Raw genomic sequence first — 229,937 nt, 5'->3', positions numbered from 1 at the left:
CAGCGTCTGCGGGAGCATGAGGGCCTAACTGTCGAACAGCGACAGCACATCCTTGAGATGGCTAGCTCGAGTCCAGCGCGGAAGCCAGGAAAAGGCGCGCTGAACAACGTTGTGACCCACTTCAACTCAGTCAAGTGTGGCCAGCTCATCACGCTGGAGAGTCATACCGTTGAACATATGTTCGCGCTGACTCTGGAGCTGGATCCGGATGTGCTTGGCTACTTCCCGCAGGTTGCCTGTAAGGGAGTGAGACTTGGCAATCATGTAAGGAGCGGCACCTTGGATTTTCTGGTCGTCCGCACCCGTCGCATTGAGCTGGTCGAATGCAAGGCCGGCTCCGCTCGTGACAGCTTGCTTGCGGCAAAGTCCGGTGAATGGGTCGACGTCGATGGAAATCTTCAGAACCTTGCCTATGGCCCTTGGGCAAGGCAGCGCGGCATGGAGCACGTCCTGTGGCTCAGTCCCTCCCGCGTCGACACGCCACTCCGGAACCTGCAGGTCATCTATAACGAGGTGCGTATGGTACCCGCCAACGAGGCTCAAGCCTTGGGCAGACGCATCCATGCGCATCTCGCCGACGGCCCCAAGAGCCTCGATTGGATGATCGAGACTATCGAGGGATTCAACGTGAGCCAAGCGGCGCTTCTGCTTGGAACCCGCTGGGCCTTCGGTCCAGTTGAGCATGTTCCGCTCACGGACACGAGCAACTTCTTTTTGACCTTGAATCAGGCTCAGGCTATTGAGATAGGAAGCAACTTCTTTGAGGTTGCCAGGCACTCTCGCAATCAACTGAACTCTGCGTTCGCAACGGCGACGCTAGTCGACGCCACCAACGCCGAAAAGCGGCTCGCATTGATTCAATCCGCGCATGCGAAGGGTACAGCCGTCCCCAAACACCTGCGTGAGATAGCGCGGAAGGTGATCGAGGCGCGAAGCAGAGGTGACAACGAACTCGAGCAGTGCCTTACCAGGTTTCATGCAAGCGGAAACCGAATGAGCCGGCTTACCCCCGTTCAGGAGAAGCGGACGGCTGAGGCAATTCGCGCATACGCCGCAGGCAAGTATTCACAGAAGAAGGACGCATACGCTGCGCTCAAGGAGGCCTGTGAATCTGACGGCGAGTCGCCACAGAGCCGCCAGGCCTTCGAACGCAGGCTCGCTGATCCGCGCCTGGAGCTGCGTAAGGTCCTTGCAACGCAGGGAATGCGTGGCTACCAAAAGCAACGGCCGCGCTCGGACGCGCGCGACCGGTCGGGTACAGCCTTAGCTAAACATGCAGTCCTGCACGTGGACAGTACCAAAGTCGACGTGAGGGTGGTGAGCGACGATGGAATGGAAGCAAGCGCAGAGTCCCCTCTGATTTATCTAGGGACAGATGAGGCGACTGATCTGCCGATGGCGCATTCCATTGTCTTCGGGCCAGCACGGCGCGATGGTTTGGCCATCCTGATACGTGACTACGTCCGCAGACATGGACGACTGTTCAACAGCATCTTTGTCGATCGAGGAACGGAGAATCAGTCACACTTTCTCACTGCTCTGGCTTTGCGATATCAGTTCTCAATCCATATCTGCCCAACGGCAGGTTCGAGGTTCAACTCGGACGTAGAACGCTACTTTGGAAGGTTCAATTCCCAGGTCAGCCATGAGCTTGTCGGTAGCACCGATCCCGACAAGGCGGGCCGAGGCGTGGATGGGAAGTTCAAGAGCTACAAAACTGCCAAGCACCGCTTTGAAACCGTTCATACGGTTGCCAGGGAAACGCTTTATGAGCACTTCCCGAGCGTCCCTGTACAAGGCTTCGCAAGTCCGGCCGAACGGGCAGCCCACGCAGATCTTCTCTTTCCTAGTGCCGGCCTGCACGCATTGGTTGACGAAGAATTCCTCTTCAGAACCGCGATCCCGCACAGCAATAACAAGTATGTACCCGGACGAGGGTTCGAGGTGAATGGTCGGTACTTTCACTCCAATGAACTGAGGGAGCTCGACGCGTCATTCGATGTTGAGCAGCTTCGAACAGACCCGGAGGACCCGAGCTTCATCTGGGTTAGGACGAATCGTGGACTGTTCAAGGCGTTCTGCAACTTGATCGGGCCTCTAGCTAATTCCACCCTGATTGAGCGGTCATTCAGAGGTATGTATGACCAGCTCTACGCGCCATCGCTCCGCGAAGCAAAGCAGAGCGCGAGGCACGCTCAGGCGATGCGTACGGCAGCCGCGAACGCGAAGCCCAACACCGCGGCTCAACCCAAGCCGGGGGAGGCGGACTCCAGTAGCCTCCCTTCTCAATCAAATGACGCTCTTGACGAGATCGCTCTGCGCGGAATCAAGAAGCGAGCGATGGATGACTTTGACGATATTGAGTCGCCGTAGCTTGTGCAATTGGGGGCAAGCCCGCGCCAGTCATTCAAATTCACAGGAACCGATAGTGGACAGCAACTCTGGAATTCCTTTTGTGAATCATAGCCGCATGAGGACGGCTTACTCCGAACTCTTGAATGCCATCCAAGGTGCGCGCCCAGGTACGTTCGTCTGGGCATTGGCTCCTTCTGGCTCGGGCAAGAGTGAGATCAGACAAGCTATTCTTCCCGTCCTTGCCGGGAAGCAGAGCCTCTGGCCAGCTGGCACGCTTCCTTTGATATCGGTGCGTGCAATGGCCAATGATCGGGGAAAGTTCAACTCCAAGGATCTCACGCTGCGCCTCCATCACGCCGTGGTGGAACCAGACTTCGGCTGGCTGGAGAACAAGGACCGATCGGTCAGTACTGATGCGCACCATGTCCAGGCGGAGGCAGAGGTAAACAATCAGCTGTGGAAGAGAGTGAGGGCAACGCAGTCGCAGCCGAGATTGCAGCACAGCTTCGAATCTGTGGCGAAACAACGTCAACTTAAGTACATCTTCCTGGAAGAAGCGGCAACCTTGACGATGGTGCATCTTCATCAAACCAGCTATGGGTACATGTCGAACCTTGTGCGACTGATTGAAGAAATCGGCTGCGTCATAGTGATGCTGGCTACCCACACTGCGGAGAGTTTGTGGGCGGGACACCCCGACGTCTGGAATCGATCCCGGTTCGTCTACATCCGGCCGTATAACCTGAAGAATTCCCAAGACGAGCGGGATTTCGTTGCAGTGCTGAAGGGTATCGGGCAGAGCTTCAACCTGTCCGATCCCAAGCTCCTCGTTAAGAATACTGATTTGATGTACGCCAATGGTGCTGGCGTGTTCGGCCCCACTATCGACGTCGTCCATAGGGCTGAGCTCCGCCGAAAGAATGAGGGAGCGAACAGCATCACTGAAGCGCACTTGCACGCCAGCTCCTCAAGCGAGAAGGAGCTTGGAACCGTGTGGAGCAGCGTGCTGGCCTTCAACAAGCTTGCGGATCAGAGGCCCTTGAATGGTGAGAAGAGAATTGCTGACTTCCTGAAGCGCATGGGTACGGGGGAGTAGAGCGAAAATGACTACGGCACACATGCGGTATCGGTGGACAGCACTGCCGCCAATTGCACCGATCGACGGAGCCACCGCCCAGACTGAGTCACTTGGAGGGTACTTCCAGAGGATGTGCGAAACGACCGGGTTTACAAAGACACACCTCGCAGGAGTGCTTGACAAAGTTGCGGGTCAGCCAAGAAATGGACTGAGTGAGCGAAATAGCTTCGTGGGACCAGGGCAGGTGAGCCTTAACCGCGCGCGCGCGCTAGAGCAGCTGACTAACCAACGCCTGGTCGGCTGCACGCTCTCGCCTTTCATTAATGTCCTGCAGATGCGGGATGGCGGCCTTGCTGGCATCAATCGCCGCTGGTGTCCTGAGTGCCTGCTGGAGGCTGGCGAGAGTAACGGTCTAAGTGAGAGGCTCATCTGGAACTTCCTTCACTACTCGCATTGCTCCTTGCACTCAGTCAGAATCATTGATCGCTGCCAAGAATGCGGCAACAGTCAACAGTTGCGAAGGGGCAACGCGGCCTCGTGCGCCTATTGCGGTTGCAGCCTAGCGCGCGCAACCACGCACGAGAGGCCGAGCGCACTTCAGTCCTGGGCCAACGCCTCGATCGAGGACGTCGTACGCTGGACCGCAACCAACCCTGATGTGGTTATTCCTGCGGAGAACTATCAACGTTTCTTTGATGGGCTCCTTCAAGATGGGACATTGGATAGGCTGAAGATCGTTCATAACAGGTTCTGGAGGGATGCAATTCGCTTCAGACGAACTACTACCACTTTCAGAACGCTACTCAACCTATCCGCCATCAAATCTGTTGACATTATCGGAATTTTGACCGAACCAGTTCCGGCCTCATCGACTTCATTGTTTCCAAGCCATGAGGTGGACGGTGAGATCGCCTTTGATCTAGAGGACTGGGGGGCTCAGGCGAGGAAATTCGAAGTCGTGCTCCACGCGCTCTGCAAGGCCAATACGCGTGTGTTCCCTAGCCAGCAGTTCCTTAGCTTATTGTTGGTTTCTAAACGAAAAAGTTCTATCCACCGTGCGCCGTCATTCAGCGTCTACCTAGATCTTCAGAGGCAACCTGGCCAGGACCTTCTTGCGGGTCGGAACATGGCGAGCAGAATTATGGCCCTGTCCATGACCCTGCTTAAGAGCGGCATGCGCGAGCGGGGCGTAGCAAGTGAAGTTCTGAAGAGATTCGCCATTTCGGCAGAGATCGCTAGAGAGTGCGCCCGGACCGCAGTTGTTATTACAAAGGCCATGCGCTCTCCGGCCTTCCGAGCTTCCGGTGATCCCTTCCCGTGCCGCTGAAGAAGGCCAGAAGAAGACATCACTTCCCTGCGCAGCCGAGCGGGTTGTTCAACCGCGGGGTTCTACCCCGATATCACGGACGGTTCTAAAAGAGCTGCAACCTTCTGGTCCTGCCTGGCGACCCTTCGTCGCATCCTTGGGTTAGGGCGTCGCTCTATGTAGTCAAACGCATCCGCTCGTGCTGCATACTTTGTGGCGCAGTTCGTTCGATAGATCCGCTCACGCTTGAGTGGCCCAAAGAGGGCTTCGCAGGCCGCGTTGTCGCCACAATGACCCACAGCGCTCATCGAGCAGATCAGCCCGTTAGCCGCTAGATGCCCTTGGTAGTCGCGGCTGCGGAACTGGCTGCCTCAATCCGAATGCAGGATTACCTCATCGCTTCCTTGACGCTGCCACACCGCCATCTGCACAGCCCGGGTCACCATCTGGCGATCCTGTCGATCGTGTATTGACCAGCCCACGATGCGCTGGTCGTACAGATGCAGCTTGCCCTGTCGGGTCTTGATCTCGGTAATATCTGTCACCCACTTGGTTTCCGGCTCCAGCGCGAGAAAATCGCGTTCAAGCAGTTTGACCACGCCCGGCGCTGTCATGGCCGGAGTTGCGCACCGCCCGCGACGCTTGCGCTGGGGCCAGCCCTGCAGGCCGTCGGCGGCCATCAGGCGCGCATCCGTCAGTCATGAGAGCGTGGCCTGAATGACAGGCTTTGAAATTCCGAGAACACTGCAAATTCGATTGGTGGCCACAGCCCAGTTTCCAGATATGAGAAGTTGATTGACTCAGGGCAGCCGATGGGCAGCACCGCTGGAAGAGAAGGCTACGCCAGGCCGTTCCCGAAAGAATTGGCGATCCGGGGACATCAGTGTTACGAATTGCAATAACAAACTGTTGTCCTTCATGAGGGCCGTCGCCAATCAAACTCCGCCACCATGTACAAGCGCCATCACTGCATTGACCGAATAGGGCCTGCCACTTCATCGCGCGTCGGTGCGCTGAAAGGCACTGCTACCAGACGTACCCCCCTGCCTTCGCTTGGGGGACGGATCCGACGTCGCCCCTTACTTGCCTGAGGGGCCGGGGAACCAAAAGGCGATGCGCGTACGAGGGTTGCCGGAACGTCCAATTCCCCTGATTTGATTAGAATCTGCCCAGGTAGATAGGGGCTGTCAGCCGGCCATCGTCGTGCTGCAGCTAGGGACAGGAGGCGGCTACGCCGCCATGAGCACAAGGAGACATCAGGGTGTACTTGGCAGAGCTGTCTATCTCGAACTTCCGCAAGATCAACAACGCAGTACTGCACTTCCAAAGTGGACTGAACGTTCTGGTTGGTGCGAATAACGCGGGCAAGACCGCCATTGTCGATGCGTTGAGGTCTCTCCTTGCCGGGCACGATGAACCGTACCCGCGGTTGGACTCGGACGATATTCATAGGCCGAAGACAGAATCGCCTAGCGGCAACATCGTGTTCAAGTACATCTTCCGAGGGTTGAGCCCCGATGATGAAGCTGACTTCATGACTGCCCTGAAACCTGCCAAGGACGGGCAGATGGAGGCGCATATCACCATCAGCTTCTCCGAGGCGGATAAGACGGGGCGACTTAGAGCGAAGCGCTGGTGCGGAGACCATGATGATGTCGGCTTGACAACGGACATGATGGAGAACCTTCGTGGCGTCTATCTACAGCCCCTGCGCGATGCTTCTCAGGCTCTTAGACCCGGCCGCACAAGCCAGCTGTCCCGACTGTTTCAGCTGCTCGTTGATGACGATGGCAAGATCGAGATCAATAAGGCACTGAAGCTGCTGGATGATGAGCTCAAGACGAAAGCGCCGATTGTGAGCACCCATAAGGCGATAACCACTCGCCATTCCGAGATGTTGGGGCCACAGCTGTCCCAGCTGCTCGAGCTGGGGGTTAGCGTCAGCGATTTCCAACGCCTGGCTTCGCGTCTCTCCCTTACCGTTGATCTGTTCGAGCTTGAGCAAAACGGGCTCGGATTCAACAATCTGATCTTCATGGCGGTCGTTCTCAGCGAGCTGACCAAGAACCCGCAAGCCAGCTATCGAGGCCTGATCATTGAGGAGCCCGAGGCACATCTGCATCCCCAATTGCAGGCTGTGCTCCTGGGATACTTTGAGACCATCAAGGCAGTGGACAAAGAGAAGCCTGTCCAGCTGTTCGTTACCAGCCACTCACCCAACTTTGCCAGCATCGCCAACCTCGACAGTCTCACCTGTCTTGTCGACACCGGAATCAAGGTGGAGACTTTTTTTCCCCGAGACATCAAGTTTTCTGTCGGAAAGCGTGAGAAGCTTGAGCGCTATTTGGACGTCACTCGGGCTGAGCTCTTCTTTGCACGCCGCGCAATCCTGGTCGAGGGCGCTGCGGAATTGGTCCTTGTCAGTGTGCTCGCCGAGAAGTGCGGTCACGATCTACGTAAGCATGGGGTAAGCCTCATCAGCGTTGAAGGCCTCAACTTCGACTCATTCATTCCACTGTTCGGCGAGAAGGCGCTGAAGATTCCTGTTTCCGTGCTTACGGATGCAGACCCAACAGGTCCGAGTGAAGAGGATGAAGAGGAAGAGGGCGATGGCAGCGCAGAAGCGGACGACCATGCGCCGGAAGATGGGACCTCTAGTGGAAAGAAGAAGGCGGCTCCTGTCTACCCTTCGATCGGCGACAAGGTGCAGGTGTCCGCCAATACCTTGAGTATGCTCAAGTTCGAGGATTCATATCTCAAGATCTTCCATGGGCTAAAGACGCTTGAGTATGACTTGGCCTTGTACGCCAGCAATCGCAAGATCATGCTTGCGGCGCTTAAGGAGCTACACCCGAAGATCTCTGCGAACCTGGAGAAGAAGGTAGACGCCGCTACGGGAGATGCAGAGAAGGCTCGCGTACTGTTCAGCGGAATGTTCGAGCGGAAGAACGGAAACGTCCAGAAGGGGCGCTTTGCACAAGCTTTGGCGTACCTGATCGCCAAGGCGAAAAAGGAAGATTTCACTGTTCCGGAGTACATCCAGTCTGCAGTCGAACACGCTTGTCAGCTTGGCCCGAAGAAGGCTGAAGACGAATGAGCACGGATACTACTCCTTCAGCTGAACAGCGTGAGATCATCACGGCACCATTGCATCCGATGTCGGTCATCGCTTGCGCGGGAAGTGGGAAGACCTTCACGGCTGTACGCAGGCTGGCCCACATACGTCAATGCCTCGGTGATCACCGGGGCCGGGTTGCGCTCCTGTCCTTCTCGAACATCGCCGTGGAGACCTTCAGGCGCGAGTACCGGGCACTCGCAATGGGATCGCTCAAGATCCCGTCCCACCAGCGTGTCGAGATCGACACATTGGACGGGTTCATTACGACAAATATTCTGCGACCCCACGCCCATCGGACGATGGGGTGTACCACGACCCCGTTCTTGCTATCAGGGAGCGAGTCATTCCTTTTAGGAAAGGACTATCGCTTCTGGGTGGAATCGCCGAGAACCGATAACTACCCAGTGCCCCAAGGGCATATCCATCGCGTTGTCATAGGCCCTTCTGGGGCTGAAACGGGCTTTTTCTATCAGAACTCCGGCATGCTGGCGAGGATCAACAATGGCCCAAAGGTTGCCGCAGCCTTGGGAAAACTGGGGGCTTACACCCATGAGCTGGCCCGCTACTGGGTCGACCTTACCCTCCGCGAACAACCCGAGATCCTCCGAGTCCTTGCGCGTCGCTATCCCCATATCCTCATTGATGAAGCCCAGGATATCGGCATCCTGCACCAGGTGATCATTGAGAGGCTCAGCCAAGCAGGCTCTCAGATTTCCCTTATTGGGGATCCCAATCAAGGCATCTACGAGTTCATGGGCGCGACCGGCTCGTTCCTGTCCAGCTACCACAGCAAACCCGGTGTTTCTGCGGCCGCCCTGACGAGGAACTATCGGTCCGTACCGGCCGTACTCGATCTCGCCAACGCAATCTCGGCGCGCACGGACGATCCGGATAGGACAGCGCCACCTACGCTCCACGGGGCCTACTTCGTTCCGTACACGACTGCCGATACGAAAAAGGTCGTGGCGGCCTTCCAGGCAACACTGGTCTCCGCTGGGTTGGACCCAGCACGCTCCGCCGTGCTCTGCCGCGCACGCAAGTGGGCCAACGAGCTGGCTGGGCATGAGGGTGCGCCTGGCGTGGGAACGACCAAGATCCTTGCCCAGGCAGCGATGGCGCGCGATATCCACTCCGACTACTCAACAGCATTCAGACTCGTGGCAACTGCCATCATGGGTTTGATCGACAACGCGCCCAAGGGCATCGTTGCTCGCCTGACTCAGCCTGTCAGGTACCCAGAGGAACGAGCACTTCGTCGTGTCATCTGGGCTTTTACGCGAGATCCGGTCTCGGGCCTGCCCAGCGCGGCGCTGCCCGCTATTAGCGATTGGCAGCCGGCAATGTTGCAACGTGTAAGGGTCCTGATGACCAATCTGAGCACAGCCCACGGTCTCAACCATACATCGTCCACGCTCGGTGCTCGGCTCTCGAAGAGGAGTTTGCCCGGCTCACCGCTAATGAGCCCGCCTGACCTAGGTGCCGATCAGCCCTTGCGGGTCAGAATCAGTACCGTGCATCAGGTCAAGGGCGAAAGCCTGGATGCCGTCCTCTACATGGCAACGAAACCGCATGTATCTGCACTGCTAGGCGGAGGTTCCACCGAGGACGGGCGAATCGGGTACGTGGCTGTGACCCGGGCAAGGGATCTGCTGTGGTTGGCTGTCCCTGTAACAGCTTTGAAGAGCCTTCGTGCCGATCTCCATGCAAAGGGCTTCAAGGACGCAACCGCTACGGCTGCAGCCCCAACGGCCGGACAGGGCAACGGTTCCCCCTGAATGGGCGCATTGGATAGCAACCCAACGCGGCACTGGAATCAACGTCAGCGCAGGAGATGAAGCTGAATGGGAGCAAGCATAGGTTTCCGCTAGATCGGACTTGAATACGTTTCCCTTGATGGAACTGGGTTCCTGCCGGTCAGCGGGGAGACTATGAGTGCTTGGCAACCATAGTTGCGCCAATGGAAGCAGGAAATTTGCTCAACCTATGGTTGCGGATGGCGACAAACCTTTGGTTGCCCGTCTATTCGCTTGACGCATTGCGCCACCCACCGGGTCGTCCGAGACCCCGACATGCATCTTCCTGCCCTGCCATCCTCCTCCTGCGGCGATGACGCCGCCTCCCCGCTGCTGCTCAAGCGCGGCGAGCGTTTCCTGGCCCCGGATGTCTACCGCACCTGCCTGGACGGGCGCGAGGCGGTCATCAAGGACTATTCCCGCTACCGCGGCACCCCCGTTTCGCTGATCGCGCGGCTGATGGTGCGCCGTGAAGCACGCATGCTGCAGCGCCTGGGCGGCTGGAAGCATGCCCCCGCACTGCTCGGCACGCTGGGTGGCCTGGCACTGGGCATGGAGTTCATCCCGGGCCAGACCCTGAGCAGCGCGCAGGCCGTGGGCAATGAAGTGTTCGAGCAGCTGCAGCACGCGCTCAGCCGCCTGCACGCCGCCGGCATCACCCACAACGACCTGCATGGCACCAACGTGGTGGTGAGCGGAGGCGTGCCGGTGCTGCTGGACTTCACCTCGGCCTGGCGCGTACCGCGCTGGCTGCGCCGCAACCCACTCAGCCGCCAGCTCAGCCGCAGCGACATGAAGAACCTGCTGAAGATGCGCCAGCGCGTGACCGGCCAGGCCCCGAGTGCCGCGCAGGCCGCGCTGGTGGCCGACCCGGGCTGGGTGGCAGCCGTGCGGCAGGGCTGGAAGCGGTTCTACAAGTGGGCGAAGCGCCGGTAAGCGCTGTTCGCCCTGCATTGCTTGCGCGACTGCTGTTTGCCCCTGCATTTGCCCCGGGCCACACGCCCGATGTGCTCTGCGATACTCGTCGGCACGCCACTCGCAAGGACGCTGGGGATGCCGACACCTGAACACACCCACCTGCTGACTGCAGCCGCAAGATCCATACTGCGCCCCTTGGGCTGCGTGCAGAAAGGCCGTTCGCGCACTTGGCTTGACGACCAGGGCTGGTGGGTCGGGGTGGTCGAATTCCAGCCTACGGCATGGGACGTGACGCGCACCCGCCGCGCGCTCGGTCTGCCGGAGTGGCGGTCGTCACCCCTCATTCCGCCCGGTTGATCACACCGGGAGGGCACTTCGTCGCACACGGGTATTCGCGCCTCCCGATCCCGGCTAGGGTCATCGCCTTCCACGCACAGGACTGCACCGAACCATGCGCCGCTGGCTCCTTCTCGCCTGGGCTACCCTGCCCTTCTCCGCCGACGCCATTGTCATCCGCAGCGATGTGGATGACAGCGCCTACCGCGTACCGGCATCCGCATTCCCGGCCTTGGCCGACCTGCCCGGGGAGGGCCACGGCGTCCTGATCGCGCCGCGCTGGGTGGTGACCGCCGCACATGCCGCGCCCATGGAAGGCATGGACACCGAGGTGCAGATCAACGGTCGCCCGTACCGTGTCGAGCGCGTGTTCGTGCATCCCGGTTACCGGCGCATGCCCGAAGCGCTTGGCCAGGCGGCGCTGGTGTCAGGCAACCCAGGCCCCATCCACGCCTTCCTGGCCGCCTCCGATGACATCGCCCTGATTCAGCTGGCCGCACCGGTCAGCGACGTTGCGCCGGTTCGCCTCTATCGGGGGCAGGCCGAAGCGGGAAAGATCGCTACTCTGGTCGGCAAGGGGGCCACGGGCACCGGCATGACCGGGCTGGCGCCGGGTGGATCGCACCGCGGCGTACTGCGCCGCGCCGAAAACGCAGTGACAGGTGGCAATGGCCGCTATCTCTGGTATCGATTCGACGGGCCCGACGGCGGCCTGCCACTGGAGGGCGTGCTCGGCAGCGGTGACAGCGGCGGCCCATTGATGATCCACGGCGCTCATGGTTGGGAGCTGATCGGCCTGGGCTCGTGGATTACCGCAGTGCCGGAGCATGCGCTTGAAGCCGGCTACTACGGGCAGGTGGTGCACAACGTGCGCATCTCGCGCTATGCCGACTGGATCGACACCATGATACGCACCGCGCCGTAGAGTCGAGCCTGCTCGACTCAAGCAACCCGCCGGCCAAGCGACAGAGCCGTATAGCCTGGTGGCATTGAATGCCTGACGGGGTACAGCCGACTGCTAGTCGACTGCTCTTCCCGTCCGTGACCGAAATGCCCGCGCTGTGCGCGATAGTCGACTAACAGTCGACTCTACCCAGAAGTGTTCCCGGGACCAGTCGCGTTCGCGCATCCTGCGTTGCACTTACAACGCGTCCGCGTCCAGTTCACCGGTACGGATACGCACCACGCTGCCCAGGTCGTACACGAACACCTTGCCGTCCCCGATCTTGCCGGTGCCGGCAGCCTTCACGATGGCCTCAACCACCGCCTCCACCTGGTCATCGGTCACCGCCACTTCCAGCTTCACCTTCGGCAGGAAATCGACCACATACTCCGCGCCGCGGTACAGCTCGGTATGGCCCTTCTGGCGACCAAAGCCCTTCACTTCCGTCACCGTGATCCCGGTAACCCCACGCTCGGCCAGCGCTTCGCGCACGTCGTCGAGCTTGAACGGCTTGATCACCGCCATGACCATCTTCATCGTCTATCTCCTGTCTTCCGGCGTGGAGGATAGCGCCTGAACGCGGCCCGTGCGAAGCCGCTGCGGCCTGTCCGGGCAGTGGGTGCCGACAGTATCCTTGTGCCCGACTGGCCTGCCCGCGCCGGATGCACGGGCCCACCCCCACGGAGCACCCCATGATCGACCTGAACCAAATCGATGACCTCGCCCGTCGCCTCAGCGACCTGGTGCCGCCGGGCCTGCGCGAATCGCGCGAGGAACTGCAGGCCACCTTCAAGAGCGCGCTGCAGGCCGGCCTGGCCAAGCTGGACCTGGTCACCCGCGAGGAGTTCGAAGTACAGCGCGCCGTGCTGCTGAAGACCCGCGAAAAGCTGAATGCGCTGGAAACGGCCGTGCGCGAGCTGGAAGGGCGCGGCGCCGCAGAATGAAAAAAGGAGGCGCACCGCGCCCCCGTTTGCAGATTATTTCCCGGATGGGGCCTTGCAGCAAGGCCCACCGGGCGCCCTAGACTCGCCGGCCTGTCGATCCGGCAGGACAGCAGGGGCAGTGCCGATGGCGCAGGACACCGAATGGACACCCGTTACGCATGACACCTGCGACCAGGTCGCCGGGCCGTTCTATCACGGCACCCGCGCCGATCTGGCGGTGGGCGAGTTGCTGAGCGCGGGCTTCCGCTCCAACTATCGCGACAGTGTGGTGATGAACCACATCTACTTCACCACGATTGCCAAGGGCGCCGGGTTGGCTGCGGAGATGGCCCGCGGTGAAGGGCGACCGCGCGTGTATGTGGTGGAGCCGACCGGGCCGTTTGAAGACGACCCGAATGTGACCAACAAGAAGTTTCCCGGGAACCCGACGCGGTCGTATCGGAGTGCGCAGCCGTTGCGGGTTGTGGGAGAGATTGTGGAGTGGGAGCTCTACGACGCGGAGTTCATTCGGCAGTTGAAGGCGTTTGTTGCTTCGGGGAGTGGGGAGATCATCAATTGATGGCCTGCTGGCGCTGGGCGTTGCGCACTTCTTCTTCGGCTTCATAGATGTCCAGCCCGAGCTCGATGCCGCGCTCACCCATGGCGAGCAGCGCGCGAGGCGAAAGCGAGACACCACCGTTGCTGCTGCCCATGAAAAGACCGCAGAACAGATCAGGTCGGAAGCGTGCCAGAGACTGCCATACGGCGAGATCGCCGGTGAGCTGATCGAGGATCTCGAAGATCTGAGCGTCCAGATCTTTAGGCTCACGACGCTCCGCATCAAGTTGCCAGCTGCCAGTCCTGGCGATACGCACGGTGCCTGATTGGTTGCCTCTGAGTTCCTGGCCCTTGTGATGCGAAGCGGTCGGGGTCGCCCCGAGCAAGGCACTGACTTCTTCGGGCAGGAGGTCGTCCCCGAAGAATCGGAGGGTTACCAGGGAATGATCGAATGCGGCCATTGGAATCCAGTGCGTAGGCATCGTTGATGTCAGATTACGGCCGGAACCGGACGACAGCAGCTTCAGAATAGGCCGAACCGCGGGAATCGGCTTGGGCTCAAACGAAGAGCGGGCCGGTCCCTACTTGAACATGTCCAACAAGTCCTTGTCGTCATGCCGCTGCTCCCACGTGGAGAGAAAGCAAAAGCTGACCCCACTGCGCATGAGAATTAAGTCGCGCCGCGAAGCTGCGTCGGTTTGAACAATCTGTTAGACGGCGATGCCAGCCTGCTATTTAGCATCGAATGCATGAAAGAACTGGACGCTTCCCCATGTGGCAAGTGCGGTGGCAAGAATAGCTAGCGGGACAGATAGCCAGTACACCATGACCGATTGGCTTTCAGACATCTGAAGAAAGTATGGGAGCGCCCTCATAAGGGTGGCGGCTACCGCAAATAAAGTTGAGATTGCCAACGTGACGAAGAACTGCTTCCTGTGCTTGCGATAGCCACGAACCTGCATGTAAAAAATTACAGATGCACATAGCGCTGCCACGAAAAACTCAATTTTAAAAGCAAAGACCAAAGAGTTCACTGAGCAATCCTTAGCAGTCTAACTACCTAGTAGACGGACCCGTGAGTCCTGCCCTGCGACGTATCCACAAATCACCGTATGCGGGCTTTCTCCTTGATACTGATCGATCTTAGAGCGGCTGGGTCCGGCTAACAAGCACATGCTTCACTGCCGCCCCCCCCCCTCCAAACGGTAGGAACGAGCCCTCCGGCGGAGGCCGCCTGATTGTCGAATGTGGAGATCGGCACCGCTTAGGTCGGAAGCTGGCCCAGTGTCCGCTTTCGGTCAAGAGCGGACTCTCACAGTGCTTCGAACCGGCCCAAGAATCTGCGTGGCCTAGAACGAAGTTTCGGGCCGAACCCTACTTGAACATCTCCAACAGATCCTTGTCTTCATGCCGCTGCTCCCACGTGGAGAGAAAGCAGAAGCTCGCGCCGCTTTGCATGGCAGCCTTCTGGAACCCCGCCAGTTCCTCCTTCGTAACCGGGTACTCAACCGGATCAAAGTGCAGAATCCCCCACGGCTTGACGAAAGAGAACCCGCGCATGAGTTCCGAGAAGATCGCCTTGAGCAGGGGCCGGATATTCGAAAAGTCCTTGATAGGACCCGCGCGATTGCCAAGGGCATGACACTGGCGACGGATGGTTCTGTCTCCACCGACCAAGCGCGCAATGAAATGGTCCTGATGCACTTGAACGTAGATCAGCTGGCGGCGAAAGATCCTCATCCCTTTCTCAACTCACGCGCTCAATCGTCGTCCATGTGCCTGCATGCCTATCCATCAATGCGCAGGCTGCGTCCGCAGCGCGCTTGGCCCCCTGCGCACCAGATACAGCGCAACCAGGAATGGCCACAGCGAGTTGATCGATGAGAACACGCGCTGGGTCAGCCCCCTGTAGCCCTCCGGGTCCGCGCCCACCACGTTCAACCAGAGATAGACAATCCCCGCGACGCTCACCGCAGCAGTCACGGCGTACGCCCTGCGGTTGGCAGACCACGCGCACATCTCGATGTGCGACATCGCCGGTGCAATGATGTTTGCGATACCGATGGTGTAGAAGCCGTGCATCGGATGGCCCATGGGCCAGAGCCCGTTGGTCAGCATGGAAATGCCAAAGACCAACCAGCAGATTGCACCTACGGCAATCCGGCGACCGGACTCCCGCCACACCCCAATGGCAAACGCTACGAAGCCCACACCGGAGCCGATAGCTGCGATCCTGCCGCAGATGCTTGCGAGCGTTGGCGCCTGCAGCAGCTCGCTGGCGTGCTGTGCAAGCGGGTTGTAGCCCGGCGCGAACACGGCGGCAACGCTGGTCCAGAACAGGAACCACGGAAGCGGGAGCAGACCCGCTGACAGAAGGAGTCGATTGCGGCGTAACACGTACAGTGATCCTTGTATTGGCCTGCGCCAGTGGGTGGAATCCATTCAAACGCTACAAGACCGTCCTGCTGCGGGCAGGGCAGCCCCGCGTGACTACAGCAGTAGTCAGATTGCGCGCGGCACTCGGTAGGTTCAATAGGCAAGAAGTCATTTAAACCATCCAGCGGGTGTCGCAGCGGTTCGGTTGCATGAGCGATCACACATGCCCGATGGGCGAGTGCTGTCGCATTTGCCGCGCTTTACATCTCTGACGGAAGGTTCTGACGACTCCGTTCCAGAAGCGCCGTTTCGCCTAGCACACCAAGGCTCTCGCCGCTTCCGGTGCTATGCGACAATGCCAAAAGCGTCTCGGGTTTTGGCGGCATTGACCCCTACCCCTTGGCATTCCCAACTACGTCAGGCAACTCTGGTATCGCCACCGAAAACGGGTGGCCGGGCCTCGAAAACCCGAGCTATTAGGATGTTGTTTGCACTTGCCAGCCGGCATCGCCTTGCGTGGTGTCGGCTGGCATTCCGTCTGCCGGCTATGGCGGGCGGGGCGTGGGGGCCTTGTGCCCGCCGGTTTCTTCCTAATAGCCCGGTTTTCGAGCCACGCTCTGCCCGCCACCTTTATCGGTGGCGGCTTCTGCCTGCATGCACGGAGCCCGCCATGTCTACACCGCACTCCCCGCCCCCGCGGCCCATCGACGAAGCGCCCTCGGCCGCTCCGGCCCTGGACCCCAACAGCCTCATCGCCATCCTGCACGCCATCGGCGCGGGCGCTGCGGCCGATGGCCAACCCTGGCCCGAGCGGCACCATCTACGCAGCCGGCAGATGCAGTTGTCCGACGCCGACTGCGCACTCACCGGCCAACGCATCGTGCAGGAGATCCTGCTGGCGGCCGAGCGCACGCGCCAGAACGGTGAGCCCGAACAGTACGTCGGCGACCGGGTGATGGAGGGGCTGGTGATGGCCGACCTGGCGCTGACCGCCTTCATCCACGAGCGGATGCGCCCCAAGGACTGAGCGCGCCTATGGCGCTGACCTTTCTGCCTGTGTGCGGGGTGACGAATGAAGAAGCACGGCCTTGCCGCTGCAGCGGCGTGCATCGCGGTGATCGGCGCGATGTGGGTGGAGTGGCCCGAGCCCGCGGGCGATCAGGTGTGGGCCTACCAGAAGCTACGGCCGGCCGATTACCGCCTGCTGCACAGTGATGCGCGCGGCTTTGTGACCGCGAAGGCCCGCGAGGGCTTTGAACTGCATGCACGCCATACCAGCGCGACGTCCTTCGAGATCCGGTGCAAGGGCGTGCTGGTGATGGAGGTGGAGAACGCGCCCTCGCGCGTGCTGATCCGCATGCCCGCCGATGCACGGTGGCGGGCGCCGGATATCGAACGGCTGCGTGTCAGCTTCGAGCGTTGGCTGGATCTGCACCAGAGCCAGGGTCGGTTGCTGGTGGAAAGTGCGGGGCATTCGTGGGTTGAGGCTTGGCTAAGACGCTTCGGCGCTGCGGTGCCGGACGGGCAGCGGTGCTTGCTTGAAGCGCTTGAAGCGCCGGAACAGTAAGCTGATTCAGTCCACACCAAATGTTGGCAGCGCGCCACTGCGGGTCGCCACACGGCTCAGCTGATCTCCGGAATTCTGCCCAGTTCTGCCACCAGTTGCGCGCACGCGGCGTCCACCTCGGCGAAGTAGGCATCCCACCCCGCCCGCTCACGCTTGGACAGATACAGATCCACGGTGGGGTACTCGCGCGCCGCACTGCGCACGGTATGCACCATCAGCGCCGCCTCGATCGCCGCCGAGGGGTTCCCTGCATTGAAGCGCGATGCCACCTCGGTGAAGGCCGCCACCACCTTGCGCTGTTCGTCTCCATCGCGACTGACAACACCAACGTGACGCTCATCCGGCTCACGACCATCGGAGCGGTAGTCGTGGCCCTCGCAGCTGGTGTAGGTCACCAAGTTGTGGTCGATGGCGATGGCGAACAGGAGGTCCTTCACGCCAGGTTCGATGACCGATTCAAAATCCGGATGGAACCGCGACGCCAGACAGCTCGTGGACGGATACGGCGTGCCCGTGTTGTTCATGTTGCCGAAGGGTGAACTGATCTGCTGTATCGGCGCCAGGATGGCCAGCCGTTCGGACACCACCTCATCGATCGGCGTATCCCAGAGGCGGATGAACAGATCGACCTGCGTGGACTGGTTGAATCCGCGCGACTCCAGGAACCTGACATTCATGGTGGTGTTCTCTCTTTTGGGCAATGGAACGGCGCAGGGTCACGCCAGGGCGACATCCACGACGGCTTCGGCATCGGCGCGACGCACCTCGACCACGCGGCCACGTTCAACGTGCAGCACCTTGTTGGCACGCAGAATCGTCTCGGGGCGATGGGCAATCGATACGCAGGTGATGCCAAGCATCGCCAAGTTGTCCAGCAACTGCTTTTCTACCGAGACGTCCAGATTGGCGGTACCTTCGTCCAGCAGCAGGATGTGCGGATCGTGATAGAGCGCGCGGGCCAGCAGGATGCGCTGCTTCTGTCCGCCGGACAGCGCCGATCCCAGATCACCAATGCGGCTGTTGAACTTCATTGGCATTGCTTCGATCTCATCGAAGATCATCGCTGTCTCGGCGCACCACCGCGCCTTGGACTCATCAGGGCTGGCGTCGAAGAAGGAAATGTTGTCCAGGATGGTGCCCGACAACAGCATGTCGTCCTGCATCACCACGCCGATGCGGCGGCGGAAACTCTGCATCTCGAAATCCGCCATGGGCCGGCCATTGAAACGCACCTGCCCTTCGGCAAGCTCCATCAGGCCGAGGATGAGGCGGAACAAGGTCGTCTTGCCGCTGCCGGAGGGGCCGATCAACGCGACGAAGTCGCCCGCCTCGATCTGGAAGGTCGCACCAGAGATCACGGCCGGATCAATTGGGCCGTAGCGCGCGGAGACATTGTCCACCTCTAGCCGGAAACCGTCGAAGTCGGCGGGGACCAGCGGTATTGCCGCCTGGGCATCCTGCTCCGGGGGCGACAGCGCGATCTCGGACAGCCGATCCAGATGCAGCGACACCATCCGCAGTTCCATCGCCTGTTCGGCCAGCGTCATCGATTTCTGCGCGAACTGCGCCTTGTAGACAAGCAGTGCAAACAGCAGGCCAATGGTCAATGAACCGGCAGCTACCTGTGTTGCGCCCACATAGATGCTGGCCGCCGCATCGAAGCCGAGCAGCATCACCTTCGATGCCGACTGTGCCGAGGTGGACAGGCCATGGCCCATCTCCGCGTTTATCAGGCGGCTGTAATGGTTGTGCCAGTTGCCCAGGCGCTCCTGCTCCTTGGCAAAGATCTTGATCGGCTGCATGCCACGCAGGGTCTCGATCACATGGCCATTCTCCTCGGACCGCATCTTCACCACATTCTCGGCCAGCCGCCGGGTACTGCGGTGCCAGGTAACGCGCACGGCCGTGTAGAGCAGGAAGAAGCCCAGCGCCAACCCGCCCAGCGCGAGCGAGTAATAGAAGAGAATGGAAATGAACACGATCGCCATGACGCCATCCAGCAGCACCCGGGGAAGGCTACCGACCAGTGTCTGCCGGATGATATTGGCAGATTGATAGCGATCGATCAGATCACCCACGCGGCGCTTGCTGAAGAATTGCATCGGCAGGCGCAGCAGATGACTGAACAGCACGGACGAGAACTGTGCATTGAAGGCCGATGCAAAATGCAGCAGTACGTAATCGCGCGAGAACGCGAGCACGCCCTGCAGCACCGCCGCACCCGCAAAGCCCAGCGCCAGGGCCGTGATGAAATCGAAGTCGCGGTTGGTCAGTCCCGTATCGATGACGGTCTTGAGCACCAGCGGGCTGAGCAGCGCAAACACTTCCAGGAACGCAGTGATCCACACCACCTGCGCCACGAACGACCAGACACCGCGGCTGCCCTGCAGCAGGCGACGCAGGGTGAGGCGCCCACCTTCGCTTCCCATCTGGAAGTCGGGACGCGGGGTGAACTGGGCGGCGATGCCGGTAAAGTGCCGGGACACCTCTTCCGCACGCATTTCCACCACGCCAAGGGCTGGGTCATGGATCACGTAGCGTGTGCCGCGGATGCCCGCCAGCACCACGAAATGCTCGAAATCCCAATGCAGCAGTGCCGGCAGCTGCAGCTTGGCCAATGACGGAATCTCGCAGCGCACAGTGCGGGTATCCAGGCCGATTCGCCGCGCGAGTTCAACGACATCGCGCAGCGTGGCCCCCTTCATCGAGATCGGGAACCGCTCGCGCAGGGCAAGCAGCGTCACATCCAACCCGTGGTAGCCGGCAACCATCGCCAGGCAGGCCAACGCGCACTCGCTGTGCTCGGCCTGGTAGATCATCGGTGTCTTGCGCCCACTGCGGATCGACATGCTCACTTCTCCCCTGCAGGCGGGTCACGGTCGAACAAGGAGAAGTAATGACGCGGCGCGCCGCGCACGCTTGCAACAGCGCCATGGCGCCCATCCGTCGTCGCGACGGCGGGCCGGACGCGCAGCTGTGTGCAGCCGTCCGGAGGCATGGCGGAGGCCGGTGCAGCAACGCAGGGCACCGCGCCGGCGGCGATCACCTCGGCGGTGGCGAGCGGACGATCATCGCCCCCCAGCAGCTCGACGGCCCTGCCCACCGGGAACACTGCGGCACGCGGGGCCGGGAGCACCAGGCCCACATCACCGTTACCCAGCTCCACCGGTACGTGGGTCAGCTCCACACGCGGTCGGAATGTCACCAGCGACGCGGCAACAGACAGCAGCGCTGTGGCTACCAAGGGAATCAGGTACACCAGGCGCACCGATACAGGCCGTGCAAGCCGCACTTCACCCAGATGGCGGTGCAGGCGATGGGCCTCGGCCTCCGGCCGGAAGAACGGACGGTCATCAAGGGGAGAAGGTCGGGACATGGTCGTGCCGGTTCATGCGGGACGCGGCCGAGGCCGAGGCGGGTGGGCGCTGGTGGTGCAGGGAATCAAGGCGCGCGCGTAGCGGGGAGAACAGCGCCAGGCCCAGCTCGCTGAGCTCGTCCGGCGGTTGCAGTGGCTCGACCAGCTTGTCCATGTAGGCGGCAACGGCGGTCCAGCGCACGCGTATCTCCTCGGTCCTGCCCAGCGCGGCCAGCCTGTCGAACACGATCAGCGCATTGCCGAATGCGTGGTAGCCCAGAAGGATCCTGTCCAAGGGCCGCTCGCACTGCTTCAGCGGCGAGAAGTGCGGCTTGGCACCCGGCACCACGGTCGATCCCAGCCAAGCGCACATGTGGAAGTACTGGTGCGTACATTCGTGCACCAGCATTTCCACGGTCTCGGTGACGCTTGCCGGTACCGACACATCAATCCCGCCCATGCGCAGCCACGAGGAGTTGCTGGCAAGCATGCGCGGGGCGGGCCGCCGAATCGGGGTCACTTCCTTCAGCAGGCAGGTCACCCATGCGTGGTACTCCGGGCAGACCGAGCGCAGCAGGTCCAGCGCATCCTGGAGCTGGTGGGTCGCATCAGCGATCGACGCGTCCTGGCAGTCCATGCCGATCAAGTCAGAGCGGTGCCAATCACTACCAACGCACCGGATGGGAACTTCACCGTGCAGATTGATTACGCCCTGCACACCAATCCTGGCGTCGATCCACACGGTGCAACGCTCGCACGCGGTCACCGCCACGAAGGTGGCGAGCGTGGAGACACCGGACCGGATCCGCAACAGGTCGCCGTGCCCCTCGATCAGCACTTCGCCCAGAAAGGTGCGTCCTGCCACAAGCAGAGGGAATTCAAGCGTCACGCGCAGCGCAATGCGGTCCAGGATGCCGGTCAGGAATGCTGCTGTGGCGATCTGCGCCACCTGCCACTCTTCGTGCGGCGCAAGGCGGGCGTACCCAGCGCGGGCCGATTCGCCGGCCTGGATCCAGCTGACCTCCGGCGTCCAGTAACCGCGGTGAGGGGGCGTGTCCGCAAGGCCAGCCAGCACTTCGTCCAGCACTGCCGCGTGCTGCATCTGCGTCAGGCGATCGCGGGTGCGGCTGACGAACGCGTGGAACTGCAGGGTGCACAGCTCGGCAGCAAGGCTGCGGAAATCGCCCACCGCAGGGTGCGAAAGATAGCGGAAGACATCCATGGGACAGTCCTAGGCCATCACCTGGGCGCCGACGGTCGGGTTCATGAACTGCGATGCCTTCATGGTGGGCGGTGCGGCGAGAATCCCTGCCACCTTTTCCAATCCGTCGCGGCTGACCACGATCTTGGCCAGCGTGGAGTGGATCGAGTCCAAGGTCTCGCAGAAGACCGAGTGTGAAGAAAAGCCCTGGCCGCTCTTGTAGCGATTGAACAGGTCACCGGAGCGACAGGTCCGGAACCATTCGCAATCGGTGCACTTCTGTGGTGACGAATCCACGTCCTCCACCAGGGACCTCCACATCGGGCTGGCGAAGAACTCGCTGAGGCTGGTGTTCTCGATGGTGACGTCAGATCTGCAGAACGCCTCGTCCAGCGCCATGATGTTGTCGTCCGGCCCCAGGTAGCCCTCGGCGGAAATCGTGATGACGTTGTGCCGGTTGGCGCGGCGGAAGTCCAGCCGCTGCGCGTTCTGCTCGGACATCATGGCGTTCATGATCTCGGAGATCATGTAGACGCGGATCGGCTTGGTCTGCGCCGAGTTCATCCAGTAGTCGATGATCTCGCTGAAATATCGCGTCCACTGCGCCTGCGGCGCGAGTGTTGTATCGTCGTGTCCCTGCCGCGGCAACAGGAGATTGAGGCCCGATACGCCCAGCTCTTCGGAGAAGTGCCTCAGCACCTCACGCCCATCCAGATCCGCGTTGGCTACGCACAGCACACCGGTCGGCGGAATGCGCCCCTGCGCGCTGGCGGCCTGCAGCAGGCGCAGCCCGCGCACAGTAGTGTCATAGCTGCCCCGACCGCGACGATCGGGTCGCGATGCATCGTGGACATCCTTCGGGCCGTCGATGCTGACACCCACCATCACCTGGTGCTTTGCGAACAGATCGACCCATTCATCGTCGACGAGCGTGCCGTTGGTCTGCATTCCAAGATGCAGTTCGGCGACACCATCGAGTGCTTCGCGCAGGATGGTACACAGGCGGTCGAAACGTGCCTTCGGCAGCAGCGTCGGTTCACCACCGTGCAGCCCCAGGTATATATGCTTGATGTCCAGCTCCTGTGCGCCCTTCTTGAGGAAGGCGGCAAGCACGTGGACGGTTTTCTCAGGAATCAATGGGCGACTGATTTCCGAGAGCTTGTTTTCCTGGAAGAAGTAATAGCAGTAGGGGCATGCAAGATTGCAGCGCTCGGCCAGCTTGAGAACGACGTCGATCTGATTACCGAATGAGTTACTCATGGGCAAAGACTTCCCTGTCCCGCAGGTGGCTGCGAGTTGCATTGGAATGCGATCAAAGGTGCCGGCCACAGGCCGGCACCACGTCTCAAGGCTGGAAAACTACTCCAGCACTTCCGGGTTGGCCGACAGGTGGCCCGATGCATGGGCCGAGCCATGGGCCGCGCTCACCAGTTCCAGGTGCGCATCGACCAGGTCACTCATGCCGTCCAGATCAGACACAGCCTGCGGGCTGCTTTCAATCTTGGACTTGAGACGATCAGACAGACTACGGAGCTTCAGATCCATTCAAGACTCCCTTCTTTGTACAAGTGAAGTTGAACTACGTGGATTCGCACTACACATGAACGACGCATAATCAGATGCGTCAAAGTTGTTTTCACACAACGTGTTCGTGATGTCAACCAATAGCTTTGCTCACTGCAGGAACCATTCTCTGCAGGACGTGCGTTGCGCACTCACTTGCCACGCGTTGCGACTGCTGGACTGACCTGCGATGCGCGACGAGCGGGACCGAGCACCGCCAGCTGCCCGAGAATCCACAACAGCAGCGCGCCCGCAGGCAGGAAATACCAGGGCATGCGCGACAGCTCGTAGGCCTTCATCAGTACCAGATTGAAGGCGTAGGCCAGGAGCATTCCCAGCGTGATGCCTGCGGAGGTGATGAGGAAATTCTCGGTCTGGAAATACGCAAGAATATCGACCCTACGCGCGCCAAGCGCGCGACGGATACCGATCTGGCGCGTGCGCTGCTGCACCCAGAAGCTGGCCAGGCCCACGATGCCCAGCGCCGTGACAATCAGCAGCGCCGTCACCACCACCGACAGCATGACGGCCATTGCGCGATCCTGGCGGAAGTAATCACTGCGCATCTCGCTAAGCGTGTCGCTGTTGAAGATGATGATGTTCGGATCCTCCGCCCTGAGCGCTGCGACACCCGCCTGCAGCACCCCGCCCCTAAGGGCCGGCGACACGCGCGCCACGATGTGCATGCCTGCCGTGTATTTGCGCACCGGGAGGATCATCGTGTAGGTCCCATCGGCGAATCCATTCGGCCGGATCAACTCCTCCACAACCCCGACCACCCGTGTCGGTGAGGTGCCCCAGCTGAAGATGGACTGGCCTATCGCGCTGCGGCCCGGGAAGAGCTGCTCGGCCATACTGCGGTTGATGATGACCGCTGGCACGCCCTGGTCGCCGCCGGCGTCCTCCAAGGCGCTCATGTCGCGATACTCATCGGCATTGAAGTTGCGCCCGGCGATCAGCCGCGTGCCCAGCACCTGCAGCAGTCCGCCTTCGTCAAGGTAGACGCTGGCAGTCAGGCTCTCATCCTGCTGATCGGCGCTGAGGCGAACGGTGCTGGTGCTGCTGGAACTGCTGAAAGGTACCTGGGAGGCCAGCGCAGCAGCATTGACGCCCGGTACCGCGCGCAGCGTGGCCAGGTACTGGAGTGCCAAGCTGCGGTCCTGGCTCTCCCCGCCACCTTCCAGCTGCCGGGGGTTGGCTGCCTGGATGCGGATCAGCTCGGTCTCGGCCACGCCGCTGTCGATCTGCAGGCGCTGCAGGCGCTCGTTGATCAGGAACAGCAGATTGCAGATGATCGCGCAACTCAGCGCGATCTCCAGCACGATCAATGACACGGCAATCTTGTGCCGGCGCATGGCTGAAACGATGGGTGCTACGTCCATGGTCCACTCCCGGGAACTGAATCCCGCCGGCGTGGCCAAGGCAACGGCCACGCTGGCGTTATGACGAAGGGGGCCTTATTCGGCCTTGAGTTGGGATGCCGGCTCGACTTGCATTGCGCGCCATGCGGGCAGCGCCCCCGCCAGAAGGCTGCTTGCCAGAGCGATCGCCAGGGATACCAGCAGCATCGCCATATCCAGATGTGCCAGCGCGGCGTAGCTGACCGGCTGCTGGCGAACGGCCCACAACCCCAGCCATGCCAGCAGCAGACCCAGGGCGCCACCGGCAGCACCGATCACGGCCGCCTCGACCAGACACTGGGCGAACACATCGATCCGGCTGGCGCCCAGCGCCCGGCGCAGGCTGATTTCCGAAGTGCGCCGCAGGAACTTCGCCAGCAGCAACGCGACCGTGTTCAACACGCACACTGCGAGGAAGCCAAACGCCAGCCAGACCTGCATGCGCACATCGCTTGGAACCACCTGCTTGAACTGCAGGTAGTCGCTTACGCTGCGCAGACGTACATTCACCGGGCGCGCGTAGCGACCCGTTTCGTGCTGCACCGCTGCATAGTTTTCCAGGTAGCGCATGTAATCTGATGCATCGGCCACACTTGGAAGCTCGACCCAGTACTGCAGCCACGCGCAGGGCGCGTTGAGGTCGTACATGTCGCTGTTGCTGCCCCAGCAGGTGCTGCTGCCCTGGAACTTCATGCCCAGATCGCGGGATGTGGTGAACGGCAGGAACAGCCCCTCCACCGCGCGGAACTTGCCTGTGTTGAGGTCGTAGAACTTGGGCACCGGGCGCCATGCGGACAGCACGCCAATCACGTGCAGTTCGCCGCCGGCGACACGGATGGTCCGCCCGGTGCTGTCGGCACCGCCAAACAGTGCGGCGTTGAGCTCCTCGCTGATGACGGCCACACGAGCATGGGACACGTCTTCGGCCGCCGTCCAGGTGCGCCCGTAACGCAGCGGCACCTGGAACATGGGGAAGAAGTCGGCGGTAGTGAAGCGCACATCGGTCTGCTGGGGTGCACGCCCGTCCACACCGGCATCGACCCTGGCGCCGCCGCCGGACATCATCGCCTGTCGCGCGCCCTTGGCCTGCGACAGCAGTGTCTCTGCGTCCAGGCGGGTCACCTGTTCGTCGGGTTCGCGGCCCGGCTGATAGCCCTGGAGGCTCGCCGCATCCAGCTGGACGCGGAACACCCGGTCACTCTTTCCGGGCAGTGGATCGCCAGACAGGACGTGCAGCACGGTAAGCGTGGTTGTCGAGGCGGCAATGCCCAGGCCGATCGCAAGGATCATCAGGGCCGTCAGTACCTTGTTTCTTCTCAGGCTATGCAGTGCAAGGCCTATGTAGTAACCCACCATCCACCACCATCCTTAGCCGTTGACCGATAGTTCGCAGAATTCCTGTTCAAGGTGCAGGGGCCGCAGCAGATCGGTCACCTGGCCATCGATGATGTGGACATTGCGGCGTGCGCGGGACGCCAGCTCCAGATCATGGGTCACCATCACGATGGTGGTGCCAGCGGCGTTGATCTGCTCCAGCAACGCCATTACGCCCTGGGCCATTTCCGTGTCCAGGTTGCCGGTCGGCTCATCGGCCAGCAGCAGGCGTGGACTACCGGCCAGCGCGCGCGCGATGGCCACACGCTGCTGCTGACCACCGGAAAGCTGGGTCGGGAAGTGCTTCATGCGCGAACCCAGGCCGACCTGGGTCAATGCCTGCTCGATGCGTTGGCGACGCTCGCCTGCGGGCATGCGCCGATACCTGAGTGGCACATCCACATTGTCGAAGAGGTTCAGATCCGGGATAAGGTTGAACCCCTGGAAAATGAAACCGATCTTGCGATTGCGCAATTGGCTGCGGGCGATGTCGCCCAGCCGGGAGACATCCTCGCCATCGAACCGGTATGTGCCTGAGGTGAAATCTTCGAGCAGCCCGGCAATATTGAGAAATGTACTCTTGCCAGAGCCCGATGGGCCCGTCACAGCAACGAACTCACCCTCGGCAACCTTCAGATCCATCGATCGAAGCCCGCTGGTCTGCACTTCGCCGGTACGGAAAACCTTTGAAACTCCTGTCATTTCGAGCATTCGGCGTCCTTTCGTCCAACATCGCGAAACGTGCAGCAAGCGGGCCTGAAGGTAGCACCAGCAGTCAGTCGATGTTCACCTACTTTGCAACGCGGAGCAAGGTCTTGTGATGCGCCCGACACGCCTGCGCCTCCTGCCTGACCCCATACGTCGCGAACAGCCCCCTTTCGATCGTTCGCGGAAATGTCAGCTTCATGGACCATCTGTACAGACGGAAGCGGGACCGTCCTCCTTCATCTAGGAATCTATATACAGATCTTCCGGGGCTACCTGATCGATCGACGGCCTGGCAGAGGCGGGAATATCCCTAGATATAGCTCCGGCAATACCCGATGGCGACCCACAGATCACCTGCTGCACCATCAAGCGCCCTTCAGCAGGAAACCACACATGAGCCTGGCGCTGGTCCACAGCCGTGCCCGCGCCGGGGTCGACGCCCCGCTGGTACGAGTGGAAGTGCATCTCTCTGGCGGCCTGCCTGTTACGCAGATCGTGGGCTTGGCCGAAACCAGCGTGCGCGAATCCCGCGAGCGCGTGCGTGCCGCCCTGCTCTGCGCGCGCTTCGACTTTCCGCAGCGGCGCATCACCTTGAACCTCGCGCCCGCCGACTTGCCCAAGGAAGGCGGGCGTTACGACCTGGCCATCGCGCTGGGCATTCTGGCGGCCAGCGGCCAGGTCGATCCGCAATCGCTGCTGCAGTACGAGTTCCTGGGTGAGCTTGGACTGACCGGCGAGCTGCGGCCGGTGGCCGGAGCGCTGCCGGCGGCAATTGCGGCGGCAGACGCCGGGCGCATTCTGGTGGTGCCGCCGGGGAATGCCGCAGAAGCCGCACTGGCCGAGCATGCCGACGTACGCGTAGCGCGTACGTTGCTGGAGTGCTGCGCCGGGTTGGGCAATCCGCGCCTGTTGCCACCCGTGGAACGCGTGGACACGACGCCGTTGCCGCTACCCGATCTGGCCGACGTGCGCGGGCAGGCGCATGCGCGGCGCGCGTTGGAAGTGGCGGCCGCCGGTGGGCACCATCTGTTGTTGATCGGCAGCCCTGGCTGCGGCAAGACGCTGCTGGCCTCGCGCCTACCCAGCCTGTTGCCGGATACCGAAGAAGCCGAGGCACTGCAGCTGGCCGCGATTGCCTCGGTGAGTGGCGAAGGGCTGGACCCACGGCGTTGGCGGCAGCGTCCCTTCCGGGCACCGCACCACAGTGCCAGCGCGGCCGCATTGGTAGGCGGCGGCAATCCACCCTGCCCCGGCGAAATCTCGCTGGCCCATCACGGTGTCCTTTTTCTCGATGAGCTACCCGAGTGGAACCGAAGTGCGTTGGAAACCCTGCGTGAGCCGCTGGAATCCGGCCACATCCGCATCGCCCGCGCGGCACGCAGCGTGCAGTATCCCGCACAATTCCAGCTGGTGGCGGCGATGAATCCCTGCCCCTGTGGCTGGGCCGGTGACCGCAGCAACCGCTGCCTGTGCAGCGACGAGCGTATCAACCGTTACCGTGCGCGGGTGTCTGGTCCGTTGCTGGACCGTATCGACCTGCATATCAGTGTGGCGCGCATGGACGCAGTGGAGTTGCGGGAGAGCACGCCGCTGGGGGAGCCCAGCGCTGCGGTACGTGCACGGGTGGAAGCCGCCCATGCCAAGCAGCAGGTGCGTGGCGGGCTCAATGCACATCTTACGCCGGCGGCGCTGCGGGCGTGCACGAAGCTGAGCGAGGCCGATCAGGATCTACTTGAGCAGGCGATTGAACGTCTGCAGCTTTCCGCACGGGCGATGCACCGGATTCTGCGCGTGGCGCGCACGATTGCGGATCTGGCGGGTTGCGAGGGTATCCAGACCGCGCATCTGGCTGAGGCGATTGGCTATCGGCAGTTGGATCGGGGAAATGCATGAGCCTGATTGCCGGGAGCCCTCGTCTGCACGGGAGCAGCAACAATCAAAAAAATACCCCGGCCGCGTGCCCAGAAGGACAGAGACGGTACCGGGGTGTACCTGACCACCGTACCCCACACGGCGGCACACTGCAATCGGCATCAGTGGAGGCGTCCAGGCAGCGATGAGCCATGACAGATTCGAAGAAGCCCTTTCCCTGGAGCGCTTTGGCCGCTACCTGGATTGGGCGGGGGGCGACCGTAGCCGAGCCATCGCCCTGTATGGATGCAATACCCACTTGTCTGAAAGCCTCTACGCACCACTGCAGACGTTGGAAGTGGCACTGCGAAACCGCATTCACACCGTTCTGACCCAGGCCAAGGGCGAGGCGTGGTACGGCCGAGGCGCTGGCGCCCTGAAGGTTGCTCATCAACTCGAGCAGGTCGCCAAAGCCGTCAACGAATTGGTCAGAGCGGGAAAGACGGTAACAGCAGGCGGTGTGGTCGCCAGTCTCACCTTCAGTTTCTGGACAACAATGTTCAACAAGGACTACGAGGCCCTTTGGCAGCAGATCCTTCACCGGATTGCGGACCCCAGTGCGCCCAGGGGACTGAAGAGGAGGAGCTTTTCGGGACCGCTGACTCGCATACGCGTGCTACGCAACCGCATCGCCCATCACGAACCGATCCTCGGCTGGAACCTGCGCGGGCACCACGATGAGATTCTGACGCTGATCGAATGGCTATCGCCGCCCGCCGCGACATGGTGTCGTGAGAACAACCACTTTCCTCAGGCATACCCGGAAGACGGAATCACCTTGGTATGTTCGCCCGAGTCGAATAGACGCTGACTGCGCGTGTCCTCCTGCGGCCGGGTGCGAAGAGCGGTCGACTAACAGTCGACCCCACCAAGGGCAGGCATCAGGCTGCCGAATGCAACCGTCCCCGCTTCGCCAGCAGCGCCACCCGACGGCTGACCAGCGCGTGCAGCTCCGCCAGCTCCGACGCCCGGCCAGCCGTCATGTTCCCGCCAAACAGCACCCGCGACAACGCCGCCTCGTCGCTGTCGTCCGGGTGCTGCCAACGGTCGCGATACACCTTCTGGCACACCAGCCACGCTTGAGGCAGCCCGCCGCCGGGTAGCGGGCGGACCACGCGTTCGTAGACCTGCCAGAACTGGTATTCGGCCCGCAGGTCGAATGCGGGCGCCACGGACAGCGCTTGCCGGGGCCGTACTGGGCCTCGGATGCCGAACAGCGGGGTTCGCGGGTTGTACTGAGCCATGCCGACAGGATGACCCAACAACATTGTGGGAACCTTGCGCCGCCGCCAGAAAATCCCTGTTGATTGCCCAAGGGGGGCCAGGTGGGTTTGGGGGGCCGCCAAGCGCATCCACGCATGGCGTGGATCTACTCAGAACGCCATCGAGGTACTGAACATCAGCTGCCGTGGCGCGCTGCGCTGCAGGGTCTGGTAATCCCCCGAGAACGACGAGCCGGCGATGGTGGCGGTGCCGATGTTGTGGCGGTTGAACAGGTTGCTCACGTCCAGCCGCAGCTCCAGGCCGGGCACGGCGCTGTCGGCACCGAAGCGGTAGGCGGCATAGGTGTTGACCTGCCAGAACGTCGGCACGCGGATGTCGTTCACGTAGGTGAAGGGCTGGCGCAGGTACGAGGTGCTGGTGGCCCCCAAACGCCAGTCACCGAAATGCGCCGACAGGTCGCTGACCAGCGAGATCTGCGGGTAGCCCGGCTGCGCGTTGCCCTTGATCGGGTACACCGTGTCGCCCACCACGAAATCGCTGTCGTAGTACGAACGGGCTACGGCCACGCCCTGATAGAACTGCAGGTGGTCGGTCAGGTCGGCGGTGATGCCGAGGTCGGCACCGATCACATGCATCTTCGGCATCAGCCGAACCGTGTTGATCTGCGCGAACTGGGTACCGATGGCGGCCGACAGCAGGCGGTTGCGGATGTCGTTGTAGAACACGTCGCCGGTGATCGTCAGCCGATCGAAGCGATGCGACGCGCCTACGGTGAGGTTCCAGTTCTTCTCCGGGCGCAGCGTGCCGGCCACGCGGTCGAACTCTTCCTGGTCGGTGATGGTCCATGCCGAGGCGGTGTAGCCGATGTTGCCGCGCTGGGCCACGCGGTAGCCGTTCATGGTGTTGGCCAGGTCGATGAAGGCGTCGGTGGATTCGGTCGGGCTCCAGAACAGCGAGACGTGCGGCAGGAAGTTGCTCTTCGCGCGCAGCGTGCCGTTCACCGGCCGGTCCTTGGCATCACCCAGGCCGCCACCGCGGGTGCGGAAGTCCACGGCCTTGAAGCCGACACCCAGCTTCAGCGTGTCGTTCAGCACGATGCCGTCCTGCAGGTAGAACTGGCGCGAGCGGGTCACCCAGCTCGATGCGTTGTCGGTCTTGAACGCGGGGCCGTACACGTCGAACGGGCCGGTGGCCTTCAGCGGCGGGCCCTCGCCCAGCAGTGGCTGCTGGTACCACTCGGTCTTGGCCGCGGCCTTGCTCTTCTCCTGCCAGAAACCGGCAGTGAAGGTGTGCGCGCCGGTCTCGAACTGCAGGTTGACCATGCCGCCCAGGCGGTTGAGGCGCGGCGTCTGTACCTGTTCGGAGAACGGTGCGCCGTTGGGCGACGGCACGGTGGGGTCGGTCAGCGTGGCCTGGGTGTGGCTGTTGGCGTTGTACAGCTGCACGTTGCCGCTCAGCGCCGGAGTGATCTGGAAGCGATGGTTGATCGAGGACACGCGGTCGCGGGTGATCTGGCCAGTGTCGTACGGAATCAGTTCGGACAGCTCGCCGCAGGTGTAGGCGCCGCAGGACTTGTCCGCATTCTCCGGCGAGGCCACGTACCACGCCCACGCATAATCGGGATACAAGATGTCGGCCTTCCAGCCCAGCTTGCGGATCATGTCGAAGGAGATGTTGTTGTAGCCCCAGACCTTGGCCTTGCTGTCGGACAGGAACACGGTGACATCGCCCCAGGCGACGTCCTGCTGCAGCTTCAGGTCGCCGCGCAGGAAGTTCTGCGTGCCCTCGCCCTGGTACTTGTCGGCGGACACGCGCTGCAGGTCGACCAGCACTGTCGGGCCCTGCTCGCCGAGCTGGCCAGTCTGGCCGGATACGGTGGTGACCACCGTGCTGTTGCTGCCCACGCCCTGCTTCACGCGCAGGCTGGGCGTGTCCTGCAGGTCGCGCAGGCGGTACTCCAGGCTGCCGCCGTTGACGCTGCTGGAGAACACGCTGACCGGCGCACCACCGGGGCTGACCGTGATCGCGCCGATACCATCGGGCACGCCCACATTCACCACGCTGGTGCCGGTGAGCGAGAGGAAGCCGTTGTCGTTCAGCGGCACGCCCTCGAAGGTGATGCCCATTTCATTCATGCGGAAGCCGCGCACGAACAGGCTGGTGGCCGAGATATCCAGGCCCAGCCCATCGGTGGCGGTGTAGCTGGCGCCCGGCACCTGCTTGAGCATGGCCAGGCCGTTGCTGCCGGTGACCATCGCGTCGAGGTCTTCGGCCTTGATGATGTAGCGGTTGGGACCGACCACCTGGGTCGGTGCCACGGCCGCACCGCGCGGTGTGGCGATGACCTGCAGGGCATTGAGCGTGGTGGGCGTGTCGTGCGCGGCATCGTGCGTTTCTGCGGCGTACGCAGGGGCTGTGATGGCCGCGATGATCGCCAAGGCAAGGCGTGTCGTGGGTGGGGTGTTCATGGCAGCAGATCCAGGGTGTAGGGGGAAAGCGGCGCAGGCGCACGCCCAGCGCGTTGCAGCGCCGGTGTCGGCGCCCTGGCTGGCAGTGCGATCGCGTTGAGGGGGTAAAAGCGCGGCGCGCGTCGGTCAGCAGATGAAGACGATCATCTGCCGTGGGATTCGATGGCGTGATTTCGACGTGCGAAATTCTTGCATCGCGCTGCCGCATCCGCTATTGCGCGGTGGTACAGAGCCGATGGCGATGGGGATGGGTGGGCTATACGTGGGTATAGCCCCGCCGTGGTAGAGGCCGACCTCGGTTGGCGCTTGCCGTTTGTGTGTGCCAACCAAGGTTGGCACCTACCTGGGCGGATGAGGTTGGCAGCTACCTGGACAGCTGACCGCGCGGTTACTGCAGGACGAAGCGCTCGATCGCCCGCGCCACACCATCATCGGCGTTGCTGGTGGTTTCAAACCGCGCCACCGCCTTCACAGCATCAATGGCATTGCCCATCGCCACGCTGGTACCGGCGTACTGCAGCATGGTCAGGTCGTTCTCCTGGTCGCCGATGGCCATCACGTGGGCACGGTCGATGCCCAGGTGCTCGGCCAGCTTCTGCAGGCTCGGGCCCTTCCCGGCGCGGCGGTCGAACACTTCCAGGAAGAACGGCGCGCTCTTCAGCACCGCGAAGCGCTCGGTCAGTTCGCTGGGCAGGCGCGCGATGGCGGCATCCAGCACCTCAGGTTCGTCGATCATCATCAGCTTGATGAAGGACATCGACGGGTCCATGTCTTCCACGCGGCGATACGACAGCGGCATCCGCGAAAGATGCGAGTCGGCCACGGTGTAGTAGCTGATGTCCTGGTTGGGCGTGTACATGCGCCGGCTGTCCAGCGCCTGGAAGTGCACGCCCAGGCCGCGGGCCGCCTGCTCGCAGAACAGGAAGTCGTCGAAGCTGAGCGGATATTCGACCACGGTTTCGCGCGTGCCGATGCGCTGCACCAGGCCGCCATTGCAGGCGATGCAGTAGTCGTCGTTGCCGGTGATGCCCAGCTCGTGCAGGTACGGCGCCAGGCCCGGAACCGGGCGGCCACTGGTCAGCACGATGTGCACGCCCAGCGCCCGCGCCTGCGCGATGGCCTTCCTAGCGCGGGAGGTGAGCTGGTGCGACGGGTCCAGCAGCGTGCCATCCATGTCGATGGCGACCAGTTCGATGGTCGATTGCCGGCGGCCCATGTCCATTGCGTTCAACTCGTGCGGGGCACGCCAGTTTACCCCCTCATGCCCGGTTCACCTCTTTGCCCACGTTGGCCGGGATACTGCGGGAGCCTGTGCGTCCCCCACCGCAGGACGGCCCATTGACCGCCCTTCCCTGGAGAACCTTGCGACGCATGACCTACCGTGCCCCCGAAACCAATGACAGCGCGCCCCTGGCCCAGCAGATCGAGCAGATGATCAACGAGCTGCCCGGCGACCAGGTGAGCGTCGGCACCCTGCTCAGCGCGCTGGGCGATGAGGGCCTGCTGCTGATCGTGATCCTGCTCTCGGCCATCTTCATCATCCCGGTGTCGATTCCAGGGCTGAGCACCGTCTTTGGCGCCTCGATCCTGCTGATCGGCCTGAGCCGTGTGCGCGACCGCCCGCTGTGGGTGCCACAGAAGCTGGCCCGCCGCGAGATCGCCACCGACAAGCTAAAGGCCAACCTGGGCCGTGCGCTGAAGTGGGTGCACCGCATGGAGCGGCTGTCGCGGCCGATGCGGCTGGCGGTGATGGTGCGCTCGAAGAAGATGATGCGCCTCAACAACCTGATGCTGGTGTTCGCGACCCTGCTGCTGATGGCGCCGGCCGGGCCGATTCCTTTCAGCAACACGCTGCCGGCACTGGCGCTGATGTCGTTTGCGATTGGCTTCATCCAGCGCGATGGCGCGGCGGTGGCGGCCGGTTATGGTTTCGTAGTGGCAACGGTGGTGTATTTCGGCGTGCTGCTGGGCGGCGTGGGGTTTGCCGCCGAGTCGGTGTTCAGCGGGTTCCGCAGCAGTACCGCCGAACTGTAGAGCCGAGCCCACGCTCGGCTGCTGTTCGCTCGGTGCACGGAAACCCGCGCGCTGCGCGCGTAAGCCGAGCATGGGCTCGGCTCTACAAAGGCCGGATCCACAGCAGTCGAGCGTGGCTCGACACTACACAGCTATTTCGCCGACACCCGCCACACCACGTCGCCCACGTCGTCGGCCACAAGCAGCGCGCCTTCGGCGTCCATCGCCATGCCCACCGGCGCACCCATCAGCGTCTTCTCGTCCTTCGAGGTGAAGCCGCTGACCACGGTCTGCGGCCGCCCGGTCGGCTTGCCATCCTTGAATGGTACGTACACCACTTCGTAGCCGCTCAGCGGTGAACGGTCCCAGCTGCCGTGTTCGCCGATGAAGGCACCGCCGTGGTACTGCGCCGGCAGTGCCTGGCCGGTGTAGAACAGCAACCCCAGCGGCGCCACGTGCGAGCCGATCGCGTAGTCCGGTGTGATCGCCTTGGCCACCAGGTCCGGCCGCTGCGGCTGCACGCGTTCGTCCACGTGCTGGCCGTAGTAGCTGTAGGGCCAGCCGTAGAAGCCATCCTCCTTCACCGAGGTGAGGTAATCCGGCACCAGGTCGGCACCGATCTCGTCGCGTTCGTTTGCTACCGCCCACAGCTTCCCGGTGCTCGGCTCCCAGTCCAGGCCGGTCGGGTTGCGGATGCCCGAGGCGAAGATGCGGCTGCCACGGGTGGCCACGTCCACTTCCAGCACCACCGCACGGCGGTATTCGACGGCCAGGCCGTTCTCGGTGATGTTGCTGTTGGAGCCCACGCCCACATACAGCTTGCGGCCATCACGGCTGGCCAGCAGTTCCTTGGTCCAGTGGTGGTTGATGGTGCTGGGCAGGTCGGTGAACTCGCGGCCCTTGTCCGACATGCGGGTTTCGCCGGGCACGTAGTGGTACTGCATGATGTTGCCGGTGTTGGCCACGTACAGCGTGTCGCCGATCAGCTGGATGCCGAACGGCGAATGCAGGCCCTCGATGTAGACATGCTGGGTCCAGGTGTTCGTTCCCGGCGTGCGGCGCAGCAGGGTGACGCGGTTGCCGCCCTTGCCGGCCTTGCCCGAGCGCGCTTTGACCTTGCCGGCAATCCACTGCTTGGGCGTGGTGACCGGTTCTTCGCCGGGGCCGTTGCCTTCCACCACCAGTACATCGCCATTGGGCAGGGTCAGCAGGCGCCGCGGATGCTGCAGGTTGGCGGCGATGCGCTCGATCTTCAGGCCCTCGGCCACCGTGGGGGTCTGTCCATCAGCCCAGCCCACGCCCTTGGGCACCTGCATCGGCGGCATCAGGAAGTTGGCCGGCTTGGGCAGTGGCGGCTGCGGTCCCGACTGGTCGGCCGGATGGTACTCGGCCTTGCCGGCGCAGGCCGACAGGGTGGCGGCCACTGCCAAGGCGGCCACGGTGTGCAGGATGTGCTTAGCCATGACGACCTCCCTGCAGCACTGGCGGCTGCAGCGACAGCAGGATCAGGCCCAGCGCGATCAGGGCCACGGTCAGCGCCGACAGAATCGTGCCCGGCACTGCAACGGCATACGCATCGCGGCTGTGCACGAAGGCGTTCCAGATGGCCAGCACCACCGCGACCAGGTTGAGCAAGAAGTCGATGCGGTCGATGCGGGTGGCGTTGCCGTTGCGGCGCCAGACCGCGAACAGGTTGATCAGGCGCGGCACGATGGCGATCAGCAGGCCGAAGGTGATCAGCCAGGCGGCGGCCTTGCCCCACATCACCTCGGCGCTGTTGAGGTAGATCGCGTCGAAGATCAGTGCGCCGACGAAGAAGCCGAAGGGTATCGGGTTCAACAGGCTGAACAGTGTGGTGCCGAGGCCGCGATGGGCCTGGGCGAGCGGATTGACCATCATCGTGCTCCGTGCGGAAGGGTGCACGGGCTGTAGTAGCACAGCGCGATGTGAGGGCGCGCGATGACACATGGTAGATCCACGCCATGCGTGGATATGCGGGCCAACCAAGGTTGGCGTCCACCAGATGCGGAGCTGGGCAGTCGTCATTACCCCGCGGCATAAGCGTTTGTGACGCAATCGGCACATCTGCAGATTGGGTGTGTGAAGAGGTAGGGGGTTCTACGTTGTGTCGCGTTTGGCTCGTTGCGATGGGGCAGTTCCGCCCCGCCGTCCTGCCATGCCGATTCACAACAGAAGGATTCGTGTATGAAGCGACACACGCATCGCTCCGCGCCACCGCGCTCTGCGCGCCTGGCCCTTGCCACTGCCCTGGTGCTGGGCAGCCTGGCCGCCACCGCGCAGGCCCAACAGGCCGACCCGCTGGCGGGTCTCCAGTGGCACCTGCTCAACACCGGGCAGACCGTCCCGGCCGACACCCGGCCGGTGGCCGGCAACGACCTGAACGTCGATGGCCTGTTCCGCAACGGCATCCGCGGCCAGGGCGTCACCATCGCCATCGTTGACGATGGCCTGCAGATCGCGCACCCGGACCTGGCCGCCAACGTGGCCGCGGTGGCCGGCAAGAACTTCACCAACGGCTCGAACAACCCCACCCCGACCAACCCGGATGTCGACAACCACGGCACCATGGTCGGCGGCATTGCGGGCGCGGTGGGCGCCAACAACCTGGGCGTGCGCGGTGTGGCTCCGGCGGCGACGCTGAAGGGCTTCAACCCGATTTCGCGCTCAGCCCTGGGCAACCAGCAGAGCAACATCGAGTACGCCTGGTGGGACGGCGCGGAATCGGCCGACGTGCAGGTCTTCAACAACAGCTGGGGCGCCGGCCCGGGCAATCCGAACCTGCCGCTGGCGTACAGCGAAAACACGATTCGTTCGTATGAGCAGGCCCTGTCGGGCACGCGCGGTGGCCGCGGCGGCATCTACGTGAAGTCGGCCGGCAACAACTTCAACAATGCCTCGATCAGCCAGACCCAGGATGTCTGCACCACCGACACCAAGAACCGCAACACCGGCTGCGTGCCGGCTGGCCGTGATCCGCGCAACAACCTGTTCAACGTGATCACCGTAGGCGCGGTGCGTGCCGATGGCGTGCGCTCGTCCTACTCCTCCACCGGCTCGGCGCTGTGGGTCTCGGCCTTTGGCGGTGAGTACGGCCTGCAGGCGCAGTACGCGCCCGGCCTGGTGGCACGCGCCTACGACCCGGCCATCGTCACCACCGACGTGACCGGGTGCGCGCAGGGCAGCAACAAGAACACCAACCGCCAGAACACCCTGGACAGCAACCTGTCGGCCATCGACAGCACCTGCAACTACACCGCCAAGATGAACGGCACGTCGGCGTCGGCGCCGATGGTCTCGGGCGTGGCGGCGCTGGTGCTGGAAGCCAATCCGAACCTGTCCTATCGCGATGTGAAGTACATCCTGGCTACCACCGCCACCCGCAACCACCCGAACCAGCCGGCGGTGACGCTGGCCGACGGCCGCACGCTGGTGCCGGGCTGGACGGTGAATGCTGCCGGCCGTGCCTACAGCAACTGGTATGGCTTCGGCGTGGTCAACGCTGCACGCGCGGTGCAGGTGGCCGAGAACTTCCAGTCGCTCGGTGCGCTGGTCGACAGCGGCTGGCGCAACACCACGCGTACCGTGGCCATCGGCAACACCTCGGCCGCCGCCGCACGCCTGACCTTCCAGCTGGCCAACGGCGCGCGCAACATCGAGAGCGTGCAGCTGGGCTTCCGGGTCAACCACCGCAACACGCGCCAGCTGCAGTTCGTGCTGGTGTCGCCCAGCGGCACCCGCAGCGTGGTGCAGCCGGCGTTCACCGCGATCGGTTCGGGCACGGGTGGCGCGCAGAGCAACTTCACCAGCTGGGACCTGCTGTCCAGCAATGCCTTCCTGGATGAGAACGCCACAGGCACCTGGACGCTGGAAGTGACCGACATGGGGCAGGCCGCGACCGCTGCATCGCGTGGCAACCTCGAATTCTTCAAGATCCGCGTTCTGGGGCACTGATGATGAAGACGACCATTCTGTTGAGCACGCTCACCTTCGCGGTGATGACCTCCCCTGCCTGGGCACAGAGCTCGGGGCAGACCCCTCCGGCCAGGACCCTGTCGACCGTGGATGCGCAGGAACTGAAGGCATCCGCTACCGGCCGCACATTCGACGTGGGCGGCACACGTTTCCAGCTGTCGCCCTCGGCAACGGTAAAGCAGGCCAGCGGCGGCCAGTTCACGATCACCCCGCAGGCGGCGGCGACCACCAGCGCGCGTACCAAGCGTTCGCTGGATGGCGCCACCGCCGCGCCTGCTGATGCCGGTGCCGGCAAGTTCGCGGCGGCGGTGTCCCGTGACGGCGCGCCGGTGGTGGCGACCTCGCGGGTCAAGGTGTTCTTCACCGATGCAGCCTCGGCCCAGCGCGCAGCCGCCGCCACTGGCGGTACCGTGGTGAAGGTCTCCAAGGCTTCAGGGCAGGCCATCGTGGAGTACCCGTCGGTGAACGCGGCGCTGGATGCGACCACCAGGCTGCTGTCCATCGCCGGTATCCGCGCGACCGAGCCGGACGTGGTGCAGTGGGAAGAAACCAAGTAAGGCGTTGAGTGGTGCCCCTGGCCGGTTGGCTCTCCTGGCCGGCCGGGGGTGGTGTGCCGAGCGGTAGCCCCCACCCGATCGGTAGTGCCGGCCGCTGGCCGGCAGCTGCTCGTGGGCGACGATCATGAGGTTGCCGGCCAGCGGCCGGCACTACCGTTCATGATCAGGCCAAGGCGGAGAGCGCCGTCACCAACGCATCCATCTGCTCGGGCCGGGTGAACACCGACGGCGTCACCCGCACGCAGGCGCCGGAGTCCAACCCGTCGCGATGGGTGGTGAATATCCGATGTTCATCAAGCAGGCGCTTCTGCAGGGCGATGTTGTCTGCCACGCTGGTGCGCCCGTGCAGGCGGAAACTGGCCAATGCACTCGCCAACGCCGGGTCCGGTGAAGACAGCACTTCGATATGCGCCATCTGCCGCGCAGGCACCGTCCAGCGCTCGCGCAGGTAGCGCAGGCGCGCCTGCTTGTTGGCCGCGCCGATACGCTGGTGCAGCGCGATCGCTTCTGGCAGCGCCAGGTAAGCGGCGAAGTTGACCGTGCCGGTGTGCACACGGCTGCCCACGCGGCCATCGTCGGTCTCGCCCATGTACGGGTCGAGGTCCGCAACGCGGCCCTTGCGCACATACATCGCGCCGACGCCGACCGGCGCACCGATCCACTTGTGCAGGTTGATGCCAACGAAATCGGCCTTGAGCTGCGGCACCGCGTAGTCGATCTGGCCGAACCCATGCGCCGCATCGACGATCACGTCGATATCGCGTGCGCGTGCGCGCTCGGCGATTTCGGCCACCGGCAGCACCAGCCCATGGCGATGGCTGACCTGGGTCAGCAGCACCAGCTTCAGGCGTGGCAGCCGCGCGAACGTGGCCTCGTAGGCCTGCAGGATCTGCGCATGGTCGGGCACTGCCGGCAGCGCGATGCTCTCGGCCTGCACGCCGCGGCGCTGCTGCAGCCAGCGCATCGCGCCGATCATGCTGTCGTAGTCGATATCGGCGTACAGCACCTGGTCGCCGGGCTGCAGGCGGTTGTAGCCGCCGATCAGCGCCAGCATCGCCTCGGTGGCACCGCGGGTCAGTGCGATCTCGTCGGCGCCCACGCCCAGCAGTTCGGCCACCTGCCGCTGCACCGCCATGTACTGCGCCGGGAACTCACGGCGGCCATACCAGGCGTTGCCACGGTTCACTTCAGCGGTATGGCGCTGGTAACTGGCCAGCGTCTCGCGGCCCATCGCGCCCCAGTAGCCATTCTCCAGATGGTTCACTTCGTCGGTGATGTCGAAGTGGCTGGCCACGGCGGCCCAGTAGCTCTCATCGCGGGCCAGCACGTCCGGCGCTACGGTCGTTGCGGGAATCTGCATGGGCGCAGCGTAACCCGCGGCAGCCATGGCGGGCAGTGAAGACAGCGCAGCTGCGGCCGGCAGCAAGGCGCCGGCACGCAACAGGGAGCGGCGGGCCGGGTCCATCAGAAGCTCAGCCGGTACTGCGCGTACAGATTGGCACCGTCGGTGTCGTACGGCGCGTTGCGCGAGTAGACCAGGCCGCGGCTGGCCTGGAACGTGGCTTCGTCCGGGTAGCGGTCGAAGACATTGTCGGCACCCACGCGCAGGCTGTGATGTTCGTTGATGCGATAGCCGACAGCCAGGTCGAGGAAGCTCATCGCCCCGAAGCGCTGATAAATATCGCCCACTGCATTGCCGCTGGAATCGGTCCAGGCACCGTAGTAGCGCATGCGTCCCATCAGCGACCAGGCGCCGATGTCCCAGCTGCCGGTCAGGCTGCCCTTGTGCTCGGGCAGGCGGTCTTCGAACAGCACGCGCTGGGTTTCGTTGGTCGCCACCGAGGTGCTGCCATTGTCCACGCGGGTGCGGTTGTAGTTGTAGGCCAGGGTCAACGTCATGCGACCGGCGCCGAGATCACGCAGGTAGTTGCCGACCACGTCCACGCCGGTGGTGGTGGTATCGAAGTCGTTGGTGAAATAGTTCACCGAGGTATAGCCCAGCGGATTGGGCGTACCGGCCGGAATGGCGAAACTGGCCGACTGGCTGAAGCGGTCGCTGAGCTTGATCTGGTAGACATCCACCGAACCGGACAGGCCCAGGTCGGTGCGCCAGGTCAGGCCCAGCGAGGCGGTGCGCGATTCTTCGGGCTTCAACGGCTTGGCCCCAAGCAGCTGCGCCAGCGGATCGTTCGGCGACAGGCGGCCACTGGTGAAGATCTGCAGCGTGCGCGTGTCCAGGCCCTGGCTGGTGCTGGTGGTGTTGAGCTGCGCCGGCGTCGGTGCGCGGAAGCCGGTCGACACGGTGCCGCGCAGGGCTACATCCGGCGTGATCGCGAAGCGCGCCGAGAGCTTGCCGTCCAGCGTGCTGCCGAAGCTGGAGAAGTCCTCGTAGCGGCTGGCCGCGCCGATGCTCCAGCGCTCGCCCAGCGGCACCTCCATGTCCACGTAGGCAGCCTTGCTGCGCTGGCTCCACTGCCCGGCCTGGCTGGCCGAGAAGCCCGGCGCGCCATTGGAATTGGCCTCCAGGCCCGCGGCCGCGCCCGGGCCCACCGCGTACGAGGCCGGATCACCGGCGCGCACCTGGTAGGTCTCCTGGCGGAACTCGCCACCGAAGGCGACGTTGATCGGCTTGGGCAGCGCGGCCACGTCCCACTCGTAGTTGAAGTCGGCGTTGGCGTTCTTCTCGGTCTGGGTCAGGCGGCCGAGATCGAACGCGGTCGGGCTGGCCGGGCCGAGCGAGGCATTGATCGAATTCTTCAGGCTGTAGTCGATGGCGTTGCGGCCATACGAGGCGCTGACATCCCAGCGCAACTTGGGCGTGATCTCGCCGCGCAGGCCGCCGACCAGCTGCAGGTCGTTCTGGACGTTGCCGTACTGCGGGCTGAAGCCGACCGGATACAGCGAGCGCAGGTTCCAGCCCGGGAAGATGGCGGTGGTGCGATACGCGCCAGTGGTGGTATCCGGGTTGCGCCAATTGAAATCGCTGACACCGTCGCTGTGGCTGTACAGGCCGAAGGCATAGAGCTCCAGCGTCTCGCTGGCATTGGCCTTCACGTTGAAGCCGACGCGGCGGCTTTCCAGTTCCGGCTGGCCCCAGCGCTGCACCGGGTTGGGCACCTCCAGCTCCGGATGTACAGCCTGGAAGGCGATCGCATCCGGGCGCTGGCGGGTACGCGAGGTGGCGTCTGAATTGGACGACTCGGCGAACAGCACCAGGCTGCCATAGTCGCCCAGCGACCAGCCGGTGCGCGCACTGAAGTCGCGCGAGGCACCGTCGCCCTGCGCGTACTGCGAATAGCCGGCGGTGATCCCGGTGCCGGGGCCGTCCTCAAGAATGATGTTGATGACACCGGCGATGGCGTCCGAGCCGTACTGCGCCGATGCGCCGTCGCGCAGCACTTCGATGCGCTTGATCGCGCTGGTCGGAATCTGTGCAAGGTCGGCCGCCTGTGCACCACGGTTGCCGAGCAGCGCGCTGCGGTGGAAGCGACGCCCGTTGACCAGCACCAGGGTCTGGTCCGGCGACAGGCCACGCAGCGTAGCCGGACGCACGAACACCTGGCCGTCCGCCATCGGCAGGCGCTGCACCACGAATGATGGCACCAGCTGGGCAAGCACGTCCTTGAGATCGGTGGATTCAACGGAGCTGATGTCTTCCTTGCTGAACACGTCCACCGGCGCCAGTGTTTCGAACTGGGTTCGGTTGGACGCGCGGGTACCGGTGACCAGCATTGCATCAAGCTGGGTGGGCGCGGCGCGGCTGCCGCCTGCGGCATCGACCGCATCGGCCTCCGCTGCGATCGCGCCTCCTGCGCTGGCCATGGAAAGGGCGAGGAGGATGGAACGCGAAAGCTTCGAACGATGCACGGCAGGACTCCGGGAGGACGCGACAGGGCCAGCACCTGCAGGGATATCCCAGGCCTGGACAAGGCGCGCAGTCTCGGCGCGATCTGTGAAGGAGGCATGACGTCAGTGCGACAGCTTGAGTCCGCGCAGGCGCAAGAACTGCTAAACGCCACGCCTGCCGATCCGCTACTGTGTCCAGCATCGGATTCATGGAACGACAGGATGAGTGCGGCAGGCAAGGCGGTGTGGTACATCGAAACCCATGCGGAGCAGCCGCTGGCCTTGGCCGATATCGCCACTGCGGTGGGACTGTCGCCATTCCATCTGTCGCGCCTGTTCCAGGCCCGCACCGGCACTTCGGTGGTCCGTTACCTGCGTGGGCGCCGCTTGACAACGGCCGCGCAGCGGCTGGCCAACGGCGCATGCGACATCCTGCAGGTGGCGATTGGCGCGGGCTACACCACTCATGCCGCGTTTACCCGTGCCTTCAGCGAACAGTTCGGGCAGACACCGGAACGGGTACGCCAACAGGGCACCGATGGGCTGGCGCTGGTGCAGGCGATCCGCGTGGACGAGGCGCCGGCTGCCTGCGCTGAGGCGCCACAGCTGCTCGACACCCCGGCCTTCCAGCTGGCCGGCATCGGCATGCGCCATACCCGCAACAGCGGCGGTGCCATTCCCGGGCAGTGGGCCCAGCTCAACCGGGAATGGCCGGCGCCGGCCCCGGTCAGTTTTGGGGTGTGCTGCAACAACGACGACGACGGCGGCTTCGACTATATCGCCGCGCTGCCGATTGGTTCACTTGGCCCTGTACCCGCGCACTGGCAGCGCGTGGATGTGCCCGCACGACGCTACTTGGTGGCCTGGCACGGCGGGCACATCTCGGCCATCCGCTCGACCTGGTTCTGGTTGCTGGATCACTACCTGCCCAGCGCCGGCCTCAGCCTGGCCGACGCGCCGGACCTGGAGCGCTACGACGCCCGGTTCAACGAGCACACTGGCAACGGCGGCGTGGAGATCTGGCTGCCGGTAGACGAAGGCCCCTGCTGACATGGAGCTGAAGATGCGCGTGAACATCACAATTGTCGGGCTGCTGCTGATGGCAGCGGCGCTCTCCGCCCACGCAGGCGACACCTGGAAAGCCGGCGAGCGCCATGGCACCACGACGGTGGCCAGTGCCGCCGTGCGCGATGCGCAGCACCGCAACACCCTGCGCTACACGGTGTGGTATCCGGCACCGGCCGATAGCAGCGAAGTCGAGGTGACCATCGGGCCGCCTGGCACGCCCCTGTTCGATGTTGGTCGCTCGGCGATGGATGCGCCGCCCGCAGGCGCTCGCCTGCCGACACTGCTGCTGTCGCATGGCAACGGCGGCAGCGCGCGCATGATGGGCTGGCTGGGCACCGCGCTGGCACGGAAAGGTTATCTGGTGATCGCGGTCGATCATCCCGGCAACAATGGTGCCGACCAGATGACCCTCCATGGCAGCATGTTGACCTGGCTGCGCGCGGATGATCTGCGCGCGGCACTGGCGGCCGTGCAGGCCGATCCAGTGCTGGGCCCGCACGTCGATCCTGAACGCCTGGGTGTTGCCGGTTTCTCGGCCGGTGGCTACACCGCGCTGTTGTCGGCTGGGGCGCAACCGGACCTGCAGCGACTGCTGGCGTTCTGCACGGCGCATCCGGATGACGGCGTCTGCCGGCCTCAACAGGAAGCGGCAACGCACACGATGGAGGCGCGTGTTGCCGCTGCGGCGTCGGCCGAGCTGTCGCCGTGGATGTCCCACGCCAACGACGCACGCGCCATTCCCGGCGTGCGCGCGGTGTTCCTGATGGCACCGGCGATCATCCAGGCCTTCGCGCCCGAGCAGCTGTCCTCGTTGCGGCTGCCCGTGTCGATTGTGCTTGGCGAGGCTGACACGGTTGCGCCGCCACAGACCAATGGCGCGGCCGCGCGTGCAGTGATTGCGGGCGCTGCACTGCAGCTGCTGCCAGGTGTCGGCCATTACGATTTCCTCGCCGCATGCACCCCGACCGGGCAGCAGCGGCTGCAGGACCTCTGCAGCACGTCAGTGCCAAAGGCAAAGACCCACGCGCAGACAGTGGACGCAGCAGTACGGTTCTTCGACCATTCACTGCGCTAGTGGCCGCCGGGCGTGGCCCGGCGCTACAGTGGGCGCGTCCACGGAGAATCGATCATGCGCCTGCTGCACCTCACCCTGCCGGTATCCGACGTCGCTTCCGTGGCCGCGTATTTCCATGATGTGCTGCAGCAGCGCGTGGTCGGCAACCATGTGCACATCGGCTGGAGCACCATCGAACTGCAGCCGGCGGGTGATTACCCCGTCGGTGGCGTGCACCTGGCCTTCAACGTACCGGACAACCGCTTCGGCGAGGCGATGGCCTGGTTGCGCGAACGGGCCCCGCTGCAACGTAATCCTGAGGGCCTGGATTACTTTGCGCTGGAGAGCAGCTGGCAGTCGCAGTCGGTGTACTTCACCGGTCCTGATGGCCTGATCCTCGAGTTGATCGGCCGGCGCCGTCTGCCAGTCAGCACGCGCGCAGGCGCCTTCTATGGCAGCGAGCTGACCTGCCTGAGCGAGGTTGGCCTACCCAGCCACGATGTCGATGCGGTGCGCGAACAGTCCAACCAGCGCTTCGGCCTGCAGCCGATCAGCCCGCCGTCGCCGCAGTTCGCGCCGATGGGCGACGACGAAGGCCTGCTGATCGTGGTTGCTGCGGACCGGCGCTGGTTCCCCGAGCAGAAAGACCTGCCCGGTGCCCAGGGCGTGCAGCTGCAGGTGGGTGATGTGAACGGTAGCGGCGAACTGCGCGATGCCGCGCTGGGCTGGCGGGTGTGGGCGGCCTGAGCTACCAGCTGCCCGAAGCGCCGCCGCCGCCGCTGCGACCACCACCACCGGACCAGCCGCCGGAACTGCTCGAGGACGAACTCGACGACGAGGTGCTGGACGAGGAACGGTAGCCTTGGGACGACCTTCGTCCGCTGCGTGCTTTTTCGCCGGGCAGCAGGGTGAACAGCCAGATGAAGTACAGGAACAGCGTGCCTACGCTGGACACGATCATCGCCAACACGCGTGCGTTCTCGTCGCTGGCCCGGTCGATGGCCAGCAGCGCGCCCAGCGCATAGGCGCCGGTCAACAGCACCAGTACCACCAGCCGCACGGCGAAGCTGTTGCGGTTCTTGCGCCAGCGCGCGCGGCCGGCCTGCACCAGGAAGAACACCAGCATGGCGGCAAGGGCGACCGCCAGGTTCAGCAACGTGTGCAGGGCAAGGCTGGGCGGCAACTGGCCACGGACCAGCATCACCGCGAAGAAACCGATACTGACGGCCAACATGCCGCACAGCACGATGCGCACACCACGGCTGCGACGCCAGCACCACCCCAGCAGCGCCGCCACCGGTACAGCAGGTAACAGCACAAAGAACAGCGCAGGCAGCACATGCCGCGGCAGCAGCAGCGTCGCCGAAACCAACCCAGCGGCCATCACTGCCGTTACCAGCAGCGGTCTACCCCAGGCAGGCAATGTCGGCCAATTCGGCCTGGGCATTGCCGCATTGGCTGCCAATGCCTTGCGCCGCCGCTCACGGCGTTTAAAGCTGAACTCGGCCTCGGTCCTGGTGGCCAGCAGGCGCGGCGGTGATCGCCACAGACCGGCCAGGAACCCCACCAGCAACGTCAGGGCAACGACCGAATCCCCTGTGCGCCAATCCGCTGGCAACAGGTTGCGTGCGGATGAATCTTCCTGGGGCGGCAGCGGATCGCCATCGATCAACGCCACCAGCACCTTGCTGCCGTCCAGCAGGCCCTGGTCCAGGTCTCCCTCACGCAGGCGCGGCACGATCGCCTTGTCGATGATGCGCGCGGCATAGGCATCGGGAATGGTGCCTTCCAGGCCATAGCCGGTCTGGATGCGTACGCGCCTGTCCTGCACTGCCACCAGCAGCAACACCCCGTCATCGACACCGGCGCGGCCCAGCTGCCACTGTTCGAAGACGCGCTGTGCATAGGCTTCGATGCCGTCATCGCCAACACTGGGCACCACCAGCACCTGCAGTTGCGCGCCTTTGCGTGCCTGCAGCTGCAATGCCTGCTCGCGCAGCGTGGCGCGGGTGCTGGCGGACAGCGCGTTGGCGGTGTCCACCACCGGGTCATCCAGTGCCGGGATCGCGGCCGCCGCCAGCACTGGCAGCGGCAACAGGCAGAGCAGCAGTGCCAGCCCTACCCGCTGCCATGCGTTGCGCCACCGCAGCACCCGGCTCATGTGGACGCCATGCTTTGCAATGGCGGCGTGCTGTGCATCATGCGAAACGGCATCCGTGTATGTCCTTGCCCCATGAACGGAAAAGCCGGCCGGATTACCCCGGCCGGCCTCCTTTACCACACACCTCTTCACACGCAGCGGTCAACGGCCCATGGCCACGCGCTGCTGCTCGTCCTGCACGTGTTGCTGCGAAGGCTCATGCTTGGCCAGCATTGCAGCGCTGGTCTCCTGCAGGCTCGGTGCCGTCTGGGTCATGTCCACCGCAGTACGGAAGCCGGGAACGGTGCCGATGACGAAGGCCTTGCCATCCTGCACGGTGACGCCCTGCAGCTTCTCCGGTGAATCGATGCCGGCGGCCTTGGCCTGGGCGGTCACATACGCGCTCATCTCGTTGCAGATCATACCCGGCATGTGGCCACGGATCGCATTGTGCAGCGGCGTATCCGGATGCGCCTTGTCGCCCAGTTGCGGCCCCTTCGGCGCCGCCTCGGCATGGCTGCGGCCTTCGGCCAGCTTGCCCAGCGTCGCCGGACCCGCCACGCCATCGGCGGTGAGCCCGTGCTGCTTCTGGTAGGCGATCAGTGCGTCCCTGGTATTGGCACCGAACTTGCCATCCTCGCTCAGCGGATTGCCTTGGCCGTCGCGCACGCCCAGGCGGTTGAGTTCCTTCTGCAGCGCAGTCACTTCCTCGCCCTTGGCCCCCTGGCGCAGCACACCGTTGTGGTCGGCGTCATGCGAATGGCCACCCTTGCCGGTTTCCTTCAGCTTGCCGTGGTCCCAGAAGTCCTGCGGGCTGAGCAGCTTGCCGTGCGGATCCTTCAACTGGTAATGCACGTGCTGGGCATACTGCCCCGCACCGCCCGGGCCACGCCCGCCCATGGTGCCGATCGGCTCGCCCGCCTTGATCGGCTGGCCTTCCTTCACCTGGGTCGAGTGCAGGTGCAGGATCTCGTGCGAGTTGCCCTGTGCATCCCTGATCTTCACCGTGCCGTAGTCGCCACCGACGAACGTCACCGTTCCGGAGATCGGCGCGTGGACGGTCGGGTGCTGCAGATTACGGCCGTGCTGGCCGCCGACATAGTTGAAGTCGGTGCCACCGTGCGGCTTGTGCGCGCGGTGTTCGCCGAACTCACCGGTAACGTGCGGCTTGACCCCGTTCTGCGGGGGCAGCATCACCTGCATCGTCTGCTCGAAGGTGCGGGTCTGGCCTTCGGCATGCGCCGCTGCCGGCTTGGCCTGCGCGTGGGTGGCCGCAGCTGCGGCGGGGGCCGCGTGGCTGCCATGGGACTGGCCGTGGGTCAGGCCCAGGCGCTGCTCCACGAACCGCTCGTACTTGTCCACGTACGGCATCACCTTCTTTTCAGACAGGGTGAGGCCGCCGTAATCGCGGGTCGGGCCGTCGTGGTGGTACTTGTAGATGTACTCCTCACCCTGGCCGCGCTTGTGCGCCAGCGTGCGGTTATCGATGTAATGGTCAACCAGTGCGTCGGACTGTGCGCCGACGTCGAAGCGGTTGCGGCTGTTGAGGTGGTAGTGGTTGCCGGTCTTGTCGATGAACTGGCCCAGGCCCGAGGCCGAGGTGGTGCCAGCGGCGGCATCGGGGTTGAAGCCCGATTCAACGCGGGCGATGGCCAGCACGTGCGCGGTTTCGCGCGGGGTCAGGCCCTTCTCGCGCGCCGACTCGATGATCGTGTCGATCACCCGTGACTGTACTTCCGGGGTCGCATCGCCCCACCGGCGGGAATTGCCATGCAGGCGGCCGTCGCTCTGGTCGATCGGCTCCCGGTAGTGGCTCCACGGTTTGATGCGGTCACTGCTGTAGGCCGCCCCGCGGGGCTGGACCATGTCCTGGTAGATGTCTGCCATGTCTGTGCTATCCATTCTATGAAAAAGGGGATTTCCTTAAGGGGTACTGCTCCTGGTACTTCTGGTACTGCGGTACTGCGGTGCTGCGTTCACAGCGCGCGTGCGACGTCCTGCCGCTGCGCTCAGTCTTCGATGTAGTTCACCTCCGGGTGCTTGATGCCGAGCGAGTCGATCAACGTCTCGTACTCGTCGTTGTTGGGCTCCTGCTCCTCGCCTTCCGCGCCGCGCAGCGGGGGTGTGCTGTGGGTCAACTGGCGGCCACTGGCGTCGTACAGGTAGTACCACTCGCAGAAGCTGCAGCCGAACGGCAGTTCACCGTACTGCACGACGAAGTACGGCGTACCGCTGCGGTCCTGCACGCAGGCCAGGCCAACGGCGGTATAGCCGTCCATCTCCTTGGGCGCAGCAATGGCCTGGCGTGCGCCGTCCTTTTCGATTTCCAGCGTGGTCAGCCGGGAAGCGTCCGTGTCTTGGGTGGGCTGGGCCGCCAGGTGCAGGCGGGTGCCTTGGCAATCGATATGCATGCCGGTCTCGTCGCGCGTAAGAGAGGTGGGAAGGTCCGCAACGGCAGCCGCTGGTGCGGCCGGCGACGCTGCCGGGTCAGTAGAAGCGGGGGCCGCCGCCGGTGCAGCCGCCTCAGGGCCGCTGCAGGCAGCAAGCATCAGGGCCAGCACGGGGGCAACGGGAGACAGACGCATGCGGTGCTCCTTGGGTGAATCACACGACCGCCCGCAGGCGGTCGCTCAGGGGTCAGATCGATTCGTCCTCACGCTTGACCAGTTGCCAGCACGGCTTCTGGGCAAAGGTGTAGATCTGCTGGTCGCTGGTATCGGGGGTGCGCATCTGCACCTGTACCTGGCCGTCGGGCAGGCGGGTGACCTGCATCTCGCGGCCCTGGCGTTGCAGCGTGGCCGGGTCCGGCATCACCGGCCATTCGACCTTGGCAAGCGGCACCTTCTCCTCCACCTTGCGTGGCTCCGGCTCGGCGTCGCCATCGATGTGGCTGTCCAGCAGCGGATCGGCAGTGGACGTTTCCTGCAGCGCGATCTCGTTGCCGAAATGCTTGAGGAAGTCGTCGAAGACCGGATGGGGGCAGCTGGCAGACGCGTCTGCCGGGGCCGCGGCAACCGGCGTGGCCGGCGTCGTGGCGGCGGCCGTGCTGCTCGGAGCCGGTGCGGCGGCGTCAGTGATGGCAGCCTGGGGCGCAGGCTTGCAGCCCGACAGCGCAAGCCCCAGGGCAAGCGCAAGCAGGGCAACGGGGCGGAGCTGGTTCAAGGGATCCTCCTGATTCCGGGCGGTCGCGCGCGGTTCCGGCGCGGTAGGGAGGCAAGGATAGCCATGCCTCTGTCGATTCAGTTTCAACATCCGCTGTCAGGAATATCCCGACATGCTGAATTGAGACTCATATCACACTTGGACTGAAATCAACGTCATCGCAGCAGCCGTTAGACTACGCCGCACATGCTTCGACCCTGGCCCCCATGCGCGCATTCCTGCTTGCCCTCTCCCTGCTGGCGCCAACGCTGTGGCCTGGTGTTGTGGCCGCACTGGAGGTCCGGGAAGGCGACCTGCTGTTCGTCACCGCCGGCCGCAGCGGCCTCAGCGCGGCCATCGACGATGCCACCGGCAAGCAGCACGGCCCCAGCTTCGACCACGTGGCCCTTGTCGCCTCGGCGTCGCAGGGGTGGGAGGTACTGCACGCCGACGAGAAGGGATCGCGCCGGCAATCGCTGGTCGAGTTCCGCCAGGACGCCCGCGCCAGGCAGCGGCAGATCGCCCAGCACTGGGTGGATCTGTACCGTGGCATGGGCATGGACGTGCCGCAGGACCAGCCCGGCACCAATCCCAATGACATGTCGGCGGCGCCGGTGCTGCAGCGCATCGGCGTGCTGGAATAAGCAAAGCCCCGCACGGGGCGGGGCTTCGCGGGTTGCCCAGGCTGGGGCATCGAAGTCACTCTTCCTCGTCCTGCCCACCCTGCTGCTGGTTGCGCTGGTTGCGCTGCTGCTGTTCCTGCTGCTGTTGCTGCTGCTGGTCGCGGCCGCGCCCCTGCTGCTGATCCTGCTGGTTCTGCTGGCCCTGCTGCTTCTGGTTCGGGTTCTGGTTCTGCTGTGCCATGTCCGATCTCCAAAGCCACGCGCGGAATGCGGTGGACGGGACCATCGTCTGCAGCGATTGGTTAATCACACGTGGGTGGCCGGCTACATTCGTGTGTACGCCTGTGAATGAACGCGCGGAACCTCTTGCGGCACAAGCGCCTGAAGGATTCATGCGGGTTCGGCATGTGCTCATGCCGTCATCGGCGTTGCACGCATTCATGGCGCTCGCAGCCGGAGACACGCGCTGAACGAGGCTGGCTTTCCCGGCTCACACAGGGAAGCCAACGCTGCATTCATGGCATCACCGGCGGCACGTACGCCAGCGTCATCCCCAGCAGCCACAGCAGGCCCAGCACCAGCGGGATATGCACCAGCAGCTGGATGAAGGTGAAGCCCACGATGTCGCGTGCCTTCAGGCCCAGCACGCCCAGCAGCGGCAGCATCCAGAACGGGTTGATCAGGTTCGGCAGCGCTTCGGCCGCGTTGTAGACCTGCACGGCCCAGCCCAGGTGCGCCTTCAGTTCGTTGGCGGCCTGCATCACGTAGGGCGCCTCGATGATCCACTTGCCGCCACCAGACGGCACGAAGAAGCCCAGCACCGCCGAATAGACGCCCATCACCAGCGCGAACGAATCGGTGCTGGCCACGTGCACGAACAGGCTCGACAGCCGGTGCGCCAAGGTCTGCCCGTCACCGCCGGCGGCGTGGGTGAGGATCATCGCGATACCGCCGTACAGCGGGAACTGGATCAGTACGCCGGTGGTGCTCGGCACCGCCTTGGCCACCGCGTTGAGGAAGCTGCGCGGGCGCCAGTGCAGCAGCAGGCCCAGCGAAATGAACAGGAAGTTGTAGGTGTTGAGGTTGGCGATGGCGGTGACCACCGGCTTGTTGGCGAACTCGTTGAACAGCCAACCGAACGCCAGCAACGAGAGCAGCACGGTCAGCAGCGGGCTGTACTCCAGCCATTCGCCCGGGCGCGTGCGCCGCTGCAGCGGCTCCGGCTCGGCCTGCGCGGCGCCGGGGAACTCCTCGGCAGTACGCGCACTGCCGGCCGCAGGCGCGGTCAGCCAAGCGATCAGCAGCGAGACCAGGATCAGCACTGCGGTCAGCGCGATCGACTGCCACAGGAAGATGGTTTCGGTGAACGGCAGCACGCCGGTGATCTCCACCAGCCCCGGCGGCATGCTGGCCGGGTTGGCCTGGAGCTGTGCGGCCGAGGAACTCAGCCCCATGGCCCACACCGCGCCCAGGCCAAGATATGCCGACGCACCGGCCGCGCGGTAGTCCATGCGCAGCTCGGTACGGCGGGCCAACGCGCGGACCAGCAGGCCGCCGAACACCAGCGAGAAACCCCAGCTGAGCAGCGAGGCGAGCATGCTGACCAGGCCCACGTACACCACCGCACCGCGACCGGTGCGCGGCACCCGGGCCAGGAAATCGATGAAGTGTGCGACCACCGGCGCGGTCGCCACGGCGTAGCCACCGATGACCACGAAGGCCATCTGCATGGTGAAGGGGATCAGGCTCCAGAAGCCGTCACCGAAGGCGCTGGCGGTGGCCTGAGGGGTCGAACCGAAGCCCATCGCGGCCAGCGCAACAATGACCACGCCCAGCACCGCGAACACATACGCGTCGGGGAACCACTTTTCCGCCCAGGCGGCCGAGCGCAGCGCTGCGCGCGCCATCCAGCCATCCTGTACTGCTGCCGTCGAGGCCATCGCCTACCCTCCCAGGTTCGATGGATCGATTCTGGGCGGTGGGGTGCAGGCTGTCAGCCACCTATTGGTCGTAGGCGGCGGAAGGCCCGGCGCTGTGCGCCGCCGCCCGAGCATGGGCTCGGGCGCTACGGATATCCGGTTTCGGGGGGGGCCACCTGTAGAGCCGAGCCCACGCTCGGCTGCGCGTCTCAGCGCAGCGCCAGGTCCACGGCGATGCCGGCAAACAGCGCGGCACCCACCCAGTTGTTGTGCAGGAACGCCTTGAAGCATGGACCACGTTCGCGGTTGCGGCAGATCCAGAACTCGTACACCACCAGCACCGTGGCCACGGCCACACCGGCCAGGTAGTACCCACCCAGCCCGCCACGCACGCCAACCAGCGCCATGGTGGCCAGGAACAGCGCGTAGAGCACGCCCTGGATGACCAGATCGAGATCACCGAACAGGATCGCGGTGGAGTGCGAGCCCATCTTCAGGTCGTCCTCGCGGTCGACCATGGCGTACCAGGTGTCGTAGGCGGTGGACCACAGGATGTTGCCGGCATACAGCAGCCAGCCCAGCATCGGCACCTCGCCCTGCACGGCGGCGAACGCCATCGGGATGCCCCAGCCGAACGACATGCCCAGGTAGACCTGTGGCAGATGGGTGTAGCGCTTCAGGTAGGGGTAGCTGGCGGCCAGGAACACGCCGATGAAGCTCAGGCCGATGGTCAGCCCGTTCAGGGTCAGCACCAGGCCGAACGCCACCAGCATCAGCACGGCGAACAAGGCGAGCGCGGCACGGCCGCTGATTGCGCCGGTGGCCAGCGGACGCGCCTTGGTGCGTTCCACATGCGGGTCGAGCCAGCGGTCGGCGTAGTCGTTGATGACGCATCCGGCCGAGCGGGTCAACCACACGCCGGCGGTGAACACGAACAGCGTCCACAGCGGCGGCAGGCCGCCCGCGGCCAGCCACAGCGCCCACCAGGTGGGCCACAGCAGCAGCAGCGTGCCGATCGGGCGATCGGCGCGCATCAGACTCCAGTAATGCCGCCAACGCGGCGTCGCCGACGACTGCGGCGAAGTGAGGGGGGTATCAGCCATGGCGATAGGATACTCCTGCCCCTCCGGCAGGGCTTTGCCCGTGGGGGGAGATTTGTTCGGCGAAACTGGATAGAATGCCCGTCCCGCACCGCCTCAGGGCGCTGCGATGCCCGCCCCGGAACTGGCCGACGGCGCGGCGGTTCTACAACGCGCCCGTAGCTCAGCCGGATAGAGTAGTGGCTTCCGAAGCCATTGGTCGGGGGTTCGAATCCCTCCGGGCGCGCCATCTTCCCCTGTGTTGCCTGCACGCTGCCAGCCCGCGGTGGACGTTGCCGGTGCCTGGAACTGCGCGGTCCGCCGCATCACCAGCTAATTGCACTTGCCCGTCAATCCGGCTCTGGAACGAAGGGCAACGAGCGATGCTCGCAGCCCTGAAGATCGCGCACGACGATCGACAGCGTCTGCCCTTCGCGCACCGCACCGGCCATGAGGCCCCTCGCCTTGATACAGAAAGTTGCCCACCTTGTCGGGTGCCACTACCAGGCGAGCAGCGGACGGTTCGACTTCTTCCAGGACCGCATTGAAGAGACGCCAGCCCCTCTCATCCGCACCCCGAATCTCTGTCGTTGCCGCGCGCGCGTGCAGGAGACGGTCCACACTTGCGAGTGGCAACTGTAGCTGCCGTGCTTCTTCGAGCTAATCTGAAACCGGCCGAGCGTCATATCCTTCACAACGGCAGTACCGAGGTACGTGATCGGGGCGTGCGGAGAACGTACAGCACCTGCCGAGTGCGATGCGCACGCGGCCAAGCCTGCGGTCAGGAAGGGAGTGATCAGCAGGATCATGGACTGGCACTCGGGGTATCACTGCCCTGTGCAGGCGCTGCAGCCACGTTCTTACTCGAAACACCCGGCCTGCGCGCATAGCTGCGATTGGGATCCAGCGTGGCACGGACGATCTGGCTTCGCGCGTGCCTGATCGCGCCGGGCAACCTGCAGCACCAGCACCACCACACAGATCATTCCCAGCCGCGCCCATTCACCCGCGACACTGGCTCCGATCAGCGGCAATGCCGACACCAGGATGATGACCTGTGTGTACAGAAGATAGAGCAGTACGTGCCCAACCGCGGATCTGAACGAAGCTCGACGCGAGACCCTCGGCAGGACATCTTCGCTTGACGCTTTCGAGCAAATCGCAGCGGAAAGCGCTGCCCGCTAGTGCCACAAACTGGGCAGATGGAGGTCATCAGGCGCATCGGTAGAACCTCTTTTCAGAAAATTCCATCAGCAGGTTCCATCTGCGGCGTCGAACCTACGCACCACATCATCAAACCTCGGGTCCTGGCACATCATTTCCAGTGGTGTCCGATCAAGCTCATTTCCCGCGTGTGGGTCTGCATCGCACCAGAGGAGTTAGGCCGTTGCCGCGACGCTGCCATGTGCCACCGCGCTTGCCAGCGGCACAAGCCCCTTCTCTTTGGCCAATGCTACAAGCCGCTCAACCACTGCAATCCATGCCCCCGCCCGCAGGCACACCAACAGAGCACTCGCAAATGAAATTCCCACTTTCCTATTCCCACCTCAGACCCACTCACATAAGAATCTTCAAAGCGCTCCTGAGCACCCTCCGAAGACTTTGGCAGGCCTCTTATTCAGGCTCACAGCAACCACTCGATGCACTTGCTCCCTACAACTTCGCATTACCCCGTACAAGATGAGAATCCCATTGTCATTTATGTAGCCGACAAAACTCCCGCCTCCTGCACCCGAGGCAGCTCTGACGAGATAAACAGCCCCCCCTCTGCCGGCACTAACCCATTCAACTGTAGTGGCGCGAATTTATCAGCAGCATCCGATGCTTGCATGATGCTCAAGTTCTGATCGAGCATCCACTGAGCAATCAACTTTTCGCTCTGCGGATTCAAGGTGGCCAAGCGGTCACTCTGAAGTATCGTCGAGTTCCCAGGAATGATCTCATCTGATGAAACATCCACCCAATCTGAGTTCCATTCAGTGTGTTTGATCTGGCTAGTACCGCAGCCTCCCAGCAATGGAAGAAGCAGCGCAGCCACGCGTAGACTCACCATCATTTGCACCTCAACCGCTTCTTGATAGCGTCCCGAACCCTATCGTCTGGAACGCCAAGATGCTCTGCCATAATGTTTCCCTCCCACCCCGGAACGGGCTTGGTAGAACGAGATGGCGCCTGCGACACCACATCGTACATATCAAAACGACCATCGTACTTGAATTCATCAAATGCCCTGCTTCGTGCGCAGCCGTCCACTCAGTGTTTCCTGCATACCATTTACCGACACTGCCTCCAGTTACGGTCGCCCCCCTCCCCAGCGGAACCTCAACACGGTTTAACCGACCTTTCTCCGGCTGGCTAACAGTAACTATAAATCCGGGCGCAGACCAGGTCGATTCAATTGCATTTATCATTTTTCTCAAAGTCTCAGTAGTAGCTCCCTCACCACTGAAGCGAATAGGGATGTCGATATGAACTCCACCGTCCACGCAAGTGCAATTGGCCAGCAGTCCGAGCGGATCAACCGCCTGCACTGGATCAGCTGATACATAGGAGAAGGTAGATACCCCCCCGTCGAATCCCATCGGATCACTCTGCGAATAGCGCCCCGCTGCCGGGTCATACTCCCGCTGATAGTTGTAGAACAACCCACTCGCATCCGTGGCCTGCTGGCCCGGGAATCGTAGCGCCAGCTCGAACGCCCCACCATCCCCATCCGGATCAGCGTTCGGAATCTGGTTGCCGAACACCTCGCTCTTGTTGTTCCACTCCCAGATCGCCGCATCGCGCATCGGATCGATCACCACGCGCGGCGTACTCAGATGATCCGGCTGCACGTAGGCCAGCTGCGGAACACCGGTACTCGGCACATTGATCAGCGCCACCGGATAGTTGTCCAACCAGATGGCCTGCAACTGCGCCTGGCCCGTGGCCGAGTAGTTGCCCAGCCATTGCCCCGCCTCGTCATACAGGGTGATCTGAGCCGCACCACCGGCAGGGGTCCGCAGCACGCGCTCGCCGCGATGGTTGTAGGCGTAGCTCTCCAGTACAGCATCGCCCTGCTTCACCGCGTTCATGCGGTTGGCATCATTGTAGGTGAACGTCTTGCTGCCGATGCTGGTGGTGTTGCCCGCTGCATCATGGTTGCGCGCTTCGCCATCCACGGCGGCAAGGCGATGGCTGGTTGCGGGATAGGTGTAGCTGGCAGTGCCCGCCGAAGTGGTCAGCGAAGCGCGATTACCGGTGGCGTCATACGCGTAGGTTTCGATCGGCGTGCCAGTCGCGCCGTCCTGGGTCTGGGTCAGGCGGCCCAGCGTGTCGCAATCGCAATTGGCCCGCGGGACAGAGCATCGCGCAATGGCTTCAGACCAACGGAAGAGGATCAGCGCATAATCCAGATCACGATCAGGGGAATCAGCGATATGAGATACACAAGGAACGAGAACCAGAACACCAAGAGGAACAACTTGCGCACTCCTGATGCGCCGTTATGAACCCGCTTCCATCCGCAGATCGGATACTTGGTTAAGAAATGATCTCGCTCCAGGATCGCAGGTCTGCCAAGGGTGTCCCACAGTTCAGGGGAATTTCTCCTTAACTCCCAAACCAGAAAAATTCGCGAAACGAAAGCTATCAACAACGTTGCGATAGCGAGCATGCAAAGGGCTTCAAAAACTGATTCTAATGACATTCGCAGTCGCTCCAGGTAACTCCATCCCCCATGAATCTGCTTCGCCCAATCAGGTAGCTCGCCGAGGCATCCCAACCCCCCTGCCCCCCAATTCCAAATGAAGATACATCGCCAATCCTCAGGGTTGACAGAGAGCCCCCCCCACCGGCCGCTGCTCCCAACGAAAGAATGGAAGAAGCTCCGAGCAATTCGCTTGGATCGACATACATCAGGTTGCCTCCAGTGAGAGTGACATTAGAGACGGTGACGGAGATGGGAGATCCAGTGCCGACGCCAACCCCAGCAAAGCCGAGTTCGACGGACGCCTGACGGCCATTGAGACATTCGGACGTAAGGGTCAGTCTTGCACCACCCACACCACCTACAATCCCTACGCCAGTGCCCGCAAACGTCATGGTTCCAGTCCATGTCGCCAATCCGAGCGGGTCCGCTTTAGCCTGTGGAGTGAGATCCGCGTAACTGAAGGTTGAGATTCCCCCATCCAACCCAATTGGATCACTCTGCGAATACCGCCCCACCGCCGGGTCGTACTCGCGCTGGTAGTTGTAGAACAACCCACTCGAATCCGTCGCCTGCTGGCCGGGGAAGCGCAGTGCCAGCTCGAACGCCACTCCATCACCATCCGGGTCGGTGCTCGGAATCTGGTTGCCGAATACCTCGCTCTTGTTGCTCCACTCCCAGATTGCAACATTCCGCACCGGATCAATCACCACGCGCGGTGTGCCCAGGTGATCCGGCTGCACGTAGGCCAGTTCCGGCACGCCGGTGGCCGGCATGTTGATCAACGCCACCGGGTAGTTGTCCAGCCAGATGGCCTGCTGTTGCGCCTGGCCCGTGGCCGAGTAATTGCCCAGCCACTGCGCTGCTTCGTCATACAGGGTGATCTGAGCCGCGCCACTGGCCGGGGTACGCAGCACGCGCTCACCGCGATGGTTGTAACCGTAGCTTTCCAGCACGGCATCACCTTGCTTCACCGCGTTCATGCGATTGGCGTCGTTGTAGATGAACGTCTTGCTGCCTATGCTGGTGGTGTTGCCCACCACGTCATGGTTGCGCGCTTCGCCGTCCACGGCGGTCAACCGGTGGCTGGTTGCGGGTTCATTCATGCTGAACAAAGCGGCTTCCAGCCTGCTGGAATTCCTTACAACCGCGCCTTCCTTCCGCCTCGGCGAAGCGGACTTTTCTTCTTGCCAATCAGCATCGAAGCAACAATAAACATGGCGCCGCCGATGACCCACACCACCCCAATTATTTTATTGTAATGCGCCTGCCCCACCAGTCGAATAATCGACATATATAGATCACAGTTCACTCGACAAGGCCCAGTCCCAACCAATGCGCCGCCAATTACAGCCAGGCCAAATGCTATCGTAGCAAGCCCCACCAGAATTCCAAATGCTCGCAAAATCATTTACTTACCTCCGCGACCGCCAGTTTATTATGGAGTCTCGAACCAGATCAATCAGATCAAGAGGATCCGCCTCGGGATTAGATAGTAGAGGATGCGAGGGATTAGAATAATATGGAGTTAGGCACTGACATCCTCTTGAATGGACCTGCGCAACGGTTGGATTCGATGGAAAGCCCCCCTCATGACGTCACCACTTGTGCACTGATTTTGATCATTTCTACAGACCTCAGCCGCACAATACTGAGTATAGTCATGCTCACTTATGAGGCTCGCAGCATTCTCCAACGACCCCACTTCCTCGGGCGAAAGTCCGCGCGAGTAAATTGGATTCGTATGTGAGTTTGACTCGATTGCCTGACGTTGGGCACGCGCAGCAACTCTCCTTTGAGCGGAGTTACCGCCACCCTGTCGCGCAAGACTTGGCGGCCTTCCGCCTTTCAGGCCCATGGAGTCCTCGTTGGACAGTGGATCACCATCGACATAAGAGTACAGTGAGTACCCACCCCTGAGCCCAATCGGATCACTCTGCGAATACCGCCCCACAGCCGGGTCGTATTCCCGCTGATAGTTGTAGAACAGCCCGCTCGCATCCGTCGCCTGCTGGCCTGGGAAGCGCAGTGCCAGCTCGAATGCCACACCATCGCCATCTAGATCGGCACTTGGGATCTGGTTGCCGAACACTTCGCTCTTGTTGCTCCACTCCCAGATCGCCACATCACGCACCGGATCGATCACCACGCGCGGCGTACCCAGATGATCCGGCTGCAAGTAGGCCAGCTCCGGCACGCCGGTAGCCGGCACATTGATCAGCGCCACCGGATAATTGTCCAGCCAGATGGCCTGCTGTTGCGCCTGCCCCGTGGCCGAGTAGTTGCCCAGCCACTGCCCGGCCTCATCGTACAGCGTGATCTGAGCTGCGCCACCGGCTGGAGTACGCAGCACGCGCTCGCCGCGATGGTTGTAACCGTAGCTTTCCAGCACGGCATCGCCCTGCTTCACCGCGTTCATGCGGTTGGCATCGCTGTAGGTGAAGGTCTTGCTGCCGATGCTGGTGGTATTGCCCGCTGCGTCATGGGTGCGCGCTTCGCCATCCACCGCAGTCAGGCGATGGCTGGTTGCGGGGTAGGTGTAGCTGGCGGTGCCTGCCGAGGTGGTCAGCGCGGTGCGATTGCCGGTGGCGTCGTAGGCATAGGTTTCAATCGGCGTGCCGGTCGCGCCGTCTTGGGTCTGGGTCAGGCGGCCCAGCGTGTCGTAGGCGTACTTGGCCAGCACCGTCGGACCTGCACCGTTCTTCAGCTCGGTGATCGAACCGACCGGGTCGTAGCCGTAGCCCAGCGACAGACCGCCCGCAGCCGGGTCGTGCACCGCCTGCGGGCGATAGTCCAAGTCCAGCGGACGCTGCAGCTGCCGCCCATTGCCATAGGCCCAGCCGGTGGCCGGGCCGAAGGCCGCATAGGTCACGTTGTTCACCACGATCTGGCGCGCCTGGCCGGGGCGGGTGAGGCCGATCTGGCTGATGCGGCCCTGGGTATCGCGCACGTAGTCGGCCACGCTGCCGTCGGGGTAGGTCAACGCGGTCAAGCGACCCGACTTGCTGTAGGCATAGCGCAGGGTGGTGGCCACACCATTGACGGTCTGCACCTTGCGGGTGACCTGGCCGAAACGGTCATGGCAGTACTGGGTGCTGCCATTGGCGTGCAGCACCTGCCCCAGACGCCCCTTGGCGAAGCGCTCGTCTGCGGCGCAGGCTGCTGGCGCCACGTCATAGCCGTAGCCCACATCCAGATTGGGGTCCGGGTAGGCGATGCCGATCAGGCGGTTGAGTGCATCGTAGTGATAGGTGGCGGTGACGCCACGCGCATCGGTGGCGGTCTTGCGGTTGCCGGCGGCGTCCACGGCAAAGCTGCTGACGCCACTGTCCGGGCTGACCTGCCCGGTCAGGTCACCGAACCCGTTGTAGGCATAGGTCGTATGCAGGCCTTTCGGGTCGGTGATCTGGGTGACCTGGTCCAGCGCGTTGTACTGACTGCGGATCTCCGCCGCGACGCCGCCGACGTCCTGCAGGGTCTGCGCCAGGCGGTTGAGCGGGTCGTACTGCTGGCTGGTCACGCGCTGCAGTGCGTCGGTGATCGTCTGCGGGTTGCCGTTGGCATCGTAGGCAAAGCCGGTGGCGTGGTTGCCCGCATCCTTCAGCGCGGTCAGCTGGCCAAGCGTGTTGAACGTCCGCGCCAGGGTACGGCGCAGGGTGCCGCCTGCATCCAGCGTGTCTTCCTTGAGGCGGTTGCCGGCGTTGTCCAGCGCAAAGTGAATGGTGTTACCCGCACTGTCCGCGATGTCCGTAAGCCGCTGGGCGGCGTCGTAGACATAGGTAACGCTGCTGCCGTCAGGCTCGGTGACCTGTTGCACCTGGCCGGTCGGCCAGTAGCTGATCTGGGTCACCCGGTCCTCGGCTGTGGTGGCACCGCGCACGGTGACCGAGGTCGGCCAGCCGCGCGCATGGTAGGTGTAATCGGTGACCACGCCGTTGGCATCCTTGACCGACAACGGCCGCCCGAACGCGTCGTAGGCCAAGGTCTCGACCGTCTGGCCCAGCGCATTGGTCACGCTGCGCAGGTCGCCCTTGCGATAACTGCAGGCACCACTGGTCGCGCATCCCGCGTCGTCCGCGGTGTAGTAGGCATAGGTGGAGACATCCGCCACATCACTGCGTGGGCCATCCACGCTACGCAGCAGTCCCACCAGCGGGCACTCCGGCCCTTCGGCCTCACAGTAGGTCTGCGTGGTGATGCGGGTATCACCGGTCACCCTGTCGCGTACGGTGATGGTGGTCGGCTGGAGGCGTGCATTGCGTGCGATGCGGATCTCACGGTTACCGACGGTCTGCTGCACCAGCCGATTGCTGTCCATGGCCACGCGCGTTTCGCTGACGCGCTGATCCGGAGTACCGGCCGCTTCGGTGGTGGTGGTCACGCTAACGGCGCCTACGGCAGCATCGCTGGCCTCGGCATAGACGTAGCTGGTGACGACACCACGGCGATCGGTCACCGACTGCAGCCGACGCCGGAAATCGGTGCCCTCGGGCAGATAGGCGCGAGTGATGCTGCCGTTGCTTTCGGTGATGCCATTGACCTTGCGCGGAAGGCCGCTGGTACCGCTGGCGGTCAATGCGTACGTACTCTGCTTGCCCAGCGCGTCGGTGACGATGGTGGTGCCTGCCGGGGTGTACTCCAGGCGCACGCCATCGATGCCCACGTCGGCTTGGCTGCAGTCACCGGAATGGCGGCTGCAGGTGACCCGCCCTTGCGCGTCATAGCCGTACCAGCTGTAGCGCTGGTTGTCTTCGGCGGTAATGCCAGTCAGGTAACCCGGGAAGCGGGCGTCCTCATAGTGGTACGTACGACTGGCGCCGTCTGCGTAGGTCGCACGGATCAGTTCGCCGGCCGGTGAATAGGCGTAGTTCACCACAGGCTGGCCGGCGACCATCACAGCGGAGATCAGCGAGTCGTCACCTGGCAGGAGATACTGAATATCCAGACGCCGCCCGGTGGAATGGGTGATGCTGAGCAGGCGGCCACGGCTGTCGTGTGCATAGGTCAGCGACGTTCCGTCCTCGAAATCGCGACGCTGCATCAGACCGGTGGAACTGAACAGGATGCGCTCCCCGGCGCGTGAGAGCAGCCAGTTGGAACCTTGCTGCGTTACCCGCTCGCCGCTGCCGTCATTGGCTTCGTAGTAGGCGCCGCGCTTGGGGAAAGCGAGGTGCGTGCCGTCCTGACCGATCCGACCGACCTTCACCTCGGTGCCCGGTGGGAACGTGGTGCTGTCCACACCGACCGTCAACCGCAGGTTGTGCGAGTGCGTCCAACCCGTGCCCAAGGCGGCTCCAGGCGTGCTGGTCAACGAGTGGTAGTGACGGCGGAATCTGATCCAGCCCAGATCGAAATCGGGTTCGGGCTGGGTCTTGTCGCCAGTTGTCGGGTCGCATGGATTTCCAGGTGCATCACACTGTTGCGCGATCATCGGGCTGTAATATCGACGGGTCATCGCCGCCGTCCCCGTCTCAAGCGCCGGGGGCATGCCGCACATCTGAAGATCTTCACGCCACTTCATGATGGTGCTGCTGGTATTGGGGCACTTCACTTCGCGTGTCCGCTGGACAGGACGTGGCGCTGTCATCGGCTCGCAGGTTGCACTGCCTGCGTTGAAGGAGTGGTAGGAAACGGTGGCCACGCCCCGCTCACCCACATTGCTGCCATCGGCGCCGGCACCTGCGCCACCGCCAGGGATCCCCGTCCATGCCTGCGTCATCGAAACCTGCGGCGCCGGGCAGGCGGGCTCCTTGGGCACCGTCAGCCTGAGCGCCTCGAACAGCGCCTCCTCGGAGCCATGCGCCTGGCTGTCGAAGCGGTATGTCCAATCGGTCTTGATCAGCTTCGCGGGCTTGATCGCGTAGTCATAGATGATCTTGTCGGTCAGGGTAGTGGTCCCCCGCATCTCCCAGCTGAAGGGGCCATAGGCCTGATGGGCGGCAAAGCGGGTTTCAATGTCCTTTTGTACCAGCTTCTCCGTCGCGCGGGGCTGGTTGCCGGACGCGAACGCGAACCACTGCTTCTTCACCTCCTGCGCCTGAACCGCAGAGGTGCCCATGCATCCCAGCGCGGCCATCGCCAGCACTGCGCTCGACAGATCCTTCAATCGCTTCAACATCCCTGTTCTCCTTCCTGGACGAACACAGCTCCGGCGGGAACGAGAACATGGGGCTAATGCCTGGCCACGTCATGCTTCGGATCGTCCCTGGTCCGGAATGCGGCCTGACCGCATGGAGGACGTTATCTCCGATGTGGTTTACACATTCAAGTCAGAAACTGTGGAGTGGGTCAGATTTCAGAGTTTTCTGATAAAGCGAGCGGCCGACCGCACAAGCAGCCGAGCGTGGGCTCGGCTCTACAAGGCGAATGCCCCCAGAAACAGAAACGCCGGGCATGGCCCGGCGTTTCCGTCACAGCATGGAAGGGATAAACCTCAGTACTTGCCGTCAAATGCGAAGATCGGCTTGCGCGTCTTCCACGCACCTGCAGTGAAGTCCGGGAACTCCAGCGTCTGGAAACCGTTGGCGATCGACTGCTCGCTCAGCGGCGTGATCGCACTCCAGGTCACCGCATCGTAGATGTCGATCGGCATCGGTGCCTTGGCCTTCAGTGCTTCAACAAATGCATGGATGACGAACCAGTCCATGCCACCGTGGCCGGCGCTGGCGGCGGTGTCGGCGTTCTGCTTCCACAGCGGGTGCTCGTACTCGTCCTGGTACTTCTTGAACTCTTCCCACTGGTGCGGCGGGCTGCGGCCTTCGATGTGGATCGAATGGTTCACGTCCATCCACAGACCCTTGGTGCCCTGCACGCGGAAGCCCATCGAGTACGGGCGCGGCAGCGAGGTGTCGTGCTGCAGCAGGATGGTCTCGCCGTTCTCGCAGGCCAGCGTGGTGGTCACGATGTCGCCGAGCTTGAACTTCACCTTGGTGCTGGGGTGGGTGGTGCCGCCACTCTTGGCCACGGTGTATTCGTGCAGGCCGCGTGCCTTGGTCGCGAAGGCATTGATGTGGGTGAAGCGGTTGCCACGGTTGATGCCGGTGTACATCGCGCACGGGCCGATGCCGTGGCTGGGGTACAGCTCGCCGTTGCGCTCCACCGAATGCTCGGTGCGCCAGCGGGCTTCGCTCCAGCCCTTGGGCCCGAACTCCACGCCGCTGTCGTAGGGCTGGTTGGGGTCGCCGGAATTGAACTTCACGCCGCGCAGGTCGTGCTGGTAGCCGGCCTGCAGATGCACCAGCTCGCCGAACAGGCCCTGGCGCACCATCTGCAACGCCGCCATCACGTCGCGGCGGTAGCAGACGTTCTCCAGCAGCATGTACGGGGTACCGGTGCTCAGCTGGGTCTTCAACACGTCCCAGTGGTCCTGCAGGGTGATGCCGGCCACTACTTCGCAGCCCACGGCCACGCCGGCCTGCATCGCGGCAATCGCCATCGGCGCGTGGTACTCCCACGGCGTGGCGATGATCACGCCATCGATGCCCTTCTGATCCAACAGGCGCTTCCAGGCATTGGTGTCGCGATCCTGGCCGTAGGTCTTCGGGGCCGGCTTGCCGGCCTTGGCCACCATGTCCATGGCGCGGCCGAGCATGATCGGCTCGATGTCGCACAACGCGACCACCTCGACATCGTCGCGGCGCACCAGCTCCTTCAGCAGCACCAGCCCACGCATCCCGGTGCCGATCATGGCCAGGCGCACCTTGCGCCCGCGTGCCCATGCCGGGGTCTGCGGCAGCAGGCTGCTGGCGGCGACAGCGGCACTGGCCGCGATGAATTCCCTACGCTTCATGGCAGACATCTCTCCTCTTGGCAGCGAGCCGGCCGTAGCCGGCCCGCCGGGTAACGCAAACGGAATTACTTGAATCGGTAGCCGATGGTCACACTGTAACCACGACCGAAGATGGTGGCGTAGTCACTGGAGTCACCCAGGAAGCTGTTCGGATCGTAGAACGGCAGGCGGTTGAACAGGTTCTTGACGGTGAAGCTCAGGTTCCACGCGTCATCCGGGCGCCAGGTGACGCTCATGTTGGCGGTCCACCACGACGGTGCACCATCGCACTTGCTCTTCTGCAGGGCCAGGTAGCCGCCGGTGCAGGTTTCCTTGTTGTTGCTCTCTTCGTCGATCTGGTCGGTGGCCCACTTGGTGCCGCCCACGTAGTTGACGAACATGCTGGTGGTGACCTGCTTGTAGGTCCAGTCTGCATTGAGCGTGGCACGCAGGCGCGGGTTGTTGTAGTAGCCCACCACGTCGCCGTAGTACCAGCCGTTCTCCGCGTCCATGTAGAAGCGGTTGCGGTTGGCGATGGTGGCGGCCAGGCCGATGTTCAGGTTGCCCCAGTCGCCCAGCGAGAAGCGGCTGCGCGCGTCGATGTCGAATCCGTCGATCAGCGTCTTGCCGCGGTTCTTGTACTGGCCGACCACGCTGGCCACGTTGCCGGCGGAGTAGCCCGGCAGGGTGGCCGGGCAGCTCACGCCGCTGGCCGGGTCGGCGCACATCGCCGCCAACTGGGCAAGATTGGCACGGTCGCTGTCGGTGATCGGCGAGCGCGACATCGAGATGATGTCTTCCATGCGGCGGTAGTCCGGCGCGACGATTTCATTGTCACGGTAGATGAACCAGTAGTCGGCCGACACCGACAGCCAGGTTGCTGGCTCGTATACGAAGCCGAGGGTGGCGATCTTGGCCTTTTCCGGCTTCAGGTCCTTGTTCGGCTGGGTCATGCGCGCCACGGTGCGGCTGCAGTCGACGTTCAGCAGGTTCTTTCCGAGGTCGACGTCACCCGGCCGCTGCGACTTCAGCAGCAGGTTGGCGATGGCGTTGGTCTCGTTGCAGCGCAGCTCGTCACGGAAGCCACCCAGCTGCGCGAACACGCCGCCGTTGCCGGACTCGGCCAGGCTCGGTGCGCGGAAGCCGGTGGAATAGGTGCCGCGCAGCATCAGCTGGTCGAACGCCTGGTACTTGAAGCCGATCTTCGGCGCCACGTTGGCACTGAAGTTCGGGTACTTGTCCACGCGCACCGCCGCATCCAGTTCCAGCTTGTCGGTGATCGGCGCCACGGTCTCGGCGAACAGCGCGTAGGTGTTGCGCTTGCCGTCGAACCACGAGCCGCCCTGCTGGGTGATCAGGCCATTGGCCGCATCGGCATTGCCCGGGGTGTAGAAGGTCTCGCGGCTGGCGTTGAAGCCGAACGCGGCGCGCATCTCGCCCGCCGGCAGCTGGAACAGCGGTCCTTCGATCTTGCCGTCCAGGGTATGCAGGCGGGTCCACGACTGGATGTCGAAGGTCGGGAACGCTTCACGGATCAACGCGGCGTTGGCTTCGCTGATCTCGCCGAACTTGTACGCCGGGTGGTCGGAGATGATCACCCGACCGGTACCCGGATCGATCGTGTACGGCCCGAACGCCTTCTCGAAGCCCTTGGTGTTGACGTTGATCGTCTGGTAGGTGGTGGTGTGGGTACCGGCGCTGGCGAAGGCGGTCTCCCAGTTCCAGTCACCGCGGTTGCCACGCGCACCGGCCAGCACGCGGTAGCTCTTGTCGGTATTGCGCTGGCCGAAATAGTTCGGGCCGGCATCCTGCAGCAGGTAGTTCAGGCCGACCACCCCGCCCATCATCGCCTTCAACTGCGGACTGGCATGGTTGTATTCGTTGTTGGGGCCCAGGAACGGGTACAGGAACTGGTTGACGGTGTTGCCGGTATTGCGCGAGAACCAGCTGGTCGGGTTGCCGGTGGTGGTGCCGTAGGTGCGCGGCGTGCCGCCGTTGGCGCGCAGGTCGATGTCGGTGTAGGTCGCCTCGGCGAAGATCTCGGTGCTGTCACCCACCAGGAAAGTGCCGTTGAGGTAGGCGGTATTGCGCTCGGACTTGGCGCCGGCATCGATCTCGTTGTTCATCCAGGTTTCCCAGACGCAACGCGGACCGGCCGCTTCACTGGTCAGCACGTTCCTGCAGCCCGGCGCGGCTTCCTGCACGCGGCGGCCGGTGACCGGATCGAAGGCGAAGTAAGTGCCCGGATTGAATTCACCCGGCTTGCTGCCCACGCCCAGGCGCAGGTTGTTGAGGTAGTTCGGATTGTTGACGTAGTACTGGTCGGGCCGCTTGTCGTAGAAATCGCTCAGCGGAATCGCGTCGCGGCGGTACATGTTGACCGCACCGTAGATGTTGAAGCGGTTCTCGGCCAGGTCACCGAAGCCGGCGGTGATGCTGGCCTGCCGCTCACCGTAGGAATCGATGCGCGAGGAGGTGTCGTTGGTGAAGCTGATCTCGGCACCCTGGAAGTTGCGCTTGGTGATCACGTTGATCACGCCGGCCACCGCGTCGGTACCGTACACGGCCGACGCGCCGTCGGTCAGCACTTCCATGCGCTCGATGGCCGCGGCCGGAATCGCATCGATGTTGACGAACTGGGTCTGGAAGCCGGCCGGGGCACCGTAGTACGACAGGCGGCGACCATTCAGCAGCACCAGCGTGCCCTGCGCGCCCAAGCCACGCAGGTTGGCCTGCGAAGCACCGTCGGAACCGGTGAACAGCGAACGCGCGTCCTGCTGCGCCGGGCGGGCGGCCGGCAGGTTGTCGAGCACCTGCAGCAGCGTGCGCGCACCCATGTTCTGGATGTCCTGCTTGCTGATCACCTGCACCGGCGAGGCGGTTTCAACGTCGGTGCGGCGGATGTTGGAGCCGGTGACCTCGATGCGGGCCAGGTCGGTGGCCTTGTCCTTGCTCTCCTGGGCGAAGGCAGGAACGGCGACCGACAGCAGCACGCCGGCGATGGCCAGCGACAGCGGAGCGATCGAACGACAGGGGGGGCGGTGGTGGCGGGCGGGCAACATCGGGGTTCTCTCCTGGCAGGGGTGCAGCGCAATAAGTGAGCGCGTGGGCGTTCGGCGGGCAAAACGCTCCCGGGCCACGGCCAAGAGGGCCGTAGTCGGAATGGGCGGGGGGAGGAGCGGTGTTACGAGGGGGTCATGGGGCGACGATGCTGGCGGAGTCGCCCTCCTGGCCGATCAGTACGGCGTTGGCCCAGTTGGCACAGACCTGGGCGGGTTGGCTGCCCTGCGCACCCAGCGTGCGCAGGCTCAGGGTGGAAAGGCCACGGATGTCCAGCTCCGGCTTGACCACGCCGGGTGCCTTCACCAGGCCGCTGTCGTACAGCAGGCGGTTGTCACCCCAGACCTGGAACTGCAGGCCACCGGCGCTGCGGCAGGCGTCGTCGATGCCGAGGTCGGCACGCAGCAGGTGCCAGCCGCCCTGCAGGCGCAGGTCGATGCGGCTGTTGGCACCGACGCCCAGGCCACGGCGGAACTGCAGGCCGTTCATGCGCATGCCGGCGTCGCCACGGAACGACTGGTCGGCGCGCACCTGGCTGGCCAGCGCGGCCGGCACCGGCAGCTCGGAGAGATAGCGCTGCCGGGCCGGTCGCTCCGGTTCCTGGTGTTCGAGGATGTGGAAGGTGGACAGTGCGATCGGGCCGACGTCGCGCGGCTGCAGCGCATCGAAGGCGCGGGCACTGCCCTGTGCGGCGGTAACCATCGGATCGGTGCTGCTGGCGCCATCGCCTTCCGGGTTCTGCACGCTCAGCACGCGGAAGCGCAGCAGGCGGCCGGCATGGGCCGGGAACGCGATGCGCTGCACGCCTTCCTTCAACTGCAGGCGGCCACGCGCGATCGGCTCGCCCCACTCGCCGTTGCTGTCGCCCAGGTAGACCTCGTAATCGCGTACCTGGCCGTGCTTCCAGTTCTTGTCGTTGCGCGGCGCGATGTCGATGCCATCGATCATCCTGCGCTCGCCGAACCCGATCACCCACTCATGCGCACCGGTGCGCACGGCTTGGTTGCGCACACTGCGGAACCAGGTGGCCGGGTCATCATCGAAGGCATTTTCCAGCGCATGGCCGGGCTCTTCGGCCGGGCGATTGACCACCAGCAGGCTGTCGGCCGGCAGTTCGCGGCCGAGTACCGGCGCGGCCGGATAGGCATCGTCGGCGGCCGCAGCGGCCACCTCGAAGTCCAGCTGCAGCTGAAGCGGCTGGCGGATGTCCTGGGTAGCGGTACGCACGTGCAGCGTGCCACGGCGCTCCTTGGCATCGAAGTACCAGCCTTCAGCCGCACCGTTGAACGCCGCCGCATCGGCCAGCGCCGGCAACGTGCGGCCACCGGCATGCACCGCACGCGGCGCCTGCCGGCTGAGCACGCGCAGGCCATAACGGCGCTGCGCCAGCTGGCCGTTGTACTGGCCCTGCACCGGATCGATCTGCACCTGCACCGGGCCACTGCCCTGCACCGGCGCCTGCACGCGGATCACCTGCGTGCTCGACTCACCCTGCTGGTAGCGGCGCGTGTTGCCATCGTCTTCGTACAGCGTGTACTGCGACTCGCCCTGCGGATACAGATCGAAGGTCACTTCATCGAGCGGCTTTTCGCTGTCGAACAGCATCGAGGGGTACATCGGCAGGATCGCACCGGCACGCACGAACACCGGCAGCGTGGCCAGGTCCACCTGGCGGTCGAGCTGGCGGCCGTCGGCGCCGGCCTGCACGCGGCGGCCATCCCAGTAGTCGATCCAGCCGCCGGCCGGCAGGTGGATGTCGCGGCGCCAGCCACGGCTGGCGGCCTGGCTGCGGTACACCGGCGCCACCAGCAGGTCGCGGCCAAGCAGGAACTGGTACTTGTAGGTTTCATCCTGCGCATGCGGGTCGCGCGGGTTGTCCCACATCAGGCCGCGCACCGGCGGTGCGCCGGTCTGCGCGGCCTCGTGCACCAGGCCGTACATGTACGGGGTCAGGCGCATCTTCAACTTCAGGTAATCGCGGTTGATGCTGCGGTAGGGCTCGTCGTACCACCACGGATGCTTGCGTGCGTTCGACGACCAGCCGCTCATGCCCATCAGTACCGGCGTGAACGCCTTCCACTGCAGGTCGCGGGTGAAGGTCTCGGCGCTGCCGCCGAAGATCGCATCCACATCGCCGCTGGCGTAGGCCATGCCGGACAGGCCCGACCCGACCAGGGTCGGCACGTGCCAGCGGATGTAATCCCAGCTGCTGCTCTGGTCGCCGGTCCAGGCCACCGCATAGCGCTGGATGCCGGCCCAGCCCATCACCGTCCACAGGAACGGGCGCGAATCGGAATTGTCGAGGATGCCGTTGAACGCCTGACGGTTGGCGTCCATCGCGAACTGGTAGCCCTTGCCGGTCCAGGCGACGTCCAGCTTCTGCACGCGGCTGCCGGCCTTGCCCACTTCCCAGGCGATCTTGTCGACGCCGTTCTCGGTCCACAGGCCGGTGCGGAAACCGTAGCCGGCGAGCCCCTTCACCGTTTCCGGCAACTGCTTGTAGCCGCAGCCGTAGCCATCGTTGGGCAGGATCCAGCCACCGGGCATGTCGTGGGCGCGGTACTGCTTGGCCACGCTGTTGATGACATCCGGCGTGGTGCCGGTCGGGCCGTCACTCCAGCCTTCGGGCACGGTGCCGGGCTTCCTGCTGTTGTCGCCGTCGTTGTAGCAATCGGCGTCGCCGTAGGACAGCGCCCAGCGCGCGACCATGTTCGGGCGGCCGGTCAGCTGGGTGTAGCGCTCGATCAGTTTCGGCAGGTCGGCGCCGACGAAGTAATAGGCATCGAAGCGGTCTTCGCGATGCAGCAGCGTGGCCTGGTCGGCCTCGCGCAGATCGTAGCTGCCATCGCTCCAAGTGTTGCGCAGCATGCCCCAGCCACGGCTGCTCAGCAGCATCGGTGCAGGACTGGGGCGGTCGCCCTCTTCCCAGCCGCCGGAATAGGACACCTCCAGCTCGCGGCCCTTGAACTGGTAGCGGCCGTTCTGCTGGCCGCCACCGAAGTAGCCCTCATCGGCCTGCGAGGACAGCACCTGCACGCTCTGCGTGGCATCCAGGTCCAGCGGCTGCAGTTCCTGCCACAGCGCGGTGGGTTGGCCGTTGTCCAGCCGTTCCAGGCGCATGCGCAGCGGCTGCCGCTGTACATGCAACACCAGTGACTCGGTGCGCACGCGGATTTCCTGCGCATCTTCTTCCAGCTGCGCCTGCACGTTCGCCTTGGGCTGCGGCAGCACGATCGGTGCGGCTTTGTCGCCGGCGCCGGTCAGCGTGCCGTTGCGGCCGGCTTGCACGCGGATGATGTCGGTCGTCGGCAGTTCAATGCGGATGCGCGCTCCCTTGTCGGTCTGCAGGTCCCAGCCCTGCACGCCGTCGCGGCTGGCGCTGGCGGCAACCGAACGCAGGTTGCCGACCGGCTCGGCGCGGGCCGTCATGGACGCCAGCATCAAGGCCGGCACCAGGGCCAGCATCAGCGGCGAGCGACGAACGCAGATTTCCACACGGACTCCCAACCCGTTTACCGGGCGTTTCGAAAGCGGTTGGGCCGACTCTAGGGCAGCGATTCGAAAGATGTCAACAAATTGAAAGGAAAAAGGAAGATATATTCCTTTGAAACGAAAGTTGTTGCGTCGCAGTACTTTGTGTAATCGATTGCAGCTGCCTGTTAAGCATTGTGCGATGCGGCATTCGCCCCGTTCTTTCGTTTTCCCGAGTGCTCGGCAGCGGGAAAAGTCATCGCGTCATTTTCTTTCTTTTTACTTTCGATGTTTGACATTTCGAAAGAAAACGCAGATGGTGCGCTGGCCCAACTGGAACCTCCGAATGGACGTCACCCTGCTTTCCGATGTGTCCGCCTGGCAGCGCCTTGGCGGAGCCGATACCGCTACCGAAATCGCCCAGCAGCCAGCGCTGTGGGAAGCCCTCGCCCAGGATCTGTCGCGTGCCCGCGACCGCCTGCAGGCCTTCCTCGGCGGCAGCCTCAACGATCCCAACCAGCGCGTGCTGTTCACCGGCGCCGGCAGCTCCGGCTTCATCGCCGAGATGGTGGCCGATGCGATCAATGCGCAGTGGGCGGCCGAGGTGCGCGTGGTGCACACCACCAGCCTGCTGACCCATCCGGCACTGTACCTGCAGCGCGACCGCCCGACCCTGCTGGTGTCGTTCGGCCGCAGCGGTTCCAGCCCGGAAAGCGTGGCCGCGGTGGAGCGCGTGCGCAGCGACGTGGATGACGCGCGCTTCCTCGACATCACCTGCAACGCCGATGGCGAACTGGCCCGCCGTGGGGCCGGCCGTGCCGATACCTGCACGCTGCTGATGCCGTCGGCCAGCTGCGATCGCGCCTTCGCCATGACCAGCAGCCTGACCTGCATGCTGCTGGCTGCGCTGACCGTGTTCGATCGTTCGCCGTGGGATGCGCGCGTGGCGCGCCTGAAGCAGATCGCCGCGCTGGCCCGCGAAGGCCAGGCGCAGTGGGATGCACCGGTGGCGGCGCTGGCGCAGCGCCCGTTCAACCGCATCATCTACCTCGGCAGCGGCCCGCTGGAAGCGCTGGCGCGCGAGTGCGCGCTGAAGGTGCTGGAGCTGACCGCCGGGCGCGTGCTGGCGTTGGCCAACACGCCATTGGGGTTCCGCCATGGCCCGAAGTCGACGCTGGACGGCAACACCCTGGTGGTGGTGCTGCGCAGCGTGCAGCCGCTGGCGCGCCGCTACGAACAGGACCTGCTGGAAGAGCTGCGCCGCGACGGCGTGGCCGGCCAGGTGCTGGCGATCGGCCCGCATTCGGACATCGGCGCCGATGACGAATACACCCTCACCGTGCCGGCACTGGACGATCCGTGGCTGGCACCGGTGTGGCTGGGCTTCGCGCAGTTGTTCGCGCTGCAGCGCTCGGCCGCGCTGGGCCTGACCCCGGACAACCCGTTCCCGGACGGCACCGTCAACCGCGTCGTCAAGGGCGTCACCATCCACCATGGCTGAGCTGATCGCCCACGCCTGCTATGGCATCGACATCGGCGGCACCAAGATCGAGCTGGTGGCGTGCGATGCGGCGATGCAGGTCACCTGGCGCCGCCGCGTGGCCACCCCACAGGGTGACTACGACGGCTTCCTGCAGGCGGTGGTGGCGCTGGTCGCCGAGGCGGACGCTGCCCTCGGCCGCAGCGATGCGGCCATCGGCATCGCCCTGCCCGGCGTGCGCGACCGCCGCAGCGGCCGCCAACTCAGCGCGAACGTGCCTGCACTGACCGGCCAATGCGTGGCGCAGGATCTGCAGGCACGCCTGCAGCGCCCGCTGCACTTCGGCAACGATCTGCAGTGCTTTGCCCTGTCTGAAGCGCACGGCGGCGCCGCCGATGGCTACCCCAGCATGTTCGGCGCCATCCTCGGCACCGGTGCCGGCGGTGGCTTCTGCCTGCAGGGCCGGCTGCTGTCCGGCTTCAACGGCCTGGCCGGCGAATGGGGCCACTGGAGCGTGCCCGGCCATCTGCTGCAGCGCCATGGCCTGCCGCTGCTGGACTGCGGCTGCGGCCTGCAGGGCTGCGTTGAGCGCTATGTGTCCGGCAGCGGATTGGCCATGATCGAACGCCACCTCGGAGGCAGCGCCGTCGACGCCAGTGCGGTGATCACGCTGGCCGAAACCGACGATGCCCGCGCGCGCAAGGCGCTGGACATCCATCGTGACCTGCTCGGCCACAGCCTGGCCGCGCTGGTGCTGGCACTGGACCCGCACGTGATCGTGCTCGGCGGCGGACTCTCGCAGTACGCGCCGCTGTACCAGCAGCTGCCGGCCGCCATCGCCACCCATCTGTTCAATGGCGTGCAGGTCCCGCCGATCGTGCCGCCACGGTTCGGCGATGCCGGTGGCGCACGTGGTGCCGCCCTGCTCGCCTGCCAACCCTCGTTTTCCTGATCTCCGGAGCCTGACCATGTCCCCGTTGCAGACCCTGCTTGCTTCCCACCGCGCCGGCGCCAACGTCGGCCTGTACAGCGTCTGCTGCAGCAACGAGCAGGTGCTGCGCGCGGCCATGCACGTCGCCCTGGCGCATGGCACCGTGCTGCTGATCGAGGCCACCTCCAACCAGGTCGACCAGTTCGGCGGCTACACCGGCATGACCCCGCCGCAGTACCGCGACTACGTGGGCACGCTGGCCGATGAAGAAGGCTTCCCGCGCGAGCGGCTGATCCTGGGCGGCGACCACCTCGGCCCGAATGCCTGGCAGAAGCGCCCGGCCGCCGAAGCGATGACCCACGCACGCGTGCTGATCGAAGCCTATGTCACCGCCGGTTTCCACAAGATCCACCTCGATTGCAGCATGTCCTGCGCCGATGACCCGGTGCCGCTGCCCGATGCCGTCGTTGCCGCACGCTCGGCCGAGCTGGCCGAGATCGCCGAGCGCACCGCCGCCGAACACGGCCTGCCGCCGCCGGTCTACGTGATCGGTACCGAGGTGCCGATTCCCGGGGGTGAAGCCTCGCTGGCCGAGGGCCTGCAGGTGACCACGCCCGCTGCTGCCGCGCAGACCCTGGCGATTCATCAGCAGGCGTTCGATACGCCGCAGCTGCGCGATGCGTGGCAGCGCGTGATCGCCATGGTGGTGCAACCGGGCGTGGACTTCGACCACAGCAGTGTGCACGAGTACGACCCAGCCGCCGCCAGCACGCTGGCCGACTTCCTCGAACAGCAGCCGCGCATCGTGTTCGAAGCGCATTCCACCGACTACCAGCGCGAAAGTGGCCTGCACGCCTTGGTGCGCGACCACTTCGCCATCCTCAAGGTCGGCCCGGCGGCGACCTTCGCCTACCGCGAAGCGCTGTTCGCGCTGGCCGCGATCGAGGCCGAACTGCTGCCGGCCGCACAGTGCTCGCGCCTGCCGCAGGTGCTGGATGAAGTGATGGTGGCTCAGCCGAAGTACTGGCAGTCCTACTACCAGGGCGATGAGGCAGCGCTGCGCCTGCTGCGCAGCTATTCCTTCAGCGACCGCTGCCGCTACTACTGGGGCGAGCCCGCGCTGGTGCAGGCGGTGCAGACCCTGTTCGCCAACCTGGAACAGCACGCGCCGCCACTGGTACTGCTCAGCCAGTACCTGCCGGAGCAGTACCGCGCCGTGCGTGAGGGCACGCTGGCCAACACGCCCACCGCGCTGGTGCAGCACCGCATCGGCCTGTGCCTGGGCGAGTACGCCCGTGCCTGCAGCGCCAACCAGGCCGGAACCCGCACGCATCACGCAGACGCGGCTGCCGCCGTTGCTGCGAACGGCTAATCTTTACCTTTCCCCGCGACACCGAGAATGGCCATGCGCAACACCCGCTCCCGCCGGCAACAGATCCTGCAGCTGCTGATCGAGCACGGCTCGGTGCAGGTGGCCGATCTGGTCGAGCGCTTCGGCGTGTCGGCGGTGACCATCCGTGCCGACCTGACCCACTTCGAATCGCAAGGCCTGGCCAATCGTACTCACGGCGGCGCCACGCTGGTGCGCACGCCGCCACAGGAACAGGACATCCACGAAAAGGACGCACTGAACCTGCCGCTGAAGGAATCGATCGGCGCGTGTGCCGCGCGCCTGGTGCGGCCCGGTGACAACATCATCATCGACTCCGGCTCGACCACGATGACCCTGGCCCGTCACTTGCGCACCCAGCGCGACGTGACGGTGATGACCAATGGGTTGAACATCGCCTGGGAACTGGCCAACGCGCCCGGCATCAACGTGCTGCTGACCGGTGGACTGCTGCGCCAGCAGTCGTTGTCGCTGCAGGGCAGCCAGGCCGAAGCCAGCCTCAACTCCTACAGCTTCGACACCCTGTTCCTGGGCGTGGACGGCCTGGACCTGCAGTTCGGCCTGACCACCCACGATGAAGCCGAAGCCCGCCTCAACCACCGCATGGTCGAGCGCGCGCGCCGCATCGTGGTGCTGACCGACGCCTCCAAGTTCGGCCGCGTCAGCCTGCACCGCATCGCACTTCTCGATCAGATCCACGCCATCATCACCGACGCCGGCATCGACGACGCAACCCGTGAAGGGCTGCAGCGGTTGGGCATCGAGGTGATCATCGCCGAGCCCACTGCATGACCGACACCCGCACCCTGCATGGCCGCATCCTCACGCCGCTGGGTTGGCGGCGTGGCCACGTCCACTTCGATTCGCACATCCGCCAGCTGCAGGTGGACGACCACAGCGGCGCTGACGACCTGCAGCTGCCGGTGATCCTGCCCGGCTTCATCGACCTGCACGTGCATGGTGCGGCCGGCGTCGACCTGATGCAGGGCGGCGACGTGGCCCGCACCATCGCCCGCACCCACCTGCGCTTCGGTACCACCACGCTGCTGGCAACCACCATGACCGCCGGCCTGGATGAGATCGAGCACGCGCTGCACGGCGTCGCTGCGGCGATGGCGGCGCCCGATGCCGACGCCGCCAGCATCGCCGGCGTGCATCTGGAAGGACCGTTCATCAGCCCGCAGCGGCTGGGCGCACAGCCCAATCGTACGATCGAGGCGACGGTGGCACTGGTGCAGCAGCTGCACGCGCTGGCGCCGATCCGGGTGATGACACTGGCGCCGGAAATCGGCGAGCACACCGCGCTGATTCCCGCGCTTTCGGCAATGGGCATCCGTGTGCAGCTTGGCCACAGCGCCGGCACTTACGAAGAAGGTGTTGCTGCGCTGCAGGCCGGGGCTTCCGGCTTCACCCATCTGTTCAACGGCATGACCGGCGTCGACCACTACCGGCCTGGCATCGCCGCGGCGGCGCTGGCACATGCGCAGTACGCCGAGATCATTCCCGACCTGCAGCACATCCATCCCGGCGTGATCCGCCTGGCCGCGCGCGCGATTCCGCGCCTGTACGCGGTGACCGACGCGACTGCCGCCACCGGCATGCCCGATGGCGAGTACGCGCTGGGCGAGCAGCGCGTGCACAAGTGCGGCGGCTGCGTGCGCCTGGCGACGGGTTCGCTGGCCGGCAGCGCACTGACCATGGACCAGGCGCTGCGCAACCTGGTGCGCGTCGGCCTGGAGCTGGCCGATGCCTCGCAACGTGTTTCCACCTTCCCGGCCGACTATCTGGGCCTGGGCGATCGCGGCCGCATTGCGCCCGACGCCCGCGCCGACCTGGTGGTACTGGACGCCGAACTGCGCCTGCAGCAGGTGGTCATTGGTGGGCGCGTGGTCGATCTGACCTGACGCAAGCGATGCGGCCCGGATGCCGCGCGGGCTCCCTGTAGAGCCGAGCCATGCTCGGCTCACCGCGCGAAGCGCGGCATGGGGAACCTCGATATCGGAACGGAAAGCAGCCGAGCATGGCTCGGCTCTACAGAATGCACTCTGCGACGAACCGCCGCCGGGCCTGGCCCGGCGCTACCACAGGAACTGCCGATGACTGCAAGCACCGCCCCGCGCTGGCCCGTACGCTACCTGCTCTTCATCGGCGGCCTGGGGGGCCTGCTGTACGGCATCGACATCGGCATCATCGCCGGTGCCCTGCCCTATCTTGAAGCGACCGCCAGTCACGCCTGGCAGCTCAGCAGCCAGCAGCTCGGCTTCGTGGTGGCGGCGGTACTGCTGGGCAGCGTGCTGTCCTCGCTGTTCGCCGGCATGGTCGCCGACCTGATCGGTCGCCGCGGTGCGATGCTGCTGGCCGGCCTGCTGTTCACCGCCTCGATTCCGATCATGGCGCTGGCCTCGGGCTACACGCCGCTGCTGCTCGGGCGGCTGCTGCAGGGCATCAGTGGCGGCCTGATCGGCGTGGTGATTCCGCTGTACCTGGCCGAAGTGCTCAGCCCCGAGCGGCGTGGACGCGGTGCGGCGATGTTCCAGCTGCTGCTGACCATCGGCCTGGTGCTGGCCGCGCTGATCGGCCTGTACCACGCCCATGCGGTGGATGCCGCCGCCGAGGCCGTGCGCTCGCTGCCGGTCGCGCAGCAGGCGCAGGAACTGTTCACGGTGAAGGACCACGCCTGGCGCACCATCTTCTGGAGTTGTCTGGCGCCAGGCCTGCTGTTCTGCGCCGGTATCTTCTGGCTGTCCGAATCGCCACGCTGGCTGGTGCGCCGCGGCCGCATCGCTGAAGCCCGGCGCAGCCTTGAGCGCGTCCTCCCCGCCGCAGAGGTTGAGCCCACGCTGGCCCAGATCCAGGCGCCGGAATCGAGCAGCAGCGACGGCAAGCGCGACCCACTGCTCAGCCGCCGCTACGTGGTGCCGTTCGTGCTGGCCTGCGTGGTGCTGGCCTGCACCCAGGCCACCGGCATCAATTCGGTGCTGGCCTACGCGGTGAACATCCTCAACCAGGCCGGCCTGTCCGGCTCGGTGGCCAACGGCGCCGACGTGGCGATCAAGCTGCTGAATGCGGTGATGACCGTGGTCGCGCTGCTGCTGGTCGATCGCAAGGGCCGCAAATTCCTGCTGATGCTCGGCAGTGGCGGCATCTGCGTGGCCCTGCTGGGCGCGGCCACGCTGTTCTTCCAGGCTGAACGCGGCCGTACCGACGTGCAGCCGCAACTGCAGGCAGCGGTCAGCGGCGACGGCCTGCGGCTGGTGCTGGATGATGCGCAGTGGCAGCGCCTCGGCGCTGGCATCGACAGCGAAGGCCGGCCGCTGCAACTGACCGTGTCGTATGCCTACGGCGACTTCACCAATGTGCGCGCCCTCCGCAGCGACAACCTGACCGACCGCGAGCTGCGCATCGAGCGTGCCGGCACCGTGCAGCCGGACAGCGTGATCGGTGCGTTCTTCCGCAAGCTGCATCTGAACCCGTTCGCCGACCCGGCCAGTGCCAGCCAGGCGCCATTGCGCATCGAGCAGGCCCGCATCGGCCCGGTGCCGCCGCCGGCCCATGGCTGGGCCGTGGCCGCCTGCATCCTGGTGTTCGTGGCGTTCTTCGCCGTCGGCCCCGGCGTCTGCGTGTGGCTGGCACTGTCGGAACTGATGCCGAACCGCATCCGTTCCAACGGCATGAGCATCGCGCTGCTGATCAACCAGTTCGTGTCCACCACCATCGCCGCCATCTTCCTGCCCACCGTGGGCCACTACGGCTATGCGAGCATGTTCGTGTTCTGGGCGGCGTGTACCTTCGTGTTCTTCCTGGTGGCCGCATTCTGGCTGCCGGAGACCAAGGGCAAGTCGCTGGAAGAGATCGAGGCGCGGTTCGCCCGGTAGCGGTCGACCTTGGTCGACCACCCCGCGCGCCGCGGGTTCATGGCGCGTCCGTCAGTCGCCAGTGATGTGCTTCGCCAGCTCCTGCGCCTCGGCAACGCTGGGCAGCCCGCTCAGCATCATCGATTCGCCGAACGGCCCCTGCACCGTCGCCACCATCAGCACGCCGCCATCCACGCTGATCGCCGCTCGCTGACCGACCAGTGCTGCCGTGCCATCGTGGATGCGCTGGTGCGCTTCGTGTCGAAACCGGATCTGCAGGCCCGGCTGCTTGGCCTCGTCCAGCACGTAGCGCACATCGGCGATGTCGGCGCTGCCAGCGATCGGCGGCTCGCGCAGGGCGAGCGTTTCGCCCTGCCACTGCGCCTGCCTGCCCTTGCCGTCCGCATCGACCGCGCTCAGGCGTACATCCACATCCGCGCGCGGCGCATGATCCTTGCCTGCCAGCGCACCGGGCGTGGTACCCGGCATGCATCCGGCCAGCACCAGCGCTGCGCCCAGCAGGAACGGAAACGCGCCCCTCACTTCAGCTTCCGCAGCTTGAATGCCACCAGTACCTGCAGCAGCCCATACAGCAGGCTGCCGATGCCGATCCACAGCGTGGTCACCGCCACGCCTGCGTACGGGTTGGCCGCAAACAGCAGGCCCAGCACCACCGCAAGCACACCACTGAGTATCAGCAACCACTCGCCCTGGATCTGCTTGCGCACGCGGATCGCGAGCACGATGCGATAGATGCCCGCCACCAGCAGCCACGCTGCGAGGAACAACACCAGCACGCTGGCGGTGGCCAGCGGGTTGATCACCGCCAGGATGCCGAAGCCCAGCGAGGCGATGGCATACAGCGCCAGCCACCCACGCGAGGCACCACTGCCGCCGCTGATCAGTGCGAACAGGCTGATGACGCCTTCAACGATGGCCATCACGCCCAGTGTCCAGGCCAGTGCCATCGCTGCGGACAGCGGCCAGCCAATGGCAACGATGCCGAAACCCAGTGCGACGAGCCCGTACAGCAGCAGGATCCACCAGCTGCGCCCAACCGCCGACAACAAGGGAGACAAGGGGGAATTCATGGCCACTCCTCCGATCCGGAACCGGCCTCATCCTAGCCCCTGTGGATGAAGAGGGCGATCACGGCGCCCGCGCGCAGACCCACACGCGCACCTCCGCAGCGCCCACCAGGCGCAGCGTCTCGGCGACCTCCATCACCGTGCTGCCAGTGGTCATCACGTCATCGACCACGGTCAGCCGCGAGGGCACGGAACCACGCACGTCGAATGCATCGAACAGATTTTCCCTGCGCTGTTCGGCCGTGCGCTCGGACTGCGGCGCGGTGTGGCGCCGCCGGTACAGCCCCTGCCAGACCGGCATCGGCAGCAGCCGGCACAGCTCGCCCGCCTGGTTGTAGCCGCGCTGGCGCAGCCGGCGATTGTGCAGCGGCACCGGCACCAGTGGTGGACACCACCACGGCGGCGGTGCGCGCTGCATCAGCTGCGCGAGCAGGCGTCCGGCTGCGAGATCCTGACGGAACTTGTAGCGGACCAGCAACTGGTCGACCGGTGGCAGGTACAGCAGGCTGGCGTGGGTAGCCGCCTGTGGCGGTACCTCCTCGCGGCAGGTGCCACAGACGATCAACGCGGTGTCGGGCAACGGCAAGGCGCAGCGCAGGCAGGCACGGCCTGCCCAGGGCAGATCGGCCAGGCAAGCCCAGCACAGATCAAGATCATCGTGGCCCGGGTCGCCGCAGACCAGGCAACGGAGCGGTAGCAGCGCACCAAGCAGTGCGCGCGAGACACGGGTTGCCGAACGCAGGAGATCAGTACGCATCACCCAATACTTGATGGCGCACGCCGCGTGCGGCCATCGGCGAAGCACCGATTGCAGTGTCGGAACTGCCCTCAACTGCGACGGGGGCCGCCGCCCGTCAGGAAAGGCGTTCACCCTGTCCGGTCGCCGGTGGCGTAGCGGCGGGCCCGATCAACAACTCCGCCAGCCCGCGATAGATCGGCACGCGGCACACCAGCCCGGACACGCCACGCGCGATCAGCACCGTGGCCAGTATCGGCAGCAGCAGGTCGCCGCTGTCGGTCAGTTCCAGCGAGATCACCGCCGACGTCAGCGGGGCCTGGGTAACGCCGGTCAGGTAAGCACACATGCCCAGCAGCACGAACGCGCGCGGATCCACGCCCGGCATCAGCACTGCCAGGTTGTGGCCGAGTCCAGCGCCGACCGCCAGCGCCGGCGAGAACAGGCCGCCGGGAATGCCCGCCACGTACGAGGCCAGATTGGCCAGCAGCTTCATCAACCCGAACTCGTGGCCGACCAGCGCCTGCCCCTGCACCAGGCTGCGCGCCTGCTCGTAGCCGGTGCCGAACGCGCCTTCACCGAAGACCAGGGCGAGCAGTACCACCGCCATGCCGCAGCCTGCGGCCAGCAGCACCGGATGCCGCTGCCGCAGTTGCCCGAGCCAACGCGGGCGGCCCGCCGCACTGGCCAGCACCGCACGCGCGAACAGGCCGCCCAGCAGCCCTGCCACCACGCCGCAAAGCAGGATGGCCAGCCAGCCCTGGCCGAGTGGCAGGCGTGCACTCACATGGCCGAAGTAGGTGTAGTTGCCGAGCAGGCCCAGCGACACCACGCCGCCGACGATCACTGCGGTCAGCAGGGTGCCTGAGAAACGATGCTCGAAGCGGCCGCTGAGCTCCTCGATGGCGAAGACGATACCGGCCAGCGGCGTGTTGAAGGCCGCCGCGATACCCGCCGCACCACCGGCCAGCAGGAAGTGCGAGAGCTCGCGGGGATCCTTGAAACCGAACCAGCGGCCGAACAGATACATCAGGCTTGCGCCTACGTGCACGGTGGGCCCCTCGCGCCCGACCGATGCGCCCCCCAGCAGCGACAGCGAGGTCAGCAGCAGCTTGCCGGCCGAAACCGCTGGGGAAAGGTTGGTTTTCCGGAACGGCTCATCGGCCTTGTCCAGCGCGGCGATGACCTGCGGAATGCCGCTGCCCCGCGTGGGCTTCAGCACGCCGGAAGTGAGCCACGCCAGCAGCGCGAAGATGCCGGGCGTGAGCAGCAGGGCCCACCATGGCGAGTGTGACGTGATGCGCTGGAACAGATGGAAGGCCGCATCGCTGGCCTTGGCGAACAGGATGGCCACCAGCGCCACGGCCACGGCGCCGCCCCAGAGCGCGGCGCGGCGGCGCCAGGCTTCGCTGAGAACCAGCGCGGTGATGCGGCCGCGGAGGCGATGGAGATCGGTCATGAGTCAAAGTCTGCGCGCCAGCGCTTTGGTTAGACAGCGGCCACTGTGGCCGAAGGCCTTGCAGGATGCGGTGAAATGCACGTATGCCGCCAGAAGAGCGTCCTGAACTCGGGCAGATGCAGCGATCTGCGAGATCTGATGCTCAGATCACCAAACGATGCAGAATGTGGGTCAGCGTCAGCTGAGAACAGCCTTGGTTCGGCAACACACCATCCTCTCCCGGCGTGCCCATCTCGAATCCTTCCTCGACGTCCTCGTAGTACAGCAACCCGTCGGGCAGCTGTGCGACCGCCCAGACCCACTCAATCATGCCCAGCCTGTGCAACCGAACCGCATGGAATGGCACGCGCAGGGATTCGAAGGTGGCTCGTTGGACAGGTGAGCAATCCTGCAACTGCCGTGCGACCAGGGTTTCCAGTTCTTCCCGGGTGATCGGCTGCCAGTTGTCCGGATTGTCCATTGCAGCGCTGCCCGATTGAACGTGTGTGCTTGAGGTTACGTCCAACGCGCTGCGCGGGTCGATCCTGACGATGTTCGGGCCAAGCTCACCGCGCAGGCTGCCCCCGCTCCCGGCCCGAGGACGGGGTTCGCCGCGGCAGCAGCGATGCCCGCAATCGATGCAGCGCCATGGCCATCGCTTGTATGGGATTCCATTCCAGTCACGGCCAAGTAAACCAAAACATCAAACTAAAAGTTGACAGTCCGTGCCCCCCCACCCACACTGCCGCCCTCGCTCCACTCGTACCCAAGGCCCCGCCATGGCTGCTGCCATCCGCCACGACTGGCATCACGACGAACTGCAGGCGCTGTTCGATCTGCCGTTTCCCGAGCTGCTGTTCCGCGCCGCCGCGGTGCACCGCGAGCACTTCGATCCGGCGCAGGTGCAGGTGTCCACGCTGTTGTCGGTGAAGACCGGAGGCTGCCCGGAAGACTGCGCGTACTGCCCGCAGGCGCAGCGCTACAGCACCGGGGTGAATGCGCAGAAGCTGATGGAGACCGATGCGGTGCTGGCCAAGGCGCGCCAGGCCAAGGCCGCCGGTGCGTCGCGCTTCTGCTTGGGTGCCGCGTGGCGATCGCCAAAGGACCGCGACATTCCGAAGGTGGCGGCGATGATCGCCGGGGTGAAGGCGCTGGGCCTGGAGACCTGCGCCACGCTGGGCATGCTCAGCGGCGAGCAGGCACGTGCGCTGAAGGACGCGGGCCTGGACTACTACAACCACAACCTCGACACCGCGCCGGACTACTACGATTCGATCATCCACACGCGCCAGTACCAGGACCGCCTGGATACGCTGGAACACGTGCGCGATGCCGGCCTGAAGACCTGCTGTGGTGGCATCGTCGGCATGGGCGAGACGCGCGCGCAGCGCGTTGGCCTGCTGCTGGCACTGGCCACGCTGCCGGCACACCCCGATTCGGTGCCGATCAACAAGCTGGTGCAGGTGGTGGGCACGCCGCTGCACGGCAGTGCCGAGCTGGACCCGTTCGAGTTCGTGCGCATGATCGCGGTGGCCCGCATCGCCATGCCGCGCGCGATGGTGCGGCTGTCGGCCGGGCGCGAGGCGATGAGTGACGAACTGCAGGCGCTGTGTTTCCTGGCCGGCGCCAACTCCATCTTCTACGGCGACAAGCTGCTGACCACCGGCAACCCGGAGAGCGAGCGCGACCTGGCTTTGTTCGCGCGGCTGGGGTTGCAGCCGATGGCCGTGCAGGTGGATGCCGAAGGCCACGACCACGGCGGCACCGTGCACGCCGATATCAGCGCCGATGCACCCGGCTGCGGCTGCGCTCACGCGGCCTGAGACGGGCCGCAAGCAGGCGCCGCGGCAACGCGCTACCCTAGCCGCTCCGTCGACGCATTCAGCCACCATGGCCCGCCCCGACCTGACCGCCCGCCTCCACGCCCAGCGCGCTCTGCGCGATGCCCAAGGCCGTCGCCGCCCGCGACGCACGGTCACCCGTCGTGATGGCGTGCGCCTGGAAGTGGACGGCCAGTGGCTGACCGGCTTCTGCAGCAACGACTACCTGGGCCTGGCCCAGCAGTTCAGCGTGGTCAACGCGCTGCAGGACGCCGCCGCACGCGAAGGCGCTGGCGCCGGTGCCTCGCACCTGGTCTGCGGCCATCATGCCCTGCATGAGGCGCTGGAACGCGAGGTGGCCGAGTGGCTTGGCTATCCGCGTGCGCTGCTGTTCGGCAGTGGCTTCGCCGCCAATCTGGCGGTGCAGCAGGCACTGCTGAGCGAAGAGAACGATGTCTGCGTACAGGACAAGCTCAACCACGCCAGCCTCCTTGATGCCACCCGGCTGGCCGGTGCGCGCCTGCGCCGCTACCCACACCTGGATGCGGAAGGCGCGATGCGCCAGCTCAAGCACGCGCCCGACGGCGCGGCAATGCTGGCCACCGATGGTGTCTTCAGCATGGACGGCGACATCGCACCGCTGCGTGCATTGTCGCTTGTGGCACGCCTGCAACAGGCGCTGTTCTATGTGGATGATGCGCACGGTGTAGGCGTGGTCGGTGATGGCCGTGGTGCCGTGGCCGCCGCCGGGCTGGGCGTGGACGATGTGCCGCTGCAGCTGGTCACGCTGGGCAAGGCACTGGGTGGTTCCGGCGCCTTGGTGCTCGGCCGCGACGACCTGATCGAACATCTGGCCGAAACCGCGCGCCCGTACATCTACACCACCGCCGTGCCACCGGCGACGGCCGCTGCGGCGCTTGAAGCGGTGCGCCTGGCGCGCCGCGACCACTGGCGTCGCACCAAGCTGACTGACCTGATCGCGCTGTTCCGTAGTGAAGCGCGTCGCCATGGCCTGGACCTGATGGCTTCGGAGACGCCGATACAACCGCTGCTGTGTGGTGACGATCACCGCGCCGTGGCGATGTCCAAGGCGCTGGAACAGGCCGGTTGGCTGGTCGGCGCGATCCGTCCGCCCACGGTGCCCGAAGGCAAGGCGCGCCTGCGCATCACACTATCCGCGCTGCATACGCCGGAACAGGTGCGCGGCCTGGTGGAGGCTCTCGCCAGCGCGCGCGATCGCGTGACCCTGGCGGTGCGTGACGCCGCGCCACCGCCGTTGCCTGTCTTTGCCTGAGCCTGCTGTCGTTTTCCCATGCATATCGACGTCACCGGCCAAGGGCCGGACCTGGTACTGATCCACGGCTGGGCCCTGCAGGGCGGTGTATTCGCGCCGCTGGTGCAGCGCCTGGCAGACCAGTTCACCCTGCACCTGGTCGACCTGCCCGGCCATGGCCACAGCCGCGACGACACCACGCCGCTGCGCCTGCCGTTCGTGGTCAGTGCCATTGCCGCGGCCACACCCCCGGCGGTGTGGTGCGGCTGGTCGCTGGGCGGTCTGTTCGCGCTGCACGCTGCCGCGACGCTGCCGAAGGTGCGCGGGCTGGCGATGATCGCGGCCACGCCACGCTTCGTGCGTGGCGAAGACTGGCCGCATGCAGTGGAACCGGCGGTGTTCGAGCAGTTCGGGCGCGAGCTGGCCACCGACTTCGGCGGCACCCTGGAACGCTTCCTCGCGCTGGACGTGATGGGCTCGGCACACGCCCGCGAGGAGCTGCGCATCCTGCGGCAGCGCCTGGTCGAGCGCGGTGCGCCCACCGAACGCGCCCTGCTGGAAGGCCTGCGCCTGCTCGAAAGCACCGATCTGCGCGGCGCGCTGCCGACGCTGGGCAAGCCCAGCCTGTGGATCGCCGGCCAGCGAGACCGCCTGGTGTCACCGGTCGCCATGCAGGCCGCTGCGGCGCTGGCCCCGGGCGCGCAGGCGCTGACGATCGCCCATGGTGGACATGCGCCTTTCCTCGGCCATGCCGATGAGGTGGCCGCCGCCCTGCAACACTTCGTTGCCGGCCTGTCACCGGCCGATGGCGGACAATGAGCCCCCTCCGAATTCCGCAGGATTGACGCATGGATCTGGGTATCAACGGCCGCTGGGCACTGGTCTGCGGCGCAAGCAAGGGGCTGGGCCTGGGCTGCGCGCGTGCGCTGGTGCGCGAGGGCGTCAACGTGGTGATCGTGGCTCGTGGCGAGGAGGCACTGCAGGTTGCCGCCGCAGGGCTGAGCGCCCTGCCCGGTGCCGGTGAGGTGCGCGCGGTCGCCGCCGACGTCACCACCGAGGCCGGCCGCACTGCGGCGCTGGCCGCCTGCCCGCAGGTGGACATCCTGGTCAACAATGCCGGTGGTCCGCCGCCCGGTGATTTCCGCAATTTCGAACGCGACGACTGGATTGCCGCGCTGGACGCCAACATGCTGGCGCCGATCGCGCTGATCCGCGCCACCGTCGACGCGATGATCGAGCGCGGCTTCGGCCGCATCGTCAACATCACCTCGTCGGCGGTGAAAGCCCCGATCGACATCCTGGCGTTGTCCAACGGCGCGCGCAGTGGCCTGACCGGTTTCGTCGCCGGCCTGTCGCGCCGCACCGTGGCCCACAACGTCACCATCAACAACCTGCTGCCCGGCCAGTTCGACACCGACCGCCTGCGCGCCAACTTCGCCCACAGTGCGGGCAAGGACGGCGATGCCGGCGAAGTCGCCGAACGCCGCCGCCAGCAGATTCCCGCCGGCCGCTTCGGCACGCCTGACGAATTCGGCGCCGCCTGCGCCTTCCTGTGCAGTGCACAGGCCGGTTACCTCACCGGACAGAACCTGCTGATCGACGGCGGCGCCTACCCCGGTACGTTCTAAGAGACTTTCGCAATGCCGTCCCACTTCGATGCCCGCCATGTCCGCCGCGCGTTCGCGCGTGCCGCCAGCAGCTATGACGCCGCTGCCGCCCTGCAGCGCGAGGTGCAGTCGCGGCTGATCGAATCGCTGGACTACCTGGAGGCACGCAAGCCCGAGGTGGTGCTGGACATCGGTGCCGGCACCGGCCATGCAAGTGCGTTGATGAAGAAGCGCTGGCCGAAGGCGCAGGTGATCGCGCTGGACGTGGCGCTGCCGATGCTGGACCAGGCCAAGCGCCAGGCCGGCTGGTGGAAGCCGTTCCAGCGCCTGTGCGGCGACGCCGCCGCATTGCCGTTGGCGGACAACAGCGTGGATGTGATCTTCAGCAACCTGTGCCTGCAGTGGGTGGACGACCTGCCGGCGGTGTTCGCAGGCTTCCGTCGCGTGCTCAAGCCCGGTGGCCTGCTGCTGTGTTCCACCTTCGGCCCGGAAACCCTGATCGAACTCAACGAAGCCTTCGCGGCCGCCGATGACCGCCCGCACGTGAGCCGCTTTGCACAGATCGCCCAGTTCGGCGATGCGTTGATGATGGCGGGCTTCCGCGACCCGGTGCTGGACCGCGATCTGTTCACCCTGACCTACGACGACCTGCCCTCGTTGATGCGCGAACTGCGCGCGATGGGCGCGACCAACGCGCGGGTGGACCGCCGCCACACACTGACCGGGCGTAGCCGTTTCGCGGCGGCGGCAGCGGCGTATGAACCGATGCGGCGCGCCGACGGCAAGCTGCCCAGCAGCTGGGAAGTGATCTATGCCCATGCCTGGGCACCGGACCCCGGCGCACCAATCCGCGAAGGCGGGCATGACGTGGCCTCGGTGCCGGTGTCGGCGATTCCGATCCGGCGCAAGCAGACCTGATCGAAAGCCGCCGGGCATGGCCCGGCGCTACCGGGCGCGCGATAGGGGCCGCGCCGGGTGCACCCATGGTAGCGCCGGGCCATGCCCGGCGAGCGCAGCGGCGCGGCAGCCGCTCAGGTATTGGCCGGCGAACTCAGCGGCGGGCGCACCAGATCACGGTGGAAGAAGTAGATCTCCTGCACCAGGAAACGCCAGCTGGTGTGGAAGCTGCGGAAGCGCGTGCTGGGCGTGGACGAGGCCAGCGCATCAATGCCCAGTGCCTTGCTCAGTCGCAGCGCGCGCGCCATGTGCAGCGGGTCGCTGACGATGATCACCCGGTGCAGGTCGCGCTGGTCCATCAGTCGCTTGGCTTCGACCAGGTTCTGCACGGTGTTGCGCGACGCGGTCTCGATCAGGATCGCATCGTCCGGCACGCCATGCTTCAGCGCATAGCGCCGCGCCACCTGCGATTCGGAGAAGCGCGCACCGGTGCCACCGTAGCCGCCGGTGAAGATCAGCAGTGGCGCGTACTGGGCTTCATAGAGATCCAGGCCATGACGGATGCGTTCTTCGAACACCGGTGACGGCTTGGCGTCATAGGCCGCCGCACCGAGCACGATGATGGCGTCGGCCTTGGCGGCCTGGTCGCGCTCACCCACCCAGACGATCCAGGCGGTCACGCCCAGCAGCCAGACCACCAGCAGCACGAACAGCCGCCACAGCCAGCCCAGCAGGCCGGTGCGGGGCCGGTGCCGGTCGCGGCTCATGGCGCGCCCCAGCGCAGCGCAGGCAGGTCGACATTGCCACCAGACAGCACCAGGCCCACGCGCAGGCCGGCGAAGCGCTGTGGCTGTGCCAGCACGGCAGCGAGCACGGTGGCCGACGACGGCTCGACCACCTGCTTGAGCACCTCCCACAGCAGGCGCATCGCCGCCATCGTCGCGGTGTCATCAACCACGATCACCTCGGCACCTGCCGCGCGCAGCAGTTCGAAATTCGGCGCGCCGATCAGGGTACGCAGTCCATCGCAGATCGTGTCCGGGGCGAACGCGCCCTGGCGCTCGCCAGCGGCCAGCGAGCGCGCGGTATCGTCGGCTCCGGCTGGCTCGGCCAGCACCAGGCGGGTCTGCGGGCTGGCGTGCTGCAGGGCCAGCGCGGTGCCGCTGGCCAGGCCACCGCCGCCGACCGGCACGACCAGCACGTCGAACGGGCCGTCGCTGTGCAGCAGCTCCAGCGCGGCGGTGCCCTGCCCCGCCATCACCGCCGGGTCGGTGTATGGATGGACGAGAGTCGCGCCGGTATCGGCCTGCACTTTGGCGCAGGCGGCCTCACGATCGGCGGTGGTCGGCGGGCAGCGCCAGAGGGTGGCGCCATGGCGCGCGATGTTGGCCAGCTTGGCCGCCACCGCGCCTTCCGGCACCACCACGTGACAGGGAATGCCACGCGTGCGCGCGGCCAGCGCCAAGGCGGCGCCGTGGTTGCCGGAGGAGTGCGTGACCACGCCTGCACTGGCGCGATCGGCCTCCAGCGCCCACACCGCGTTGCAGGCACCACGGAACTTGAATGCGCCGCCGCGCTGCAGGTGCTCGGCCTTGAACGCGAGTTGCGCGCCGGCCAGCGCATCAAGCATGCGCGAGCGCAGTACCGGGGTCACGCTGGCATGCGGGGCAATCCTCGCCGCAGCAAGCAGGACGTCATCGGCGCGGGGCAACAGTGAATCGCTCATGACGCAAGATTAACGTATGGCTTCGCGCTGGCGACCGGGGCGCAGGTCATGCCAGCATGCAGGCCTACGCCTCCATTCATCCTGGCCGGCAGAATTAAGGGCCGATTCAACGCTGGCGCCCGAAGCTGACTGCACACCCGTCCTCTGGGGGGACCCACCATGAAAATGCGCCTGATGCTTGCCGGTGGCCTGTTGCTGGCCCTGACCGGCTGCACCACCTACGACTATGTCGGCGGCGGCCGCAGCGGCAGCTACTACCACGGTGCGCCGTCGGTGGAGTACCGCTACCCGGCCGGCTATCCCTACAACTACGGCCCCTACTACGGTGGCTATGGCGGCTACTACGGCGGCTACGGCAACCCGTATTACTCGCGCCCGATCTACCGCCCGCCGCACAACCATCGCCCGCCGCCGCGCCCGGGCAATGGTGGCGAGCACCGTCCGCCGCCGCCGTCGCGACCGTCGTACAACGGTGGTTCGCCGTGGCGGAACATGGACTCGATGCGCCGCCCGCCGCAGTCGAACGCACAGCCGCCGGCGCCCCAGGCCCGTCCGGCACCGGCACCGAGTGCGCCGAGGATGAACGGTTCCCCCTGGCGCAACATGGATCGTGCGACGCAGCGCACAGTTGAGCGCTGAACCGTCTTGCATTTCACACGGTCCAAGCCGCACTCTACGCGGACAGTGACGGCCCACGTCACAAAGTGACAAAAACGACACGGGCCGCCGCAAAAAGCTCTACGTCGATATCCGACAGGAACATCTGGATCCCCCCTGTTCCGGCCCTGTCGGATGTCGGCACCTCTGAAGGCAGACGGCCCCGCAATGCGGGGCCGTTTGTTTTGTCAGGTCGCCAACCGGCGAAAGCCCCAGCTTCAGTAGATCCACGCCATGCGTGGATGGCGCCTTCCCGACAGCCCCAAAAAAACAGGGCCGGACAGTCCCCCGACTGCCGGCCCTCTGCTCCCCCACCGTGCGCCTGTACCGGCCCCTGTTCCAATTCCGGTCACGGGCGCCTACGGCGCCAGCCACGATGGGTGCTATTGGGTTATCTGCAAAAATCCTGCCAACTTTAGGGCCGATTTCGCCGCCAACTGGCCGGCGCCGGCGTCCGGACCCCGAATGGCGCTAAAATCGCCACCCCGGCGCCGCCCCCGGCCGCGCCTGCCCCAAGCTGAACAGCCCCCATGAACCCGTCCTTCCATCGTTACGACGTCATCGTCATCGGCGGTGGCCACGCCGGCACCGAAGCCGCGCTGGCCGCGGCCCGCACCGGCGTGCGCACCCTGCTGCTGACCCACAACATCGAAACCGTGGGTGCGATGAGCTGCAACCCGGCCATCGGCGGCATCGGCAAGGGCCACCTGGTCAAGGAAATCGACGCGCTCGGCGGTGCGATGGCGCATGCCGCCGACCGCGCCGGCATCCAGTGGCGCACCCTCAACGCCTCCAAGGGCCCGGCCGTGCGCGCCACCCGCTGCCAGGCCGACCGCAACCTGTACCGCATGGCGATCCGCGCCATCGTCGAAGGCCAGGCCAACCTGACCGTGTTCCAGGCGGCCGTCGATGACCTGGTCATCGAAGGCGATGCCGTGCGCGGGGTCATCACCCAGACCGGCCTGCGCTTCGACGCCGAGGCCGTGGTGCTGACCGCCGGCACCTTCCTGGCCGGCAAGATCCATGTCGGCCCGACCCAGTACGCCGCCGGCCGCATGGGCGACCCGCCGGCCACCACGCTGGCCGCGCGCCTGCGCGAGCGCCCGTTCCAGGTGGACCGCCTGAAGACCGGCACGCCGCCGCGCATCGACGGCCGCTCGCTGGACTACAGCGTGATGGATGAGCAGCCCGGCGACTCGCCGCGCCCGGTGATGTCCTTCCTCGGTTCGGTGGACGAGCATCCGCAGCAGGTCAGCTGCTGGATCACCCACACCACCGAACAGACCCACCAGATCATCCGCGACGCGCTGCACCGCTCACCGCTGTACAGCGGCCAGATCGAGGGCATCGGCCCGCGCTACTGCCCGTCCATCGAGGACAAGGTGGTGCGCTTTGCCGAGAAGGCCAGCCACCAGATCTTCGTCGAACCCGAAGGCCTGGGCATCGTCGAGATCTACCCCAACGGCATCTCCACCTCGCTGCCGTTCGACGTGCAGCTGGAGATGGTGCGCAGCATCCGCGGTTTCGGCAACGCGCATATCACCCGCCCGGGCTACGCGATCGAGTACGACTTCTTTGATCCACGCGGGTTGAAGGCTTCGCTGGAAACCAAGCTGGTCAACGGCCTGTTCTTCGCCGGCCAGATCAACGGCACCACCGGCTATGAAGAAGCCGCCGCGCAAGGCCTGTTGGCCGGCCTCAACGCTGCACGCCAGGTGCGCGGGCTGGACGGCTGGTGCCCGCGCCGCGACGAGGCGTACCTGGGCGTGCTGGTGGATGACCTGATCACTCACGGTACCAACGAGCCCTACCGCATGTTCACCAGCCGCGCCGAGTACCGCCTGCAGCTGCGCGAGGACAATGCCGACCAGCGCCTGACGCCGGCCGGCCGCGAGATGGGCCTGGTGGATGACCGCCGCTGGAACGCGTTCGAGACCAAGCAGGCCGCTGTTGCTGCCGAACGCGCACGCTTGGGCGCGCTGTGGGCAACCCCGGCCAATGCGCTGGGCCGCGAAGTGCAGGACACGCTGGGTGTGGCGGTCAGCCGCGAGACCAGCGTGCTGGACCTGATCAAGCGCCCCGAGCTGGACTACGCGCAGCTTATGCAGGTGCCGTCGCTGGGCCCGGCGGTGGCCGACGCCAAGGTGGCCGAGCAGGTGGAGATCGGCGTGAAGTACGCCGGCTACCTGGACCGCCAGCGCGAGGAGATCGAGCGCCAGCAGCGGCATGAAGCCACGCCGATCGCCGAAGCCTTCGATTACGCGGCGGTGCGCGGGCTGTCGGCCGAAGCGCTGCAGAAGCTGGAGCGCGTGCGCCCGCAGACCATCGGCCAGGCGCAGCGCATTCCGGGCATGACCCCCGCGGCAATCTCGCTGCTGCTGGTGCACCTGGAGCGTGCACGCCGCGGCCGCGTGGCGTAACGCGGGATCGGTGGATGCCATCCACCAATGCGGCGCGCGATCCGTTCTGGCAGGTGTCGACCTTGGTCGACACGGATGCATGAGGCATTCCGGCAGTTGCGGGTGGCGGGGTCGCCATTGGCCGAGCGGGTATCATCGTCGCGGACGCCCTGATTTCCGGAGACATCGATGAACCCGCTGCGCCCCTTCCGCGACAAGATGCCCGTCCTCGGCGAGCGCGTGTACATCGACCCGTCGTGCACGATCATCGGTGACGTGGAGCTGGGCGAGGACGTCTCGGTGTGGCCGGGCACGATCATCCGCGGTGACGTCAACTACGTGCGCATCGGCGCACGCACCAACGTGCAGGACGGCACCATCATCCACGTCAGCCACCACAGCCCCTACAACAAGGCCGGCTACCCGACCCTGATCGGCGAAGGCGTGACCGTCGGCCACGGCTGCATCATCCACGCCTGCACCATCGGTGATTACAGCCTGATCGGCATGGGTGCCTGCATCCTCGACGGCGCGCGGGTCGAGCGCCATGGCTTCGTCGGCGCCGGTGCCGTGGTCGGCCCGGGCAAGGTGGTCGGCGAAGGCGAGCTGTGGGTGGGCAACCCGGCACGCCCGGCACGCACGCTGAGCGACAAGGAAATCGAGGCGCTGCATTACTCGGCCGACCACTACGTGCGGCTGAAGGACGAATACCTGGGCTGAGCGCCCAACGCCGCCATGCGGCTCTGCTAAAGTCTGGGCCCGACCAGGACCTGTCGAGACCCCCATGCCTGTGGCTGCCTGCCGGAGAGGACTCCGGCGCCCACGACGAAGGCCATCACGCTGATGGCCGCACCGATGCTCGATACCTACCGCGAGGTGGTAACGCCGGAGGGTGTGCCGCTGCAGTTGCCTGCAGCCGGCCCGGTACCGAGGGCGATGGCCTGGCTGGTCGATCTCGGCGTGCGCATCGCGGCACTGGTGCTGATGTCGATTCCGCTGGCACTGCTGGACCAGTTCGGTTCCGGCCTCTACCTGGTGCTGATGTTCCTGGTCTACTGGGCCTACCCGATCGTCTGCGAAGCAATGTGGGGACGCACCCTGGGCAAGCGTGCGCTGGGGCTGCGCGTGCTGTCCCGCGATGGCGCGCCGGCAGGCTGGATGGCGGCGATCACCCGCAACCTGCTGCGCACGGTGGACATGCTGCCCTTCGGCTATGCGCTGGGCCTGATCAGCAGCCTGTTCGATCCGCATGGCCGCCGTCTGGGCGACCTGGTGGCAGGCACTGTGGTGGTGCATGCACCCGCGCTGTACCTGCCACCGCCGCCGACCATCGGCAGCGTGCTGGCCCCGCCGCAGCCCCTGCGACCAGAGGAACAGGCCGCGCTGATGGCCTTCGCCGAGCGCGCGCCACGCTTGTCGGCGGCGCGCCAGCAGGAGCTGGCCGGTATTGCCGAGCCACTGACCGGCACCCACGGCCAGGTCGGCGTGTTGCGCCTGTATGCGATGGCCAACTGGCTGCTGGGGCGGCGATGAAACAGGAGCAGTTCGTCGCCCGCTACCAGCAGGAATGGCAGGATCTGGAGCAGTGGCTGCTGCTGCGTGCCGGCGCCTCACGCCGCACGCGCCGCAAGGCCAGCGGCCTGGCACTGGACGACACTACCTTCCCGCAGCGCTACCGGCGGCTGTGCCAGCAGCTGGCGCTGGCCCGCGAGCGCGGCTACAGCCCGCAGCTGGTGCAACGCCTGCAGCAGCTGATGCAGCAGGGCCACAGCGTGCTGTACCGCACGCCGCCAACGCGCTGGCGGCGTGCCCTGGAGTTCCTGGTGGCCGATTTTCCGCTGCTGGTGCGCAGCCAGGCGCGCAGCATGTGGGCGGCGCTGGCGATGTTCGCGCTGCCGGCGGTGGCCTGCTTCGTGCTGGTGCAGGTCTATCCGGACCTGATCCACATGCTGATGGACAACCGCCAGATCGCAGAAATGGAGCGCATGTACGATCCCGCCGCCGAGCGCCTGGGGCGTGACAGCGGCACCGACTGGATGATGTTCGGCCACTACATCATGAACAACATCAGCATCGCCCTGCGCGCCTTCGCCAGCGGGCTGCTGGCCGGGCTGGGCACGCTGCTGGTGCTGCTGTTCAACGGCGTGATCATCGGTTCAGTGGCAGGCCACCTGCAGCACATCGGCCATGGCGACCCGTTCTGGCGCTTCGTGGTCGGCCACGGCGCCTTCGAGCTGACTGCGATCGTGATCGCTGGCGGTGCCGGCCTGCAGCTGGGCATGAAGCTGCTGGCACCGGGCCGGCGCAGCCGCCTGGATGCACTGGTCGACGGCGGCCGCATCGGCGCGCGGCTGTGCCTCGGCGTCGCCTTCATGCTGTTGGTGGCCGCCTTCATCGAAGCCTTCTGGTCATCGATCGCCGAAGTACCTGCATGGGGCAAGTTCAGCGTGGCCGGTGTGTTGTGGGCCGGCGTGCTGCTGTGGCTGTGGCGCGGCGGACGTGGAGCTGGCCATGCGCATTGACCACCTGGACGTGGCGCTGCGTGCCCGCAGTGGCTGGGAAGCGATGGAGCTGGGCACCGCGCTGTCCCGCCGTCACGCGCGCGCGCTGTGGGGCAGCTGGCTGCTGGCCAGTGCACCGCTGTTCGTGGTCTTCAACGCGCTGGGCTGGTGGCTGGATGCCTTCGGCTGGGCCTGGCTGGCGATGTGGTGGTGCAAACCGCTGTTCGAACGTGCGCCGCTGTATGTGCTGTCGCGCGGCATCTTCGGTGAACCAGTCGGCACGCTGGCCGCGCTGCGTGCGCAACGTCACTGGGGCAACAGCGGCTTCTGGGGCTACCTGGGTTGGCGCCGCTTCAGCGTACTGCGCAGCCTGTGCCTGCCGGTGAACCTGCTGGAAGGCAACACACCAGACCAGCGCGGCCCACGCCGCCGTGCGGTGGTCGCCGGGGCTGCAGGCGCGGCACTGGTGCTGACCGTGAGCTGCATGGCCTTCGAAGTGGTACTGGTATCCGGCGCGATCGGCGCGGTGTTCATGTTCATGCCACTGGAGCTGATGTCCGAATCATGGCGCGCCGCATGGGACATGATCGGCCAGGACACACCCGCATGGGCACGGCTGGGCTTCAACCTGGCGTGCTGGCTGGCCTCGGTGCTGATCGGCCCGTTCTTCGTCGGTGCGGGCTTTGGCCTGTACTTGAACCGGCGCACGCAGATGGAAGCCTGGGATGTGGAGATCGCCCTGCGCCGCCTGCGCGAGCGGCTGCTGCCGGCGGCATCGACGCTGGCCCTGCTGCTGTGCCTGGCACTGCCGCTGGTCCCCGCACCGGTGCATGCGCAGGACACAGACGCCGAGCCCGAACGAACCATGGGCAAGCCCAACGACCGTGGCATCGACGCCGAGGAAAGCGACGGAGCACCGACCATCGACCCGGCCAACACCCCGGCAACGATCTTCGGCGGTACGCCGGTGGACACCGCCGGTTTCCGTCAGGCAGTGAACCGCGCCTATGAAGACCCGCTGCAGCGCCCGACCCGCCAGGTCACCCGCTGGAAGCCGATCGAACAGGCCGAGGAAGAGAAGAAGGAAGACAAGCAGCTGCAGCGTGACACCAACAGCAACGGTGAACGCAAAGCACGCAAGGACGGCATCGCCTGGCTGGCGCGGCTGGCCGAATGGGGCCTGTGGGGGCTGCTCGGCGTCCTGCTGCTGGTGCTGCTGCTGACCGCACGGCTGTGGCTGCCGTGGCTGCGGGGCAGCGGCCGACGCAAGGCCGAGGCCGCACCGCCGGTGGTGGAGGAACAGGTGGAGTTGCCGGTGGTGCTGCCGCCGGACGTGGCCACCCAGGCCGGCCTGCTCTGGGACCAGGGCCGGCCGCGGCAGGCGCTGGCCCTTCTGTACCGCGCCAGCGTGCGCACGGTGGGCGAGCGCAGCGGTATCGCGCTTCCACCCGGTGCCACCGAAGCGCAATGCCTGCGCGCGTCGCGGCGCATGCCCGAGGCCAGCGACCGTGACCTGTTCGCGCGCATCGTGCGCATGTGGCAGTACGCCGCCTACGGTGGCCGCCTGCCCAGCCGCGCCGATTTCGATGCGATGGCCGATGCCCTGCGCCAGCAGTACGGGTGGCAGGCATGAGTCCGCGCCTGTTCTGGTCGCTGCTGCTCGGTGCATTGGTGCTGCTCGGCGTACCGCTGGCGATCCTCTACCTGCGCACGCACGAGCGGGTAACCGAGACCATCCGGCTGCCGCCACGGGGCGAGGCGGCCTACAACCCGCTGTACGTGCTCGGCCAGGCCCTGCGCGCTGATGGCATCGCCGTGCACTCGCGGCCGCGGCTGGACCTGCAGCAGATGGCGCTGGGTCCGCACGACACGGTGGTGGTGCTGCAGGACAGCAGCGAACTGCCGGCGCCCGTTGCCAGCGCGCTGCTGGACTGGGTCGACCGTGGCGGCCACCTGCTTGTACGTACACCGCCGCCGGTCGAGGACGATGCCGGCAGCACGCAGGGCCCCCTGCTGGACCGGCTGGGCGTGGACAGCCTGTTCCAGCGCAGCGATTGCCAGCCGTTCCATGTCGACGACGATCCTGGCCACGTTGAATTCTGTGCTGGCCGCCGCTTCACCCTGGGTTTTGCCGCCAATGCGCAGGCCGAACGCCGCTGGGGCGGTGACCGTGACCTGGTGTTCGCGCGCCTGCGCCATGGCCAGGGCAAAGTGAGCGTGCTGGCGGACATGGAGTTCCTGCGCGGTGATGTCGACTCGCCTGCCGCGCGCCTGGCCGCGGCCGCCGGCGGTGCCAGCGATGGCCTGCACGACAAGGCTCACCGCGACCTGACCCGCTATCTGCTCGATCCGAACTACGGCAAGGGTGCGGTCTGGCTGATCTATGCCAGCCGTCCACCGTCGCTGTGGTCGCGCCTGTTCTACCAGGGCTGGCCGCTGTGGGCGCCGCTGCTGCTGGCCCTGCTGGGCTGGTTGTGGGCCCGCTCGCAACGCTTCGGCAGCCTGCTGCCGTCACCGGTACTGGAACGCCGTTCGCTGCTGGAACACGTGCACGCCAGTGGTGAATTGCTGCTGCGTTTCGGCCACGGTACGCGCCTGTACGAGGCCGTTCTCGCCCTGTTCGTGCACCGCCTGCGCCTGCGCGCACCGGTGGCTGCCGCACTGGATGGTGCGCCACGCGAACAGGCCATCGCCGAACTGCTGAAGTGGCCGCAAGGCCGTGTTGCCGCCGCACTGACGCCACCTCCGCCGCACGATTCCTCCGCCCTGCGCGAGCGTATCCGCTTGCTGCTCCAGATGAGATCCCTGCTATGACCGAAGTCCCCGAGCTGCCGGCGGCCGCCAACGCCCGCCTGATCGAACGCGTCGATGCCATCCGCACCGCCGTTGGACACGCCTTCATCGGCCAGGCCGATGTACTGGACCAGATCCTGGTGGCGCTGCTGGCCGGTGGCCACGTGCTGATCGAGGGCGTGCCCGGGCTGGGCAAGACCCTGCTGGTGCGTGCACTGGCACAGGCCCTGGAGCTGGACTACGGGCGCGTGCAGTTCACCCCCGACCTGATGCCCAGCGACGTCAGTGGCCACGCGGTGTACGACCCGAAGAGCGAGAGCTTCAAGATCCGCCGCGGCCCGGTGTTCACCAACCTGCTGCTGGCCGACGAGATCAACCGTGCCCCGGCCAAGACCCAGTCGGCCCTGCTGGAAGTAATGCAGGAAGGCCAGGTGACCATTGAGGGCAAGGCCTTCACCCTGGCGCCGCCCTTCATGGCGCTGGCCACGCAGAACCCGCTGGAGCAGGAAGGCACCTACCCGCTGCCGGAAGCACAGCTGGACCGCTTCCTGCTGAAGGTGCTGATCGACTACCCCCAGCTGGAGGACGAGAAGCGCATGGTGACCGCGATCACCAGCGGCCGCGCTGCCAGCGATTTCGACCTGAGCCAGGTGCCGCGTGTGCTCGGTGCCGGCGAGCTGCTGGAACTGCAGCGTGCCACTGCGGCGATCACCGTCGATGACGAGGTGATCGACTACGCGGTGCGCATCGTCGCCGCCACCCGGCAGTGGCCGGGCATCGCCGTCGGCGCCGGTCCGCGCGGCAGCATCGCGCTGGTGCGTGCCTCGCGCGCACAGGCGGTGCTGGCCGGCCGCGACTTCGTCACGCCGGACGACGTGCGCGACATCGCCCGCCCGGCGCTGCGGCACCGCATCGCGCTGGCCCCGGAACTGCAGATCGAAGGCCAGGACGCCGACGATGTGCTGGGTGCACTGCTGGCCAAGGTGGAAGCGCCGCGCCGATGAGGCCGGCTCCGCTGCTGCTGGCGCTGCTGCTGGCCTGGGCCGCTCTGGGCGGGCTGGTGCTGGGCGGATGGCTGCCGCGCTGGAGCTGGGCACTGGCGGCCGTGGCCATCGCGTTGCCCGCCCTGTGGGACCTGTGGCGGCAGTGGCGGCGTCCGTCGCCGCAGGTGCAGCGCGAGCTGCCCGAAGCGCTGGCACTGGGCGTGCGCCGCGAGGCGGCGTTGCGTGTGCAGGCCGAGCAATCGATGACGGTGCAGGTGTTCGACCTGGTGCCCGGCGGCTGGCCGCTGGAAGCGCTGCCGCAGCGCGTGAGCCTGCAGGCCGGTACGGCGTCCACCCTGCACTACCACCTGCAGCCGCTGCAGCGTGGGCACTTCCGCTTCGAGGGGGTGCACCTGCGCATGCGCTCGCCGTGGCGCCTGTGGTGGCAGCAACGCACGCTGCCGCCGGCGCTGGAGGTGCGGGTCTATCCGAACTTCGTGCCGCTCACCCGCTTCGCATTGTTCAGTGCCGACCAGGCCTCGCGGCTGGTCGGTGCGCACGTGAAGCGCCGCCGTGGCGAAGGCACCGACTTCCACCAGATGCGCGAGTACCGCATCGGCGACAGCCTGCGCCAGCTGGACTGGAAGGCCACCGCACGTGCGCGCAAGCTGATCTCGCGCGAGTACCAGGACGAGAAGAACCAGCAGTTGCTGCTGATGCTCGACAGTGGCCGACGCATGCTGGCCAGCGAAGGCGGACTCTCGCACTTCGACCATGCCTTGAATGCCTCGCTGGTGGTGGCCTACCTGGCGCTGCGCCAGGGTGATGCCGCCGGCCTGTACGCTGCCGGGGGCGAACGCCGCTGGGTAGCACCACAGCGCGGCATGGGCACGGTCGAGCACCTGCTGCGCGCCAGCTACGACCTGCAGCCGCGCGCGGTGGCCACCGACTACCTGGCTGCGGCCACCGAAGTATCGCTGCGCCAGCGCCGGCGTGCGCTGGTGATGCTGGTCAGCAATGTGCGCGACGAGGACATCGAAGACCTGCTGGCGGCGGTGCGCCTGCTGCAGCGGCGCCACCTGGTATGCGTGGCCAGCCTGCGCGAGCGCGAGCTGGATGGCGCGCTGGAGGGTGACGTGCAGACCCTGGAAGACGCCACCCAGGCCGGTGCCGCCGCGCTGTACCTGCAGCAGCGCGCGAAGGCGCACGAGGCACTGCGCAGCGAGAAGGTGATGGTGCTGGACGTGACCGCCGACGCCCTGCCCGGCGCGCTGGTGGAGCGCTACCTGGCGGTGAAGCGCGAAGGGTTGCTCTGAGCCGAGCGTAGGCTCGGCTCTACACGAATCGGGTTGTCTGTAGCGCCGAGCCCTTGCTCGGCTGTCGGCCAGCGGCCGGCACTACCTACCCCTGCAGCAAGCGCCGCTGCAACCGCTCCACCGCACGCTGCAGCAGCGCCCGGTTGCGGGCCAGCTTCATCCACTGCGGCAGGCGCGAGAACATGGATCGGTGATGGCCGCGGCTTTCGCGCAACGTCGCGCCCGCGTATTCGTGCAGTGCCTGCAGATGTTCAGCGTTATAGGCCCAGAGCAGGCCCGCGCGGGTCGGTTCGACCAGGCGCAGCGGCAATCCGAAGTGCGGATCGGCAGGCTCGGCGTCACGCAACGGACGCACCGCGACCGAAACATCGGTACTGCGATCACATTGCGCACATTGAGCAGCGAAGCACGCCGGTGCAGGCACTCCCGCGGGAGCCCGGCGACGCACATGCAGCCACTGATACCCACAGAATCCACAAGGTTGGCGGCCCAGCATGTAGACCGCACCGACCCAGTCACCACTATCCAACGCAGAACTGCAGCCGGTGCAGCGGAAACGCGCGGTCCATCGATAGGGTTCCCAGCGGGCGATCACCCAACCGGGGGCATCGCAGCGGTGGCAACGCACCGCGACGCGGTCCGCGAAGGCCTGCAGGCTGCGCCCGTCATCGAAATGCCGGCCCGGCGCGGGCGTGGCACGTCCATGCCGGCCAGGCCAACGCCGCACCGTCATCAGACGTAGATCCGCGTCGGCGCCTCGTCGACGATCGCGTGCGGCACGAACCGCGCACTGTCGCGGGTGATCGCGCTGTCGTCCTCGCGGATGCCGATGCCGCAGGCGTGGTCACCGATCACCCAGCTGCCGATCAGCGGGTAGCCGCCTTCGAAGCGGGTCAGCGGATGTGCGCGCTGGATGATCGCCGGGCCATCGTAGGGACCGTCGCTGCGCTGGGTGCTGCCATCGGCCAGGTGCATCTCGATGTTCGCGCCTTCGCGCGAGAACAGCGGCTTGCGCACCCAGCCCGAGGCCAGTGCACTGCCGTCATCGAAGTGCGCTTCCAGCAGATTCGGATGGCCCACGTTGCGTTGCCACAACAGCGGCAGGATGCCCTTGTTGCTCAATACTGCCTTCCAGGCCGGTTCCAGCAGCTGCACGCCCGAGCCGGGCAGCGCGCGGCCGAATTCCTCGGCCATCAGGTCTTCCAGCGGATACAGCTTGAACAGCGTACCGATCACCGAATCATCCAGCGCGGTGAAGCGGCCGTCCTCGGACAGACCGATGTCCTCGACGGCGATGGCCTGGCCATGCAGGCCGGCCTGCGAAGCGCAGTCGCGCAGGTAATCGACGGTGCCACGGTCTTCTTCGGAACTGCCCACCGCGCTGAAATACAGCGGCGGCGGCAGCTGTGAAGCCAGTTCGCCGAAACGCTCGACCAGCGCCTCGTGGATCGCATTGAACTGGTCGGCGTGCTGCGGCAGGCGACCGGCGTTGCGCTGGTCTTCCAGCCACTGCCACTGGAAGAAGCTGGCCTCGAACAGCGAGGTCGGCGTGTCGTAGTTCAGTTCGTACAGCTTGGCCGGGCCGGTACCGTCGTAGGCCAGGTCCAGGCGCCCGTACAGGTGTGGCTGGCGCTGGCGCCAGCTGTCGGCGATCCAGTCGCGGTAGTGCGACGGAATCGCCAGCTGGTCCATCAACCGTTCACTGGCGATGACATCGCCCACCAGGTCCAGCGCCATCTGGTGCAGCTCGGCGCTGGGGTCTTCGATGTCCTGTTCGATCTGGCGCAGGGTGAACGCGTAGTACGCGCTTTCATCCCAGTAGGGCTGGCCATCGATGGTATGGAAACGGAAACCCGCTTCCTCCGCGCGTGCCCGCCACTGGGCACGCTCGGCAATCCGGATGCGCTGCATGGGTCGATCAGCCGCCGTAGCTGCCGCTGGTGCTGCGGCGTGCGCTGGTGTTGCCGAAGCCACCACGGCTGGCAGTGACCGCACGGTTCGGTTCGCTGGTGACCGGTGCCAGACCGGCCTTGCCGGCGCCGATGCCGCTGGCGGTGTTCAGGCCACCGGTGCCGCCCGGTGCCGGGCGCGCCCAGCCAGCGTTCTTGTCCTGGTATGCCGGTGCCGACGCCGGCGCCTGCGGGGCGAGGCCGCCGCGGTTGCTCAGCATCTGCGACATGAAGAAGCCCATCATCATCGGGCCGATGAACGAGGTGCCGGCCGAGGTGTGCTGCTGCACGCACTGCTCCGGCTTGTAATCCTTCTCGCAGGCTTCCTTGCTGGCGTACTTCGGCGCCGCATCGGCGGCCTGCTTCTGCGCTTCGGCAAAGGCATTGCGGCACGACGACGGATCACCGGTGGCCTCGGTGCAGGCCTCGACCGAGGTGTACAGGCCTTCCTGCACCTTCACCTCCGGCTCCTTCTGGCAGGCGGTGAACAGCAGCGGCGCAGCGCTCATCAGCAGCAGCGCGGTGGTGCGGGAACGTTTCATGGCCTCATGCCCTGTCGACGGATCAATGCCCCAATGATGCCAAATCCGGGCCAGCAACCGGAATCGGCAAAGTGGGAAAGATGAACGGAATTTCATTTTCGTCGTTCCAATCAGGAATCGGGGGTCAGAGCCCGTCGCGCAGCAACGGGATCCGACCCCGTCAGATCGCAGGAAACTGTCGAAGGCGGGGTGGGTCCGGTTGCGGGGGCGTGAGCGCCATGGATGGCGCGACCGAGGCTACATGGACGTACTTGCGCCGTCCCCCGCAGCCGGACCCACCCCGCCATCCCACGGATAGCCCAGCTGTTGCTGTTGAGGTTGCCGGCCAGCGGCCGGCACTACCCCGGGTGCAGGGCGCAGCCCTGCTGCTCTCTCCCCGGTGGTTGCAGCAGCAACCGAAAAAATTGGCCATGATCGGCTGCCCCCCACGTCGTACGGCCCGCCCGTTCCGCCAGCCATGCCCGAGTACCGTTCCCGCACCTCCACCGCCGGCCGCAACATGGCCGGCGCCCGCGCCCTGTGGCGTGCCACCGGCATGAAAGACGGCGACTTCCACAAGCCGATCATCGCCATCGCCAACTCCTTCACCCAGTTCGTGCCCGGCCACGTGCACCTGAAGGATCTTGGCCAGCTGGTCGCGCATCAGATCGAACAGGTCGGCGGTGTCGCCAAGGAATTCAACACCATCGCCGTGGACGACGGCATCGCGATGGGCCACGACGGCATGCTGTACTCGCTGCCCAGCCGCGAGATCATCGCCGACGCCGTGGAGTACATGGTCAACGCGCACTGCGCCGACGCGCTGGTGTGCATCAGCAACTGTGACAAGATCACCCCTGGCATGCTGATGGCCGCGCTGCGCCTGAACATCCCGGTGGTGTTCGTCTCCGGCGGGCCGATGGAAGCGGGCAAGACCAGGCTGTCCGAGCACAAGCTGGACCTGGTCGACGCGATGGTGGTGGCCGCCGATGACAGCGCCTCCGACGAGAAGGTGGCCGCGTTCGAGCGCAGCGCCTGTCCCACCTGCGGCTCCTGCTCGGGCATGTTCACCGCCAACTCGATGAACTGCCTGACCGAAGCGCTGGGCCTGTCGCTGCCCGGCAACGGCACTACGCTGGCCACCCATGCCGACCGCGAGGCGCTGTTCCGCCGCGCTGGCCGGCTGATCGTCGAGCTCTGCCATCGCTGGTACGGCGGCGAAGACCCGAGCGCGCTGCCGCGCGGGATCGCCACCCAGGCCGCGTTCGCCAACGCGATGACCCTGGACATCGCCATGGGCGGCTCCACCAACACCATCCTGCACCTGCTGGCCGCAGCGCAGGAAGCGGAGGTTGACTTCGACCTGACCCACATCGACGCGCTGTCGCGACGCGTCCCGCAGCTGTGCAAGGTGGCGCCGAACACACCGAAGTACCACATCGAGGACGTGCACCGCGCCGGCGGCGTGTTCGGCATCCTCGGTGAGCTGGATCGCGCCGGCCTGCTCGATGCCACGGTGCCCACCGTGCACAGCGCCAGCCTGGCCGACGCACTGGAACGCTGGGACGTGGTGCGCAGTGACAACGACACCCTGCACACCTTCTTCAAGGCCGGCCCAGCCGGCATTCCCACCCAGGAGGCCTTCAGCCAGGCCACGCGCTGGCCGACGCTGGACCTGGACCGCGCCGGGGGCTGCATCCGTTCGCTGCAACATGCGTATTCGCTGGAGGGCGGCCTCGCGGTGCTGCGCGGCAACCTGGCTGTCGATGGCTGCGTGGTGAAAACCGCCGGCGTGGACGAATCGATCCATGTGTTCGAAGGCCCCGCGCGTGTCTATGAAAGCCAGGACGCCGCCGTGGCCGGCATCCTCGCGGACGAAGTGCAACCCGGCGAGGTGGTGGTGATCCGCTACGAAGGGCCGAAGGGTGGCCCGGGCATGCAGGAGATGCTGTACCCGACCAGCTACCTGAAATCGAAGGGACTGGGCAAGCAGTGTGCGCTGCTCACCGACGGCCGCTTCTCCGGCGGCACCTCGGGCCTGTCGATCGGCCACGTCTCGCCGGAAGCGGCCAGTGGCGGTGTCATCGGTCTGGTGGAGAACGGCGACCGCATCCGCATCGACATCCCGGCCCGCCGCATCGATCTGCTGCTGGATGAGGCCACGCTGGCCCAGCGCCGCGCCGACGCTGATGCACGCGGCTGGAAACCGCGTGCGCCGCGCCCGCGCAAGGTCACCAGCGCGTTGAAGGCCTACGCCCTGCTCGCCACCAGCGCCGACAAAGGCGCGGTGCGCAACACCGCGCTGCTCGGCGATTGAATTGCCGTGGGGTCGGATCCCTTCCGCAGGAAGGGCTCTGACTCCGACAGCGCGCATCTAGCGGCGGCCCTGCACCCGCTCAGTCGCCATCACGGTCAATGCAAAGACCGCCATCTGCAGCCCCTCCATCGACCGCTCTCCCGGCCCCTCGCGCGACGCGCCGTTCTGACGGGCACGCTCGCCAGCCGGCGCCATCTCGGCCACGGTGCGCAAGCCGACCAGCGCGCAGTCCGCATCGGCTAGTTCGATGCCGCGCCCGATCGACAGATTGCGCTCGGGCCATGGCCGACCGTCGACACCTGCACCGGCACCAATGCGGTGCAGCATGGCGATGAAGCTATTGGGATCGGGTACATGGTCATCCTCGTCATCGGTGTTGGCAGGATCGTGTTGCGTGTTCAAACCAGGGAGCTTCGTTGCGCTCATGGCAGTGCTCCGTGCAGGAAGACAGCAGCGCCACCGATAGAGGTGGCGGACGATGCAGATTCTTTGCGGCGCAATGCTTTCGGCAGGTGTTAAGTCGTCGGCCAATTGCACATAGAAGAGCACGGTATGCGGTCACTTTTCGGTTCAATGGCGACATACGCACTCTAAAAGTTGAAACGGGAACTGGCCAATTGCGTCACGACGCTAGAGTGCACCACTGTGGAGGCACAGGGTCTTGTGTCGCATCAAACTTCGTCCTTATGAGCAGTCAATATTTTGACTTTCATGGACCCTTGACCCAGCGCAATGATTAACGATACTTCGGAGTGCAATGACGCAACCAACCCGCGCTAAAAACAACCCCGCAAGCAGGAGCCGCCTTTGGCAAGGAAATTTTCTTTTGACCTTTACAGACTCAACTTGGTCGACATGGATGATCTTTTCATGGTCGGCCGCACGGCGGTAATAAGGTCCGACGAAGGCATCGTGGAATTGCTAGAAGCTGCATGCGCACCAGAGCATGACGTAACGCAAGAAACTAAGAGTGCTGAGTTCAAATGGAGTATCCGCTACTTCTCGGAATATCAAGTTCCCGAAAGAAGGCGACACCTATGTTCAGTTTTACTCGCCAGGAGCGTTATTAGTAAAGACGGCCTGATTGTCATGGATGATGGCATCGCCACTGGAACGTCATCCTCGTTCCCTCCACTTGCTTCGACGATGAGCATATTTTTCGACCTCAGTCGCCATCTCGTCGCTGTAGAGCACACCGGCGATCTCGCTCCAACGGCGTGGAAAGACTTCATCGAGAAAATATTGCAGCGAGCTGCAATCTCTATTGGGAAATCGACTGGAGTGTCACTGGAGCCAGTTCCGGAGGAGAACGGCATATTGGGTCTATTCCGCTCCTTCGATGTACTTACCCGACTTAAAGTTACACTAAGAATTCCAAACCCAGAGCTGACAAGATATACCAAGATGATATATGAAGAGCTCGTCGATGGAGACATCAGGGAATACACACAAGACATGAAGAACAGCCGAGGGATTTCTAAGTCAGAAACATCCAGGCCGTTTGCAACCGCAGTCCTGGCCGCGCAGGGCTATAAGAGCGGCGAAGTTCAGATGGAAGGAATTCGCGATGGCTCTTTTGACAAAGTACTTTCCGGGTCAAATGCAGCAAGAGGATCAATTCCAATGTTGCGAGAATTCGTTCGCGGCATGCATGCAACAGCAAAGACAAAAGAGGCAAAGGCGACATTAATTGCGATTATTGCAGAAATAGACAAAATTCACCCCAAGGACCAACCAAATGAAACGTAAAATTACGCTTGCATGGTCCTACGCTGTCGAAGTTATCCTTAGCTTACTAACACTAACTTTTGGAGCAATCACCCTCGGCTGGGAATCCATCCAGAAATTGACAATTCAGTTATCCTCAAACTTTACAACATTGTTTCTCATCGTAATGCTGGCAGCTGCAATCACTGCAACCTGCACACTTTACGGGAAGTCGGAAACAAAATTTCTTGTATGGATGGAGAGGAGGAGGATTCTAAGACCATATATTCACGCAATGAGCTACGCCACTCTAGTTTTCGCGACATCAACCGTAGCATCAGTTCTCATTAGCAAATTCAACCACGCCGCCCTGGTGACCGCGACAGCTTTCCTCTTCATCCTGAGCATTATAAATACGTACACAATGCTCTCGAATTTCCATGGATTATTTAAGTTGAACATGACGTTCAATTCGATTGACAAAAGCCTCTGAACATCTCCCACAATTTGCGCGGAAACTCAGGAAACCATCAGCTGGCAGAACCCGCGGGTCAGCCGATCACGCGCTTGAACGGCGGCAGCGCGTCGATGATGCGCTTGCCGTAGCGGCGGGTCAGCAGCCGCGAATCGAGGATGATCACGCGGCCGGTGTCGGTGGAGGTGCGGATCAGGCGGCCGGCGAACTGGGTCAGCGTGCGCAGCGCGTGCGGAATGGCGATCAGGTTGAAGGCATTCAGCCCACGCCCTTCGAACCACTCGCTGAGGGTGGCGGTCTGCGGGTCGGTCGGCACCGCGAACGGCACCTGGGTGATCACTACCGTGGTGCAGGCTTCGCCGGGCAGGTCGAGGCCTTCACCGAACGAGTTCAGTCCGAACAGCACCGAACCCTCGCCTGCGGCCACGCGGCGCAGGTGCTCGTCGATCAGCCGGGTCTTGGACATCTCGCCCTGCACCAGCACCTGCTTGCGGCGCGCGGCCGACATCAGCCCCACCACCTTCTCCATCTTCCAGCGCGAGGTGAACAGCACCATCGAACCCTTGGCCCAGTCCAGCTCGGTGTCCAGGTAGCGCGCCACTTCGCGGGGATGGCCTTCGCGATCGTCGGGGGTGACCGGAAACTTCGGCACGATCAGCTCGGCCTGGTTGGGCAGGTCGAACGGCGACGACAGCGAGACCATCTCGGCCTCTTCCGGAATGCCGTTGTCGATCGCCAGCGACTGGAAATCGCCACCGCCGGTCAGCGTCGCCGAGGTCATCACCACCGAGTCCACTTCATCCCACAGCAGCTTGCGCAGCACGTGCGCGGCCGACACCGGCGAGCCGTGCAGCACCAGGTCGCCGTCGCGGGTGGCGGTGACCCAGCGCGCCATCGGCGGCGCGCCGTCCTTGTCCTCGCGGCGCCACGCCTGCCACAGGTTGTACTGCTGCTCGATCATCTCCAGCGCCATGCCCAGATTGCGCTGCAGGCGCTCGCGTGCGGCATCGTCCGGCTTGCCCTTGGCCACCTGCGCGGTGGCGGCATGCGCCCAGTTGTAGAGACTGCGGGTATCGTCGGCCAGCGCCTCGATCGGCTCACGCCAGGCCTCGGGCAGGCGCCCGTTGGCCGCGCGCCACATTGGTTCCTCGTCGGCCGGCGCCGGCATCCACACCCGCTCGATGTGGTCACGGAACGCGCGCAGCTGCTTGGCCACGTTGCTGGCGACCTCGATGGCTTCGTTAGGCAGCAGGTTGCCGAGCCGGTCCTTGTCGACTGCGCGGTAGGCACCGGCAATCAGGATCTGCAGGCGGCCGGTGCGCTTGGCCATTTCATCCAGCGCCAGGCTGGCCGCACCCTGGTCGATGGCCACGTTGCCGATGTGATGGCCTTCGTCCAGCACCAGCAGCATGTCCGACGGCGGCGCGATCAGTGGCTGGCCATTGTCGCTGTCACCGATCGACAGCGCCGACAGCAGCAGCGCGTGGTTGGTGACCACGATCTGCGCATCGCGCACGGTATTGCGCGAGCGCAGCACCGCGCACTGCGCCGAATACGCACAACGGCGCCCGGCGCAGCCCGAAGCCGGCGTGGTGATGCGGCTGCGCAGGCCGGGGCTGATGGTCTCCGGCGCATTGTCGATATCGCCGTCCCAGCTGCCGCCGGTGAAGGCGTCGGTCAGGCGCTTGGCGATGTCCATCTCGATCGGCGCCAGCGGCCGGTCGAACAGCGGCGCGTCATCCTCGAACATGCCGCCCTGCGAGCCCTCGCCCTGCGCCTCGGCGGCATTGCGCGTGCACAGGTAGCGGGTACGGCCCTTGGCCAGCGCCACGGTCGCCTCCAGGCCGGTGGCCTTGAGGAAGTTGGGAATGTCGCGCTCGACCAGCTGCGACTGCAGCGCCACGGTGCCGGTGCTGATCACCAGCTTCTTCCTGGTGGCCAGCGCGATCGGCACGCCTGCGGTGAGGTAGCCCAGGCTCTTGCCGACGCCGGTGGGCGCCTCGACCACGCCGACGCCGCCACTTTTCGACAGCGCACGCGACACCACGCCGATCATCTGGCTCTGCGATCGGCGGGTGGAGAAGCCGGGGGTATTGGCCTGCAGCGTGGTGTACGCCTTGCGGATCGCGTCCTTCAAGGCGTCATCGAGCATGCGCGGAGCGGCGACGGTTTCGGTCACGCCGGGAACTACCGTAGCTGGATCAGGCCGGTCATTGTCGCATGGCCGGCCACGACCGCCGCCGCTGCCTGCCTGAACAAGCCAGCGACGACACCCGGCGGCCGGATGAACACGCCGGACGCTGCTGGGGACAGACCAGGGCCGTCACCGGGAGGTCACTGCACCACGTTGCCACGCAGCCGCAGCAGGCGCACCAGCGCCCACACCAGCAGCACCACGCCGATGGCCTCAACCATTGCCAGCGCGAAGTGCAGCACGCCGAGGATGGTGCCGATGCCCGACACGGCGCCGAAGTTGCCGCTGCTGACCAGCCACATCGGCAGGATGCCCGCTGCCAGGCCGCCGAGACTGGACAGCAGCAACAGCAGCAGGCCGGCCAGGGCGCCGGTGCGGGTGGCATCGCGCGGCGCGCCGACCACCCAGACCAGGCCGATGCACAGCGCGATCAGCACCGGCAGGCGCACGCCCACCATGCTCAGCACGGTCACCAGCAGGGTTGTGCCGTCCATCGATCAGTCCTCGCCGGCCAGCACGGCCGAGCCCTGGCGCAGCGACTGGTAGACCTCATCGGTCTGCGGGCGCACGCCATGCCACTGCAGGAAGCTCTCGGCGGCCTGTTCGACCAGCATGCCCAGCCCATCCACGGTATTGCGACAGTTGGACGCGCGTGCCCAGGCCAGGAAGGCGATGGCAGCCTCGCCGTAGTTGAGGTCGACGGCGGTGGTCATCGAGTTGACCAGCGACAGCGGCAGCTTGAACTCGACGTCGCGGTCGCGGCCGGCCGAGGTGGCATTGACGATCAGCTCGAAGTCACCCAGGTCACGCAGGTCTTCCCAGTAGCGGCTGATCGCGCGGCCCGGTTCGCCCATCGCGTCGATCAGTTCATCGGCGCGTTCCGGTGTGCGGTTGACCACCACCAGCTCGGTGATGCCGGCATCGAGCAGCGCCGGCGCGACGCTGCGCGCGGAACCGCCGGCGCCGATCAGCAGCACGCGGCGGCCACGCAGGTCCAGGCCATGGCGGTCGGTCAGGTCACGCACCAGGCCGATGCCATCGGTGGTATCGCCGTGCCAGCGGTCGCCCTTGCGCAGCAGCGTGTTGACCGAGCCGGCGCGGCGCGCGCGCGCGGTCAGGGTGGTGCACACCGAGAACGCGGCTTCCTTGTGCGGCGAGGTGACGTTTGCACCGACACCGCCTTCGGCGGCGAAGGCTTCCAGGCCGGCCAGGAACGCATCAGGGGCCAGGTCGATTGCACGGTAGTCGATGCTGATGCCTTCCTGGCGACCGAACGTCGCGTGGATCTGCGGCGACTTCGAGTGGGCAACGGGGTGTCCGAAGACGGCGTAACGGTCGGTCATGGAATCCTCAAGCTGGCTAGACTGATGCTCTTTCGTGCATGGACCCGGATGATGCGCATCACCCCGCCCCTGCTGGTGCTTGCCGCCAGTCTACTCTCTGCCCCCGTGGCGATGGCGTTGAACGAGTACGGCATCGAAGGCATGGGCGTGGTCTCCACCCGTGCCGACGAGGGCCGCGCCACGATCAGTCCCGATGGCCAGCGCATCGTCTTTGCCCGCCGCGGTGAGGCTGGCTGGGGCCTGTGGGAGGCGCGCGTGGTCGGCGGCCGCTGGCAGCAGGCGCAGGCCCTGCCGGTAGGCGTGGCCGGTGAGGTCCGTGATCCCTACTTCAGCCGTGACGGCCGCTGGCTGCTGTTCGCGGCCGGCCGCGAGGGCAGGCTGGCGCTGTACCGCGCCGCACTCTCCGCCGATGGCCAGCTGGGCAAGGCGCAGCCTTTGGCGGGCGACGGTGACCGCCGCGAAGAGCGCGGACCAGCCCTGAGCGTGGATGGCAAGCGGCTGTTGTTCGCCCGCCAGCAGGGGCGTGGTGCCGGCTGGGACCTGCTCGTGGCGACGCTGGACGCGCAGGGCGTGCGTGGCCCGGCAACCGCACTGACCGCCTTGAACAGCGGCGACGACGAGACCGACGGCGACTGGCTGGGCAACGACGGCGCGGTGGTGTTCAGCCGCGGCAGCGGCACGACCGCACAGGTGTGGAGCAGCGGCTGCGCGTGGAGTGGCGCGGCCCTGCAGCCGTTGGGACTGTCGTTCAACCAGACCGGCGGCTGGACCGGCGCGCCGGTGATCGACAACGCCAAGCCAGGCGAGATGCTGGTCGCCAGCAGCGCGGCGAAGGCGCCGCGCGCCGGTGGCGTGGACGTGTACCGCTTGGCGGTGCCGAAGATGGCGGCGGTGGCCGGGTGCGCGCGGTAGATCCACGCCATGCGTGGATAGCCGTTTGGTAGATGCCAACCTTGGTTGGCATACGTGAAAGCGCCAACCAAGGTTGGCGACTACCAGTAGATCCACGCCATGCGTGGATGAAACGCCCCGTCAGCGAGACAACACCTTGGCGCGCTGCTGCTCGTACTCCAGCTCACTCAGCTGGCCGTTGTCCTTGCGCTGGTTCAACGCGGCCAGCTCGGCCTGCACGCTGTCCGGCAGCGCCTGCTCTCGGGCCACGTGGCGGGCAGCGGAGAGCTGCTCCGGCGGGCGCTTGCCGGCCCGCCAGGCGGCGATGAAGACACCGACGATGATGGCGCCGAACACCAGTGTTCCGGTGCCCCAGATCAGCCATTGCATCCATCCCAGTTCGGGTGCCATCGCAGTCCTCCGTCTATCGTGTCGCTATTGTCAGCGCTCGCGCAGCCATCGCGCCACCTGCGGCGCGAAATAGGTCAGTACGCCGTCGGCGCCGGCCCGCTTGAAGCCCAGCAGCGACTCCAGCACGCAGGCGCGTTCGTCCAGCCAGCCGTTGGCGAAGGCGGCCTTCATCATCGCGTACTCGCCACTCACCTGATAGGCGAAGGTCGGCACACCGAATGTCTCCTTCACCCGGCGCACCAGGTCCAGGTACGGCATGCCCGGCTTGACCATCACCATGTCGGCGCCCTCTTCCAGGTCCAGCGCGATCTCGCGCAGGGCCTCGTCGCCGTTGGCCGGGTCCATCTGGTAGGTCTTCTTGTCGGCCTTGCCGAGGCTGGCCGCGCTACCCACCGCATCACGGAACGGGCCGTAGAACGCCGAGGCGTACTTGGCCGAGTAGGCCATGATGCGCACGTTGATGTGGTTGTCGGCATCCAGCGCACGGCGGATCGCGCCGATGCGGCCGTCCATCATGTCCGACGGCGAGACGATGTCGACCCCGGCTTCGGCGTGCGACACCGACTGCTTGACCAGCGCTTCCACGGTGATGTCGTTCAGCACGTAGCCCTTGTCATCGATGATGCCGTCCTGGCCGTGGGTGGTGTACGGGTCCAGCGCCACGTCGGTCATCACGCCCAGCTCCGGGAAGCGCGACTTCAGCGCGCGGATCGCACGCTGGGCCAGGCCGTCCTCGGCCCAGGCGGCCGATGCGTCCAGCGACTTCAGCGACGGGTCGATCACCGGGAACAGGTCGATCACCGGGATGCCCAGCTCCAGCGCCTCTTCGGCAACCTTCAGCAGTTCTTCGATCGACAGCCGCTCCACGCCCGGCATCGACGGCACTGCGGTGCGGCCGGCCAGTTCGTGCACGAACACCGGGTAGATCAGGTCGTCGGTGGTCAGCGTGTTCTCGCGCATCAGGCGGCGCGAGAACTCGTCGTGGCGCATGCGGCGCGGGCGGTACAGCGGGTGGGACATGGCAGGCTCCGAGGAGTGGCTATTGCAACAGGTAGCCCTGCGGCAGCAGGGGTTCGGGCAACGGGCGTTCGCCGAGCGCATCGAGCTGGTCGATCTCGATCGTGCGCACCAGCGCGTCCAGCGGCAGATCGTTCGGCTCAAGGCCGAAGGGGTCTTCCATTTCTTCGCCCAGCTGGTCCAGGCCGAAGAAGGCATAAGCCAGCACCGCCGACAGCACCGGCGTGCCCCAGCCCAGCGAACTGGCCAGGCCGAACGGCAGCAGCACGCAGAACATCCACGCGCAGCGGTGCAGCAGCAGGGTGTAGGCGAACGGCAGCGGCGTGGTGAGGATGCGCTCGCAGCCGGCCTGGATCGACGACATCGCGTGCAGGCGCTCTTCCAGCTGGGTGTAGAGGATCGGATCGAGCTCACCGCTGCGCAGCGCCTGGGCCAGTTCGGCGGCGATCATCGCCAGCAGCGCGTCGGGCACGTTCTCGCGCTGGCCCAGCTGTTCGCGCTGGCGTTTGTCCAGCCACGGCAGGGCCATCAGCGCCACGATGCGCCCACGCAGGCGCCCGGCCAGGGCGTGGGCGAACGCGGTGGTGACGTAGGCGATGCGGCGACGGCGGCCGGTGTCATCGGCCAGCAGCAGGTTCACCTGGCGGGCCAGCGAACGCGATTCGTAGACCAGCTGGCCCCACAGCTTGCGGCCTTCCCACCAGCGCTCGTAGCAGGCGCTGTTGCGGAAGCTGAGGAAGATCGACAGCACCAAGCCGAGCAGCGTGAACGGCGTGACCGACACGCGTTCGATGCCGGTCGGCGGCGCCAGTTCCACCACCGCAGCCACGGCGATGGACAGGATCAGGATGGCCAGCACCTTGGGCGCGATCGCTTTGACGATCGAACCGCGCAGGATGTACAGCAGTTGCCAGCCGTGGGGACGGGGTCGGATGATCATGGGGCAGCCGCGCCGGGCGCGGATTCACAGGCACGCGGGGGGCTCGCGCAGCCATTCATTGTACGCCCCCGCCCGGCCATCGGCCGTGCGCCTGCGACGCCCTGTCGCACCCGGGCGCAGGCTCAGATGACGCCACCACCCAGGCCGAGGCGGAGGATGCCCACCACCACCACGATGCCGTTCAGGACCAGGCCGGCCCAGGCCCGGCCACGCTTGCTCGGGTGGGTGAACAGGATGCCCAGCGCGGCGATGACCGCGCCCACCGCAGCGAACGGGATAAGGAACCAGTTGCCCCAGCCGAGCAGTGGAATCAGCGCCAGGATCATCCACAACAGCGCCAGTACGCCCCACAACAGACTGATCACGCCCATGCCACTCTCCCGCAGTTGGTTCCTGCCCCAACCATAGACGTTCCCGCTGCCGTCGCCTACTGCCGTTGGCGGGGCTGTCACCCCCGGCGTGCTAGCGTGCTGCCGTGCGTGCCCTGGCCCGGGTGTTGGCGCCGATTCAGAGTGGCCCGCCGATGATCGCAACCAGTCCTACAGGGGTCGTGCCATGAACATCCGTTGGGCCGCGTTGGCGGCCATCCTGCTGGTCGCCGCCGGCTGTGCCAGCACCTCCAAGGTGATGCTGGGCCGCGCCCGCGCACCCATCGATCCGGCACTGGTGCAGATCTATTCGACGCCTCCGGCCGGTTCCCAGGAAATCGCCCAGCTGGAATCGGCGTCCGCCGTCGGCTTCGGCACACAGGGCCAGACCGATGCAGCTGTGGCACGCCTGAAGCGTGAGGCCGCCGCGCTGGGCGCCAATGGCGTGGTGCTGATGGGCGTGGGCAGCAGTGGCTCGCCGGTGGGCATGTCGGTGGGCGCCGGCACGTTCGGCTCGCATGTGGGTGGCGGCGTCGGCATCGGTATTCCGACCACGCAGAAGCGCGCCGCCGGCGTCGCGATCTGGGTGCCGAATCCGGCACCGCCGGCGCGATTGCCGACACAGGTGATTACCCCGCAGCGGTGAGGCGGCAGCGTCACCGCGGGTAGTGCCGGCCGCTGGCCGGCAACCTCAGGAGTCCTTCCTGCGCCAGGGACAATGCCGGCCAGCGGCCGGCACTACCCGTAATGCTCAGCGCTTGTACTTCGGCACGAACGTCTTGTTCACCGCATCAGCCAGCTGGTCCGGCGGCAGCAGGCCCTGGTCGAGCAGGAAGTTGTTGAACGCAAGGCGGTCGAACTTCGCACCCAGTGCCAGCTCGGTCTGCATGCGCAGTTCCAGGATGCGGGTGTAGCCGTAGAAGTAGCTGCCGGCCTGGCCCGGCATGCGCACCATGTAGCGATCCAGTTCCTGGGTGGCCATTGCCTTGGACAGGCCGACCTGCTCCATCAGCACGCGCTCGCCGTTGGCGCGGTCGGTCAGGCCCAGGTTGAGCATCGGGTCCAGCATCGCGCGCGCGGCGCGCAGCAGGCGGAACTGCAGGGCGATCATCTGACCGTCCAGCGGTTCGTAGGGCACCATCTCGGCCTCGGCATACAGTGCCCAGCCTTCCACGTTCACCGAATTGAACGCGAACATGGTGCGTGCCAACGACACGCCACGCTCGACCATCGCGGTGAACTGGAGCTCGTGGCCGGGGCGGCCTTCATGCGCGCTCAGCGTCCATGCTGCCGCACCGAAGTTGAAGTCGTCGTACTGCGCGCCCGGGCCCGCTGCCGGGTTGCCCAGCGGCAGCACGAAGGTGCCCTGCTGCCCGGTGTTGTTGACCAGCGGCGCCGGCAGGAAATGCGGCGCGGGACTGGCCGCGCTCTCGGCGGCCGAACCCAGGCGCATCTGCATGGCGCGCTGGGGCACGTCGACGATGGCATGCTCGCGGATCAGCGGATCGATCGCGTCGATCACCTTGCGGTAGTGGCCTTCCAGATGGTCGTCGGCGATCTTGTCGGCCTTCAGCGCGCGGATCACCGCCACCGGGTCGCTCAGGTCGGCCACCTTCAGGTCCTTGTCCTTCACCACCAGCGGCGCCAGCTGCTGCATCGCCGAGCGGGTTTCCATGAACTCCAGCTGCGCGCGCTGCATCAGCAGCTTCGGGTCGATGTCGATGCCGACCTGCTTGAGCTGGTAGGCGTACAGCGGCGCCGGCAGGCGCGCATCGGTGCGTGCCTTCGGCAGCACTTCCTTGCGGGTCCAGGCGGCGTAGTCCTTCATCTGCCCGGCCAGGGCCTTCATTGCTTCATCGGTGCCGGCGATCTGGTACTTCTTCAGCAGCGACTCGATACCGGTGATGTAGGTCTCGACGTTGTCCAGCGACTGCTGCACTTCGATCCTGGTCGGCTGCAGCAGGCTGCTGTCCTTCAGGCGCTCTTCGTAGCGCTGGCGGGCCAGCGTGGTGAAGGCGGTGCCGCCCGGCTGCAGGCCGGCATAGGCCTTGAGGCGGTCGATCGCCTTGGCCCGGCGCTCGGCCGGCACCTGGTCGGACAGCAGCAGGTTGAGGCCGCTGAACACGGTCTGCGGCGCATCACTCCACGGCAGCAGGTATTTCTCGTTGAGCTCGCTGCCTTCGATGTTCTGGCTGGCGGCGTGGATCATGATCTCCAGGTCCTGGCGGACGTTGGGATCCTTCTCGGTGGCCAGCTTTGCCTTGAGTTCATCGCGGGCTTTGGCCATCGCGGCGCGATAGCGCTTGCCGTTGTCCGGGCCAAGGTCTGCGACCTTGTCGTCGTAGCCGGGAACGCCGAAGAAGCCGGTTTCCTCCGGCTGGAACGGGCCTTGTGCATCAAGCAGGATCTGCGCCAGTGCATTGCTGCGGGCAACCCAGGCCGGGCTGGCCGGGGTAGCGGCCTTGGCGGCGGGTGCGGCCAGCGCCGGTGGCGCAGACAGCAGCGGTGCGGCAGTCAGGGCCAGGGCAACGGCGAACGCAATCGGCTTCATGGTGCACTCCAGGACGGGGTTGCCCGCACCCTACGCGCTCACGGCGATGGCGACAATCGGCGGGAAGTCATGGCGGCTGGTTGTGCAGCCGGGGCTCCGCGGAAGCCTGCCGGCGTAGAGTCGACTGTCAGTCGACTATCGCGCGCAGCGCGGGGGTTTCGCTATCTGACCGAAGAGCAGTCGACTGACAGTCGACTCTACCCGGTCGACGTCCCGCAGTCGCCTACCCGGGGAGGTCACAACGCGGCGGTCAGCGGGCATTCGCCGCGATCACGGCAGGCCTGCAGCTCGCACTCCTGCGCAGCCTCATCATCATCCAGCGCCGTCAGGTCGAAGGTCTGCTTGTCTTCGGCCAGCACGTACATCACCGGGTAGTCCCAGACATCGTCACGACGGATGCCCTGCACGAACAACCGCCCGCGTGCCTGCGGCCCTTCCAGCGCAACGGTCAGGCCAACGTCGCGCTGGCCGTTGATGGCGGTCTGCATGCTGCCCAGCGGCATCGATTCGATATGCAGCGGCTCGCCGAAGGCTTCCACCAGTTCGATGCTGCAGCCCGCGCGGCGCAACGCTTCGCGCATCGGTGGACTTTCGCGTGCCGCCTCGCTCCAGCGCAACAGGCTCCAGGTCACCACGCCACCGGCGCCACCCAGCACCAGCACCACCGTCAGCGGCATCGCCCAGCGCCAGTGGCGGCGCCACCATCCGGTGGACGTCTGGCGATGGGCGGGAATCGGCGGTGGCAGGGTCATCGGCGGGCTCCTTCCCGGTTGCGGATCAGGGTTTCAGGCAGCGTCCCAGGAAGGCTTCGGCCACGCGGTAGCGATGCAGGGCATCGGCGCCCGACAGGCCATGCTTGGCACCCGGGTAGGTCATCAGCTCGAACGGCTGTGCACGCTTCTGCAGCGCGCTCATCAGGCTGGTCGAATTGGTGAACAGCACGTTGTCGTCGGCCATGCCGTGGATCAGCAGCAGCGGCGAGCGCAGGCCGTCGATATGGGTCAGCACGCGCGCTTCGCGATAACCGGCTTCATTGCGTGCCGGCAGATCCATGTAGCGTTCGGTGTAGTGGCTGTCGTACAGGCCCCAGTCGGTCACCGGCGCACCGGCCACGCCGCAGGCGTACTGGTTCGAGGCCTTGGCCAGCAGCATCAGGGTCATGTAACCGCCGTTGGACCAGCCCTGCACGCCAATGCGCGCCGGGTCCACCCACGGCTGCTGCTTGAGCCAGGCCACGCCGCGCAGCTGGTCGGTCACTTCCACCGTGCCCTGCTTCCCGTACAGCGCACCACCGAAGTCGCGGCCACGGCGCGGGGTGCCGCGGTTGTCCAGCGAGAACACCACGTAGCCCTGCTGGGCCAGGTACTGGTTGAACAGGTGATCACCGCGGCCGGGCCAGCTGTCGGTGACGGTCTGGCTGGCCGGGCCGCCATAGACATACACCGCCACCGGGTAGCGCTTGGACGGATCAAACCCGGCCGGCTTGATCAGGCTGTAGTTCAGTGGGGTCTTGCCATCGGCGGCGGTCAGCGTGCCGAACTCGACCGGGCGCTGCGCGTCGCGGTAGCGCGCATACGGGTGCCTGGGATCGGCCAGGTCGTTCTCCACCAGCGTAGCGATCTTCTCGCCATTGGCGCGGAACAGCTCGATCTGCGGCGGCGTGGTGCTGTTGGACCAGCTGTCGACATAGACGCTGGCATTGCGGGCGAACGTGGCGCTGTGCATGCCCGGTGCCTTGGACAGGCGCTGGGGCTCGCCGCCCTGCAGCGATACCGCGTAGATCTGGCTTTCGCGCGAGGTTTCGATGCCGGCGCGGAAGTAGGCCTTGCCGGCCTTCTCATCAACCGCCAGCAGTTCGTCCACCGGCCAGTTGCCGTGGGTCAGCGCGGTGGTCTTGCCCTTGCTGTCGATGCGGTACAGGTGCTGGAAGCCGGTACGCTCGGACGACCACAGCACGCTGCCGTCTTCCAGGAAGCGCAGGCTGTTATGCAGCGGCACCCAGGTCGGGCTGGTCTCGTGGGCGAGCACGCGCTGGCGGTTGGAGTCGAGCGCCACTTCCACCAGGTCCAGCTGCTTCTGGTCACGCGACTGGCGCTGGAAACTCAGGTGCTGCGGATCGCGCCAATCGACGCGGGCCAGGTAGATATCCTGTTCCCTGCCGAGGTCGACCCAGCGCGGCTGCGCATCGGCGGCCGGTGCGATCACGCCCAGCTGCACGCGCACGTTGGCGTCGCCGGCGGCCGGGTAACGCTGCTCGATCACGTCGGTGCGGTCGGCATAGACCTCGTAGCGCTTCTGTACCGGCACCGGCGATTCATCGATGCGGGCAAAGGCAATGGCCGAATCATCCGGCGCCCACCAGTAGCCGGTGTGGCGATCCATCTCCTCATCGGCGACGAACTCGGCCACGCCGTTGCCGATGGTGGTGCTGCCGTCGTGGGTCAGCTGCAGCTGCTTGCCATTGGCCAGGTCGATCACCCACAGGTTGCGGCCGCGGATGAAGCTGACGAAACCGCCCTTGGGCGACAGCTTGGCGTCGGTGGCGAAACCTTCACCGTGGGTCAGCTGGCGCACGGCCGCCTGGCCCTGCTGCTTGAGGTCGTACAGGTAGAGTTCGCCGCCCAGCGGGAACAGCAGGCGCTGCGCGTCCGGCGACCACTGGTAATCAACGATGCCGGTCATCGCGGCGATGCGCTGGCGCTCGCGGCGTGCCTTTTCCTCGTCGCTGAGGGTCTCGGTGCCGGGCAGCACCACCTTGGAATCAACAAGCAGCCGGGTCTGGCCGCTACCGATGTCGTAGGTCCACAGGTCCAGCTGGTTTCGGTCGCTGTCCTTGCCGCGCAGGAAGCTGACCTGCGATCCGTCCGGTGCCACCTTGGGCTTCATCAAGGTCGGGCCGGACAGCGGCAGCGGACCGGTGATGGCTTCCAGGGTCAGCTTTTCAGCGTGGGCAGCGGTTGTGGTGGCAAGCATGAGGGCGAGCGAAGCGAACAGGTGGCGCATGGAGGGTCCCGGCAAACGGCAGGTCCGCCCCCGCGATGGACGCGGAGCGGTCGTCCCCCATCCTAACCAAGCCCGTGCGGGAAGGCAGCATGACCTTCTGCCCATAGCAGTGCGGACGAGTGCCGACCAAGGGTCGGCACCCACCACCCGTAGATCCACGTCACGCGTGAATGACGCCGTCCTGGTTCAACGCTGGCCGAACAGGTGCTTGCGCTCTTCGTCGCTGAGCGGCTTGCCGGCGTTGGGGTTCACCTGCTGGCGCAGGGCATAGGCGCGCTGGGTGGCCGGGCGTGCGGCAATCGCTTCATGCCAGCGCTTGAGGTTCGGGAACGCGGCGAAGTCCACCGGCAGCGTGTCGTAGGCGCCGACCCACGGGTAGCTGGCCATGTCGGCGATGGTGTACTCATCGCCGGCCAGGAAGGCGTGCTGGGCCAGGCGCTTGTCCATCACCCCGTGCAGGCGGCGCACCTCGTTGTCGTAGCGCTCGATGGCATAGGGAATCTTCTCCGGCGCGTACACGTTGAAGTGGCCCATCTGGCCACTCATCGGGCCCAGGCCCGCCATCTGCCAGAACAGCCATTCCAGGGTGGTCACGCGGCCACGCGCGTCGCTGGGCAGGAAGCGGCCGGTCTTCTCGGCCAGGTACAGCAGGATCGCGCCGGACTCGAACACACTCTGGGGAGCACCGCCATCGGCCGGGGCATGGTCGACGATGGCCGGCATCTTGTTGTTCGGCGAGATGGCCAGGAATTCCGGCTTGAACTGGTCGCCCGAACCGATGTTGACCGGGTGGATGCGGTACTCCAGGCCGGCTTCCTCCAACAGCAGGGTCACTTTGTGGCCGTTCGGGGTGGGCCAGTAATACAGGTCGATCATGGCGGCGGCTCGGGGTGCGGAAAGGAACCTGAAGTCTAGTGCGTGAGTTGGGTTGGCACCGTCATGGCGGGCCGGTAACCTCGCGGCTCCCCCGAAACGCACTGTCCTGCATGAGCCACAGTCCTCGTCCCTTGTCCCCGTTGTCCTCGCTGATCTTCGCCTCGCGCTGGCTGCAGCTGCCGCTGTACCTGGGCCTGATCCTTGCCCAGTGCGTCTACGTGTTCCTGTTCGGCAAGGAACTGTGGCACCTGCTGTCCCACTCGGTGTCGATGGGCGAACAGCAGATCATGCTGATCGTGCTGGGCCTGATCGACGTGGTGATGATCTCCAACCTGCTGGTGATGGTGATCGTCGGCGGCTATGAAACCTTCGTCTCGCGCCTGCGCCTGGAAGGCCACCCGGACCAGCCGGAATGGCTGAGCCACGTCAACGCCAGCGTGCTGAAGGTGAAGCTGGCGATGGCGATCATCGGCATCTCCTCGATCCACCTGCTGAAGACCTTCATCGCCACCAGCGCGTTGAAGGGACTGCCGCTGTGCAAACCGGAACAATGGGCAGCGGCAGTGTCTTCGGCGTCGACCAGTTTCTACAACGCTGGCGTCGATACCTGCACGACCATGACCCAGGAAGGTGTGCTGTGGCAGACCATCATCCACTGCGTGTTCATCCTGTCGGCGATCGGCATCGCCTGGACCGACAAGCTGATGTCCAACGGCCACAGCAAGTCGCACGACAAGGCACACGACCACTGAGGTCGCCGCCGGCCACGACATGATCACTGCGGCCCCACCCGGCCACCACCCCTTGTGCGGGGCGGTGGCCGGGATGCTAGATTGCATCCTCGCCGTTGCCGGCGGTGGCGTCGGGAAACGCCACCCTGCTGCGCCTGGACCACGGGTCCCGGCCATGCATATCAATGATTTACGTCACGTCGTCTTCTAGAGGGGAGCAGGATGTCGCACGTCTCAACGATCACCGCCGCGCGCCGGTGGCTGCCGGTTGCTTTGGCACTGGCGCTGGCCGCCTGCTCGGGCAAGGAAGAATCCGCAGCACCGGCTCCGGCCGCCGCCCCCAACGCCGCTGCACCGGCCGCACCGGTGGTCGCCGCCAAGGTGCAGTCGATGGGCACCGAGCAGCTGCGTGAGTCGGCCAGCCAGGCCCTGCGCGAGAACCGCATGTACGCGCCGGCCGGCGACAATGCCATCGAGTACTACCTCGCCCTGCGCGACAAGACCCCGGACGACGCCTCGGTGAAGAGCGCGCTGACCGACCTGCTGCCCTACACCCTGATCGCCGCCGAGCAGCACCTGGGCCGCGAGGACTACACCGAAGCACAGCGCCTGGTGGCACTGATCGAGAAGGTGGATGCCTCCGCGCCCGCCCTGCCGCGCCTGAAGGACGGTCTGTCCAAGGGCGTGGAAAACGCGGCCAAGCGCACCGAGACCGAAGCGGAGAAGGCAAAGAAGGACGCCGAGGAGCGCAGCAAGCAGCAGATCGAACAGCAGCGCCTGGCCGAACAACGCGCCAAGGAAGCCGACGCGGCCAAGCAGATCGCTGCCCAGCAGGACGCCGCACGCCGCGACAACGAACGCCAGGAAGCCGAGCGCCAGGCCGCCGCACGCCGCGAAGCCGAACAGAAGCAGCAGCAGGCCGCGGCCCAGCAGGCCAGCGCGGCGCGCCAGGCCGCGGCTGCCGCCGCGCCCACCCTGCGCCCGATCAGTACGCCGGCGCCGCGCTATCCGGCCGAGGCACTGCGTTCGGGAACGTCGGGCGAAGTGCTGGTGGAGATCACGGTCGGTACCGACGGCTCGGTGGTCAACGCCCGCGTGCTGCGCGCAACCTCCGGCCGCACCTTCGACCGCGAAGCCCTGAACGCAGTCAAGCGCTGGCGCTTCGAGCCGGTCAGCGCGCCGGTCACCACCCGCCGCACCCTGGTGTTCGCGCCAGGCGGCTGACCGCAGAAAAGGGGACGGGGGGGGATTAAGTCGTTTCCGCCCCAAAATGACCACACGGCCCGGCATCTCCGGGCCGTGTCCGCTTCAGGAGAGGCTGTCAATCAGGCGTTGCAGTGCCGGATCGCGCGCGGCCAGCACCTGGAACAGGCCCAGCGCATGCAGGCCCGGCAGCAGCCCACGCAGATCTGCTTCGGCGGTGGCGCGGGTGGCGTCATCGCTGGCGGGGTCCTGCCAGTCACGGACGCTGGCGAGGAAGGCGCCCACGCTGCCCTTGCGCACGATGAGGCCGTTTACCTGCACGTCGTTCTGATGGTCGGGAAGAATGTCCTGGGGCTGCATCGGGGCGGCTCGTGTTGGAATGGGCGCCCAGTGTGGCGCGCGCGGATCGGCGCTTCTGCCGTATAACTGCCAATGGATATGGCAGATCAGACACCGACCGGCTTGATTGATCCGGCATTGGCGGACGCCGACGACGGCCCCATCGTGCTGGCCGGCCAGCTGCGCGTGCCCGGAAGGCGGCGCACCGCGCGCCACCAGCACGTGCGCGGCCAGTTGCTGGGTGCCCACCACGGCCTGCTGCGGATCGAGGCCGGCGACCTGCACTGGCTGCTGCCGGCGGGGCATGTTGCCTGGATACCGCCCTTGCTGCCCCACGCCCTGGTAGGGGCAGACGCATTCGATGGCTGGAGCCTGTACGTCCGCGCCGATACCGGCCTGGATCTGCCCCCGCTGCCCCGCATTTTCCAACCCGATGTGCTGTTGCAGGCGGCGGTGACGCGGGCACTGCGCTGGCCGCATCAGGCACTGGACGCTGCGCAGGCACGCCTGGCCGGCGTCATCGCCGATGAGATCCGTGCCAGCACTCCCTTGCCACTTGCCCTGCCACAACCGCAGGATCGACGGTTGCGGCGGATCGCGGCGGCGCTGGCACGGTCGCCGGACGACCTTCGCAGCGTCGAAGCGTGGGCAGCCACCAGCGGACTGTCCAGCCGCAGTCTCGCCCGCCGTTGGCAGGCCGAAACTGGCATGGCCTTGAGCCAGTGGCGGCAGCGCCTGCGCGTGCTGCTGTCGCTGCCACTCCTGCTGGCGGGCGAACCCGTGATCAGCGTCGCCCTGTCGATGGGCTACGACACGCCCAGTTCGTTCATCGCCGTGTTCAAGCGCGAGATGGGTGTGACGCCTGCGCGGTATAGAAGAGGCTGACGCATTCGGCACTTCCGCCGCCTTTCCGCACCTCCCAAGCTCGCTGTCGATCTCAAGGAAAGAACAGATGAAGTACGACGACGCCAGCTGGCATTCCGGCGGTGATTTCCCCGCGGATCTTCCTGCAGAGGCTGGGGCTACTCACATTGGCATGTACCTGGCGTGGCTGCTGCTACAGGGAATGGCAAGCGCGGAACTCGCCGAGGACGCAGAAGAAGACCTGCAGGCGCTGCGGGAACGTAGTACGACGCCGGGCCTGTTCCTGCTTCAATGCAGCGACGGCAAATTCGTAGACGCTCTGATCAGTGATGAAGCCAACACGTTCACTGCTGTGTACTACGACCTCGAGAATGGCCAGTATCTCGAAGACTATGAGGCACAGCTGGGGGCCCACGTCATTTCGCTGTACCACGTCGCCGACACCTGGGAAAACTTCGACCGACTGGCACCGGTGATCGCTCAGCGCTTCGCCGCTTGGCAGGCAACACAATCCTGAAAACAACGAGGCCCGGAATGACCGGGCCTCGTTTCATATCCGCCGGGCATGGCCCGGCGCTACCCGTGGCGGTCAGCCGGAGATGGCCAGGCGCTCGTTGTGGTAGCGGCGCACGGCGGCGAACCACAGTACGGCGGCCAGGCCGAGGCTGGCGCCGAGGTAGATCGCCCAGACCGTCGGGGTGATGGTCTCGTGGCGGATCACCTTCAGCAGCATCTGGTTCTGCGACAGGAACGGCACGGCGTACTGCCACATCTCGCTCTTCAGCGGATAGGCCACCAGGGCGTAGCCAGGCAGCATCGGCAGCAGCATCAGCCAGGTCATGTGGCTCTGCGCTTCCTTCATGCTCTTGGCCGCAGCCGACAGGAAGGTCAGCAGCGAGGTGCCGATCAGCAGCATCGGCAACATCACCAGCAGCATCTGCAGCATCGAGCCGACGTTCATGTTGAACTGGCGGCCGATGTTGCCGGGGGCGATCTGCGCGCTCACCTTGAACGCGACCAGGGTCAGCAGCAGCGACACGAAACCGACCACGCAGGCGGCGGCGATCTTGCCGCTGACGATCGCACTGCGCGAGCCCGGCGTGGCCAGCAAGGGTTCCAGTGACTGCCGCTCGCGCTCGCCGGCCGTGGCGTCCATCACCAGGTAGGCGCCACCGATGAACGAGGTCAGCGTCAGCAGTACCGGCAGCAGCATCGACAGGATCATGCCGCGCTTGGCCTCGGCACTGGCCAGGTCCTGGCGCGCCACGTCCAGCGGGCGTGCCACCTGTGCGTCGATGCCGCGTGCCATCAGGCGCAAGGCACCGACCTGGCCGTTGTAGGTGGCCAGCGCCGCCTCCAGGCGTGCACTGGGTACTTCGGCCGCGCGACGCGTGCTGTCCTTGATCACCTCCACCAGCGCCGGCTTGCCCTCGGCCCAGTCCTTGCCGAACTCATCGCTGATGCGCAGCGCCACATCGATGTCCTGGGTGCGGATGGCCTCGGCCAGGCCCTTCGGTGCCGGTGCGGTGTTCAGCCCCTGCGCGGCGAGGAAGCGCACCAGGTTCGGCGCGTTGTCCGCACCGATGGTCGGAATCTGCAGCGGTTGTTCGATCTGGGTGCGCACCCGGCTCTCGGCCAGCTTGCCCATGCCCAGCAGCAGCACCGGGTACAGCAGTGGCCCGAACAGCAGGGTCAGAAGCAGCGTGCGGCGGTCACGCGACAGGTCACGCAGCTCCTTGCGCATCACCGTCATCAGGGTCGACATCATGCTCATGCGTGCAGGCCCTCTTCGCTGCCGATCAGTTTCACGAATGCATCTTCCAGGTTGGATTCGCCGGCCTGCGCACGCAGTTCGTCGGCGCTGCCGGCGGCCATCACCGTGCCCTTGGCGATGATCACGATGTGATCGCACAGCACGGCCACCTCCTGCATGATGTGGCTGGACAGGATCACGCAGCGACCCTCTTCGCGCAGGCCCAGCAGGAAGCGGCGCAGCGCGCGCGTGGTCATCACGTCCAGGCCGTTGGTCGGTTCATCGAGAATGACGTTGCGAGGGTCGTGCACCAGCGCGCGGGCAATCGCGGTCTTGGTGCGCTGGCCCTGCGAGAAGCCATCGGTCTGGCGGTCGAGGATGTCCCCCATGTCCAGCGCATGCGAGAGCACCTCGATGCGTTCGCGGATGCGCTCGGCCGACAGGCCATGCAGTTCGCCGAAGTAGGCGATGTTCTCGCGCGCAGTCAGGCGCTTGTAGACGCCACGCGCATCAGGCAGCACGCCGAGGTGGCGACGCACCTCCACCGGATTGCGCGCCGCATCGATGCCGTCGACAGTGATGCTGCCCTGATCGGGCGTCATCAGCGTGTACAGCATGCGCATGGTGGTGGTCTTGCCGGCACCATTGGGCCCCAGCAGGCCGGTGATGCGGCCATCCTCGGCGCGGAAGCCGACGTTGGACACTGCCTGGATACGGCCGGTGCGGGTGTCGAAGGCCTTGTGCAGGTTGTCGGCGACGATCATGGTTCCCATCCGTTGAACGAGGTGAACGCCGGCACGTAGCTCAGCGTATCCAGGCAGCCGGCATCCAGTGCCTTGGCGTCGGTCTTGTCGATGAACTGGCCGAGCAGCCGCGGCATGCAGCCAGCGGTCAACGTGCCATGGCCCTGCCCACGGGCGACCAGCGCGCGGCCATTGGGCAGGCCCTTGAGGACCTGTTCGGCGTAGCGCGGCGGGGTCACCGGGTCCAGCTCGCCGGACAGCAGCAGTGCCGGCACGTCGCTGCGCAGCGGCACGGCATCGGTTGCCGGCGCCGGACGGTGCGGCCACACCGGGCAGGCCGCGAAGAACGCACTGGCCACCTCGTTGCCAAACAGCCGCTCGGGATCCTCGGCCGGCGCGTGGTAGCGCGGCGCATCTTCGCTGCAGATCACCGACCAATGCATCCCGCGGTTGATCTGGAAATCCATGCTGCGGTTCGCACCGCGTGCCAGCGAGGCGAGCGGCGCGTAGCGGCCGTGCGCGGCTTCATCAAGAACCAGCGGCAGCAATGAGGCGTACTGGGGTACGTAGGAAAACGCAAAAGCCAGGCCCACCACGCTGTCCGGTGTCAGCACATCCTTCCGGGTCCCGTAGGTGCCGGGGTCGCGATACTCGACCGGAACCGGTGCACGGCGCAGGGTCTCGACCACGCTGCGCAGCTGCGCACGGGTATCGGTCGGGAAGCGCTTGCTGCAGGTAACGTCCTTGCGGCACTGCGCCGACTGCAGGGCGATCGCGTCCTCGAATGTCCTGGCGAAATCGCCGCCCACCACCAGCTCATTCGGCACCACGCCATCGATGACGATGCTGCGGGTGTGCTGTGGATAGGTACCCGCATAGCGCTGGGCCACGCGGGTGCCGTAGGACGCACCGATCAGATTGACCCGGTCCACACCGAGCGCCGCACGCACCGCATCCAGATCGGCGATCGCCTCGGTGGTGGTGTAGAAGCGCGCATCGGCACGCCCCTGCAGCGATGCGGCACAGCGCTGGGCGTAGTCGCGCAGCGATGCCTCGGAAGGCGCGGCATCCTCGTCCATCGGCAGCTCCTTCCCGTCCGCGCCCAGGCAGCTGAGCGGGTTGGAACCGCCGGTGCCGCGCTGGTCGATCAGGAACACGTCGCGCTGTTTGCGCACCTGGCGCAGTGCAGTATCGACGATGACCGCCACCTCGCTGGCCGCCTGGCCGGGGCCGCCGGCCAGGAAGAACACCGGATCCGGCTGGCTGGCGCCGCTGCTGCCCGATTCCAGCCAGGCGATACGCAGGCCGATCCGGCGACCGTCAGGCCGGGCCCGGTCCTCCGGCACCTGCAGGGTGGCGCACTGCGCCTCCACGTTGGCGCTGGCACCTACCGTGGACAGCGTGCAGGGCTGGAAATCGATCGTGCCGAAGCGGCGGCCGGGTGCGTCAGTGGCGCCCTCGGGGCCGGGTGACGGCGGCTGGCTGCAACTGGCAAGCATCAGGCTGGCCAACGCTGCGGCCAACGCGAGGTGGAGTCTTTGCATCGTGCTCGTTTCCCCTGGAAGACGTTCCTGGCAACCACGACGGGCTGCCGCGGAAGATGTGACTCAACTTACACGGGCAGCGCGCCGACGGCGATGGGCAATGACGAATCCGCCGCCAACGGCGCGCAGACCAGACGGTCCTGCCCCTCGGCCTTGGTCGGCACAGGGCGGCACCGGCGGCGACCCGCAGCGCCCCACGGGCCAGTACCCCGGCCTGACGGCGATGCGGGGTCTGAAAACGGCGAGCACGGCCGCCGGCGCACGCGCAGAATCCGCCGCAAACCCAGGAGACACCCATGCACACGTGGTACCTCGGTGGCATCGACCATCGCCCCTTCCTGCACCTGTTCGAGATGAGCGACAGCGCGCTCGCCGCGCTCGGCATCCAGCGTCGCTGGGCCGGGGCCAACGGCGGACATCCCTGCCGGATCAGCCTGAGCGATCCCGCGCCTGGCAGCGAGCTGCTCCTGCTGTCCCACGTCCACCTGCCGCTGCATTCGCCGTACCGCGCCGCCGGCCCGATCTTCGTGCAGCGCGGCGTGACCCGTTGTGTCCTGCCGCCGGGCGAGGTGCCCCAGTATGTGCAGCGCCGGATGATCTCGATGCGTGCCTATGACCACGCCGCGCTGATGTGCGGTGCCCAGGTCTGTGCGGGCACCGAGGTGGGCGGCCATCTGGATGCGCTGTTTGCCGACCCGTCGGTGGCGTTCGTCCAGCTGCACAACGCCGCGCATGGCTGTTTCTCGTGCCAGGCAGATCGGGTGGGTACCGGGACTGCGTCGCGTGATCTCCATGACGTGATCGATGCCACGCCGGTCACGTGACGTCCAGCGCATCCGTTCAGCCCTGCGTGAAGCCTGCGGGAAGGGCTTCACATGCGCAGTCACGGATCGGCACTGCGATGGTTCCGCCGCCTGCAGTGCGACTCGATACTCGCCCTGGTGCCGCCGAAAGTCCGCCGCCCAGCGCAGCGCCTGCGGTCACCGTTCCCTTTCGACGACCACAAGGATGCGCCATGTCATTCCGATCCACACCGCTGTTGCTGGCCACCTCGTTCGCCGCTGCGGGCCTGTGCCTGGCCGGCAACGCGTTCGCCCACGGCACGATGACCACGCCGGTCAGCCGCGTCTATGCCTGCTTCCAGGGCAATCCCGAGAATCCGACCAACCCGGCCTGTGCCGCTGCAAAAGCGATTGGCGGTTCACAGGCGTTCTACGACTGGAACGGCATCAACCAGGCCAACGCCAACGGCAACCATCAGGCCGTGGTGCCCGACGGCAAGCTGTGCAGCGGCAACAACCCGACCTTCCGCGGCCTGGACGTGAACCGCAGTGACTGGCAGACCACGCCGATCCACGCCGATGCCAATGGCAGGTTCACCTTCCTGTTCAAGGCAACCGCGCCGCACGCCACGCGCGACTGGCGCTTCTTCGTCACCCGCGACGGCTGGCAACCGGGCAGCCCGTTGCGCTGGGCCGACCTGCAGGAGTTCTGCACGCTGGGCAATACACCGCTCTCTGCCGATGGCACCTACAAGCTGCAGTGCACGCTGCCGCAGCGCACCGGCCAGCATGTGATCTACAACACCTGGCAGCGCTCGGATTCGACCGAGGCGTTCTACACCTGCATGGACGTGCGCTTTGAAGGCGGCGGCGGTGGTACGACGCCGGCACCGCAATGGCAGGATGCCGGCCCGGTCACCGCCCGCGGTGAATTGCCGGTCGGTACGACGCTGGCACTGCGCGTGTTCAATGCCAGCGGCAACGATGTCGAACGTGTGGAAGCGACGCTGGCCAGCGGCCAGACCTCGGCCGCGCAATGGCCCTTGGCGCTGGCCCGCAAGGTCAATGCCAGTGCCCAGCATGCGCGCGTGGGCGTGCTTGCCAATGGCGTGATCACGCCGTCGGCGTCGGCCACCGACAATCGCGTGTACCTGAAGGACGGCAACCGCTTCCAGCTCGATACCCAGGTGCCCGACCCGGGTACACCATCGCCGGGTGGTGATTTCGACCACGTGTACCCGGCGGGCATCGGCAGCTATGTGCCGGGCCAGACCGTGGTGAAGAGCAGCGACGGCAAGCTGTATGCCTGCCGCCCGTTCCCGGAAGGTGCATGGTGCAACGTCAATGCCGAGGCCTACCGGCCGGGCGTGGGCGCGGCCTGGCGCGATGCGTGGATCGCGTACTGAGGCAGTGATGCGGGAGGCGGTGCACAATGCACCGCCTTTCGCCCGGATGACGGCAAAGTAAGCACCGTGTTGCAGATCGAACACAGCCGCCATCGATTTCAAACTTGTCCGATGTTGCCGGCGCATCTGCATGTGAAGACTCCTTGAGGTTTCCCACACCTCGCAAAGGAGTCTCTGCATGCACCTGTCCCATCGGGCAGTCTTCGCACTGTCCGTCGTCGCCGGCCTGGCCTTGTCCGGCAACGCCTTCGCCCACGGCACCCTGTCCAAGCCGCTCAGCCGCGTGAAGCAGTGCCACGAGGGCAATCCGGAGAATCCGACCAACCCGGCCTGCGCCGCCGCCAAGGCCATCGGCGGCGCCCAGCCGTTCTACGACTGGGCCGGTGTCAACCAGGCCAACGCCAACGGCAACCATCAAGCGGTGGTTCCAGATGGCGAGTTGTGCAGCGGCGGCAACAGCAAGTACCGCGGCCTCGATCTGAACCGCAGTGACTGGCCGACCTCGCCGATCCGCGCCGATTCGCGCGGGCGCTACACCTTCGAGTTCAAGGCACCGGCCCCGCATGCTACCCGCGAGTGGAAGTTCTACGTCACCCGCGACGGCTGGCAGCCGGGCAGCCCGCTGCGCTGGGCCGACCTGCAGGAATTCTGCACGCTGGGCAACGTGCCGGTCTCCGGCGACGTCTACAAGCTGGATTGCCCGCTGCCCAAGCGCAGCGGCCAGCACATCATCTACAACACCTGGCAGCGCTCGGATTCCGGTGAAGCGTTCTATACCTGCGCGGATGTGCGCTTCGAAGGCGGTGGTGGCGTTGAACCGCCGCCGCAGTGGCAGGACGCCGGCCCGGTCACCGCCCGCGGTGCATTGGAAGAAGGCACCACCCTGACGCTGCGCGTGTTCAACGCCCAGGGCAATGATCTGGAGCGTCCGGAGATCACCCTGGCCGCAGGCCAGACCGCTGCGAACCAGTGGCCGCTGGCGCTGGCCCGCAAGGTCAACGCCAGTGCACAGCAGGCGCGTGTGGGCGTAATGAGGAACGGCGTGATCACGCCGGTCGCCTCGGCCACCGAGAACCGCGTCTACCTGAAGCCGGGCAACCTGTTCCAGATCGATACCCGCCTGCCGGGCCCGGTCGATCCAATCGATCCGCCGCCGGCTGACGACTACGACTTCGTATACCCCGCGGGTATCGGCAGCTACAAGCCGGGCCAGACCGTGGTGAAGGGCACCGACGGCAAGCTGTATGCCTGCCGCCCGTTCCCGGAAGGCGCCTGGTGCAACATCAATGCAGAGGCCTACCGTCCGGGTACCGGCTCTGCCTGGCGTGATGCCTGGATCGAGTACTGAAGGCAGGGTACCGGGGGCGGCGTGGGGTCGCCTCCGGTTTCCAGGGTTGCCGGCCAGCGGCCGGCACTACCAGGTTCGTGGGGTTGCCGGCCAGCGGCCGGCACCAGCCGGACCTATTTGCTGCTGACGTACTTCTCGCGGCGGATCTGCGGGTTGCCCAGGCCGGCGGCCTTCAGCAGCTCGGCGCAGGCATCGACCATGTCCGGGTTGCCGCACAGGTAGGCGATGTCGGTGGCCGGGTCCGGCGTGAAACCGGCCAGCGCCTGCTGCACGTAGCCGTGCTGTACATCCGGGTGCGGTTCGGCCGGCAATTCGCGCGACAGGCACGGAACATAGCGGAAGTTCGCGTGCTTTTCGGCGAAGCTGTAGAAATCTTCGCTGTACAGCAGCTCGCCCGGGCTGCGCGCGCCCTGCAGCAGCACGATCTGCACATCGCGTTCGGCCATGGCCTTTTCCAGCAGCGGCAGCATGGAACGGTACGGGGTAACGCCGGTACCGGTGGCGATCAGCAGGTAACGGGCGTTGTGGTCACCGGGATTCAGGCAGAACCGGCCATAGGGGCCGGACGCACTGATCTGGCTGCCCTGCTCCAGTGCCTCGAACAGGGCCGTGGCAGCACCACCGGGCACGAAACTGACCGCGATATCCACCGCCTCGCCCGGGCCCAGCGCATGGTCGTGGATGGTCGCCAGCGAGTAGCTGCGCTTGGTTTCGGTGCCGTCGGCGTAGCTGAAATGGACCTGGATGAACTGGCCGGGCTGGAAATCCAGCGGCTGCCCATCGTCACGCACGAACTGGTAGTGGCCGACGGTCGGGGCCAGCATGCGGCAGCCGACCAGCTTGAGGGGGAATTGAACAGGCACGACTTTTCGGGACAGTGTGTAGCCGGGGCAAGCCCTCGGGGTCTTCTATAATAGCCCCTCCCCGCCCCTCTCCAGCGCCAGCCCATGGGCGCGAAGGCTTCGAGCTTGGCATCCCAGAACGATACGGCGCCCGCCCTGCGCGTGCGCGACCTGCGCAAGACCTACGACAACGGCACCCAGGCCCTGAAGGGGGTTTCCCTGGAAGTGGCCCCGGGCGACTTCTTCGCCCTGCTCGGCCCCAATGGCGCCGGCAAGTCGACCCTGATCGGCATCATCAGCTCCCTGGTCAACCTCAGCGAGGGCCAGGTGGAAGTGTTTGGCAGCGACCTGGTGCGCAACCGCAGCGCGACCATGCGCCTGATCGGGCTGGTGCCTCAGGAAATCAACTTCAACCTGTTCGAGAAGCCCTTCGACATCCTGGTGAACTACGCCGGCTTCTATGGCGTGCCGCGCAAGGAAGCCGAGCAGCGCGCCGAAGAGGAACTGAAGCGCGCGCACCTGTGGGAAAAGGCACAGGTGATGAGCCGCACGCTGTCCGGCGGCATGAAGCGCCGGCTGATGATCGCCCGCGCGATGATGACCCGCCCGCGCCTGCTGATCCTGGACGAGCCGACCGCCGGCGTGGACATCGAGATCCGCCGCGACATGTGGCGCGTGCTGAAGGAGATCAACGGTGCCGGCACCACGATCATCCTCACCACGCACTACCTGGAAGAGGCCGAGTACCTGTGCCGCCACCTGGCGATCATCAACCATGGCCAGATCGTCGAGCAGGGGCCGATGCGCACCCTGCTGGCCAAGCTGGACGTGGAAGGCTTCCTGCTGGACATCGACGGTGACCTGCCGGCGCAGCTGCCGGTGATCGAGGGCGCGACGCTGACCGCGCCGGACCCGCACACGCTGGACATCGATATGCCACGCGCGATGGACCTCAACCGCGTGTTTGCGACGCTCAACGCGTCCGGTATCCGCGTGCGTTCGATGCGTACCAAGAGCAACCGCCTGGAGGAGCTGTTCGTGCGCCTCACCGGCAACATGGAGAAGCCCACATGAGCACCACCGAGCTGACCGACGGCCAGCGCAACCGCATCGCGCTGATGACCATCGTGCGCCGCGAAGTCGCCCGCATCATGCGCATCTGGGGCCAGACCCTGGTGCCGCCGGCGATCACCATGACCCTGTACTTCCTCATCTTCGGCAACCTGATCGGGTCGCGCGTGGGTGACATGGGCGGCTACACCTACATGCAGTTCATCGTGCCGGGCCTGGTGATGATGAGCGTGATCCAGAACAGCTACGGCAACATCAGCTCCTCGTTCTTCGGCGCCAAGTTCGGCCGCCACGTCGAAGAGCTGCTGGTCAGCCCGATGCCGAACTGGGTGATCCTGTGGGGCTATGTGGCTGGCGCGGTGCTGCGCGGCCTGATGGTGGGCGTGATCGTGCTGATCATCGCGATGTTCTTCACCCCGGTGCGCATCCCGCACCCGCTGGTGATGCTGACCACGGTGATCCTGGGCGCGACGATCTTCTCGCTGGCCGGCTTCATCAACGCGGTGTACGCCAAGAAGTTCGATGACGTGGCAATCGTGCCGACCTTCATCCTGACCCCGCTGACCTACCTGGGTGGCGTGTTCTATTCGGTGAAGCTGCTGCCGGGCTGGGCCGAAGCGGCCACGCACGCGAACCCGATCTTCTACATGGTCAATGCGTTCCGCTATGGCCTGCTGGGCAGCAGTGACGTGCCGCTGCCGGTGGCCTACGGCCTGATGATCGGTTTCGTGGTGGTGCTGACGGCGCTGGCGCTGTGGCTGCTGCGCCGCGGCGTGGGCATGCGCAGCTGAGTTTTGCCTGCAGGGCCTGCGGCCCTGCACCCGCTGAATCAACGTCAACGTCAACTTCAACGGCAAAAGCTGACTATCCGGGGGATGGCGGGGTGGGTCCGGTTGCGGGGGACGCCGTGAATCCGTCCATGGAGGCTCGGTCGCGCCATCCATGGCGCTCACGCCCCCGCAACCGGACCCACCCCGCCTTCGACAAATTCCTGCGATCTGCCGGGGAGCCGTTCTGCGCTGCTGTTGGTAGGTGTCGACCTTGGTCGACACGATGGATCCAAGCCATGCGTGGATGAAGCGATCTCTGTAGAGCCAAGCCGATGCTCGGCTCTTTTTTTGCCCGCAATCTCCGGCACAATCGCAGATCTGATTCCCCCAGAAAGCGGTGAACGTGCAATGCGCATCCTGATCCTCGGCGCCGGCGGTACCGGCGGTTACTTCGGTGGTCGCCTGGCCCAGGCTGGCGTGGACGTAACCTTCCTCGTACGCCCCGCGCGCGCCGCACAGCTGGACCGCGATGGCCTGGTCATCCGCAGCCCGCTCGGCGATGCCAGCTTCCCGGTGCAGCACGTCACCGCCGATGCGCTGCCCGCATTGGCCGCGCAGAAGCCGTTCGACCTGGTCATCCTCAGCTGCAAGGCCTACGACCTCGACAGCTCGATCGACGCCATTGCTCCAGCCGTGGGCGCGAACACCACCGTGCTGCCGATCCTCAACGGCCTGCACCACTACAACGCGCTGGACCTGCGCTTCGGCCGCGAGGCGGTGCTGGGCGGCCTGTGCTTCATCAGCGCCACCAAGGCCCCCGACGGTGCGGTGCTGCACCTGGGCAAGCCGGCCAAGCTCACCTTCGGCGAGCGCGATGGCGGCGCGGCGTCCGCACGCGTGCGTGCCTTCGCCGCTGTCTGCGCGCAGGCCAACCTCGACCACCTGGCCAGCGAACGCATCGGCCAGGAGCAGTGGATCAAGTACACCTTCCTGACCGCCTTGGCCGCGGCCACCTGCCTGCTGCGCGCGGATATCGGCACCATCGTCGCCACCGATGATGGCGAGGCGATCGTACGTGGCCTGTACGACGAGTGCCTGGCCGTGGCCGAAGCTGCCGGTGAGCCGATTCCCGATGCCGCGCAGGACACCGCGCGCGGCACCCTCACCCAGGCCGGCTCTGCATTGAAGGCATCGATGCTGCGGGACCTGGAGGCTGGCCAGCAGGTCGAGGCCGAGCAGATCGTCGGCGACATGCTGGCGCGTGCACGCAAGGCCGATCAGGAAGCCCTGCTGCTGCAGGTCGCCTACAGCAGCCTGCAGGCCTACCAGGCACTGCGCGGCGCGTGAGCATCCCATTGCAGGCCGGCACGCTGCCTGTGCGGGTGCTGATCCTCGGTATGGGCTGGAGCGGATGCGTGCTGGCCCCGCATCTGCAGGCGCGGGGCGTGCACGTCGTCGGCACGGTGCGTAACCCCTCGTCGGCGCCGAACGATGGCCTGCTGCGGCATCAGCTGCACGCTGACTCCCCACCGTCGCCCGCCCTGCTCGATGAGGTCGCGCAGGCCGAGGCCGTGCTGTGCAGCGTGCCGCCAGATGCTGCGGGCGACCCGGCACTGCGCCTGCTGCTGCCGGCTCTGCGGGCCAGCCCGGCACTGCGCTGGGTGGGCTATCTGTCGTCCACGTCGGTGTATGCCGATCGGGCCGGCGGCTGGGTTGACGAGCACAGCGCAGCCGATGCCACCGAAGCAGCCGGCGTGCTGCGCCTGCGTGCCGAAGCGCAATGGCGTGCGCTTGCAGAGGAACGTGACATCGCTTCAGCGGTGTTCCGCCTGCCCGGCCTGTACGGGCCGGGGCGCAATGCGTTGCTGCAGCTGTCACAGGGCCGCGCCCGCCATGTGATTCGGCCGGGCCTGGCGTTCAACCGCCTGCACGTAGAGGATCTTGCGGCAGTGATCGTCGCGGCGATGCAGCGACCGGTTGCGCAGGGGATATACCTGCCCAGCGATGACGAGCCGGCACCACCGCAGGATGTGCTGGCCTTCGCCGCGGAGCTGGGCGGGTTTGCGATGCCACCTGCCGTGGCATGGGATGACCCTGCACTCAGCCCGACGCTACGCCGCTTCTACGAGAGCAACAAGCGCATCGACAGTCGTGGCACGCGTGAAGCGCTGGGGTGGGCACCGCGGTTTCCAACGTATCGGGAAGGGCTGCAGGCGCTGGCCGCTTCGCTCGCCGGGCATGGCCCGGCGCTACCGGACAGCGCTTTGTAGAGCCGAGCCCATGCTCGGCTGCTCTTTGCGTCTTTCGCGCTGCGCGCGATAAGCCGAGCATGGGCTCGGCTCTACGGATCAACCGGCGTCGGGCAGGCGGAAGAACGCACGCGTCGCCGCAGTCGCATTGGCCGCCGTCACTGCAACGTCCTCGCCACGGTCACGTGCCAGTTCTTCGACGATGTGCGAAAGGAACATCGGTTCGTTGCGGCGGTCCTTCGGCATCGGCTTCAGCGTGCGTGGCAGCAGGTAGGGTGCGTCGGTTTCGATCATCAGGCGGTTGGCCGGGATGTTCTTCACCAGTTCGCGCAGGTGCGCGCCGCGGCGCTCGTCACACAGCCAGCCGGTGATGCCGATGTACCAGTCCTGGTCCAGGTAATCGAACAGTTCATCGCGTTCGCCGGTGAAGCAATGCACCACCGCCGGGCCGATGCGGCCTTCGAAGTTCTTCATCTGCGCCATGAAATCAGCATGTGCGTCGCGCTGGTGCAGGAACAGGGGCTTGCCGTTGTCTGCGGCCAGCTGCAGCTGGCGCTCGAACGCACGGTGCTGGGCCGGGCGCGGCGAGAAGTCACGGAAGTAGTCCAGCCCGCACTCACCCACGGCCACAACTTCCGGGTGGGCATGCAGCGCGCGCATCTCGGCATCACATTCCTCGGTGTATTCCACCGCATGATGCGGGTGCACGCCGGCGGTGGCATACAGAAAGCCCGGGTGCTGCTGCGCCAGCTGCACGGCCAGCGGCGAGTGCTCGCGGCTGGCACCGGTGATGACCATCTGCACCACGCCGGCCTGCCGTGCGCGGTCCAGCACGGCATCGCGGTCGCGGTCGAAGGAGTCGTGGGTCAGGTTGGCGCCGATATCGATCAGGTGCATGGTCATCGCGGGGGAAAAGTGCCCGCGCATTGTACCTGCGCCCGCCATGGCCCCTTATCCTTTGCCCATGAATGCCCCGCTCTTCCCGATTTCCCCGCTGCTGCCGCAGATCCAGCAGCACCTGGCCGTGCAGCCACGGCTGGTGCTGGAAGCCCCGCCCGGCGCCGGCAAGACCACCCAGGTACCACTGGCCCTGCTCGAAGCGCCATGGCTGCAAGGCCGGAAAATCATCCTGCTGGAGCCGCGCCGGGTCGCCGCACGCAGCGCCGCGCTGTTCATGGCGCGACAGCTCGGCGAGGAGGTCGGTGGCACGGTCGGCTACCGTATCCGCTTCGAGAACAAGGTCTCGGCACGCACCCGCATTGAAGTCGTCACCGAAGGCATCCTGACCCGCATGCTGCAGGACGACCCGATGCTGGAAGAGGTCGGTGCGATCCTGTTCGACGAATTCCACGAGCGCCATCTCAGCGGTGACCTCGGCCTGGCGCTGGCGCTGGACGTGCAGGCGCAGCTGCGCGATGACCTGCGCCTGGTAGTGATGTCGGCCACGCTGGATGGCGAGCGCCTGGCACGCTTCCTCGATGCGCCGCGGCTGAGCAGCGAGGGCCGCAGCTACCCGGTGGCGATCAGCCATTTCCCGGCGCGCCGCGATGAGACGCTGGAACTGCAGGTGCGCCGCGCGGTGCAGCAGGCGCTGGCCGAACACCCCGGTGACCTGCTGGTGTTCCTGCCCGGCCAGCGCGAGATCGCACGCGTGCAAGCGGGCCTGCAGGAATCGCTGGATGCCGGCGTGGAGGTGCTGGCCCTGCATGGCGAGCTGCCGGTGGAACAGCAGGCGCGCGTACTGCAGGCGGCCAGCGATGGGCGCCGCCGCGTGGTGCTGGCGACCAACGTCGCCGAGTCGTCGGTGACCCTGCCCGGCGTGCGCGTGGTGATCGACAGCGGCCAGGCGCGCGAACCGCGTTATGACCCCAACAGCGGCTTTACCCGGCTGGATGTGGTGGCCATCGCACAGGCCTCGGCGGACCAGCGCGCCGGCCGTGCCGGCCGCGTGGCCGAAGGCGTGGCCTGGCGGTTGTGGCCGCAGTCGCAGCGGCTGGAGCCGCAGCGCCGTGCCGAGATCGACCAGGTGGAACTGGCCGGATTGGCGCTGGAACTGGCCGCGTGGGGCAGCAGCGACCTGCGCTTCCTCGACCCGCCACCGGCCGGCCCGATGGGTGCGGCGCGCGAACTGCTGCAACGCCTGGGTGCACTGTCGGACTCGGGCGCGATCACCGCACTCGGGCGCCGTGTACTGGCGCTGGGTACGCACCCGCGGATGGCGGCGATGCTGCTGGCAGCGCCCGATGCCCGCGCGCAGGCGCTGGCCGCCGATCTGGCCGCCCTGCTGGAAGCGCGCGACCCGCTGCGCCAGGGCGGTGATGCCTTGGCCGCGCGCTGGCGTGCACTGGCGGCGTTCCGCAATGGCCGTGCACCGGGCGACGCCAACCGCAGCGGGCTGGCCGCGATCGATGCCGCCGCCAGGCAATGGCGGCGACGCCTGCGCTGTGATGCCGCGCCACCGGCCAGCGTCGAGGCCCATGAGCTGGGCGACCTGCTCGCGCACGCCTTCCCAGACCGGATTGGCGTCCAGCATCCCAGCGATCCATTGCGCTACCTCCTGGCCAATGGCCGCAGCGCGCGCCTGCACGAGCTGAGCGACCTGCGCGGCGAGCCGTGGCTGGTGGCCAGCGAACTGCGCTTCGAAGCGCGCGATGCGCTGCTGCTGCGTGCCGCACCGGTGGATGAAGGCCAGCTGCGCAAGGCATGGCCGGAGCGCTTCGTCACCGAAGACGTGGTGCGCTGGGACAGCGAGCGACGCGCCCTGGTGGCGCTGCGCGAGACCCGTTTCGACCGGATCGTGCTGGACAGCCGCTCGGCCGGCCGGGTCGATCCGCAGCACGCCGCGCAGGCGCTGACCGATGCGGTGGCCGAGCTCGGCCTGCAGGCGCTGCCGTGGACCGAAGGCCTGCGCCAGTGGCAGGCACGGGTGGAATCGCTGCGGCGCTGGATGCCCGAGCTCGGCCTGCCCGACTGCAGCGACGACGCCCTGCTGGCCAATCGCGCGCAGTGGCTGCAGCCCGCGTTCGCCGGCAGGACGCGACTGGATGCGCTGGACGAATCCAGCTTCGGCGAAGCGTTGAAGTCGCCCCTGGAGTGGTCACAACGGCAGCTGGTCGAGCGTCATGCGCCGACCCGCATCACCGTGCCGTCCGGACTGGAGCGGCCGATCACCTATGCGCTGGACAGCGAGAGCGGCGACCCGCTGCCGCCGGTGCTGGCAGTGAAGCTGCAGGAACTGTTCGGCCTGGCCGATACGCCGCGCATCGCCGATGGCCGCGTGCCGCTGACCCTGCACCTGCTCTCCCCCGGCGGCCGCCCGCTGCAGGTCACCCAGGACCTGCGCAACTTCTGGGAAAGCACCTACGCCGAGGTGAAAAAGGAAATGAAGGGCCGTTACCCGCGCCATCCGTGGCCGGATGACCCGTGGACGGCCACGGCCACGCATCGGGCCAAGCCGCGCGGGACGTAGCCGGACCCTGCCTGATCCTGAATGGCTGCGGTAAAGTCACACCGCGTGCCACCTCGACTGACATACCGTTTACGGGCAACACGCGACACTGGACTTCGACCCGAGGCAAAGGACCCCCGCATGAGCAAGCTGACCGTAATCACCGACCGCGCTCTGGAGCGCGCCCTGGACCTGGCCCACAGCGCCGGCGACGGCCTGAAGAGTGCCGGTGGCAGCCTGCGCCACCTTGGGCCGCAGGCCAGTGACTGGATCAAGACCGGCGCGGCGCTGGGCGCCGTCAAGACCGGTGGCAAGGTGGCCACCAAGTTCGCCCGGCGCAACCCGGCGGTGACCATTGCCGCCGCTGCGGTGGGTGTCGGCCTGCTCGGCTATGCGCTGTACCGCAAGCAGCAGAAGAAGAAGGCCGCCAACGGCCACGTGGTGAATGGCCAGGCGCAGCGCATCAATGCGCGTGACCGCCGCAACGACACCGTGGTGGACGAGCACAGCGATATCGGCAGCGACGCCTGAGTCTGCCGGGGTCGGCTTCCTTCCGCAGGAACTGAGCCCATCAGCCCGCTATGAGGGCCGGATACCGTAGGGTATCCGGCCCTTCCTGTTTCAGCCGATCTGCCGCCACTGCCCCGGCTGCAGGTCGTCCAGGCGGTAGGGGCCCATCGACACGCGGACCAGCCGCAGCGTCGGCAGGTTCACCGCCGCGGTCATCCGCCGCACCTGGCGGTTGCGGCCCTCGCGGATCGTGATCGCCAGCCAACTGTCGGGCACGGTCTTGCGGAAGCGCACCGGCGGATCGCGTGTCCACAGCGACGGCGCCGGATCGAGGCGCTCGATCTTCGCCGGCAAGGTCGGTCCGTCATTCAGCTCCACCCCATCGCGCAGCCGTTGCAGCTGCTCATCGCTGGGCGTGCCTTCCACCTGCACCCAGTAGGTCTTGTCGGCCTTATGCCTGGGGTCGGTCAGCTTGTGCGCCAGCGTACCGTTATCCGTCAGCAGCAGCAGGCCTTCGCTGTCATGGTCCAGGCGACCGGCGGCATACACACGCGGCGGCAGGCCGAACCCGGCCAGCGTCGGCCGCGGCGGTACGCTGCGGTCGGTGAACTGGCAGAGCACGTTGAAGGGCTTGTTGAAGGCGATCAGCATTGCGGGCACGGCGGGCGGCAGATGGCGCATTGTCCCACGCCGCGCTGCTCGCTCGCCGGGCACCGCTTTGGCCGAGGCTGCGGCGGGATCAGCCGAAGACCTTCCACTCCAGCAGGAACGAACCCAACACCAGTGCGATGCCGCACGCCGCGATGACATTGGCCCGGCGCCGCAGGCGAACCGGCGGCGGATTCATGGCACGCGCACGCTCCTCCAGCAGCGCACCGGAAAACAGCACGGCAAACCCCACCGTCGCCACCAGGTCGTAGGCATGGCCACCGTAGAACACGAAGTCAATCAGCCGCGCCAACACCAGCACTGCAACAGCGATATAGAACACCTTCTTCAACTGTCCACTCCATTGGCAGCAGGGCCGGGCCACGCCCGGCGGATACACGTTACGTCCATTGTGACGCCGCAGCGCTCACCGGGCGCGGCCCGGCGCCACCCGCTACGGCTTGATGAAGCGCAGGGTCATGCGGTCGCTTTCGCCAATCGCCTGGTACTTCGCATCATCGGCCTTGTCGTGCTGGTTGGTCGGCGGCAGCGTCCACACGCCGTTCGGGTGGTCCTTGGTGTCACGCGGGTTGGCGTTGACCTCGCTGCGCGCGTCCAGTTTGAAGCCGGCGGCTTCGGCCATTGCGATCACCTGCTGCTGGCCGACATAGCCGGTGTCATCGTCATCGGCCACGTCGGCCTTGGCGCGATGCTCGACCACGCCCAGCACGCCGCCCGGCTTGAGCACGTTGAAGAAGCCCTGGAACATGCCCTGCGCCTGGCCGGCCTTGCGCCAGTTGTGCACGTTGCGGAAGGTCAGCACCACATCGGCTGAATTGGCCGGGCCGAACACCGGCTTGGCCGGATCGTAGGCGACCACGGCAGTCTTGCCGAACTGTGCCGGCGCACCGGCGTACTTCTTCTCCAGGCTGTCGCGGCTGCGCTGCTGGTAGTCACGGCCGCGGCCTTCGGGCACCGCCATCGGATCGACCACCGCAGCAACGTAGTGGCCCTTGTCGTGCAACAGCGGCGCCAGGATCTCCGAGTACCAGCCGTTGCCGGGGGTGATCTCGATGACGGTCTTTTCCGGTGCCACCTTGAAGAACGACAGCGTCTGCGCCGGATGACGGAAGCCATCGCGCTTGACGTTGTTGGCATCACGGGTCGACGCCTTCACCGCCGCATCGATGGCCGGTGAGACCTGGATCTTCGCCGGCGCCACCGTGGACGGTGCGGCGAACGCGGGAACGGCGGCAAGCAGGGCCGAAGCAAGCAGCAGGCGGCAACCACGCAGGGACGAAGCAGGCATCATCGGGACGACTCCAGCGGAAGATGCGGCGAGACTAGCAGTCACAGCGTCCCAGGTGTTCACAAAACGTTAGCGGCGTGCGCGCCGCGGAACACTGTTTTGTGGTCGTCGCCGCAGCACGGTCACACATCGCGTTCTATTCTGGAGCACTTCCCCCAAGGAGTCCGTGCCCATGACGGCAACCCGCGAACTGGGCCGTTCCGGCCTGCATGTACGTCCGCTCGCCTTCGGTGGCAACGTGTTCGGCTGGAGCGCCGATGAAAAGGCCAGCTTCGCCCTGCTCGATGCCTTCGTCGATGCCGGCTTCAACCTGGTCGACACCGCCGATGTGTATTCGGCCTGGGTGCCGGGCAATGCCGGCGGCGAATCGGAAACGCTGATCGGCAAATGGTTTGCCCGCAGCGGCAAGCGCGACAAGGTGGTGCTGGCGACCAAGGTGGCCAAGTGGGCCGAACGCCCCGGCCTGACCCCGGACAACATCAATGCCGCGGTGGAAGATTCGCTGCGCCGCCTGCAGACCGATGTCATCGATCTGTACCAGGCCCATGAAGACGATGAATCCACGCCGCTGGAAGCGACCCTGGCCGCTTTCGGCCGGTTGATCGAAGCCGGCAAGGTACGTGCGATCGGTGCATCCAACTACAGCGCCACGCGCCTGGCCGATGCGCTGAAGGTGTCCACCGACTACAAATTGCCGCGTTACGAAACCCTGCAGCCGGAGTACAACCTGTATGACCGCGCCGGCTACGAAAAGGAACTGGAACCGCTGGTGCAGCGCGAACAGATCGGCGTGATCGGCTACTACGCGCTGGCCAGTGGCTTCCTCAGCGGCAAGTACCGCACGCCGGCCGATGCAGCCAAGAGCCCGGCGCGTGGCGAAACGGTGGTGAAGCGCTATCTGAATCCGCGCGGCCTGCGCATCCTGCAGGCACTGGATGACGTGGCCAGCAAGCACAGCGCAAGCGCTGCACAGATCGCACTGGCATGGCAGATCGCGCGGCCGTCGGTCACCGCACCGATCGTCAGCGCCACCAGCGTCGAGCAGCTGCACGATCTGCTGGCGGCGGCCAACCTGTCGCTGAGCGTGCAGGATGTCGCGCAGCTGGATGCCGCCAGCGCGGAAGCCTGAGGGCCGGTAGTGCCGGCCGCTGGCCGGCATTGCACACATACCGAAGAAAATAATTGAACAAAATGGTTGCGCGCGACTAAATCGTGGTTTATCGTGCGCACCTCGTTTCAACAACCACTGGAAACTTCCCTTGAACGCGCATTCCGTCGCCACCGCCAAACTGCTGCCATGCCTGCGCATGGACGTGCTGGCGCGCGCGTTCGGCAAGGAAGACCAGCTGACAACGGCCTGATATCCGCCCTGCGGAGATCGGCCACCCCGATCTCCGAGGCCTGACGACGCCCTCGGAACGCAAGTCCCGGGGGCGTTTTCGTTTGCGTCGGCACAAGGACCCGCGATGCCAGAACTGCACCCCGCGCGGCAACCCGCCGCTCACTGACCCAGGCTTTTCCCGCCCCGCCGAAGGATTTACTTCGCGCGACCGGCAGCGCCTGGACATTATCTGCATCGCACCCAAACATTATCGCTCGCCGATAATGTCGGTGGCCTGCACCCTCGATTCTCCAACGGTCCCGTTTCCACCACGGGCTGGTGCGCGCGGCGTTGCCGTGGCGTATGCCGGAGGTCGCGGACATGCCATCGCCTGGATCGCCTGCTGGAGGCAGGCGCCGGTTCGCCGGTACGCGGTTCGATTCCGCGCGGTCCCCAACTGGATAGCTCAGCTTGGTCAGAGCAACGGATCCGTAATCCGTCTGTCGTGGGTTCGATTCCCACTCCAAACCACATGACCTGTCACGTCATGACTTGAAGCAACACCCGGGGCGCAAGCCCCAGCGGCCATCGTCGCCATCCACGGACATCGCCTTCGGGCAGGAACGTGGAAGGCAACGGACCGCACGCCGGGCCCCGGCCCGCCGCCACTGCCAGCCACGTTCCGCCCCGGTGCTGCCTGCCGGGAACGACGATGGCAGCACTGCCGGTGCACCGATGGCCCCGCGCGCGGACCGTCCGCCGATGGCCGCCCTCTTCCGCAGGCGGCACAGCGTGTGCCGCCTGTCCTGCCACGACCGGTTCGACCCGGGTCATGGCATTCATTCCATCGGGTCGAACCACCAGAGCCATACAAGGAGAGACTCCCATGTTCTGGACCATCAAGGTCGTGATCGGCGACGGCGAGCGCGGCCTGGTGTATCGCAACCGTCGTTTCCAGCAGATCCTGCTGCCGGGCGTGCACCGCCTGTCGCCGTTCGGCGGCCGTCCGCACGTGGACATCCACACCGCATCGAAGGGCGCGGCCTACACCGGCAGCGACCAGGACATCCTGATTGAAGCGCTGGGCGCACAGCTGGACACCCACTTCGTGCTGGCCAACGTCGGTGCCAGCGAGGTCGGCCTGTTGCTGCGCAATGGCCGCATCGATGAAGTGCTGCCGCCGGGCAGCCGTCGCCTGTACTGGCGCGGTTCGGTCGACACCCAGTTGCGCGTGATGGCGCTGGGTGACGAGCCGCGCATTCCGGTAGACGTGCAGCAGCGCCTGGGCCAGCTGGGCGTGCTGCCGCGTGTGGCGGTGATCAGCACCGTGCCGAGCGAGTCGGTGGGCCTGCTGTTCATCGATGGCACGCTGCGGCAGACGCTGGACGCCGGCCTGCACGCGTTCTGGAACTTCAACGGCAACGTGTCGGTGGAGCGCGTGGAACTGCGTGCACGTTCGCTGGACGTGTCCGGCCAGGAACTGCTCAGCCGCGACAAGGTCACCCTGCGGGTGAACCTGGCCGCGACCGTGCAGGTGGTCGACCCGGTGCGTGCCCACCGCACGCTCAGCAATGCCGATGAGTTCATCTACCGGCAGCTGCAGTTCGGCCTGCGCCAGGCGATTGCCGTGCGCAGCCTGGATGAGCTGCTGGGTGACAAGGCGGCGCTGGACGGCGAGATTGCCGCCCATGTGCAGGCCGCGATCGCGGGCCACGGCGTACGGCTGCTTGGCGTGGGCATCAAGGACGTGATCCTGCCGGGCGAGATGAAGGAGATCCTCAACGGCGTGGTGCTGGCCGAGAAGCAGGCCCAGGCCAGCGTGATCCGTCGCCGCGAGGAGGCCAACGCCACGCGATCACAGCTCAACACCGCAAAGCTGATCGAGGACAACCCGGTGCTGATGCGCTTGAAGGAGCTGGAGGCACTGGAGAAGGTCACCGAGAAGATCGACACGCTCACCGTGTTCGGCGGCCTGGATGGCGTGCTGAAGCAGCTGGTGACGATCAGGTAGGGGGTAGCGGCGGCGCAGGGACGCGCCGCCGGCCCATCAAGGACATACACGAAGACATGGACACTCAACAGAACTATCAATGGCTGCACGTCGAGGGCACCACCCCGATCAAGGGCTGGGTCAACGGTGTGCCGCTGGAAGCGCAGGCGCATGAGCAGCTGCGCAACATCGCCGCGATCCCGTTCGTCGGGCCGTGGGTGGCCGTGATGCCGGACGTGCACCTGGGCAAGGGCGCGACCGTCGGCTCGGTGATCCCGACCCGCGGTGCGATCATCCCGGCCGCGGTCGGCGTTGACATCGGCTGCGGCATGGCGGCGGTGCGCACCACGCTGCGCGCCAACGACCTGCCCGACGACCTGCGGCAGCTGCGCAACAGCATCGAGCGCAGCATTCCGGTCGGCAACGGGCGCGGCGGCGAGCATCACCGCATGCCCGACAGCATCCACACGCGGCTGGTGCAGTCCGGGCTGGCCGACGGCCTGGAGAAGATCAAGGACAAGCACCGCAGGATCCGCACCGATAAGCTGGACCGCCAGCTGGGTACGCTGGGCGGCGGCAACCACTTCATCGAACTGTGCCTGGACGAGACGGATACGGTGTGGGTGATGCTGCACAGCGGCTCGCGCGGCACCGGCAACCTGATCGGTACCTACTTCATCGAGAAGGCGCGCGAGGAACTGGCCCGGCGCGTGCTGGGCTTCCACCTGCCGGACAAGGACCTGGCGTTCTTCATGGAAGGCGAGCCGCTGTTCGATGACTACGTCGAAGCCGTGTCGTGGGCGCAGGACTACGCGCGGCAGAACCGCGAGGCGATGATGTCGCGCGTGCTGGCCGAGATGCGCCACCGGCTGCCGAAGTTCCAGCTGGCGGCAATGGCGGTGAACTGCCACCACAACTATGTACAGAAGGAAACGCACCACGGGCAGGAGCTGCTGGTGACCCGGAAGGGGGCCGTCAGCGCTCGCGAGGGGGAGCTGGGCATCATTCCCGGCAGCATGGGCACGCGCAGCTACATCGTGCGTGGCAAAGGCAACGCGGACAGCTTCCACAGCTGCAGCCACGGTGCCGGCCGGGTGATGAGCCGTGGCGCCGCGCGCCAGCAGATCACGCTGGCCCAGCATCGCGAGGCCACCGCGCACGTGGAATGCCGCAAGGACAGCGGCGTGCTGGACGAGTCACCGGCCGCGTACAAGTCGATCGACGATGTGATGGCCGCGCAGCTGGACCTGGTCGACGTGGTGCACACCCTGCGCCAGGTGTTGTGCGTGAAGGGGTAACGGAGCGGTGCCGGCCAAGGCCGGCACCCACCGCACCCGATTGCAGTAGATCCACGCCATGCGTGGATGGAACAGCGCCGACCAAGGTCGGCCTCTACCTGTGCAACGTTCAGCGCGCGATGCTGTCTTCGGCCACCAGCGCGTGGTGCACGCCGATGCCCGCGCGCACGCCTTCGGCCATGGCCAGGGTGATGTTGCCGACCGTCGTCGCATCGCCTGCGGCATACACGTTCGGCACCGAGGTCTGCTTCATCGCATCGACCTCGATCAGCACGCCCAGCGGGCTCTCGACCAACGTGCAGCCCAGCTGCTGCACCAATGGCGTGGCCATCGCCTGGGTGGCCGGCACGAACAACGCACGCTGGGCGATTCGGCGGCCGTCGGCCAGCTCCACTTCCAGCCAGGTCGGCTGGTCGCCCTGCACGCCCAGCACGGGTGACGTCTCGATCTGCACGCCGCGCTGCTGCATGGCGGCGCGTTCCTCATCCGTGATGTCCAGTCCCATGCTGAAGAACGTGACATTGCCCCAGTCGGCGAACAGCGGCGCCTTGCTGGCGGACATCGGATGACCGCCAAGCAGGCCGATGGCACCACCACCCACTTCATAGCCATGGCAGTACGGGCAATGCAGCACGGTGCTGCCCCAGCGCTCGGCCAGGCCCGGCAACGCCGGCAACTGGTCGGCAATACCGCTGGCCAGCAGCAGCTTGCGCGCGGCCAGGACCTGGCCATCGGCGGTACGCACTTCCACGCCTTCGGCGCGGGCGGTGGCCTGCACGGCTTCGGCATGCACCCAACGAACTGTGGGGTAGTCCAGCAGCTGCTGTCGCGCGGTCTTCAGCAGCTCGGCGCCGCTGATGCCATCCAGCCCCAGCACGCCGTGCGAATGGCCGGCGAAACGGTTGCGCGGTGAACCGGCATCGATGACGGTGACCGGGCGACGGGCGCGGGCGAGGATCAGGCCGGCGGCAATGCCGGCATAGCTGCCGCCGACGATGAGCACATCAGGATTCATGGTGACCTTCCAGGGAACGGTGATGGGCGAGATGGCGGGCGAAGTCGGCGCCAAGCTGGTCCAGCGTGGTCGCCTGCAGCCGCGCTTCGAGCAGGCGCTGCGCTTCGCGCGCCCCATCGAGCAAGGCGCTGTTGACCAGCCGCTGGATCGGGCAGCCACCGCCGGAGTCGCGTGCGCTGACCTGGACCAGCGGTGGTGCGCCCACCGCCAGGTAGATGTCATGCAGGGTGATCGCCGCGGCGTCGCGTGCCAGCAGGCTGCCGCCGCCGTGGCCGCGGGTGCTGCGCACCAGGCCGGCCTTGTGCAGCTGTGCCAGCAGGCGACGGATCACCACCGGATGGGTCGGCAGGCAGGACGCCAGTTGCTCGGACGTACGCGGGGCGGCATGGCCGACCAGGTGCGCCATCACATGCAGGGCGTCGGACAGTGGATTTGCGGATTTCATGTAACAACGATAGTTACATTTAAATTCTCTGTCGAGGGTCTTCTTTCGTTCCATATGGACACATTTGTCCTATGAGACATCCTCTTCACATCACTAAACGAAACGGTAATGTGATGAGCGTCGCACTTCAGACGCATGGGGACAGGTCGATACCGCATTGCCCCTTCCCGAGAGTCCCTTCCATGAAAGCGTCTGTCCGTGCTCCGCGCCTGCAGTCCAAGCTGCTCGGCGCGGTTTCCGTTGGTCTGGCCGTGGTCCTGCTGTGCGCATTGGCGGGCCTGGCCTCCGCCTGGTTGAAGCTGTCCACCGAGGTTCCACCCGAAGTCGCGCACAGCCGCGACGCCGAACGCCTGCAGCGCGAGTTCCGCGGCCAGGTGCAGGAATGGAAGAACGTGCTGCTGCGCGGCCACGACGACGCGCTGCGCCAGCGCCATCTGGACGCCTTTGACAGCGAGGGCCGCCTGGTCGAGCAGCTGGCCAGGGGCCTCGTAGCCAGCCCGGACATACGCACGCGCGAACTGGCACAGTCCTTCATCGGCCTGCACACGCAGCTGCAGAAGGACTACCACGCCGCCCTGCAGGCGTTTGCGGAAGCCGGCTACGATCCCGCCGCCGGCGACAATCTGGTGCGTGGCAAGGACCGCCCGGTGGCGACCGCACTGGATGCGCTGAGCACGCATGCCACGCAGGTGGCCGAAGCAACCGTAGCGGCGCGGTCGCAGCAGGCCCGGCAGACCCTGCTGCTGTGCGCGGCGCTGACCGTGCTGGCCGCCGTGTTGCTGCTGATGGGCCTGGCCTGGTGGCTGCGGCGCGCAGTGGTGCAGCCGGTGCTGGCGGTGGAAGCCGCTGCGCGTGCCGTGGCCGCCGGTGATCTGCAGCACGTGGTGCAGGTGCGCAGCCGCGACGAGATCGGTCGCCTCGCGCAGGCGATGCAGGCGGTGCAGTCCACGCTGCGCGGCGTACTGGACGCACAGGCGACGATGGCGCAGGCGCATGACGCCGGCACCATCAGCCATCGCATGGAGGCCAGTGCGTTCCCGGGCGCGTTCGGCACCATGGTGGCCGACTGCAACACGCTGGTTGACGCGCACATCCAGGTGAAGATGCGCGCGATCTCGATCATGGGCCGCTATGCCGTCGGTGACCTCAGCCAGGACATGGAACGCCTGCCCGGCGAAAAGGCCGTGATCACCAACGCATTGGATACGGCCAAGGCCAATCTCGGCATGATCAACGGCGAGATCCGCCGCCTGGCCGAAGCCGCCGCCGCCGGTGACTTCAGCCAGCGCGGCGACAGCGCACGCTTCGAGCATGATTTCCGCGCAATGGTCGACGGCTTGAACCGATTGATGCAGACCACTGAACTGAACCTCGGCGAGGTCTCCAGCATGCTGCGCGCGATTGCCGATGGCCGCCTCGGCGCGCGCATGCACGGTGATTTCCAGGGCGTGTTCGCGCGTATCGCCGGCGACGCCAACACCACCGCTACGCAGCTGGCAACCATCGTCACCGACATCAAGCACGCCTCCGGCAACATCCACACGGCGGCGGCGGAGATCGCCGCCGGCAACAACGATCTGTCGCGCCGTACCGAACAGCAGGCCGCCAACCTGGAAGAGACGGCGGCATCGATGGAGGAACTGACCTCCACCGTGCGCCAGAACGCCGAGCATGCGCGCCAGGCGAACCAGCTGGCGATCGGCGCGCACACCGTTGCCTCTCACGGCGGCAGCGTGGTCGGCCAGGTGGTGGCAACGATGGGTGCCATCGAAACCTCGTCGCGGCAGATCGCCGAGATCATCAGCGTGATCGACGGCATCGCTTTCCAGACCAACATCCTGGCGCTGAACGCCGCGGTGGAAGCGGCACGCGCCGGCGAGCAGGGCCGCGGCTTCGCGGTGGTTGCCAGCGAAGTGCGCACCCTGGCACAGCGTTCGGCGGCAGCCGCGAAGGAGATCAAGGCGTTGATCGAAGCGTCGGTGGAACAGGTCGGCCACGGTGCACGGCGCGTGCGCGAGGCCGGTGACACCATGGCCGAGATCGTGGCGTCGGTGCAGCGCGTCACTGACATCATGGCCGAGATCTCCGCCGCCTCGCAGGAGCAGAGCGCGGGCATCGAACAGGTCAGCCAGACCGTGATCCAGATGGACGGCACCACCCAGCAGAATGCCGCGTTGGTGGAGGAAGCCAGCGCCGCCGCACGCAGCCTGGAACAGCAGGCGAACCGGTTGATCGACGCGGTGGATGTGTTCGACCTGTCGACCACCGCCGCAGCGAAGGACGCGCTGATGCGCGCGGCCTGATTGATCCGGTTGCCGGCCGGCGGCCGGCACTACCGTGGAGCGCAGACAGGGGGAGTGCCGGCCGCTGGCCGGCAGCTCCCAACGCTGCATGGGTGGCGGCATGAACAGTGCGGACCAACGGTCCGCACCCACCACCACCTGCCGTCGTACACGTCGATGCAATGCACCGTTGCCGGCATGCACACGGCCGCTGGCCTACCCTTTCGTGGATATTCCCGCCTCCCTCCCCCTCTGCTGGAGCCCCCATGACTGTCCCCGCCTTCGGTCTCGGTACCTTCCGCCTGAAAGACCAGACCGTGATCGACTCGGTGCGCAACGCGCTGGATGTCGGCTACCGCGCCATCGATACCGCGCAGATCTACGGCAATGAAGCCGAGGTCGGCCAGGCCATCGCCGATTCCGGCGTGCCGCGCGAAGAGATCTACCTGACCACCAAGGTCTGGATCACCGCCTTCAAGCGTGAAGCGCTGCTGGCCAGCCTGCATACCAGTCTGGAAAAGCTGCGTACCGATCATGTGGACCTGACGCTGATCCACTGGCCGTCGCCGAACGACAAGGTCGACGTGCCGATGGAGGAGTACCTGCCGGCGCTGGCCGAGGCCAAGGCGCAGGGCCTGACGAAGGCGATCGGCATCTCCAACTTCACCATCGCCCAGACCCGCAAGGCCATCGAGATCCTTGGCGCCGATGCCATCGCCACCAACCAGATCGAGATCCATCCCTACCTGCAGAACCGCCTGCTGGTGAAGTTCCTGCAGGACAACGGCATCCACGTCACCGCCTACATGAGCCTGGCCTATGGCGAGGTGATCAAGGACCCGGCGATCCAGGCCATTGCCGGCCGTCACCAGGCCACTCCGGCGCAGATCGCGCTGGCCTGGGCGCTGCAGCAGGGCTTCTCGGTGATCCCGTCGTCGACCAAGCGCGAGAACCTGTCGAGCAACCTCGAAGCGGCAGCGATCCGGCTGACCGACGAAGACATGGCGCAGATCGCCAAGCTGGATCGTGGCCATCGCCTGGCGAATCCGGAAGGCATTGCGCCGGCCTGGGATTGAAGAGCGGCCGCCGGGCATGGCCCGGCGCTACCGGATACGCGTGGGTAGCGCCGGGCCATGCCCGGCGGATCCATCAGGCCTGCAACAACCACCCGCGCATTGCCGCACTGACCTCATCCGGCTTTTCCATCGGTGCCAGGTGCCCGCAATCGGGCACCACCACCAGCTGCGAATGCGGCACCAGCGCGTGCATTTCCTCGCTCACCGGCAGCGGCGTGATGCGATCGTTGGCGCCGCACACGATCAGCAGCGGATCGCGATAACCAGCCAGCACATCATGGCCATCACGGCGTTCCAGTGCGCTCTGGCGCAAGAATACTTCCGCGCCCAGGCGAGCGGTCATGTCGCGCACGCGTTGCACCAGCACGTAATCGTCCAGCCGCGAGGCATCGATGTAGCTGCGCATCAGCGCATCACCGAAGCCATGGAACTTTCCGGGCAGGCGCACGCTGGCGCGCTGGCTGCGGCGCTGCTCGGCACGTTCCGGTGAATCGGCGTGGATCGAGGTATCGATCAACGCCAGCTGCAGCACGCGTTCCGGCGCGATGCGCAGGATCTGCTGGGCGACGAAACCGCCCAGCGAGAACCCGGCCAACGCAAAGCGCTCCGGCGCCTGTGCCAGCACGTCCTCGGCCACCGCCTGCAGGGTTTCGCCACGGGTCTGGTCGCCTACCGTGCAATCGGCGATGTCGGCAAGATCAGCCAACTGTGAGCGCCACAGCTCAGCGTCGTTGAGCAGGCCAGGCAGCAGCAGCAGGGGGATACGGTCGGTCATGGGGGTATTGTCGCGCCAGCACGGTGACGGAACCATGCCGCAACAGGGGGCGGATTGTAGCGTCGAGCCACGTTCGACGGCTGCATAGCCAGTGGCGCATGGCTCGACGCTACAGAAGACAGCGGCGGAGCCGCTCTTTGGCGACACCATCACCATCTACACCGCGCTGTGCGGACAGGCCGCGAGTAAACCTGGCGCAGCAGAGACAAGCAAGCACGGCAGCTGGCTGCCAACCCGATCATCGGCATGCGCTACGACGCCATCTATGTGATGACCGGGCTGACCGTGCGGCTGTGCTATGGCACGGCGGTGGCGGTGGAACCGCAGCGGTGATCTTGTAGAGCCGAGCCCATGCTCGGCTCAGGCGTGCCCGTGAGATGTAAGGCAGCCGAGCGCAGGCTCGGCTCTACAACGGGGTTCCGGGCACTTCGACCTGCTGCACCGGCAAGGTCACCATCATCACCGTCGGGTCATCCGGGTCCAGCTTCGTCTTGAAGCCCAGGCTCTGGCACATCGCCAGCATGGTGCTGTTCTCGCGCAGCACCTGGCCTTCGACCACGTCCAGGCCCAGCCACTTGGCGTACTCGATCATGATCGCCATCAGCCGCCAGCCGATACCGTGGCCCTTCAGGTCCGAGCGGATCAGGATGCCGTACTCACCGCGGTGGTAATCCGCATCGGCGTGCAGGCGCACCGCGCCAAGCATTTCGCCACTGCGCGGTTCGATCGCCACCAGTGCGATCGAGCGTGCGTAGTCGAGCTGGGTCAGGCGCGCGATGAACTCGTGGCTGAAGTGCTTCACCGACTGGAAAAAGCGCAGGCGCAGGTCCTCGTCGCTGACGCGGGCGAAGAACGCACGGAACAGCGCGTCGTCCTCCGGCCGCACCGGACGCACGAAGGCACGGCCGCCATCGGACAGTTCGATGGTGCGCTCCCACTCCTTCGGGTACGGGAACACCGAGAAGCGCGGATGGCCACGGCCCTTGTGCAGGATGCGCGACGGCGCCACCGCCACGCGTGCGTCGAGGGCGAGGATGCCCTTGCCGTCGACCAGCAACGGATTGATGTCCAGCGTACGCACTTCGGGGATGTCGGCGGCCAGCTGTGCCAGCTTGACCAGCGCCAATGCCAGTGCGCGCTCGTCGGCGGCAGGCACATCGCCATAGGCCTTGAGGATGCGCGAGGCGCGGGTCTGGCCGATCAGCTCGTGGGCCAGGCGCAGGTCCAGCGGCGGCAGCGCCAACGCCTTGTCATTGATGACTTCAACCGCGGTACCGCCACGGCCGACCACGATCACCGGGCCGAACGTCGCGTCATCGGCAATACCGACGATCAACTCGCGCGCCTTCGGGCGAACGATGGTCGGCTGCACCAGCAGACCATCGATGCGCGCATCCGACCGCAGCTGGCGTGCACGCGACAGGATCGCGTTGGCCGCGCTCTGCACCGCCGGCAGGGTGGACAGGTTCAGGCGCACGCCGTCCACTTCCGACTTGTGCGGAATATCCGGCGAGAGAATCTTCAGCGCGACCGTGGCACCGCGTTCCAGCAGCGGCTGCGCCAGGTCCATCGCCTCGTGCGCGTCACGCGCATGCATCACCGGCGCGGAGGGAATGCCGTAGGCCTTGAGCAGTTCATGCGTAGCCAGCGGGTCCAGCCACTGCTGGCCGTTGGCCAGCGCGGCATCGACCAGTGCACGCGCGGCGGCCGTGTCGACGCTGAAGTCCTGCGGCAGGCTGGGCGGCGTTTCCATCAACGCGTTCTGCGCTTCGCGGTAGCGCACCAGATGCTGGAAGCCACGTACGGCTTCGGCCTCGGTCGGATAGGTCGGCACCCGCGCCGCGTTGAGCGTGGCGGTGGCCTGGTCATCGTTGCCCAGCCACACCGCGAACACCGGCTTGTCGCGGTGATGGCGCGGGCGCAGTCCGAGCGTGCGGGTAAGCGCCTGTGCGGCGTCTGCGGATGAAGTGAATGCGGTCGGCACGTTGACCACCATCACCGCATCATTCTCGTTGTCGGCCAGCAGCGCCTCGATGGCGGCGGCATAGCGATCACCATCGGCGTCGACCACGATGTCGACCGGATTGCTGCGCGACCAGCCCTGTGGCAATACTGCATCGAGCTTCTGCACCGTGCTGTCGGACAGGGTGGCCAGCGTGCCACGCAGCGCGATCAGCTGGTCCACGGCAAGGCGACCGACGCCGCCACCATTGCTGAGAATGGCCAGGCGACGACCGGGGAAGGTCCCCAACCGGCCCAGCGATTCGGCGGCCGTGAACAGTTCGTCCAGCGCGCCCACGCGCAGCAGGCCGGCGCGGTTGAAGGCGGCACCGTACACATCATCGGCACGGGCCAGGGCCTGCACATGGGTATCGCGGCTGCCCGGCTGCACGCGCTCGGCGCGCCCCGACTTCACCACCACCACCGGCTTGGCGCGGGCGGCGGCACGCGCAGCCGACATGAACTTGCGCGCGTCCTTGATCTGCTCGACGTAGAGCAGGATGGCGCGCGTACGGTAATCGGTGGCGAAGTAGTCGAGCAGATCGCCGAAGTCGACGTCCAGCGTGTCGCCCAGCGAGACCACGGCGGAGAACCCGACCGAGCGCGCCACGCCCCACTCCACCAGTGCGGCGGCGATGGCCGAGGATTCGGAGATCAACGCAAGATCACCGGCCTGCGGGAAGTGCGCGGCGATGCTGGCATTGAGCCGTGCGTGCGGTGCGATCACGCCCAGGCAATGCGGCCCGAGGATGCGCAGGCCATGCTTGCGCGCCACCGCCTCCACCTGTGCAGACAACGAACCGGGGCCTTCGCCCAAGTGCGCGGTGAGGATGATCGCCGCCTGCACGCCACGTTCGGCGGCAGTGCGCACCACCTGCGGCACGATGGCCGCTGGTGCGGTGATCACCGCCAGGTCGGGGACCCAGTCCAGGTCCTTCAGCCGCTTGACCGTGCGGATGCCATCGATCTCGGCATGCCGCGGATTGATCCACGCCACCTTGCCGGGGAAGCCGGTGCCGCGCAGGTTGCGCATCACCGCGCGGCCGGCCGAACGCTCACGCGGACTGCCGCCGATCACCGCGACCGACTGCGGACGGAACACGGACTGCAGGTGGTAGGTACTCATGCGCCTACGGTACACGGACTGGCGCGGCAACGGCATGATCGTGCGCAAGGTCCTGACACCGCACCCACGCATGGCGTGGATCTACCGCCGGGACCAGTAGATCCACGTCATGTGTGGATGACGCTCCCGTTACAACAGCGTGCCGTGCAGGATCATCGCGGCGATGCTGAAATAGATCACCAGGCCGGTCACGTCCACCAGGGTGGCCACGAACGGGGCCGAGGCGCTGGCCGGGTCGAAACCGAGCCGCTTGAGGATGAAGGGCAGCATCGAGCCGGACAGCGAACCGAAGGTGACGATGCCGACCAGCGCGGCACCGATGGTGATCGCCAGCAGTATCCAGTGCTCGCCGTAGTCGTGCAGGCCGCCCAGCTGCCAGATCACGATGCGCACGATGGCCAGGCAGCCGAGGATCGCGCCCAGCACCATGCCGGTGGGCACTTCGCGCAGGGCCACCTTCCACCAGTCGCGCAGGCGCAGCTCGCGCAGCGCCAGGCTGCGGATCAGCAGCGAGGTGGCCTGCGAACCGGAGTTGCCGCCCGAACTCATGATGAGCGGAATGAACAGGGTCAGCACCACCGCGCGCGCCAGTTCGTCCTCGTAGTGCTGCATCGCGCTGGCGGTCAGCATCTCGCCCAGGAACAGCACGCTCAGCCAGCCGGCGCGCTTGCGCAGCATCTCCAGGAAGCCGATCTGCATGTAGGGCTTGTCCAGTGCCTCCATGCCGCCGAACTTGTGCGCGTCCTCGGTCGATTCCTCGATCAGCGCGTCGAGCACGTCGTCCACGGTGACGATGCCGAGCATCTGCTGCTGCGCATCGACCACCGGGATCGCCAGCAAGTCGTGGCGACGGATCAGCCGTGCCACTTCTTCCTGGTCCATCAGTGCGTCCACCGTCACCGGTGGATTGACCTGGGCCACGTCCAGGATCGACTCCTCCGGCAGGCCGGTGATCAGCCGGCGCATGGTCACCACCTGCTGCAGCTGCTGGCTGGACGGCTCCAGCACGTAGATCGCGTACACCGTTTCACGGGTGCGCTCGACCTGGCGGATGTGCTGCAGGGTCTGCGCCACGGTCCAGCTGGCGGGTACCGCCACGTACTCGGTGGTCATCAGCGCACCGGCGGTGTTCGGCGGGTAGCTGAGCAGCTTCTGGATGGCCTGGCGGGCGTCGGTGCCCAGCAGCGGGATCAACCGCGCGCGTTCTTCCTCATCCAGCTCATGGACGATGTCGGTGGCGCGGTCGTCGGCCATCAACCCGAGCAGGGCGGCAGCGCGCGCCGGGGGCAGCGCTGCCACCAGCTCGCCACTGCGGTGCAGTTCCGGCGCTTCCAGCATTTTCACTGCACGCGGCAACGGAAGCGCAGCCAGCGTTTCCGCGGCGCGGGTCAGCTCCAGCGTGTTGAGGAATTCCACCGCATCGGCGGTGTTGAAGTTCGCCAGCGGCGCGGCCAGTGCGGCGGCATCGGCCACCGGGCGCAGCAATTGCTTTTGGTTCATCGGGTTTGCCTTGTGGGGGTGCGACCTCGCGCAACGCCAACGCAGGCAAACCGTCCCGATGTCAGGCGGTGGCCATCGCTGGCGTCGAACGAGGTCGACTTCTACTGTCGCTGGACATGGGTTGGGGACTCCGGGATGCGTGTGCCGGCGGACGCGCCGCCAGCGGCGGGCAGTCTGGACCCGTGGACCATGCAGGTCAACCCGGTCCCGCCGCGGCAGCACCCTGCCCGCAGGTTGTTCTCGTGCATGCACAGGCCGGCGCGCATAATGGCGCGGTGGTGTTCGCCACGCTTTTCCCAACCCGAACGGACGCACAGCGGCTCCCCCCGATGACCAGGTATTCCCATGCATAGCGGTGGTCTGGAACTGGCGCTGGTGCTGCTGCTGGCGGCGGTCATCGCCGTGCCGGTGTTCAAGAAGTTCGGCTTCGGCGCGGTGCTGGGCTACCTGGCCGCCGGTGTGGTGCTGGGCCCGGACGGGCTGGGCTTCGTGCAGGACGCCGACCGCATCCTCGGTGCCGCCGAGATCGGGGTGGTGATGCTGCTGTTCGTGATCGGCCTGGAGCTGTCGCCGGCGCGCCTGAAGGTGATGCGGCGCTCGGTGTTCGGTGCCGGTGCGGCGCAGGTGACGCTGTCCGGGCTGGTGCTGGGCGGCCTGCTGCTGCTCGACCACTTCCAGTGGAAGAGCGCGCTGGTGGTAGGTGTGGCGCTGGCGCTGTCATCCACGGCGGTGGGCCTGCAGCTGCTGTCCGAGCACAAGGCGATCAACAGCGACCATGGCCGGCTCGGGTTCGCCATCCTGCTGTTCCAGGACCTGATCGCGATTCCGCTGCTGGCGGCCATCCCGCTGCTGGGCGGGGTGAAGAACGAGACCCTGCGCTGGGAAGACGCCGCCGTGGCCCTCGGTGCGCTGGCCGTGGTGATCCTGTGCGGGCGACCGGTGCTGCGCAAGGTGTTCAGCATCATCGCCCGCACCCGCAGCCCGGAAGTGTTCACCGCCACCGCACTGCTGGTGGTGTTGGGCACCGCCTGGTTCATGCAGGAAGCCGGCCTCAGCCCCAGCCTCGGCGCGTTCCTGGCCGGCGTGCTGCTGTCCGATTCGGAGTTCCGGCACGAACTTGAAGCGCAGATCGAGCCGTTCAAGGGCCTGCTGCTGGGCCTGTTCTTCATCGCGGTGGGCATGGGCATCGACCTGGACCGCATTGCCGCCGAACCGTGGATGATCGCGGCTGGCGTCGGCATCCTGCTGGTGGTCAAGTTCAGCCTGCTGTACGCGATCGGCCGCATCGCCCGGCTCAGTCCGCGGCAGTCGCTGCTGCTGGGCAGCGTGTTGTGGCTGGGCGGCGAGTTCGCTTTCGTGGTGTTCAACGAAGCGCAGCGCGCGCACCTGCTCGGCAATGCCAACCACGACCGGCTGGTGGCGATCGTGGGCCTGTCGATGGCGATCACGCCGCTGCTGATGATCGCGCTGCTCAAGCTGCTCGGCCAGGAGAAGGCCGCACCGCGCGAGGCAGCCGAGGCCGACAAGGTGGCGCCGGACAACCGCCCCAAGGTGCTGATCGCCGGCATGGGCCGCTTCGGCCAGGTCATCGCACGCCTGCTGACGGCACAGAAGGTGCCGTTCGTGGCGCTGGAGGCGAACCCGGACACCGTGGCCGACCTGCGCCGTTTCGGCAACCAGCTGTATTACGGCGACCCGACCCGGCCGGAGATGCTGCGTGCGGCGGGCGGCGAGCACATCGATGTGTTCGTGATCACCGTGGACGACCCGGAGACCAACCTGCGCGCGGTGCGCATGGTGCGCCGGCTGTACCCGGACGCGAAGGTGCTGGCGCGTGCGCGCAACCGCCAGCATGCCTGGCGCCTGATGGACATGTCGGCCGAGCCGTTCCGTGAGGTGTTCGGCACCAGCCTGGAGATGAGCGGGCGCGTGCTGACCGCATTGGGCGTGGCGCCGGACGTGGCCGAACGCCATGTGCAGCGCTTCCGCGAGCATGATGAGCAGCTGCTGCGTGACCAGTATCTGGTGTACGACGACGAAGCGGCCGTGATCCAGACCTCGCGCGATGCACGCAACGACCTGATGCATCTTTTCGAGGCCGACGCGGAAAGGGACGGCGAGTAGGTGTGCCGACCAACGGTCGGCACCCACCCGATCAATGGCGGACCCGGTAGTGCCGGCCGCTGGCCGGCAATCCCGTGTTCCTGGAGATGTCATGAGGTAGCCGGCCAGCGGCCGGCACTACCCTTTTCCAGCGATCAGCCGTTGTCGCGCAGGAACCGCGCCATCGACGAAACGCCCGGCACGCGCGGTTCGAACTCACCGGCCACGTCGATGAAGCCGCGCATCACCGCGATCTCGCGCGGACTGCGGTTGAGGCTGTCGCGCACTTCCGGATCCGCCCCTGCGCGCAGCAGGCGCTGCACCAGCAGCGGCAGGCCATGCAGCGCGGCCAGGTGCAGCGGACCGAAGCCGCGCGGATCGCGCACGTCCAGGCTGACGTCTTCGTCCAGCAGGCGTTCCACCGCCGCCATCACCACCTGCTCGTCGCAGGCGGTACCCGGCTCGGCGCGAGCACCCAGCAGCAGCAGCAGGGGCGTGACCGAACCGGCGGCGGCCTGGTCCGGCTCGGCGCCCGCCAACAGCAGGGTGTCGAGCAGGGCCAGCAGGCGCGAGCGGTCGCGGGCACTGAAACCGTACAGCGCGGCACAGTGCAGCGGGCCCAGCTGCTGCGCGTCACCGGCATGCACGTCGGCACCGGCAGTGAGCAGGCGCGCGACGATGTCCGGCAGACCCAGCGCCGAGGCCAGCATCAGCACGGTCACCCCGCCCGGCAGGCGATGTTCCAGCTTGGCGCCGGCATCGAGCAGGGCCGAAACGATGTCCACCTGGCGCATGCTGACCGCCGCCGACAGCGGCGTCGCGCCACTGGCCGCGGCGTGCTGCGGATCGGCGCCGCGCGCCAGCAGCAGGTCGGTCACCGCCAGGTGGCCGCCACCGGCTGCACGCAGCAGTGCGGTGCAGCCCTGTGCGTCGACCGCGTCGACGGCAAATCCCAGATCGATCAGGCGGCGCACGGCGTCTACATCACCGGCCATCGCAGCGGCCGGCAGATCGGCCTCGCGCAGGGTACGGCGCGGCAACGGCCACACCCGCCAGTCCAGCCAGTCGGCCAGATCACGGCGACCGATCGACAGCGCCACGCCCAACGGCGTCTGGCCGTCGGCGGCGCGGGCTTCCGGCGAGGCACCGTGCTGCACCAGCAGCTTCAGTGCGCCTTCGCGGGCCAACGCGGTGGCCAGGTGCAATGCGGTCATGCCGTGGCTGTCGCGCGCTTCACGATCAACACCGGCCTTGAGCAGGGCCTGCTGCAGGCGCAGCCAGCCCAGGCGCACCGCGAGCGACAGCGGCGGATCGCCGGCCGGCGAGGCGGCGAACGGATCGGCGCCACGTTCCAGCAGTTCCAGTGCCAGCTGTTCCAGGCCACGGGCGGCCTGGTCGTGCTGCGCACACGCTGCGAGGAAGCGTGCCAGGCCACCGCGTCCGGCCGGCGACAGGCCACGCTGCAGCATGACCTGCAGCGCCGGCACCGCGTCGATGCCGCGCGACAACAGCGCGAACATCGGTGTGTCGGAACAGGCGTCACGCACGTAGGGATCGGCACCGTGGGCCAGCAGCCAGTCGACCGCACGCGGCTCCAGCGCCAGTTCCGGATCGAGCAGCAGGCCACCCAGCTCTTCCGGCTGGCACAGCTTGGCCAGCGCGGCCATGCCTTCGGTGTTGCCGAAGCCCAGCGCTTCGCGCAGCAGGGTCAGCGGCGGGCGGTCCGGCAGCAGGCCACTTGCGCCGGCGGCTTCGCCACGCTCGGCCAGTCCATCGCTGACCGCAGCCGGCAATGGATAGGACGGGTCCAGCAGAGCCACGATCGCCCAGCGGCCGGCTTCGGCGGCATAGTCCACCGCACGGCGGCCGACCGGATCGGTGGCATCGGCGGCGATGCCGAGTTCGACCAGGCGCTTGATCAGCAGCGGCGAGACATCCTCGGCCATCGCCGCCAGCTGCACCGCATTACGGCCTTCGCCGTCCACCGCGACCAGGTCCGGCTTGTGCGGCAGCAGATGCTCGATCACGGCGGCGCGACCGGCACGGGCCGCTTCCAGCCACGGCGTACGGCCCAGCGCATCGCGCGCTTCCAGATTGGCGCCGGCAGCCAGCAGCACGCCGATGATCTCGACGTGACCGGCCAGCGCCGCTTCATGCAGCGCGCTGCGACGCTGGCGATCACGCGCGTCGGCCCGCGCCTTGTGCTTGAGCAGCAGCTGCACGCCCGCCGGATCGTCGTCCTCGGTGGCGGCGGCGGCCAGCAGCACCGGGGTGCCATCGGCCGGTTCGCAGCGTGCACCGCGTTCGAGCAGGAAACGGGCCAGGCGCCAGTTGCCGACCTGGCAGGCCACGGCCAGCGGCGACCAGCCCTCGTTGTTCAACGCATCGACTTCGGCGGCGGCATCGCGCAGCAGCGCCGCCACACCCGGGTCGGAACTGCGCGCGGCATGGTGCAGCGGCGTGTTGCCATCGCTGTCGGTGGCACGCGAGTCGGCACCGTTGGCGAGCAGGGTCATCACCGCCTCGGGGCGGCCATGCCAGCTGTCACGGGTGGCGGCCAGCAGCGGGGTCATGCCCCGGTGCGGTGCGTTCACATCGACGCCGCGGGCGATCAGCTCGCGCAGCAGGCGCAGGTCCGGCAGCACCGCTGCCAGCACCGCCAGGCTGCGCTGGTCGCGCCAGTTCGGGTCCGGCAGCGCATACGGATCGGCACCGGCCTGCAGCAGTTGCAGGCCCCGGTCGATGCGGCCATGGCGGGCGGCTTCATACAGCGCCGGGGTCAGCTCCTGCGGCGCCATCGCCTCCAGCGGCGTGGTTTCGACCGCAGCGGAGAACATCGGTTCGCGCTCGTCGCTGGCCGTGGCCAGTGGACCTGCGCGCAGCGACACCAGCGGTGCCGGCGCCACCCGCTGCAGCAGCAGGTGCAGCACGGGAGACAGCAGCAGCACCGCCAGCGCGGCGGGCCAGTGTGCGCTTTCCGGCAGCAGCCCCGGCCAGGCCGGCAGCACCACCAGCGCGGCCAGCGCGATCACCAGCGCGGCCACACCGAGGCCGCGCCAGGCGCCCAGGTCACGCCCCGCCAGCGCCTGCCAGTGCTGGGCCAGGCTGCCGTCGAGGCGTTCGACATCGTTCCACAACGGCCAGGTGCGCCAGGCGGCGAGCAGGCCGGCACTGACAAGCACGCTCAGCCCCAGCACCGCCGCAAGGCTGCCGCTGTCGCGCAGCGCCGCCAGCGGCCAGGCCAGCAACAGCGCCAGCAGCAGCGGCGCGGCCGTCCACAACGCCAGCAGCGCCGGCAGGTCCTGGCGAGCGACCACCTTCAGCGGCAGCAGCGCGCGGCTGCGACGCCACCATGAGATCGCCAGCGCGAACGCTGGCTGCGCCAGTGCGGCCAGGACGGCACCCGGGAAGCCGCCCACGGCGGCGCCCAGAGCCAGCACCGCGCCCGCGGCGAAGGCAATTGACACAAGGCGCGGACGGGAGGCGTCAGTCATAGTGGCGCGGCATCAGGCTGGCCACCGACGGCGGCACCTGCAGGTAGAACCCGCGCTCGCTCATTTCGCTGCGGACCTTTTCCGGGTCAGCCTGCGCCAGGCGGCGCTGGGCATCCAGGGCCACCTCCAGGACGAAGGCGAGCGTCCCCAGCGAGGTGAGCAGCGGCGCGGGCAGCGCGCTGAAATCATCGCGACGGGGAACGTAGACGTAGGTGTCCGGCTTGAGTTGGCTTTTATAGACGTAGGCGTGCATGTCCGCGGGACGATAACCCGGGAAGAGCCATGATTGTGTCGGAAAGCCGACACCGGGGAAAGCCGTCAGCCGACGTTGGCGGCGTGATCGACGGCGTTTCCCCGGCGAGGTTCAGCAATGTGGCGGCGTCGTTCAGCCACGGCTGCCACCACACGGGCGCTTACTTGACCTTGGCGTAGGTGCCCTTCAGCGCGACACCCGCGAGGATGGCACCGGCGTAGCACTCGTAGTTGGTGCTGCTCTTGAACTCGTTCTTCTTGTAATAGCTGACGATGTCGACCACGGCGTTGGCGCCGCGCGACTTGGCACCGTCCTGCAGCGCGCGCAGTGCCGACAACGCAACCCAGCGGCAGGCCTCGGCATCGCTCTTGTTGGCGGCGTTGGTCTTCTTGTTGGTCACGTCTTCGCCCAGGCGCTGCTGCACGCTGACCGGCTGGCCGGCCAGATAGAAGCGCACGCTGCCGTCGATGCCAGCGTCCTTGGCGGCCTGCGAATTGACGAGTTCCTGCAGGGACTGTTCGACACGCGTGTCGCGGGCAGAGGCGGTGGAGGTCAGGGCCAGCAGCGCGGTGGCAGTGGCGATCATGAGAGTGCGGCGCATCGAAACTTCTCCTTGTCAGGGGTGCGGGTGGGTAGCGGAAACAGTGCGGTGGGACGGTGGTTCACTCGCGCCAGCGGCGGAACACCAGCGAGGTGTTGATGCCGCCGAAGGCGAAGTTGTTGCTCATCACGTACTCGGCCTGCAGTTCGCGGCCCTGCCCGGTGATGAAGTCGAGCTGGCCACAGCGCGGATCGACCTCGGCCAGGTTCAGGGTCGGCGCGAACCAGCCGGTGCGCATCATCTCGATGCTCAGCCAGGCCTCGAACGCGCCACAGGCACCCAGCATGTGGCCGACGTAGCTCTTCAGCGAGCTGATCGGCACGCGGCTGCCGAACACCTGTGCGGTGGCCTGGGTCTCGGCGATGTCGCCGTGGTCGGTGGCGGTGCCATGGGCGTTGACGTAGTCGATCTGCGCCGGGTCCAGGCCGGCGTCCTCCAATGCCAGGCGCATGGCCTGGGCCATGGTGTCGGCGCTGGGCTGGGTGACGTGCTGGCCATCGCTGTTGGTGCCGTAGCCGACCACCTCGGCCAGGATGGTGGCGCCACGCGCCTGCGCGTGTTCCAGGTCCTCCAGGATCAGCGTGCAGGCGCCCTCGCCCAGTACCAGGCCATCACGGCCGGCATCGAACGGGCGCGGCGTGGTCTGCGGCGCGTCGTTGCGCACGCTGGTGGCGAACAGGGTGTCGAACACCGCCGCTGCGGTGGCATCGAGCTGCTCGGCACCGCCGGCCACCATCACCGTCTGCTTGCCACTGCGGATCGCTTCATAGGCCGCACCCACGCCCTGGCTGCCCGAGGTGCAGGCACTGGACGTGGTGTACACGCGCCCGGACAGGCCGAAGAACACGCCGATGTTGACCGGCGCGGTGTGGCTCATCATCTTCAGGTAGGTGGTGGCACTGATGCCATCGGTGGTGAACTCGTTGAGCATGCGCCCGAATTCACCGGTGGCCTCATGGCTGCCCGACGAGGAACCATAGGCCACGCCGGTACGGCCGCTGCGCAGCACCGGATGCTCGTGCAGGCCGGCTTCACGCAGTGCCACCTCGGTGGCGCGCACCGACATGATCGCGACCTTGCCCATCGAGCGGGTGGTCTTGCGGTTGTAGTTGGGCGGCAGCGCGAAATCCTGCGCCGGCGCCGCCAGCTTGGTGTTCAGCCCGGCATACACATCCCACTCGGGCATCGCACGCACCGCATTGCGGCAGCTGCGCAGGTGTGCCTCGATGGTCGGCCAATCGTGGCCGAGCGGACTGATGGCGGCGGCACCGGTGACCACCACGCGACGATTGGCGGCCATCAGAGCATGCCTCCGTTCACCGAGATCACCTGGCGGGTGATGTAGCCGGCCGGCTCGGACAGCAGGAACGCGACCGTCGCCGCCACTTCGTCGGGACGGCCGACGCGGCCGGCGGGAATCAGCTTGAGCGCGTGTTCAACCACTTCATCGTTGAGCATTTCGGTTTCGATCAGGCCCGGAGCCACGCAGTTGACGGTGATCTGGCGGCTGGCCAGTTCCAGCGCCAGCGCCTTGGTGGCACCGATGATGCCGGCCTTGGCAGCACTGTAGTTGACCTGGCCGCGGTTGCCGGCCAACCCGGATACCGACGACAGGGTGACGATGCGGCCCGGCCTGCGCCGCCGTACCATCGGCATGATCAGCGGATGCAGCACGTTGTAGAAGCCATCCAGGTTGGTGTGGATGACCTGGTCCCAATCGTCCTCCGACAGCGCCGGGAAGGCGCCGTCACGGGCGATGCCGGCATTGCAGACCACGCCGTAATACGCGCCATGTGCCTCGACATCGGCTTCCAGCGCGGCCCTCGCGGCCTCGCGGTCGGCCACGTCGAACACCAGCACGCGGGCCTGCTGGCCCAGTGCCTGGATCTCAGCCTCCACGGCCTGTGCCTCTTCCAGGCGGCTGCGGCAATGCACCACCACGTCGAAGCCATCGCGCGCGATGCGCAGCGCAATGGCCCGGCCGATGCCCCGGCTGGCGCCGGTCACCAGCACGCTTCGATTCCCTGTCATGCCTGTCCACTCTCCAGATAGGCCATCGCGTCGGCCGGTTCGTACACCGACACGTTGGCTGTCGCCCATTCGTCCTCACCTGCCAGGATGCGGCAGGCGAACATCCCCAATCCATTGTCACCCAACAGCTCGCAGCGCGCCTGTACGCGCAGCCGCGAACCGGCGGGGAAGCTGCTGCGCGCGCTGCTGTAGCGGCGGCTGCCGAGCAGGAAGCCCAGCTGCGGCGGCTTGCCGGCTGCACGCGCACGGCAGCCGGCCCAGGCCGCGATGGCCTGCGCCATGTACTCAATGCCGACCCACGCCGGGACCTGGCCATCCTCGACGAACAGGCCTGCCTCGGGTACCACCAGCTCGGCCTCGAGGGTGTCCTGGTCCCAATGCGTGATGCGCTGCAGCAGGCACATGTCCTGGCGGTGCGGCACCACCTCTTCGATTGCATACAGCGTGTTCATCGACGCTCCAGTGCCAGCACGGCGTTGCTGCCGCCGAAAGCGAACGAATTGCTCAGCACCCGTCGCGGCGGCTGCGCAAGGCGCGTGCCCGGTGCGACCAGCGGCAGCACCGGCAGTGCCGGGTCGGCCACGCCGTCCCACCAGTGCGGCGGCAGCTGCTGCTGCGGGTTCTCGGCCAGCACGATCCAGCACAGCGCCGCCTCGATGGCGCCCGAGGCACCCAGCGTGTGGCCGGTCAACGGCTTGGTCGAACTGGCCGGCACGTGGCTGCCCAGTACCTGCGACACGGCCAGGCTTTCCATCGCATCGTTGTGGCCGGTAGCTGTCCCATGCAGGTTCACATAGTCCACTTCGCCGGCGGCCCAGCCAGCACGCTGCAGCGCCTGCTGCAGGGCGTCGATGGCGCCCAGGCCCTGCGGGTCAGGCGCGGACATGTGGTGGGCATCGGCCGACTCGCCCCACCCCGCCAGGCATACCGGGCCGGGTTCGCGGGTGAGCAGGAACAGCGCGGCACCCTCGCCGATGTTGATACCAGTACGATGCTGCGAGAACGGATTGCAGCGTTGGGCGGAGACCGATTCCAGCGCGCTGAAGCCAGCCACGGTGAAGCGGCACAGGGAGTCCGCGCCGCCTGCGATCACGGCGTCGACGATGCCGGCGCGCAGCATGCGCGCGGCCGACATCAATGCCTTGGCGCTGGACGAACACGCCGTGGACAGGGTCCACGCCGGTCCCAGCGCGCCACTGCGCTGGCGCACGAACTGCGCGGCGGTACCCATTTCCTGCTGGGCGTAATCGAACCCTGGCGGCCACTGGCCCTGCTCGGCATGGGTGCGCAAGGCCTGCTCGGATTCACCGATGCCCGAGGTGCTGGTGCCCAACACCACCGCTACGCGCTCGGCGCCATGGCGGGCAATGGCTGCGCTCACCGCCGGAGCGATCTGCGCCAGTGCCACGTCCAGCAGGGCGTTGTTGCGCCCACGCAGGGCCACCGGCAGGTCTTCCAGCGCCGGCAGCGGCGTGCGTACTTCTCCCAGCGCCAGGGTGCGCCCCGGCATCAGGCTGTCGTTGGTGCTGAGCCCGCCCGGTACATCGGCGAACAGCGCCGACGCCACTATGGCACGGTCCTCGCCAAGCGCGCAGACCATGCCCAGGTCGTTCAGGTAGATCGGTGCACTCATCGGTCCTGCCCGGCCATGTCGATTGATTCGATGCGCAGCGCATAGCCTTCGGCGCGGTTGTCCAGCTGCATGCTGCCATCGTCCAGGCGCTGCAGCAGCAGCCACACCGTGCCGTCGCGCGACAAGCTGCGCTGGTGGCCGTCGTCGATGACCTCCCAGCGGGCCGGCAGCGCTGCGGCGATGGCCGCGGTCGGCCACAGCGCGAACTGCAGGTCATCCAGCACACGCTCGGCACGCACCTGCGGCGGCAACCACGGCGCACGCTGCTGGGTCAGCTGCTGGCCGTCCCACTGCAGGCGCACGCCGGTCTGGCCCATCGCCTGCACCGCCAGCTGCACCCGCTGTGCATCGGCTTCCAGCAGCGCATCGAGGTCGCGCTCATGGCTGCCGAAACGGAAGTGCAGCTGCTGCTGCAGCGCCAGCGGCGCCGGCAGGCTGGCCGGCGACAGGCGCAGCGGCGGCAGTTCCACCTGTGGCTTGGGCATGCGCCCGGCACAGGCGGCCAGCAGCAGGCACAGCAGCAGGGCCGCAGTACGGAAGATCAGGCGCTGCACAGTTCCTCCAGCACGCGCATGCGACGGCCGCTTTCGTCGGCCACATACGGGTTGTTGGTGTCCCAGGCGTAGCCGGCCAGGATGGAGCTGATCATGTCGCGCACTTCGGGCTGCTGCTGCGGGTGGTAGATGATCTTCTGGAAACCGCCGTCGTACCAGCTTTCGACGAAGCGCCGGAAGGTCTTCACGCCGGCACGCAGCGGAATGGAGAACTCAGCCTCCCAGTCCACGGCCTGGCCGGCATAGCGGCGCTTGAGGCATTCACTGGCCAGCTGCGCGGACTTGAAGGCAATGGTCACGCCTGAGGAGAACACCGGATCGAGGAACTCGCCGGCGTTGCCCAGCAACGCGTAGCCGGGCCCCCACAGCGAACTGACGTTGGCCGAGTAGCCGGTGATGCGGCGCACCGGCAGCACCGCCCATTCGGCGTTGGCCAGCAGCCCGGTCAGGTTGGGGTCCTCGCCGACGATGGCCTGCAGCTTCTGCAGGTCGTCGCCCTCGTAGCGCTCGAAGAACGACGGCTCGGCGACCACGCCCAGCGAACAGCAGCCGTTGGAGAACGGGATCGTCCAGTACCAGACGTCGATGTGCTCGGGATGGGTGGTGATCAGGATTTTGTTGCGGTCGAAGTCCGCTTCGGCCGGAATGTTGTCGCGCACATGGCAGAAGATCGCGCCGCGCACCGGGAAGTTGGACGGCGACTCCAGCTGCAGCAGCCGCGGCAGCAGGCGCGCGAAGCCGGAGGCATCGAGGATGAAATCGGCCTCGATGCGGTATTCACTGCCGTCCGGGCGGCGCACCGTCACCGCCGGTTGCTCGCCCGGCTCGACAGCAAGCACTTCGTCGCCGAAGCGCAGCGTGGTGCCCATGCGCTCGGCACCGCGTGCCAGCACGTTGTCGAAGTCGGCGCGCTGCACCTGGTAGGTGGTGCCCCAACCCGGCGAGAACTTCTTCCTGAAGTCGAATGCAGTGCGCGCTTCGCCGTGCACGAAGGCGGCACCGTTCTTGTACTGGAAGCCCGCCTCGACCACATCCTGCAGCAGGCCGGCCGCCTCGATGTACTCCATGCTCTGCGGCAGCAGGCTTTCGCCGATGGAGAAGCGTGGGAACTGCTGGCGTTCCAGCATCAGCACCTGGCGGCCCTGCTGGCGCAGCATCGCCGCAGCCACCGAACCGGCCGGGCCCGCGCCGATGATCAGGATTTCAGTACGTTCGACAGCATCCACAGCAGTGTTCATCGGTGCGTCCTTGTTGCTCGATCAAGTGGAAAGAAGGAAGTCGGAAAACAGGCTCAGGCCGGCGGCAGATCGTGCGGCGGCGGACGGAACAGCGGCGAGATCAGCCAGACCAGGCCGATGCCGAACAGCAGGGTCAGGCCGAACGCGCGCAGCGCCGGGGTCTGCGACAGGCCCAGCAGGCCGAACGACAGCCAGGTGCTGGCCGCACCCACGCAGACCGCCAGCCATGCGCTGGCATCGCCACGGTGTTCGATCAGGAAGATGCCGTAGTCGATGCCCATGCCCAGCAGCAGCATCAGCGCCAGCACGTTGAACAGCTGCAGCGGCTGGCCGAACAGGCCCAGCAGGCCCAGGGTCAGTGCGCCGGCAATCAGGGTGGGGGCAAATACGCGCCAGGCCTGGCGGCGGTAGCGCAGCCACAGCGCACCGAACACCAGTGCGATGCCGACCAGCAGCAGCCCGCCCATCAGCTTGCGGTAGTGGCCCAGCAGCTTGGAGAAATCGGAGGTGCGGTCTACCCAGCGAACGCCGGGCAGGCCTTCGGCGGCACCCTCCAGCGTGGCCAGGGCATCGGCGCGCGACAGGTCGTCGACCATCACCACGCTGATCATCTGCCCACCGACTTCACCCACCCACAGGTGGCGGAACGGCTGCGAGGCCGGCGAGGCCAGGAAGGCTTCGGCGGTGAGCGGCGCGGCGGCGAACTGCGGACGCTGCAGCGGCTCTCCCACCGCCTCGGACACGGCCGACAGCACGCCAGGTTCCACCTTCGCGGTCAGCGCGGCATCGGCCTGCTGGCGTGCCGGCGACGGCAGCCAATCGCTGATCGCGCGGTAGCCGCCTATGCGCTTGTCGTTGGCCAGTACACGCAGGCGCTCGGTCAGTGCTTCCTCGCGCTGCAGCAGCTGCGCAGCATCCGCACCCTGCACCAGGTAGAACTGCGCCGGGCTGGGCATGCCCAGCAGCTGGCTCAGGCGGATCTGCTGCGCCATCAACGCTGGCGGTGATGACTGCAGGCTGCGCAGGTCGTCGTTGCTGTGCAGGCGTGCGATGCCGATTGCAGACAGTGCCAGCGTGATCACCACGAACATCGTCACCGCGCGACGGCCATGCAGGCGCGGGAAACGTTCCAGCGTATTGCCCAGCCACTGCGAGAACCGGGTCTGGCGGATCTCGCCGCCATCGAGCCACGGGAACCAGAAGATCACCGTGAGGAAAGCAGCCGCCAGGCCGACCACCGAGAACAGCGCCATCTGGCGCAGGCCCGGGAACGGGGCCAGGCCCAGTGCCAGGTAGGCCAGCGCGCTGGTCAGCAGGGCCAGCCACAGGCCGGGCAGCAGGTGCCGCAGCAGCTTCCAGCGACGATCGGCCGGCTCGGCCTGGCGCGAGGCGAACCAGTGGATACCGTAATCCTCGGCCACACCCACCAGCGATGCACCGAACACCAGGGTCAGCACGTGCACCTTGCCAAACACCAGCACGGTCACCGCCAGTGCCACGCCGCAGCCGATCAGCAATGACGCGGCGACCAGCAGGATCGGGCGCAGCGAACGGAACGCCAGCCACACCAGCAGCAGCACCGCGGCCAGCGAGCCCCAGCCGATGGTATTGATCTCACGGTTGGCCTGCACTGCGGCTGCCTCGGCATGCAGCGGCACGCCGGCGTGCAGGATCTCCAGCTCCGGTGCTACGGCCTTGGCCGCCTTTCCGGCGCGTTCCAGCAGGCCATCGAGATGGCGTTCGCCGTCAAGCTGGAATGCCGAACCAGGTGTATCGAACTGCAGCACGGCCCAATGCCTGCCCTCGGCTTCGAGCAGGCCGTCATCGCCCAGCCGCAACCCCGAGCCCTGCGCCTGCTGCTGCCACCATTGCGGCCACAGCGACAGCGGGTCCTGGCGCCAATCGGTCAGGCGTGGGGCGGCCATCGGACCGTACAGCGCAGCCAACGCCTGCTCCGCCAGCGCGCCCGGCTCGCTGCCCTTCAACTGCTCGCGCTGGGCCGGCGTCAGCAGCCGGTCACGGTACGGCGCATAGAACGCGCGCGCCTCATCGAACCAGCCCTCGATGGAACCACTGGGCACCAGCAACGCGTGATCGGCGTCCTTGGCCATGGCCGCAGCGAACGCGGACTGCGCGCGCTTGGCGGCGGCACCGTCCTGACTGCCGAGCAATACCACCACCTGCCGCGAACTGCCATCGGCGATGCGCCGGGTGACATCGCTCAACAGGCGGTCATGTGCATCCTGCGGCAGCAGCGCAAGGATGTCGGTGTCGATCCGCGACTGCTGGCTCCACAGCTGCCACTGCTGTGCGCCCAGCGCCAGCAGCACCAGCAGCCAGGCAATGCCCAGCCAGTGCCACCAGCGCCGCAACCGGTCCGGTGCGTTCGATGCCACGGCCTCACTCAAAGCGGCGGGCCTCGTCGGCATTGAGCGTGGCCGGCGCCTCGCTCAACGCGCTGAACTGGATCTGCGTGCGGTCCTTGTTGGCCTCGACGATCTCGACCTGGCGCACGTAGCGGTCGCCCTGCAGGGTCAGCGATTCGAAGGCCTTGGCCAGCATCGCCGACTTCGGCGTCAGCCGCAGCCGCCAGCCCTGCCCTTCACGGCTGGCCGCCACGTTGAACTGGCCGGACAGCGCCTGCACGTCGCCACTCATCAGCGCGAACATGATCGCGTTCACCGAACGCATCGCCGGCTGCTGCCGTGCATCGAGCTCGACACGGGTGCTGCCATCGCGCTGGCGGCTGAGGATGCGGTCGGCGGTGACCACCACTTCGGAGGGGAACGGCTTGAGCGTGGTCCAGATCACGCCATGCTGGCGCGCGACCACGAACTGGCCCTGCGAGCGCAGCGGGTTCCTGAAGCCGCTGACCTGCTTTTCCTGGCTGAACTGGCCACGCAGCACGTGCGGCCGCGCCACCGCCTGGGTGATCGCATCAATGGCGGGGTCGGCCGCCTGCACCTGCGGTGCGGCAACGAAGATCAGCGCGCACAGCAGCGCGCTGGAAAGACGGACAAGGGTGTTCACGGTGCAGGCACTCCCAGGCGTTCCCACAGTACCGGCGGGCACTGGTACAGCATTTCCTTGCTGGCCGCGTCCACCGCGACCTGGATGGTCATCGCGCGGGTCAGCACCTGGCCGCTTTCCGCATCGAGGATTTCATACTCGATCTTCAGCCGGTTCTCCCATTCCACGATGCGCGCGACCACGCGCAGGGCCTGGTTGAACAGCAGCGGCCGCACGTACTTCACCCGCGCATCGACCACCGGCCACAGGTAGCCCGATTCCAGCATCTGCGGATAGTCGTAGTCGTAGCGCCCGAGCAGCGCGCAGCGCGCGATCTCGAAGTACTTGAAGTAGTTGCCATGCCAGACCACGTTCATCGGATCGCAGTCATGGAAGGCAGGGGTCAACGCGATTTCGCCAACCCGTTCGATGGCCTCATTCACCGGCGTACAGCTCCCAACGTTGCGCGCGGATCTCCACCAGCAGTTCCCGCAGTTCGCGATCCAGCGCGCGGTCTTCTTCGACCAGGGCGATGCGCTGCCCCAGGTCGGCGTACATGTCGGCCAGACTGCCATGCAGCTGCGCATTCAGGCCAACCCGTTCGCGCAGCGCCAGGCCCTGGCGGGCAGCGATCAGCATCGCGGCCACCACCTGCTCGGTCAGCTCGATCACGCGCAGGCAGTCGCGCGCGGCGATGGTGCCCATGCTGACCTTGTCCTGATTGTGGCACTCGGTGGAGCGCGAGAACACGCTGGCCGGCATGGTCTGCTTCAGCGCTTCGGCGGTCCAGGCCGAAACGCTGATCTGCAGCGCCTTCAGGCCATGGTTGATGGCCGCGCGCGGGCCGGTGGCCGCCGACAGGTTGGCCGGAAGGCCATGGTTGTAGCGGGCATCGACCACCAGCGCCAGCTGCCGGTCGAGCAGATCGGCAACGTTGGCCACGGTGTTCTTCAGGGTGTCCATCGCCAGCGCGATGTGGCCGCCGTAGAAGTGGCCGCCGTGCAGGATCCGCTCGCCATCGGCATCGATCAGCGGGTTGTCGTTGGCGCTGTTCAGCTCGGTTTCGATCAGCTGGCGCAGGAACGGCAGGCTGTCTTCCAGCACGCCGATGACGTGCGGCGCGCAGCGCAATGAGTAACGGTCCTGCAGGCGCTGTTCATTGCGCGGCGGGCGTTCGCTGTGCAGGTCGCTGCGCAGGCGCGCGGCGATGCGGCCCTGGCCCGGGTGCGGCTTGGCCGCGAACAGGGTTTCGTCGAAGTGGTGCGCGTTGCCGTCGCTGGCCAGCACGTTGAACGCGGTCAGGCGCGTGGCCATGCGGGCCAGGTAATCGGCGCGCTGCCAGGCCAGGCAGGCCAGGCCGGTCATCACCGCGGTGCCGTTCATGATCGCCAGGCCTTCCTTCGGCCGCAGTTTCAGCGGGGTCATGCCGATCTTCGCCAGCACCTCGGCCGCCGGCTGCACGCGGCGCTCGTGCAGCACCTCGCGTTCGCCGCACAGCACTGCCGCCACGTACGACAGCGGGGTCAGGTCGCCACTGGCACCGACCGAGCCTTCGGCCGGAATCATCGGCAGCACGTCGTACTGCAGCAGCGTGGCCAGGCCTTCCAGCAGCGGCACGCTGACGCCGGACATGCCGCGCACCAGCGACGCCAGGCGCGCAGCCAGCACCGCGCGGGTCTCGACCGGGTCCAGGTAACGGCCCAGGCCGCAGCCGTGGTAGGTGTACAGGTGGTGCGGCAGTTCAGCCACCAGTGCCGGCGGGATGTTCACCGTGCACGAGTCGCCATAGCCGGTGGTTACACCGTAGATCACGCCGTCCTCGCGCAGCAGGCGGTCGAGGAAGTCGGCGCCGCGCTGGATGTGCGCGCGGAATGCCGGCGCGTCGCTCAGTGCGGCCTCACACTGGCGCTGGGCCAGGGCAACCACGTCTTCGATGGTCAACGGTGCATCGCCAAAGCGGCACACGGGTACGGCGTCAGTCGTCATGCGGAGCCTGATCCCAGAAGGGGAAGAAATTGAACCAGTCCAACGGGGACTGGATGACCTGCAGTTCCAGCCAGCGCGCGAAGCGCTGTGCCTGTTCGGCCAGCGCGGCGTCGCGCGAGCCACGCGGCAGCACGATGCGTTCGGCGAACTGTTCGAATGCCACCCGATAGCCGTCGCCCTGGTGCAGGCAGGCCATGGTGTAGACCGGGCAGCCCAGCGCGGCGGCGAGCACATAGGCGCCGATCGGGAACGGCGCGCGGTGGCCCAGGAAATCGGCGGTGACGCTGCGGCCACCCTGTACCGGCGTGCGGTCGCCGACGATGGCAACGAAGCCCCCCGCCGCAACGCGCTCGGCCAGCATCACCGCCGTGGCCGGCCCCATTTCGGTCACCTGCACCAGTTCCACCGCCGCCAGCGGGTCCAGCCGCTGCAGCAGACGGTTGAAGCGCTGCGCGTGTGCGGTATGCACCAGCACGGTGATGCGGAATCCCGGCACCTGCTCGGCCAGCACCTGGCACAGCTCCAGGCAGCCGATGTGCGCGGTGAGGATCAGCCCGCCCTCGCGGCGCGCGATCTTCTGCAGCACCAGGTCGCGGTGCAGGTGGATGCGTTCGGCCGGGTAGCGCCCGCCCAGGCCGAGGATCTTGTCCAGCATCGTGTCGGCGAAGGTAAAGAAGTGGCGCAGGCTGTCACACCGTGTCGGCGCGCGGCCGAGCACGCCGCTGTGCGCCTGCAGCCGCTGCAGGTACTGCATCGAGGCCTGTCGCCCCACACGGTTGCCCAGCCAATGGCAGGCCACCACCGGCCACACGCACAGGCGGAACGGCCAGCGCCCGAACCAGCGGTGCACCCAGCACAGGAACAGCACGCCGGCCACCGAGGTGGATTCGCCGATGTCGGCCCAGTGTGGGGCGCCCTGCGCGGCCGTCATCTCAGCGCTGCCCCCGCAGGCGGCGCCACAGCAGGCGCGGCGCGCGCCAGAGCATGCCGAAGAACAGACGGGTATGCATGCGGCTGATGCGCACGTTGTCGCGCCACACATCGAAGTGCGACACGCCATCGGCAGGATAGGTCACGCGCGTGGCCAGGTGCTCGACCGGCAGCCCGCGCCAGTACAGGCGCACCATTATTTCGGTATCGAAATCCATGCGCCGGCCGATGGTCTCTTCACCGATCACGCGCAGCACCGGCGGCAGTGGATACACGCGGAAGCCGCACATGGTGTCGCGCAGGTGCAGCGACAGCGTGTTGATCCAGACCCAGATGTGGGTGGCGTAGCGACCGTACAGGCGCGCCTTGGGAACACTGGCGTCGTAGGCCGGAATGCCACAGATCACTGCACCCGGGTGCAGGCGCGCGGCTTCGATGAAGCGTGGCAGGTCAGCCGTATCATGCTGGCCGTCGGCATCGATCTGCAGCACGTGGCTGTAGCCTCGCGCGCCGGCCTCGGCGAAACCGGCCAGCATTGCCCCGCCCTTGCCCTGGTTCACGTCCAGGCGCAGCAGGTCGACACCCTGGCGTTGTGCCAGCGCGCGCAGCACCGCCGCGCACCCATCGTGCGAACCATCGTCGACCAGCAGGCAGGGCAGTCCCGCAGCCTGCACGCCGTCGAGCACCGCCGCGATGGCGTGCTCGTGGTCGTAGACGGGAATCACCACCAGTGGCGCGAATGCGGCACCGGCAACGGCCGGATCAGTCCGCATCGGCGAAGACCACTTTGCCGCTGGCATGCACACCATGGCTGGAGGTGTAACGGAAGGCCAGCGCGCTGCGTGCGGCATCCCAGTCCAGCTGCAGGGTCAGCTCATCGCCCGGGCGGGCCACGTGCTGGAACTTCACCGCATCCATGCGCAGGAATCCGGCCGGCATGCTGAACGCCTGGCGGCCAAAACGCACGGCCCAGTCCAGCTGCGCCACGCCGGGCAGGATCGCTGCCTGGGGGAAGTGGCCCTGGAACGGCCGCAGCGTCGGGTCCAGGGTCATGCGCAGGGTGGCGCTGGCGGCGTCGCGGCGGTCCCAGACCGGCACCGGCATCAGTGGCTGGAACAGCGCTGCCAGCGCCGCCTGGGTTACCTTGCCCTGCGCATTGATCGGCAGCGCCTGCACCAGGCGCCAACGGCGCGGCCGGGTCACTGCGTCATGCGCGTGCGCCAGGCGCGCGCCAAGGCGCTGGCCCAGGGCGCGGCGCGCGGTGTCACCACCCGCCAGCAGCGCCCGGTCAGCCGGTACCACCACGGCCGCCAGCTGCTCGCGCTGGCCGGGCAGGACCAGCACGCGCGCGTCGTCCACTTCGGCGTCTTCGCGCAGCGCGCGCTCCAGTGCATCCAGCGAGACGCGGCGTTCTTCGATCTTGACGATGCGATCGGCCCGGCCCAGCAGGCGGAACCGGCCATCGGCCAACGCTTCCACGCGGTCCTGGGTACGCCACCAGTCGAGGGTTTCCAGATGCGCCGAGGCGACGGCCAGGCAGCCATCCTCGATGCGCCACTGCACGCCCGGCAACGGTTGCCACGGTGGCAGGTCGGTGTCCCAGCGGCGCCAGGCGATGCCACCGGTTTCGCTGCTGCCGTAAACCTCGGTCGGCGCCACACCCAGCCACTGCCGCACCTGGCGTGCGGCTTCTTCCGGCAGCGGGCCGCCGGAGGAGAACACCGCGCGCAGGCGGCCATGCAGGCTGGCCCAGTCCAGCTGCTCGGGCAGGCGCTTGAGGTGGGCTGGCGTCGCCACCAGCACCGTGTCGGTACCGGCCAGCGCACCCACCAGGTCTTCATGGAAGAACCGGCGTGGATGGATCAGGCGGCCGGCGGCCAACGGCCACAGCACGCGGAACAGCAGGCCGTAGATGTGCTGGTGGGATACCGTGCCATGCACCTGCACGCCCTCCATCTGTGCGCCGAACGCAGCCTGCAGCGCATCCACCTCGCGCGCCAGCTGGTCCAGGCGCTTGCCGATCGCGCTCGGCTGGCCGGTACTGCCGGAGGTGAACACGCTCAGCTCGCAGGCGCGTTCGTCCAGCGCCTGCAGTTCGTCGTCCAGCGTGGCGTCCAGCGCCGCCAGCGGGCGATAGTCGGCCGACACGTCGCCTGCGAAACCGCTCACCTGCGGTTGCAGCGCCTGCAACGTGGCCGGCAGGTTGTCGGTGGCCAGGAACACCCGCTTGCCGGCATGCCAAGCACCGAACAACGCCGCGGCAAAGGCCACCGCATCATCGAAATACAGGGCCCAGTCACGCCCTTCGGCCGTCGTAAATGCGGCGCGCCAGGCCAGCACGCGCTGGCGGAAGTGGGCGTGGTCGATCACCTCGCCATCGCAGACGCCAACATTGCGCTGCGGCCGCGCCTCCAGCAGCAGCCGGTCCAGGGCAATCCACTCAGCCATGCACGTGCGCCGCCTTCACCCGCCGCCGCACCAGCCACTCACCTGCGAACAACACGCCCATCATCACGTACGCCAACAATCCGTTGTAGAGCATCCAGACCCGGTCCGACGCGTACAGCGCGGTCAGCAGGGCCAGGCTACCGTTGAGAACGAAAAACCCGCACCACACCTGGGTGACGCGTCGGGTATAGGCCACCGCGAACGGGGGCAGGTCCGGCTCCTGCAGCCGCGCCAGGCGCTCCACCAGCGGTGGCCCGAAGCGCAGGCTGGTGCCGAACACTGCCAGCATCACCGCATTGACCAGCGCCGGGTACAGCTTCAGTGGCAGGGCCTGGTTGAGCACGGTAGCCAGTACCGCCAGCAGGCCGGTGCCCGCCGCTGCGGCCCACCACAGCGGCTGGCGCGAACTCAGCGCGCGCAGCAGGGCCAGGGTGAACAGCAGCAGCGACAGCCAGCGTGGCTCGAAGCGACCCATCGCCAGGTACACCAGTACCGGGTAGGCCAGCGAGATCGCAGCCACCACGACCGTGCGTGCGCGTGCCATGGTGGAGCCGTCGGCGCTGCGGTCAGGCGGCTGCCTGGTCCGGCAGCAGCCTGTGCACCACATCGACGATGTCCTGCACGGTACGCACGGCCTTGAACGCTTCCGGCTGCAGGTTGCGGCCGAGCAGCGGCTTGAGCTGCACGATCAGGTCCACCGCATCGATGCTGTCGATGTCCAGGTCGTCGTACAGGCGGGCTTCCGGGGTGATCCGGGCCGTTTCGATCTCGAAGCTGTCGGTCAGGATGCTGACGATGCGTTCGAACAGTTCATTCTTGGTCATGGCAATTCCTGGCGCCGTTACGACTGGCGGGCGGCGACGAACTCGCCGAGCGCGCGCACGCTGGAGAAATGGCGACGGGTTTCTTCCGAATCGGCCGAGAGGCTGACACCGTACTTCTTCTGCAGCGCCAGTCCCAGCTCCAGCGCGTCGATCGAATCCAGGCCAAGGCCCTCGACGAACAGCGGCGCGGTCGGATCGATGTCCTCCGGCGTGATGTCCTCCAGCGAAAGGGAGGAAATGATCAATTCCTTGATCTCGTGCTCAAGTGCTTGCACGGTTCGGATCTCCAGACAGGTCGAAATAACGAGAAAGGTGCTCGGTGACGCGACGGGCCGCCAAGGCATCCCCCCTTGGCGAGTCGTCTTCGGCCAGAAATGGCGCGATCGGGATATCTTCGCCGATCTGCAGCCGAACGTGAAAGCGACGTGAGGGGACACGATACCACTTCTGCCCCTTGGTCAGCGTTGGCGGGCTGCAGGTGATCCGCACCGGGGTGACGTCGATGCGGCCCCGTACGGCGATGTTGGCGGCCCCGCGCTGCAGCCGCGGTGGCTGCCCCGGCACGCTGCGGGTGCCTTCCGGGAAGATGACCAGGGTGCCTCCAGCGCGCACTGCGGCCACACAGTCATCGACCAGGCCGGCGCCATCGTCATTGGAGATGTAGCCGGCAGCCCGCACCGGGCCGCGCATGAACGGGTTGCAGGCCACCGCCCGCTTGACCACGCAGTCGGCGTTGGGAAGCAGCGAGATCAGGCAGACCACGTCGATCAGGGTCGGGTGGTTGGCCAGCACCAGCAGGCCGTCGCGCTGCAGGCGTTCGCCGCCCTCGATCTCGTAGGTCATCACCCCCAGCCCGCGCATCAGCCGCAGGTGGCTGGCGAACGCGACCTGGACCACGCGCCGGGCGCGGCGGCGGCGCGCCACCGGGTCACGCATCAGCAGCAGTACCGGCATCACCAGAACGCCGAGCAGCAGCCCGCCCAGGCCAAACGCGACGAAGCTGAGGCCGGTGCCAAACACACGCCAGGCATGGTCGAGGCGGCGCAGCAGCTCAGCCACGGCGGCTCCAGCACCAGCGCTGGCCGTGGGCCACGTGTTCCAGTGCCAGCGCGCCGGACAACAGGAACCGGTGCAGGTCCAGCGCATGCGGCAGCAGGCCGGGCGCAGTGCTGGCCTGGCCGTCGGCCGGCTGCCACTGCAGCGACAGCGTCGGCCGGCCCTCTGCCGGAGCGGTCAAACGCCAGCACCATGCAAAGAACGGGTCAGGTTCGTCGGCAAACGTCGCGTAAATTTCAGGAAGCGGCGACTCATAGACCACCACCCGCACTTCGCGGGCGCCATCGGCGAGCAGACCGGCCGCTTCCAGGCAGGCGGTCTCGACCGTGGCCTGGCCGGCGGCCAGCGCCAGGTAGTTGCCGCGGTGACCGCGCGCGATCGAATACAGCGCGGCGATCGCGTTGTGCACCGACAGGCCGAACCCCGTCGGTGACAGGGGCTGATCGCTGGCGAGCGCCCCCAGCAGCTCCATCGAACGGGCCACGTCGCCGTGGCGGCTGGCGAACACCAGCGGCACCTGGCTGTCAGCGCCCTGCCCGTCCTCGCACCAGCAGGCAGCCTGGATCGCCATCCGGCCCAGCCGCTCGATTCGACGGCGCTGCATTGCCGGGATTTCGGCGAGCGGCGGCGTGTCTTCGCCAACCGGCGGATACGGCGCACCGGCCCAGCCCAGCCACTGGCTACGCTCGCTCAGGCCGGGCGCCCAGGCAGCCCAGTCGACGATGGAGAATTCGATCATTAGCGAAGGTGCTTCAACGGGAGAACGATAGGCACGAGCCATTACGGCGACGCGCGGCGGCCCCCCGTTCCTGCAGCCGTGCGTCCGTCCAGGACGTCGCCGGCTGCCCCCCTGGCTGCCGGAAAGGAGCGCACGCTAGCACGTCCCGCCCGGGGTGTGCAGATTTCACATTCCACAACAGGGGGCCCGGCACCAGCGGGCCCCGCTTCAATCGATCAGTGGTAACCGCTATCGGCGCGCACTTTGCCGCGGAACACCCGGTACGACCAAGCCGTATAGCCGAGGATGACCGGCAGCAGAATGACCAGGCCGACCAGGCTGAAGCCCAGCGAGGAGGCCGGCGCGGCGGCCTGCCACAGGGTCATCGACGGCGGCAGCAGATAGGGCCACATGCCCAGCACCAGGCCGAGGAAGCCAAGCACGAACAAGGCCAGGCTGAGCAGGAACGGCGGCAGGTCGCGGCGCGGATGGGTCGCGCTGCGCCACAGCGCGGCGGCCACCGCCAGCGTCAACAGCGGCACCGGCGACAGCCACCAGAAGTTGCCGTCGCTGAACCAGCGCGCCATCAACCGCGAATCGAGGAACGGCAGCCAGCTGCTGACCAGGCCCATCGCCGCGATCACCGCCACCACCAGCGGCCGGGTCATCTGCCGGGCCAGCGCCTGCACGCGCCCTTCGGTCTTCAGGATCAGCCAGGTGCTGCCCAGCAGCGCGTAGCCGGCGACCAGCGCAGCGCCGGTCAGCATCGCGAACGGGCTGAACCAGGTGAATGCGCCGCCCTGGTAGACGCCGTCCACCAGCGGGATGCCCTGCACCAGGGTGCCGAGGATCACGCCCTGGGCAAAGGTCGCCAGCAGCGAACCGAGGCCGAACGCCACGCTCCACAGCCGGCGCGATCGATGCGCCTTGAAGCGGAACTCGAAGGCCACGCCGCGGAACACCAGCGCCACCACCAGCAGCAGCACCGGCAGGTACAGCGCCGACAACAGCACCGCATAGGCCTTCGGGAACGCCGCCAGCAGCCCGGCGCCGCCGAGCACCAGCCAGGTCTCGTTGCCGTCCCAGATCGGCGCGGCGGTGTTCATCATCAGGTCCAGCTGCTCCTCGTCCTCGGCAAACGGGGCGAGGATGCCGATGCCGAGCACGAAGCCATCCAGCACCACGTACATCAGCACGCCGAAGCCGATCACCGCAAACCACGCCACCGGCAGCCAGGTCATCAGGTCCATGTCAGCGCTCCTCCAGCGGTTCGTCGGCCGCCGACAGCGGGCGTGCCGGGGTGTGGCTGCCGTGGTCCAGCGATGGCCCATCATCGTGCGGACGCGGTCCGTGGCGCAGGATCTTCACCAGGTACCAGATGCCCCAGCCGAACACGAAGGCGTAGCCGACCACGTAGACGCCCAGCGACAGCGCGGTCATCCACGCGCTCTGCGGGCCCACCGCATCAGCGGTGCGCAGCACGCCATACACCACCCACGGCTGGCGCCCCATCTCGGTAACGAACCAACCCGACAGCAGCGCGATGAAACCGCTGGGCAGCATCCAGTTCCAGCCGCGCAGCAGCCACGGCGAATCCAGCAGCTTCTTCCGCCACAACTGGAACGCTGACACCCAGGCCAGCAGCAGCATCAGCGTGCCCAGCCCGACCATGATCCGGAAGGCGAAGAACACCGGCGTCACCGGCGGCCGCTCGCTGGCGGGTACCGAGGTGAGAGGATCGAAGGTGCCGTCCAGGCTATGGGTGAGGATCACGCTGCCCAGCTTCGGGATGGCAACTTCGAAATCGTTGCGCTCTTCCTTCTCGTTCGGCAGCGCGAACACCACCAGCGGTACGCCCTCGCCCTCCTTGGTTTCATGCCAGTGCGCTTCCATCGCCGCGATCTTCATCGGCTGATGCTTGAGCGTGTTCAGGCCATGCATGTCGCCGACGAAGATCTGCACCGGCACGGTCAGAGCCGCGAACGCCACCGCTGCCACCAGCATGCGCCGGCCCGCTTCCACATGCGTGCCCTTGCGCAGGTACCACGCACCGACACCACCGATCACGAAACAGGTGGTGATGAACGAACCCAGCGCCATGTGCGCCAGGCGATAGGGGAACGAGGGGTTGAACACCACCTGCCACCAGTCCACCGGATGCACGATGCCGTTGACCATCTCGTAGCCGGCCGGCGTATGCAGCCAGCTGTTGGACGACAGGATCCAGAACGTGGAGAACAGCGTGCCCAGCGCCACCATGCAGGTGGACAGGAAATGCAGGCGCGGCGAAACCCGGCCCCAGCCGAACATCATCACGCCGAGGAAGCTGGCTTCCAGGAAGAACGCAGTCAGCACTTCGTAGGTCAGCAGCGGGCCGATGACCGTGCCGGCCACCTCGCTCAGCCGTGGCCAGTTGGTTCCGAACTGGAAGGCCATGACGATGCCGCTGACCACGCCCATGCCGAACGACACCGCGAAGATCTTCTGCCAGAAGAAATACAGCTCGCGCCACACGGGCAACTTCGTGCGCAGCCAGCGCCATTCGATGAAGGCCAGCCAGCTGGCCGTGCCAATGGTGAAGGCGGGGAACAGCACATGGAAACTGATGACGAATCCGAACTGGATCCGGGACAACAACAACGCGTCCAAGGGACGCCTCCTGCCTGTGACCGGTGGGATACCGGACCACTTTAGGAGGATTTCGTTAAGACGGGATGCGACCGGGTGACGCGCTGCTTCACTTTGTCGCAGGTGGACCGGCTCAGGGAAGGGTCCAATTTCAGATGGGCCGGACCAATTGCAACTCGTTGCATATCTGCGGGTCCTTTGACGTGAGAGCTTCTTGCCGTCTTGGGTTGCTGACTGCAGTCGGCCGAGTTCGGCAGGCAGCACTGCAACTTTCGCCGGTTCCTCACGAAACATCGCCAAAATCAGCCAAATCATTTAGAGAACCAATGATCACAACTTCCCAACGCCGTGAGCTTCTGCGCGCGCTTTACTCCACCGAAAGGCTCTACCTTGGCTTCTCAGCCTCATCGATTTTCCAAGAGCAGCCAGCGCGCAACTTTCTGGATTCGTTGTGGAACTTGGTTGCGACTGGCGACATGCCTTCACAACGTCTAATGAGCGAGACCCATCTCTATCTCGAGAACGCCGTTCCACTCGACCAGTACGGTGTTTCAGCCGCTGACAATAAAGGCGAGGCGTTCGTTCTGGCCTTGGATTCACTGGTGCTTTTCCTGACCGATGAATCTTCAGAATCGCTTGACTTCATCCCTGAGGAGTTCGAAAGATTCGTCGTCGAGGAAGTGGTGACCGATGAGATGATCGATCAGCAGGGTCCAACACGACAAACGCTGCTGGTCACGACGGAGGTCCGAGCAGAGATTGATAATCATCCGCTGATCAGGGCGTTCCTCAGCCAGATTCAGCTGGATGAATGGAAGTCGAGGAGCATCGATCTGAATCCTGAAGATATCGAAAAATCGAAGGGATGATCCAAGTGGTCCCCGTGGACGGGTTGCAGAAGGTTTCGATCGGGCTTGAGGCACGGCGGCTCCATAAAGGGCCCCGGGTTTGATCTTCAATCAGTGCCAGAAGTACCAGGCCGCCGCAGCCAACAGCGCGCCAAACAACAGCACCTGCACCACCACATAGCCCACGCCACTGCCGCGCGACTCAGCGGCAATGCGCTTCTGCAGCGCCTCGCTCACATTCGGTGTCTGTTCCTGCTGCGCCTGCTCACGCAACGCCTGCGCCAGCGCGCGCTTTTCCGCATCGCGAGGGTCGGTCGGTGGGTTCACAGCAGTTCTCCGGCGGCGGCATGCCGCGTCAGTTCCTGCCTCAGGACCTGGCGCGCACGGTGAAGGTGGCTCTTGATGGTACCGCGCGCCAGCCCAGTCACCTGCTCGATCTCGGCCAGATCGAAATCCTCCAGGTAATGCAGGCCGACGATCAGCCGCTGCGGTGCACTCAGCCGTTCCAGCGCCTCGCCAAGATGGCGACCAGCCTGCAGCGCCTCGCTCAGTTCAGCCGGCCCCGGCCCTTCATCGCCGATCCCCAGTTCCTCCGGCACCTCCACCGCCACCATCCATTGCGCCTCCAGCCGCCGCCGGCGCAGGTGCTGCAACGCCGTGGTGTAAGCCACCCGTGAAACCCAGGTGCGCAACGAGGATTCAAAGCGGAACCGGTGCAGCTGGCGGAACACGGCCAGGAAGGTTTCCTGCAGAAGGTCAGCGACCTGGTCGCGGTCGCCCACCATGCGTCCGATCACATGCGCGCAGGTGCGCTGGTGGGCTTCAACCAGTTGCGCGAAGGCCGACTGCGAGCCATCGATGATGGCCCGCACCAGGGCCTGGTCCGCGTCGAGCGGCTCGGCGGGCGGTGCCGCCGATACTGCATCGTGGCGGCGACGGCCCCGCAGTGCCGACAATGCTTCGCCGAGCAGGCTCATCTACGGGGCGCCCCCTGTGCCCATGGCATGGGCCGGCTCAGCCCTTGCGTGCCGCAGGGCGGGTGAAGTGCCAGGCCAGCAGCTGGCCGAGGCCGGCACTGCCGACCAGCGCGGCAGCGGCACCAAAGGTCAGGTCACGGGCACCGATGGCTTCCAGCAGGGCCATGGCCAGGGCCAGGCAGACCAGGCTGATGCCCCAGCGCAGCGCCCCCTGGCGGCGGCGCTCTTCTTCCAGCACGGCCAGCGAGCGGATCACTTCCTCCGGCACGTGCGGGGCCACCAGCTTGCTGCGCGCGCGCGCATCGGCAATGGCATGGATCGCGTAGGCGATGCAGATGAAGAGGGTGATCGGGATCAATTCCTGCATGGTCGGGCTCCTGTTCGGTGGATGATGCGGGTTCAGGAGAATGGATGCGCGACCACGGCAACCGGTTGCGCCACTTTGCCAATGCCGCTGCCATGACCTGTGGCCCCTGCCCCCGGCCCGGACGGCTGCTACCCTTGGCCGGTTTCCTCTTCTGGTGCCGTCCGCCCATGTCCCGAGTGCTGCCCCTGTCCCTCCTGCTGTCGGCCGTGCTGGCCGCACCGGCCGCGCACGCCGCGCCGACGCCGATCACCATTGAACAGGCGATGGCCGACCCGGACTGGATCGGTCCGCCGGTCGAGAAGGCCTGGTGGTCGTGGAACAGCCAGCAGGTGGAGTACCAGCTCAAGCGCAGCGGCAGCCCGGTACGCGACACCTTCCGCCAGCCGCTGACCGGCGGCGTGGCCGCGCAGGTGGCCGATGACCAGCGCGGCACCCTGGACGTGGCCGATCCCGTCTACGATCGCAACCGCAGCCGCAGCGCCTTCGTGCGCAATGGCGATGTGTTCGTGCGCGACCTGCGCAGTGGCGCGCTGACCCAGCTCACCCGCAGCAACGAACGCGCGGGCAACGTGAACTTCGCCGCCGACAATGGCGTGATCTGGCGCGTCGGCCAGAACTGGTTCCACTGGACTGCCGCCAGCGGCGTGCAGCAGGTGGCCAGCCTGAAGGCCGAGAAGGACCCGCGCACGCCGCCGAAGGCCGATGTGCTGCGCGATCAGCAGCTGCGCACGCTGGAAACCCTGCGCCGCGACCGCGAGCAGCGCGAGGCATTGAAGGACCAGGACCAGCGCTGGCGCCAGGCCGACCCGACGCGTGCGCCGGGCCCGGTGTACCTGGGCGCCGACGTGGAGATCGCCGACAGCGTGCTGTCGCCGGACCTCACCCACCTGATCGTGGTGACCAAGCCGAAGGACTTCGACGACGGCCGCACCAGCAAGATGCCGCTGTATGTGACCGAATCGGGTTACGAGGAAACCGAGGACACCCGCACCCGCGTCGGCCGCAATGGCTTCGAGCCGCACACGCTGTGGTACGTGGACGTGCGCACCGGCAAGGCCGAAAAGGTCTCGCTGGCCAGCCTGCCGGGCATCAGCACCGACCCGCTGGCCGAACTGCGCCGCAAGGCCGGCAAGGACGCGCTGAAGGGTGAGCGCAGCGTGCAGGTGATGAGCGACTTCATGGGCGGCGGCATCCGCTGGAGCGCCGATGGCCAGCAGGCCGCGGTGATGCTGCGTGCCAACGACAACAAGGACCGCTGGATCATCAGCGTCAACGCTGCCGACGGCCGTGTACAGAACCGCCACCGCCTGACCGACAACGCCTGGATCAACTGGGGCTTCAACGATTTCGGCTGGATGGCCGATGGCCGCACGCTGTGGCTGCTGTCGGAGGAATCGGGCTTCTCGCACCTGTATACCCAGGCCGGCACGGCCAAGCCGCAGGCGCTGACCAGCGGCAAGTGGGAAACCTCGGCGCCGGTGCCGTCGGCCGATGGCAAGGGCTTCTACTTCCTGTGCAACCAGCAGGCGCCGCATGACTACGAAGTCTGCGCGGTCGACACCGGCAGCCGCCAGGTGCGCGAGCTGACCAGCCTCAACGGCGTGGAGGATTTCTCGCTGTCGCCGGACGGCCAGCAGCTGCTGGTGCGCTACTCCGGCGCCTACCTGCCGCCGCAGCTGGCCGTGCTGCCCAGTGCCGGTGGCCAGGCACGCGTGCTGACCGACACCCGCACCGCCGACTACAAGGCGCGCCAGTGGATCCAGCCGAAGCTGGTGGCAGTGCCGTCCAAGCATGGTGCTGGCGTGGTCTGGGCCAAGTACTACGAACCGGAAAACAAGGAACCGGGGAAGAAGTACCCGATCGTGATGTTCGTGCACGGCGCCGGCTACCTGCAGAACGTGCACCAGCGCTACCCGGCCTACTTCCGCGAGCAGATGTTCCACAACCTGCTGGTGCAGAAGGGCTACATCGTGCTGGACATGGATTACCGCGGCAGCGAGGGCTACGGCCGCGACTGGCGCACGGCGATCTACCGCAACATGGGCCACCCGGAACTGGAAGACTACAAGGACGGCCTGGACTGGCTGGTCGACACCCAGCAGGGTGACCGCGACCACGCCGGCATCTACGGTGGTTCCTACGGCGGTTTCATGACCTTCATGGCGCTGTTCCGTGCACCGGGCACCTTCAAGGCCGGCGCCGCGCTGCGCCCGGTGGTGGACTGGCACAACTACAACCACGGCTACACCAGCAACATCCTCAACACCCCGGACATCGACCCGGAGGCGTACCGCGTTTCCTCGCCGATCGAATATGCACAGAACCTGCAGGACAACCTGCTGATCGCCCACGGCATGATGGATGACAACGTGTTCTTCCAGGATTCGGTGAACCTGACCCAGCGCCTGATCGAACTGCACAAGGACAACTGGTCGATCGCACCATATCCGCTGGAGCGCCACGGCTACGTCCGCGCCGATTCCTGGCTGGACCAGTACAAGCGCATCCTCAAGCTGTTCGAGCAGAACCTGAAGTGAGCAACGCCGCAGCCACGATCCGGATCGTGGCTGCGGTCATCCTGGATGACCGCGGCCAGGCGCTGGTGGTGCGCAAGCACGGTGCGCGCCGCTTCATCCAGCCAGGTGGCAAGCCCGAACCCGGCGAAGCGCCCCTGCAGGCGCTGGCCCGCGAGCTGGACGAAGAACTGGGGGTACAGCTGTGCGCCGATGCCGCCATCGCGCTGGGCACGTTCGAGGACTGGGCGGTAAACGAGCCCGGCCACCGCGTGCAGGCACAGGCCTGGTGGGTGCAGGTGGACGGTGCGCCGCAGGCGCGCGCCGAGATCGCCGAGCTGGCCTGGGTGCCGCTGCAACCGCCGCATGGCCTGCCCTTGGCACCCTTGAGCGAACACCATATCCTGCCGGCGGTCGCCACCCGGGTGACGGTCCGCTGAGCAGGCGGGCGACGACTGCAAGGACATCGGATGTCAATGTCGATCCCGTCGATCCCCTCGCCGCCGTCCCCGGCCTATCACGCCTGGGTGCGCCCGGTGGCACAGGCCTCGTTCTGGCTGTCACTGCTGCTGACGATCTACTTCGTGCTGCAGGGACTGGTGCTGTGGCCGCTGAACCACCTTGCGCTGTGGCACCTGGTGGAAAGCGAAGTGCAGCACCAGCAGCTGCACAGCCTGGTCTGGCTGCTGGCGCACCCGGTGGCCGCGTCAATGATCGTCGCGCTGTTGTGCCTGGCCTCGACCGTGTCCAGCTGGGGCCTGCTGCGTGAACGTCGCTGGGGCCTGTGGAGCTTCGTGGTGCTGCTGCTGTTGAGCGGCTTGAGCAACTTCGCAGTCGCCTGGTGGCTGGACGTGTTCATGCGCGACCTCATCCCATTGCTGGCCGATGACCCGGCCCTGCTGCAGGAGCTGCAGCTGAAACGCTGGCTGATCACGCTGACCGTGGTCGGCATGTCGTTCGTGCTTCTCGGCCTGCAGGGCTGGCTGGCCTGGCGCCTGCTGCGCCCCGACGTGCGCGCGCGCTTCCGCTGAGCTCTCGCTCCCGGCATTTTTGACGCGAACGACCTGCCCGGCACAGACGCCGTGACCGCAGCACAGGCGTTCCAGCGGGTTTGATTGCGGATCGGTGGCGGTTGGCTATCGTGGCCCGCGTCTTTCTGCCCTGGCTCCAAGATGCCTCCTTTCGCCCCACGCCACCTGATTCCGGCCTTCATTGCCTTGTTGCTGCTGACCTGGGCGCAGCAGGCGGCCGCAACCGGTCTGCCACGCTGTGGCCTATTCGCGGCCGAAGGCGGTGGCAACCAGCTGCGCGTGGATGGGCCTGACCGCGGGGTGGCGAAGAACACGCACATCTCTGATCGGCCCTTCGTTGTCCAAGAGATCGATGGCGAGCTGAGCCTCGTCAACCTCACCTTCGGAGTTACATCTGGACTGAACGTCCAGCGTGGCGGTCGCGTCCTGCAGCAGGGCAACACGCGCTACCGCCTGATCCAGCCAGCGGCGTGCCTGCCCCCGGTCGAGCACGCGCCAGGCAGCTGCCTGGCAGATGCCCAGCGCTGCCTTGACAGGCATCATCATGAGCTGAGCCTGACGGCGCTGGAATCGGCCTGTGCCGAAGGGGTTCCATTTCTGTGCCAGCGCCTGCCCGATCGCTATCGCGAGGCTGACCAGGCCCCCGGCAGCGATACACCGACCGAAGCACAGATCGCGGTGATACAGGCCACGATGGAAAAGGAGATGGCCGAGATGGACTTCCCCCGCCAGTGTCGCAAGGATGACCCTGCGGCCGACACCGAGGCCTGCATGGCCATCCTGGAAGAGCGGCCAGAGCTGGTCGAGGCCGTCGCCACTGCCATCCGCACGGCCTCGATGGCGGCCAAGATGGTTGAAGTGTTCTCGCCTGCAGCCAAGCCTGCGCTGTCCGACGCGCGATTGCAGCGCCTGCAGGACCTATGCACGCAGGTGGGTGAAAGTGACTTCTGCATGGAGGTTGCCACCCTGCAGTGGACCGCCGGCAATCTGCAGGACGGCAGGGCGGCGTTGCAGATGGCCTGCGAAGGCGGCAACGAGACGTCCTGCCGGCAGGCGGCTGCACTGCGGGCGCTGGATGGGGAGCTGTTGCCGCAGGCCGCCAGCGCCGTGCCCTGTGGCCACTACGTGGCCTCCGGCGGGCTGTTGGACGAACTGACGTTCGGCGATGGTGGACTGGTGGAGGTGGGCTACGGTTCGCGGGTGCGTGCACGCGTGCAGGACGGCCAGATCCGCATGCGCCACGAGCTGGGGGGTGACTACGTGCTGCAACCGTTGGCCAACGGTGACCTGCTGGGGCTGGACGATTCGATGCGTTTTGAGCGCTTCCAGCGACAGCCGGGAAGTGCCCAGTGCAGCGCACCGCTGGTGTTCGACGAAATCCCATTCCCGCAGGATTGCCCACGCGCGTCGGTCGACGGCGAAGCAGAAACCTGCTGCGCGGCCGGCAGGATGCAGGGCTGCAATGTGCTGGGCAGCCGCGCCGCGCTGGGCGGGAAGTGGGTCGAGGCCAGCCAGCACTACCAGAAGGTGTGCCAGGCCGGCATCCGCGAAGGCTGTGAAAACCTGGCCAGCGTGATGGAGAACAGCAGCAGTGTGGACGTCCGCCCCATGCTTGAGGCCGTCTGCGAGGCCGAGGGCAGTGGCCGCCACGTGGCATGTGACGTGCTGGCGACGCGCAACTGGAGCTTGCTGGGTTTCGGCCAGGCCTTGCAGCGTGCTGTCCAGGAGCAGTCGGCGGACGAGGATCAGACCGGACCGGCGCCACGCACCCCCAACCACAAGCAGTAAGGGGCTTGCCTCCCCGGCCCTGCGGTAAAGTACGCGCCATGAATGAATTCGAGCGCGTGCGCACCTACCTCACCGACCTGCAGGACCGCATCTGTGCGGCGATCGAGGCCGTCGATGGCCGGGCCCGCTTCCAGGAAGACCTGTGGCAGCGTGCAGAGGGCGGTGGCGGGCGTACCCGCGTGCTGCGCGACGGTGCGGTGTTCGAGCAGGCCGGCATCGGCTTCTCCGACGTTGCTGGCAGCCGCCTGCCGCCGTCGGCCTCGGCCAACCGCCCGGAACTGGCGGGCGCCTCCTGGCGCGCCACCGGCGTGTCGCTGGTGTTCCACCCGCTCAACCCGTACGTGCCGACCACCCATGCCAACGTGCGCTTTTTCCAGGCGCAGCGCGACGGTGAAGTGGTGGCCAGCTGGTTCGGCGGCGGCTTCGACCTGACCCCGTTCTACCCGTTCGACGAGGACGTGCAGCACTGGCACCGGGTCGCACGCGATCTGTGTGCACCGTTCGGCGACGAACGCTACGCCGCGCACAAGCGCTGGTGTGATGAGTACTTCTTCCTGCGCCACCGCAACGAAACGCGCGGCGTCGGCGGTCTGTTCTTCGACGACCTGCACGGCGACTTCGAGCGCGATTTCGATTATCTGCGCGCGGTCGGCGATGGCTTCCTCGACGCCTACCTGCCGATCGTGCAGCAGCGCAAGGACGCCATCTATGGCGAGCGCGAACGCGAGTTCCAGCTGTACCGCCGCGGCCGCTACGTGGAATTCAACCTGGTCTACGACCGCGGCACCCTGTTCGGGCTGCAGAGCGGTGGCCGCAGCGAAAGCATCCTGATGAGCCTGCCGCCGCGGGTGCGCTGGGAATACGGCTTCTCGCCCGAACCCGGCAGCCCCGAATCGCGCCTGGCCGATTACCTGGTGCCGCGCGACTGGCTCTGAGGGGTGTCGTCGCGCGGGGCGTGGGCTCGCCGCTGGTCAGCTGCCCTTCCGCGCGATGATGGTGATGTGCCCTGTCGTCTCCAGCAGGGCAATCTGCACATCTTCAATCTGCAGCCCGCCCTGCTGGCGCAGCGCGGCATCGAAGTCGGCGCGGCTGATCAGCTCGCGGCGAAGTACCGCCTCGAACAGGCGACCATCGCGCGCGATTACGGTGGGTTCTCCTTCGATCAACCGCTCCATGCGCCGATTCCGGGTGGTGAGCCAGCCCACCCCGTAGTTCAGCAGGATCAGGGTCGCCGCCAGCAGCAGGCCGCCGCCCAGCGAGGTATCCGTGCCCAGCAGCGCGTTCTGCACCGCGTTGCCCAGCAGCACGATCAGCAGCACGTCGAACGGCGTGATCTGCCCCAGAGCCCGCTTGCCGCCCAGCCGGACCATGCCCAGCACCACGACGTAGACCACCACCGCGCGCAGGATGAATTCCCACCACGGCATGGCCAGGGCGAACAGGTCGGGCATGGTCTTCCCCTGCGGAACGGTGGCCCAGCCTAGCACCTGGGGTCAGATCCCTCTGCCCCATCAGCGCCCGGGGTATGCCATCGGCACAAATAAAAAGCCCCGCTGACCAGGGGGAGGTCAACGGGGCCGGGGAACGGGCACTTGGGGAGGAGTCCCCGTTCCGAGATCTGCTCCAGGGGATGGGAGAGATCCACAACAGGCATTGCGCCTGTCGGGAGTTATAGAAGCACTCCGAACACTAACGGTTCGTGAAGGGGCCCCATTTAATGAAATTCAATCGGGGCAACATTCATGGTCGAGTCAGAAACCCCCGACTCATGAACAAATTCACGTCGTTTTCGGCCCGGAATGCGGTCAGTGCGCTTCATCCCAGTTGCTGCCGACGCCCGTATCGACCACCAGCGGCACCCGCAGTTTGGCCGCTTGCGACATGCGTTCCACCACCTGCAAGCGCAAGTCTTCGACGAAACTGCTTTCGGTTTCGAACACCAGTTCATCGTGCACCTGCAGGATCATCCGTGCCGGTGCCCCGCTGTCGCGCAGCCACTGGTCCACATCCACCATCGCGCGCTTGATGATGTCGGCGGCTGTGCCCTGCATCGGCGCGTTGATCGCGGCGCGCTCGGCCCCGGCACGCAGGCCCTGGTTGCGGGCGTGGATGTCGTTCAGGTACAGGCGGCGGCCGAACAGGGTTTCCACATAGCCCTGGTCGCGGGCCTGCTGGCGCATCCGCTCCATGAAGTCGCGCACGCCCGGATAGCGGCTGAAGTACAGCGCCACGTAGTCCTGTGCCTGGCCACGGTCGATGCCCAGATTGCGGGCCAGGCCGAAGGCGCTCATGCCGTACATCAGGCCGAAGTTGATCGCCTTGGCGGCGCGGCGCTCGTTCGGGGTCACCTCCTCCAGCGTGCGCCCGAACACCTCGGCGGCGGTGGCGCGGTGCACGTCGGCGCCCTGCTCGAAGGCGCGCACCAGGCCCGGATCCTCGGACAGGTGGGCCATGATCCGCAGCTCGATCTGCGAATAGTCGGCGGCCAGCAGCTGGAAGCCCTCCGGCGCCACGAACGCGCGGCGGATGCGGCGGCCGTCCTCGGTGCGGATCGGGATGTTCTGCAGGTTCGGGTCCGATGAGGACAGGCGGCCGGTGGCGGCACCGGACTGGTGGTAACTGGTATGCACCCGGCCGGTGTCCGGGTTGACCATCTCCGGCAGCTTGTCGGTGTAGGTGCTGCGCAGCTTGGCCAATCCGCGGTAGTCGAGGATCACCCGCGGCAGTTCATGCTGGTCGGCAATCGCCTCCAGCGCCTCTTCATTGGTGCTGGGCTGGCCCTTCGGGGTCTTCACCACCGCCGGCAGCTTCAACTCGTCGAACAGCACCGCCTGCAACTGCTTGGGCGAATCCAGGTTGAAGCTGCGGCCGGCCAGCTCGGTGGCCTTCTGCTGCGCGGCCAGCATGCGCGAGGACAGGTCCTGGCTCTGCCGGCGCAGCTCGTCGGTGTCGATCCGCACGCCGTTGGCTTCGATGCTGGCCAGCACCGGCACCAGCGGCATCTCGATGTCGCGGTACACGCTGTCCAGCGCCGGCTCGGCCAGCAGCTGCGGCTGCAGCGCGCGATGCAGGCGCAGGGTGATGTCGGCGTCTTCGGCCGCATAGCGGCTGGCTTCGTCGATGCCCACCTGCGAGAACGGAATCTGCTTGGCGCCCTTGCCGGCCACGTCCTCGAACTTGACGGTGCTGTAGCCCAAGTAACGCAGGGCCAGCGAATCCATGTCGTGACGGGTGGCGGTGGAGTTGAGCACGAAGCTCTCGAGCATGGTGTCGTCGTGGTAGCCCTGCACGTCCACGCCGTGGCGGCGCAGCACATGCAGGTCGTACTTGCCATGCTGGCCCAGCTTCTTCTTCGCCGGGTCCTGCAGCGCCGGGCGCAGTGCGTCCAGCACCTGCTGCGCTGGCAGCTGGACCGGAGCCCCCGGGTAATCATGACCCACCGGAATGTAGGCCGCCCTGCCCGGCTCGACCGCCAGGCTGATGCCGACCAGGCGCGCGCGCATCGCGTCCAGCGCATCGGTTTCAGTGTCGAAGCTGATCAGGTCGGCCTGCTGCAGGCGCTCGACCCAGGCCTGCAGCTGCTCGGCGGTCAGAACGGTCTCGTATTCACCCGGCGCGGACAGTGCCGGATCCAGCGTGCCGGCGGCGGGCGCCTCGGCGCTGCCCCGCGCGAAGCCGGCCGCGGTACCGCGCAGGCTCGGGGTGGCCTCGCTGGCCGCTGCCGGCGCCGGCACAGGCGCACCCAGTTCCTTCAGGGCCTGGGTGAAGCCGTAGCGCGTATACAGTTCGGTCAGCTCCGGCACGTCCTGCTCGCGCAGCGCCAGGCTGGTCGGGCTGGCCTCGAGCGCCAGGTCGGTGCGGATGGTCACCAGCTCGCGGTTCAGCGGCAGGCGCTCCAGCGCGGCGCGCAGGTTCTCGCCGATCTTGCCCTTCATGGTCGGCGCGGCCGCCATCACCCCGTCCAGGTGCTGGTACTCGGCCAGCCACTTGGCAGCGGTCTTCGGCCCGCACTTCTCCACGCCCGGCACGTTGTCGACCGCGTCGCCCATCAGCGCCAGCAGGTCGACGATCTGATCGGCGCGCACGCCGAACTTGTCCATCACCGCCGCGTCGGAATCCATGCGGCTGCCGGTCATGGTATTGACCAGCTCGATACCCGGGCGCACCAGCTGGGCGAAGTCCTTGTCGCCGGTGGAGATGGTCACCTTCAGGTCCTGCGCCAGGCCCTGCAGCGCAAGCGTGCCGATCACATCGTCGGCTTCCACGCCGGGGATGCGCAGGATGCTGATGCCCAGCGCTTCGACGATGCGGCACATCGGCTCGACCTGGCTCCGCAGCTCATCGGGCATCGGCGGGCGGTTGGCCTTGTACTGGTCGTACAGGTCATCACGGAAGGTCTTGCCGGGCGCATCGACCACGAACGCGACGTAGGCCGGGCGCTCCTTCAGCGTCGAACGCAGCATGTTGACCACGCCGAACAGCGCGCCGGTGGGCTCACCCTGTGCATTGGACAGGGGCGGCAGCGCGTGGAACGCGCGGTACAGGTAACTGGACCCGTCGATCAGGACTAATCTGCTCATGCGCCGATTCTACGCGCCCGTGCCTGCACCGCGACGACACGGCACGCACCTGGCGATGGGGCATAATCAGGGCTCTCTCCAGGCAAAGGCCCCTGCCGATGAAGACCCTGATGCTGGCTTCCCTGCTCCTGCTCGCTGGCTGCGCCAGCATGGGTGGCGCAGGTGCTCCCCCGGTGGACGTCAAGGGCGCCGATGTCTCCAAGCGCACTATGGACAACGGCGATGTCATCGAGGAATACCGTGTGTCCGGCCAGCTGCGCATGGTCAAGGTGACGCCGTCGCGCGGTGCCCCGTTCTACATGTACGACAAGAACGGCGATGGCCGATTCGACAACGACAAGGATGGCGTGTCGCCGGTGTACTGGAAGCTGTACAGCTGGTGATGTGACCGGGGTCGGATCCCTGCAACTCAGTAGATCCACGCCATGCGTGGATCCACCCCGCCCCCCACAAAAAACAACGCCGGCGCGCATCCTGCGGCCGGCGTCGGGTCCCCTCCCCGGGAACACTTGAATCAGCGGATGACCAGCACCGGCAGCGTGCTGCGCGCCAGCACCTCGGCGGTCTGGCTGCCCAGCAGCACGCGGGTCATGCCCCGGCGGCCATGCGAGGTCATCACGATCAGGTCGCTGTTGCGCTCGGCCGCCGTCTCGATGATGCCGTCGGCCGCGTAGCGGTCCAGCACGTGCACCGGGTTGGCGGTGATGCCCTGCTCGGCGGCCTTGGCCAGCGCCGGCTGCAGCACCTTCTGCGCGCCTTCCTCGCGGTCGGCCTTGTACTCCGGGCTGTTCATGTAGCCCACGCTCCAGCCCATGGCGTCGTACATGCCGACGGCCCACGGCTCGGACACAGTCACGATATCGACCTCGGCATTGAGGTCCTTGGCCAGCTCCAGGCCCTTGGCCAAGCCCTTGTCGGCCAGCTCGGACCCGTCGGTGGCAATCAGGATGCGCTTGTACATGGTAGGGCTCCGTGGCGATCTGCCAGATGGGAACGACACCATTACACACCGGATGTGCAGGCTGCGCCTTGAGCAGGATCAATCCGGCGCCGCGCAGCGGCGTGTGCGCACCGCCGGCTTGCGTACCCGATCACTGCGGCGCAAGCTGGGTAGGCGGCGCCGCGCCGCCTTGGGAGAACCCGCATGCAGGACGGCAAGCCGACACCACGCTCCCCGCTAAGGATCATCCTGTGGAGCCTCATCGCCGCCTTCGTGCTGTTCTGCGGCGGTTATTACCTGGGCAAGGATCTTGCCCAGCGCGACAACGCCCGGCAGTCAGCCGGCCGATAGCCTGCTTCTGTAGAGCCGAGCCCATGCTCGGCTGCTTTTCCCGCCAGAAGCAGCCGAGCATGGGCTATGCCGGTCGTCCTGACCGGCACCCTTCGGGCCGTCGCAAGCGACGTTGGCAGCGGCTCCTGCCGCTACCTTCGGCTCTACATCAGGCCCGCCTTCAGGCGATCTGCACGATCCGCGCGTTCTGGCACAGCGGGTAGCTGGCCACGAACCCGTCAATCGCATCGCGCATCGCCTCGAACGATTGGCCGTACATGTACAGCGCGGTCTCGCTCGGGCCCTGCCACCAGCTGCAGATCTCGCCCAGGCCGTCGATGTTCTCCGACAGCTGCTCGAACACGTGGTTGGAATCGCACTGTTCGTAGACCTCGTCCGGCAGGTTCAGGCCATCCAGGTAGATGCCCAGGCCCTCGGTCACGCCGAAGCTGCGATCGGCTTCACCCGCGCCCTGGATCTTCGAGCCCTTCGGTGCACCCAGCTGCTCCAGCAGGTCGATCAGCTTGGGCACGCCATCGGCATCGACCAGCGCCACTTCGATATCGCCGTATTCGACCTCACCCAGGTCGGACATCGCCGTGCCGCCGCCGGTGATCTCGCCGACATTGGCCGCCTGCAGCAGCGCATCGAGTGGGTCCTCGAACAGTTCGTGGCGATGTTCGGGCTGCAGCCGGGCATTCAACGTCACGGTGACGTGCAGCGCGGGTTCGGTCATGGGAGCGTTCCTGAAAGAAGTGCCGCCTATTGTAGAGCCGAGCCCATGCTCGGCTGCTTTTGGCGGTAAAAGCAGCCAAGCATGGCTCGGCTCTACAGGAATTCCCGCCACTGACGGTGATCAGATCACCGTCAGGTTGGCGTAGGCCATCACCAGCCACTTGCTGCCGGCGTCGGCGAATTCGACCTGCACGCGGGCGTGCGCGCCGCTGCCTTCGTAGTCGGTCACCATGCCTTCGCCGAACTTGGGATGGGTGACCAGCGCGCCGAGCTTGACCGGCGGTGCCTCGATCGAGGCATGGCCCATCACCCGGCTGGCGCCCATCGAGGCCGGTCGCGAGACCTGCACCTTCGGGCGGACTTCGTGCAGCAGCTCGCGCGGAATCTCGCGCAGGAAGCGCGACGGCAGGCTGTAGTTGTCCTGGCCATGGATGCGGCGCGATTCGGCATAGCTCAGCACCAGCTTCTGGCGCGCGCGGGTGATGCCGACGTAGGCCAGGCGACGCTCTTCCTCCAGCCGCCCGCTTTCTTCCAGCGAACGTGCGCTGGGGAACAGGCCGTCTTCCATGCCTGCCAGGAACACCAGCGGGAATTCCAGGCCCTTGGCCGAGTGCAGGGTCATCAACTGCACACCGTCCTCGCCGGCCTGCGCCTGGCCTTCACCGGCCTCCAGCGCGGCATAGGCCAGGAACGCGACCAGCTCGTCCATGTCCTCGCCCACTTCCTCGACGTCGTCGGCGCGGCGCACGAAGCGCGAGGCGACCGATACCAGTTCGTCGAGGTTGTCGGTGCGCGATTCCGAGTCCAGCGAATTGCGGCTTTCCTTGCTCCAGTGCTCGCGCAGCTGCGAGCGGGCCAGCACGTGGTCCACGCGCTCGGCCAGCGTCATGTGCACGGTCTGCGCCTGCAGCTCGTTGACCAGCCCCAGGAAGCCGGCCAGTGCATTGCGCGCACGTGCGGCCAGCGCGCTGCCCTGGGTGACCAGCATCGTCGCTTCCCACAACGAAATGCCCTGCGCACGCGCCTCGCGGCGCACTTCGTCCAGCGTGCGGTCGCCGATGCCCCGGGTGGGCGTGTTGACCGCGCGCTCGAAGGCGGCGTCATCGTTGCGGTTGGACAGCAGGCGCAGGTAGGCCAGTGCATCCTTGATTTCGGCACGCTCGAAGAAGCGCATGCCGCCATACACCCGGTACGGCACCTGTTCACTCAGCAGCGCTTCTTCCAGCGCGCGCGACTGCGCGTTGCTGCGGTAGAGCACGGCCACTTCAGTGTAGCTGCCACCGTCGCGCACCCACTGACGGGCGCGCTCGACGATGTAGCGTGCCTCGTCCATCTCGTTGTACGCGGCATACAGGTCGATCGGCTCGCCGTCGCCGCTGTCGGTCCACAGCTGCTTGCCGATGCGGTCCGGGTTGTGCGCGATCACCGCGTTGGCGGCGCCGAGGATGTTGGCGGTGGAGCGGTAGTTCTGCTCCAGGCGGATGGTCTGCGCACCCGGGAAGTCGCGCAGGAAGCCCTGCACGTTCTCGACCTTGGCGCCGCGCCAGCCGTAGATGGCCTGGTCATCGTCACCGACCACGAACACGTGGCCGGAATCGCCGGCCAGCACGCGCACGAAGGCGTACTGGATGGCATTGGTGTCCTGGAACTCGTCCACCAGGATCTCGCGGAAGCGGGCGCGGTAATGCGACAGCAGCGCCGGGTTGTCGCGCAGCAGTTCGTGCGCGCGCAGCAGCAGCTCGGCGAAGTCGACCAGGCCTGCGCGGTCGCAGCGCGCCTGGTACTCGATGTAGGCCTGGCGCATGGTTTCCAGCCACGCATCGTGCGGTTCGGGCTGGATGTGCTGCGGGCGGCGACCTTCGTCCTTCTGCGCGTTGATCCACCACGCGATCTGCTTGGCCGGGTATTTGCCGTCGTCCAGTTCCAGTGCCTGTACCACGCGCTTGACCAGCCGCAGCTGGTCGTCCGAGTCCATCACCTGGAAGCCTTCAGGCAGCTTCGCGTCCTGCCAGTGCAGACGCAGCAGGCGGTTGGCCAGGCCGTGGAAGGTGCCGATCCACATGCCGCGGCTGCCATGGGGCAGCTGGGCGTCGATGCGGTGGCGCATTTCGCCGGCCGCCTTGTTGGTGAAGGTCACCGCGAAAATGCCGTGGGTCGGCACGCCATCGACTTCATGCAGCCAGGCGATGCGGTGGGTGAGTACGCGGGTCTTGCCGGAACCGGCACCGGCCAGCACCAGGTGGTGGCCGGGGGGAGCGGAGACGGCTTCGCGCTGGGCCGGGTTCAGGCCATCAAGCAGGTGGGAGACATCCATGCCCCCATTTTACGGCATCGCCGTCGCGGCTCCTGCGACCACTTCGGTGGCCAGCGCCTGCGCCTGCTGACGCAGTTCAGGCACCGCCAGGCTTTCCCACAGGCTGCCGATGCGCAGGCTGCCGAGCACGCCCAGCCGTGCCTGCGGCTGGCCACTGGCGCTGCGCAGGCGGTCGCCCGGCACCGTACTGTCCAGGCCCAGCCCATGCGGGCCGGGGCGTGCCAGGCCCTCGGCCTGCAGCTGCTGCAGCAACGGATTGCGCAACGCGTTGGCGCGGGTTTCCACGCCGGTGGCGTTGACCACACCGCCGATCGTCCAGTGCTGTTCATTGCCGTTGGCATCGCGACCCGACAGCCGCAGGGCATCGCCTTCGCGGCCGACGGATTGCAGGCGGGACCGGTGAATGCGCAGTTGGCCGCTTTCGGTCAGCGCCTGCAGCTGTGCGTCGACCTCTTCGGCGATGCGGTGGCGATGCACGTCCCAGTAGCGCACCACATGGCGCAGGAAACGACGCTGGTCGGCCTCGTCGAGGCTGCACCACAGCGCCTGCCCGTGCGGACGGATGCGGTCCATCACGCCCTGCCACGGCAGGCCATCGGCCTGCGCTTGACGGGCGAAGCCACGCAGCGCACGCAGGCGCTGGCGCAGGTTCATCGGCAGCAGCACCGCCGGATCGAAGCTGGGCAGGCCGCCGTGCGCGTGCGGCAACGGCAGCAGGCCATGGCGCGAGATCACATGCAGCGGGCCGGTATGACCGGCGGCGACCAGTGCCAGCACGGTGTCGGCCATGCTCAGGCCGGAGCCGACAATGGCCACGGCCTGGTCGCCGGCCAGGGTACGCACACCGTCGTAGTCCCAGGCCTCGATCACGTCATCGGCGGGCAGTGCGTCGGCACCAGCCACCGGCAGCGGTCGCATGCTGTTGCCGGTGGCGAGCACCGCCTGCGCGGCATGCAGCGTGCTGCCATCGCCGAGTGTCAGCTGGTAGCCGTGGTCATCCGGCTGCAGGCCCAGTACCGGCTGCGCGATCACCTGCAGCTGCGCCGGGCTCGCCGCGGCGGCCTCCTGCAGGCGCTGCTGCAGGTAGGCAGCAAAGTAATGGCGACACACGTAACGCTCGCCCAGCACCTCGCGCGCCTCGCCCGGGTAGGCGTTGGCAGCCGTCAGGTAGTCGAGGAAATCGCCGGGCTGGTCGGCAAACGCACTCATCTTTGCCGCCGGTACGTTCAGCAGGTGCTCCGGCCATGGCGTGGCATAAGCGATACCCTGGGCCAGCTGCGAGGCGGGTTCGAAGATGGCCAGCGCCAGCGGCGCGTGGGCCTGGCGCAGTACCTGGATCGCCACCAGCACCCCGGCCGCACCACCACCGATGATCGCCAGGTCCAGTTCGCCATTACGCGGTGAATCAGTCATGCGCCGATTGTAGGCCATCGGCGATGACGGGCCGGGTTGCCGAAGCGGGCGATTGCCGCCGCCTCACATCAACGCATCGGCCAGCCGTGCGATGCCTTCGCGGCTGCGCCGCCACGTGGGGCGGCTGCGCCACTGCTGCAGGTCCAGCTGCCGCGACTCGCGCAGGTAGCCATCCTCGATCGCACACAGCTGCTGCACCAGCGCGCGGTCGTAGCAGACCAGGCCGATCTCGGCATTCAGCGCGAACGAGCGGATGTCCATGTTGATCGAGCCGAGCACGGCGATGTCCTCGTCCACGCTCATGTGCTTGGCGTGCAGGAACTGCGGCTCGTACAGCGCGATGCGCACGCCACAGCGCAGCAGCTCGTCGTAGTACGCCTCCTGCGCCCACGAGGTCAGCCGCTGGTTGTTGCTGGCCGAGAGGATCAGCTGCACCTGCACGCCGGACAATGCGGCGATACGCAGCGCGCTCAACGTGGCCTCGTCGGGCACGAAATACGGGGTCACCATCACCAGCCGGCGCCGCGCCAGATGAATCAGCGCCGCAACCGCATCGCGCGCGTTGCTGTACGGGTAGGCCGGGCCGCTGGGCAGCAGCTGGGTGGCGATGTCGTCGCTGCACTCGGGCACATCGGCAATCACGTCCAGGCGCTGGCCGGTTTCCATGTACCAGTCGCTGGCGAACACCGCTTCCAGGTGCGCCACTGCCGGGCCACGCACGCGCGCCACCAGCTCGCGGTTCGGGTGGCCGGGCACGAACTGCGGGCCGGCCAGGTTCTGCGAACCGACATAGGCCACTTCGTTGTCGATCACCGCGATCTTGCGATGGTTGCGCAGGTCCATGCGCCCGCTGCGGCGCCAGCGCAGGCCGCCGGGCAGCATCGCGCGTACCTCGATGTCGCGCGCCTGCAGGCGCTTGCGATAGGCGCGCAGGCCGCGCTTGGCGCCCACCGCGTCGAGCAGCACGCGGCACTGCACGCCGCGTGCAGCCGCTCGCTGCAGGGCCTCGACAATGGCCTCGCCGACCGCGTCATCGAACATCAGGTAGTACAGCAGGTGCACGCGGTCTTCGGCCTGGTCGATGTCGGCAATCAGCGTGTGCAGCGATTCGTCGTAGTCGGTCAGCAGGTCGACGGCGTTGCCGTGCACCGGCATGAAATCGCCCTGGCGCTGCACCAGCGGCACGATTTCGGCGCTGGCGGTGTCCGGCTGCGGTGTCCAGCGCAGGCGATGCTGCAGCGCCTGTTCCTCGCGGATGACCTGCGAGGCCTCGGCCTGGCGGCGGATGCGCTCACGCGAAAGCCACGGGTGGCCGAACAGCAGGTACAGCGGCAGGCCCAGCAGCGGCACGAAGCCCACCAGCAGCAGCCAGCTGCGCGCCGCCCCCGGCGTGGTGCGGGTGGGAATCCAGCACAGCGCGACCAGCCGGATCAGCCAGTCGATCAGCAGCAGATACGAACCCAGCAACCACTCGAACAGCATCGCGTCGCCCGTCGGGAGGTGATGGGCCATTCTGCCCAGCAGGATTTGTAGAGTCGAGCCATGCTCGACTGCCTTTCGAACCGACGGCAGAGAGCCAGCGTGTCGACCAGGGTCGACAGCTACCGGGTGCGGGGAGAGCGTGCCGACCAACGGTCGGCACCCACCACCTGGATGCCAGGCATGAAAAAACCCGCCACAAGGGCGGGTTTCTTCGCGGGGATCAGCAATCCTTGCGGATTACTTGATCTTGCCTTCCTTGTACAGGACGTGCTTGCGCACGACCGGATCGTACTTCAGGAATTCCATCTTCCCCGGGGTGTTCTTCTTGTTCTTGTCGGTCGTGTAGAAGTGGCCGGTACCGGCCGAGGAAATCATACGGACCTTATCGCGCTTGCCTGCCATGATGCTTTACTCCTCAGACCTTTTCGCCGCGCGCACGCAGCTCAGCCAGAACGGAATCAATGCCGTTCTTGTCGATGGTGCGCAGTGCATGCGCGGAAACACGAAGCTTGACCCAGCGGTTCTCGCTGGCCACCCAGAAACGGCGCTCGTGCAGATTCGGCAGGAAACGACGACGGGTCTTGTTGTTGGCGTGCGAGACGTTGTTACCCGTCTGCACTCGCTTGCCGGAAACCTGGCATACGCGGGACATTGCGCACCTCGATAGTAGTAGTTGTCAGCCCGTAGCCCGGGAGACGGCGGCCTCGATGGTTGCCCACCACACGTCAAGAGAATCAAAGGGTTACGCTGGCGTTGGGCGGCCGGGGACGTGCTCCCGGGGGCGCCGCCCGGTAGAAAACCGGACACAGCGAGCCGCGCATTATGCACGGGTTCAAGCACTTGCGCAAGTTACCCACAGGCTGCGGCTGAACCGGCAGGGCCGGGAGCCCGTCAACCGGCATACTGGCCCGGATCACTGCGGAGCTTTCCATGCGGCTGCTGGCCCTGACCTACGGAACCGAAGGCGATACGCGCCCGCTGGCCATGCTCTGCCATGGGCTGATCGGCGCAGGCCACGCGGTGACACTGCTGGCCGATGGCGGCACCCTGGGCAGCGCGCAGGCCCTGGATGTGCCCCACGCGGCCCTTGAGGGCGACATCCATGACGAAGTGGTCGCCCTGGTGTCGCGTGGCAACGGTGTTGCCGCCGCCAGTTCCGGTCTGGCACGGATGGCGCTGCAGCATGTCAGCGGCTGGATGCGCCAGGCCGATGCGGCCGCAGAAGGCTGCGATGCGATTCTGACCGGTGGCCTGGCGGCCTTTGTCGGCATGAGCGTGGGCGAACGCCGCGGAATGCCGGTCATCGGCACCGGCATGATCCCGCTGACCCCGACGCGGGCCTTCCGCTCTCCGTTCCTGCCACCGGGACGCTCGCCGGGCTGGTTGAACCGCGCCAGCTATGGGCTGGTCAACGGCCTGATCTGGCGCCAGTTCCGCCGGCCGATCAACGCGGCACGCCAGCAACTGGGGCAATCGCCGCGTCGCGCGTTGTGGTCCGGCCTGCCGATGCTCTATGGCATCTCGCCGCAGCTGCTGCCGCCACCGGCGGACTGGCCGGCCGACCACATCGTCTGTGGCCAATGGCGGCTTCCTGATGCGCCCTGGACGCCCCCGGTCGATCTGCAGGCCTTCCTCGATGCCGGGCCGCCGCCGGTCTATCTGGGCTTTGGCAGCATGACCGGGTTTGATCGCGAGCGCGTGCTGCCGGCCCTGCTGCAGGCGCTGGCACCGCGCCGGGTGCTGCTGTTTCCAGGGTGGGCCGGATTGCCGACGGGTGCGCTGCCAGCAGATGTGTTCGTGCTCGGCCCGACGCCACACGAAGCACTGTTCCCGCATTGCGCACTCGCCATCCACCATGGTGGCAGCGGCACCACGCATTCGGCCTGCCGCGCCGGCATTCCCTCGCTGGTGATGCCGTTCGCCGCGGATCAGTTCTTCTGGGCCGATCGCCTGCATCGGTTGGGCGTGGCACCGGCACCGTTGTCACCGAAGCGACTGGATGCAGCAACGCTGGCGGCAGCCATCACCTTCGCTGAAACCGACGCAACACGCGCACGCGCGGCAGCCCTGGGCGCGGCGATGAGCCATGAGGACGGGGTGGCACGTGGCGTGGCAATGATCGAGCGCTGGTTGCGGCCGGTGTAACAGCGGCCAGGCCTCAGCGCAGGTGCGGAATCACCTGCGCCAGCAGATGGGCATCCTTGAGCGCGCCGTGCAGGCCGCGCTTGCTTGGGATACGCAGGCGCTGCAGCACGTCGTCCAGCTTGTTGCCCTGACCGGGCCAGCGCCCGCGCGCCAGCTTCAGGCTGCAGGTGACGCGACAGTGCTGGGCCAGCGTGCCGGGTATGCCAGCCAGGCGCAGCTCGTTGTCCAGGAAGCCCACGTCGAAGGTGGCGTTGTGCGCGACCATCTCGCTGCCGCGCAGGAAGTCCAGCAGTTCGGCGGCCTTGCTGGAAAACAGCGGCTTGCCCACCAGCATCGCATCGCTGATGCCATGCACGCGCTGTGCGCCCCAATCGACCCTGCGCTGCGGCTGCAGGTAGGTGTGGAACTGGCGACCGGTGAGCTGGCCATCGATCAGCTCGACGGCACCGATTTCGATCACCCGATGCCCCAGGCGGTGGGAGATGCCGGTGGTTTCGGTATCCAGTGCGACGATGCGACTCATGCGTAGCGATGGTTCCTGTTGCGTGCCGCGATGATTTTCGCATGCCTGCAGCAGGAAGCCCTCCCTGTAGCCGAACCCGTGCTCGGCTCACGCGCGAAGCGCGGGCCTTGAGCGTTGGAGCGAGAAGCAGCCGAGCGTGGGCTCGGCTCTACAGGTGCGTGTGCATCACCCCAGCGCTTCCACCACCCAATCGATGAACACCCGCAGCCGCTGGCTCATGTGCCGGTTCGGCGGGAACATCACGTGCATCGGCATCGGTGGCAGCTGCCAGTCCTGCAGCAGCGGCAGCAGTTCGCCACGCGCCACGTGCGGCGCGGCCATGTAGCTGGGCAGCGCGACCACGCCAAGCCCCGCCAACGCAGCGGCCAGATAGGCATTGCCGTCATCGAAGCCAACCGTATAGCGGCTCTGCACTTCTACGCGCTCCTCGCCGCGCTGCGCGCTGAACACCCGGGCCCGCCCACTGCGCGGGCTGAGGAAGCCGACCATGTGGTGGTCGGGTCCTTCCAGCGCGCGTGGATCGGTCGGCAGGCCGAAGCGCTGCACATAGCCGGGGCTGGCGTGGAAACCGATCGACAGCGCGCCGAGCGGTCTCGCCACCAGTGCCGGATCGGCCGGGGTGCCGCCGCGGATCACGCAGTCAACGTTGTCGGCGATGACGTCGACCTCGCGGTCACTGACGCCGATGTCCAGCTGGATCTCCGGGTAACGCGCCTGGAAATCCGGCAGTGCGGGTACCAGCCGCAACCGCGCGTAGGGCCCCGGCACATCCACGCGCAGGCGTCCGCGCGGCTGGGTGGCTGCATCGCCCAGCCCGCCTTCCACCTCGTCCAGCTCGGCCAGCAGCCGGGCGATGCGCGGGTAATAGGCCGCGCCATCGGCGGTGACGCTGACCCGCCGGGTGGTGCGGTTGAGCAGGCGCAGCCGCAGGTGCGCCTCCAGCTGCTGCACCAGCTGGGTGACCGTGGTGCGGCTGACCTGCAGAGTGTGCGCGGCGCGGGTGAAGCTGCCGGTTTCCACCACGCGGGCAAAGGCCCGCATCGCCTCGAAACGGTCCATGGCGGGCCATGATTGTTTGGGATTGGCAATCAATCTAGGCTGATCATCGCGGTTTATCCAGACAGCACTGGCGCGGAGGATGGCGTTCTCTCCCACGGATTCCTTCCCATGTCACAGCGTGATGTCGTTTTCCCCACCGGCCGCCAGGCCCTGTACGAGCGCAACCGCTACTCGCCGGCGATCCGATCCAGCGGTTTCCTGTTCGTCTCCGGCCAGGTCGGCAGCCGCGAGGACGGCTCGCCCGAACCGGACTTCGAAACCCAGGTGCGCCGCGCCTTCGAGAATCTCAATGCGGTGTTGGCTGCCGCCGGCTGCACCTTCGATGACGTGATCGACGTGACCGTGTTCCTGGTCGATCCGGAGAAGAACTTCGAGAAGGCCTGGGCGATCGTGCCCGAGTACTGGGGCGAGGCGCCGCACCCGACCCTGACCGGTATCGGCGTGACTTGGCTGTACGGGTTCCAGTTCGAGATCAAGGTGATCGCGAAGCTGCCGTGACCGAGCCCATGCTCAGCTGGTCGTGCAAAAGCAGCCGAGCGTAGGCTCGGCTCTACACACGCGCAGCCCGGTGTCCGACCCCACGGGCCGAAAAGCGTGCCGACCAAGGTCGGCACCCGCCAGGGCAGAAGGCCCCAGGCCGCCCACCTGAACGGGAGATTCCGACGTATTCCCGAAGCGGCCATTGATATTGTATCCGGCGAAAACCGCTTGTTAGCCTCCCCTTCATGCGCTGGATCACCCGCCACCTCCGTTCGACCCTGCTGATGCTGCTGATGGCGGCGTTCGTGGTCGTGCCGGTGGCCGACGTGCTGGCCTGCGCGGTCGAACCGCACGACACCACTGCGGTGCACGTGGAAAGCAACGCCAACGATGCCGAGGGTGACAGTGACGGCAAGCACGCCGGTGCCTGCAGCCACAACCACTGCCACCACTCCAACCTGAGCCTGCCGGCCAGCACCCTCGCCGCCTTCGGTGCGCCGCTGCCGGCGCGCTGGATGAATGCCGGCGACGCGGCGACCTATGCGGTCGCCCAGGATGAATTGACGCGTCCACCCCGGGCGTGAGTTGAGCGCGTCCCGCGATTGCGGGCTCCCGTTTCACTCACAACCGGAATCCCCCTATGTCGATCCTGACACCTCGGTCGCCGCGTGCGGCCGGGCTGGTCGTCGCTGTGCTGCTGGGCCTGGCCCCGGCGGCATCGGTGATGGCGCAAGCCGCCCCCTCCTACGACACCCTGCTTGAACGCCTGGACCAGCTGCCCGGCACCCGTGTGGGTACGGCACTGGCCGAGGCCGCCGATGCGCGCGCCGACCAGGCCCGTGCGCTGCCCAATCCCTCCCTTTCCTGGTCGGCTGAGAATGCCTGGGGCTCCGGCACCTACCGTGGCATGGGCAAGGCCGATACCGTGCTCACCCTGTCCCAGCCGCTGGAGGTCTGGGGCCAGCGTGGCGCGCGCGTTCGTGCCGCCCGGGCCGAGGCACAAGCCGCTGCCCTGCGTGGTTCGCAGAGCCGCAGCGATGTCGCCAGCCAACTGGCGGCGGTCTACGCACAGGCGGAAAGTGCACTGCGCCGCTACACCCTGGCCAAGGAAGCACTGTCACTGACCCGCGATGACGCCAACGCCGTCAACGCCATGGTCAAGCAGGGCCGCGAACCACAGCTGCGCGCGGTGCAAGCGCAGAGCGAAGTAGCCAATGCCATGGCGTCGCTGGATGAAGCACAGGCGTTCCGCGATGCCGCGCTGGCCCGCCTGGCCGGCACCGCGCTGCTGGATGCGCCGGTGCAGTCGATCGACAACAGCCTGCTCGATCGCGCACCGCCGCTGCCGCGCGGTGCCACCGATACCGCACTGGCAGTGCGCATTGCCGAAGCCGAAGCCGATGCGGCGAGCAAGCTGGTCGACGTGGAGCGCAAGCGCGCCCTGCCCGACCTCAGCGTCACCGCCGCACAGACCCGCTTCCGCGAAGGCGGCGAGCGTGCCTACAACCTCGGGCTCAGCCTCAGCATCCCGCTGTTCGACCGTAACCGCGGTGGCATCCGCGCCGCCAATGCCGACCAGCGCGCGGCCGAGGCACGCCTGGACCAGCAGCGCCGCGACAGCGAGGCCGCACGCCTGTCCGCCGTGGCCGGGCTGAAGGCGGCCGGCAGCCGCACCCGTGCCGCCGATGAAAGCGTGGTCGCCGCCGAAGAGGCCTACCGCCTTGCACGCATCGGCTTCGACGCCGGACGCATCTCGCAGCTGGAACTGCGCAGCACGCGCAGCGCCCTCATCGCCGCCCGCGGCGCCGCCGTGGATGCGCGCCTGTCGCGCGTCGGCGCGGAAATCGATCTTGCCCGCCTTGAAGGGCGCGCACCTTTTGTGGAGGCACCATGACTCTCTCCCGTACCTTCCCGCTGATCGGCGGCGTGCTGCTGACCGTGCTGCTGGCCGGCTGCGCTGGCAACGCGCAGACACCTGCAAATGAAGACCCCGCCCCGGCCAAGGCGGGCACCGACGATGGCCATGGCCACGCGACCGACAGCAAGGAAGCCAAGGCGGAAGCCGCCAAGGCGCCGGCTGACGCCGATGAAGGCGTGGTGCCGCTGACCCCGGAGCAGATCAAGGCGTCCGGTATCGAGGTGGTCGCCATCGGCCGCGGTGGCGGTGGCTCGACGCGCCTGTCCGGCCGCGTCGAGCCGTCGGTGGGCGCACGTGCCTCGGTGGCGTCGACCGTGACCGGCCGCGTCGAACGCGTGCTGGTCGCACCGGGCACCGCAGTGAAGCAGAACCAGGCCCTGGCCATCGTGGTCAGTGGCGAAGCGGCGGTGTTCCGCGCCAATGCGCTGGCCGCATCCGCCGAAGCCGAGGCCGCACGCCTGGCCTATGGCCGCGACAAGGCACTGGTCGACCAGGGCGTGGTCGCGCGCCAGGAGCTGGAAGCCTCGCGCGCACGTTCGCTGGCGGCACAGGCCCAGGCCGCTGCCGCGCAGGCCCAGGCCGCCGCCAACGGTGCGCCCGATGCCAGTGGCCGCGTGCGCATCACCAGCCCGGTGGCCGGCATCGTCGGCAACGTGCAGGTCACCCCGGGTGGTGTGGTCGCTGCCGGCAGCGCAGTCGCCGATGTCGCCGACCCGTCGATGAACGAGCTGGTGTTCACCGCACCGCCGGCGCTGGCCGCGCAGGTCACGCCGGGCATGAAGCTGGAAGTGAGTGTGCCGGGGGGCAGCTTCACCGCCACCGTCACCGGCTCGGCCGCCGATGTCCGCCAGCAGGGCGGCGTCGCGGTGATCCGCGCCACGCCGGTGGATGCGTCGCTGCCGCCGGCCGGTTCGCCGGTGTCGGCCGTGGTGGTCACCGAAGGCCAGGACGGCTCGCTCAGCGTGCCCGCCGATGCGGTGCAGAACGTCGATGGCAGCAGCGCGGTGTTCGTCGCCGTCGAAGGCGGCTTCAAGGCGCAGCCGGTACTGGCCGGGCGTCGCGCCGGCGACCGTATCGAGATCCTCGGTGGGCTGACCGGCAACGAGCGCATCGTCGGTGCCAACGCCTTCCTGCTCAAGGCCGAACTGGCCAAGGGCGAAGCCGAGCACGGCCACTGAGGAGGCGACCATGTTCAAGCTGATCATTGAAACAGCGGTGCGCCACCGCTGGCTGGTGGTGTTCATGGCCGCGCTGATCGCGGCCGTGGGCCTGTTCCAGCTGGGCAAGCTGCCGATCGACGCGGTGCCGGACATCACCAATCGCCAGGTACAGATCAACACGGTGGCGCCGGCGCTGACCCCGGAGCAGATCGAGCGGCAGGTGACCTATCCGCTGGAAACCGCGCTGGCCGGCATTCCCGGCCTGACCACCACCCGTTCGCTGTCGCGCAATGGCTTCTCGCAGGTCACCGCGATCTTCACCGATGCCACCGACATCTACTTCGCCCGCCAGCAGGTAGCCGAGCGCATGCGCGAAGCGTCGGAAGACCTGCCCGATGGTGCATCACCGATGCTGTCGCCGGTCACCACCGGCCTCGGTGAAGTGCTGATGTGGACGGTGGACTTCACCACGTTCGACCCAGCCAAGCTGGCCAAGCCCGGTGAAGCCGGCTGGCAGGCCGGTGAGGTCTACCGCACACCGGAAGGCAACCTGCTGCGCACGCCGGAGGAACGCGCGACCTACCTGCGCACCGTGCAGGACTGGATCATCGCGCCGCAGATGCGTTCCAGTCCGGGGCTGGCCGGCGTCGATACGGTTGGCGGCTACGTCAAGGAGTACGGCGTGCATCCGGACAGTGCCAAGCTGGCCGCGCACGGCCTCGGCCTGGCCGACCTGGTCACTGCCCTGCAGCGTTCCAACGTGCAGGCCGGTGCCGGTTTCGTGCAGCGTGCCGGCGAGGGCCTGGTGGTACGTGCCGACGGCCTGGCGCTGACCACCGACGACCTGGCACAGGCGCCGGTGGCGACCCGCAATGGCGTGGTGGTGCGCGTGGCCGATGTGGCTGACGTCGACCTGAGCCGCGCGCCGCGGCTGGGTGCGGCCAGCCGCAATGGCCATGAAGCCGTGCTGGGCACCGCGCTGATGATCGCCGGTGGCAACAGCCGCACCGTGGCGCAGGCTGCGGCCGCACGCCTGGAACAGGTGAACACGTCGCTGCCGGCCGACATCGTGGCCGCGCCGGTGCTGGACCGCAGTGTGCTGGTCAATTCCACCATCAAGACCGTGGCCCGGAACCTCACCGAGGGCGCGCTGCTGGTGGTGGTGGTGCTGTTCCTGCTGCTGGGCAATCTGCGTGCGGCGACGATCACTGCGCTGGTGATTCCGCTGTCGTTCCTGTTCGCAGTGATCGGCATGAACCGCTTCGGCATCAGTGGCAACCTGATGAGCCTGGGTGCACTGGACTTCGGCATCCTGGTGGACGGTGCGGTGATCGTGGTCGAGTCGACCCTGCTGATGCTGGGCCAGCGCCGCGCCGAACTGGGCCGGGCGCTGACCGCGATGGAACGGCTGCGCGTGGCCGCCGATTCTGCGCTGAAGATGGCGCGCCCGGCGGCGTTCGGCCAGCTGATCATCCTGCTGGTGTTCGCGCCGATCCTCACCCTGGAAGGCGTGGAGGGCAAGACGTTCCACCCGATGGCGGCCACCTTCATGCTGGCCCTGGTCGGTGCCTTCCTCTTCTCTTTCACCTTCGTGCCGGCGATGGCCGCGCTGCTGGTGCGCGAGCCGAAGCTGAAGGACGGCGAGGCACACAGCGATGATGGCGAGCACGAAACCAGGCTGATACGCGTGCTGCGTGCGCGCATCGAGCCGGTGATCCGCAAGGCCGTGGCGCATCCGCGCACGGTGGTGGCCGGTGCGGTGATGATGGTGGTGGTGGGCATCGGCTCGTTCTCGCTGCTGGGCCGTGAGTTCATGCCGACGCTGGACGAAGGCAACGTGGCGATGCAGGCGTTGCGCGTGCCATCGACGTCGCTGGAGCAGTCACTGGCCATGCAACTGGCGTTGGAGAAGGTGATTGCCAAGCAGCCGGAAGTGGAGACGGTGTTCTCGCGTACCGGTACCGCCGAGGCGGCGATCGATCCGATGCCGACCAATATCTCCGACAGCGTGATCGTGCTGAAGCCGCGAGAGGACTGGCCCGATCCGAAGCTGGACAAGGAAGCACTGGTGGCACGCTTCGAGAAACTGGCCGGGCAGCAGCTGGGCAACAGCTTCGAGTTCAGCCAGCCGATCGAACTGCGCTTCAACGAGCTGATCTCCGGCGTGCGTACCGACCTGGCGGTGATGATCTTCGGCGATGACTTCAGCCAGCTGCAGAAGGTGGCCGACCAGGTGGCGCTGAAGCTGCGTGCGGTGAACGGCGCGGCCGACGTGCGGGTGGAACAGATCTCCGGCCTGCCTACGCTCAACGTGGCGATCGACCACGTGGCGGCGGCTCAGTACGGCCTGACCGCTGCGGACGTGAGTGATGCACTGTCCACCGGCATTGGTGGCACGGCGGCGGGCAAGATCTTCGAAGGCGACCGCCGCTTCAACGTGGTAGTGCGCCTGGACGACGCGTCACGCAACGATCCGGACCAATTGGCCTCGCTGCCGATCGCCACGCCGTCGGGGTTGGTGATTCCGTTGTCGTCGGTGGCGCGCATTACGGTGAGCGAAGGGCCGAACCAGATCAGCCGCAACAACGGCAGCCGCCGCGTGGTGGTGCAGGCCAATGTGCGCGGTCGCGACCTGGGGGGTTTCGTCGGCGAGGCACAGGCCGCGGTGGCCGACGTGGCACTACCGCCGGGAGCCTACCTGACCTGGGGCGGCCAGTTCGAGAACCTGCAGCGCGCGGAGAAGCGGCTGGCGACGGTGGTACCGGTGGTGTTCCTGCTGATCGGCAGCCTGCTGTTCATGGCGCTGCGCAGCGGCAAGGAAGCCATTCTGGTGTTCAGCTGCGTACCGTTGGCGCTGGTCGGCGGCATCCTCGCACTGCTGCTGCGTGGCATGCCGTTCTCGGTGTCGGCAGCGGTGGGTTTCATCGCGGTATCCGGCGTGGCCACGTTGAACGGCCTGGTGCTGATGCAGGCGATCCGCGAGCGCCTGGACGCCGGTGACTTGCCGCTGCAGGCGGCGATCAACGGTGCCTCCAGCCGCATCCGCGCAGTGCTGACCACGGCGCTGGTGGCGATCGTCGGTTTCATTCCGATGGCGATTGCCAGCGGTTCGGGTGCGGAGGTGCAGAAGCCGCTGGCGACGGTCGTGATCGGTGGCCTGATCACCGCCACCGTGCTGACCCTGCTGGTGCTGCCGACGTTTGCGGCACGGGTGGCCAAACCGCGGGCGGTGGGCTGAAAGACCACGGAGTCGGATCCTGTGATCCGACCCCGTTTCCCGATCCCTGGTAGTGCCGGCCGCTGGCCGGCACTGTCGAACAATTGCGGTGCATGCGGGTTGCCGGCCAGCGGCCGGCACTACCCTGGTGCGGTCAGGCCTTCTTGCGCTCGGCGATGTAGGCCTGGATCTGCTGTTCCAGCACGGGCAGCGGCACCGACCCCTGCTTGAGCAGGGTGTCGTGGAAGCCCTTGATGTCGAACTTGTCGCCCAGTTCCTTCTCGGCCTGCGCACGCAGACGCACGATGGCGATCTCGCCCAGCTTGTAGCTCAGCGCCTGGCCTGGCCAGGAAATGTAGCGGTCCACTTCGGTGGTCACTTCATGCTCGCTCAGCGCGGTGTGGTCACGCAGGTAGGCCAGCGCCTGCTCGCGGGTCCAGCCCTTGCTGTGCACGCCGGTGTCGATCACCAGGCGCGCAGCGCGCCACATCTCGTAGGTCAGGCGGCCGAAATCCTCGTACGGGGTTTCGTAGATGCCCATCTCCACGCCCAGCTTCTCGCAATACAGCGCCCAGCCTTCGCCATAGGCGGAGATGTAGGCGTTGCGGCGGAACTCGGGCAGGTTCTTCTGCTCGGCGGCAATGGCCCCCTGCAACGCGTGGCCCGGATCGGATTCATGCAGGGTCAGCGCCGGCAGGTTGTACAGCGGGCGCGACGGCAGGTTGTAGGTGTTGAGCCAGTAGGTACCCATGCCACCGCGGCCGGCCGTCCAGAACGGTGCGATGTCCGGCGGCACCGGCACGATGGTGAAGCGCGCGCGCGGCAACGTCATGTACTTGCCCAGCTGGCCATCGGCCCGCTTGGAGATCCACGCGGCGCGTGACAGCAGCTCTTCCGGCGTCTTGGCGTAGAACTGCGGATCGGTACGCAGGAAGGTCAGGAACTCGGCGAAGCTGCCCTTGAACTTCACCTGCCTGATGATGTCGTTCATCTCCTTCTGGATGCGTGCGACTTCCTCCAGGCCGATGCGATGGATCTCGTCCGGCGACAGGTCCAGCGTGGTGTATTCGTGGATCTGCTGCCGGTAGTACGCCTTGCCATCGGGCATCGCTTCGGCGGCCAGGGTGGTGCGCGCCTGCGGCACGTACTCGTTGACGAAGAAGGTGCGCAGCTGCTGGAACGCCGGCACCACCTTGCCGCTGATCGCTTCACGCGCCTGCGCCTGCAGCCTGGCCTGTTCTGCGGCCGGCATGGTGGCGGGCAGCTTCTTGAACGGCGCGTACAGCGGCGATCCGGTCGGGTCCTTCAACTCGGCGACGGTGGCGATGGACACCTCGCGGCCATCGAGCACCGCGCGCGGCACGCTGAAACCACGCTTCAGGCCGGCGCGCATGTTCTCGGTCTGCTGGCCGAAGTAACGCGGCACGTCGTTCAGCCGTGCGATGTAGTTCTGGTAGTCCTGCACGGTCTTCATCTCGCGCCGGGCCATGAAGGACAGGTTGGACCAGAACGAGGAGTCGGCGTTGAACGGCATCTCGTAGGCGCGCAGGCGCACTTCCTCGGCCAGGTTGAACACCTGGTCGTGGTAGATCGCGTAGTTGACCTGGTTGTCCGGCGACAGGGTCTTCGGGTCGATCTTCTTCAGCGCGGCCAGGGTCTCGTCCCACACCTTCAGGCGCGCCTGCTGCGCGGCCGGGCCGACGTCGGGCATGCGGGTGGCATTGGCCGGGGCGTCCTCGTCCTCGCTGGCCTCGCCGCCGCCATCCTGGCGCCACTTCCATTCCTTCTCGTACACCGCACGGAAGGCGGCGTCGGCGGGCGATTCGGTGGCCACGCTGGCCGGCGCGGCGGTGGCGGGCGGTGCAGCCAGGGCCACAGCGGGGGCGGACAGGGCGATCAACAGGGCAACGGCAAGACGGGTTTTCACGAGCACAGGTTCCCGGGAAGGCAGACCCCGATCATGGCACCGCTCACCGTCGGTGGCATGGGACGAAGGTCCTGCCTGCACCGCAGGCAGGACCGGGAACCGGCCGCAGCGCCGAAGGCGCGTGGTAGAGCCGACTGTCAGTCGGCTGCTCTTCCGCCACATGCAGCAAAGCCCGCGCTCCGCGCGAAAGTTGACTGACAGTCGACTCTACCCATGGCAGGCACCCCGCAGGCCTCAGTGGCTGGCCTTGTCGCGCTTCCAGCCGCGGTGCTTGATGTCCAGGTGCAGGCTGTACAGCGCGGTGAACGCCGGGAACAGGTTCTGCAGCACACCCACCGAGTCCTGCTTGGCCGAGAACAGGAAGTAGCTCAGCGTCATCAGGCTGCCGATCACGCTCATGTACCAGAACAGGCGCGGGATGACGGGCTTGCCGGCACGCTTGGAGGCGATGAACTGGACCAGCCAGCGGCCGCCGAACATCAGTGCGCCGGTGTAACCGATCAGCTTCCAGCCGGTTACATGCAGGCCGGTCCAGTACAGCCAGGTCAAGGGCTGATCCAGCCAGTGAAGCTCCAGGTCCATCAGCGCTCCTCCACCGCGGTGCGCTTGCTTCGGGTGATCAGCCAGGCCACGCCACGCAGATCGCGGATGCCGACCAGCGCACGGCCGAGGTTGTTGTACTTGGACACGCCAGCGGTACGGTGGCGGTGGTTGACCGGCACACTGGTGGTCTTCCAGCCGGCGCGCTGCATCAGCGCCGGCAGATAGCGGTGCATGTGGTCGAAATACGGCAGGTCGAGGAACGCGCTGCGTTCGAACAGCTTGATGCCGCAACCGGTGTCGGGGGTGTCGTCGCGCAGCATGCGCGCACGGATGGCATTGGCCCAGCGACTGGCCCAGCGCTTGCTGCTGCTGTCCTGCCGGTTGACGCGCCAACCGGCGAACAGCTTCACCTGCGCGTCGGCGGCGTCGCGTGCGGCGAGCAGCTTGGGAATATCGGCCGGATCGTTCTGGCCATCGCCATCCAGGGTCGCGATCCACGGCGCCCGCGCATGCTTGACGCCGGTGCGCACCGCCGTGCTCTGCCCGCTCTGGTTCACATGGTGCAGCACGCGCAGTTCCGGGGTGGTTGCCTTCAGCCCCTGCAGCACCGCCAGGGTGTCATCACGCGAGTGGTCGTCGATGTAGACGATCTCGAACGGCAGTCGGCCACGCAGCGCAGCGGTGATTTCGGCGACCAGCGGGGCAACATTGTCGCGCTCGTTGAACACCGGGACGACAACGGAAAGCTCGGGTTGGCTCATAAGGCACTCGGCCAAAGGGGGGACAAAGACCGCGCATTCTCCGAAACCGAGGTTATCCGAAGATGAACCCGGCGGCGTGAGGATCCGTCCTCAGGCGCGATCGCCAAAATACTCGCGGCACCACAGCACCACAGGCGGCAGGCCTTGTTCGATCGGGGTCACCGCATCGAAGCCGAAAGCGTCATGTGCGCGCCGGGTATCGGCCATCGTGCGCACCATGTCGCCCGGCTGCATGGGCTTGTAGACCTTCTGCGCAGGGCGGCCGGCCGCCTGCTCGATCACGCTGATGAAGCGCTCCAGCTCGACCGGCGTATGGTTGCCGAGGTTGAACACCCGGTGCGGCACCGGGCCGTCGGCCGGATGCGCGAGGGCGCCGAGGATACCGGAGACGATGTCGGAGACATGTGTGAAATCGCGCTGCATGCGGCCTTCGTTGAACACGTCGATCGGCCGACCGGCCAGCACCGCGCGCGAGAACAGCAGCGGTGCCATGTCCGGCCGGCCCCACGGGCCATACACGGTGAAGAATCGCAGCCCGGTGGCATGCAGGCCGTACAGCTGTGCGTAGGTGTAGGCCATCAGCTCGTTGGCCGCCTTGGTCGCCGCGTACAGCGAGCGCGGCTGGTCCACGCGCTGGTCCTCGGAGAACGGCGGCGTGGCCGAGTCGCCATACACCGAACTGCTGGAGGCATACACCAGGTGCTGCACGCCACGGTGGCGGCACAGCTCGAGCATGTTGACGAAGCCGACCAGGTTGCTGTCGACGTAGGCCAGCGGGTTTTCCAGCGAATAGCGCACGCCGGCCTGTGCAGCCAGATGGATCACGGCGGTCGGCTTCACTTCGTCGAACAGCGCGGCCAGGCCTTCGTTATCGGTCAGGTCTAGCGTGCGCAGGTCCAGCGCCGGGCACAGCGCGGCCACGCGGTCACGCTTGATCTGCGGGTCGTAGTAATCGTTGAAGTTGTCCAGACCGACCACGGCCTGGCCGGCCCCCAGCAGCGCGCGGGCGGTGTAGGCACCGATGAAGCCGGCAGCGCCGGTAAGCAGGATGGTCATCGCGGGTCTCGATCAAAGCACCCCGCTGCCATCGGCGTGGCCGACGTCGCGGGGATGCGTCGGCCGGCGTGATGTGGCGCCGGGTTCAGCCCTGGCGCGTACGCAGCTTTTCCAGCACGCCGTCCAGGGTGTCCAGATCGGTGTAGTGGATGATCAGCTTGCCCTTGCCGCCACGGCCGTGGTTGATCGCCACCTTGGCACCCAGCGCTTCGGACAGTTCGGTTTCCAGCGAGGCGATGTCGGCCTGCTGCACCTTCGGCGTCGCCACCGGGCGGTTGCTCGGCACCTTGCCGGCGGCGAAGGCCTGCGCACGGCGCTCGACCTCGCGCACCGACCAGCCTTCATCGGCCGCTTCCTGCGCCAGCTTGCCAGCCAGCTCGGGGGCCAGGGTCAGCAGCGCGCGGGCGTGGCCCATTTCCAGGCGGCGGGTTTCCAGCAGCAGCCGGATCGCCACCGGCAGCTCCAGCAGGCGCAGCAGGTTGGACACCGCCGCGCGCGAGCGGCCGACGGCCTCGGCGGCCTCGGCATGGGTCAGGGTGAACTCGCTGATCAGGCGCTGCAGCGCCTCGGCTTCTTCCAGCGGGTTGAGGTCTTCACGCTGGATGTTCTCGATCAGCGCCATCGCGATGACGGTGCGGTCTTCCAGCTCGCGCACCACCACCGGCACTTCGTCCAGCCCGGCCAGCTGCGATGCGCGCCAGCGGCGTTCACCGGCGACGATTTCGTAGTTGCCCGCCGGCAGCTGGCGCACCAGGATCGGCTGGATCACGCCCTGCGACTTGATCGAGTCGGCCAGCTCGGACAGCTTGCCCTCGTCCATCTCGCGGCGCGGCTGGTACTTGCCCGGCTGCAGCTGGCCGACCGGCAACTTGCGCAGCACTTCACCCGGCAGCGGCTCGATCACCGCAGTGGTGGCCTGCACCTGGCTGACCGCGCCCTTCGGGCCCAGCAGCGCGTCCAGGCCACGGCCGAGGCCTCGCTTCTTGGCTGCCGGCTTGCTGCTGGTCATCAGACGGTCTCCACGGCCTTGCCGGCCTTGTTGCGTTCGTTGTTGCGGCGGATGATCTCGCCGGCCAGGCCCAGGTAGGCCACGCCACCGCGCGAGGCGCGGTCGTAGCCGACGATGCTCTGGCCATGGCTGGGTGCCTCGGCCAGGCGCACGTTGCGCGGCACGATGGTGCGGAAAACGCGGTCGCCGAAGTGCTCGGTGAGCTCGGCCGAGACCGCATTGGCCAGGTTGTTGCGCACGTCGAACATGGTGCGCAGCACGCCTTCGATCTCCAGCGCGGGGTTCAGGCTGGTGCGCAGCGCTTCGATGGTTTCCACCAGCGCGCTCAGGCCTTCCAGTGCGTAGTACTCGCACTGCATCGGCACGATCACCGAATCGGCGGCGGCAAGCGCGTTGAGCGTCAGCAGCGACAGCGCCGGCGGGCAATCGATCAGGATGTAGTCGTACTCGTCGCGGATCGGCGCCAGCGCGCGCTTCAGGCGCTGCTCGCGCTCGCTCTGGCCCATCAGCTGGATCTCGGCGGCGGTCAGGTCGATGTTGCCCGGCAGCAGGTCGTAGCCTTCGGCGGTCTGCACGCGCACATCGGCGGCGCTGTTCTCGCCCAGCAGCAGATCGCAGGTGGAGGCCGCCAGCTCACGCTTGTCCACGCCGCTGCCCATGGTCGCGTTGCCCTGCGAGTCCAGGTCGACCAACAGCACGCGCTTGGGTGCGTTGGCCAGGGAAGCGGCCAGGTTGACGGCGGTCGTGGTCTTGCCGACGCCACCCTTCTGGTTGGCGATGGCGATGATGCGGGCCATGCGGGTGTGCCTCGTCGACGGATGATTGGGACCGGTCATTATGCGTACAACCGGCCCCTTGCGGAAATCGTGGATCGCCAACCCGTTGTTCCACAAAGGGCTGGCGGCGGGAATCAGGGACCTGTAACGGTGACCAGGTGGCGTTCGCCGGCCAGGCCGGGCACGCTCAGCGGGGTCACCTCACGCACCTGCCAGCCAGCCGGCAGTTCCGCGATCTCCTCATGCGGGTAGACGCCCTTCATGGCCAGCAGCACGCCGCCGGGGCGCAGCAGATGGCCACCGACACGGACGATGCCGGCCAGGGTATCCATTGCGCGCGCGGTCAGCTGGTCGTAACGACCGGCCTCGTCCAGCGCTTCGGCCCGCGATTCGGCCACGCGGGCGTTGCCCAGGCCGAGCTGGCGCACGGCCTCGCGCATGAAGCGCGCCTTCTTGCCGTTGCTCTCGACCAGGGTGACCTGCAGGCCAGGGCAGGCGATCGCCAGCGGGATGCCCGGCAACCCGGGACCGGTACCGAGGTCGGCCAGGCTGCCATCAGCCACGAACGGCTGCATCGCCAGCGAATCGAGCAGGTGGCGGGTAACCATCTCCTGCGGGTCGCGGATGGCGGTGAGGTTGTAGGTGCCGTTCCAGCGGTGCAGCAGGGCCAGGTAGCGCAGCAGCGACGGCGCCAGCGCGGCGTCCAGGCCCATGCTGGCCAGGCCCTGTTCCAGCGTGGCAGCCACGCTGGCGGGAAGTGGGTGTTCGCTCATGCCGCCATTATCGCCGGTTTTGCGCGCTGATTCCCCGCTTCAGTGCGGATACCAGGCCAACGCCGCACGGAACTGGCCGCTGGCCTGCCATTCGTGCAGGTGCCAGCGCGCGGCCTCGCCCAGTTCCGGGTCGCACCAGCGCAGGTGCAGGGCGCCATCGGCCCCCGGCGCCAGCTGCAGGCGGTGCAGGCCGAACGAGATGCCCTGGCCGTGCGCCTTCAGGATCGCCTCCTTGACGCACCACACGCGGAAGAACCAGTGCTCGCGGTCGGCCTCGTCCAGGCGTTCCAGCCAGGCCGCCTCCTGCGGGTGGAAGAAGCGCCGCACGATTTCCAGAAGACGAGGCCGCGGCCGCAGCAGTTCCAGGTCCACGCCCAGCCGCACGCCTTCGCCCAGCGCCACCAGCAGCACCTCACCGCTGTGGCTCCAGCCGGTCCCGTAGTGGGCCAACGGGCCGCTCAGCTCCGGCCGGCCCTTGTCGTCACGGACCAGTGGCAGCGTCTGCGGATCGGTGCCCAGCGCCTGCGCCAGTACCTGCCGGGCCTGCGGTTCACCGCGCTGGCCCGGCACGTGCGGGCAGCGCCAGACCGTCACCGGGCCGAAGCGCCAGGGGCCGTCGAGGGTGGCTGGCAGGCTCATCCGCACGTGCCCATCACGCAATTGCACGACGGGTTCACAGCCGTGCGCGTCAACTGGTCACAGTTCCCCACCGGAGGTTCGATCATGGGCATCATCATCTGGCTGATCGTCGGCGGCATCGTAGGCTGGCTGGCCAGCATCATCATGAAGCGCGATGCCCAGCAGGGCATCATCCTCAACATCGTGGTCGGCATCGTCGGCGCGCTGATTTCCGGCTGGCTGTTCGGCGGCGGCATCAACGAAGCGATCACCATCCGCACCTTCCTGTTCTCGCTGATCGGTGCGGTGATCCTGCTGGCGATCGTCAACCTGTTCACCCGCAAGAGCATACGGTGATCTGAGGGTAGTGCCGGCCGCTGGCCGGCAGATGTTCCAGAACGGGCCCGGCAATCGCCGGGCCTCGTTCGTTCAACCGATCTGCACCCACGCCGGCGCATGGTCGCTCGGACGATCCCAGGTGCGCGGCTCGCGGTCGATGCCCGAAGCCACCGCACCGCTCTTCAGCGCATCGGAAACCAGGGTCAGGTCGATGCGCAGGCCCAGGTTGCGGCGGAAGCCGGCGGCGCGGTAATCCCACCAGCTGAAGGTACCCGCCTCGTCGTTGTGCAGGCGGAAGCCATCGTGCAGCCCCAGCTGCAGCAGCTTGTTGAGCGCGCCGCGCTCGGCGGTGGAGGTCAGGATGTGGTTGTCGTTCCACACCTCCGGGTCGTGCACGTCGCGTGCGTCCGGGGCAATGTTGAAGTCCCCCATCACGATCAGCTTCGGGTGCCGCTGCAGTTCCTGCGCGATCCAGGCGTGCACCGCCTCCAGCCAGCGCAGCTTGTAGTCGTATTTGTCGGTGCCGATGTCCTGGCCGTTGACCACGTACAGGTTGATCACCCGCAGGTCACCGAAGGTGCCGGCGATGACGCGCTTCTGCTCGTCCTCGAAGCCGGGAATGCCGATCTGCACGTCCTGTGCAGGCTCACGCGACAGCAGCGCCACGCCGTTGTAGGTCTTCTGGCCGGCGAACACACTGCGGTAGCCCGCGGCGATCAGCGCAGAGTCGGGGAACTTGTGGTCCTCCAGCTTGGTTTCCTGGATGCCGACGATGTCCGGGCCGAAGTCCTTGAGCCACTGCTCCAGGTGCGGCAGGCGGACATTGAGCGAATTGACGTTCCACGAGGCGATCTTCATGCGGGCATTCTAACCGGGTGGCCGGGATGGGGGTCGGCCCGGATTCCCGTGTAGAGCCGAGCCCACGCTCGGCTGCATTGATCAGGCACCCAGCCAGGAGCAGCCGAGCGTGGGCTCGGCTCTACAGAAGAATCGGGCCGGGCCCTGATTCAGCAGAGCCACGCCCTGCCTGGGTTCACCGCAGCAGCAGCTTCAACAACCCCGCAATCTTCGAATACGGCGGCCGCAGCCGGTCGCTGGCCGCCCAGCGCGACTGCCACAGCACCGGCAGCCGCTTGCTCATCGCATCGAACCCGGCGCGCCCGTGGTACGCGCCCATGCCGCTGGGCCCTACCCCGCCAAACGGCAGGCCATCGGCGGCGAAGTGCAGCAGCGTGTCATTCACCGTCACCCCACCGGCCACCACCTGGCCGAGGATGCGCTCCACCGTCGCCGTGTCATGGCTGAAGGGATACAGCGCCAGCGGCCGTTCGCGGGACAGCACGTCCGCCAGCGCCGCCTCCAGGTCCGGGTAGGCCCGCACCGGCAGGATCGGCCCGAAGATTTCCTCGCGCATCAGGTCCAGGTCGTCCGGCGGGTCCAGCACCACGGTCGGCACCAGCAGGCGCTCGCGGTCGGCGCGCGCCTCATCCACCTGCGCCAGCGGAATCACCGGCACGCCGCGTTGCCGCGCCTGTGCCAGATAGCCCTGCAGGCGCCGGTACTGGCCTTCATTGATGATGCGGGTGTAATCGTCGGCATCGCTGAAGTCGCCGTAGCGTTCGCGCACCTGCTGCTGCAGCGCCTGCACGAACTCGCGCTGGCGCGCGGTATCGATCAGCACGTAATCCGGCGCGATGCAGGTCTGGCCGGCGTTGAACCACTTGCCGGTGGCGAGCCGCGCTGCGGCTTTATCCAGCGGGAAATCGCGACAGACAATCGCCGGCGACTTGCCGCCTAGTTCCAAGGTGACCGGCACCAGATGCTCGGCGGCGGCGGCCATCACCTTGCGGCCAACAGCCGTCGAGCCGGTGAACAACAGATGGTCCAGCGGCAGCGAGGACACCGCGGAGGCCACGTCTGCCCCGCCCTGCACCACCGTCACGCGATCGGGCGGGAACACACTGGCCAGCAGATCGGCCAGGAACGCGCTGGTGCGCGGCGTGTGTTCAGACGGCTTCAGCAGCACATGGTTGCCCGCGGCGATGGCGGTGGCCAGTGGCACCAGTGCCAGCGTGACCGGGTAATTCCAGGGCGAGATCACCCCGACCACACCCAACGGCGTCGGCCGCAGCTGCGCGCGCGCCGGCCACAGTCGCCAGCCCGCCCCCACCCGCTGCGGCTTCGACCAGCGCCGCAGGTGGCGGCGCAGGTGATCGATGGCCGACAGCACGCTCATGCCATCGGCCAGCTTCGATTCCACGTGGGCGCGATGGCCGAAATCCTCGGCGATGGCCTGCGCCATTTCGTCCAGGCGTGGCTTCAGCGCTTCGCGCAGGCGGCGCAGGTCGGCTTCGCGCTGGTCCAGCGTGGGGCGCTGCGACTGCCAGGCGCTGCGCAGGGTGTGCAGGATGGCGGGGAGCTCGGCCGGGGTGATGGTGGTCATGGGCCGACTATACGGGGTGCCGCGCATCGCCATGGTAGTGCCGGCCGCTGGCCGGCAATGGGTTCATGTCTGCGGAGATTCATGGGGTTGCCGGCCAGCGGCCGGCACTACCGGAATGCGAGCCGAAATGACACGGCGCAGAAAACAGAAAGGCCGCGGTCTGCACCACGGCCCCTGAAACCCGGTCGGCACGCCGGTTACTTGGTGATATCCACGTTCTTGGTTTCGCGCAGGAACAGGCCGCCGATCACCACCGACATCAGTGCGATCGCAATCGGGTACCACAGGCCGTAGTACAGGTTGCCGGTACCGGCCACCAGTGCGAACGAGATCGCCGGCAGGAAGCCGCCGAACCAGCCGTTGCCGATGTGGTACGGCAGCGACATCGAGGTGTAGCGGATACGGGTTGGGAACAGTTCGACCAGGTAGGCGGCGATCGGGCCGTAGACCATGGTCACGTACAGCACCAGCAGCCACAGCATGAAGATGGTGCCGGCAATGTTGATGCGCGCACCATCGGCCTTGGCCGGGTAGCCGGCAGAGGTCAGGGCGGTCTTCAGTTCCGCGCCGAACGCATCGGCCTTGGCCTTGCCTTCTTCCTTGGTCAGGCCGGCGGCCTCATACGAGGTGACGCTGGCACTGCCCACGTTCACCATCGCCAGCGAACCGGCGGCGGCGGGCTGCACGTCGTACGGCACACCGGCCTTGGTCAACGCGGCGGTCGCCACGTCGCAGGAGCTGGTGAACTTGCGCAGGCCCACCGGATCGAACTGGAACGAGCAGGTGGCCGGGTCGGCGACGACCAGTGCCGGGGAGCTGCTGCGCGCTTCTTCGATGGCCGGGTTGGCGAAGTGGGTCAGGCCCTTGAAGATCGGGATGTAGGTGATGGCCGCCAGCAGGCAGCCGGCCAGGATGATCTTCTTGCGGCCGATGCGGTCGGACAGCCAGCCGAAGAAGATGAAGAACGGCGTGCCCAATGCCAGCGCTGCGGCGATCAGCAGGTAGGAGGTGGTGGCATCGACCTTCAGCATGCTGCTGAGGAAGAACAGCGCGTAGAACTGTCCGCCATACCAGACCACGGCCTGGCCAGCCGCTGCACCGAGCAGGACCAGCAACATCAGCTTCAGGTTGCCGCCCTTCAGGCTGTCGCGGAACGGGGTCTTGGAGCCCTTGCCTTCAGCCTTCATCTGCTGGAACAGCGGCGATTCGCTCAGCTGCAGGCGGATCCATACCGAAATGCCCAGCAGCAGGATCGACACCAGGAACGGGATGCGCCAGCCCCAGGCCTCGAAGGCGTCGTTGCCCAGGGTCATGCGGCAGGCCAGGATGATCAGCAGCGACAGGAACAGGCCCAGCGTGGCGGTGCACTGGATGAAGCTGGTGTACAGGCCGCGCTTGTCGTCCGGCGCGTGCTCGGCCACGTAGGTGGCGGCACCGCCGTACTCGCCGCCCATCGCCAGACCCTGGGCCAGGCGCAGGATGATCAGGATCACCGGTGCGGCAAAACCGATCGATGCGTAGTTGGGCAGCACGCCGACCAGGAAGGTCGAGATGCCCATGATCAGGATGGTGACCAGGAAGGTGTACTTGCGGCCGATGCGGTCGCCGAGGCTACCGAAGAAGGCCGCGCCGAACGGACGCACGAAGAAGCCGGCGGCGAACGCCAGCAGGGCGAAGATCATGCCCGTGGTTTCATTGACGCCGCTGAAGAACTGCTTGGCGATGATGGCCGCGAGCGAGCCGTACAGGAAGAAGTCATACCACTCGAAGACCGTGCCGAGGCTCGAGGCGAAGATGACCTTCTTGTGGCCCTTGGTCAGGGTGCCCGCTTTATGTGCGGTGCTGGGTGTACTGGACATGGGACGCTTCCCCTCCGAAGCAATCGTTGTTGGTGGGTGCCGACCGTTGGTCGGCACTCAATTCGGTAGATGCCGACCTTGGCCGGCACCCCATCTCGGTAGGTGCCGGCCGCTGGCCGGCACGCTCCTAGAAGCTGTACTTCGTAGTGAACTGCAACCGGGTGATGTCACCCTTGTTGCCGTTCTCCACTTCGCGACGGCCGTACATCAGCTCGGCGCCGATATCGACCTTGGGCAGCGGTGAATAGAAGATGTTGCCGCGGACGCTCTGCACGCTCTTGGTCACCAGTGGGCCGAGGATGCTGTCGTTGTCGTAGTCGCTGCGCGCGTAGATCAGGTTGGTGCGCAACTTCGGCGAGAACGCATGCCGCCAGCCGACGTAGCCGGCAAGCACGCCGGTCGGGTTGAGTTCGTCGCGGGCCACGTCATAGGCACTGTCGGCGGTGATGCCCAGGCCGATGTAGCGGGCGATGCCTTCGCCGCCGGTCAGCTGGTAGTGCAGCGAATCGCTGTCACCCATCACCCATTTGCCGCCCAGGGTCAGGCCGCCAGCCACCTTGTCGGCCTTGGCGCCGGTGGCCTGGTTGTCGACCTTCAGCTGACGGACGATGCCGCCGACGCCGAAGGTGCCCCAATCACCCTTCCAGCCATAGCGCAGGGTCAGATCGGGCAGGCTGCCACGGTCGGAGTTGGCGCTGGCGTTGGTCCATGCCCCGGTGACCGGGTTGCGGGTGCCGGTGAGGGTGGTGGTTTCCGGGTTCTCCAGTGCGACACTGAAGCCGCCCTGGGTGTAGCGCACCTGCGCCTGGCGCACGAAGATCACGCCGTCGGTGGGGCCGACGAAGTCGACCGCTTCCGGCAGTGCGGCCGCGTCCATGAAGTTGGACCAGGTCTGGCCGGCCAGCCAGTTGTTCCAGTACATGTAGGCGTGGCGCAGGGTCACGCCGTAGGTGTTGGTGGCGGTCTGGTTGCCCAGCGAATTGCCGAAGAAGTCCATCTCGAAGAACGCACCGGCCTTGTTGCCCGATTCGCTCACGTTGTCGATGCCCAGGTTGAAGCGCGAGAACTTGGCGTGGGCGTTGAAATCGGTGCCCGAACGCTTGCCGCTGCCGCCAGCGCCTTCCACCGGAGTCTGGCCCGGCAGGTACAGCGAGCGGCCGGTGGCGTCGTCGGCCAGCTGGCCATCGCTGGTCTGGGTGGCCAGGAAGTCGGCCTTGATGAAGCCGCCGATCTTGACCGTGGTGCCCGGCGCCGCGCCCGGGGTGAGGGTGGTGACCTGGATCGGCTGCTTGCCGGCCGGCACCTGTGCGACCGGCTTCTGCTCGGCCTGCACCGTGCGCACTTCGGTCACGGCCTGCTGGGTCTGGCTGATCTGGGTCTGTTGTTGTTGCTGCGAAGACAGCAGCAGCTGGACCTGGCGTTCCAGTTCGGCAACGCGTGCTTCCAGTGCCTTCTCTTTGGCGGTCTCTGCGAACGCCATGCCCGGTGCGACCAGGGCGACCAGCAGGCAGGCCGCCAAAGGTGTGCGCACGGCTTTCAACGTACGGTGGCTCATGTTGCCCTCTCTCCCAAGTGGCAAGGTGATGCCGCGCGTGGGGCACGGTCGAGCCGAGACTGCGGGGCGATTATGTATAGCGGCTATTCGCCATTGGTCGAACCCGGGCCTGCAAGGCGCTCACTTTCGACCATGGTCTAACCAGGGTGGTGACGCGGCCGGGGGTGGATGGGGCAAACTGAGGGGGATCGGTCGTTGCGATGCTGCGACCGCACATACAAAGTCAACGTGCAAGTGAGGGTGCCATGGCTGATATCTACCCCGTCGATCCGCAGTTCGCCGCCAAGGCACGCATCGACAAGAAGACCTATGAACAGCAGTACCAGGCGTCGGTGGCCGATCCGGATGGATTCTGGGGCAAGGCCGCCGAGCGCCTGCAATGGATGCGCAAGCCGACGAAGATCAAGAACGTCAGCTATGACCTGTCCGACTTCCGCATCAAGTGGTTCGAGGATGGCGAGCTCAATGCCAGCGTGAACTGCCTGGATCGCCAGCTCGAGACGCGCGGCGACAAGACCGCCCTGCTGTTCGAGCCGGACGGCCCGGATGCACCGGCCCAGCATGTGACCTATCGCGAGCTGTACGAGCGCACCTGCCGCCTCGGCAACGCGCTGCGCAACCTCGGCGTCAAGAAGGGCGACCGGGTCACCATCTACCTGCCGATGATCGTCGACGCCGCGGTGGCCATGCTGGCCTGCGCGCGCATCGGTGCGATCCACTCGGTGGTGTTCGGTGGCTTCGCGCCGAACTCGATCGCCGACCGTGTCAGCGACTGCCAGAGCAAGCTGATCATCACCGCCGACGAAGGCTTGCGCGGTGGCCGCAGGATTCCGCTGAAGGCCAACGTCGATGCCGCGCTGAAGCTGCCGGGCACGAACACGGTTGAAACCGTGCTGGTGGTGCGCCACACCGGCGGCGCGGTGGACATGCAGGCCCCGCGCGACCGCTGGTTCCACGATGTGGTGGACAGCCAGCCGTCCACCTGCGAACCGGAACGCATGAACGCGGAAGACCCGCTGTTCATCCTCTACACCTCCGGTTCCACCGGCAAGCCCAAGGGCGTGCTGCACACCACCGGCGGTTACCTGCTGTACGCGGCCTACACCCATGAAGCGGTGTTCGACCTGCGCGAGGACGACATCTACTGGTGCACCGCCGACGTCGGCTGGGTTACCGGCCACAGCTACATCGTGTACGGGCCACTGGCCAACGGTGCGACCTCGCTGATGTTCGAAGGCGTGCCGAACTATCCGGACACCTCGCGCTTCTGGAACGTGATCGACAAGCACAAGGTGAGCATTTTCTACACCGCCCCGACCGCGATCCGTGCGCTGATGCGCGAAGGCGAGGAGCCGGTGAAGAAGACCTCGCGCGCGTCGCTGCGCCTGCTCGGCAGCGTCGGCGAGCCGATCAATCCGGAAGCCTGGCGCTGGTACTACGAAGTGGTCGGAGACAGCCGCTGCCCGATCGTCGATACCTGGTGGCAGACCGAGACCGGCGGCATCCTGATCTCGCCGCTGGCCGGTGCGATGGACCTCAAGCCGGGTTCGGCCACCCTGCCCTTCTTCGGCGTGCAGCCGGCGCTGGTCAATGCCGATGGCGAGATCCAGGACGGCCCGACCGAGGGCAACCTGATCATCCGTGATTCCTGGCCGGGCCAGATGCGCACGGTGTACGGCGACCACCAGCGTTTCATCGATACGTATTTCCGCACCTACCCGGGCAGCTACTTCACCGGCGACGGTTGCCGCCGCGACGAGGACGGCTACTACTGGATCACCGGCCGCGTAGACGATGTGATCAACGTGTCCGGCCACCGCATCGGCACCGCCGAAGTGGAAAGCGCGCTGGTCTCGCACCCGAAGGTGGCCGAAGCGGCCGTGGTCGGCTTCCCGCACGACGTGAAGGGCCAGGGCATCTATGCCTACGTGACCCTGGTGGCCGAAGAAGCGCCGAGCGACGAACTGCAGAAGGAACTGGTCGCGTGGGTACGCAAGGAAATCGGCCCGATCGCCACGCCGGACCACCTGCAGTGGGCGCCGGGCCTGCCGAAGACCCGCTCGGGCAAGATCATGCGCCGCATCCTGCGCAAGATTGCCGAGAACGCGCCGGACCAGCTTGGCGACACCTCGACCCTGGCCGATCCGTCGGTGGTGGCGTCGCTGGTGGACGAGCGCAAGGTGCGCTGATGGCGTGACTGCAGGCGCAGGACGCGCCAGGGACGTGGCCGGGAGGAGGGACCCGGCCACGTCCGACCCGTCCTGCACCTGCCATCACGTCGCTCTTTTTCCTGATCGATAAGCTCGACCCATGACCACCCTCCTGATTGCCGATGACCACCCGCTGTTCCGCGAAGCCCTGCGTGGGGCCGTGCAGCGGGTCATCCCGGGCGTACAACTGTTCGAGGCCGACAGCGTGGAAGCACTGTACGCGCTGGCCGATCAGCACAACGACGCCGACCTGGTCCTGATGGACCTCAACATGCCGGGTGCGCAGGGCTTCAACGCACTCGTGCACATGCGCTCACTGCATCCGCAGCTGCCGGTGGTGGTGGTGTCCGCGCGCGAAGAAGCCACGGTGATGCGCCGCGCGCTCGACCACGGTGCGCTCGGCTTCATTCCCAAATCGGCCGACTCGGACACCATCGGCCATGCACTCGGCACCATCCTCGATGGCGAGACCTGGGCACCGCCGGAAGCGCACAACGTGCCGCCTACCGGCAGCGAAGAACGCGAAGTCGGCCAGCGCCTGCGCGAGCTGACCCCGCAGCAGTTCCGCGTCCTGCAGATGCTCGGCGCCGGCCGCTTGAACAAGCAGATCGCCTACGACCTCAACGTCTCCGAAGCAACGATCAAGGCCCACGTCACTGCCATCCTGCGCAAGCTCGGCGTGACCAACCGCACCCAGGCCGTGCTGATGGCCGGCAAGCTGGCCATCGACGACGACGCCATCGTACTGCCGCCGGAAGAAGACTGAGACCTCCGCTGTAGAGCCGAGCCCATGCTCGGCTGCTGTTCGCCTGAAGCCCGCGCTACGCACGTGAGCCGAGCGCAGGCTCGGCTCTACAGGACTCCACAGCACCTGCCTTTGTAGAGCCGAGATCCTATGTTCGTGGTCAAGCCTGCTGGAAGCAGGCTTGACCCACTTTCAGCATGGCCGGGTCAAAGTCCCGGCCGCTCTTGAAGACGCCCCAAGCGATCCTGGCCAGCTTTCTGG

201 protein-coding genes, 2 tRNA genes and 4 pseudogenes (1 of these 207 running past the window's edge) are annotated in these 229,937 nt (G+C 66.4%); 84 read left to right on the top strand and 123 right to left on the bottom strand.

Annotated features, from left to right (window positions below; all coding sequences use genetic code 11):
* The 3 genes in view from VG543_RS07295 to VG543_RS07285 are tightly spaced (at most 55 nt apart) and all read left to right on the top strand, a layout consistent with a single transcriptional unit that may run on beyond the window.
* A protein-coding gene (locus tag VG543_RS07295) for a transposase (RefSeq protein ID WP_223224733.1) crosses the window boundary here: on the top strand, window positions 1-2,373 show its 3' portion. The gene continues 21 nt to the left of window position 1, outside the view; the window shows 2,373 of its 2,394 coding nt (coding positions 22-2,394); its start codon lies off the left edge, out of view; the stop codon is at window positions 2,371-2,373.
* Between the two features lie 55 nt (window positions 2,374-2,428).
* Window positions 2,429-3,451 carry a transposition helper protein gene (locus VG543_RS07290; protein ID WP_223224734.1) on the top strand — a complete coding sequence of 341 codons (1,023 nt, stop codon included), beginning with the start codon at window positions 2,429-2,431 and terminating at the stop codon, window positions 3,449-3,451.
* A 7-nt stretch (window positions 3,452-3,458) separates the two neighbouring features.
* Complete coding sequence (locus VG543_RS07285) at window positions 3,459-4,760, top strand: TniQ family protein (RefSeq protein ID WP_080356541.1); 1,302 nt, start codon at window positions 3,459-3,461, stop codon at window positions 4,758-4,760.
* Between the two features lie 62 nt (window positions 4,761-4,822).
* Here VG543_RS07285 and VG543_RS07280 read toward each other — a convergent pair.
* Window positions 4,823-5,428: pseudogene (locus tag VG543_RS07280) on the bottom strand (IS3 family transposase); the annotation flags it as partial.
* Window positions 5,429-6,000: 572 nt separating this feature from the next.
* Between VG543_RS07280 and VG543_RS07275 the strand changes: the two are divergent.
* The 4 genes from VG543_RS07275 to VG543_RS07260 all read left to right on the top strand — a co-directional run bounded on the left by VG543_RS07275 (window position 6,001) and on the right by VG543_RS07260 (window position 11,829).
* Window positions 6,001-7,836 carry an ATP-dependent nuclease gene (locus tag VG543_RS07275; RefSeq protein ID WP_423178254.1) on the top strand — a complete coding sequence of 612 codons (1,836 nt, stop codon included), beginning with the start codon at window positions 6,001-6,003 and terminating at the stop codon, window positions 7,834-7,836.
* Window positions 7,833-9,632, top strand: coding sequence for a UvrD-helicase domain-containing protein (locus VG543_RS07270; RefSeq protein WP_149908951.1), 1,800 nt, complete (start codon window positions 7,833-7,835; stop codon window positions 9,630-9,632). Before VG543_RS07275 ends, VG543_RS07270 begins: the two co-directional genes overlap by 4 nt.
* 294 nt (window positions 9,633-9,926) lie before the next feature.
* The gene (locus VG543_RS07265) at window positions 9,927-10,586 is read left to right on the top strand and encodes an RIO1 family regulatory kinase/ATPase (RefSeq protein ID WP_423178256.1); all 660 of its coding nucleotides are present in this window, start codon (window positions 9,927-9,929) and stop codon (window positions 10,584-10,586) included.
* Between the two features lie 433 nt (window positions 10,587-11,019).
* Window positions 11,020-11,829: a S1 family peptidase gene (locus tag VG543_RS07260; protein WP_423178258.1), complete on the top strand. Its 810-nt coding sequence runs from the start codon at window positions 11,020-11,022 to the stop codon at window positions 11,827-11,829.
* 216 nt (window positions 11,830-12,045) lie between these two features.
* On the opposite strand, the gene VG543_RS07255 is transcribed toward VG543_RS07260, so the two are convergent.
* Complete coding sequence (locus VG543_RS07255; RefSeq protein WP_005411374.1) at window positions 12,046-12,384, bottom strand: P-II family nitrogen regulator; 339 nt, start codon at window positions 12,382-12,384, stop codon at window positions 12,046-12,048.
* 155 nt (window positions 12,385-12,539) lie between these two features.
* Here VG543_RS07255 and ubiK point away from each other — a divergent pair, with 155 nt between their 5' ends.
* Window positions 12,540-12,791, top strand: a complete 252-nt coding sequence (gene ubiK / locus VG543_RS07250; protein ID WP_423178259.1) for a ubiquinone biosynthesis accessory factor UbiK — start codon at window positions 12,540-12,542, stop codon at window positions 12,789-12,791.
* A 124-nt stretch (window positions 12,792-12,915) separates the two neighbouring features.
* The gene (gene arr, locus VG543_RS07245; RefSeq protein WP_423178260.1) at window positions 12,916-13,350 is read left to right on the top strand and encodes an NAD(+)--rifampin ADP-ribosyltransferase; all 435 of its coding nucleotides are present in this window, start codon (window positions 12,916-12,918) and stop codon (window positions 13,348-13,350) included.
* Here the strand turns inward: arr and VG543_RS07240 are convergent.
* The 4 genes from VG543_RS07240 to VG543_RS07225 form a co-directional block, all read right to left on the bottom strand.
* Window positions 13,343-13,789 (bottom strand): DUF4279 domain-containing protein, encoded by a 447-nt coding sequence (locus VG543_RS07240; protein ID WP_423178262.1) that lies wholly within the window; start codon window positions 13,787-13,789, stop codon window positions 13,343-13,345. The two genes, arr and VG543_RS07240, sit on opposite strands and share 8 nt — an antisense overlap.
* A 270-nt stretch (window positions 13,790-14,059) precedes the next feature.
* Window positions 14,060-14,362, bottom strand: a complete 303-nt coding sequence (locus VG543_RS07235; protein WP_111129561.1) for a hypothetical protein — start codon at window positions 14,360-14,362, stop codon at window positions 14,060-14,062.
* Between the two features lie 340 nt (window positions 14,363-14,702).
* Complete coding sequence (locus VG543_RS07230) at window positions 14,703-15,068, bottom strand: hypothetical protein (RefSeq protein WP_423178264.1); 366 nt, start codon at window positions 15,066-15,068, stop codon at window positions 14,703-14,705.
* A 54-nt stretch (window positions 15,069-15,122) separates the two neighbouring features.
* Window positions 15,123-15,725: a DUF998 domain-containing protein gene (locus VG543_RS07225; protein WP_423178350.1), complete on the bottom strand. Its 603-nt coding sequence runs from the start codon at window positions 15,723-15,725 to the stop codon at window positions 15,123-15,125.
* 649 nt (window positions 15,726-16,374) lie between these two features.
* Here VG543_RS07225 and VG543_RS07220 point away from each other — a divergent pair.
* Both VG543_RS07220 and VG543_RS07215 read left to right on the top strand, forming a co-directional pair.
* A complete protein-coding gene (locus VG543_RS07220) occupies window positions 16,375-16,731 on the top strand; it encodes a hypothetical protein (protein ID WP_423178266.1) in 357 nt (118 codons plus the stop codon).
* Between the two features lie 45 nt (window positions 16,732-16,776).
* Window positions 16,777-17,271: a cold-shock protein gene (locus VG543_RS07215; RefSeq protein ID WP_423178268.1), complete on the top strand. Its 495-nt coding sequence runs from the start codon at window positions 16,777-16,779 to the stop codon at window positions 17,269-17,271.
* 56 nt (window positions 17,272-17,327) lie between these two features.
* Here the strand turns inward: VG543_RS07215 and VG543_RS07210 are convergent, their stop codons facing one another.
* The 9 genes from VG543_RS07210 to VG543_RS07170 all read right to left on the bottom strand — a co-directional run bounded on the left by VG543_RS07210 (window position 17,328) and on the right by VG543_RS07170 (window position 26,875).
* Window positions 17,328-17,948, bottom strand: coding sequence for a hypothetical protein (locus VG543_RS07210; protein WP_423178269.1), 621 nt, complete (start codon window positions 17,946-17,948; stop codon window positions 17,328-17,330).
* A 39-nt stretch (window positions 17,949-17,987) separates the two neighbouring features.
* The gene (locus VG543_RS07205; protein ID WP_423178271.1) at window positions 17,988-20,120 is read right to left on the bottom strand and encodes a peptidase domain-containing ABC transporter; all 2,133 of its coding nucleotides are present in this window, start codon (window positions 20,118-20,120) and stop codon (window positions 17,988-17,990) included.
* Between the two features lie 2 nt (window positions 20,121-20,122).
* On the bottom strand, window positions 20,123-20,647 hold the full coding sequence (locus tag VG543_RS07200) for a hypothetical protein (RefSeq protein WP_423178273.1): 525 nt from the start codon (window positions 20,645-20,647) through the stop codon (window positions 20,123-20,125).
* Complete coding sequence (locus VG543_RS07195) at window positions 20,625-21,848, bottom strand: aKG-HExxH-type peptide beta-hydroxylase (protein WP_423178274.1); 1,224 nt, start codon at window positions 21,846-21,848, stop codon at window positions 20,625-20,627. The genes VG543_RS07200 and VG543_RS07195 overlap by 23 nt, the downstream gene beginning before the upstream one ends.
* Window positions 21,849-21,857: 9 nt before the next feature.
* Complete coding sequence (locus VG543_RS07190; protein ID WP_423178276.1) at window positions 21,858-23,156, bottom strand: radical SAM protein; 1,299 nt, start codon at window positions 23,154-23,156, stop codon at window positions 21,858-21,860.
* A gap of 30 nt (window positions 23,157-23,186) precedes the next feature.
* Window positions 23,187-23,372 carry a hypothetical protein gene (locus VG543_RS07185; protein ID WP_155030253.1) on the bottom strand — a complete coding sequence of 62 codons (186 nt, stop codon included), beginning with the start codon at window positions 23,370-23,372 and terminating at the stop codon, window positions 23,187-23,189.
* A 170-nt stretch (window positions 23,373-23,542) separates the two neighbouring features.
* Entirely contained in the window at window positions 23,543-24,772 is a 1,230-nt protein-coding gene (locus VG543_RS07180) for an ABC transporter permease (RefSeq protein WP_155030254.1), read from the bottom strand.
* A gap of 75 nt (window positions 24,773-24,847) precedes the next feature.
* Entirely contained in the window at window positions 24,848-26,146 is a 1,299-nt protein-coding gene (locus VG543_RS07175) for an ABC transporter permease (RefSeq protein ID WP_423178279.1), read from the bottom strand.
* A 12-nt stretch (window positions 26,147-26,158) separates the two neighbouring features.
* Complete coding sequence (locus VG543_RS07170) at window positions 26,159-26,875, bottom strand: ABC transporter ATP-binding protein (RefSeq protein ID WP_423178351.1); 717 nt, start codon at window positions 26,873-26,875, stop codon at window positions 26,159-26,161.
* Between the two features lie 390 nt (window positions 26,876-27,265).
* Here VG543_RS07170 and VG543_RS07165 point away from each other — a divergent pair, with 390 nt between their 5' ends.
* Together VG543_RS07165 and VG543_RS07160 are read left to right on the top strand one after the other, a co-directional pair.
* Window positions 27,266-28,765: a YifB family Mg chelatase-like AAA ATPase gene (locus tag VG543_RS07165; RefSeq protein WP_423178281.1), complete on the top strand. Its 1,500-nt coding sequence runs from the start codon at window positions 27,266-27,268 to the stop codon at window positions 28,763-28,765.
* Window positions 28,766-28,928: 163 nt separating this feature from the next.
* Complete coding sequence (locus VG543_RS07160) at window positions 28,929-29,594, top strand: Abi family protein (RefSeq protein WP_423178283.1); 666 nt, start codon at window positions 28,929-28,931, stop codon at window positions 29,592-29,594.
* A gap of 70 nt (window positions 29,595-29,664) precedes the next feature.
* On the opposite strand, the gene VG543_RS07155 is transcribed toward VG543_RS07160, so the two are convergent.
* From VG543_RS07155 to yidA, 3 genes are all read right to left on the bottom strand, one after another.
* Window positions 29,665-30,051: a hypothetical protein gene (locus VG543_RS07155; RefSeq protein WP_423178285.1), complete on the bottom strand. Its 387-nt coding sequence runs from the start codon at window positions 30,049-30,051 to the stop codon at window positions 29,665-29,667.
* Between the two features lie 105 nt (window positions 30,052-30,156).
* Window positions 30,157-32,475: a TonB-dependent receptor gene (locus tag VG543_RS07150; protein ID WP_423178287.1), complete on the bottom strand. Its 2,319-nt coding sequence runs from the start codon at window positions 32,473-32,475 to the stop codon at window positions 30,157-30,159.
* Between the two features lie 388 nt (window positions 32,476-32,863).
* Window positions 32,864-33,697: a sugar-phosphatase gene (gene yidA, locus VG543_RS07145; RefSeq protein ID WP_423178289.1), complete on the bottom strand. Its 834-nt coding sequence runs from the start codon at window positions 33,695-33,697 to the stop codon at window positions 32,864-32,866.
* A gap of 149 nt (window positions 33,698-33,846) precedes the next feature.
* On the opposite strand from yidA, the gene VG543_RS07140 reads away from it, so the two are divergent.
* On the top strand, window positions 33,847-34,509 hold the full coding sequence (locus tag VG543_RS07140) for an exopolysaccharide biosynthesis protein (protein ID WP_346473402.1): 663 nt from the start codon (window positions 33,847-33,849) through the stop codon (window positions 34,507-34,509).
* 131 nt (window positions 34,510-34,640) lie between these two features.
* On the opposite strand, the gene VG543_RS07135 is transcribed toward VG543_RS07140, so the two are convergent.
* Together VG543_RS07135 and VG543_RS07130 are read right to left on the bottom strand one after the other, a co-directional pair.
* Entirely contained in the window at window positions 34,641-35,951 is a 1,311-nt protein-coding gene (locus VG543_RS07135; protein ID WP_423178291.1) for a PQQ-dependent sugar dehydrogenase, read from the bottom strand.
* A complete protein-coding gene (locus VG543_RS07130) occupies window positions 35,944-36,384 on the bottom strand; it encodes a DUF2231 domain-containing protein (RefSeq protein WP_164144017.1) in 441 nt (146 codons plus the stop codon). Before VG543_RS07130 ends, VG543_RS07135 begins: the two co-directional genes overlap by 8 nt.
* A gap of 309 nt (window positions 36,385-36,693) precedes the next feature.
* Between VG543_RS07130 and VG543_RS07125 the strand changes: the two genes are divergently transcribed.
* Together VG543_RS07125 and VG543_RS07120 are read left to right on the top strand one after the other, a co-directional pair.
* Entirely contained in the window at window positions 36,694-38,460 is a 1,767-nt protein-coding gene (locus VG543_RS07125; protein WP_423178293.1) for a S8 family serine peptidase, read from the top strand.
* Complete coding sequence (locus tag VG543_RS07120) at window positions 38,460-39,038, top strand: DNA breaking-rejoining protein (protein WP_197576016.1); 579 nt, start codon at window positions 38,460-38,462, stop codon at window positions 39,036-39,038. Before VG543_RS07125 ends, VG543_RS07120 begins: the two co-directional genes overlap by 1 nt.
* A 163-nt stretch (window positions 39,039-39,201) precedes the next feature.
* Here VG543_RS07120 and VG543_RS07115 read toward each other — a convergent pair whose 3' ends face one another.
* Window positions 39,202-40,503, bottom strand: a complete 1,302-nt coding sequence (locus VG543_RS07115) for an aminotransferase class V-fold PLP-dependent enzyme (protein WP_423178295.1) — start codon at window positions 40,501-40,503, stop codon at window positions 39,202-39,204.
* Window positions 40,503-42,905, bottom strand: coding sequence for a TonB-dependent receptor plug domain-containing protein (locus tag VG543_RS07110; protein WP_423178297.1), 2,403 nt, complete (start codon window positions 42,903-42,905; stop codon window positions 40,503-40,505). Before VG543_RS07110 ends, VG543_RS07115 begins: the two co-directional genes overlap by 1 nt.
* 201 nt (window positions 42,906-43,106) lie before the next feature.
* Between VG543_RS07110 and VG543_RS07105 the strand changes: the two genes are divergently transcribed.
* Genes VG543_RS07105 through VG543_RS07095 form a run of 3 tightly spaced genes read left to right on the top strand, consistent with a single transcriptional unit; the run spans window position 43,107 to window position 45,753 of the window.
* Complete coding sequence (locus tag VG543_RS07105) at window positions 43,107-43,934, top strand: AraC family transcriptional regulator (RefSeq protein ID WP_423178299.1); 828 nt, start codon at window positions 43,107-43,109, stop codon at window positions 43,932-43,934.
* Between the two features lie 49 nt (window positions 43,935-43,983).
* On the top strand, window positions 43,984-45,027 hold the full coding sequence (locus tag VG543_RS07100; protein ID WP_423178352.1) for an alpha/beta hydrolase family protein: 1,044 nt from the start codon (window positions 43,984-43,986) through the stop codon (window positions 45,025-45,027).
* A gap of 54 nt (window positions 45,028-45,081) precedes the next feature.
* Window positions 45,082-45,753 carry a VOC family protein gene (locus tag VG543_RS07095; protein WP_423178301.1) on the top strand — a complete coding sequence of 224 codons (672 nt, stop codon included), beginning with the start codon at window positions 45,082-45,084 and terminating at the stop codon, window positions 45,751-45,753.
* A gap of 1 nt (window position 45,754) precedes the next feature.
* Here the strand turns inward: VG543_RS07095 and VG543_RS07090 are convergent, their stop codons facing one another.
* The 4 genes from VG543_RS07090 to VG543_RS07075 form a co-directional block, all read right to left on the bottom strand.
* On the bottom strand, window positions 45,755-47,167 hold the full coding sequence (locus VG543_RS07090) for a TPM domain-containing protein (protein ID WP_423178303.1): 1,413 nt from the start codon (window positions 47,165-47,167) through the stop codon (window positions 45,755-45,757).
* Window positions 47,168-47,308: 141 nt separating this feature from the next.
* The gene (locus VG543_RS07085; protein ID WP_207048857.1) at window positions 47,309-49,033 is read right to left on the bottom strand and encodes a peptidoglycan-binding protein; all 1,725 of its coding nucleotides are present in this window, start codon (window positions 49,031-49,033) and stop codon (window positions 47,309-47,311) included.
* Window positions 49,034-49,155: 122 nt separating this feature from the next.
* Window positions 49,156-49,731: a hypothetical protein gene (locus VG543_RS07080; protein WP_229301578.1), complete on the bottom strand. Its 576-nt coding sequence runs from the start codon at window positions 49,729-49,731 to the stop codon at window positions 49,156-49,158.
* Window positions 49,732-49,783: 52 nt separating this feature from the next.
* A complete protein-coding gene (locus VG543_RS07075; RefSeq protein WP_019661618.1) occupies window positions 49,784-50,308 on the bottom strand; it encodes a hypothetical protein in 525 nt (174 codons plus the stop codon).
* 206 nt (window positions 50,309-50,514) lie between these two features.
* Here VG543_RS07075 and VG543_RS07070 point away from each other — a divergent pair, with 206 nt between their 5' ends.
* Window positions 50,515-50,931, top strand: a complete 417-nt coding sequence (locus tag VG543_RS07070; RefSeq protein ID WP_423178306.1) for a YiiX/YebB-like N1pC/P60 family cysteine hydrolase — start codon at window positions 50,515-50,517, stop codon at window positions 50,929-50,931.
* Window positions 50,932-50,986: 55 nt separating this feature from the next.
* Here the strand turns inward: VG543_RS07070 and VG543_RS07065 are convergent, their stop codons facing one another.
* The 3 genes from VG543_RS07065 to ubiA all read right to left on the bottom strand — a co-directional run bounded on the left by VG543_RS07065 (window position 50,987) and on the right by ubiA (window position 53,932).
* Window positions 50,987-51,151 carry a hypothetical protein gene (locus VG543_RS07065; RefSeq protein WP_005414774.1) on the bottom strand — a complete coding sequence of 55 codons (165 nt, stop codon included), beginning with the start codon at window positions 51,149-51,151 and terminating at the stop codon, window positions 50,987-50,989.
* A gap of 274 nt (window positions 51,152-51,425) precedes the next feature.
* Window positions 51,426-52,850 (bottom strand): short-chain fatty acid transporter, encoded by a 1,425-nt coding sequence (locus VG543_RS07060; protein ID WP_423178308.1) that lies wholly within the window; start codon window positions 52,848-52,850, stop codon window positions 51,426-51,428.
* A gap of 188 nt (window positions 52,851-53,038) precedes the next feature.
* A complete protein-coding gene (gene ubiA, locus VG543_RS07055; RefSeq protein ID WP_423178310.1) occupies window positions 53,039-53,932 on the bottom strand; it encodes a 4-hydroxybenzoate octaprenyltransferase in 894 nt (297 codons plus the stop codon).
* Window positions 53,933-54,081: 149 nt separating this feature from the next.
* On the opposite strand from ubiA, the gene VG543_RS07050 reads away from it, so the two are divergent.
* Window positions 54,082-54,158, top strand: a tRNA-Arg gene (locus VG543_RS07050).
* A gap of 1,449 nt (window positions 54,159-55,607) precedes the next feature.
* On the opposite strand, the gene VG543_RS07045 is transcribed toward VG543_RS07050, so the two are convergent.
* From VG543_RS07045 to VG543_RS07010, 8 genes and pseudogenes are all read right to left on the bottom strand, one after another.
* Window positions 55,608-55,946, bottom strand: a complete 339-nt coding sequence (locus VG543_RS07045; protein ID WP_423178312.1) for a hypothetical protein — start codon at window positions 55,944-55,946, stop codon at window positions 55,608-55,610.
* Between the two features lie 466 nt (window positions 55,947-56,412).
* A pseudogene (locus tag VG543_RS07040) lies at window positions 56,413-57,225 on the bottom strand (RHS repeat-associated core domain-containing protein); the annotation flags it as partial.
* A 781-nt stretch (window positions 57,226-58,006) separates the two neighbouring features.
* Window positions 58,007-58,699 (bottom strand): annotated as a pseudogene (locus tag VG543_RS07035) (RHS repeat-associated core domain-containing protein); the annotation flags it as partial.
* Window positions 58,700-58,737: 38 nt separating this feature from the next.
* Window positions 58,738-59,007, bottom strand: a complete 270-nt coding sequence (locus tag VG543_RS07030; RefSeq protein WP_423178314.1) for a hypothetical protein — start codon at window positions 59,005-59,007, stop codon at window positions 58,738-58,740.
* A gap of 117 nt (window positions 59,008-59,124) precedes the next feature.
* A complete protein-coding gene (locus tag VG543_RS07025) occupies window positions 59,125-63,714 on the bottom strand; it encodes an RHS repeat-associated core domain-containing protein (RefSeq protein ID WP_423178315.1) in 4,590 nt (1,529 codons plus the stop codon).
* Between the two features lie 315 nt (window positions 63,715-64,029).
* Window positions 64,030-65,385, bottom strand: coding sequence for a Gfo/Idh/MocA family protein (locus VG543_RS07020; protein ID WP_180832730.1), 1,356 nt, complete (start codon window positions 65,383-65,385; stop codon window positions 64,030-64,032).
* A 65-nt stretch (window positions 65,386-65,450) separates the two neighbouring features.
* Window positions 65,451-68,426 carry a TonB-dependent receptor gene (locus tag VG543_RS07015; RefSeq protein WP_423178317.1) on the bottom strand — a complete coding sequence of 992 codons (2,976 nt, stop codon included), beginning with the start codon at window positions 68,424-68,426 and terminating at the stop codon, window positions 65,451-65,453.
* Window positions 68,427-68,559: 133 nt separating this feature from the next.
* Window positions 68,560-71,919: a TIM-barrel domain-containing protein gene (locus VG543_RS07010; RefSeq protein ID WP_423178319.1), complete on the bottom strand. Its 3,360-nt coding sequence runs from the start codon at window positions 71,917-71,919 to the stop codon at window positions 68,560-68,562.
* Between the two features lie 322 nt (window positions 71,920-72,241).
* Here VG543_RS07010 and VG543_RS07005 point away from each other — a divergent pair, with 322 nt between their 5' ends.
* From VG543_RS07005 to VG543_RS06980, 6 genes are all read left to right on the top strand, one after another.
* Window positions 72,242-73,396, top strand: coding sequence for an SIS domain-containing protein (locus tag VG543_RS07005; protein ID WP_346474340.1), 1,155 nt, complete (start codon window positions 72,242-72,244; stop codon window positions 73,394-73,396).
* Entirely contained in the window at window positions 73,389-74,327 is a 939-nt protein-coding gene (locus tag VG543_RS07000; RefSeq protein WP_423178321.1) for an ROK family protein, read from the top strand. The genes VG543_RS07005 and VG543_RS07000 overlap by 8 nt, the downstream gene beginning before the upstream one ends.
* Window positions 74,328-74,343: 16 nt before the next feature.
* The gene (locus tag VG543_RS06995; RefSeq protein ID WP_227844508.1) at window positions 74,344-75,678 is read left to right on the top strand and encodes a D-tagatose-bisphosphate aldolase, class II, non-catalytic subunit; all 1,335 of its coding nucleotides are present in this window, start codon (window positions 74,344-74,346) and stop codon (window positions 75,676-75,678) included.
* 33 nt (window positions 75,679-75,711) lie between these two features.
* Window positions 75,712-76,488, top strand: a complete 777-nt coding sequence (locus VG543_RS06990; RefSeq protein ID WP_010482152.1) for a DeoR family transcriptional regulator — start codon at window positions 75,712-75,714, stop codon at window positions 76,486-76,488.
* The gene (gene nagA / locus VG543_RS06985; protein WP_312546059.1) at window positions 76,485-77,600 is read left to right on the top strand and encodes an N-acetylglucosamine-6-phosphate deacetylase; all 1,116 of its coding nucleotides are present in this window, start codon (window positions 76,485-76,487) and stop codon (window positions 77,598-77,600) included. The genes VG543_RS06990 and nagA overlap by 4 nt, the downstream gene beginning before the upstream one ends.
* A 192-nt stretch (window positions 77,601-77,792) precedes the next feature.
* The gene (locus VG543_RS06980) at window positions 77,793-79,571 is read left to right on the top strand and encodes an MFS transporter (protein WP_423178324.1); all 1,779 of its coding nucleotides are present in this window, start codon (window positions 77,793-77,795) and stop codon (window positions 79,569-79,571) included.
* Window positions 79,572-79,622: 51 nt separating this feature from the next.
* On the opposite strand, the gene VG543_RS06975 is transcribed toward VG543_RS06980, so the two are convergent.
* From VG543_RS06975 to VG543_RS06955, 5 genes are all read right to left on the bottom strand, one after another.
* Window positions 79,623-80,093, bottom strand: a complete 471-nt coding sequence (locus tag VG543_RS06975) for a SecDF P1 head subdomain-containing protein (protein WP_423178326.1) — start codon at window positions 80,091-80,093, stop codon at window positions 79,623-79,625.
* Window positions 80,090-80,641: an HdeD family acid-resistance protein gene (locus VG543_RS06970; RefSeq protein WP_111103902.1), complete on the bottom strand. Its 552-nt coding sequence runs from the start codon at window positions 80,639-80,641 to the stop codon at window positions 80,090-80,092. Before VG543_RS06970 ends, VG543_RS06975 begins: the two co-directional genes overlap by 4 nt.
* 58 nt (window positions 80,642-80,699) lie before the next feature.
* Window positions 80,700-81,395, bottom strand: coding sequence for a ComF family protein (locus VG543_RS06965; RefSeq protein WP_423178328.1), 696 nt, complete (start codon window positions 81,393-81,395; stop codon window positions 80,700-80,702).
* A gap of 97 nt (window positions 81,396-81,492) precedes the next feature.
* On the bottom strand, window positions 81,493-82,833 hold the full coding sequence (locus VG543_RS06960; protein ID WP_058979044.1) for a chloride channel protein: 1,341 nt from the start codon (window positions 82,831-82,833) through the stop codon (window positions 81,493-81,495).
* Window positions 82,834-82,975: 142 nt separating this feature from the next.
* The gene (locus VG543_RS06955) at window positions 82,976-83,293 is read right to left on the bottom strand and encodes a hypothetical protein (protein ID WP_111098629.1); all 318 of its coding nucleotides are present in this window, start codon (window positions 83,291-83,293) and stop codon (window positions 82,976-82,978) included.
* A 298-nt stretch (window positions 83,294-83,591) separates the two neighbouring features.
* Here VG543_RS06955 and bioB point away from each other — a divergent pair, with 298 nt between their 5' ends.
* The 5 genes from bioB (at window position 83,592) to bioC (ending at window position 88,430) form a co-directional block, all read left to right on the top strand.
* Window positions 83,592-84,635: a biotin synthase BioB gene (gene bioB / locus VG543_RS06950; protein ID WP_423178330.1), complete on the top strand. Its 1,044-nt coding sequence runs from the start codon at window positions 83,592-83,594 to the stop codon at window positions 84,633-84,635.
* A 67-nt stretch (window positions 84,636-84,702) separates the two neighbouring features.
* The gene (gene bioF / locus VG543_RS06945; RefSeq protein ID WP_423178332.1) at window positions 84,703-85,926 is read left to right on the top strand and encodes an 8-amino-7-oxononanoate synthase; all 1,224 of its coding nucleotides are present in this window, start codon (window positions 84,703-84,705) and stop codon (window positions 85,924-85,926) included.
* 18 nt (window positions 85,927-85,944) lie between these two features.
* A complete protein-coding gene (gene bioH, locus VG543_RS06940; protein WP_423178333.1) occupies window positions 85,945-86,724 on the top strand; it encodes a pimeloyl-ACP methyl ester esterase BioH in 780 nt (259 codons plus the stop codon).
* A 29-nt stretch (window positions 86,725-86,753) separates the two neighbouring features.
* The gene (locus tag VG543_RS06935; protein ID WP_423178334.1) at window positions 86,754-87,533 is read left to right on the top strand and encodes an SDR family oxidoreductase; all 780 of its coding nucleotides are present in this window, start codon (window positions 86,754-86,756) and stop codon (window positions 87,531-87,533) included.
* A 12-nt stretch (window positions 87,534-87,545) separates the two neighbouring features.
* Window positions 87,546-88,430, top strand: a complete 885-nt coding sequence (bioC, locus tag VG543_RS06930) for a malonyl-ACP O-methyltransferase BioC (RefSeq protein ID WP_010482174.1) — start codon at window positions 87,546-87,548, stop codon at window positions 88,428-88,430.
* A 113-nt stretch (window positions 88,431-88,543) separates the two neighbouring features.
* On the opposite strand, the gene VG543_RS06925 is transcribed toward bioC, so the two are convergent.
* Window positions 88,544-89,188, bottom strand: a complete 645-nt coding sequence (locus tag VG543_RS06925; protein WP_058979308.1) for a YdcF family protein — start codon at window positions 89,186-89,188, stop codon at window positions 88,544-88,546.
* On the bottom strand, window positions 89,173-90,135 hold the full coding sequence (locus tag VG543_RS06920) for a pyridoxal-phosphate dependent enzyme (protein WP_019661647.1): 963 nt from the start codon (window positions 90,133-90,135) through the stop codon (window positions 89,173-89,175). Before VG543_RS06920 ends, VG543_RS06925 begins: the two co-directional genes overlap by 16 nt.
* Before the next feature lie 159 nt (window positions 90,136-90,294).
* On the opposite strand from VG543_RS06920, the gene VG543_RS06915 reads away from it, so the two are divergent.
* From VG543_RS06915 to VG543_RS06875, 9 genes are all read left to right on the top strand, one after another.
* Window positions 90,295-90,774, top strand: a complete 480-nt coding sequence (locus VG543_RS06915) for a hypothetical protein (RefSeq protein WP_019661648.1) — start codon at window positions 90,295-90,297, stop codon at window positions 90,772-90,774.
* Between the two features lie 548 nt (window positions 90,775-91,322).
* On the top strand, window positions 91,323-93,212 hold the full coding sequence (gene mnmG / locus VG543_RS06910; protein ID WP_021203344.1) for a tRNA uridine-5-carboxymethylaminomethyl(34) synthesis enzyme MnmG: 1,890 nt from the start codon (window positions 91,323-91,325) through the stop codon (window positions 93,210-93,212).
* A gap of 168 nt (window positions 93,213-93,380) precedes the next feature.
* Window positions 93,381-93,911: a gamma carbonic anhydrase family protein gene (locus VG543_RS06905; RefSeq protein ID WP_019661650.1), complete on the top strand. Its 531-nt coding sequence runs from the start codon at window positions 93,381-93,383 to the stop codon at window positions 93,909-93,911.
* Window positions 93,912-94,034: 123 nt separating this feature from the next.
* The gene (locus tag VG543_RS06900) at window positions 94,035-94,724 is read left to right on the top strand and encodes an RDD family protein (RefSeq protein WP_423178335.1); all 690 of its coding nucleotides are present in this window, start codon (window positions 94,035-94,037) and stop codon (window positions 94,722-94,724) included.
* Window positions 94,721-95,713 (top strand): stage II sporulation protein M, encoded by a 993-nt coding sequence (locus tag VG543_RS06895; protein WP_021203337.1) that lies wholly within the window; start codon window positions 94,721-94,723, stop codon window positions 95,711-95,713. Before VG543_RS06900 ends, VG543_RS06895 begins: the two co-directional genes overlap by 4 nt.
* The gene (locus VG543_RS06890) at window positions 95,703-97,325 is read left to right on the top strand and encodes a DUF4129 domain-containing protein (protein ID WP_423178336.1); all 1,623 of its coding nucleotides are present in this window, start codon (window positions 95,703-95,705) and stop codon (window positions 97,323-97,325) included. Before VG543_RS06895 ends, VG543_RS06890 begins: the two co-directional genes overlap by 11 nt.
* Window positions 97,322-98,506, top strand: coding sequence for a DUF4350 domain-containing protein (locus VG543_RS06885; RefSeq protein ID WP_423178337.1), 1,185 nt, complete (start codon window positions 97,322-97,324; stop codon window positions 98,504-98,506). The genes VG543_RS06890 and VG543_RS06885 overlap by 4 nt, the downstream gene beginning before the upstream one ends.
* On the top strand, window positions 98,503-99,489 hold the full coding sequence (locus VG543_RS06880) for an AAA family ATPase (RefSeq protein WP_014648782.1): 987 nt from the start codon (window positions 98,503-98,505) through the stop codon (window positions 99,487-99,489). The genes VG543_RS06885 and VG543_RS06880 overlap by 4 nt, the downstream gene beginning before the upstream one ends.
* Window positions 99,486-100,784 (top strand): DUF58 domain-containing protein, encoded by a 1,299-nt coding sequence (locus VG543_RS06875; protein ID WP_329842358.1) that lies wholly within the window; start codon window positions 99,486-99,488, stop codon window positions 100,782-100,784. The genes VG543_RS06880 and VG543_RS06875 overlap by 4 nt, the downstream gene beginning before the upstream one ends.
* Window positions 100,785-100,869: 85 nt before the next feature.
* On the opposite strand, the gene VG543_RS06870 is transcribed toward VG543_RS06875, so the two are convergent.
* Genes VG543_RS06870 through VG543_RS06860 form a run of 3 tightly spaced genes read right to left on the bottom strand, consistent with a single transcriptional unit; the run spans window position 100,870 to window position 103,275 of the window.
* Window positions 100,870-101,517: a hypothetical protein gene (locus VG543_RS06870; protein WP_423178338.1), complete on the bottom strand. Its 648-nt coding sequence runs from the start codon at window positions 101,515-101,517 to the stop codon at window positions 100,870-100,872.
* Complete coding sequence (locus VG543_RS06865) at window positions 101,517-102,695, bottom strand: glutathionylspermidine synthase family protein (protein WP_329846225.1); 1,179 nt, start codon at window positions 102,693-102,695, stop codon at window positions 101,517-101,519. The genes VG543_RS06870 and VG543_RS06865 overlap by 1 nt, the downstream gene beginning before the upstream one ends.
* A 7-nt stretch (window positions 102,696-102,702) precedes the next feature.
* Window positions 102,703-103,275, bottom strand: a complete 573-nt coding sequence (locus tag VG543_RS06860; RefSeq protein ID WP_005420172.1) for a DUF1190 domain-containing protein — start codon at window positions 103,273-103,275, stop codon at window positions 102,703-102,705.
* 457 nt (window positions 103,276-103,732) lie between these two features.
* Between VG543_RS06860 and ilvD the strand changes: the two genes are divergently transcribed.
* Window positions 103,733-105,571, top strand: coding sequence for a dihydroxy-acid dehydratase (gene ilvD / locus VG543_RS06855; RefSeq protein ID WP_423178339.1), 1,839 nt, complete (start codon window positions 103,733-103,735; stop codon window positions 105,569-105,571).
* A gap of 57 nt (window positions 105,572-105,628) precedes the next feature.
* Here ilvD and VG543_RS06850 read toward each other — a convergent pair whose 3' ends face one another.
* Complete coding sequence (locus tag VG543_RS06850) at window positions 105,629-105,997, bottom strand: hypothetical protein (RefSeq protein WP_423178340.1); 369 nt, start codon at window positions 105,995-105,997, stop codon at window positions 105,629-105,631.
* 429 nt (window positions 105,998-106,426) lie between these two features.
* Here VG543_RS06850 and VG543_RS06845 point away from each other — a divergent pair, with 429 nt between their 5' ends.
* The gene (locus tag VG543_RS06845; RefSeq protein WP_154349834.1) at window positions 106,427-107,320 is read left to right on the top strand and encodes a hypothetical protein; all 894 of its coding nucleotides are present in this window, start codon (window positions 106,427-106,429) and stop codon (window positions 107,318-107,320) included.
* Window positions 107,310-107,771, top strand: a complete 462-nt coding sequence (locus VG543_RS06840; protein WP_154349835.1) for a hypothetical protein — start codon at window positions 107,310-107,312, stop codon at window positions 107,769-107,771. Before VG543_RS06845 ends, VG543_RS06840 begins: the two co-directional genes overlap by 11 nt.
* A gap of 58 nt (window positions 107,772-107,829) precedes the next feature.
* On the opposite strand, the gene dinG is transcribed toward VG543_RS06840, so the two are convergent.
* The 3 genes from dinG to aroE all read right to left on the bottom strand — a co-directional run bounded on the left by dinG (window position 107,830) and on the right by aroE (window position 111,290).
* A complete protein-coding gene (gene dinG / locus VG543_RS06835; protein WP_181451854.1) occupies window positions 107,830-109,905 on the bottom strand; it encodes an ATP-dependent DNA helicase DinG in 2,076 nt (691 codons plus the stop codon).
* Between the two features lie 182 nt (window positions 109,906-110,087).
* The gene (locus tag VG543_RS06830) at window positions 110,088-110,441 is read right to left on the bottom strand and encodes a hypothetical protein (RefSeq protein WP_134730918.1); all 354 of its coding nucleotides are present in this window, start codon (window positions 110,439-110,441) and stop codon (window positions 110,088-110,090) included.
* Between the two features lie 3 nt (window positions 110,442-110,444).
* On the bottom strand, window positions 110,445-111,290 hold the full coding sequence (gene aroE, locus VG543_RS06825; RefSeq protein WP_019661661.1) for a shikimate dehydrogenase: 846 nt from the start codon (window positions 111,288-111,290) through the stop codon (window positions 110,445-110,447).
* A gap of 48 nt (window positions 111,291-111,338) precedes the next feature.
* On the opposite strand from aroE, the gene VG543_RS06820 reads away from it, so the two are divergent.
* Window positions 111,339-112,202, top strand: a complete 864-nt coding sequence (locus VG543_RS06820) for a hypothetical protein (protein ID WP_423178353.1) — start codon at window positions 111,339-111,341, stop codon at window positions 112,200-112,202.
* 120 nt (window positions 112,203-112,322) lie between these two features.
* On the opposite strand, the gene VG543_RS06815 is transcribed toward VG543_RS06820, so the two are convergent.
* The 4 genes from VG543_RS06815 to VG543_RS06800 all read right to left on the bottom strand — a co-directional run bounded on the left by VG543_RS06815 (window position 112,323) and on the right by VG543_RS06800 (window position 114,920).
* Window positions 112,323-112,592 (bottom strand): hypothetical protein, encoded by a 270-nt coding sequence (locus VG543_RS06815; protein WP_019661663.1) that lies wholly within the window; start codon window positions 112,590-112,592, stop codon window positions 112,323-112,325.
* A 30-nt stretch (window positions 112,593-112,622) separates the two neighbouring features.
* Complete coding sequence (gene hemB, locus VG543_RS06810; protein ID WP_006400669.1) at window positions 112,623-113,612, bottom strand: porphobilinogen synthase; 990 nt, start codon at window positions 113,610-113,612, stop codon at window positions 112,623-112,625.
* Between the two features lie 19 nt (window positions 113,613-113,631).
* Window positions 113,632-114,549 carry a bestrophin family protein gene (locus VG543_RS06805; protein ID WP_019661664.1) on the bottom strand — a complete coding sequence of 306 codons (918 nt, stop codon included), beginning with the start codon at window positions 114,547-114,549 and terminating at the stop codon, window positions 113,632-113,634.
* Between the two features lie 122 nt (window positions 114,550-114,671).
* Window positions 114,672-114,920, bottom strand: coding sequence for a hypothetical protein (locus VG543_RS06800; protein ID WP_006475755.1), 249 nt, complete (start codon window positions 114,918-114,920; stop codon window positions 114,672-114,674).
* A gap of 184 nt (window positions 114,921-115,104) precedes the next feature.
* Between VG543_RS06800 and VG543_RS06795 the strand changes: the two genes are divergently transcribed.
* Complete coding sequence (locus VG543_RS06795; RefSeq protein ID WP_010482223.1) at window positions 115,105-115,563, top strand: hypothetical protein; 459 nt, start codon at window positions 115,105-115,107, stop codon at window positions 115,561-115,563.
* Between the two features lie 105 nt (window positions 115,564-115,668).
* Here VG543_RS06795 and VG543_RS06790 read toward each other — a convergent pair whose 3' ends face one another.
* The 4 genes from VG543_RS06790 to VG543_RS06775 form a co-directional block, all read right to left on the bottom strand.
* A complete protein-coding gene (locus VG543_RS06790; protein ID WP_423178341.1) occupies window positions 115,669-117,468 on the bottom strand; it encodes a DUF885 domain-containing protein in 1,800 nt (599 codons plus the stop codon).
* Window positions 117,469-117,704: 236 nt separating this feature from the next.
* Window positions 117,705-118,220, bottom strand: a complete 516-nt coding sequence (locus tag VG543_RS06785) for a cytochrome c oxidase assembly factor Coa1 family protein (protein ID WP_019661666.1) — start codon at window positions 118,218-118,220, stop codon at window positions 117,705-117,707.
* A 25-nt stretch (window positions 118,221-118,245) separates the two neighbouring features.
* Entirely contained in the window at window positions 118,246-120,471 is a 2,226-nt protein-coding gene (locus VG543_RS06780) for a S9 family peptidase (RefSeq protein WP_111103938.1), read from the bottom strand.
* 186 nt (window positions 120,472-120,657) lie between these two features.
* Window positions 120,658-121,347 carry a glutathione binding-like protein gene (locus VG543_RS06775; protein WP_019661668.1) on the bottom strand — a complete coding sequence of 230 codons (690 nt, stop codon included), beginning with the start codon at window positions 121,345-121,347 and terminating at the stop codon, window positions 120,658-120,660.
* Window positions 121,348-121,457: 110 nt separating this feature from the next.
* Between VG543_RS06775 and VG543_RS06770 the strand changes: the two genes are divergently transcribed.
* Entirely contained in the window at window positions 121,458-122,099 is a 642-nt protein-coding gene (locus VG543_RS06770; RefSeq protein ID WP_019661669.1) for a TIGR00645 family protein, read from the top strand.
* Window positions 122,100-122,300: 201 nt separating this feature from the next.
* Window positions 122,301-123,302, top strand: a complete 1,002-nt coding sequence (locus VG543_RS06765) for an energy transducer TonB (protein ID WP_227853735.1) — start codon at window positions 122,301-122,303, stop codon at window positions 123,300-123,302.
* An 84-nt stretch (window positions 123,303-123,386) separates the two neighbouring features.
* Here the strand turns inward: VG543_RS06765 and VG543_RS06760 are convergent, their stop codons facing one another.
* Window positions 123,387-123,641, bottom strand: coding sequence for a hypothetical protein (locus tag VG543_RS06760; protein ID WP_134730910.1), 255 nt, complete (start codon window positions 123,639-123,641; stop codon window positions 123,387-123,389).
* A gap of 78 nt (window positions 123,642-123,719) precedes the next feature.
* Between VG543_RS06760 and VG543_RS06755 the strand changes: the two genes are divergently transcribed.
* The gene (locus VG543_RS06755; RefSeq protein WP_312543797.1) at window positions 123,720-124,505 is read left to right on the top strand and encodes a helix-turn-helix transcriptional regulator; all 786 of its coding nucleotides are present in this window, start codon (window positions 123,720-123,722) and stop codon (window positions 124,503-124,505) included.
* Between the two features lie 67 nt (window positions 124,506-124,572).
* Window positions 124,573-125,001, top strand: coding sequence for a hypothetical protein (locus VG543_RS06750; protein WP_312542644.1), 429 nt, complete (start codon window positions 124,573-124,575; stop codon window positions 124,999-125,001).
* A gap of 72 nt (window positions 125,002-125,073) precedes the next feature.
* On the opposite strand, the gene VG543_RS06745 is transcribed toward VG543_RS06750, so the two are convergent.
* The 3 genes from VG543_RS06745 to VG543_RS06735 are packed head-to-tail and all read right to left on the bottom strand — an operon-like array spanning window position 125,074 to window position 128,524.
* A complete protein-coding gene (locus VG543_RS06745) occupies window positions 125,074-126,258 on the bottom strand; it encodes an ABC transporter permease (protein WP_423178342.1) in 1,185 nt (394 codons plus the stop codon).
* The gene (locus VG543_RS06740; protein ID WP_423178343.1) at window positions 126,255-127,001 is read right to left on the bottom strand and encodes an ATP-binding cassette domain-containing protein; all 747 of its coding nucleotides are present in this window, start codon (window positions 126,999-127,001) and stop codon (window positions 126,255-126,257) included. The genes VG543_RS06745 and VG543_RS06740 overlap by 4 nt, the downstream gene beginning before the upstream one ends.
* Window positions 126,998-128,524 (bottom strand): alpha/beta hydrolase, encoded by a 1,527-nt coding sequence (locus VG543_RS06735; protein WP_423178344.1) that lies wholly within the window; start codon window positions 128,522-128,524, stop codon window positions 126,998-127,000. The genes VG543_RS06740 and VG543_RS06735 overlap by 4 nt, the downstream gene beginning before the upstream one ends.
* A 296-nt stretch (window positions 128,525-128,820) precedes the next feature.
* Between VG543_RS06735 and VG543_RS06730 the strand changes: the two genes are divergently transcribed.
* From VG543_RS06730 to VG543_RS06720, 3 genes are all read left to right on the top strand, one after another.
* Window positions 128,821-129,348 (top strand): DUF1203 domain-containing protein, encoded by a 528-nt coding sequence (locus VG543_RS06730; RefSeq protein WP_423178345.1) that lies wholly within the window; start codon window positions 128,821-128,823, stop codon window positions 129,346-129,348.
* A gap of 191 nt (window positions 129,349-129,539) precedes the next feature.
* On the top strand, window positions 129,540-130,712 hold the full coding sequence (locus tag VG543_RS06725) for a lytic polysaccharide monooxygenase auxiliary activity family 9 protein (RefSeq protein ID WP_423178346.1): 1,173 nt from the start codon (window positions 129,540-129,542) through the stop codon (window positions 130,710-130,712).
* 178 nt (window positions 130,713-130,890) lie between these two features.
* Entirely contained in the window at window positions 130,891-132,060 is a 1,170-nt protein-coding gene (locus VG543_RS06720; protein ID WP_312542647.1) for a lytic polysaccharide monooxygenase, read from the top strand.
* Between the two features lie 113 nt (window positions 132,061-132,173).
* On the opposite strand, the gene VG543_RS06715 is transcribed toward VG543_RS06720, so the two are convergent.
* Complete coding sequence (locus VG543_RS06715) at window positions 132,174-132,923, bottom strand: ferredoxin--NADP reductase (RefSeq protein ID WP_423178347.1); 750 nt, start codon at window positions 132,921-132,923, stop codon at window positions 132,174-132,176.
* A gap of 84 nt (window positions 132,924-133,007) precedes the next feature.
* Here VG543_RS06715 and VG543_RS06710 point away from each other — a divergent pair, with 84 nt between their 5' ends.
* The 4 genes from VG543_RS06710 to VG543_RS06695 all read left to right on the top strand — a co-directional run bounded on the left by VG543_RS06710 (window position 133,008) and on the right by VG543_RS06695 (window position 137,013).
* Window positions 133,008-133,976, top strand: a complete 969-nt coding sequence (locus VG543_RS06710) for an ABC transporter ATP-binding protein (RefSeq protein WP_423178348.1) — start codon at window positions 133,008-133,010, stop codon at window positions 133,974-133,976.
* On the top strand, window positions 133,973-134,764 hold the full coding sequence (locus tag VG543_RS06705) for an ABC transporter permease (protein ID WP_005411568.1): 792 nt from the start codon (window positions 133,973-133,975) through the stop codon (window positions 134,762-134,764). The genes VG543_RS06710 and VG543_RS06705 overlap by 4 nt, the downstream gene beginning before the upstream one ends.
* Before the next feature lie 387 nt (window positions 134,765-135,151).
* Window positions 135,152-136,090 carry a 2-dehydropantoate 2-reductase gene (gene panE, locus VG543_RS06700; RefSeq protein WP_423178861.1) on the top strand — a complete coding sequence of 313 codons (939 nt, stop codon included), beginning with the start codon at window positions 135,152-135,154 and terminating at the stop codon, window positions 136,088-136,090.
* Entirely contained in the window at window positions 136,087-137,013 is a 927-nt protein-coding gene (locus tag VG543_RS06695) for an NAD-dependent epimerase/dehydratase family protein (RefSeq protein WP_423178860.1), read from the top strand. The genes panE and VG543_RS06695 overlap by 4 nt, the downstream gene beginning before the upstream one ends.
* A gap of 78 nt (window positions 137,014-137,091) precedes the next feature.
* Here VG543_RS06695 and VG543_RS06690 read toward each other — a convergent pair whose 3' ends face one another.
* Complete coding sequence (locus tag VG543_RS06690; protein WP_071228618.1) at window positions 137,092-137,889, bottom strand: TatD family hydrolase; 798 nt, start codon at window positions 137,887-137,889, stop codon at window positions 137,092-137,094.
* A gap of 67 nt (window positions 137,890-137,956) precedes the next feature.
* Here VG543_RS06690 and hrpB point away from each other — a divergent pair, with 67 nt between their 5' ends.
* A complete protein-coding gene (hrpB, locus tag VG543_RS06685) occupies window positions 137,957-140,461 on the top strand; it encodes an ATP-dependent helicase HrpB (protein ID WP_423178859.1) in 2,505 nt (834 codons plus the stop codon).
* A gap of 120 nt (window positions 140,462-140,581) precedes the next feature.
* The gene (locus VG543_RS06680) at window positions 140,582-140,971 is read left to right on the top strand and encodes a hypothetical protein (protein WP_019661686.1); all 390 of its coding nucleotides are present in this window, start codon (window positions 140,582-140,584) and stop codon (window positions 140,969-140,971) included.
* Between the two features lie 90 nt (window positions 140,972-141,061).
* Here the strand turns inward: VG543_RS06680 and VG543_RS06675 are convergent, their stop codons facing one another.
* From VG543_RS06675 to VG543_RS06665, 3 genes are all read right to left on the bottom strand, one after another.
* Window positions 141,062-141,601, bottom strand: a complete 540-nt coding sequence (locus tag VG543_RS06675) for a pseudouridine synthase (RefSeq protein WP_026347220.1) — start codon at window positions 141,599-141,601, stop codon at window positions 141,062-141,064.
* Window positions 141,602-141,689: 88 nt separating this feature from the next.
* Complete coding sequence (locus VG543_RS06670; protein WP_423178862.1) at window positions 141,690-141,941, bottom strand: hypothetical protein; 252 nt, start codon at window positions 141,939-141,941, stop codon at window positions 141,690-141,692.
* A gap of 111 nt (window positions 141,942-142,052) precedes the next feature.
* Entirely contained in the window at window positions 142,053-142,910 is an 858-nt protein-coding gene (locus VG543_RS06665) for a class I SAM-dependent methyltransferase (RefSeq protein WP_019661688.1), read from the bottom strand.
* A gap of 169 nt (window positions 142,911-143,079) precedes the next feature.
* On the opposite strand from VG543_RS06665, the gene VG543_RS06660 reads away from it, so the two are divergent.
* The 4 genes from VG543_RS06660 to VG543_RS06645 all read left to right on the top strand — a co-directional run bounded on the left by VG543_RS06660 (window position 143,080) and on the right by VG543_RS06645 (window position 147,516).
* A complete protein-coding gene (locus VG543_RS06660) occupies window positions 143,080-144,036 on the top strand; it encodes an aldo/keto reductase (RefSeq protein ID WP_423178858.1) in 957 nt (318 codons plus the stop codon).
* Window positions 144,037-144,685: 649 nt separating this feature from the next.
* Window positions 144,686-144,759 (top strand) — tRNA-Thr (locus VG543_RS06655).
* Window positions 144,760-145,114: 355 nt separating this feature from the next.
* Entirely contained in the window at window positions 145,115-146,239 is a 1,125-nt protein-coding gene (locus VG543_RS06650; RefSeq protein ID WP_423178857.1) for a slipin family protein, read from the top strand.
* 56 nt (window positions 146,240-146,295) lie between these two features.
* Entirely contained in the window at window positions 146,296-147,516 is a 1,221-nt protein-coding gene (locus VG543_RS06645) for an RtcB family protein (protein WP_099561892.1), read from the top strand.
* A gap of 109 nt (window positions 147,517-147,625) precedes the next feature.
* Here VG543_RS06645 and VG543_RS06640 read toward each other — a convergent pair whose 3' ends face one another.
* Together VG543_RS06640 and VG543_RS06635 are read right to left on the bottom strand one after the other, a co-directional pair.
* Entirely contained in the window at window positions 147,626-148,531 is a 906-nt protein-coding gene (locus VG543_RS06640; RefSeq protein ID WP_058979125.1) for an NAD(P)/FAD-dependent oxidoreductase, read from the bottom strand.
* Window positions 148,521-148,976 carry an Rrf2 family transcriptional regulator gene (locus VG543_RS06635; RefSeq protein WP_058979127.1) on the bottom strand — a complete coding sequence of 152 codons (456 nt, stop codon included), beginning with the start codon at window positions 148,974-148,976 and terminating at the stop codon, window positions 148,521-148,523. The genes VG543_RS06640 and VG543_RS06635 overlap by 11 nt, the downstream gene beginning before the upstream one ends.
* 182 nt (window positions 148,977-149,158) lie before the next feature.
* Here VG543_RS06635 and VG543_RS06630 point away from each other — a divergent pair, with 182 nt between their 5' ends.
* Both VG543_RS06630 and dkgB read left to right on the top strand, forming a co-directional pair.
* Entirely contained in the window at window positions 149,159-151,279 is a 2,121-nt protein-coding gene (locus VG543_RS06630) for a methyl-accepting chemotaxis protein (protein ID WP_019661694.1), read from the top strand.
* A 245-nt stretch (window positions 151,280-151,524) separates the two neighbouring features.
* Window positions 151,525-152,334 (top strand): 2,5-didehydrogluconate reductase DkgB, encoded by an 810-nt coding sequence (dkgB, locus tag VG543_RS06625; RefSeq protein ID WP_134732091.1) that lies wholly within the window; start codon window positions 151,525-151,527, stop codon window positions 152,332-152,334.
* A 73-nt stretch (window positions 152,335-152,407) separates the two neighbouring features.
* Here the strand turns inward: dkgB and VG543_RS06620 are convergent, their stop codons facing one another.
* Window positions 152,408-153,109, bottom strand: a complete 702-nt coding sequence (locus VG543_RS06620; protein ID WP_423178856.1) for an alpha/beta fold hydrolase — start codon at window positions 153,107-153,109, stop codon at window positions 152,408-152,410.
* Between the two features lie 246 nt (window positions 153,110-153,355).
* Between VG543_RS06620 and VG543_RS06615 the strand changes: the two genes are divergently transcribed.
* Window positions 153,356-153,442: a hypothetical protein gene (locus tag VG543_RS06615; RefSeq protein ID WP_260832893.1), complete on the top strand. Its 87-nt coding sequence runs from the start codon at window positions 153,356-153,358 to the stop codon at window positions 153,440-153,442.
* 73 nt (window positions 153,443-153,515) lie between these two features.
* Here the strand turns inward: VG543_RS06615 and VG543_RS06610 are convergent, their stop codons facing one another.
* Together VG543_RS06610 and mgtE are read right to left on the bottom strand one after the other, a co-directional pair.
* Complete coding sequence (locus VG543_RS06610) at window positions 153,516-156,236, bottom strand: bifunctional acetate--CoA ligase family protein/GNAT family N-acetyltransferase (RefSeq protein WP_423178855.1); 2,721 nt, start codon at window positions 156,234-156,236, stop codon at window positions 153,516-153,518.
* A 129-nt stretch (window positions 156,237-156,365) separates the two neighbouring features.
* Window positions 156,366-157,736: a magnesium transporter gene (gene mgtE, locus VG543_RS06605; RefSeq protein WP_019661699.1), complete on the bottom strand. Its 1,371-nt coding sequence runs from the start codon at window positions 157,734-157,736 to the stop codon at window positions 156,366-156,368.
* A 345-nt stretch (window positions 157,737-158,081) separates the two neighbouring features.
* Between mgtE and VG543_RS06600 the strand changes: the two genes are divergently transcribed.
* Window positions 158,082-159,860 carry a monovalent cation:proton antiporter-2 (CPA2) family protein gene (locus VG543_RS06600; RefSeq protein WP_312542677.1) on the top strand — a complete coding sequence of 593 codons (1,779 nt, stop codon included), beginning with the start codon at window positions 158,082-158,084 and terminating at the stop codon, window positions 159,858-159,860.
* A gap of 134 nt (window positions 159,861-159,994) precedes the next feature.
* On the opposite strand, the gene VG543_RS06595 is transcribed toward VG543_RS06600, so the two are convergent.
* From VG543_RS06595 to VG543_RS06485, 23 genes are all read right to left on the bottom strand, one after another.
* Window positions 159,995-163,333 (bottom strand): ankyrin repeat domain-containing protein, encoded by a 3,339-nt coding sequence (locus VG543_RS06595; RefSeq protein ID WP_423178854.1) that lies wholly within the window; start codon window positions 163,331-163,333, stop codon window positions 159,995-159,997.
* Window positions 163,326-163,586, bottom strand: coding sequence for a YcgL domain-containing protein (locus VG543_RS06590; protein WP_014648833.1), 261 nt, complete (start codon window positions 163,584-163,586; stop codon window positions 163,326-163,328). The genes VG543_RS06595 and VG543_RS06590 overlap by 8 nt, the downstream gene beginning before the upstream one ends.
* Before the next feature lie 160 nt (window positions 163,587-163,746).
* A complete protein-coding gene (locus VG543_RS06585) occupies window positions 163,747-164,187 on the bottom strand; it encodes a hypothetical protein (protein WP_005420284.1) in 441 nt (146 codons plus the stop codon).
* A gap of 61 nt (window positions 164,188-164,248) precedes the next feature.
* Window positions 164,249-165,487 (bottom strand): beta-ketoacyl-ACP synthase, encoded by a 1,239-nt coding sequence (locus VG543_RS06580; protein WP_019661702.1) that lies wholly within the window; start codon window positions 165,485-165,487, stop codon window positions 164,249-164,251.
* Window positions 165,487-166,218, bottom strand: coding sequence for a 3-ketoacyl-ACP reductase FabG2 (locus VG543_RS06575; RefSeq protein ID WP_049454155.1), 732 nt, complete (start codon window positions 166,216-166,218; stop codon window positions 165,487-165,489). Before VG543_RS06575 ends, VG543_RS06580 begins: the two co-directional genes overlap by 1 nt.
* Entirely contained in the window at window positions 166,215-166,670 is a 456-nt protein-coding gene (locus VG543_RS06570; protein WP_111102288.1) for a hypothetical protein, read from the bottom strand. Before VG543_RS06570 ends, VG543_RS06575 begins: the two co-directional genes overlap by 4 nt.
* Window positions 166,667-167,851: a beta-ketoacyl-[acyl-carrier-protein] synthase family protein gene (locus tag VG543_RS06565; protein ID WP_423178853.1), complete on the bottom strand. Its 1,185-nt coding sequence runs from the start codon at window positions 167,849-167,851 to the stop codon at window positions 166,667-166,669. The genes VG543_RS06570 and VG543_RS06565 overlap by 4 nt, the downstream gene beginning before the upstream one ends.
* On the bottom strand, window positions 167,848-168,405 hold the full coding sequence (locus VG543_RS06560) for a DUF3261 domain-containing protein (RefSeq protein WP_423178852.1): 558 nt from the start codon (window positions 168,403-168,405) through the stop codon (window positions 167,848-167,850). Before VG543_RS06560 ends, VG543_RS06565 begins: the two co-directional genes overlap by 4 nt.
* Window positions 168,393-169,643, bottom strand: coding sequence for an NAD(P)/FAD-dependent oxidoreductase (locus tag VG543_RS06555; protein WP_308305628.1), 1,251 nt, complete (start codon window positions 169,641-169,643; stop codon window positions 168,393-168,395). Before VG543_RS06555 ends, VG543_RS06560 begins: the two co-directional genes overlap by 13 nt.
* 53 nt (window positions 169,644-169,696) lie before the next feature.
* Window positions 169,697-172,072 (bottom strand): MMPL family transporter, encoded by a 2,376-nt coding sequence (locus tag VG543_RS06550; protein WP_423178851.1) that lies wholly within the window; start codon window positions 172,070-172,072, stop codon window positions 169,697-169,699.
* Window positions 172,044-172,673 (bottom strand): LolA family protein, encoded by a 630-nt coding sequence (locus tag VG543_RS06545; protein ID WP_423178850.1) that lies wholly within the window; start codon window positions 172,671-172,673, stop codon window positions 172,044-172,046. The genes VG543_RS06550 and VG543_RS06545 overlap by 29 nt, the downstream gene beginning before the upstream one ends.
* Window positions 172,670-173,095 (bottom strand): acyl-CoA thioesterase, encoded by a 426-nt coding sequence (locus tag VG543_RS06540; RefSeq protein ID WP_005414869.1) that lies wholly within the window; start codon window positions 173,093-173,095, stop codon window positions 172,670-172,672. Before VG543_RS06540 ends, VG543_RS06545 begins: the two co-directional genes overlap by 4 nt.
* On the bottom strand, window positions 173,088-174,638 hold the full coding sequence (locus tag VG543_RS06535; protein ID WP_423178849.1) for an HAL/PAL/TAL family ammonia-lyase: 1,551 nt from the start codon (window positions 174,636-174,638) through the stop codon (window positions 173,088-173,090). The genes VG543_RS06540 and VG543_RS06535 overlap by 8 nt, the downstream gene beginning before the upstream one ends.
* A complete protein-coding gene (locus VG543_RS06530; RefSeq protein ID WP_423178848.1) occupies window positions 174,628-175,569 on the bottom strand; it encodes an acyltransferase in 942 nt (313 codons plus the stop codon). The genes VG543_RS06535 and VG543_RS06530 overlap by 11 nt, the downstream gene beginning before the upstream one ends.
* A 1-nt stretch (window position 175,570) precedes the next feature.
* Complete coding sequence (locus VG543_RS06525; RefSeq protein WP_021203499.1) at window positions 175,571-176,341, bottom strand: glycosyltransferase family 2 protein; 771 nt, start codon at window positions 176,339-176,341, stop codon at window positions 175,571-175,573.
* On the bottom strand, window positions 176,331-178,016 hold the full coding sequence (locus VG543_RS06520; protein WP_423178847.1) for an AMP-binding protein: 1,686 nt from the start codon (window positions 178,014-178,016) through the stop codon (window positions 176,331-176,333). The genes VG543_RS06525 and VG543_RS06520 overlap by 11 nt, the downstream gene beginning before the upstream one ends.
* Window positions 178,009-178,560, bottom strand: a complete 552-nt coding sequence (locus VG543_RS06515; RefSeq protein WP_031270265.1) for a membrane protein — start codon at window positions 178,558-178,560, stop codon at window positions 178,009-178,011. The genes VG543_RS06520 and VG543_RS06515 overlap by 8 nt, the downstream gene beginning before the upstream one ends.
* Before the next feature lie 22 nt (window positions 178,561-178,582).
* On the bottom strand, window positions 178,583-178,840 hold the full coding sequence (locus VG543_RS06510; RefSeq protein WP_006402206.1) for an acyl carrier protein: 258 nt from the start codon (window positions 178,838-178,840) through the stop codon (window positions 178,583-178,585).
* Between the two features lie 17 nt (window positions 178,841-178,857).
* A complete protein-coding gene (locus VG543_RS06505; RefSeq protein WP_005411610.1) occupies window positions 178,858-179,115 on the bottom strand; it encodes a phosphopantetheine-binding protein in 258 nt (85 codons plus the stop codon).
* Complete coding sequence (locus VG543_RS06500; protein ID WP_233653554.1) at window positions 179,102-179,899, bottom strand: lysophospholipid acyltransferase family protein; 798 nt, start codon at window positions 179,897-179,899, stop codon at window positions 179,102-179,104. The genes VG543_RS06505 and VG543_RS06500 overlap by 14 nt, the downstream gene beginning before the upstream one ends.
* Window positions 179,892-180,635 carry a beta-ketoacyl synthase chain length factor gene (locus VG543_RS06495; RefSeq protein ID WP_423178845.1) on the bottom strand — a complete coding sequence of 248 codons (744 nt, stop codon included), beginning with the start codon at window positions 180,633-180,635 and terminating at the stop codon, window positions 179,892-179,894. The genes VG543_RS06500 and VG543_RS06495 overlap by 8 nt, the downstream gene beginning before the upstream one ends.
* Before the next feature lie 215 nt (window positions 180,636-180,850).
* Window positions 180,851-181,864, bottom strand: coding sequence for a cytochrome d ubiquinol oxidase subunit II (cydB, locus tag VG543_RS06490; RefSeq protein ID WP_021203502.1), 1,014 nt, complete (start codon window positions 181,862-181,864; stop codon window positions 180,851-180,853).
* A 1-nt stretch (window position 181,865) separates the two neighbouring features.
* Window positions 181,866-183,263: a cytochrome ubiquinol oxidase subunit I gene (locus VG543_RS06485; RefSeq protein WP_308305633.1), complete on the bottom strand. Its 1,398-nt coding sequence runs from the start codon at window positions 183,261-183,263 to the stop codon at window positions 181,866-181,868.
* A 305-nt stretch (window positions 183,264-183,568) separates the two neighbouring features.
* Between VG543_RS06485 and VG543_RS06480 the strand changes: the two genes are divergently transcribed.
* Window positions 183,569-184,111 (top strand): hypothetical protein, encoded by a 543-nt coding sequence (locus VG543_RS06480; protein ID WP_095378252.1) that lies wholly within the window; start codon window positions 183,569-183,571, stop codon window positions 184,109-184,111.
* 90 nt (window positions 184,112-184,201) lie between these two features.
* Here VG543_RS06480 and VG543_RS06475 read toward each other — a convergent pair whose 3' ends face one another.
* The 3 genes from VG543_RS06475 to VG543_RS06465 are packed head-to-tail and all read right to left on the bottom strand — an operon-like array spanning window position 184,202 to window position 185,434.
* Window positions 184,202-184,417 (bottom strand): hypothetical protein, encoded by a 216-nt coding sequence (locus VG543_RS06475; protein ID WP_423178843.1) that lies wholly within the window; start codon window positions 184,415-184,417, stop codon window positions 184,202-184,204.
* Window positions 184,414-185,067 carry an RNA polymerase sigma factor gene (locus VG543_RS06470; protein WP_423178842.1) on the bottom strand — a complete coding sequence of 218 codons (654 nt, stop codon included), beginning with the start codon at window positions 185,065-185,067 and terminating at the stop codon, window positions 184,414-184,416. Before VG543_RS06470 ends, VG543_RS06475 begins: the two co-directional genes overlap by 4 nt.
* 37 nt (window positions 185,068-185,104) lie before the next feature.
* Entirely contained in the window at window positions 185,105-185,434 is a 330-nt protein-coding gene (locus VG543_RS06465) for a hypothetical protein (protein ID WP_005414880.1), read from the bottom strand.
* Window positions 185,435-185,601: 167 nt separating this feature from the next.
* Here VG543_RS06465 and VG543_RS06460 point away from each other — a divergent pair, with 167 nt between their 5' ends.
* The 5 genes from VG543_RS06460 (at window position 185,602) to hemF (ending at window position 191,701) form a co-directional block, all read left to right on the top strand.
* Window positions 185,602-187,971, top strand: coding sequence for a S9 family peptidase (locus tag VG543_RS06460; protein WP_227852344.1), 2,370 nt, complete (start codon window positions 185,602-185,604; stop codon window positions 187,969-187,971).
* Window positions 187,968-188,387, top strand: coding sequence for an NUDIX hydrolase (locus VG543_RS06455; protein WP_134732117.1), 420 nt, complete (start codon window positions 187,968-187,970; stop codon window positions 188,385-188,387). Before VG543_RS06460 ends, VG543_RS06455 begins: the two co-directional genes overlap by 4 nt.
* Before the next feature lie 30 nt (window positions 188,388-188,417).
* A complete protein-coding gene (locus tag VG543_RS06450; protein WP_111102304.1) occupies window positions 188,418-188,978 on the top strand; it encodes a hypothetical protein in 561 nt (186 codons plus the stop codon).
* A gap of 141 nt (window positions 188,979-189,119) precedes the next feature.
* On the top strand, window positions 189,120-190,766 hold the full coding sequence (locus VG543_RS06445) for a hypothetical protein (protein ID WP_423178840.1): 1,647 nt from the start codon (window positions 189,120-189,122) through the stop codon (window positions 190,764-190,766).
* A gap of 38 nt (window positions 190,767-190,804) precedes the next feature.
* Window positions 190,805-191,701, top strand: coding sequence for an oxygen-dependent coproporphyrinogen oxidase (gene hemF / locus VG543_RS06440; protein ID WP_021203513.1), 897 nt, complete (start codon window positions 190,805-190,807; stop codon window positions 191,699-191,701).
* 36 nt (window positions 191,702-191,737) lie between these two features.
* On the opposite strand, the gene VG543_RS06435 is transcribed toward hemF, so the two are convergent.
* Window positions 191,738-192,217: a DUF421 domain-containing protein gene (locus VG543_RS06435; protein ID WP_021203514.1), complete on the bottom strand. Its 480-nt coding sequence runs from the start codon at window positions 192,215-192,217 to the stop codon at window positions 191,738-191,740.
* 354 nt (window positions 192,218-192,571) lie between these two features.
* Complete coding sequence (gene polA, locus VG543_RS06430) at window positions 192,572-195,346, bottom strand: DNA polymerase I (RefSeq protein ID WP_155030347.1); 2,775 nt, start codon at window positions 195,344-195,346, stop codon at window positions 192,572-192,574.
* A gap of 98 nt (window positions 195,347-195,444) precedes the next feature.
* Here polA and VG543_RS06425 point away from each other — a divergent pair, with 98 nt between their 5' ends.
* Window positions 195,445-195,729, top strand: a complete 285-nt coding sequence (locus VG543_RS06425) for a DUF2782 domain-containing protein (RefSeq protein WP_005411628.1) — start codon at window positions 195,445-195,447, stop codon at window positions 195,727-195,729.
* 131 nt (window positions 195,730-195,860) lie between these two features.
* On the opposite strand, the gene VG543_RS06420 is transcribed toward VG543_RS06425, so the two are convergent.
* Entirely contained in the window at window positions 195,861-196,307 is a 447-nt protein-coding gene (locus VG543_RS06420) for a universal stress protein (RefSeq protein WP_111102307.1), read from the bottom strand.
* A 183-nt stretch (window positions 196,308-196,490) separates the two neighbouring features.
* Here VG543_RS06420 and VG543_RS06415 point away from each other — a divergent pair, with 183 nt between their 5' ends.
* Entirely contained in the window at window positions 196,491-196,637 is a 147-nt protein-coding gene (locus VG543_RS06415; protein WP_195763046.1) for a hypothetical protein, read from the top strand.
* Between the two features lie 160 nt (window positions 196,638-196,797).
* Here the strand turns inward: VG543_RS06415 and VG543_RS06410 are convergent, their stop codons facing one another.
* The 6 genes from VG543_RS06410 to rpmB all read right to left on the bottom strand — a co-directional run bounded on the left by VG543_RS06410 (window position 196,798) and on the right by rpmB (window position 203,212).
* Window positions 196,798-197,352: a hypothetical protein gene (locus tag VG543_RS06410; RefSeq protein WP_155030348.1), complete on the bottom strand. Its 555-nt coding sequence runs from the start codon at window positions 197,350-197,352 to the stop codon at window positions 196,798-196,800.
* Between the two features lie 120 nt (window positions 197,353-197,472).
* Window positions 197,473-199,665 (bottom strand): DNA helicase II, encoded by a 2,193-nt coding sequence (gene uvrD / locus VG543_RS06405; protein ID WP_423178839.1) that lies wholly within the window; start codon window positions 199,663-199,665, stop codon window positions 197,473-197,475.
* A gap of 9 nt (window positions 199,666-199,674) precedes the next feature.
* Complete coding sequence (locus VG543_RS06400) at window positions 199,675-201,096, bottom strand: FAD/NAD(P)-binding protein (RefSeq protein ID WP_423178838.1); 1,422 nt, start codon at window positions 201,094-201,096, stop codon at window positions 199,675-199,677.
* A gap of 45 nt (window positions 201,097-201,141) precedes the next feature.
* A complete protein-coding gene (gene cls, locus VG543_RS06395; protein ID WP_014648869.1) occupies window positions 201,142-202,560 on the bottom strand; it encodes a cardiolipin synthase in 1,419 nt (472 codons plus the stop codon).
* Between the two features lie 237 nt (window positions 202,561-202,797).
* Window positions 202,798-202,965, bottom strand: a complete 168-nt coding sequence (gene rpmG, locus VG543_RS06390) for a 50S ribosomal protein L33 (protein ID WP_169411268.1) — start codon at window positions 202,963-202,965, stop codon at window positions 202,798-202,800.
* A 10-nt stretch (window positions 202,966-202,975) separates the two neighbouring features.
* On the bottom strand, window positions 202,976-203,212 hold the full coding sequence (gene rpmB, locus VG543_RS06385) for a 50S ribosomal protein L28 (RefSeq protein ID WP_005411638.1): 237 nt from the start codon (window positions 203,210-203,212) through the stop codon (window positions 202,976-202,978).
* A gap of 278 nt (window positions 203,213-203,490) precedes the next feature.
* On the opposite strand from rpmB, the gene VG543_RS06380 reads away from it, so the two are divergent.
* A complete protein-coding gene (locus VG543_RS06380; protein WP_423178837.1) occupies window positions 203,491-204,705 on the top strand; it encodes a nucleotide disphospho-sugar-binding domain-containing protein in 1,215 nt (404 codons plus the stop codon).
* 13 nt (window positions 204,706-204,718) lie between these two features.
* Here VG543_RS06380 and dnaQ read toward each other — a convergent pair whose 3' ends face one another.
* Window positions 204,719-205,228 (bottom strand): DNA polymerase III subunit epsilon, encoded by a 510-nt coding sequence (gene dnaQ, locus VG543_RS06375; protein ID WP_423178836.1) that lies wholly within the window; start codon window positions 205,226-205,228, stop codon window positions 204,719-204,721.
* A gap of 165 nt (window positions 205,229-205,393) precedes the next feature.
* Window positions 205,394-206,287, bottom strand: a complete 894-nt coding sequence (locus VG543_RS06370; RefSeq protein WP_329848770.1) for a LysR family transcriptional regulator — start codon at window positions 206,285-206,287, stop codon at window positions 205,394-205,396.
* Between the two features lie 108 nt (window positions 206,288-206,395).
* Here VG543_RS06370 and VG543_RS06365 point away from each other — a divergent pair, with 108 nt between their 5' ends.
* The 5 genes from VG543_RS06365 (at window position 206,396) to VG543_RS06345 (ending at window position 213,083) form a co-directional block, all read left to right on the top strand.
* On the top strand, window positions 206,396-206,785 hold the full coding sequence (locus VG543_RS06365) for a RidA family protein (protein WP_053498809.1): 390 nt from the start codon (window positions 206,396-206,398) through the stop codon (window positions 206,783-206,785).
* Window positions 206,786-207,012: 227 nt separating this feature from the next.
* Window positions 207,013-207,351, top strand: coding sequence for a hypothetical protein (locus tag VG543_RS06360; protein ID WP_423178835.1), 339 nt, complete (start codon window positions 207,013-207,015; stop codon window positions 207,349-207,351).
* A gap of 56 nt (window positions 207,352-207,407) precedes the next feature.
* On the top strand, window positions 207,408-208,661 hold the full coding sequence (locus tag VG543_RS06355; RefSeq protein WP_423178834.1) for a TolC family protein: 1,254 nt from the start codon (window positions 207,408-207,410) through the stop codon (window positions 208,659-208,661).
* Window positions 208,658-209,863, top strand: a complete 1,206-nt coding sequence (locus VG543_RS06350) for an efflux RND transporter periplasmic adaptor subunit (RefSeq protein ID WP_423178833.1) — start codon at window positions 208,658-208,660, stop codon at window positions 209,861-209,863. Before VG543_RS06355 ends, VG543_RS06350 begins: the two co-directional genes overlap by 4 nt.
* 10 nt (window positions 209,864-209,873) lie before the next feature.
* Window positions 209,874-213,083: an efflux RND transporter permease subunit gene (locus VG543_RS06345; protein WP_423178832.1), complete on the top strand. Its 3,210-nt coding sequence runs from the start codon at window positions 209,874-209,876 to the stop codon at window positions 213,081-213,083.
* A 133-nt stretch (window positions 213,084-213,216) separates the two neighbouring features.
* On the opposite strand, the gene VG543_RS06340 is transcribed toward VG543_RS06345, so the two are convergent.
* From VG543_RS06340 to VG543_RS06305, 8 genes are all read right to left on the bottom strand, one after another.
* Window positions 213,217-214,989 carry a DUF885 domain-containing protein gene (locus VG543_RS06340; RefSeq protein ID WP_423178831.1) on the bottom strand — a complete coding sequence of 591 codons (1,773 nt, stop codon included), beginning with the start codon at window positions 214,987-214,989 and terminating at the stop codon, window positions 213,217-213,219.
* Window positions 214,990-215,223: 234 nt separating this feature from the next.
* A complete protein-coding gene (locus VG543_RS06335) occupies window positions 215,224-215,571 on the bottom strand; it encodes a lipid-A-disaccharide synthase N-terminal domain-containing protein (protein ID WP_058979230.1) in 348 nt (115 codons plus the stop codon).
* Window positions 215,571-216,293, bottom strand: a complete 723-nt coding sequence (locus VG543_RS06330) for a glycosyltransferase family 2 protein (protein ID WP_019661749.1) — start codon at window positions 216,291-216,293, stop codon at window positions 215,571-215,573. Before VG543_RS06330 ends, VG543_RS06335 begins: the two co-directional genes overlap by 1 nt.
* Window positions 216,294-216,383: 90 nt before the next feature.
* The gene (locus VG543_RS06325) at window positions 216,384-217,349 is read right to left on the bottom strand and encodes an NAD-dependent epimerase/dehydratase family protein (RefSeq protein WP_423178830.1); all 966 of its coding nucleotides are present in this window, start codon (window positions 217,347-217,349) and stop codon (window positions 216,384-216,386) included.
* Window positions 217,350-217,434: 85 nt separating this feature from the next.
* A complete protein-coding gene (locus tag VG543_RS06320; RefSeq protein WP_005411652.1) occupies window positions 217,435-218,358 on the bottom strand; it encodes a ParB/RepB/Spo0J family partition protein in 924 nt (307 codons plus the stop codon).
* A complete protein-coding gene (locus VG543_RS06315) occupies window positions 218,358-219,155 on the bottom strand; it encodes a ParA family protein (protein WP_019661751.1) in 798 nt (265 codons plus the stop codon). Before VG543_RS06315 ends, VG543_RS06320 begins: the two co-directional genes overlap by 1 nt.
* A gap of 113 nt (window positions 219,156-219,268) precedes the next feature.
* Window positions 219,269-219,907, bottom strand: a complete 639-nt coding sequence (gene rsmG, locus VG543_RS06310) for a 16S rRNA (guanine(527)-N(7))-methyltransferase RsmG (RefSeq protein WP_155030361.1) — start codon at window positions 219,905-219,907, stop codon at window positions 219,269-219,271.
* A gap of 39 nt (window positions 219,908-219,946) precedes the next feature.
* Window positions 219,947-220,546 carry a 4'-phosphopantetheinyl transferase family protein gene (locus VG543_RS06305; protein WP_155030362.1) on the bottom strand — a complete coding sequence of 200 codons (600 nt, stop codon included), beginning with the start codon at window positions 220,544-220,546 and terminating at the stop codon, window positions 219,947-219,949.
* Window positions 220,547-220,630: 84 nt separating this feature from the next.
* Here VG543_RS06305 and VG543_RS06300 point away from each other — a divergent pair, with 84 nt between their 5' ends.
* Window positions 220,631-220,882 carry a GlsB/YeaQ/YmgE family stress response membrane protein gene (locus tag VG543_RS06300; RefSeq protein ID WP_005411656.1) on the top strand — a complete coding sequence of 84 codons (252 nt, stop codon included), beginning with the start codon at window positions 220,631-220,633 and terminating at the stop codon, window positions 220,880-220,882.
* 72 nt (window positions 220,883-220,954) lie between these two features.
* Here the strand turns inward: VG543_RS06300 and xth are convergent, their stop codons facing one another.
* The 4 genes from xth to VG543_RS06280 form a co-directional block, all read right to left on the bottom strand.
* Entirely contained in the window at window positions 220,955-221,722 is a 768-nt protein-coding gene (gene xth / locus VG543_RS06295) for an exodeoxyribonuclease III (RefSeq protein WP_312542786.1), read from the bottom strand.
* Window positions 221,723-221,897: 175 nt separating this feature from the next.
* The gene (locus VG543_RS06290; RefSeq protein WP_423178829.1) at window positions 221,898-223,307 is read right to left on the bottom strand and encodes a coniferyl aldehyde dehydrogenase; all 1,410 of its coding nucleotides are present in this window, start codon (window positions 223,305-223,307) and stop codon (window positions 221,898-221,900) included.
* Between the two features lie 197 nt (window positions 223,308-223,504).
* Window positions 223,505-225,166, bottom strand: coding sequence for an MFS transporter (locus tag VG543_RS06285; RefSeq protein ID WP_423178828.1), 1,662 nt, complete (start codon window positions 225,164-225,166; stop codon window positions 223,505-223,507).
* 127 nt (window positions 225,167-225,293) lie between these two features.
* A complete protein-coding gene (locus VG543_RS06280) occupies window positions 225,294-226,721 on the bottom strand; it encodes a DcaP family trimeric outer membrane transporter (protein WP_058979243.1) in 1,428 nt (475 codons plus the stop codon).
* A gap of 245 nt (window positions 226,722-226,966) precedes the next feature.
* Here VG543_RS06280 and acs point away from each other — a divergent pair, with 245 nt between their 5' ends.
* Together acs and VG543_RS06270 are read left to right on the top strand one after the other, a co-directional pair.
* Window positions 226,967-228,910, top strand: coding sequence for an acetate--CoA ligase (gene acs, locus VG543_RS06275; protein WP_188250626.1), 1,944 nt, complete (start codon window positions 226,967-226,969; stop codon window positions 228,908-228,910).
* 121 nt (window positions 228,911-229,031) lie between these two features.
* On the top strand, window positions 229,032-229,697 hold the full coding sequence (locus VG543_RS06270) for a response regulator transcription factor (protein WP_005420420.1): 666 nt from the start codon (window positions 229,032-229,034) through the stop codon (window positions 229,695-229,697).
* 139 nt (window positions 229,698-229,836) lie between these two features.
* Here the strand turns inward: VG543_RS06270 and VG543_RS06265 are convergent.
* A pseudogene (locus VG543_RS06265) lies at window positions 229,837-229,937 on the bottom strand (IS110 family transposase); the annotation flags it as partial.

This window comes from Stenotrophomonas sp. CASM101 (assembly GCF_049384845.1).
Lineage (GTDB): Bacteria > Pseudomonadota > Gammaproteobacteria > Xanthomonadales > Xanthomonadaceae > Stenotrophomonas > Stenotrophomonas hibiscicola.
Note: the sequence above shows the minus strand (reverse complement) of the source record. Positions and strands in the feature narration are given on the sequence as shown.

Coding starts and splice junctions, on each gene's coding strand:
- VG543_RS06425 (WP_005411628.1), top strand. CDS start 195,445: ATGAAGACCCTGATGCTGGCTTCCCTGCTCCTGCTCGCTGGCTGCGCC.
- VG543_RS07210 (WP_423178269.1), bottom strand. CDS start 17,948: ATGAATGTCAGGTTCCTGGAGTCGCGCGGATTCAACCAGTCCACGCAG.
- VG543_RS07200 (WP_423178273.1), bottom strand. CDS start 20,647: ATGTCCCGACCTTCTCCCCTTGATGACCGTCCGTTCTTCCGGCCGGAG.
- VG543_RS07240 (WP_423178262.1), bottom strand. CDS start 13,789: ATGGCCGCATTCGATCATTCCCTGGTAACCCTCCGATTCTTCGGGGAC.
- uvrD (WP_423178839.1), bottom strand. CDS start 199,665: ATGGATGTCTCCCACCTGCTTGATGGCCTGAACCCGGCCCAGCGCGAA.
- VG543_RS06860 (WP_005420172.1), bottom strand. CDS start 103,275: ATGAAACGTTCCCGCACCACCGCGCTGCTGCTGATGAGCGCTGCGCCG.
- VG543_RS06760 (WP_134730910.1), bottom strand. CDS start 123,641: ATGCAGCCCCAGGACATTCTTCCCGACCATCAGAACGACGTGCAGGTA.
- VG543_RS06800 (WP_006475755.1), bottom strand. CDS start 114,920: ATGGGCGTGATCAGTCTGTTGTGGGGCGTACTGGCGCTGTTGTGGATG.
- VG543_RS06720 (WP_312542647.1), top strand. CDS start 130,891: ATGCACCTGTCCCATCGGGCAGTCTTCGCACTGTCCGTCGTCGCCGGC.
- VG543_RS06530 (WP_423178848.1), bottom strand. CDS start 175,569: ATGACGGCCGCGCAGGGCGCCCCACACTGGGCCGACATCGGCGAATCC.
- VG543_RS06410 (WP_155030348.1), bottom strand. CDS start 197,352: ATGACCGAACCCGCGCTGCACGTCACCGTGACGTTGAATGCCCGGCTG.
- VG543_RS06740 (WP_423178343.1), bottom strand. CDS start 127,001: ATGATCGTCGCCGACAACCTGCACAAGGCCTTCGACACCCGCACCGGC.
- aroE (WP_019661661.1), bottom strand. CDS start 111,290: ATGACCGACCGTTACGCCGTCTTCGGACACCCCGTTGCCCACTCGAAG.
- VG543_RS06465 (WP_005414880.1), bottom strand. CDS start 185,434: ATGCAGGAATTGATCCCGATCACCCTCTTCATCTGCATCGCCTACGCG.
- VG543_RS06645 (WP_099561892.1), top strand. CDS start 146,296: ATGGACACTCAACAGAACTATCAATGGCTGCACGTCGAGGGCACCACC.
- VG543_RS06355 (WP_423178834.1), top strand. CDS start 207,408: ATGTCGATCCTGACACCTCGGTCGCCGCGTGCGGCCGGGCTGGTCGTC.
- VG543_RS06725 (WP_423178346.1), top strand. CDS start 129,540: ATGTCATTCCGATCCACACCGCTGTTGCTGGCCACCTCGTTCGCCGCT.
- VG543_RS06460 (WP_227852344.1), top strand. CDS start 185,602: ATGTCCCGAGTGCTGCCCCTGTCCCTCCTGCTGTCGGCCGTGCTGGCC.
- VG543_RS06610 (WP_423178855.1), bottom strand. CDS start 156,236: ATGAGTACCTACCACCTGCAGTCCGTGTTCCGTCCGCAGTCGGTCGCG.
- bioF (WP_423178332.1), top strand. CDS start 84,703: ATGGCCCGCCCCGACCTGACCGCCCGCCTCCACGCCCAGCGCGCTCTG.
- ubiK (WP_423178259.1), top strand. CDS start 12,540: ATGATCGACCTGAACCAAATCGATGACCTCGCCCGTCGCCTCAGCGAC.
- VG543_RS06580 (WP_019661702.1), bottom strand. CDS start 165,487: ATGGCCGCCAATCGTCGCGTGGTGGTCACCGGTGCCGCCGCCATCAGT.
- VG543_RS06285 (WP_423178828.1), bottom strand. CDS start 225,166: ATGTCCAGTACACCCAGCACCGCACATAAAGCGGGCACCCTGACCAAG.
- VG543_RS07285 (WP_080356541.1), top strand. CDS start 3,459: ATGACTACGGCACACATGCGGTATCGGTGGACAGCACTGCCGCCAATT.
- VG543_RS06665 (WP_019661688.1), bottom strand. CDS start 142,910: ATGATGCCTGCTTCGTCCCTGCGTGGTTGCCGCCTGCTGCTTGCTTCG.
- VG543_RS06890 (WP_423178336.1), top strand. CDS start 95,703: ATGCGCATTGACCACCTGGACGTGGCGCTGCGTGCCCGCAGTGGCTGG.
- VG543_RS07025 (WP_423178315.1), bottom strand. CDS start 63,714: ATGTTGAAGCGATTGAAGGATCTGTCGAGCGCAGTGCTGGCGATGGCC.
- VG543_RS06510 (WP_006402206.1), bottom strand. CDS start 178,840: ATGACCAAGAATGAACTGTTCGAACGCATCGTCAGCATCCTGACCGAC.
- VG543_RS07020 (WP_180832730.1), bottom strand. CDS start 65,385: ATGAAGCGTAGGGAATTCATCGCGGCCAGTGCCGCTGTCGCCGCCAGC.
- dkgB (WP_134732091.1), top strand. CDS start 151,525: ATGACTGTCCCCGCCTTCGGTCTCGGTACCTTCCGCCTGAAAGACCAG.
- VG543_RS06615 (WP_260832893.1), top strand. CDS start 153,356: ATGCGCTACGACGCCATCTATGTGATGACCGGGCTGACCGTGCGGCTG.
- VG543_RS07085 (WP_207048857.1), bottom strand. CDS start 49,033: ATGGCAGACATCTACCAGGACATGGTCCAGCCCCGCGGGGCGGCCTAC.
- VG543_RS06400 (WP_423178838.1), bottom strand. CDS start 201,096: ATGGCCTACAATCGGCGCATGACTGATTCACCGCGTAATGGCGAACTG.
- VG543_RS06750 (WP_312542644.1), top strand. CDS start 124,573: ATGAAGTACGACGACGCCAGCTGGCATTCCGGCGGTGATTTCCCCGCG.
- VG543_RS06820 (WP_423178353.1), top strand. CDS start 111,339: ATGATGCGCATCACCCCGCCCCTGCTGGTGCTTGCCGCCAGTCTACTC.
- VG543_RS07165 (WP_423178281.1), top strand. CDS start 27,266: ATGAGCCTGGCGCTGGTCCACAGCCGTGCCCGCGCCGGGGTCGACGCC.
- VG543_RS06365 (WP_053498809.1), top strand. CDS start 206,396: ATGTCACAGCGTGATGTCGTTTTCCCCACCGGCCGCCAGGCCCTGTAC.
- VG543_RS06525 (WP_021203499.1), bottom strand. CDS start 176,341: ATGCGGACTGATCCGGCCGTTGCCGGTGCCGCATTCGCGCCACTGGTG.
- VG543_RS06520 (WP_423178847.1), bottom strand. CDS start 178,016: ATGGCTGAGTGGATTGCCCTGGACCGGCTGCTGCTGGAGGCGCGGCCG.
- VG543_RS06990 (WP_010482152.1), top strand. CDS start 75,712: ATGCGCAACACCCGCTCCCGCCGGCAACAGATCCTGCAGCTGCTGATC.
- VG543_RS07160 (WP_423178283.1), top strand. CDS start 28,929: ATGAGCCATGACAGATTCGAAGAAGCCCTTTCCCTGGAGCGCTTTGGC.
- VG543_RS06965 (WP_423178328.1), bottom strand. CDS start 81,395: ATGCGTACTGATCTCCTGCGTTCGGCAACCCGTGTCTCGCGCGCACTG.
- VG543_RS06900 (WP_423178335.1), top strand. CDS start 94,035: ATGGCCGCACCGATGCTCGATACCTACCGCGAGGTGGTAACGCCGGAG.
- cydB (WP_021203502.1), bottom strand. CDS start 181,864: ATGGACCTGATGACCTGGCTGCCGGTGGCGTGGTTTGCGGTGATCGGC.
- VG543_RS06710 (WP_423178348.1), top strand. CDS start 133,008: ATGGGCGCGAAGGCTTCGAGCTTGGCATCCCAGAACGATACGGCGCCC.
- VG543_RS06555 (WP_308305628.1), bottom strand. CDS start 169,643: ATGAACACTGCTGTGGATGCTGTCGAACGTACTGAAATCCTGATCATC.
- VG543_RS07005 (WP_346474340.1), top strand. CDS start 72,242: ATGGACGTCACCCTGCTTTCCGATGTGTCCGCCTGGCAGCGCCTTGGC.
- VG543_RS06630 (WP_019661694.1), top strand. CDS start 149,159: ATGAAAGCGTCTGTCCGTGCTCCGCGCCTGCAGTCCAAGCTGCTCGGC.
- VG543_RS06770 (WP_019661669.1), top strand. CDS start 121,458: ATGAGCCACAGTCCTCGTCCCTTGTCCCCGTTGTCCTCGCTGATCTTC.
- VG543_RS06590 (WP_014648833.1), bottom strand. CDS start 163,586: ATGCACGCCTACGTCTATAAAAGCCAACTCAAGCCGGACACCTACGTC.
- VG543_RS06805 (WP_019661664.1), bottom strand. CDS start 114,549: ATGATCATCCGACCCCGTCCCCACGGCTGGCAACTGCTGTACATCCTG.
- bioH (WP_423178333.1), top strand. CDS start 85,945: ATGCATATCGACGTCACCGGCCAAGGGCCGGACCTGGTACTGATCCAC.
- VG543_RS06515 (WP_031270265.1), bottom strand. CDS start 178,560: ATGGCACGCGCACGCACGGTCGTGGTGGCTGCGATCTCGCTGGCCTAC.
- VG543_RS06735 (WP_423178344.1), bottom strand. CDS start 128,524: ATGCAAAGACTCCACCTCGCGTTGGCCGCAGCGTTGGCCAGCCTGATG.
- VG543_RS07255 (WP_005411374.1), bottom strand. CDS start 12,384: ATGAAGATGGTCATGGCGGTGATCAAGCCGTTCAAGCTCGACGACGTG.
- nagA (WP_312546059.1), top strand. CDS start 76,485: ATGACCGACACCCGCACCCTGCATGGCCGCATCCTCACGCCGCTGGGT.
- VG543_RS06785 (WP_019661666.1), bottom strand. CDS start 118,220: ATGACCCTGCCACCGCCGATTCCCGCCCATCGCCAGACGTCCACCGGA.
- bioC (WP_010482174.1), top strand. CDS start 87,546: ATGCCGTCCCACTTCGATGCCCGCCATGTCCGCCGCGCGTTCGCGCGT.
- VG543_RS06575 (WP_049454155.1), bottom strand. CDS start 166,218: ATGACAGGGAATCGAAGCGTGCTGGTGACCGGCGCCAGCCGGGGCATC.
- VG543_RS07130 (WP_164144017.1), bottom strand. CDS start 36,384: ATGGTCAATCCGCTCGCCCAGGCCCATCGCGGCCTCGGCACCACACTG.
- VG543_RS06290 (WP_423178829.1), bottom strand. CDS start 223,307: ATGACCACCATCACCCCGGCCGAGCTCCCCGCCATCCTGCACACCCTG.
- VG543_RS06895 (WP_021203337.1), top strand. CDS start 94,721: ATGAAACAGGAGCAGTTCGTCGCCCGCTACCAGCAGGAATGGCAGGAT.
- VG543_RS07270 (WP_149908951.1), top strand. CDS start 7,833: ATGAGCACGGATACTACTCCTTCAGCTGAACAGCGTGAGATCATCACG.
- VG543_RS06300 (WP_005411656.1), top strand. CDS start 220,631: ATGGGCATCATCATCTGGCTGATCGTCGGCGGCATCGTAGGCTGGCTG.
- VG543_RS07115 (WP_423178295.1), bottom strand. CDS start 40,503: ATGGACCCGGCCCGCCGCTCCCTGTTGCGTGCCGGCGCCTTGCTGCCG.
- VG543_RS06955 (WP_111098629.1), bottom strand. CDS start 83,293: ATGGACAATCCGGACAACTGGCAGCCGATCACCCGGGAAGAACTGGAA.
- VG543_RS06315 (WP_019661751.1), bottom strand. CDS start 219,155: ATGGCCCGCATCATCGCCATCGCCAACCAGAAGGGTGGCGTCGGCAAG.
- VG543_RS06690 (WP_071228618.1), bottom strand. CDS start 137,889: ATGCACCTGATCGATATCGGCGCCAACCTGACCCACGACTCCTTCGAC.
- VG543_RS06325 (WP_423178830.1), bottom strand. CDS start 217,349: ATGACCATCCTGCTTACCGGCGCTGCCGGCTTCATCGGTGCCTACACC.
- VG543_RS06755 (WP_312543797.1), top strand. CDS start 123,720: ATGGCAGATCAGACACCGACCGGCTTGATTGATCCGGCATTGGCGGAC.
- VG543_RS06815 (WP_019661663.1), bottom strand. CDS start 112,592: ATGGCACCCGAACTGGGATGGATGCAATGGCTGATCTGGGGCACCGGA.
- VG543_RS06535 (WP_423178849.1), bottom strand. CDS start 174,638: ATGACGACTGACGCCGTACCCGTGTGCCGCTTTGGCGATGCACCGTTG.
- VG543_RS07070 (WP_423178306.1), top strand. CDS start 50,515: ATGCGCGCATTCCTGCTTGCCCTCTCCCTGCTGGCGCCAACGCTGTGG.
- VG543_RS06370 (WP_329848770.1), bottom strand. CDS start 206,287: ATGGACCGTTTCGAGGCGATGCGGGCCTTTGCCCGCGTGGTGGAAACC.
- ilvD (WP_423178339.1), top strand. CDS start 103,733: ATGCCCGAGTACCGTTCCCGCACCTCCACCGCCGGCCGCAACATGGCC.
- VG543_RS06680 (WP_019661686.1), top strand. CDS start 140,582: ATGAGCAAGCTGACCGTAATCACCGACCGCGCTCTGGAGCGCGCCCTG.
- VG543_RS06595 (WP_423178854.1), bottom strand. CDS start 163,333: ATGACTGACGCCTCCCGTCCGCGCCTTGTGTCAATTGCCTTCGCCGCG.
- VG543_RS06935 (WP_423178334.1), top strand. CDS start 86,754: ATGGATCTGGGTATCAACGGCCGCTGGGCACTGGTCTGCGGCGCAAGC.
- VG543_RS06885 (WP_423178337.1), top strand. CDS start 97,322: ATGAGTCCGCGCCTGTTCTGGTCGCTGCTGCTCGGTGCATTGGTGCTG.
- VG543_RS07000 (WP_423178321.1), top strand. CDS start 73,389: ATGGCTGAGCTGATCGCCCACGCCTGCTATGGCATCGACATCGGCGGC.
- VG543_RS07185 (WP_155030253.1), bottom strand. CDS start 23,372: ATGGATCTGAAGCTCCGTAGTCTGTCTGATCGTCTCAAGTCCAAGATT.
- VG543_RS06600 (WP_312542677.1), top strand. CDS start 158,082: ATGCATAGCGGTGGTCTGGAACTGGCGCTGGTGCTGCTGCTGGCGGCG.
- rpmB (WP_005411638.1), bottom strand. CDS start 203,212: ATGTCCCGCGTATGCCAGGTTTCCGGCAAGCGAGTGCAGACGGGTAAC.
- VG543_RS06565 (WP_423178853.1), bottom strand. CDS start 167,851: ATGAGTGCACCGATCTACCTGAACGACCTGGGCATGGTCTGCGCGCTT.
- VG543_RS07140 (WP_346473402.1), top strand. CDS start 33,847: ATGACCTACCGTGCCCCCGAAACCAATGACAGCGCGCCCCTGGCCCAG.
- VG543_RS06450 (WP_111102304.1), top strand. CDS start 188,418: ATGTCAATGTCGATCCCGTCGATCCCCTCGCCGCCGTCCCCGGCCTAT.
- VG543_RS07080 (WP_229301578.1), bottom strand. CDS start 49,731: ATGCGTCTGTCTCCCGTTGCCCCCGTGCTGGCCCTGATGCTTGCTGCC.
- VG543_RS06585 (WP_005420284.1), bottom strand. CDS start 164,187: ATGCGCCGCACTCTCATGATCGCCACTGCCACCGCGCTGCTGGCCCTG.
- VG543_RS06830 (WP_134730918.1), bottom strand. CDS start 110,441: ATGGACGGCACAACCCTGCTGGTGACCGTGCTGAGCATGGTGGGCGTG.
- hemB (WP_006400669.1), bottom strand. CDS start 113,612: ATGTCCCACCCGCTGTACCGCCCGCGCCGCATGCGCCACGACGAGTTC.
- VG543_RS06675 (WP_026347220.1), bottom strand. CDS start 141,601: ATGCTGATCGCCTTCAACAAGCCCTTCAACGTGCTCTGCCAGTTCACC.
- VG543_RS07155 (WP_423178285.1), bottom strand. CDS start 30,051: ATGTTGTTGGGTCATCCTGTCGGCATGGCTCAGTACAACCCGCGAACC.
- VG543_RS07265 (WP_423178256.1), top strand. CDS start 9,927: ATGCATCTTCCTGCCCTGCCATCCTCCTCCTGCGGCGATGACGCCGCC.
- VG543_RS06790 (WP_423178341.1), bottom strand. CDS start 117,468: ATGAAGCCGATTGCGTTCGCCGTTGCCCTGGCCCTGACTGCCGCACCG.
- VG543_RS06335 (WP_058979230.1), bottom strand. CDS start 215,571: ATGGACCTGGAGCTTCACTGGCTGGATCAGCCCTTGACCTGGCTGTAC.
- VG543_RS07060 (WP_423178308.1), bottom strand. CDS start 52,850: ATGGCCTCGACGGCAGCAGTACAGGATGGCTGGATGGCGCGCGCAGCG.
- VG543_RS06650 (WP_423178857.1), top strand. CDS start 145,115: ATGTTCTGGACCATCAAGGTCGTGATCGGCGACGGCGAGCGCGGCCTG.
- ubiA (WP_423178310.1), bottom strand. CDS start 53,932: ATGGCTGATACCCCCCTCACTTCGCCGCAGTCGTCGGCGACGCCGCGT.
- VG543_RS06845 (WP_154349834.1), top strand. CDS start 106,427: ATGGATGATCTTTTCATGGTCGGCCGCACGGCGGTAATAAGGTCCGAC.
- VG543_RS07260 (WP_423178258.1), top strand. CDS start 11,020: ATGCGCCGCTGGCTCCTTCTCGCCTGGGCTACCCTGCCCTTCTCCGCC.
- VG543_RS06280 (WP_058979243.1), bottom strand. CDS start 226,721: ATGAGCCACCGTACGTTGAAAGCCGTGCGCACACCTTTGGCGGCCTGC.
- VG543_RS06380 (WP_423178837.1), top strand. CDS start 203,491: ATGCGGCTGCTGGCCCTGACCTACGGAACCGAAGGCGATACGCGCCCG.
- VG543_RS07095 (WP_423178301.1), top strand. CDS start 45,082: ATGCGCCTGCTGCACCTCACCCTGCCGGTATCCGACGTCGCTTCCGTG.
- VG543_RS06730 (WP_423178345.1), top strand. CDS start 128,821: ATGCACACGTGGTACCTCGGTGGCATCGACCATCGCCCCTTCCTGCAC.
- VG543_RS07030 (WP_423178314.1), bottom strand. CDS start 59,007: ATGATTTTGCGAGCATTTGGAATTCTGGTGGGGCTTGCTACGATAGCA.
- VG543_RS07220 (WP_423178266.1), top strand. CDS start 16,375: ATGTCTACACCGCACTCCCCGCCCCCGCGGCCCATCGACGAAGCGCCC.
- mgtE (WP_019661699.1), bottom strand. CDS start 157,736: ATGAACCAAAAGCAATTGCTGCGCCCGGTGGCCGATGCCGCCGCACTG.
- VG543_RS06305 (WP_155030362.1), bottom strand. CDS start 220,546: ATGAGCCTGCCAGCCACCCTCGACGGCCCCTGGCGCTTCGGCCCGGTG.
- VG543_RS06330 (WP_019661749.1), bottom strand. CDS start 216,293: ATGAGCCAACCCGAGCTTTCCGTTGTCGTCCCGGTGTTCAACGAGCGC.
- VG543_RS06915 (WP_019661648.1), top strand. CDS start 90,295: ATGAAAATGCGCCTGATGCTTGCCGGTGGCCTGTTGCTGGCCCTGACC.
- VG543_RS06635 (WP_058979127.1), bottom strand. CDS start 148,976: ATGAAATCCGCAAATCCACTGTCCGACGCCCTGCATGTGATGGCGCAC.
- VG543_RS06970 (WP_111103902.1), bottom strand. CDS start 80,641: ATGAATTCCCCCTTGTCTCCCTTGTTGTCGGCGGTTGGGCGCAGCTGG.
- cls (WP_014648869.1), bottom strand. CDS start 202,560: ATGCTGTTCGAGTGGTTGCTGGGTTCGTATCTGCTGCTGATCGACTGG.
- rsmG (WP_155030361.1), bottom strand. CDS start 219,907: ATGAGCGAACACCCACTTCCCGCCAGCGTGGCTGCCACGCTGGAACAG.
- VG543_RS06360 (WP_423178835.1), top strand. CDS start 207,013: ATGCGCTGGATCACCCGCCACCTCCGTTCGACCCTGCTGATGCTGCTG.
- VG543_RS06660 (WP_423178858.1), top strand. CDS start 143,080: ATGACGGCAACCCGCGAACTGGGCCGTTCCGGCCTGCATGTACGTCCG.
- bioB (WP_423178330.1), top strand. CDS start 83,592: ATGGCTGCTGCCATCCGCCACGACTGGCATCACGACGAACTGCAGGCG.
- VG543_RS07175 (WP_423178279.1), bottom strand. CDS start 26,146: ATGGTGGGTTACTACATAGGCCTTGCACTGCATAGCCTGAGAAGAAAC.
- VG543_RS06875 (WP_329842358.1), top strand. CDS start 99,486: ATGAGGCCGGCTCCGCTGCTGCTGGCGCTGCTGCTGGCCTGGGCCGCT.
- VG543_RS06880 (WP_014648782.1), top strand. CDS start 98,503: ATGACCGAAGTCCCCGAGCTGCCGGCGGCCGCCAACGCCCGCCTGATC.
- VG543_RS06480 (WP_095378252.1), top strand. CDS start 183,569: ATGATCACAACTTCCCAACGCCGTGAGCTTCTGCGCGCGCTTTACTCC.
- VG543_RS07230 (WP_423178264.1), bottom strand. CDS start 15,068: ATGAGGATCTTTCGCCGCCAGCTGATCTACGTTCAAGTGCATCAGGAC.
- VG543_RS07180 (WP_155030254.1), bottom strand. CDS start 24,772: ATGGACGTAGCACCCATCGTTTCAGCCATGCGCCGGCACAAGATTGCC.
- VG543_RS06445 (WP_423178840.1), top strand. CDS start 189,120: ATGCCTCCTTTCGCCCCACGCCACCTGATTCCGGCCTTCATTGCCTTG.
- VG543_RS06775 (WP_019661668.1), bottom strand. CDS start 121,347: ATGATCGACCTGTATTACTGGCCCACCCCGAACGGCCACAAAGTGACC.
- VG543_RS07135 (WP_423178291.1), bottom strand. CDS start 35,951: ATGGCTAAGCACATCCTGCACACCGTGGCCGCCTTGGCAGTGGCCGCC.
- VG543_RS06920 (WP_019661647.1), bottom strand. CDS start 90,135: ATGAGCGATTCACTGTTGCCCCGCGCCGATGACGTCCTGCTTGCTGCG.
- VG543_RS07215 (WP_423178268.1), top strand. CDS start 16,777: ATGAAGAAGCACGGCCTTGCCGCTGCAGCGGCGTGCATCGCGGTGATC.
- dnaQ (WP_423178836.1), bottom strand. CDS start 205,228: ATGAGTCGCATCGTCGCACTGGATACCGAAACCACCGGCATCTCCCAC.
- VG543_RS07195 (WP_423178274.1), bottom strand. CDS start 21,848: ATGGATGTCTTCCGCTATCTTTCGCACCCTGCGGTGGGCGATTTCCGC.
- VG543_RS07120 (WP_197576016.1), top strand. CDS start 38,460: ATGATGAAGACGACCATTCTGTTGAGCACGCTCACCTTCGCGGTGATG.
- VG543_RS06840 (WP_154349835.1), top strand. CDS start 107,310: ATGAAACGTAAAATTACGCTTGCATGGTCCTACGCTGTCGAAGTTATC.
- VG543_RS07090 (WP_423178303.1), bottom strand. CDS start 47,167: ATGAGCCGGGTGCTGCGGTGGCGCAACGCATGGCAGCGGGTAGGGCTG.
- VG543_RS06865 (WP_329846225.1), bottom strand. CDS start 102,695: ATGCAGCGCATCCGGATTGCCGAGCGTGCCCAGTGGCGGGCACGCGCG.
- VG543_RS06980 (WP_423178324.1), top strand. CDS start 77,793: ATGACTGCAAGCACCGCCCCGCGCTGGCCCGTACGCTACCTGCTCTTC.
- VG543_RS06435 (WP_021203514.1), bottom strand. CDS start 192,217: ATGCCCGACCTGTTCGCCCTGGCCATGCCGTGGTGGGAATTCATCCTG.
- VG543_RS06420 (WP_111102307.1), bottom strand. CDS start 196,307: ATGTACAAGCGCATCCTGATTGCCACCGACGGGTCCGAGCTGGCCGAC.
- VG543_RS06795 (WP_010482223.1), top strand. CDS start 115,105: ATGAACATCCGTTGGGCCGCGTTGGCGGCCATCCTGCTGGTCGCCGCC.
- VG543_RS06415 (WP_195763046.1), top strand. CDS start 196,491: ATGCAGGACGGCAAGCCGACACCACGCTCCCCGCTAAGGATCATCCTG.
- VG543_RS06350 (WP_423178833.1), top strand. CDS start 208,658: ATGACTCTCTCCCGTACCTTCCCGCTGATCGGCGGCGTGCTGCTGACC.
- panE (WP_423178861.1), top strand. CDS start 135,152: ATGCGCATCCTGATCCTCGGCGCCGGCGGTACCGGCGGTTACTTCGGT.
- VG543_RS07125 (WP_423178293.1), top strand. CDS start 36,694: ATGAAGCGACACACGCATCGCTCCGCGCCACCGCGCTCTGCGCGCCTG.
- VG543_RS06345 (WP_423178832.1), top strand. CDS start 209,874: ATGTTCAAGCTGATCATTGAAACAGCGGTGCGCCACCGCTGGCTGGTG.
- VG543_RS06640 (WP_058979125.1), bottom strand. CDS start 148,531: ATGAATCCTGATGTGCTCATCGTCGGCGGCAGCTATGCCGGCATTGCC.
- yidA (WP_423178289.1), bottom strand. CDS start 33,697: ATGGACATGGGCCGCCGGCAATCGACCATCGAACTGGTCGCCATCGAC.
- VG543_RS06995 (WP_227844508.1), top strand. CDS start 74,344: ATGTCCCCGTTGCAGACCCTGCTTGCTTCCCACCGCGCCGGCGCCAAC.
- VG543_RS06905 (WP_019661650.1), top strand. CDS start 93,381: ATGAACCCGCTGCGCCCCTTCCGCGACAAGATGCCCGTCCTCGGCGAG.
- polA (WP_155030347.1), bottom strand. CDS start 195,346: ATGAGCAGATTAGTCCTGATCGACGGGTCCAGTTACCTGTACCGCGCG.
- VG543_RS07205 (WP_423178271.1), bottom strand. CDS start 20,120: ATGTCGATCCGCAGTGGGCGCAAGACACCGATGATCTACCAGGCCGAG.
- hemF (WP_021203513.1), top strand. CDS start 190,805: ATGAATGAATTCGAGCGCGTGCGCACCTACCTCACCGACCTGCAGGAC.
- VG543_RS07105 (WP_423178299.1), top strand. CDS start 43,107: ATGAGTGCGGCAGGCAAGGCGGTGTGGTACATCGAAACCCATGCGGAG.
- VG543_RS06320 (WP_005411652.1), bottom strand. CDS start 218,358: ATGACCAGCAGCAAGCCGGCAGCCAAGAAGCGAGGCCTCGGCCGTGGC.
- acs (WP_188250626.1), top strand. CDS start 226,967: ATGGCTGATATCTACCCCGTCGATCCGCAGTTCGCCGCCAAGGCACGC.
- VG543_RS06765 (WP_227853735.1), top strand. CDS start 122,301: ATGTCGCACGTCTCAACGATCACCGCCGCGCGCCGGTGGCTGCCGGTT.
- VG543_RS06960 (WP_058979044.1), bottom strand. CDS start 82,833: ATGACCGATCTCCATCGCCTCCGCGGCCGCATCACCGCGCTGGTTCTC.
- VG543_RS06470 (WP_423178842.1), bottom strand. CDS start 185,067: ATGAGCCTGCTCGGCGAAGCATTGTCGGCACTGCGGGGCCGTCGCCGC.
- VG543_RS07015 (WP_423178317.1), bottom strand. CDS start 68,426: ATGTTGCCCGCCCGCCACCACCGCCCCCCCTGTCGTTCGATCGCTCCG.
- VG543_RS07100 (WP_423178352.1), top strand. CDS start 43,984: ATGGCAGCGGCGCTCTCCGCCCACGCAGGCGACACCTGGAAAGCCGGC.
- hrpB (WP_423178859.1), top strand. CDS start 137,957: ATGAATGCCCCGCTCTTCCCGATTTCCCCGCTGCTGCCGCAGATCCAG.
- VG543_RS06745 (WP_423178342.1), bottom strand. CDS start 126,258: ATGAGCATGATGTCGACCCTGATGACGGTGATGCGCAAGGAGCTGCGT.
- VG543_RS06850 (WP_423178340.1), bottom strand. CDS start 105,997: ATGAGCGCAACGAAGCTCCCTGGTTTGAACACGCAACACGATCCTGCC.
- arr (WP_423178260.1), top strand. CDS start 12,916: ATGGCGCAGGACACCGAATGGACACCCGTTACGCATGACACCTGCGAC.
- VG543_RS06780 (WP_111103938.1), bottom strand. CDS start 120,471: ATGCGCCACCTGTTCGCTTCGCTCGCCCTCATGCTTGCCACCACAACC.
- VG543_RS06570 (WP_111102288.1), bottom strand. CDS start 166,670: ATGAACACGCTGTATGCAATCGAAGAGGTGGTGCCGCACCGCCAGGAC.
- VG543_RS06620 (WP_423178856.1), bottom strand. CDS start 153,109: ATGACCGACCGTATCCCCCTGCTGCTGCTGCCTGGCCTGCTCAACGAC.
- VG543_RS06870 (WP_423178338.1), bottom strand. CDS start 101,517: ATGACGGTGCGGCGTTGGCCTGGCCGGCATGGACGTGCCACGCCCGCG.
- dinG (WP_181451854.1), bottom strand. CDS start 109,905: ATGCTCGATGACGCCTTGAAGGACGCGATCCGCAAGGCGTACACCACG.
- VG543_RS07170 (WP_423178351.1), bottom strand. CDS start 26,875: ATGCTCGAAATGACAGGAGTTTCAAAGGTTTTCCGTACCGGCGAAGTG.
- VG543_RS06270 (WP_005420420.1), top strand. CDS start 229,032: ATGACCACCCTCCTGATTGCCGATGACCACCCGCTGTTCCGCGAAGCC.
- VG543_RS06495 (WP_423178845.1), bottom strand. CDS start 180,635: ATGATCGAATTCTCCATCGTCGACTGGGCTGCCTGGGCGCCCGGCCTG.
- xth (WP_312542786.1), bottom strand. CDS start 221,722: ATGAAGATCGCCTCGTGGAACGTCAATTCGCTCAATGTCCGCCTGCCG.
- VG543_RS06705 (WP_005411568.1), top strand. CDS start 133,973: ATGAGCACCACCGAGCTGACCGACGGCCAGCGCAACCGCATCGCGCTG.
- VG543_RS07150 (WP_423178287.1), bottom strand. CDS start 32,475: ATGAACACCCCACCCACGACACGCCTTGCCTTGGCGATCATCGCGGCC.
- VG543_RS07065 (WP_005414774.1), bottom strand. CDS start 51,151: ATGGCACAGCAGAACCAGAACCCGAACCAGAAGCAGCAGGGCCAGCAG.
- VG543_RS06550 (WP_423178851.1), bottom strand. CDS start 172,072: ATGCCGACGAGGCCCGCCGCTTTGAGTGAGGCCGTGGCATCGAACGCA.
- mnmG (WP_021203344.1), top strand. CDS start 91,323: ATGAACCCGTCCTTCCATCGTTACGACGTCATCGTCATCGGCGGTGGC.